Consider the following 230686-nt stretch of genomic DNA (forward strand, 5'->3'; position numbering starts at 1 on the left):
CCGTGGCGCAATGCATTGCCGATGAGGTTGGACGCCACCTGCACGAGGCGGTCGCCGTCCCACGAACCGTGCAGGTCGCCTTCGGTGTCGACCTTCACATGGTGGTCGGGTGAGAGCACCAGGCGTTCCTGCACCACCCCTTGCACCACCGAGGCCAGGTCGACCGGCGCGCGGGTGATCGGGATGCCGTGGCCTTGCCGCACGCGGGTCACGTCGAGCAGGTCTTCGATCATGCGGCCCATCCACTTGGCGCTGCGGGCGATGCGCTCGCCGATCTTCTGTGCGTCGTCGTCGTCGCGCTTCTCGAGGATCTTGGCCGAGAGCTGGATGGCCGAGAGCGGCCCGCGCAGGTCGTGGCTGAGCACGGCGGTGAACATCTCCTGGATGCGCAGCGAGTTGGTGCGCTCCTGCAGCTCCCACGCCAGCTGCTGCTTCTGGCGCCACAGCTGGAAGAAGACCTCGGCCTTGCTCTTGAGGATGTGCGGCTCGATGGGCTTGAAGAGGAAATCGACCGCACCGCTTTCGTAGCCCCGGAACTGGCGGTGCCGGTCGTTGCTGCCGGCGGTGACGAAGATGATGGGCACGTCGCGCGTGCGCTGCACGCCGCGCATCATTTCGGCGAGCTGGAAGCCGTCCATCTCGGGCATCTGCACGTCGACAAGCGCGAGCGCAACGTCGTGCACGAGCAGGATCTCCAGCGCTTCGGTGCCCGAGCGGGCCTGCAGCAGCTCCACCTCGTCGTCGGCCAGCAGGGCCGAGAGGGCGTGCAGGTTTTCTGCCAGGTCGTCGACCAGCAGGCATTTCACCTTCGGGCGCGGCGCGGGGTGACGGTTGTCCAGGTTCATGTGCGGTGAGCGGCCAGGCCGCCGATCAATTGGGCGATGCCTGCCAACGGGAGCACGTGGTCCACCGGACTCGTTCGCAACGCAGATTCGGGCATGTAGGGGGAAAGGGCTTCCTGCGGCTCCTGCACGACGGTCGTGCCGCCGGCGCGGTGCACGGCGGCCAGGCCCGCGGCGCCGTCCTGGCTGGCGCCGGTGAGCACGACGGCGAGCAGGTGCTCGGCGTAGACGTCGGCTGCGGTCTCGAAGAGCACGTCGATCGACGGGCGCGAGTAGTGCACCGGCTCGTCGACCGAGAGCGCGAAGCTCGGGCCCCGGTCGACGAGCAGGTGGTAGTCGGCCGGGGCGAAGTACACGTTGCCGGGCTCGATGGGCGCCTTGTCTTGCGCCTCCTGCACGGGCAGGGCGCATTGCCGCGAGAAGATCTCGACCAGCAGGCTGGGCTTCTCGCGTGGCAGGTGCAGCACCACGATCACCGGCACGGGCAGGGTGGGTGGCAGAGCGGGCAGCATCACTGCAAGGGCATCGACCCCACCGGCCGAGCCACCGATCACGACCGCCTCGATGCCTGCGGCGCTCATGCCTCGCTCCTGCGCTGGAAGATCCGCTCCTGCGGCACGAAGTCGTCGAAGGCGTCGCGGTGCACCGAGAAGCGCAGCGACTCCTTGCTGCCGATGCCGAGGAAGCCCTTGCGGCACAGCGCCTCGCTGAAGAGGCCGATCGCCCGGTCCTGCAGCTGGCGGTCGAAATAGATGAGCACGTTGCGGCACGAAACCAGGTGCACTTCGGCGAACACGCTGTCGGTGGCGAGGCTGTGGTCCGAGAAGACCATCTGCTTGCGCAGGGTCTTGTCGAACACGGCGCGCCCATAGGCCGCGGTGTAGTGGTCCGACAGCGACGAGCGGCCACCGCTCTTCTGGTGGTTCTGCGTGTAGAGCGCGATCTGCTCCAGCGGGTAGACGCCGGCCTCGGCACGCTTGAGCGCGTCGGTGTTGATGTCGGTCGCGTAGATCAGCGTGCGCTCGAGCAGGCCCTCTTCGCGCAGCAGGATGGCCAGCGAATACGCCTCCTCGCCGGCGCTGCAGCCGGCCACCCAGACCTTGAGCGAGGGGTAGGTGCGCAAGAGCGGCACCACCTCGTCGCGCAGCGCCTTGTAGTAGCCCGGGTCGCGGAACATCTCGCTCACCTGCACGGTGAGGTAGTCGAGCAGGGCCGGGAAGATGCTCGGGTCGTGCAGCAGCTTGTCTTGCAGCTGCGAGAGGGTGTTGCAGCCGAAGCGCGTCATCGCGCTGGCCATGCGGCGCTTGAGCGAGGCGAGCGCGTAGCCGCGGAAGTCGTAGTGGTACTTGTGGAAGATCGCGTCGATGAGCAGGCGAAGCTCGATGTCCTGGTCCCGGGTGGTGGGCATGGGCGGGGTGCTCGGTTGGCGTCACTTGGGCATCCACACGCGCACGAGCGACAGGAGCTTCTCCACGTCGAGCGGCTTGGCGATGTAGTCGTTGGCGCCGGCGGCGAGGCAGCGCTCCTGGTCGTCGCGCATGGCCTTGGCGGTGAGCGCAATGATGGGCAGGCGCTTCCAGGCGGCGTCTTTCCGGATCTCGCGCATGGCGGTGAGGCCATCCATCTCCGGCATCATGATGTCCATCAGCACGAGGTCGATCGGCTCCTGCTTCGGGTCGCGGCTCTGGGCCAGCACGTCGAGCGCTTCGCGGCCGTTGCGGGCCAGCACGATGCTCGCGCCGCGCGGCTCGAGCACGCTCGTGAGCGCGAAGACGTTGCGCACGTCATCTTCCACCACCAGGATGCGCCGGCCTTCGAGCGTGCTGTCGCGGTCGCGCACGTTGCGCAGCATCTGCTGCATCTCGGCGGGCAGGGCCGACTCCACCTGGTGCAGGAAGAGCGTCACTTCGTCGAGCAGGCGCTCGGGCGAGCGGGCGTCCTTGATGATGATCGAGCGCGAGAAGCGGCGCAGCTGCTGCTCTTCGTCGGTGCTGAGTGAGCGGCCGGTGTAGACGATCACCGGCGGGAAGGCGCTCTCGTCCTGCTCGGCCATGCGCTCCAGCAGCGTGTAGCCCGAGAGGTCGGGCAGGTTGAGGTCCATCACCATGCAGTCGAAGGTCGTGCCCTTGAGCGCCTCGAGCGCTTGCGCGCCGCTTTCCACCGAGGTGATCTGCACGCCTTCCACGTTGCGCAGCAGGTGCTCGATGCTCTCGCGCTGGCGGGCGTCGTCTTCCACCACCAGCACGCGGCGGATGCCCTGCGAGAACTTCGCCTCCAGCCGCTGCAGCGCCTCGATGATCTGCGAGCGCTTCACCGGCTTCAGGTCGTAGCCGAGCGCACCGCGCTCCAGGGCTTCGTGCGTGTAGTCGGCCACCGACAGGATGTGCACCGGGATGTGCCGCGTCTGCGCGCTGTGCTTCAGCTGGTCGAGCACGCCCAGGCCCGAGTGGTCGGGCAGGTTCATGTCGAGAAGGATGGCGCGCGGCCGGTACATCGCCGCCGCGGCGAGGCCATCGCTCGCGGTGTGCGTGATGACGCACTGGAAGCTCATCTCGCGCGCGAGGTCGCGCAGGATCAGCGCGAAGCGCGGGTCGTCTTCGATCACGAGCACGGTGCGCGAGTTGACGGTGAGCGCGGCGCGGTCGTCTTCGATCTGCGGCGCGGCCGGGGCGCGAGGCGCGGCGTGCGAGACGTACTGCGGCGGCGTCTCGGCCACGGGCGCCGGCGCCGGTGGGCGGGGCGCCATCGGCAGGCCGTTCGAGCGTGCGTCGGGCAGGTGCAGGGTGAAGACGCTGCCGCGCCCCGGCGTGCTCTGCACGGTGATGTCGCCGCCGAGCAGGCGCGCGAGGTCGCGGGAGATGGAGAGCCCGAGGCCGGTGCCGCCGTACTTGCGGTGCGTGCTGCCGTCGGCCTGGCGGAAGGCTTCGAAGATCAGCTCCTGCTGGCTCTCGGCGATGCCGATGCCAGTGTCGTGCACCGCGAAGGCCACGCCGCCCGCTTCGCGCGAGACGCGCAGCGAGACTTCGCCGCTCTCGGTGAACTTGAGCGCGTTGGAGAGCAGGTTCTTCAGGATCTGGCCGAGGCGCTGCCCGTCGGTCTTCAGGTGCGAGGGCACGTCGTCGCCGATGCCGAACGAGAGCGCCAGCCCCTTCTGCTGTGCCTGCGGCTCCAGTGTCTTGACGAGCCCCTCGACTGCGGCGGCGAGCGGGATGTTCTCGAGATGCACCTCCACCTTGCCCGCTTCGATCTTCGAGAGGTCGAGGATGTCGTTGATGAGCGTGAGCAGGTCGTTGCCGGCGCCCGAGATGGTCTGCGCGTACTTGACCTGCTCTTCGCTCAGGTTGCCGTGCGGGTTGTCGGCGAGCAGCTTGGCGAGGATGAGCGTCGAGTTGAGCGGTGTGCGCAGCTCGTGGCTCATGTTGGCGAGGAACTCGGTCTTGTAGCGGCTGGCCCGTTCCAGCTCATCGGCGCGTTGCTGCAGCGCGGCCTGCGCCTGTGCCAGCTCGTCCTTCTGGTTCTCGAGCAGGGTGGCCTGGGCCGAGAGCTGCGAGTTGGTCTGCTCCAGCTCCGTCTGCTGCACTTCCATCTGAGCCTGCGAGGCCTTGAGGGCACGCTCCTGCTCTTCGAGTTCTTCGTTGCTGACGCGCAGCTCTTCCTGCTGCGCCTGCAACTCCTCGGCCTGGCGCTGGGTCTCTTCCAGCAGCTCTTCGAGCTGCGAGCGGTCGCGCGAGGCGCGCACGGCGATGGCGAGCTGCTCCGAGGCCTCGGCGAGCAGCCGGCGCTGCGGCTCCGACACCGGCTGCAGGAAACCGAGCTCGATCACCGCCTGCACCCGGCCGTAGATCACCGCGGGGGCGATCAGCAGCTCGCGCGGCGAAGCGTTGCCGAGGCTGGAGCTCACCCGCAGGTAGCCCTCGGGCACGTCGGTGAGGTGCATCAGGCGCTTGTCTTTCGCGGCCTGGCCGAGCAGCCCGTCGCCGGGTTGCAGGGTCTCGGGGCGTTCGCCCGGGTCGACGGCATAGGTGGCTACGCGTTGCAGCCGGCCGTCGGGCTCGACGGTGTAGACGGCGCCCACCTTCGCACCGAGATAGCTGGCGAGGAAACCCAGCACGTTGTGGCCCAGCACGTCGAGACGCTGGTCGCCCTGCAGCGTGCCGGCGAGCGACGCCTCGCCCGCGCTCAGCCACAGCTGCCCTTCGCGGGTCAGGTGTTCGCGCGAGGAGCGATAGGCCGAATACAGGATGAGCGACAGCAGCACCGCCGCCGCCGCCCAGGTGACGATGTTGGAGTATTCGACGGCCGTCTGCCAGCGCTCCTGCTGCGTGGCGAGGTGGTTGCGCTCCTCCTGCTCGATGTCGTTGACCACGGTGCGGATGCGGTCCATCGTCGAACGCCCGCGGTCGGAGCGCACGGTTGCGATCGCGGCTTCGCGGTCACCGTTGCGGGTGGTGACGATGGTCTGTTCCATCTCGGCCAGCTTGTCGGCGACCAGGCGTTCCAGTGTGTCGGTGCGCTGCAGCTGGGCGGGGTCGCGCTCCATCAGCTTGCGCAGCGCCTGCAGCCGTGCCGACACGGCCGTCTTGCCTTCGGTGTGGGGCGCGAGGTAGATCTCCTGGCCGGTGAGAAGGAAGCCACGCTGGCCGGTCTCGGCGTCTTTCATGCTGCTCAACACCGTCTGCAGCTGCTCGATGACCTGGTTGGTGCGGGCGATGCCTTCGGCGGCCTTGCCGCGTGTTTCCATCACCTGCTGCCAGACGATGGTGATGAGCACCACCGCCAGCGCCTTCACGATGTAGAGCAGCAGCGTGCCCGGCGGCAGCGGCAGCTTGAGCCCCGGCCGCCACCCGGCTGGCGAAGACGATGGGTCGCGGGGGGCTGGGCTCGTCATCGGGGTCGCGCTCATGGGTGTCTTGTGCTTTTGTGGCTTGGCGGGGTGGAACGCCCGGGCGGCGATGATGCCACCGCCTCCGTGAACGTTCCGGTGTGAGGTTTCACAGGAAGAGATCTCTGAAGTGGATGGCACGCTCGGCGGTGAGCGGGGCGCCGTGGATGAGCGATTCGACCGGAGCAGGCGGCGTGCCGCGGGTTCAGTCCGCGCGGCGCCGTTTTTCCAGGCGCTCAGGTCCCGTTGCGCCGCCGCTCCACCGGCTCGACCCGCAGCAGGTGGCGGTACTTCGTGACCGTGCGCCGCGCCACCACGAAGCCCTGCTGCGCGAGCTGGCGCGTGATCTCCGCGTCCGACAGCGGGTTGTCGGGCTTCTCGTTCTCGATCATGTCCTTGATGAGCCCGCGGATGGCGGTGCCCGAGAAGGCGGTGCCGCTCGTGGCCGTCATCGCACGCGAGAAGAAGTATTTGAGCTCGAAGACACCGCTCGGCGTGGCCATGTACTTGTTGTTGGTGACGCGCGAGACGGTGCTCTCGTGCACGCCCACCTCTTCGGCGATCTCCTTCAGGCCCATCGGCTTCATCGCCAGCGGCCCGTAGTCGAAGAAGTGGTGCTGGCGCTTCACGATGGCTTGCGCGACGCCGAGAATGGTGGCGAAGCGCTGCTCCACGTTGCGCAGCGTCCAGCGGGCCTCGCGCAACTGCGAGGCGAGCTCGGGGTGCTGCGCCTGCTGGTGGCGCTGGAACATCTCGGCGTACACGCGGTGCAGCCGCACCTTGGGCACGATGGCCGGGTTGAGCGAGACCGTCCAGGTGTTGCGCACCTTCTTCACGATCACGTCGGGCGTGATGTAGCGGATGTCGGCCGAGCCAAAGCGCCAGCCCGGGCGCGGGTCGAGGCGGCGGATGCGCGCGCAGGCGGCGGCCACCTCGTCGACCGGGCGGCCCACCTGCTTGGCGAGCGTGGCGGCGTCCTTGTGGGCGAGGCTTTCGAGCTTTTCCGACACCAGCAGGCGCACGAGTTCACGCTCGCGGGGGTCTTCGATCCCGTCGAGCTGCAGCAGCAGGCACTCGACCACGCTGCGCGCGCCCACGCCGGCAGGCTCCAGCGACTGCACGCGCTTGAGCGCGATCTGCAGCTCGGGCAGCGTGACGGCCGGGTCGAGTTCGATCACCGGGATCAGCTCGGAGAGGTCGTCCATGCGCAGGTAGCCGTCGTCGTCGAGCGACTCGACGATGGCCTCGGCCAGCAGCATGTCGCGCGGCGGGATCGGCAGCACGTGCAGCTGGCGCAACAGGTATTCGCTGAGCGAGGTCTCGGCGGCCACGCGGTTCATCGGCGAGGCGTCGAGGTCGTCGCTGCGCGGGGTGTCAGAAGGGCCGGCGGTCTGCCAGCTGTCGGGCCCATCGCCGCTGTAGCCGTCGTCGGCCTCGGCCATCGTCACGGCCGGTGCTTCCAGCGCATCGGCGTGCGTGGCCTCGGGCATCGGCAGGTCGGGCGCGGCAGCGGCAGCTTCGTCGGGCGCTTCGTCGTCCACCGTGTCGAGGAAGGGGTTGCTGTCGACGGCGGCCTGCACTTCATGTGCGAAATCGAGCGACGACAACTGGAGCAGGCGCACCGCTTGCTGCAAACGCGGCGAAAGCCCTTGCTGCTGGCGTTGCTCGGTATGCAAGTACATCGAGGTCATTGAAAGCCGTGTGAGAGAGCCAAAGATGGGCATGCCTCAATGCAACGACCGTGCCTTGGCGGCAGCGGGCTGCGCGTGAGGGGCGTCAGGCCCCGTGATGGCTCGCGCTGCGGCGTTGGCAGCGCTCCGTGCCTGCGGTCGCGCAGCCGGAAGAGTTTTCCGGTCACCGGCAGCTTTTGCGGCAAACGGCGTGCCGCTGCCTGCCAGGACGACGGCGCATGAAGGTCTCGCTGCGCACCGCCTTCGTGGCCATGCTGCTCGTGGCCACGGTGCCCGTGGCCTTGCTCATGTCGCACCTCTTGCTCGAGAAGATGCGCAGCGAGCAGCAGCGCCTGCGCACGGACCTCGACCGCGAGGCGCAGGTGCTGGCCGAGGCCGTCGAGAACGAGATGCAGGCCACGATCGAGGCGCTGCGCATCGTGGCGCTTTCCGAATCGCTGCGGCATGGCGACGTGCGCGAGTTCGAGCGCTCGATTGCCGGCCGCGGGCCGCTGCGCAGCGGGTGGAAGGGCAGCTTCCTCACCGACACGCGTGGCCTCGTCATCTTCGACACCACGGGCGCTGCGCGGCGCGGCACGCTGCCGCCGGTGCCCGGCTTCCGCCAGATGCTGTGGGACGAGAAGCCGCTGGTCAGCAACCTCCTCCAGCACCCGCCGAGCGGGCAGGCCGCGACCGTGATCGCGATCCCCGTGGTGATCGACGGCAACCTGCGCTTCGGTCTCGGCGTGTGGGTGCCGTGGGCCAGCTGGCAGGTGCTCGTGAAACGCTCGGCGCCGAGCGAGGGCTACAGCGTGCTCTTCGACCGCGCGCGACGTGTCGTCGCACGCTCCACCGACCCGCAGCGCGTGGGCGAGCTGCTGCCCGAGACGGCAGTGCCGGGCGTGTCGACCGACGGCGCGACCCGCAGCGTGCCGCTGTCCGGCTGGGGCGTGCGCCGCGATGTGGCCACCGCGCCAGTGGCGGCGGGTCAGCTGCGCTCCATCGGCCTTGCCTGGGCCACGGCCGCGGCCTGTCTGCTGCTGGGCGTGACGATGGCGCTGCTGCTCGCGCGGCGCATCCGCCGCCCGCTGGAGGCGCTGGCGCGCGATGGTGGCGCGGCGCGGCTGGGCGCGGTGCACGTGCGCGAGATCGCGGCGCTGCGCGATGCCTTGCAGGCCTCGCACGAGCGCGACCAGGCCGCGCGCGATGTGCTGCGCCGCAAGGCTGACGAATTCGAGACGCTCTTCAACAGCTCACCCATCGGCCTCGCCTTCGCGCAAGACCGCGATTGCGAGAACGTGCTGCGCAACGCGACGATGGTGCAGCTGTTCGGCCGGCGGGGCGGTGACGTGGAGCCGAGCGTCTTCCATGAGGGGCGGCCGGTGCCGCCGCACCAGATGCCGCTGTGCGTGGCGGCGCGCACCGGGCAGGCGGTGGCGGTGATGGAGCTGGAGGTTCGTGCACCGAACCGGCCGGTGGTGCACGCCATCGCCAACGCCGTGCCGCTGCGCGATGCGCAGGGGCGCCCACGCGGCGCCATCGCGGCCATGGTCGACATCACCGCGCGCAAGGAGGTCGAGGCGCAGCTCGTGGAAGCGCACGAGCAGCTGAAGGCGGCGAGCCAGTCGAAGGACGAATTCCTCGCCATGCTCGGCCACGAGCTGCGCAACCCGCTGAACGCGATCTCCACCGCGGTGGAGGTGCTGCACCACGGCGAGATGCCCGACCCGAAGGCGCGCAGCGCGCGCGGGATCATCCGGCGCCAGACGCTGCACCTCTCGCACATGATCGGCGACCTGCTCGACATGACACGCATCCTCTCGGGCAAGGAGCGGCTGGCGTGCGAGCCGATGGATCTCGCGCTGCTCGTGCGGCGCACGCTCGACATGCTCACGATCACCGGCGACACCTCGCGCCACCCCATCGAGCGCCAGCTCGACGAAGCGTGGGTGATGGCCGACGCGTCGCGCCTGGAGCAGGTGGTGACCAACCTCGTGGGCAATGCGATCAAGTACACGCCGGTCGGGCGGCGCATCGGCGTCGAGGTGCGCGCGCAAGATGACGAGGTGGTGCTCGGCGTGGTCGACGAAGGCGACGGCATCGCGCCCGAGCTGCTGCCGCGGGTGTTCGACCTCTTCGTGCAGGGCGAGCGTGCGCTCGACCGCCGCGCGGGCGGCCTGGGCATCGGGCTCTCTCTCGTGAAGCGCCTGGTGGAGCTGCACGGCGGCACGGTGAGCGCCACCAGCTCGCCCGGGGGCTCGCGCTTCGAGGTGCGCCTGCCGCGGGTGGAGGCGGTGCAGGTGGCGCCTCCGCTTGCAGAGGGCGGGGCGCGCCCCGGCCTGAGCGTGCTGGTGGTCGAAGACAACCCCGATTCGCTGCAATCGATGTGCGACCTGCTGCGGCTCGACGGCCACCGGGTGAGCGGCGAAAACAGCGGCACCACCGGCCTCGAGACGCTGCTCGCCGAATGGCCCGACGTGGCCATCGTCGACATCGGCCTGCCCGGCCTCAATGGCTTCGAGCTGGCGCTCGCCGCACGGTCGCGCGGCTATGCGGGGCGAATGATCGCGGTCTCAGGTTACGGGCAGCACGACGACGTGTTGCGTGCGATGAAGTCGGGCTTCGACCTGCATGCCGTGAAGCCGGTGGATGCGCAGCAATTGCGGCGCTGGTTGCGCGACGGGGCGCACATGGCCGCTTGACACGGAAGGCGCGCAGGGCAAACGGCGTGCGCAAACGCCGATGACCCATCGTCGCGCGGGGGCTTGCGATTTCCGTTGAAGCGTGAGAGTGGGCCGCCTTAGAGTCGGGCGGAATCGAATGAAGTCGGAGACTGAATGAGTCGCGTGCTGGTGGTGGAAGACGATGTGGATGCGGCGCGCATGATGGCAGCCCTGGTGGCGGAGGCGGGTTTCACGGTGGCCACGGCACAGAGCCTTCACGAGGCGCGGCGCCACATCGCGCTCGACCCGCCCGAGCTCGTGCTGCTCGACCTGCAGTTGCCCGATGGCAGCGGCCTTTCGCTCTTCGATGACCCGCAGTCCATCGCCAACACGCAGGTCGTGCTCATCACCGGCCATGCCACGCTCGAGACCTCGATCGAAGCGCTGCGCCTGGGGGCGGCTGACTACCTCATCAAGCCTGTCACCGCGCGGCAGCTCGAAGGCATCCTCTCGCGCATCATCCGGCCCAAGGCGCTCGAAGCCGAGCTGCAGGGCCTCACCGACGAATGGAAGCGCACCGGCCGCTTCGGCCACCTGTGGGGCCGCTCCACGCCGATGCAGCGCATCTACGAGCAGATCGCCCGCGTGAGCGGCACGGCCGTCACCGTGCTCATCACCGGCGAGAGCGGCACCGGCAAGGAGCTCGTGGCCCGCACGCTGCACGACCTGAGCCGCCGCCGCCATGCGCCGTTTCTTGCCGTCAACTGCGGCGCGATCTCGCCGCAGCTGATCGAGAGCGAGATCTTCGGCCACGAGAAGGGCAGCTTCACCGGCGCCGAGCGCCAGCACCAGGGCTTCTTCGAGCGCGCCAACGGCGGCACGCTCTTCCTCGACGAGGTGACCGAGATGCCGCTCGCGCTGCAGGTGAAGCTCTTGCGTGTGCTGGAGACGGGCACCTTCATGCGCGTGGGCTCCACCGTCGTGCAGGAGACGGATGTGCGCCTGGTTGCCGCCACCAACCGCGACCCGATGGAGGCGGTGAAGGCCGGCAAGCTGCGCGAAGACCTCTTCTACCGGCTCAACGTGTTTCCCATCGCGCTGCCCACGCTGCGTGAGCGGGGTGGCGACGTGGAGCTGCTCGCCGAGCACTTCGTGGCCGAGGTGAGCAGCCGCGAAGGCGCGGTGAAGACGTTTTCACCCGGCGCGCGCGCCAAGCTGCTGCGCTACCGCTGGCCCGGCAACGTGCGCGAGCTGCGCAACGTGGTGCAGCGCAATTACGTGATGACCGAAGGCAGCGTGATCGGCGAGGAGTGGCTGCCGGTCAACGCGCCCGACCGCGAGGCGATGTCGGTCGCGCTCTCGGGCGACGAGCTGCGCATCCGCATCGGCACCTCGATGGCCGAGGCCGAGCGGCAGCTGATCCTCGCCACCATGCGCTACTACAACCACCACAAGGAACAGGCCGCGGCCGTGCTCGGCATCAGCTTGAAGACGCTCTACAACCGGCTAAAGGAGTATTCGGCCGAGGAGGCGGCAGCTGCGCTGCGGCAGGCGGAGGGCAACAGCAGCTTGTCGACCTAGTTCTCCGTTCGCACTGAGCTTGTCGAAGTGCTGCGCAGGGCTCCCTTCGACGTAGCTCAGGGCGATCGGAATACCAGTTCAGCCCGAACGGGCTGGGGCTACTCCGCTCCTACGCTGCCTGTCACCGGCAGCACGATGCCGGTGATGTAGCTCGCACACACCGGCGACGCGAGAAACACATACGCCGGTGACAGCTCTTCGGGCTGCGCGGCACGCTTCATCTGCGTCTGGCTGCCGAACTCGGCCACCTTCTCGGCGGGCTTGTCGGCCGGGTTGAGCGGCGTCCACACCGGGCCGGGCGCCACTGCGTTCACCCGGATGCCCTTGCCGATGAGATTGCTCGCGAGCGCCTTGGTGAACGCATGGATCGCGCCCTTGGTGGCCGAGTAGTCGAGCAGCTGGGGGCTGCCTTCGAGCCCGGTCACCGAGCCGGTGTTGATGATGCAGGCGCCTTCGCGCAGATGCGGCAGCGCGGCGCGGGCCATGTTGAAGTAGCCGTGCACGTTGGTGCGCAGCGTCTCGTCGAGGCGCTCGTCGGTGATGTCTTCGAGCGAGGCCGCGTGCTCCTGGAAGGCGGCGTTGTTGACGAGGATGTCGAGCTTGCCGAAGGCCTTCACCGCCTCGTCGACCGCCTTGCGGCAAAAAGCGCTGTCTTTCACGTCACCCGGGATCAGCACGCACTGGCGGCCTTCGTGTTCGACGTGACGCTGGGTCTCTTCGGCGTCTTCGTGTTCGTCGAGGTAGACGATGGCCACGTCGGCGCCTTCGCGGGCAAAGAGCACAGCCACCGCGCGGCCGATGCCGGAGTCGCCGCCGGTGATGAGCGCGGCCATGCCCTGCAGCTTGCGGCTGCCTTCGTAGTCGGGCGCGAGGAAGCGCGGCTTGAGTTCGAGATCGGCTTCGAGGCCAGGCTTTTCGAGGTGTTGGGCGGGAAGTTTGGTTGGCTGCTCACGCAGGCCCGCCTGCACGGGTTGAGATTCCTTCTGCTTCGCTTCGGGCTTGGTGGCCTTGTCGCGCTCGTCCTGGCTGCGCTGGATGTTGCGCTGCTTTTGCACCGTGGGTTTGTCTCGGGGTTCAGGCATGCAGGCCTCCGTGAAATGGGGCATCCGGGAGATGCCGGTATGTGAAATCGGCGGCAAATCTTTCCGTTTTTGAAAGTAGATGTGGTCGCCGTGTAAGCGGATTCCCACAAGCAAATCGGCACGCCCTGACGCGGCTTTCTGCACACATTCGGCAAGATGAAGCCTTCGACACGACGCATATCTGTCACGACAAGAGCACCACGAGCCAGGCCACAAACCTGGCATCGCGGGCAAGCGGAGACCACGCGGCAATGCCTACAGGAATTGCCTCTCCAACCGATTCAGATGTACTGGAGCAAACGGAATGCCACACGTCCTGGTAATTGACGACGACAGCGATTCGGCCGAAACCCTGGCCATGCTGGTTGCCACCGAAGGAATGACCGTCGCGACGGCGGGCTCGCTGCGCGATGCACGGCGCCAGATGGCCCTGCAAACGCCCGACCTTGTCTTCCTCGACCTCGTGCTGCCCGATGGCAACGGCCTCGAGCTGCTGGAAGACACCCGCTCGATGCCGCAGACCGAGGTGGTGCTGGTCACCGGGCATGCGAGCCTCGACACCTCCATCCAGGCGCTGCGCCGCGGCGCGGCCGACTACCTGGTCAAACCCGTTGCGCCGCAACAGCTGCAGAAACTCATCTCGCGCATCAGCGCGCCGTGCCCGCTCCAGCACGAAGCGCAGGAGCTCGAAGCCAAGCTGGAAAAGGAAGGCCACTTCGGCGCGCTGTGGGGCCGCTCGCCGGTGATGCGCCGTGTGTACGAGCAGGTGATGCGCGTGGCCTGCACCAACGTCACGGTGTTCGTGACCGGCGAGAGCGGCACCGGCAAGGAAGTCGTGGCCCGCACGGTGCACGACCTGAGCCGCCGCCGCGCGAGACCCTTTCTTGCCGTCAATTGCGGTGCCATTTCGCCGCAGCTGATCGAAAGCGAGATCTTCGGCCACGAGAAGGGCAGCTTCACGGGTGCCGACCGCCAGCACCAGGGCTTCTTCGAGCGCGCGAGCGGCGGTACGCTCTTCCTCGACGAGATCACCGAGATGCCGCTCGACCTGCAGGTGAAGCTCCTGCGCGTGCTGGAGACCGGCACCTTCATGCGCGTGGGCTCGACCACCGTGCAGCAGACCGACGTGCGCCTGGTGGCCGCCACCAACCGCGACCCGATGGACGCGGTGAAGGCCGGCAAGCTGCGCGAAGACCTGTTCTACCGCCTGAATGTGTTTCCGATCGCGCTCTCGCCGCTGCGCGAGCGTGCGGAAGACATCCCGCTGCTGGCGCAACACTTCCTCGACCAGATCTCCAAGCGCGAAGGCCAGCGCAAGCAGTTCGCGCCGGCCGCGCTGCAGCGCCTGCAGTCGTACAAGTGGCCAGGCAATGTGCGCGAGCTGCGCAACGTGGTCTGCCGCGCCTACGTGATGGCCACCGACACGCTGATCCACGATGCCTGCCTGCCGGGCGATCCGGTACAGGCCGCGGGCGTGTCGGACAAGCCCGCGGTGCCGTCGCTGACCATCCAGGTCGGAACGGCACTTGCCGAGATCGAACGCAGGGTGACGCTTGCAACGCTGGAGCACCTTGGCAACCACAAGGAAAAGACCGCTGCAGCGTTGGGCATCAGCCTGAAGACCCTCTACAACCGGCTGAAGGAGTACGCAGCCTTGCCGGACAGCACCTTGGCCAACCAGACGGCCGTGGAGGAGGGGCGTTAAAAGGCCCGCGGCGAAACGATTCGTGGCGGGCCTCCTCTGGCAGTACTGAAAGGAGAAATGCCCATGAGTCACGATGACATCGTCGATACCTTGAACGACCTGATCGAAACCTCGAAAGACGGCGAGCTCGGCTTCACCGCGTGCGCCAAGCACGTGAAGTCGGGCGACCTGCGCAACCTCTTCCTGCGCCGTGCCGAAGAGTGCCGCGCAGCCGCAGGCGAGTTGCAGACGCTCGTGGTCGAGTACGGCGGCAAGCCCGACTCGGGCGGCTCCGCCACGGGCGCGTTGCACCGCGGCTGGGTGGCGGTGCGCGGCTCGCTCGCGGGCTACAGCGACCACGCGATGCTCGAAGAGTGCGAGCGCGGCGAAGACGCCGCCCTTGGCCGCTACCGCGCCGCGCTGAAGGAAGAGGCGCTGCCCGAGTCGGTGCGGGCGGTGATCGCGCGCCAGCAGCTCGGCGTGCAGGCCAACCACGATCAGATCAAGCGCTTGCGCGACATCGACAAGGCGGCTTGACGGTCGTCTCGTCTCAACGAAAAGGCCGGCGTGATTGCCGGCCTTTTTCTTTGGACTGCGTGATGCTTACCGCATGGGCGAGACCGACATCGCAGCGCCTGCCGCGCCGCCCGACGACCACCGGTCGCGCTGCCCGATGGTCTGGATCAGCTGGTCCAGCTCCTGCGAGGTCTTGGGCGGTGTGTCTTCCGGCGCAGCGGTGTCGGGGCTCGTGTCGGCCTGCACTTCCAGCCGCGCGATGGACGCGCCGTCGCGTTCGTCGGCCACGGCCGGCCAGCTGGCCATCACCGCCTGCGGCGTCTGCGGGCTCGCGAAACGCGCGCGGGCGTCGACGAGGCCGCCGCGCAGCGCGTCGCGGAAGAAGTCGCCCACCAGCAGGATGGCGTTGTGCCCGCCCTGGCCCCAGTAGTTGCTGCGCATCGCCACGCGCGAGTCGTTGAAGCCGACCCAGGCGCCGGCCACCAGGCGCGGGTGCATGAGGATGAACCAGCCATCGGTGTTGTTCTGCGTGGTGCCGGTCTTGCCGGCCACGTCGGCCTGGGTGATGCCGAAACGCGTGCGCACCATGGTGCCGGTGCCTTGCGAGACCACGCCGCGCAGCATGTCGATGAGCGTGACCGCTGTGTCGGGCGACATCGCACGCCGCGGCGACGAGCCGAACTCGGCGATGACGCGCCCTTCGCGGTCGCGGATGCGCTTGATGACGAGCGGCTCGCGCCGCACACCTTCGTGCGCGATGGTGGCGTAGGCGTTGACCATCTCCAGCAGCGTGACCGGGCTCGTGCCGAGCGCGAGCGAGGGCACCGGGTCGAGCCGGCTCTGGTTCACGCCGGTGGCACGTGCCAGCGCCACCACACGGTCGACGCCCACGTCCTGCATCACCTGTGCGGTCACGATGTTGCGCGAGTGCACGAGCCCGTCGCGCAGCGTCATGGGCAGGCCGCTCGGGGGCGTCATGTCGGTGGGCTTCCACACGCTGCCATCGCTGCTGCGGATCTCAACCGCGTGGTCGAGGTAGGCGCGCTGCGGGCGAATGCCGCCTTCGAGCGCGGCGCCATAGACCAGCGGCTTGAAGGTGGAGCCCGGCTGGCGTGCGGCCTGCGCCACGTGGTCGTACTGGTCTTGCGCGAAGTCGCGGCTGCCGACCCAGGCCTTCACCTCGCCCGTCGTCGGGTCCATCGCCACGAAACCGGCTTCGAGGCGCGTCTTGCGGGCCTTGAGGGACGAGACCCATTCTTGGTCGGCCAGCAGTTCCCGCAGGGCCTGCGCTTCGCTTGCGCCGCCTTCCAACGCGCGGCGGAACTCGGGCGTTTCGCGTACCGCGGCGGCCAGCAGCTCGGGGCGCTGCTTCCAGAAGTAGCCGAAGGGCTCGGCCCGCCGCGGCAGGCGGGCGCCGTTGAGTGAGGTCTCCACCAGCTGGGGCTGGCTCCATTCGACGTTGGCGATCTGCTGCAAGGCCTCGGTTTGACGAGCCACCGCCTGCTCGGCGGCGCGCTGCAGGTCCATCTCGAGCGTGCTCTCGATCACCAGGCCGTCGGCGTACAGGTCGTGCCCGCTGGCTTCGGCCCAGGCCAGCAGCCACTTGCGTGCATGGCCGCTGAAGTGCGGCGCAGGGCCGGGCGCGTCGGCATAGCGGTTGAGGCTCACCTGGAGCGGCTGCGCGGCGAGTTGCCGCAAGCGTGCGGCATCCAGCGACCCGCGCTTTTGCATCTGCGCCAGCACCAGGTTGCGCCGCTCTCGGGCGCGCTCGGGGTTGAGCACCGGGTTGTAGTAGCGCGGGCCCTTGAGCATGCCCACGAGCGTGGCGCTCTCCAGCTCGTTCAGCTCGGCGGCGGGCTTGTTGAAGTAGGTGTGCGCGGCCATCTCCACGCCCACGGCATTGAAGAGAAACGGCGCGGTGTTGAGATAGGCCTCGAGGATTTCGCGCTTGCTGTAGAGCTGCTCGATGCGCAGGGCCGTCACCAGCTCCTTGAGCTTGCGGTGCAGCGAGCGGCTGCGGCCGATCTCTTCGGGGAAGAGGTTGCGCGCCAGCTGCTGCGTGAGCGTGGAGCCGCCTTGCGTGCGGCCGATGCAGGTGTTGTAGAGGGCGGCCACGAGCCGCTTGACGTCGACACCGCCGTGCTCGTGGAAGCGGTGATCTTCGGTGGCGAGCAGCGCCTGGATGAGGTGCGGCGATACCTCGTCGACGGTCACCCGCTGCGACGGCCCGCGGCTGAAGGTGGCGAGCGTCTCGCCATCGGCCGAGAGCAGCACCGAGGGGCGGGCCGAGGTGACTTCGCGCAGGTCTTGCACGCCCGGCGTGTGGCGGATGAGATGGGTGACATAGGCACCGCCGGCCACGGCGGCCAGCAGGGCGCTGGCCACCCCGGCCCAGAGTGCGATGCGGGCGGCCTGCCATCGCCGCGCGTGCGGCGCTCGTGGGGGAGGTGGCGTCGAGGGATCGGGGTCGGAGGGCGGCATGCCCGGCATGGTGGAACGGCGCGCGTGCAAACGCTGTAGGACGGCGGGCCATCGCGTGGTCAGTGGCATGCGGCTTTTGCAGCGACGGCGGGTACGATGAAGCGCATCCCATTGACGACGACCGAGGAACACACTCCATGCCCCTCCACGACCTGCTCAAGACCGAGCTGCCCATCATCCAGGCGCCGATGGCTGGTGTGCAGACGAGCCGGCTGGCCATCGCGGTGATCGAGGCGGGTGGCGTGGGCTCATTGCCCGCAGCCATGCTCGCGCCCCAGGCGCTGCAAGACGAGCTGAAGGCGCTGGCCGCGCACGGCGGCACCTGGAACGTCAACTTCTTCGCCCACACCAACCCGGCGCCCGACAGCGCGCGTGAAGCCCGCTGGCGCGCGCGGCTCGCGCCCTACCACGCCGAGTACGGCATCGACATCGACAAGGTGCCGGCCGGCGCCGGCCGCAACCCCTTCAGCAGCGAAATCGCCGACCTGATCGAGCCCTTCAAGCCGCCGATCGTGAGCTTCCATTTCGGGCTGCCCGCGCCCGAGCTGATGAAGCGTGTGCGCAGCTGGGGCTCGCGCATCCTCTCGTCGGCCACGACGGTCGATGAAGCGCTGTGGCTGCAGGAGCACGGCGTCGACGCGGTGATCGCGCAAGGCCTGGAGGCCGGCGGCCACCGCGGCCATTTCCTCGACCACGACCTCACTCGCCAGCAGGGCACGCTGACGCTCTTGCCGCAGATCGTGGCGGCGGTGAAGATGCCGGTGATCGCCGCGGGCGGCATCTCGGATGCGAATGCGGTGAAGGCCGCGATGGCGCTGGGCGCGTCGGCCGTGCAGGTGGGCACCGCCTACATGCTGTGCCCGGAGGCGCAGACCTCGGCGCTGCACCGCGCCGCGCTGCGCAGCCCGCAGGCGCGGCACACCGCGCTCACCAACCTTTTCACCGGCCGGCCGGCGCGTGGCATCGTGAACCGGGTGATGCGCGAGATCGGGCCGCTCTCGGCCGATGCGCCGGAGTTCCCGACCGCGACGGCCGCGATCGCCCCCTTGCGGGCGGCGGCCGAAGCGAAGGGCATCGGCGACTTCACGCCGCTTTGGTCAGGGCAGCGGGTGGGCAATCTCGACGGGGTGGAGGCGGGTGCGCTGACGCGGGCTCTGGCGAAGGGGCTGGCGTAGGCGCGCTGGGAGATTCGGGCGCTCAATCCACCTCGGCGCAGAACTCCCCATCGGGCACCAGGCAGGAGGTGTCGCTGCCGGCCGGGCCGACCGACACACCGCGGGTGACGAGCTTGCTGGTGGCGAGACGGTTCGCCTCGGCGGTGGGCAGCATCACCCACATCTGCCCACGGTGCTTGGTGGAGCGGGCCATCTGGCCGGCTTCGCTGCCGAAGCCCCAGAAGTAGTCGGCCCGCACCGCGCCGCGGATGGCGCCGCCGGTGTCTTGGGCGAACACGAGGCGCTGCATCGAGATCGCCGAACCCTTGGGCGCGGGTGCGCTCAGGTAGACCGGGTAGCCGAGCGGCGTGACACGTGGGTCGACGGCGACCGAGCGGCCCGGGGTGAGCGGCACGCCGAGAGCGCCTTGCGGGCCTTCGCTCGCGGGCCGGTCGGCCACGCTCTTGAAGAAGACGAAGCTCGGGTCGGCCGACAAGCGGCCGGCCACGGCGGCTTGGGCGGGCTTGGCCGGCCTGGCCACGGCGGCGGGCGCAGGCCGCTTCGCCGGGGCGTTGGGTGACTTGCGGGCGCCTTTCAGCAGCTCGTCGACGAGCGGGTCGTCCTTGGCAGCGGCGCTGTTGCTGGCCGTCGCCGTGTTGCCGCCTTGGGCCGGCTTGCCGACCGACATGCCGCGGGTGAGCACCGGTGCGTCGACGGCGGGCTCGTCAGTGCGTTCCTCGGGGGATTCGCCTTCGATCACGAAGCTGTCGGCCTGCTCGGGCCCGCCCGCATCGCCGATGCCACGGGTGGCGAAGCGCTGTTTGGGCTTGGGCACCACGCGCAGCGGCTTGAACGGGTGGCCGTTCTGCTCGGCGTATTGCAGCCGCATGATCTGCCCGTCGGGCATGCGCACGCGCCCGGAGCCTTGCACCTGCATCGCGTAGAGCGCGAGCGGGTCGTTGACCCACACCACCACCGGTGCGTCGATGCCCTGCGGCAGGCCCAGCGCTTCGAGTTCGGCGCGGGTGTAGTAGGGCTCCACGCGCGCATCGGGCGCGCCGGCCTTGCCGACCAGGCGCACGCGCAGGCGGCGGTCGCGGTCGTCGAGCTCGAAGCGGCGCAGGTCCATCGCGTAGGTGGCGGCGTCGCCAGCTTGGGCGGGGAAGAGCAGGTTGCCGTCGGCCCTCACGCGCACGACCGAGCGGCGCTGCGCCTTGGGCACGCGAGACCAGTCCATCGTGTAGAGGTCGCGCGGCACGCCCAGCACCGGGGTGCTGAACTCGCCGTCGCGCTGCATCTGGCCTTCGAGCAGGGGCTCGAAATAGCCGGTCACGTCGCCATCGCCACGCGCATCGGTGTGCAGGATGCGCAGGAGCGTGAAGCGGCTCTCGAAGAAGCTGCGCATCGCGCGGGTGGTGGGCGGCACGGTCTTGGCCGAGGCGCAGATCTCGCGCCAGTCGTCGCGCTTTTGCAGCACGTCGCACGAGTTGCGGAAGGCGCTCCAGCTGGCGCGCATGTCGTCGTCCTGCCAGCCGGGCAACTCTTCATAGCTGGCGAGCTTGAACATCGCATTGCGCGTGCGCACCTCGCTCGGCCCCTTGGGGCCGGCCTTGGCGCTGCCGGCGGGCACGCGCGGGGGCGCTGTGTTCGACAGGGCGGGGGAGGGCGCGGCCACCGGCTGCGGGGCGGCAGCGGCCGGCGGCGGCTTGGTGGACGAGCAGCCGACGAGGCCCGCTGCGACGGCGAGCGTCAGGCCCAGGGCGGCACGGGTCGGCGAGGGTTTCATGGTGAGAAGCCTAGGCCTTGCGTGGCGGCGGTCCAACTGACCTTCGTCAACCGGGCGGTCGTGCAGTGCCGGATGACCTTGGTCACGCGGCGCACCCAGGCCCGGCCGGTATTCTGCGGGCGACTCTCGGGGGAGCCTCGTGCGCCCCTGCCTTCCTGACGAACGATCGACGAACTCGAAGCTCGCACATGACCCAGCTCCTACTTCCTCAAGACCGCCGCCGCTGGCTGCTCTCGGCCACCGGCGTGGCGGCCGTGATGGCCTTGCCCGGGTGCGGCATGTTCAGCAGCGGCCCGGCCACGCTGAGCACGACGGTGGTGGCCTCGGCCCAGGTCAACCCCGATGCGCGCCGTCGCCCGTCGCCGGTGGTGGTGCGGGTGTTCGAACTGAAGGCGCCCACGCTTTTCGAGCAGGCCGATTTCGTGTCGCTGTTCGAGAAAGACCAGGCAGTGCTGGCGGCCGAGTTCGTGAGCCGCGAAGAGTTCGTGCTGCGCCCGGGCGACAGCAAGCCGATCAACAAGCCGCTCTCGCCCGACACCAAGTTCATCGGCGTGATGGCCGCCTTCCGCGAGCTGGAGCGTGCGCGCTGGCGCGCCGTGGTGCCGGTGGTGGCCAACAAGAAGAACGTGATCGAACTCCAGCTCGACGGCATCGTGATCCAGGCCAAGCGCACGTCTCCCAAGTGAGTCTTGCCGACTTCCACCAGACCCATTCTTAGAAGACACAACCCATGAGCTGGCGCGCCAAAGTCGTGTGGTCCTCGGGCATGTTCCTGCAGCCCCATCATTTCCAGCAGGAGACCCGCTACCTCGAACGGCTGGTCGACGCGCGTGCGCGCTGCGTCTCGCCGTTTGCCTGGGGCTTTGCCGACCTGGAGATCGACGAAGGCCTGCTCGCCCTCGGCAAGGTGGGGCTCACCCGCGCAAGCGGGATGCTGCCCGACGGCACGCCCTTCGCCATGCCGCAGCTCGACCCGTTGCCCGCACCGCTCGAGATCTCGCCCGACGTGAAGGGCGAGCTGATCTACCTGGCGCTGCCGCTGCAGCGCGAGGGTTTGAACGAAGTCGACTTCGGCACGGGCGGTGACGGCGAGCTGGCCCGCTTCACCGCCATCGAAGAAGACGTGCGCGACAACACCGACGCGTCCGACGAGCCCACCACCATCCAGACCGGCAGGCTGCGCCTGCGCCTGGTGCGCGCGAAGGAGGCGGGCGAGGCCTACGCGCTGCTCGGCGTGGCCCTCGTGGCCGAGCGCCGCAGCGACGGGCAGGTTACGCTGGAGCGCAGCTACATCGCGCCGCAGGTCGCCATCGATGCGAGCGCGCAGCTCTCGGCCACCGCCTCGCTGCTGCATGGGCTCATCCTGCAGCGGGCGCAGCACCTGGCCAGCCGCATGGGCCAGCTGAGCCACGGCGTCTCGGAGATGGCCGACTTCCTCATGCTGCAGACGCTCAACCGCAACGAGCCGATCTTCAGCCAGCACGCGGCCACGCCGGTGGCGCACCCGCGCGAGCTGCACGGCGACTGCCTGCGCCTGGCGGGTGACCTGGCCACGCTGTCCAGCAGCGCGCGCCGGCCGCCGGAGTTTCCGCCGTACCGGCACGACGATCTCGTGCGCACCTTCACCCCGGTGTTCGACGCGCTGCGCGGCATGTTGACGGCGGTGCTGGAGCAGAAGGCGATCCAGGTCGAGTTGGTCGACCGCAAGCACGGCGTGCGCACGGCGGTGGTCAGCGATCTCGAGCTGGCGCGCAACGCGACCTTCTACCTCGCGGTGAACGCGCAGCTCTCGCACGAGCAGCTGCGCCAGCGCTTCCCGGCGCAGACCAAGGTCGGCCCGCCCGAGAAGATCCGCGACCTCGTCAACCTGCAGCTGCCCGGCATCAGCCTCGCGGCGCAGGCGGTGGCGCCGCGAGAGTTGCCGTTCCACGACGGCTTCTTCTATTTCAAGCTGGAGCGTGGCGGCGAGCTGTGGAAGCCGATCGAGCAGAACGGCAGCTTCGCGATGCACACCGCGGGTGATTTCCCCGGCTTGGAGCTGGAGCTATGGGCTGTTCGCAAGTAGTGGCAAGCCGTGCTGCTCTCTGACACACCACACCGACAAAAGAGCCTGCGATGAGCAACCCGACACCGGACGACCCGTTCGCCGACATCGACACCGGCCGCACCTTCATCATGCCCACCCCGGGTGGGCGCGCCGCGGCCCCGGCGCCCGCGCCGGCCATGCCGCGCATGGGCGCGGCGGGGGCTGACGTTGCCGCCGACATCGGCACGCCCGAAAGCGGGCTGAACCCGCTCGTCGCCCTCGCCAACCCGCTGCTGGCGCTGGTGCCGCAGGTGCGGGCCACCACGCACCTGGCTGACCCGGCCGCGCTACGCGAGTCGATGGCGCAGGGCGTGCGCGAGTTCGAAGCCGGCGCGCGTGCCAAGGGGATCGCACCCGAGCGTGTGCTGGCCGCGCGCTACATCCTCTGCACCCTGCTGGATGAAACGGCTGCCAGCATGCCCTGGGGCGCCTCGGGGCAGTGGGGTCGGCACAGCCTGCTCGCGATGTTCCACAACGAGACGGGTGGCGGCGAGAAGGTCTTCCAGCTGATGGCCAAGCTGGCCGAGAACCCTGCGGCCAACCGCGACCTGCTGGAGCTCATCTACGCCGTGCTCTCGCTCGGCTTCGAAGGCCGCTACCGCGTGGTCGATGGCGGCAAGGCTCAGCTCGAAGCGGTGCGCGAGCGGCTCGCGCAGATCCTGCAGAAGGAGCGGGGCGCCTACGCGCCTGCGCTCGCGCAGAACTGGGAAGGCGTGAAGCCCAGCAAGCGCAGCATGCTGACCTGGCTGCCGCTGTGGGTCACGGCCGCCATCGTGGCGCTGCTGCTTGTGGCGATCTACAGCCTGCTCGCGTTCAAGCTCAGCGGTGAGTCCGACCCGGTGTTCGGCCGCATCCAGGAGCTGCGGCTCAACCCGCCGCAGCCGCCGGTGAAGCTGCCGGCGCCGAAGCCGCGGCTGGCGCAATTCCTCGTGGCCGACATCAAGGGCGAGCAGGTGCAGGTGCGCGACGAGGTCGACCGCTCGGTCGTCACGATCCGCGGCGACGGGCTCTTCGCCCCCGCAAGCGCCTCGCTCACGGCCGACCGCGAAGCGCTGATGAAGCGCATCGCCGAAGCGCTGAAGCAGGTGCCGGGCGCGGTGGTCGTCACCGGCCACACCGACAACGTGCGCATCCGCACCGCGAGCTTCCCGTCGAACTGGCATCTGTCTGAAGAGCGCGCCAAGACCGTGCGCGAGATCCTCGTGGGCAACGGCCTGCCGGCCGATCGCGTGCGCGCCGAAGGCCGCGCCGACGGCGAGCCTGTGGCCACCAACGACACCCCTGCCAACCGGGCCCTCAACCGACGTGTGGAGATCACCTTGTTCGTGACGCGTGGAGCCGGATCATGATCAAGAAGATCCTCGGCATCATCTTCAACCCCTGGGTCCTGCTGGTGCTCGGCCTGCTGGCCCTTTCGCTCGTCATCTGGATCGTCGGCCCGCTGGTGGCCATTGGCAACTGGCGGCCGCTCGAGAGCACCACCGCGCGCCTTGTCTTCATCGGCCTGATCGTGCTGCTCATCGTGCTGCGGCAGGTGTGGAAGCTCGTCGCCTCGCGCAAGAAGAACGACAAGGTCGTCAACCAGCTCATCGCGCCCGCCGCGACCGAGACCGCGGGCGACGCCGAGCTGAAGACGCTCAACGAGCGTTTCACCAAGGCACTGCAGACGCTCAAGACCGCTCAGTTCGAGCAGCCGCAAGGCGGCATCTCGGGCCTGTGGAGCGGGCTCTCGTCGCGCGTGGGCAAGCGGTATCTGTACGAGCTGCCCTGGTACGTGATCATCGGCGCGCCGGGCTCGGGCAAGACCACCGCGCTCGTCAACTCGGGGCTCAACTTCCCGTTGGCCGCGACCTCGGGCGAGCACTCCATCAAGGGCGTGGGCGGCACGCGCAACTGCGATTGGTGGTTCACCGACCAGGCCGTGCTGATCGACACCGCCGGCCGCTACACCACCCAAGACAGCCACAAGGACACTGACGCGAAGGCGTGGGAAGGCTTCCTCGGCCTGCTCAAGCGCAGCCGCCCGCGCCAGCCGCTCAACGGCGTGCTCGTCACGGTCTCGGTGACCGACCTGCTCACGCAAAGCGCCGCCGAGCGCCAGCAGCACGCCGCCACCGTGCGTGCGCGACTGCAGGAGCTGCACCAGCACCTGGGCATGCGCTTCCCGATCTACCTGCTCGTCACCAAGTGCGACCTGCTGTCGGGCTTCATGGAGACGCTGGGCGACGTCGACAAGGACACGCGTGCCGCGCCCTGGGGCTTCACCTTCAAGCTCGACAAACAGCAGCGCACCGACCTGTCGGCCTTCAGCGCCGAGTTCGACGCCCTGGAAAAGCGCCTCACCGATGGCCTCATCGGCAAGCTGCAACTCGAGCGCGACGCCGGTCGCCGCGCCCGCATCTACGGCTTCCCCCAGCAGTTCGAAGCCCTGAAGGGCCTGCTGAAGGACTACCTCGAGCAGGTCTTCTCGCCCTCGCAATTCGAAGCCCACCCGCTGCTGCGCGGCGTGTATTTCGTGAGCGGCACGCAGGAAGGCACGCCGATCGACCGCATGCTCGGACGCATCGCGCGCACCTACCGGCTGGAGCGCACCGTGGTGCCGCCCAACCAGTCCAGCGGCAAGAGCTACTTCCTGCAGCGCCTCTTGAAGGAAGTGGTGTTCTCCGAAAGCGGGCTGGCGGGCACCGACCTCAAGTGGGAGCGCCGCCGCGGCTTCCTGGCGCTCGGCGCCTACGTGGCCATCGGACTCGTGAGCGCGGCCATCCTCACGGCTTGGGGCATCAGCTATTTCGGCAACCAGCGCTACGTCGACAAGGTGGGCGCTTCGGCCGAAGAGGTGAAGAAGCTCGTGCAGGCCACGCCCAACCGCAACTCGCCCGACGTGCTGGTGCTGCTGCCCGCGCTCGAAGCCACGCGCGACCTGGCGCGCGCGAGCATCGGTGACTCGGTGCCGTGGTCATTGGGCTTCGGCCTCTACCAGGGCAAGAAGCTCGACGCCGCCTCGCAGCAGGCCTACCGCCGCATGCTGATCGACGCCGTGCTGCCACGCATCGCGCTCGGCATCGAGGAGCAGCTGAAGACCGGCAACGACAACCCCGAGCTGCAATATGAGGCGCTGAAGGCGTACATCATGTTGTACGACCCCGAGCGCTTCGACCCCAAGGCGCTCAAGCTCTACGTCACCGCCGAATGGGAGCTGACGCTGCCGCGCTCCGTGACCACCGAGCAGCGCGCCGCGCTGGAGTCGCACCTCGATGCGCTGCTGGCCGAAGGTGCCGTCGTCTCGCCGCTGCCCGAAGACAAGAACCTCGTGGCGCAGACGCGCGCGCGGCTCGTGGCCACGCCGCTCACCGAGCGCATCTACCGCCGCATGAAGCGGCAGGGCCTGGGCGCTGAGTTCCCCGACTTCACCGTCGTGAGCAAGGCCGGCCCGGGCGCACCGCTCGTGTTCACCCGCGGCAGCGGCCAGCCGCTGACCAAGGGCGTGCCGGGCTTCTTCAGCCACGACGGCTACCACAAGGGCTTCCAGCGCGAGGTCGAGCGTGTCTCGGGCCAGCTGGCCGATGAAGAAAGCTGGGTGCTGGGCGTGACCGACAGCAACCGCCAGAACGCGTTGAAGAACATGGACATCAAGCTCCAGCTCAACGACGAGGTGCGCCGGCTCTACCTCACCGAATACGCCAAGACCTGGGAAGAGTTCATCGCCGACATCAAGATGGTGAAGACCTCGAACCTCGCGCAGGCGGTGCAGATGGCGCGCGTGCTGTCGGCACCCGACAACCCGCTCGTGCCGCTGCTCAAGGCCATGTCGCGCGAGACCACGCTGCGCCAGGGCAAGGACGTGGTCGGCACGGTGGAAGCCAAGGCGCGCGACGCGCTGCAGAAGTCGCGCGACGACCTGATGCGCCTGCTCGGCAACCGCGGCGGCATCCAGCCGGTGGAGCCCGGCCAGGCCATCGAGAGCATCGTCGACGACCGCTTCATCGGCTTGCGCCAGATGGTCAGCTCGCCCGACGGCAAGCTGCCCGCACCGGTGGACGGCACCATCGCGCTCATCAACGAGGTCTACACGCTGCTGATCGCGGCCGACACCGCGGTGAAGGGCGGCAACGTGCCGCCGCCGTCCGAAGTGCCCAACAAGGTGAAGGCCGAGGCTTCGCGCCTGCCGGAGCCGGTGCGCTCGCTGCTCAACACGCTCTCGGTGAGCGGCACTTCGGCGGCGCTCGAGATCACGCGGAGCAACCTCGGCCAGGCGATCAACGCCGAGATCGGCGAGTTCTGCCGGCAGGCGGTGGCCGGGCGCTACCCGTTTGCGCGCGGCAGCCAGCGCGACGCCACGCCGGAAGACTTCGCGCGGCTCTTCGCTCCGGGCGGCCTCTTCGACACCTTCTTCCAGAAGAACCTCGTCAACTTCGTCGACACCAGCACCAAGCCGTGGAAGTTCAAGAGCGTCGACGGCGCGAGCATGGGCACCGACAGCTCCACGCTGCTGCAGTTCCAGCACGCCGCGATGATCCGTGAGACCTTCTTCCGAGGCGGCGGCAACCAGATCAGCGTGCGGCTCGACTTCAAGCCCATCGAGATGGACGCGACCATCACGCAGTTCATCCTCGACGTCGACGGCCAGCTGGTGAAGTACGCGCACGGCCCGCAGATCCCGGCCACGGTGCAGTGGCCCGGCCCGCGCGGCAGCTCGCAGGTGCGGGTGCAGATCACGCCGGTGTCGGCCAGTGGCGCCTCGGGCCTCGTGACCGATGGGCCGTGGGCGCTGTTCAAGATCTTCGACAAGCAGCAGATCGAGCCCGCCGGCGGGCCTGAGCGGTGGAAGGCGACCTTCAACGTCGACGGCCGCAGGGCGCAGTTCCTCGTGACGACCAGCAGCGTGCGCAACCCCTTCCGCTTGCCTGAGCTGGAGCAGTTTTCGTGTCCGGGGAAGCTTTGAACGACGGGCCCTTCGACAGGCTCAGGGCGAACGGCGGGGGCCGCTGCCCGTTTCCGTTCGGGCTGAGCCTGTCGAAGCCCAGCGAGTGCCTCGCATGAACGAGTCAGCGCTTCTCGACCTCCTCGCCGGCACCGGCGTGGAAGCCCCTGGCTGGTACGGCAAGCTCGCCATGCTCGGCGACTTCGCCAGCCGCCGGCTGCCGCAGCACTTCATCGACCTGGTCGACCCCTGGCTCGCCCGCGGCATCGAAGCGAGCCAGGCCCAGCTCGGCGCCCAATGGCTCAACGTCTACCTCACTGGCCCGATCTGGCGCTTCGCCTGGGCGCCGAAGGTGGTCGACGACCAGTGGTGGCTGGGCGTGATGATGCCGAGTGTCGACAAGGTCGGCCGCTATTTCCCCGTGGTGATCGCTCGCAACATGCCGGCGCTGCCCGGCACCGCCGAAGGCCTCGAGGCGCTGCAGGCCTGGTACGGCCACCTCGGCGCGGTCGCACTGAGCAGCCTGCGCCCGGGCGCCACGCTCGAAGAATTCGAATCCACCCTCGCGCGCGCACCGGCCATCGGTGAAAGCGCGCATGTGGCGCCGGCCGCCGCGCAACTTTTGCCGGGCCGGGTGAGGCACACTCTGCCCGGCGCCGCGTCCTTGTCGACCTGGGCCCAGGGGCTGCTGGTGGCCGATGCCTTGCAACGCTACGCCGGCCACAGCCTGTGGTGGCCCGACCATGCCGCGTCGCCCGACAACAGCCTGAGCGTGGCGCAGGGTCTGCCCGCCGCTCAACATTTTTCGCAGGTGCTGGAGGGTCGTTGGTGAGTTCTCCCGTTCCGCCCGACAAGACGGAAACACTGAACATGGGCAACCGAACGTCGGCGACGACTTCCGTGGCGGGCGCCGGCATTGAGATCGACGGCAGCGGCAACGCACTGCCGCTCGGCCATCGCCTGCAGGAATACGTGATCGAGGGCCTGATCGGCGAGGGCGGCTTCGGCATCGTCTACCTCGCACGAGACACCCAGCTCGGCCGCGTGGTGGCGCTCAAGGAATACATGCCCTCGTCGCTGGCCACGCGCGACGGCGAGCACCAGGTCTCGGTGCGTTCGATGCGCCACCGCGAGACCTTCGAGCTCGGCCTGCGCAGCTTTGTGAACGAAGCGCAGCTGCTCGCGTCGTTCGACCACCCGTCGCTCGTGAAGGTCTACCGCTTCTGGGAGCAGAACGGCACCGCCTACATGGTGATGCCGTACTACCAGGGCCCGACGCTCAAGCAGTGGCTGGTGGAAAACGGCGCGCGTGCCGACGAGGGCTGGCTGCTCTCGCTGCTGCACCCGGTGATCGACGCGCTGGAGGTGATGCACCACGAGCGCTGCTATCACCGCGACATCGCGCCCGACAACATCCTGCTGCTGCAGCACGCCTCCACCCAGATCGGCCGCCCGCACGCCGTGCGCCCCGTGCTGCTCGATTTCGGCGCCGCGCGCCGCGTCATCAGCGATGCGACCCAGGCGCTCACGGTGATCCTGAAATCGGGCTACGCCCCCATCGAGCAGTACGCCGAATCGACCTCGATGAAGCAGGGCGCCTGGACCGACGTCTACGCACTCTCGGCCGTGCTCTACGCCGCCATCACCGGCAAGGCGCCGCTGCCTTCGGTGAGCCGCATGGTGACCGACGACATGGTGCCGGCCGCGCAGGCCGGGGCCGGGCACTACACGCAGGAGTTTCTGGCGGCGATCGACAAGGGTTTGTCGGTGCGCCCCGAGCACCGCCCACAAGACATGGCCGCGCTGCGGCAACTCTTCAGCTATGGCACCGGCACGCCGTCGACGGTGCCGGCCGCCGTGCCGCCAGCGCCGGCGGCCGATGCGACGCTTGCCGACGATGGCGCGACGGTCGTGCTGGGCCCGGCCACGGCGGCGCCCGCGGTCACCGTGCAGGTGCCGCGGCCGAGCCCACCGCCGCCTGCGCCCCCCGTGCCATCTGCATCACCTGCTCCTGCAGCTGCCCCGCGGCCCGCCGCGCCCGTGCCGCCGATCAAGCTGCTCAACCCCGAGCCTGCGCCGGCACCGTCGCGCACCGGCCTGTGGGTGGCCAGCGGCCTCGCGCTCAGCGCACTCGCCGCCGCCGGCTGGTGGTTCGGCCTGCGCGACTCGGCGCCGCCTGCGCCCCCGGCCACCGACCCTGGCACCACCGCATCGCCCGCCGTGGCCCGCAGCGAGCCGCCTGCGCCGCCCGCCTCGGCTGCGGCGGCACCACCACCCCCGGCCGTCGCCGCCACGCCCTTCGGCATCGTGCCGGCGCTGCAGGACATCGTGCGCCAGGCCGACCCGCTGCTGGGCGTGAACGCGCTGGCCGACAAATCGGCCATCGTCATCGGCAAGGACCGCCTGCAGTTCCGCGTGAAGGCCTCGCAGTCGGGCTACGTCTACGTCTTCCTCGGTGGCACCGACAAGGGCCACATGTACCTGCTGTTCCCCAACGCCATCGACCGCGACAACCGCATCGACGCCAACAAGGAGCTGCAGTTGCCGCGCAAGGGCTGGCAGATCACCGCCGGTGGGCCGCCGGGCACGAACCACATCGTGACGATGGTGTCGCGCCTGCCGCGCGATTTTTCGCAGGCGGGGCTGCGGGCGTCGAAAGACGACATTCCCGAGTTCGACCTCGCCCGGGCCGAGCAGCTCTGGGCCGCACGCACCGGCCGCGACAACCCCTTCGTCGGCCAGGCCGTGTGCCCGCCACAAGGCGCGTGCGACGCGACCTACGGCGCCACGCTGCTCACCATCGACGAGGTGCGCTGAGGCGTTCGTCTGGCCGGGTTTCTGGATTGCTCAGGGTGTGGCAGTGCACACCCGGTGCCTTGGCACCCCGAGCAGGAAGACCCATGAACGGCAAGACTGACGGCAATTCGGTAAATCGTGCCAGGGACGACGAGCCCTGGCTCGGCTCCTACTGGTCGCTCGCCGTCTTCATCGCCGCAGAGTTGGCCATCGGCTCGATGGTGGTGCGCCTCTCGACGCCGCCCGCATCGCAGGCCGTTGCCATCACCCCCGTAGCTGTCGAATTTGCGGCAGCCGTGCCGACGAACCCACGCGTGCCGGCCACGCCGCTCGAGCAGGTGGTGCAGTGGGCCGTGGCGGGCGATGCCGGGGGCCGGCCCTTCGTGGTGGTCGACAAGCCCGGCGCCCACGTGCTCGCCTTCGACGCCCGCGGCCAGCTCCTGCAGCGTGTGCCGGCGCTGCTGGGCTCGGCGCTCGGCGACGACAGCCCGCCTGGCATCGGCGACAAGCCGCTCTCGCAGATCAAGCCCGACGAGCGCGTGACGCCCGCCGGGCGCTTCGTCGCACAGATGGGCGAAACGCTCACCGGCGAAGACGTGGTGTGGGTCGACTACGACGCGGCGGTGTCGATGCACCGCGTGCGCGTGGTGAAGGAAAGCGAACACCGCTTCGAGCGCCTGGCCTCGGAGACCATCGAAGACAACCGCATCTCCAACGGTTGCATCAACCTGCCCGTGGCCTTCTACGAGCAGGTGCTCAAGCCGACGGTGGAAGCCGGCCCGACCGTCGTGTACGTGCTGCCCGAGCGGCGCACGCTGCAGGAGGTGTTTGCCCGCAGCGTGAGCAGCCGGCCGGCGCAGTCGCCTCGCCAGCCGGTGTTCTGATCGGGCAAGAAAAACGGGCCCGCAGGCCCGTTGAGTGATGTCGACCGAAGGGCTTAGCCACGGTCGGCGCGCGCCGGCAGTTCGCTGCTGGACGAGCTGTCCATCGTCGACGAGGTCGACGACGAGTCGGTGCTGCTGGTGGTGCCCACGTCAGGCGTGTTGCGCGAGCCCATGCTGCCCGAGCCTTCCTGGCGCTGTTCAAGCGTCGGGGTGGCGGCAGCGCCGCCCGGAGTCGCCGAGCTGTTGCCTTCGTTCGTCGGCAGGGCCGAGTTCTGCGGGTTGTTGTCGGTCGACGGGCGCGCCTCGGGTGCGGATGCAGCGTTGGGCGAGTTGCTGTTCGGAAGCGAATCGCTGGTGGTCTGGGCGATGGTCACGCCGGCGGCGCTCACCATGGCGATGACGGCGGCGATGCTCAAGGTCTTGGATACGTCTTTCATCTTTGGAACTCCTTTGCCCGAAACGAAGGTCCCGGTGCACAAACTCCGGCAACGCTCGTTCCAAACCCGGGGTTTCCACGGACGAAATCCGTGTCGGACGATCCTTACTTGACCAGCATCACCCGCATGCCCAAGGCGCGGCCCGCGGGCCGGTCGAGCACCTGGATGGTCGCCTCGCGTGCCTTGAAGCCTTCCGGCAGCGGCTGGCTACCGCTCACCACCTCATGCGACGTGAACGACACCGGCACCGGCTTGAGCGCCACCGTGGTCTGCGGGCTCTTGGCCGAGCTGCCCACCACCTGCAGCTGCATCACGCCGGTGGTGGGTTTGTTGGACGCACGATCCCGTGCGAGCACGACGTCGTAGACCAGCGCACCGCCGCGCACGGTGAACTTGCCGGCGCGTACCTCGACCGTGCCGCCGCGCGGGTCGGGCGGCAAGGCCTCCACCGTGGTAGCCAGGTCCTGGCTGAGCCGCTCGATGCGTGTGCGGCTGCCGGCGAGTTCGTCTTGCAGCGCCTTGTTCTGCGAGGTGGTGGCGGCGAGCCTGCGTTCGGTGTCGCCGAGCGCCTGCTGCAGGCGCTGGCGTTCGGCTTCGGTGCTGTCGTAGGCCGCGCGCAGCTTCGACGATTCACTCGCCGACAGGCGCGGCGGCAGGTAGCGCTGCTGCACCACGAGCACGCCCGCCACGCCCACCGCGACGCCGCTCAACAGCAGCACCAGCCAACGTGGAGGGCGGCCACGCTTGCGCCGGTGGCCATACGACTCGAGCACCACGGGTTTCGATCGACCGAACATGCAGAAAAGTGTCTTGGGTCAGAGGGGGAATGAAGGGTACAACCATCACCCACGCACCGCGAATCCGGCTTTGAAACACGATGTGCCGCAGGGTCGGCGCATGAGTGCGGGGCGTGGCCCCGGTACGATGTCGGCCCTTGCGCCTGCCCATGTCTGAAGTCACCCTGAACCTCCCCAACCCCCGGCATGCACGCCGGGTGCCGCCCCACATCGACAAAGCCGCCTTCGAGCGCATTCGCCAGGCGGCCTACCTGCTGCCGCAGGTCGTGAAGCCGAGCGACTACGAAGGCGAGCGCGGCGCCGAAGTCGAAGCCCGCCTCGACGACCAGGGCCTGGTGCTGCTGCAAAAGGCGGTATCGGGTGCGCGGCCCAGCCGCTGGATCGCCCCCGAGCTGATGGACATGGCCCTGCGGCACCTCGACGCCGTGGGCACCGGCCCCCAGGTGCGCCAGCTCATGCTCGACCGCACCGCAGCGCTCGACGCCCTCGGCATCTCGCGCGAAGGCGCGCGCTGGACGCGCGTCGTGAGCCACGTGCTCAAGCTCGCCGAGCCCGGCTGGCAGGTGCCGGTGCTGCACCACGTGCCGGTGTCGGCCGATGCCGTCTGGGCCTACTACCGCAGCGGCGATCAAGACGCCCTGCGCGAAGCGCTCGGGCCCACGCCCGACTACCCGCATGCGCAGGTGCTGCAGGCGCAGCTCGACCGGCTGGTGGCGCGCAGCCGCGTGCACAGCCCGGCGCATCTCGATTCCCTGCTGCCGCGCCTTCAATCGGAATGCGCCGTGGCCCATGCCACCACCAACCCCGAGGTGGTGGCCGAAGCCTGCACCCGCGTTCAGGAGCGCTGGGCCCACCGTGCGAGTGAGCTCGAAACCCTCGAAGGCCTGAACCACGAGCTCGCCTTCCAGGGCTACCCCGACACCTTCGAGCTCGCGCGCCAGCTGCAGCGCAGCGTGACGCTCTACGTCGGCCCGCCCAACAGCGGCAAGACGCACGCGGCCTTCGAGCAGCTCGCGCAGGCGCACAACGGCGTGTACCTCGCGCCGCTGCGCCTGCTCGCGCTCGAAGGGCGCGACCGCCTGGTGGCGCGTGGCGTGCCGTGCTCGCTGCTCACCGGCGAAGAGAACCAGCCGGCCGAGCACGCGCAGGTGGTGTCGAGCACGATCGAGATGATGGCCACGCGCATCCCCGTCGACGTGGCGGTGATCGACGAAGCGCAGATGATCTTCGACCCGTACCGCGGCTGGGCGTGGACGCAGGCGATCGTCGGCGTGCCGGCCAACGAGGTCATCATCATCTGCTCGGCGTTTGCCGTGCCGGCGATCGAGAACCTGCTCGGCCTGTGCGGCGAACGCTGCAGCGTGCGGCAGTTCGAGCGCAAGCAGCACGTGGAGCTGCTGCCGCACCCGGTGCCGGTGTCGGCGCTCAAGCACGGCGATGCGGTGGTGGCCTTCAGCCGGCGCGACGTGCTCACGCTGCGCGACCAGATCTCCGCCAGCGGCCACCCGGTGTCGGTGGTCTACGGCGCGCTGCCGCCTGAGGTGCGCCGCCGCGAGGCCGAGCGTTTCGCCACCGGCGAGTCGCACATCCTCGTGGCCACCGATGCCATCGGCATGGGGCTCAACCTGCCGATCCGCCGCGTGCTCTTCAGCACCCTGACCAAGTTCGACGGCGTGGCCGACCGCACGCTCGACGAATCAGAAGTGCACCAGATCGCCGGGCGCGCTGGCCGCTTCGGCATCCACGAAGAAGGCTTCGTGGGCGTGCTGAAGGAAGCCGAGCCCAATGCGGGGAAGGTGCTCAAGGACCTGCTCGGCAAGCAACCGCGCGCCCCGCGCCACTTCAAGGCGCCGGTGGCGCCCAATGGCTGGCACGTGGACACGATCGCTGCGCGCCTGCGCAAGACGCGCCTGCGCGAGGTGCTCGACGTGTTCATGGAGCAGCTGCGGCTCGACGACGCGCACTTCGCGGTGGCCGAGCTGGAGCAGATGCTCGACCTTGCGGCCGAGCTTGACCGGGTGGCGCCACGCCTGTCGCTCAAGCAGCGCTTCGTCTATGCGCAGGCGCCGGTCGACACGCGGGCCGAAGGGCAGGTGCTCGAGTTCCTGGAATGGGCGGGGGCGCATGCGCTTGTGGGCAAGGCGGGGCGGCCTTGGTTTCTCGATGCGGTCGATGGGCACAGCCGGCTCGATCGCATGGAGCAGGCGCTGCGGTCTTGCACGCTGTGGTTGTGGCTGGATCTGCGCTTTCCTGGGGTCTATGGACACGTGGAAGAAGTGCACTTGCTGCGCGAAGCGCTCAATGCGGGGATTGAGAGGCAGCTGCAGGGGCAGCGGCCGTTGGCGCAGATGCGGCGGGGGATGCGGCGGAGGTGAGGCACTGCGTGGTGCGCTGCCGGGATTTCGCCCCGGCGGGCGACCTTCTTTTCTTTGCTTGCCCAAAGAAAAGAAGGCAAAAGAAAGGGCCCCCCGTTCGCCGGTCCGCCTAGGGCGGACTTCTCTGCGCTGCTCGGGCTTGGGGTGTCGGGCAGAACTCACTCCGCGAGCTTCGCTCGCTGCGTTCAGACAGCTGCCCGAAGTCAGTTCACGAAGCGTGCTTCGCACGCCACCCCAAGCCCTGCGCTGCTCGACGGCTCTCAAGGGCCCCGGGATACCGCCGCCCGCTTCGCGGGCATCACACTCTCGACTCGCTTCGCCTCGTGCTGGGTTTGTGCCCCCACGCCCACCCCCCACCGTTCGGGCTGAGCTTGTCGAAGCCAGCGCATGGCACGGGCCCTTCGACAAGCTCAGGGCGAACGGGGGTGGGGAATGAGGCGATGCGAAGCGAGCCGTATCGCACCGCTTCCCGTGGGTGGCGTCGAGGAGCGCAGGGCTTGAGGGGCGCGCGCGTCAGCGCGCATCAACAACTGACTTCGCGCCGCCTGTTTGAACGTAGCGAGCGCAGCTCGCGAAGTGAGTTCGGCGCGGCCCCTCAAGACCGAGCACCGCAGAGCAGTCCGGCCTCCGGCCGGACCGCCACCGTCGGGTCGCCTTTTCTTGGTTACTTCTTTTGGCGAAGCAAAAGAAGTAACTCGCCCGCCGGGGCGAGACCCGGCAAATAGCCACGCAGTAAAAAACTCAAGGCTGATTCGTCACGATCGTCACCCGCCGATTCTCCGGCGCCGAGATCACCTTCCGATTCAGCAAGTCGGTATCCCCCTTGCCCTCCGCCTTCAGCCGATCAGCCGCGATGCCGTGCTGCGCCATCAGGTACTCCCGCACGCTCTCGGCACGCTGCTGCGACAACACCATGTTGGCCTCCGAATTCCCGCGCGGGTCCGCGTGGCCTTCCACATTGAAGGTGTAGTCCGCGAGCCGGTCGTTCTTGAGCGCCGCAGCCACCACGTCAAGCTGCTGCTTGGCGTTGGCGGTGAGCTCAGCGGAATTGGTCTCGAAGGTGATGAGCAGCGACGCGCTGGCCTTCTTCTTCGGGGCGGCCAGCACGCCGGCGCTGTTGTCGCGGCTGACCTTCAGGCTGCGGGTGAGCACTGGGGCGGGCTCGGGGGTGAGGGCGTCCAGCAGGTTGGCTTCGGTGACCTTGTTGCCCTTGAGCAGCGTGGTGCCCTCCTGCGCCCACGGCGAGGCGCACAGGGTGGCGGCCAGCAAGGTGGCGACGAGCTTCAGGGCGGGGCGGGGGGTGGTGCGCATGGCGATCTCCTGCGGGTCTTCTGACGGTACGAATATTGAACGATGCGGGGCGCGGATGAAAGCGACCAAGGTCACCCGCCGCTCGTGGGCAGGGGGCCAGGCACGGTGTCACCCCAGAGGCTGTTGAGGCGGGTGGTCTCGGCCGGGTCGCCCACCCACACCGCGATGGCGCTGTAGTTGTCTTGCCGTGGCGTGGCATGGCGCTCGATGTGCTCGGCCATGCGCTGCAGCCAGTCGGCGGGCGAGGCGGCCACCGCGAAGTGCGCTTCGATGTCGCGCGGGCCGAAGTGCTCCCACCAGCCGTCGCTGCAGAGCAGGAAGGCATCGCCGTCTTCCACCCGCGCCGCGCGCTCGGTGGTGTTGGGCTCGATGCCGCCTTCGGTGCCCATTGCGGCCAGCAGCTGGTTTTTCTTGGGATGGTTGAGCGCTTCTTCGGGCGTGAGGTAGCCAGCCGCGACCATCTGCTGCACGACGCTGTCGTCTTGCGTCACGTGCATCACGCGGCCGTGGCGCAGCAGGTAGAGGCGCGAGTCGCCCACGTGCGTCCACAGTGCCTCTTCGCGCCGGGTGTCGATCCACAGGGCCACGAGCGTGGCGTGCATGCGGTCGCGCTGCTGTTTCTCCTGCTGCTGTACCACGGCGTCGTGCGCCTGCAGCACGAGCTGCGTGAGCTCGGCGGGCGAGGCCTGCACGGCGTTTTGCAAGGCATGGGCGGTGAGGCGCACCACCAGGTCAGACGCGATGGCGCCGCCCTTGTGGCCGCCCGCACCGTCGGACAGCACGGCGTACCAGAACGGCCCGTTGTGCCCGTGGCGCAGGTCGTCTTCGTTGTGGTTGCGCCCACCCACCTCGCTGCGGGCGGCGATCTCGATCTCGAGCATTCGCACGGGTCAGACGGAAGGGTGGCGCGCCTGGTCGAGGCGATCGAGCTGCTCTTCGTAGGCCTCGACGAAGGCCTTGCCGAAGAGGTCGTGGAAGTCTTCCTGCGCATCGTCTCGGATGCGCTTGTAGTGCTGCAGGTACAGCTCCCAGAGCTTGGCGCGGCGGTTCATCGGCAGCACGCTGTCGAGCACCGAGTTGCCGGCGAGCTTGTTTTCCAGCTTGCCGGGCTCGAACTTGTCGAGCACACCGGTGAGCGCGGCCCGCATGCCGGCCATGGTGCCGATGGCGTGGCCGAGCAGGTCGTCCATCACGTCGCTCACCGCCACCGGGCCCATCATGAAACCGCGCATCGGCGGCTGCAGCAGCTGCTCGATGGCCACGCCGGCATCGGGCGAGAACTTGAGCGGGTTGTTGTTGCGCGCCTGGATGGTGGTGACGTCGGCCTTCATCTCCTGCTTGGCCGCGGCGCGGATGTGCACGAGCTTGATGGTGCCGTCGATGGCGTGGTGCATCACCTGGCCGAGGATCTTCATCATCTCGGGCGTGAGGCCCTGCGGCAGCTTGATGTTGACGCCGGCGCCCTCGCAGAAGGCGGCCCACAGCGCATCGGGCGGGGCCGACGGCCCCGCGGCGGGGGCCGGCGGCGCCGGGGCGGTGACGGGTGGGATCTCATCGAGCGGCGCATGTGCCGAGTCGAACACCAGGCGCGACGGTTTCACGCCGGGCACCGTCTCGGGTTCGCTGCGCGGCGCGGGCGGGCGCGGTGCGCTGAAGAGGCTGGTGGCCGGTGCGGGTGCGGGGGCCTGCACCGGCACCGGCGCGGGCGCCGGGACGGGCTTGGGCGCCTGCACGGCCGGCGGCACGTAGGCCGCGCGCAGCTCGGGTGTGTGGTTCGAGGCGGTGGGCGCGGCCGGTGCGGGTGGCGCCGACGCGGCACCGCCAAACATCGCCATCGGGTCCTTGTTGTCGGGTGGCGCATCCTTGGCGCCCGAGGTGGGTGTGGCCAGGAAGCCGGCCAGCGGGTCGGCGCCGGGCGAGGGCGCACTGCCCAGGCCGAACATCGCGTCGAGGCTGCTCGACTGCGCGGGCGGCGCGCCGATCAGGTCGCCGAGGCCCAGGTCGGCGGGCAGGGCCGACGGTGGGGTGGGGGCGGCGGGGCTGCCCGCCATGAAGCCGGCCAGGCCCGTCTGTGCGGGGCTCGCCGCAGGCGGCGGGGCGAGGTCGGCGAAGGGGTCGAAGTCGTCGGGCAGGCGGGCGGCCACGGCGGGCGGCGCGGCTGGCGGCTGGGCCGGCGGCGTCGGCTTGCGCACGTGCACCGCCGTGGTCGGCGGGTTGGCCGGCTGGCCGCCCATGAGGCCGGCGAAGGGGTCGTCGGTGGCGGGCTTGACCGCACTGCCCAGCAGGTCGGCGAAGGGGTTGGAAGCGCTCGTGGTGCCGGCCACGGTGGCGCCGCCCAGGGCCGAGCGCGGGCGGGGGTTGGTCTTGCCTTCGGTGGCCGAGGACTTGATCACCGTGCGCGGGTCGACCGCCACCGGCTGCGTGGCCGCCGGGTCGACGGCCTCGCCGAGCGTGGCGCGCATGCTGTAGCTGCCGACCACGATCTCGTCGCCATCGCCGAGATTGGTGCCTTCGCCCGGGTTGATGGGGCGGCCGTTGACGGTGATCGCGTTGGCGCTGCCCACGTTGCGGATGGAAAAGCCGCCGTTGCTGAACCACACCTCGGCCTGCAGGCGCGAGATGTGGCGCTCGGGGTCGGGCAGGCTCAGGGTGTTGGTGTCCGAGCGGCCAATGGTGCCGCCGCGCTCGTCGAAAAGGCCGGTGATGGCCTGAGACAGGGTTTCGCCTTTCAGGGTGTGCGCGCGGATCACGAGATGCATGAGAGCTCCAAGGGACGGGCTGCCGCCTTCGGGCGTGGCGGCCCCACAGTTGCGTTTATCCGGGTTGGGGCCAAGACCCGCAATGAACGAAAGTCATGCGGCGCCTGTGCATGGCCGTGCGGCCGGCTATCGGGCCGGGGCGCTGGGCAGGCCGAGCGAGAGGTGGAGGGCCGAGGCCGCGATGGCTGCGCCGCCCACGGCCACACTGATCTGGTTGAGCCCGCTGGCCACGTCGCCGGCGGCGAAGAGGCCGGGCACGCTGGTCTGCTGATGGGCATCGACCACGAGGTAGCCGAGCGCGTCGGTCGCCGCGCCGAGCGCGGTGGCGAGGCGAGATCGCACCTGCACGCCGAAGGCGGAATAGAGGGCCGCGTAGACGCGCAGCTCGTCACCGAAGCGCACCTGCACGCCGCCGTCGCACAGCGCGAAGGCGTGCGGGTGCGCCTGAGCCACCGAGATGCCGGCCTCGGCGAGCTGGCGCAGGTCTTCGGCGGGCAGCACGGCCTCGCGGTCGGAGAGAAAAACGGTCACGTCGTCGGTGAAGTGGCGCAGGTACAGCGCCTCGCGCATACCGGCCACGCTGCGCGTGAGTACGCCCACCGGGCGGCCTGCGGCCTCGAAGCCGTCGCACACGGGGCAGAAGCGCAGCACGCCTTCGCGCAGCGCGGTGTCGGCTTCGGGCAGGCTGGGCCAGATGTCGTCGACGCCGGTGGCCAGCAGCACGCGGCGGGCGTGCAGGGGCGCCCCCAGCGACTCGCCGTGCAGCGTGAAGCCGCCGGCGGTGCGCTCCAGGGTGTCTACACGCGCGTCGACCGTGTGCAGCGGGTAGCGCTCGGCCTGGCGCCGCATGTGGGCGAGCAGCTGCGCGCCCGAGATGCCGTCGGGAAAGCCGGGGTAGTTGCGCGACAGCGGAATGGTGCTCGCGCGGCTGCTGCCCGAGTCGACGACCAGCACGCGCCTGCGAAAGCGCGCGAGGTAGGTGGCCGTCGTGAGGCCCGCCGGGCCACCGCCGATGACGGCGGCGTCCCAGATGGGGGAGGAGGGCGCCTCGGTCATGGAACGTTGAGCGCCTCCTTGGCCGCAGCTCAGCCGCGGTCGGCGCGGGCCGGCAAGGTGCCCGAGCGGTTGCTGCGGGTGTCGCTGGTCCCCGTGCCCATGGTGCTGGAACTGTTGCCGGTGGTGCCCATCGTGCTGGAGTTCGTGCCCGAGCCCATGGTGCTCGAGTTGGTGCCGGTGCCGGTGCTCGTGCTGCTGCTGGGATCGGTGGACGTGCCACCCATCGTGCCCGTGCCGGTGGTGCCGGTCGAAGGGCTGGTGCTGGTCCCGGTGGCGCTCGTGCCGGTGGAGCCTGGGTTGGCTGCGGCGCCGGAGGTGCCGTTGGGCGAGCCTTGCGTACCGGGCGTTGCGGTGCTGCCCGTGCCGCCGGTGGTACCGCCGGCGGTGCCGCCCGTGCCCGACGACTGCGCGTAGCTGAGGCCCATGGCCAGTGCGGTGGCGGCTGCGGCGATGACGGTGAGTGTGGATTTGAACTGCATGGTGAAGTCTCCGTAGACGGGTTTGAGGAAGCCGCGCTGCGGCTGGCCCCACCGGGCAATGGGTGTGCCCGATGGGTCCGCCCAGGGGATGCGCGGGCCCCGTCACATGGCCGTGGCGCTTCTTGCCGCAAAGGCGGGCGGATTACCTTTGTCACGTTGTCGCGCCGAGGGCCGATGCGACACTTTCGCCCGCAGTCGACCACCACCCACGAGCGCATCTGCCTGCCGGCCGCGAGGCCCGACGACTGCAAGGCCTGTCTGCAAGCAGCCCGCGCTCCGAAAGAGGGACCCACCCCCATGAAGAAGAAACTTGCACTGTTGGCCGCAGCGGTCGCGCTGAGCGCCACCGCCGTGTCGGCGCAGGCCCAGGAGAAGCGCAACGCTGTTTCGCTGTTCGGCAACATCACCTCGTCGAACGACTACTCGACGGCCAACGTGAATGGCACCTACGAGCGCCTGGTGACCGACAAGCTGTCGATCGCCGTCGGCGCGACGTACACCAAGTTCGAGTTCGGCGGCTTTGACAGCACGAGCCTCGGCCTCACCGCGGGCGCCACCTACTACATCGGCCGGCCTTCGCAGGCGTCGAACATGCTGTTCTACGGCAAGGGCATCGTGGGCCTGACCCGCGCCGAAAGCCCCATCGAGAGCGACACCGGCAACACGATCGGCATCTTCGCCGGCCTGGAGCAGCCGTTGAGCGAAGCCACCAGCCTCTTCGAGGAACTCGGCTACCAGCGCACCGACGTCTTCAACGACACCCGCAATGAAGTGGTGTTCAACATCGGCCTGAAGATCCGCTTCTGATGGACACGCCACGCATCCTCGCCATCGGGGCATTCGCCGGCATCCTGGCGGCCTGTGGCTCCACCCCACCGGCCTCACCCTGGCCGGCGTGGGTGCTGCAGCCCGATGCCGGGGGCGGCGTGGCAGCGGCCGAGTGCGTCGAGTCCAGCGGCAACCTGTCGCTGGACCGCACGCAGGCAGCGGCTGCCGCACGCGTCACGCTCGCCCGCAACCTGGAAGTGAACATCCAGGCCAGCGACGAGCTGGTCGCATCGAAGACCGGCGCGCAGGCGTCGCAGACCTTTCGCTCCAACGCCAAGCTGCTGAGCGAGAAGGCCCTCACCAACACCCGCGTCTCGCGCCTCGAAGAAGTCGCTGCCGGCAAAGGCAAGTGGCTCTGCGCCGAGGTGACGCTCGATTCCGCCGGCACCCGCAGCCTCGTGAAGGAGGCCGTGGCCAAGACCAACACCACCGCCTCAGCCGACGTGGAAGAGATGCTGCTGCAGCAGTTCCGCCGCCGCTCGGTGCCGTCGCAGGTGTCGCAGAAGAACGTGCAGTGACACGTGCATTGACGTGACACACAACCGCTTGTTCGGCGCGCTGGTCGTCGCGCTGGTGTGCGTGGCGGTGAGCCCCTTCGCCTCGGCCGCCTGCAAGGTGATCGGCGATGGCGACACCGCACCGGCGTGGACCTCGCCGCAAGCGCCCGAAGACGCGGCGACCGTGAGCGCCGTGGGCTCCGCCACCATCGACGGCGACCGCCTGCCCGAGGCCCTGGCCGCAGCGCGCACGAATGCGCTCAAGGAGCTGGCCGAGCGCATCCGCGTGTCGGTGAGTTCGAGCGTGAAGCTCAACGACAGCAAGGTGAGCGAGGGCGGCAAGCAGGTGCTGCGCTCGTCCATCGAATCGGTGGCCGAGGCCACCACCAACGTGACCCTGCAAAACGTGCGCGCCGACCAGCAATGGGTCGATGCGCGCCGCTGCCAGGCCTGGGTGCGCGTGTCGATCGGCCGCGCTGACTTCGAGCGGGCTCGCAAGCGTGACCTGCTCATCGGCCTGTCGAAGCAGGTGGGCACGATGCTCACACTGGCCGAAGACGCGACCAAGCCGCTGGTGCAGCGCGAAGGCTCCGCCGCCGCGGCTGCTGCGCTGCTCGGCAGCAACGATTTCCGCGACGTGCCCGAGGTGCCGGTGGCGGCGCTCAAGTCGCGCCTGAATGGCGTTGACAAGATGCTCGCCCGCATGAAGCAGGACGAGACCCGCCTGCTCGGCCTTGCGCAGTCGCACGTGCAGGCCTATGCCGAATTCAAGAGCGCGACCAACCCGGTCGAGCGGCTCGAAGCGGCCGGCCGCGCGCTGCGCCCGCTGCGCACGCTGCTGGCGGCGTCGTGGGTGCCCGATGAATCGGTGATCGGCTTTGCGGCGCAGCCGCGGCTGGTGTCGCTGCTCAACGAAGCCGGCTACCCGTGCCTTGCGCGCAAGGCGGCCAACGACGCGCAGGGTTGTGCGCCCGAGCTGCTGGCGCAGGAGCGGCAGAAGGAATACTTCGCGGGCCGGCAGGTGCAGCTCAGCTGCAGCCTGCGCCTCGCTGGCAAGGCCGAGCCCTGGGCCAAGGCGTGTGCGTCGCTCAGCGAGTCGCTCGCAAAGCTGGGGGCACGCACCGAAGTCGCGGCCGCCGCCGCCAAGCCCGCAGCTGGCGTGACGCAGATCCGCCTCGACGCCGAAGGCCGCATCGGCAAGCGCCAGGACCCGGAAGACAAGTCCACCGGCTACCGCTTCGAAGGCGCCGTGAAGAGCCAGGTGCGCGGGCTCGACAGCCCCATCGACGACACCTACCAGGCGCTCACCGGCTGGAACCCGGTGTCGGACGCGATGGCCACCGACATCCTCGCGCTGAGTGCCGCGAAACGACTGGTCGAACGCATCGGGCAGAGCTGGCAATGAAACGAATTTGGGCCGCCCTCGCGTGTGTCTTCATCACGAGCCTGGCCATGGCCCAGGAGGGCACCAAGGTCTCCGTCGCCGCCTACATGAGCGACGCGAAATACGCGGCCTATGAAAAGGTGGCGCAGGCCCGCGCCGAAGAGCTGCTCAACGACTCGAAATACGTCGTGCTCGACGAGGCCAAGGCGCGCCAGCTGAAGAAGGGCTGGGTCGACCTCGCCGACCCCGGCCACGTGATCACGGCCGAAGAGTTCGTGAAGCGCGCCGGCAAGTACGACATCGAAAAGATCGTGCGCGTGGGCGTGAGCGTGAGCGTGAAGCCGGTGCTCGGGCTTTTCTACACCGCCACCGCCACGGCTGAGTTCCGCATCGTCGACAAATCGGCCAAGGTGCAGGCCTTCACGCTCAACGAGATGGGCACGCGCGGCGTGCCGCCGTCTGACGGCCTGACCGAAGGTGCGGCCATCAGCAATGCGATCCAGCGCGCCATCGACGGCGCGGCGCAGCGCGCCGGCCTCACCATCGTGAGCCCGGCCTTGCCCAAGGGCGTGCCGCTGGTGCTCGAAGCGGTGGCCAGTGCGCCGCCCGAGACCGAGCTGGCCGCCGCCTCCGCCGAGGTGGGAGACGCGCCCTGGGTGTCGGCGGTGAAGCTCAACAAGGAAATGTGGCGCGGCGAAGACAAGGCCTGCGTGGCCGTGTCACCCGATGGGCAGGTGGGTGCGGTCGGCGGCTACACCTGGGCGGTCGACCGGCTCGGAGGCCTGAGCCGCACCTACGGCGGCCGGGTGCACCTCGTGGACACCGCCGGCGCGCAGGAATTCAACCTGCACACCGTGCACCCGGTGGGCAAGCGCGAGTCGGGCGAAGACGGCACCTCGGCACCCATCGCCTGCGGCTTCATCGGCAACTGGCGCTACCTCGTGGTGGCCACCGGCAACGTGCTCTCGTGCTACGACGTGGAGCGCGGTGCCGAGACCTGCCGCCTGAGGCTGCAAGGCGCGCCCAAGCAGGCGCAGCTGAGCGTGGGCCGCGTGGGCAACGGGGCTTATGTGGCCTTGCAGACCGACAAGGCCAAGACCTATTACCGTGTGGTGCTCGCCAAGTAGTCGGAGCGCGCTTCGCCATGTGCCGCAACATCAAGACCCTGTTCAACTTCGAACCGCCGGCCACCGAGCTGGAGATTCGTGACGCCTCGCTGCAGTTCGTGCGCAAGCTGTCGGGCTTCAACCGGCCGTCGCAGGCGAACGAAGCGGCCTTCGACAAGGCCGTGGAAGAGGTGGCCCGGGCCGCGCGCGTGCTGATCGGCTCGCTCGTGACCAACGCACCGCCGCGCGACCGCGAGGTGGAGGCCGAGAAGGCGAAGGCGCGCTCGGCCGCGCGGTTCGGCACGTGAACCTCCTTGCACGCTGCCTGCTGGCGTTGTGGCTGCTGGCGGCAGCCAGCGGGACGGCGTGGGCACAAAAGCGCGTGGCGCTCCTGATCGGCAACTCGGCCTACGCGTCGGCGCCGCTCGTGAACCCGGCCAACGACGCCGCCGACCTTGCCGCCGCGCTCAAGGCGCGTGGCTTCGAGACGGTGGTGGCCCTCAACACCACCAAGCGCGACATCACCGCCCGCGTGCGCAGCTTCGCCGACCAGATCACGCCGGGCACTGTCGCCTTGTTCTACTACGCCGGCCACGGCATGCAGGTGCGCGGGCGCAACTACATCCTGCCGGTCGACGCCAAGGTGCAGAGCGAGGGCGACGTGGTGGAGCAGGGCGTGGAGATCGATGCCGTGCTGCAGCGTCTTGAGGGCAAGGGCGCCGCGATCAACCTCGTGATCCTCGACGCCTGCCGCAACAACCCCTTCACGGCGGCCAAGGGCTCGGGCCTCGCGGCCGTCGACGCGCCCAAGGGCAGCCTCGTCGCCTTCGCCACCTCGCCGGGCAAGGTGGCGCTCGACGGCAAGGGCCGCAACGGCGTCTACACCAAGCACCTGCTCGCGAACCTCAATGCGCCGGGCATGCGGGTGGAAGACGTGTTCAAGCGCGTGCGCGTCGGTGTCACCGAAGAGTCGCAAGGCCAGCAGGTGCCGTGGGAGAACACCTCGCTCACGACTGATTTCTATTTCATCCCGCCGAGCGGCGACGCGGCGACGGCGGGCGCGCCCGATGCGGAGCAGCAGCGCCTGCAGATGGCGATTGCCACCCGCAACAAGGCCGAGCTGCGCAAGTACCTCGAGCTTTCGCCCACCGGCCGCATGCGCACGCAGGTGGCCGCGGCCTACGAGAGCGTGATCGCCGCCGAGCCCACGCGCAGCGCCGTCGAGCCCAGCTACGTGCGCGACTGTCCCGACTGCCCGCGCATGGTGACCCTGGGCAGTGGCAGCAAGGCCATCGGCGCCTTCCCGGTGACCGTGGCCGACTACGAGCGCTGCGTGCAGGCGCGCGCCTGCGAGAAGCGTGACGTGGGCGAGTTCGGCGTCGACAAGCACCCCGCGATCAACGTGAGCTGGCACGACGCGGTGAAGTACACGCAGTGGCTGAGCCAGCGCACGAAGCAGAAATACCGCCTGCCCACCGAGGCCGAATGGGTCGACGCGGTGGAGGCCGGCCGCTACGTGGGCGAAGGCAGCACACGCCGGCTGGTGCCCTTCGTGGAGTGCCGCTCGGGCAATGGCTACGACCGTTCGGCCGCGCTGGTGGCGGGCTTCCCGTGGCGCGAGTCGGCCTGCAACGACGGCTTCCCGCAGACCTCGCCGGTGGGCGTGTTCCTGCCCAATGCGCTGGGCATGTACGACTGGGCCGGCAACGTGTGGCAGTGGACCTCGACCTGCGCCGACGCGAAGAAATCGCCCTGCGAGAAATACGTGCTCAAGGGCGGCAGCTGGGCCTCGCCGCTGACCGCGCTCACGCCGCAGGCGGTGCTGAGCGCGGAGCCCACGTTGCAAGGCAGCACGATGGGGTTCCGTGTCTGGCGGGAGTGAGTCGAGGGTAAGCCTTCAGGCTTACATCTGCGCCAGCTGGCGCTGCTGGCGCCACGCGGGCGCGGCGACGTTGAAGAGCGCGGTGCCGGGCGTGAGCAGGCACAGGTAGTCGGCCGCGGCCATGCGCTGGCGCTGGAAGCCGTTTTTCAACACCGACACGCAGTGGGCCACCGACGGCGGCTCACCGACGAAGTAGCGCGTGCCGGGCTGGAAACGGGCGCCGTTCGCCTGCCACCAAGCGGCGATCTTGTCGGCGTCGGGCCAGGGCAGGCTGTCGTCTTCGTCCAGCGCCACGTCGGCGTCGGCGGGGTCGTCGTTGGGGCCGAAGACGGCGTCTTCGGGTGGCTTGACTTCGAGGTCCAGCAACGCGAGGTCGAGCCCGGTGATCGTGCTGAACGCTTCGCCGGCCAGCCGGGTGAGCTTCGGGTCGGCCATCTGCTTGATGAGCCAGGGCACGTAGTGCGGGTCACCGGCCATGCCCACGCCGCGGATCAGGCCGCGCACGAGCTTCGGCTCCTGTGCCCAGGGCTTGAGCAGGGCGTTCGCGCGATCGGCCGGCAGCACTTTCAGCACGGTGACGAGCGCCTCGAGGCGATGCGGCCCGGCGGCCTGGGTGAGTGCGATGAGCTTCTCCACCGCCTGCTGCCGGTCGCCGAGCCGCAGCGCTGCGCGGGCACCCGCGAGTTGGACGAGGGGGTCGGCGTGGGCCAGCGCGCCAAGGCAGGCGGGCAACAGGTCGACGCGCCCGAGCCGGCCGGCGGCGTCGTGGGCCGACGCCAGCAGGTCGGCGGGACACTCGCCTTGTGCCATCAACTCGCCGAGCAGGGCACCGGGGTCGACCTGGTGCATCACGCAGGCCGCCAGCCCCAGCCGGCGATGGGCAGCCTCGGGCGACGACAGGAGCGTCTTCGCGAGCCCGCGCAGCGATGCGGGCGACACCCAGCCCAAGGCGGACGCGAGGGCGGGGTGGCCGTCTTCCAGCGCTTGCGCCACGGCGAGCAGGCGCTGCAGCGAAGGCGCATCGGCGGATTCGATCGCATGGATGGCGGCGGCAAACACGGCTCCGCGGGTGGGCCGCTCCAGCGCCGACAGGTGCAGCGGGCCGGCTGCGTTGCCGGCGACGGCCAGGCCATCGAGCGCGGCGGCAAGGCGCTCGTCGAGCCGGGCCAGGAAGCGCAGCGTGACGTGCGGGGCGCGGACCAGCACCGCACGCGTCTGGCGCAGGGCGATGGCATCGTCGAGATGCTGGTTGAGGACCGCCGGCACCGGCGAACGGGAAGACACGGTCACAGGCACGTCACTCAGAGCTGGAAGATCTTCTTCCACTTCGATCCGTCGTAGAAGAACGCTTCGTCGACACCTGCCACCAGCAGCACACCATCGCCCGAGGCGAGGTGGGCGAAGTTGTTCATCGGCGGCTGGCCGATGGGCAGCGGGCGAGGCTCTCCGGTCGAGACTTCGTAGAGCGCGTCGTCGGTGGAGACGATGACCATGTCTTTGTAGGCGGCGAGTTCCTGGAAGAACTCCTCGCCTTCGAGGTCGATGCGGATGGGCTTCCACTTGTTCTTGCGCCCGACCCACAGGTCGTGGCTGTCGGTGGTGAGGTAGACCTGGCCATCGGGGGCGCACAAGACCTTGCCGAAGTTGGCGTCGGTGGGCACTTCGAGCTGCGCCCAGCGCTTGCCGTCGAAGTGCCAGAGGTTGCCGCGTGGGCCGCAGGCGTACAGGTCGTTTTCGGCGAAGCCGTCGATGTCGTCGAAACCGGCGTTGTCGAGCTTGCCCTTGAGCGGCTTGGTGAGCTCGTCGGTGGTCAGGCGCTGCCACTTGTTGGGGGCGGTGCGGCGGTAGACCTCGCGGCCGATGCCCACCGCATAGGCATGCCCGCCCGCGATGCAGCGCAGAGAGGTGAAGAACGCCGGCTTCTTGCTGGTGATCGATTTCTCGTCGTCGTCGTCGCCCTGGCCGAGCACATACACCTCGCCCGGCTCGGCGATGAAGACCCAGCGCTCGGCCGGCGCGAAGCAGGCGCACCCGTGGATGCCGGTGGTCTGGTGCCACTCGCGGAAGGCCCATTGCTCGGCCTTCTTGTCATTCGGGAAGTGAAAGAAGAGGGCGGTGGGGCGCGGGATCAGCGCGTCGTCTTCTTCCCAGTTCTGGGCGGTGAAGGCGAAGAGGTCGCGGCTGCGGACGAAGCATCCTTCGATGCCGAACTCTTCCAACTCCTGTGCGATGTCCGCAAACGAGCTCATGCTGGGTTGCCCTTTCCTGGCTGTGTGTTGAAGAGGTTCACCGCACGGTGCCCTTCTTCGGCTTCTTCTTGTACTTGTCGAAGTTGGCGCGGGTGGCGCCGTCTTTCTGGTTGACCTTGATCTTGGCGCCGGTGCCGGTGCGCGTCATGTGGCGATCGATCTGCTCTTCGATGCACTCCTTCGAGCACTGCGGGTTGCCGTCCTTGTCCTTGAAGGTCTCGGTGTGGGCCTCGGCCGCCTTCGATTTGGCGTCTTCGTAGGTCAGCTCCTTGCCGGCTTCGAGTATCTCGCGGTACTTCTTCTTGGTCTTGTCGTGCATCTTCTTGTGCGTGCCGATGACCTTGGAAGTGCCCTTCTTGCCGGTGCAGCACACGCAGGGGGCGTTGTCGAGCGTGTAGGCGTTGGGCCCCGTCTTCTTCAGGCCCGGCACGTTGGTGCTCGTGTCGCCTCGCGCGCCCTCGGCCTGCAGCAGCGAGTTGGGCAGGATGTGGTGCGCCACCTGCGGCGGGCAGCAGTGCGGCGACGACTTGCTGCTGGTGCCGTCGTTGAAGGGCGTCAGCATGCATTTGCGCGCGGCCTGGCAACCCGCGTTCTTGCAGGAGTCTTCGGTGCCGTAGGGGTCGCAGTTGGCGCAGGCCTTCTTCTCGGCCTTGATCTCTTCCTTGCAGGGCCCGGTGTTGCGCGAGAACGCCGTCTTCGAGACGAAGGGCCAGGGCGGTGTGCCACCCGGCGGCGGGTTGTGGTTGTGGGTGGTGAGGTCGAGGTTGCGGACGACGTTCTCACCCTCGACCTTGACATCCATCGACCAGGCGTTGAAGTACACCTTGCCCTTGTTGACGCTCGTGACGACGTTCTTCTTCGGCGCGCTGCCGGCTTCGTCGCCCGTGCTCTGCTTGAAGTAGCTCTTGTTCTTGAGCATCACTTCCTGGCCGGCGATCTTCACCGAGCTGGAGCCCGAGGTGGCGTCGCTGTCCATCCCGGTGTTGGGATAGGGGATGGGCACGCCCGGCGGCGTGGCGGGGGTGAGCGGCGGCGTGAAGCAGACGTCGGGGAAGGCGCAGATCGACTTGCCGGCGCCCTGCTTGCACGACACCTCCATGCCGTTGGCGTAGACGTTGTTGCTCATGGCGCAGCCACCTGGCGCAGGGTGAGGGCCGCCCGCGGCCCGTCGTCGTTGGACAGGTGCACCAGCACGCCCGGCCCCTTGGCGTAGCCCTTGCGGTAGGCCGCCCAGGCCGTGGCCAGCGCCGCGATGCCGGCGGCTGCACCGATCTCGCCGGTGCACTCGGCCGCGTGCCAGAGGTCGAACTCCTCCTTGCGGTGGCGCAGCGAGCGCGACAGCGCGAGCGAGGTCTCCTTGAAGTAGTAGTGCTCGCCCGCGATGTCGGTGATGCGGAAGTCGATGTCGCCAAGATCGCACTGCGCGTCGGCGAGGGCCGCCTTGATGGCCTGCGAGAGGCCCTCGGCGCGCAGCGGCAGCTCGCTCTCGACCGTGGCGGGCTCGCGGCCGAAGCCGATGCCGGTGCACATCAGCGCGCCAGGCGTGGCGTGGCGGCTGAGCAGCAGCGCGCCGGCGCCTTCTCCGGCGATGAAGCCGTTGGAGTTGTCTTCGGTGAGCAGGCGGTCTTGCTCGCCGTAGTGGCGCAAGGTTGCCGCGCTCAGGAGGCTGTCGCTGGCGGCGACCAGCACCTGCTCGATGCCCGCCTCGTTCAGCAGCGTTCTCGCATGTGACAGTGCCACCGCCGCGCTCACGCGGCCATGCGCGATCACCGCGCTGCGGTCGGAGAAGCCGGTGCCGAGCTCATGGCGGATCAGTGCGATCAGCTCCTCGTCGAGGCCCTCGCGCCGGCCCGGCCGTGCGGGCTCGGCCACGCACAGCAGCAGCGGAATCGTGTGCCATTGCGCGGGCGGAATGCCGTCGAGCGCTTCGGTGATGGCCAGGCAGGCCATCTGCGCGAGCCGGTCCATGCCGGTCCAGGGTTCGTCGAGCTCGACCTGGTGGCCCGTGATGAACTGGCTGTCGGGGCCGATGAAGTGCGTCTTCGAGGGGTTGCTGACCTTGGCGCGGAAGGCAGCGCAGCTGGCCGCGGCGCTCAGGCCCACGGCCGTCACGAGGCCGACCTTGTCGATGATGAGCGGGGCGGGCTTCATGGCACCTGGGCAGGTTGTGCAGCTTGGGCAGGCGCCATCGGCACCATGATCACGGGGATCGGGAACGAGATCTCCTCGCGCTGCTGCCACCACTCGCGGCCCTTCTTGCCCACCAGCACCTGCGCGATCTCGTGCAGGCTGCGCTTGAGCGGGCGTGCCACACGCCAGCTCAGCGTGAAACGGCGTGCCTCGGGCTCGATGACGATGGTGTCGAGCGTGGCGTTGTAGTCCTCGCGCTCGCCCCGCTTCGGGAACACATGCACCGGCGCCACCAAATGGGGGATGCTGAAGTGCGTCAGCCCCTCGGGTGTGAGGTTCGACAGCACCACCTCGGTGGGGCCGTGGGCGAGGGCGTCGAGCGGCACTTGCTGGTCGAGCGGCGCGGCCTGGTAGTACTGCTCGTCGAAATCGGGCGGCAGGAAGGGGAAGTGCGTGTCGAGCCAGGCAGCGTCATAGGTGCCGGCGAGCTTGGAGCGGGGCTCCCAGCCGCGGCCCACCGGCCCGAACGACATCGGTCGGTAGGGCCTGGTCGTGTCGGAGATGCTCTGGCCCGCCTCTTCGGTGAGCGGCAGCGGCTTGCCGTCGACCCACTCCTTTCGCAGGTGCTTGTGGAAGCCGCGGCCAGCGGGGTTGGCCATGAAGGCGGCGTGCTGGGCCGGGTCTTCGTGGAAGAGGTCGGTCCCGCCGAAGGCCACGTCGTAGGAGATCGGCTGCGTGACGAAAGGCTCCGGCGCGGTGGCGCGCAGCGTCGCGAGGCCGCAGTCCCAGTGGCGGGGGCCGACGGCGGTGAACCGCTTCTGCCATTGGCCCACCCGCATGCCCACGTCGACGCGCGTGGCCGGGTTGCCGCGCGGTGCATGGGCCTGGCCCAGCAGGAGGATGTCGCAGCGCGGCTTGCGCGGCGCGAAGTCGACCTCGTACACCGGCGCCGACAGGCCCGGCTCGCCGGTGAAGGTGTCGGCCATGACGAGCGGCACCTGCTTCTCGTGCAGGGCGAAGTGGGTGTGCGGCTCGCCGGGCTCCGGGAACCGGAACGTGCCCTTGATGGCCACCACCAGCGATTCCCGGCCGCTGGGCTCGAGGCCCATGTTGCAGCCCGCCGTCATGCGGGTGGCGTTGATCAGCTCCATGTCGTGTGCGGGCGGTCAGTTGAGTTGCACCGAACCGCCCTTGAGCCGGTTCACCCCAGTGGAGCGGCTGGAGACGTAGCTGCCCTGGATCAGCACCTTGCCCGCCTTGGTCAGCGTGATGCTGGCCTTGCCGCACTGGAGCACGAGCTCCTGCTTCGCGTTGACGACGAGGCGCTCGCCGTCGGCGTCGACCTGCACCTGGCCGGGGGCGTCGAGCGGGCGGTCACCGGCCGCGCGCAGCACGCCCATCACGATGGGGCGGGCGGCGTCGCCGCCTTCGAACGACAACACCACCTGCCGGCCGATGTGGGCGCCGTGCAGGTCGAGTACGGTGCGCGCCCGCACGGCGGCCGAGCCGGCCTGGCCGGGGAAGAGCACGAGTGGCGTGAAGCCTTCGTCGGCGAGGGCGACGAGTTCGCCGATCACCACCTCGGGCAGCGGCGCAGGCGAGAGTGCCGCGGGGCGCCTGTCGATCAGCGAGGCCAGCGGGCTTTCGGCGGTGGGGCTTTCGGGCGCGTCGGCCAGCATCAGCTGCTCGTCGCTCAGGTGTTCGCGTTGCATGGCGTGCCTTGTCATCAGTTCTGCAGAACCTTCGAGCCCTTCACCACGACGTCGCTGCTGGCCTTGATGTTGATCTTGCCGGAGCCGTCGACGGTGATGTCCTTGCCCTTGATGGTGATCGTGCCGTCCTTCTTCATCGTGATGCTCGCGCTGCCCGTCTTGAGGGTGATGGAGTCGGCGGCGGTGATGGTGAGGTTCTTGCCGACGGTGAGCGAATCGTCTTCGCCGATCGAGGTGGAGCGCTTCTTCGAGACCGACGTGCTCTGCGCACCGCCGACGGTGAGGCTGCGGTCGGCGCCGATGGAGTTGGTCTGCTTCGAGCCCACGCTGGTGGACTGGTTGGAGCCGACGGTGATGTCCTGGTTGCTGCCGACGGTGAGCGTCTGGTTGGAGCCGACGTCGATCGTCTGGTTGGAGCCGATCGTGATGCTCTCGTTGCTACCCACCGACTCGGTGCGGTTGGCGCCGATGGTGATGGTCTCGTCGGAGCCCACCGTCTCGGTGCGGTTGCTGCCGATGTCGATGGTCTCGTTGCTGCCCACCGACTCGGTGCGGTTGGAGCCGATCGTGATGCTCTCATCGACCCCCACCGACTCGGTGCGGTTCTTGCCGATGGTGATGGTTTCGTTGTTGTCGACCGTCTCCGTGCGGTCGTGGTGGATCGTGATCGTCTCGTCGTTGTCGACCGTCTCGGTGCGGTCATGCTTCACATGCACCGTCTCGTCGTGGTCGATGGTCTTGGTGCGGTCATGGCCGACCCAGTGCGTCTCGTCGTTCTCGACTTCGATGTCCTGGTTCTTCTCGGCGTGGATCCACAGCTGCTCGCTGCCCTTCTTGTCTTCGAAGCGGATCGCGTTGGCATTGGCATACGCGCCACCCTTCGACGAGCGCGTGAGGATGCCGCTCTGCGTGGCGTTGGCGGGCAGGTCCCACGGCGGCATCTGCTCGGCGTTGTAGACGCGGCCGGTGATGAGCGGCTGGTCGGGGTCGCCTTCGAGGAAGCCGACGACGACCTCCTGCCCGATGCGCGGGATGTGGATCGCCCCGAAGTTCTTGCCGGCCCAGGGGTGCGACACGCGCACCCAGCAGCTGCTTTTTTCCTTCAGGTCTTTCTTCTTGGCCTCGCGGTCCCAGTGGAACTGAACCTTCACGCGGCCGTACTTGTCGGTGAAGATCTCTTCGCCACCGGGGCCCACGACCACGGCCGTCTGCGGGCCCTGCACGAAGGGCTTGGGCGTGCGGCGCGGCGGGCGGAACTGCTGCGACGACGGGATGGCGCTGAAGTCGACATGGAAGGTGTTGGCGCCGCTCGTGCCCGACTCGTTGGCGCTGACGCTCGCCTGGATGGAGGTGGCCACGATCAGGTACTCGGCGTTCTGGTCGTCGCGCGGGTGGCGGGTCAGCTTGAGCAGGCTGCCGGTCTGGATGCTGTGGCCGTTGGATGCGGCCTGCACCACGTGGAAGCGCGACTGCTGCTCGTCGAGGCGGTCTTCGACCTGCTGGCTGCCATCGGCGGCCACGATGTAGTCGCCCTGGTAGTCGAACATCTCCGAGTCGGCGAGGTCGTGGTCGTGCGTGGTGTCTTTCTCGACCGCGAGGTCGACCGAGGGGCGCTCGAAGTCGTAGCTGTCGAGCACGGTCTTGCCGGGGCGGATCTCGCGCGAGAACGTCCAGCGCGAGACGGTCTCGGTGTCGGGCGGGGCGGCGCCCAGCTCGTAGAAGGGCAGGGTGTCGTGGCCCTTCACTGCGTTGTGGGCGGTGCGCGAGTCGACGAGCATCATCTTGTGCTCGCCGTCCTTGTGCTCGAAGTACCAGTAGATGCCTTCGTGCTCGAGCAGCCGGGCGATGAAGTTGAAATCGCTCTCGCGGTACTGCACGCAGTACGTCCACTTGCGGTAGGTGCGAAAGAGGTTGAACTTGAAGTTCGCGACGCGGTGGTCTTCGAAGATCTTCTTGACGATGTCCGGGACGGTCATGTCCTGGAAGATGCGGCAGTCGCTCGTGCGCGTGAGGAACCAGAGCCACGGGCGCACGGTGGCGTGGTAGCGGTAGTAGCGGCCCTGGTGGCCGCCCATCGCGAAGCGCGTCACGTAGCCGTTGAGGTGGCGCTTGCCGTCGGCCAGCATCACGTTGACGGTGACCGGCTTGCCCAGCAGGTCGGCCGGCTTGAGGTCGGCCTTTTCGCTCAGCAGGTTGAGCTGCATGTCTTCGAGCGAGCTCAGGCCGCCGGTCGTCGACATCGACTCGAACAGCAGGTCCGCAGGCGGAAGAGGGGAGCTCAGGGTGATGGGTGCTGGCATGGTGTCCTACCTGGAACGCATCCGGGGTGTGGGCGTGAAGATAGGGCGTGAGCGCCCTCGCGGTAAGCGACGAAAGTCATGGCGCCGCCGCGCCGACTTCACTTGGTGGTGGTCGCCGGGGGTGGCGGTGCGATGTAGGTGATGAAGCGGTAGACCTGCCGGCTGCGCGACACGATGGGCACGCCGGATTCGCGGGTGTACAGGCTGTCGAGGAAGGCGTTGCCCTGGTCGAGGCCGTGCAGGTACGAGGGCAGCGAGGTGTAGTTCTCCATCTCCACCTGCACGAGGTTGGGGCCCATCCAGTCGGCGTCCTTGAAGCGGATCGCGAAGTTGCCGGTGTAGCCCCACAGCGGGTAGGCGAGCGGCTCCAGCATGTTGCCCTTGCGGCCCTGCCGGCCGCCGCCGGTGCGCCCCTGCACGAAGAAGTGCCCCTTGCTCGGCACCCATTCGCAGGCCACGTTGTCGATGCTGTACTGGCCCGACGGGCGGCCCGCGGCGATCCACTGCTGGTAGATCTCGACCGCCTCCAGGTAGGCCGGCGTGTTGCGCATGTGCTTGGTCTGGCTGTCCTCGGGGCCGAACTCGAGGTCACCGTTCTTCAGGCCCAGAGACGGGGAGCCGATCAGCCACCACACGAGGTTGCCGGCCGCCTCGTTGGCTTCGGCAAACCATTCGCTCGTGTTCTTGACGGCGCTCTCCCACGCCGTGGGCGTGTAGGCGTACATCTGCGGGCCTTCGGCACCGGGCGGGGAGTTCTTCGTCAGGGCATTGGTGCCGCCGTCGATGGCGGGCTGGTTGGTGTCGGACCCGAGCGGGCCGAGGTTGCCGTCGTTGGCCATGAGGAACCTCCAGGCAATGTGTTCAGGGAAGTTGTGCGGCGACCAGCCAGCCGATCACCGGCTGCCCGCTCTCCACGCGCAACTGCTCTTCGTGCAGGGCCAGCTCGTTGAGGCCCACCTGCGACAGCAGGCGGCGCAGGTAGCCGCGGTGGTGGGCGTAGCGGCCGTGCGGCTGCAGCTTGTACGACTCGCCACTTTCAGACTTCCACGCCTCCACGGTGAAGACGAAACGGCCCCCAGGGCGCAGTGCCGCGGCGGCGGCGCGCAGGGCATCGTGCAGCTCGCCGAAGTAGCACAGCGTGTCGGCGCAGATGAGCACGTCGAAGCGGCGCGGGTTGTCGTTCAGGTGCGCCACGAGTTCCGCGTGGGCCAGCTTGTCGTAGACACGGCGGCGGCCGGCCTGGGCGAGCATGCCTTGCGAGAGGTCGCAGCCGCTCAGCTCGCGCGCCCACTCGCGCACGAGCGGGCCACACAGGCCGGTGCCGCAGCCGAGGTCGAGCACGTCGTATTGGCGAGAGGGCGGTGCCAGCAGCGTTTCCAGCATCTCGGTCACGAGCTGCGGCGCGCGGTAGTCGAGCGCGGCGAGGTTGGCATCGAAGGTGGCGGCAAACGCATCGAAGGTCTTCTCGACGTAGGCATCGCTCGCCCGCTCGGGCACCGTGCCACCCACGCAGGCGGCGAGGTGGTGGCGTACCACCGGGTTGTCGGGTTCGATGGCGAGCCAGGCGCGGTAGAGCTGGGCCGCGTCTTCCAGGCGGCCCTTGTGCACCAGCGCCTTGGGCATGGCGTTGCGGGCCTGCAGCTGTTTCGGCGCGAGGGCCACACCCTTGGCGTGGGCGGCCAGGCCTTCGTCGATGCGCCCCTGCTCCACGAGCGCGAGCGAGAGCGTGTACCAGGCGAGTGCGAAGTCGGGCTTGGCCTTCACCGCGCGGCGGCACAGCGCCTCGGCCTCGGCATGCTGGCGGCGCTTGCGCAGCAGGGTGGCGAGGTTGGTGAGTGCATCGACCTGGTCGGGCTGGAAGGCGAGGCAATCGCGGTACGCCTTCTCGGCTTCGTCGTAGCGCTGGGTCTCCACCAGCACGTTGCCCAGGTTGTTGAGCGGCCCGGCTTCGCCCGGCAGGCGCACGATGGCCTGGCGGATGAGGCTCACCGCCTCTTCGCTGCGACCGCGGATGTGCTCCAGCACGCCGAGGAAATGCAGCGCGTCGGGGTAGCCCGGCCAGCGCTGCAGGATGGACACGAGCAGCGGCTCGGCCAGGTCGAGCTGGCCGCCGCGCAGGTGCGTGACGGCACGCTGCAGCAGCTGGCGCTGCGGCAGCTCGGGGTCTTTGGTGTTTCCGGGTCTAGTCGAAGGCATAGGCGAAATCGCCGTCGGCGACGGTGAGCTCCACCTTCGCGAGCGGCGTGCCCGTGGCCAGGCGGGTGAGGTACTCGTGGCTGATGCGCGGCAGCACGGTGTTGGTGAGCAGCGCGTCGATCACGCGGCCGCCACTTTCCACCTCGTTGCAGCGGCTCACCACCAGCTTGACCACCTCGTCGTTGAAGGTGAAGGGCACGTCGTGGTTGGCTTCGACGCGCTTCTTGATGCGGTTGAGCTGCAGCTTCACGATGCGGCCCATCATGTCTTCCGAGAGCGGGTAGTACGGGATGGTGACGATGCGGCCCAGCAGCGCGGCCGGGAAGACCTTCAGCAGCGGCTCGCGCAGTGCCTTGGCGATGGCATCGGGCGAGGGCATCAGCTCAGGGTCCTTGCACAGGTTCATGATCAGGTCGCTGCCGGCGTTGCTCGTGAGCAGGATGATCGTGTTCTTGAAGTCGATGAGGCGGCCTTCGCCGTCTTCCATCCAGCCCTTGTCGAAGACCTGGAAGAAGAGCTCGTGCACGTCGGGGTGGGCCTTCTCCACTTCGTCGAGCAGCACCACGCTGTAGGGGCGGCGGCGCACGGCTTCGGTCAGCACGCCGCCTTCGCCGTAGCCCACGTAGCCCGGGGGCGAGCCCTTGAGCGTGGAGACGGTGTGCGCCTCCTGGTACTCGCTCATGTTGATGGTGATCACGTTCTGCTCGCCGCCGTAGAGCGCTTCGGCCAGCGCGAGCGCGGTCTCGGTCTTGCCCACGCCCGAGGTACCGGCGAGCATGAAGACGCCGATGGGCTTGCTCGGGTTGTCGAGCATCGCGCGCGAGGTCTGGATGCGCTTGGCGATCATCTCCATCGCGTGGTCTTGCCCGATCACGCGCTCACCGAGGTTCTTGGCGAGGTTGAGCACCGTCTCGATCTCGTTGGCCGCCATGCGGCCGACGGGGATGCCGGTCCAGTCGCCCACGACGCTGGCCACGGCCTGGTAGTCGACGGTCGGCAGGATGAGCGGGCTTTCGCCTTGCAGCGAGCTCAGCTCTTCTTGCACCTTCTTCAGCTCGGCCAGCGTGGCGCTGCGGTCGGCGTCGGAGAGCTTCACCAGCTCGGGAGCTGCGGCTTCGGCGCTCTTCTCCAGCTTGCTGCCCGTGCCTTCCACCGGCTCCAGGCCGCCGCGCAGCTTGGCGCGCAGGTCGAGCAGCTTGTCGACGAGCGACTTCTCGGCCTGCCAGCGGCTTTGCAGCTTGTCGAGGCGGGCGCGCTCCGCGGTGAGTGAAGCCTCGACTTCGGCCGAGCGCTTGGCGGTGTCGATGCCGATGGCGTCTTCGCGGGCGATGATGCCGCGCTCGGTTTCCAAGGCCTCGATGCGCTTGGAGCAGTCGTCCACCTCGGCCGGCGTGGCATGCAGGCTCACCGCGACCCGTGCGCAGGCGGTGTCGAGCAGGCTCACCGACTTGTCGGGCAGCTGGCGCGCCGGGATGTAGCGGTGCGAGAGCTTCACCGCCGCTTCGAGCGCCTCATCCAGGATCTGCACCTTGTGGTGCTTCTCCATCGTGGAGGCCACGCCGCGCATCATGAGGATGGCGCGCGGCTCGTCGGGCTCGTCGACCGTCACGCTCTGAAAGCGGCGGGTCAGCGCGGGGTCTTTCTCGATGTGTTTCTTGTACTCGGCGAAGGTGGTGGCACCGATGGTGCGCAGCTGGCCGCGGGCGAGAGCCGGCTTGAGCAGGTTGGCGGCGTCGCCGGTGCCGGCCGCGCCGCCGGCGCCCACCAGCGTGTGGGTCTCGTCGATGAAGAGGATGATGGGTTTGGCGGAGGCCTGCACTTCATCGATGACCGAGCGCAGACGCTGCTCGAACTCGCCCTTCATCGACGCACCGGCTTGCAGCAAGCCCACGTCGAGCGCGCGCAGCTCCACTTCCTTGAGCGAGGGTGGCACGTCGCCACGCGCGATGCGCTGTGCGAAGCCTTCGACCACCGCGGTCTTGCCCACGCCGGCCTCGCCGATGAGGATGGGATTGTTTTGACGGCGGCGCATCAGGATGTCGACCACCTGGCGGATCTCGTCGTCGCGGCCGACGATCGGGTCCATCTTGCCGCTGCGGGCCTGCTCGGTGAGGTCGGTGGTGAACTGCTTGAGCGCTTCCTGCTTGCCCATCGCGGCGGGCGAGATGGCGCCGCTCGCTTCACCGGGCGCCGCGCCCGACTCGCTGGCGGTCTGCTGGTCTTCGGGCGAGCCGCCCACGATCTTGAGGAAGTTCTCGGTCAGGTCGTCGGTCTGGATCTTCTCGAACTGCTTGCTGATCGACATCAGCACGTTGCGCAGGCTCTTGGTCTTGAGCAGGCCGACGATGAGGAAGCCGGTGCGCACGTGGGTGCCGCCGTACATCAGCGAGCCGTAGACCCATCCGCGCTCCACCGCGTCTTCCACGAAGGTGGAGAGGTCGGTGACCGACGAGGCGCCGCGCGGCAGCCGGTCGAGCGAGTTCTGCAGGTCGGCCACGAGGTTCGACGCATCCATGCCGTAATGCTTGGCGATGCGGTGGATGTCGCTGTCCTGGTTCTGCAGGATCTGGAACAGCCAGTGCTGCAGCTCCACATAGGGGTTGCCGCGCAGCTTGCAGAAGACGGTGGCGCCTTCGATGGCTTTGTAGGCCAGCGGGTTGAGTTTGCCGAAGAGGGCGGAACGACTGATTTCAGCCATGGTGAAGGTCCTTCGTCAAAACGGAAGTGTTGGCGGGGTGGAGATGGAGTTCCCCGCGGTCGGGGTGCGGTGTCTTGCGGCCGAGCCAGGTGGTGCGGCCGAGCCGGGCGTTGCCTTGCATGCTGAGCTTGGGCACCTCGTCGCCCTTGAGCACGAGGCGCACGTCCCACAGCAGCTCGAAGCCCACGAGCTGGCGCATCCAGTCGCGCAGCTCGATGAGCGAAGGCTGGCCGGGCAGGAACTGCTGGTATTGCGCGAGCGTGAGCGGGCCGATGTGCAGGCGCAGCTTGTATTGGCGGTCCCACACCTTCGAGCCGGCGACGACCGAGACGCCCAGCGGCGCGCTGCGGCGAGCGCCGGGGCGGCCGAGGCGGCTGCGGTCTTCGGTGCGCAACGGCATCCAGTGGCCCACGTAGGGCTCCACGCGGATGGGCACGTCGAAATACTGGCGCAGCACCTTGGAGATGGCCTCGGGGTTGCGCGTGCGGCTGGCCAGGTGGCCGGCGCTGTGGCGCTTGGCCGTGTCGGGCACGCTGTCGGCGCTGCGCATCGAGGCAGGGGCCTGGCCGAACAGGGCGCTCACCCATTTGGCGAACTGGTCGTCGTGCGGGCGGTCGGCCTGCACGGTGGGCTGGTTCTGCGCCCAGGCGCGGTAGAAGAGCAGCAGCGCGCGGTGGTGGAAGACGTCGGCAAAACGCGCGAAGGTCGGGTCGGCGTGGTTGCGCAGGCGGTCGCGGGCGTACTCGGTGAGGTGCAGCGGCAGCGGGCCCATCGGGCCGAAAAGGCCGAAGAAGCGGTTGCCGAGCCGCGGATGCTTGCCCTCGGCCTTGAACGACATGATCGCGGCGGGCGCGAAGTCGAGCTCGGGGTCTTGCCCCAGGCGGATGGCTTCGGCGCCAGGGCGCAAGGCCTTGCCCAGGCGCGGTGCCTCGGGCGAGAGGGATTCGATCTGCCGCAGCACGGCGAAGAAGTCGTGCGCCCAGGGCTGCGCTGCGAGCTGCTCGTAGAGACGGGCTCGGCGTTCGTGAAGCTCGCGGGCGTCCTGCTTCATAAGTGTCAGAGGACTGCTTTCTCTCCGATGCGCGGCTTGGCGCGGAAGATCTCGCCTCGTGTCGCTGAGCGCAGCACGGTCTCGCAGAAGCTGTTGGCCGAGGCCTGGCGGGCGAAGAGGTGCGACAGCACCTGGCCGAGCAGGAACGCGCTGCTGCCCTGGAAGCCAAGCTCGTCGACGAGGGCCGTCACTTCCACCCCGCAGCCGAAGGTGAGCGGGCCGGGGAAGGGCAGGCGGCGCACGACCGACTTCGCTTCCACCCACTGCAGGCTCTCCACTTGCTTGGCCCAGGCGACGTCCTGCTCGGGCCCATGCAAGGCGAGCAGGCTGCGCAGCGAGGCGGCAGCGCGCTTGGGGTCTTCACCCGCGATGCTGAGGTAGTTGAGCGTGAGCAGGCTCACGAGCGACCAGCCGACATCGCCGCGTGCGAGCCGCTGCACCGGGCGGGTGGGGCCACGCAGGGTTTCGATGCGGCCGGCGGGGCCGGCGGCGTCGAGCGTCCAGGTGGTGGCGTTGCCGGGCAGGAGCGTGGGCAGGTCGCGGTTGGTCACGAGCGCGGTGAGCGACAGCTGGCGGATGTCTTCGCGGTAGGGCGCCGCCTGCGGGTCGACCAGCGAGAGAAACACTTCCTGGCCCACGTAGGCCGAGCGCGGGCCGTCCTGGCGCTGGCGCGACGACAAGAGCCGCGGCTCGCGGCGCACGGTGAAGTAGGCGCCGTGGTTGCGCGATTCGTCGTGGTAGCTCGCGTACAGCGGCAGGAATTTCTGCTCCGCCACCTGCGCCGTGCCATAGCCCGTCACCGACTCCATCGTGTGCACTTCGTAGTCCATCGGGCGCGTGCGGTCGGGCACCACGTGGTGCTCCCAACTGTCGGGGCCGAGTTGGATTCGATCGAGCCGCTTCGGGAAGAGGTTGACGGCGGGGGTACAAAAGAGCGCGAGGCTGCCGGCGTCCACCAGCGATTCAAGGGCGGCGTCCCCACGCGAAAACAGAAGCACGATCTCGGCCTCGTCGCCTTCGACCTGGTCGAGGCGGCGGGCGAGGTCTTGCACATCGAAGAACAGGAATCGTTGCGGCATCGCCGCCAGCTCCTGCAGCAGGCGGTGGCCGCTGAAGCCACGCAGCGTCTCGGGCAGCAGGGCTTCGTCGTCGCTGAAGCCGAGGGGCTGCACCGAGGCGGCGTCGGCAAAGCCCTGCATCGGGCGCTTGTTGCTCACCCAGGTGGCCACCGTGTTGCCGAGCACCAACTCGTGCAGGCGGAAAGCCACCTCGTCGGGCGCCGCGATGTAGAGCGGCAAGCGGTCGAGCTTGAGCTGCTTGAAGGCGAGGCCCCCGTGCAGCTTGAGCTTGATGCGCAGGCCGCCCTTGAGCTGGCGCGCCACCGGCAGATGGGCCAGTGGCAGGTCGGGCGCATGGGTGAAGTATTGGACGGACGCGATCTCGATCGGCCACAGCGTCACGTCATGGGCGATGCGGAACTCGCAGCGGGTGTTCTGGCCGCGCATGAGCTCGGCGTTCAGCGCGGTGCCGCGTTTGAGCGTGAAGCCCTTGGTGAGGTTCGGGTCGAGCGGGTCGGGCCGCATGCGCGCCACCACCATCGAGGGCACGGGCGACAGGAAGCCGGGGTACACCGTCTCGAGCAGGTGTTGGATCAGCTTGGGCTGCTCGGCATCGAGCTTGAGCTGGATGCGCGCGGCGAGGAACGCAAAGCCTTCGAGCAGGCGCTCCACATACGGGTCGGTGACTTCCAGCCCATCGAGCGACAGCCGCGAGGCGATCTTCGGAAACTCCTGCGCAAACTCGGCGCCCACCTCACGTAGGTGGGTCAGCTCGTCGTTGTAGTGGCGCAGGAGGTTCGGGTCCATGAGAAGGAATTCTGTCGATGTGGCACGGGCTGAACAGCTACTTTGGTCACACCCGCCGGGGCGCGCTCAGCGAGGCACCCTTCGGCTCACCGTGCCACTGGCCATGTCACGCACTTCCACCTGGCCGGCTTCGAGGTCGACCTGCGTGCGCAGCAAGAGCTCCAGCGGCACGGGCTGCGCCCACATGAAGCCCTGGATCTCGAACTCGATGACGTTGTGGGTGTCGAGCACGCTGGAGGCGTCGAGCGCGGTGACCTGCAGCGAGTCTTCCATCACCCGCGGCTCGAAACGCAGGATGGCCTGCTTGATGGCGCGCTCGAGCAGGCTCACGTCGATCTTCGAGGCCAGCTGGCCCGACATGGCGGGCAGGCCGAAGTTGAGCACCGAGTCGGCCGCGGCCGGGAACCGTTTGGCGAGGTCCTTGTCGAGTGGCTGCACCGAGTTGAGCAACCACGAGAGATCGCGCAGCACCGCCTCGCGGATCTGCGCCTTGTTCATCACGCGGTTGTCTTCGGCTTCGACGTGCGACAGCGGCGCGGTGTCGGTCAGCCGGTCGAGGAGGACGGGCTGCAGGCGGTCGCGCGTGTTGACGCTCATGCGGCCGGCGTGAGCTTGATCTCGCGCACTTCCAGCAGGCCGAGTTCTGCGCTGCTGGTGGAGATGATCCGCTGGCCCAGGCCGGCGTACTGGTCGGTACCGGCCGGCAGCCATTCGGTGGCGCGCGCCAGCTTGAACTTGCCGTCGGGCTGCTCGCGCGTGCCGGGGTAGCAGGTGGGAATGAGCGCGACCGATTCGCCGCCGTTGGCAAAGGTGAGGTGCGCGGGGGCCCAGACCATGTCGCGCAGGTCTTCGGGTTCGTCGACGTTGACGGCCGAGAGCGCATCGAAGGGTACCCAGGTGTAGCGGCCGTTGAGCACCACTTCGAGCACGGGGCCGAGGCGCGAGTCGGCATCGGCGATCCAGTCGAAGGCTTCGCCGTTGATGCTGCCTGCGGTGGTGGGCGCGGCCTCGAAGGCCTGTGCGCGCAGTTGCTGCGCCTGCTCGGACTGGCCTTGCGCGTCGTGCGCGAGGGCCTGGATCAGCAGGGCGATCCATTCGGAAGGCTTGCCGAACACCACCGGCGTCGTCTTGCCTGCGAACACGGCGCCACGCACGGCTTCGCACTTGATGGCCTCGCGGTAGGTGTTGACCATCGCGAGCGTGCTGGCGTCGAGCTGGCCGCAGACGTCGAGCTGGGCCATCGCCCGTTCCCACTGGCCGAGCACGGCGAGCAGCTGGAAGAGGAAGACACGCAGCTTGGCGTCGCCCGGCTTGTCGCGCACCTGCTGTTGCAGGGCCTGCAGGGCGGCTTGGGGGTCGCCCGCGGCGACGAGTTCCTGGGCGGTGGCCATGATGTTCGGGTTCAGTTGTTGAGGATTTCGTCTTCGAAGGTCATCGAGGCGCCGCGGCTGCCGGCCGACTTCTGCGGCCGGTACTCGACCGAGACCTTGTTGAACTGCAGCGTCACCGTCTCGAAGGTGTTGCCGGTCTCGTCGGTGGAATGGTCGACCGAGGAGATGCGCGCCTTCTGCAGCGTGACGAGGAAGTAGTCCATCTGCTCGGAGCCGGCCTTGCGCATCGTGAGCTTGGCTTCCTTCACCTCGTCATTCGTGGCGAGCGCTGCCATCAGCGCGGTGGTGGCCGAGTCGATCTGCTTGACGATGGTGAGGCCCTTGTAGGCGCGGCGCGAGGCGGCTTGCGTGGAGCCGAGCGCCGAGGTGGCCGAGACGCCCCAGTGCCAGCCCTTGACGACGATCTCTTCTTCGTGCCCCGGGTTCAGCGCTTCGCCCTTGACCTTGCCGGCACGCTTGGTCTGGACGCTCAGGAAGATGTCGGAAGCAGAGGTTTGGGCGGCAGGCATGGGGGCCTCGTCAAGGGCGGTGTGGGGTGGGTCGCGCTACGCGGGTTGTGGCATCAGAAGCTGTGCGCACGCTTGCGGCCGGCGGCGAGGGCCGGGGTGAAGGTGCCGGGCGAGCCGGGTACGGCGTTGACGCCGGGGGTCATGATGTCTTCGACGACACGGCGCTGCAGGTCGTAGATCGCGATCTGCTGCTCCTTCTTGGCGGCCTCGACCGCCGCTTCGCGCGTGGTGTATTTCTTGACGCTGTCGAAGTAGTAGTTGTTGTTGCCGGGGTTGAACCAGGCACCCACGATGTTCGAGCCGCCAGGGCCTGCTGCGTGGTTCATCGCGAACACGCAGCCGGCATGGCCGAACTGGTTCTGGGTGGCGTCGTAGGCGACGCAGTAGCCCGGGCCTTCGAGGATGCGGCCCTTTTCGAGGTCGATGCTGACGCCGTTGGGGTTTTGTTGTGCGATGGCTTGCACAACGGCTGCACTGGTGGCCATGAGAACTCCCGGTGAGGTGGGGGATGGCCGCCCGGAGCCTGGCTCCAGGCGGCAACCGCATGCCGTCGGCGTGTGCCGATCAGGTGATCTCGGTGGTGGCGTTGTTCCAGCCGAACTTCACCTCGCCGCCCAGGCCGCCCTTGTCGTCTTGCGGCTTGTAGGCGAAGTCGACCTGCTTGTAGGCGAAGGTGATGCTCTCGACGATGTCACCGCCCGAGCTGCCCGAAGGCTGCACCGACTTGATGAACACTTCCTTGAACTTGATGACGAGGAAGTCTTTCTGGCCTTCGCCGGCCTTGCGGCTGGTCATGGTCACTTCGGGGAAGTGCTTGCCCGAGGCGCAGTACTTGGCCAGCACCGGCGACCCCTTGTCGTAGATGTGGGTGATGTGGAAGTCGCCCGGCGTGGCCTTGCCCTTGCCGGAGCCGCCACCGGCGCCGACGGAGTCGTTGGAGACGCCCCAGGTCCACGACAGGACTTCGATCTCGCCCTTGTGGTCCTTGTGGGTGGATTCGCCGTCAACGCCGGCAAACTTGATGTGGGTGTCAATGGAAGCCATGAAAAATTCTCCTTGGGGTCAATGTTGAGGAAACGAGGTTTGCTGGTACTGGGACGCAAAAAGCGCGAGCGATAAAAGACGAGGGCTGCAGGTCGTCTTGGGTCTTGTCTGTGTGTAGATCAGGCCGCCTTCTGCGAGGGCAGCTTGGAAACCAGGCGCAGCGACACGGTCAACCCTTCGAGCTGGTAGTGAGGCCGCAGGAAGAACTTGGAGCTGTAGTAGCCGGGGTTGCCGGGGATCTCTTCGACCACCACCTCGGCCGCCGCCAGCGGCTTCTGGGCCTTGGTGGTTTCCGACGAGTTGGCGGGGTCGCCGTCCACGTAATTCATGATCCAGCTGTTGAGCCACTTGGCCATGTCGTCCTTCTCCTTGAAGGAACCCACCTTGTCGCGCACGATGCACTTCAGGTAGTGGGCGAAGCGGCAGGTGGCGAAGAGGTAGGGCAGGCGTGCGGCCAGGTTGGCGTTGGCCGTGGCATCGGGGTCGTCGTACTCGGCCGGCTTTTGCAGCGACTGGGCGCCGATGAAGGCGGCGAAGTCGCTGTTCTTGCGGTGCACCAGCGGCATGAAGCCGTTCTTGGCGAGTTCCGCTTCGCGGCGGTCGCTGATGGCGATTTCGGTCGGGCACTTCATGTCGACACCGCCGTCGTCGGTCGGGAAGGTGTGCGTGGGCAGGCCTTCGACCGCGCCGCCCGACTCGATGCCGCGGATGCGCGAGCACCAGCCGTACTGCTTGAACGAGCGGTTGATGTTGACCGCCATCGCATACGCCGAGTTGGCCCAGGTGTACTTGGTGTGGTCGGCGTTGGCGGTGTCTTCCTCGAAGTTGAACTCTTCAACGGGATTGGTCTTGGCGCCGTAGGGAATGCGCGCCAGGAAGCGCGGCATCGCCAGGCCGATGTAGCGCGCGTCGTCGCTTTCACGCAGCGAGCGCCAGGCGGCGTATTCGGGCGTGGTGAAGATCTTGGTGAGGTCGCGCGGGTTGGCCAGCTCTTGCCACGACTCCATCTGCATCAGGCCCGGCGAACCAGCGGCGATGAACGGGGTGTGCGCAGCCGCAGCCACCTTCGACATTTCACCGAGCAGCTCCACGTCGGGCGGGCTGTGGTCGAAGTAGTAGTCGCCGACGAGGCAGCCGAAGGGCTCGCCGCCGAACTGGCCGAACTCTTCTTCGTAGACCTTCTTGAAGATCGGGCTCTGGTCCCAGGCGGTGCCCTTGTAGCGCTTGAGGGTCTTGCCGAGCTCGTTCTTGCTGATGTTCATCACGCGGATCTTCAGCATCTCGTCGGTCTCGGTGTTGTTCACCAAGTGATGCAGGCCGCGCCATGCGGACTCGAGTTGCTGGAACTCGGGGTTGTGCATGATCTGGTTGATCTGCGAGCTGAGCTTCTGGTCGAGCTCGGCGATCATGGCCTCGATGGAGGCGACCACGTCACTGCCGATGACCTTGGTGTTGGCCAGCGCCTGTTGCGCGAGCGTGAGCACCGCGCTTTCGACGGCCGACTTCGCTTCGTCGCTCTTGGGCTTGAATTCCTTCTTCAAGAGCGATGCGAAATCACCGCCCTGGAACTCGACGCCCTGCAGTGCCGACGATTGACCTTGTGCTTCTGCCATTTCGTTTCTCCGTGTTCAGTGCGTTGCGGGCTTACTCGGCCTTGGGCTCGTCGGTGGTCTTCTTCGCGGAAGCCAGGCTCGCGAGCAGCGCGGGGTCGGAGATGACCTTGGCCAGCAGCTCTTCGGCGCCGGTCTTGCCGTCCATGTAGGTGATGAGGTTGCTCAACTGCTGGCGTGCGGTGAGCAGCTGGTTGAGCGAGTCGACCTTCTTCGCCACGGCGGCGGGGGAGAAGTCGTCCATGCTCTCGAAGGTGATGTCGACCGAGAGGTTGCCTTCGCCGGTCAGCGTGTTGGGCACCTGGAAGGCCACGCGCGGCTTCATCGACTTCATGCGGCTGTCGAAGTTGTCGACGTCGAAGTCGAGCAGCTTGCGCTCGGCCACCGGGGCCAGCGGCTCGGCGGGCTTGCCAGACAGGTCAGACAGCACCCCCATCACGAAGGGCAGCTGCACCTTCTTCTCGGCGCCATAGAGCTCGACGTCGTATTCGATCTGGACGCGCGGAGCGCGGTTGCGGGCGATGAATTTCTGACTGCTGGTGGCCATGGTGGAACTCCTCTTTAGGGTTCAGGATGAAAGACGGGTTACTCGTGTTGCGTGCCGGCGATGTTTTCGATCTGGTCGATGCCGGCAGGCGCCAAATCTCTGATGATTTCCAGGAAGTTCTTGCCCATCAGGCGCTGCGCGCGGCGGATCAGCAGCGGCGCGGGGTTGGTGGGTTCGTTCTTCTCGAGCCACTCGCAGGCGCGGTCGAGGCTCTTCAGCACGTCTTCGCGGGTGACGATCGTGCCCGGCGTGCCGCGCACCGGGGCGGCGCCGGGTGCGGCAGCCTGGGCGGTGTCGTCGCCGCCGGCGGCTTCAGGGGCGGCGCCCCCTTCGGCCTGGGTCGCGGCAGTGGCGAGCGCCTGGGCCAGCACGCGCAGGGGGCGCAGCTCGGGGCCTTGGGCACCGCCCACCTTGTCGATCAGCAGCTTCTCGATGCCCGACACGTCGGCGTGCAGTTGCTTGAGTGCGGCCAGGGTGCCGGCAGCTTGCGCTTCGGCGGCCTGCAGGGCTTGCAGCATGCCGTCGGCACTGGGCACGGTTTCGTCGGCCAGGGGCTCGGCCTTGCCGAAGGCGAGCTCCACCTCGCGCACGGTGACGGCCGGGCGGCCGCCGCCGATGCTGGCGGCGCGCAGGTCGGCCAGGCCGGCGGCGCTGTCGACCAGCGGGGCCAGCGCGTTCAGGCGCATGGTGGGGTCGTTGTTGTCGTCCGCGTCGAGCTGCGGGTAGACGTGATCCCAGTGGCGCTCGAGCAGGCCGGCGATGAGGGCGATGCCGCTCGCGTAGGCCGCCACGCCCTTCAGCCGGGCGCTGGCACGGGCCAGCAGCACGGCCACGCGGATGTCGCGGGTGCGGCGGGCGACTTCCAGCGCCTGCTCGCTCACCGCGCGCCAGTCGGGGCCTTCGGCGGCGATCACGGTGTCGCCGAACTGCTGCTCGGGCTTGCCGCGGGCAGCTTCTTCGAGGGCCAGGAAGGCCGGGTCGTATTCCAGGTCGGCACCACAGGGGGCGTCGTCGCCGAGGGAGGCCAGCAGGTCTTCGACGGGGAGGGCGTTCATGGGGTGCGATGTGTGGTGTCGATCACGATGTGTGGACTGTAGGAAGCGGCGGGGTGACCAGCATCAGCCGAAAGTCATCTGGGCCGGATGACCGAGGTCACCGCCGTGGCGCCGCGCTCAGAACGCCGAGCACGAGCCGCCGTCGCTCACGTTGAGGCAGCCCGAGAGCTGGGGCTGGTTGCGCACCTTGCCCCACTCGGAGGCGAGCTTGTCGGCGTCGGCGCCCTCGGCCAGGCCGCCGCGCATCACCGAGGCGGCGGTGCACACATAGGGCTGGTCGAGGTTGCGGCCGTAGACGTCGGAGCTGTTCTCGGCGTGGAAGGCGTCCATCAGCATGTGGCGCGTGAGCTCGGCCTGGCGCAGCGTGAGCACCGAGGGGGTGAACACGATGTTGTAGCCCAGCGGTGAGGCGAGCGTGCCCTGCCCGATGGCATAGGTGTTGGTGCCGCTCGGCGTGGCCGACAAGGTGCCGCTCAAGGAGCCGGCCGCGGTGTCGCCGTTGACGAGGCCGGTGACGGTGTACCCGAGCGAGGGCAGCGGCGCGCCGATCACGCCGGTGGTCGGGTTGGCCGCCACCGTGAGGGTGGGCTGCGTGGCGCGCACGAGGCTGTTGCCGGTGGTCGGCAGGGTGATGCCCGAGATGCTGCAGGTGGTGGTGTCGCCGTACACGCAACCGTAGAGGTTGTTGAAGCTGCCGGCGACCGTCGGGTTGACCACCGTGGGCGCCCAGATGCGCCACAGCCCGCCCGGCGCGCTCAGCGCGGCGCCCGTGGCGAAGGTCACGGTGCCGGGGGAGACGATGTCGAGCCGCGGCGCGGAGCCGGTCATGGTGATCGGCTGGTTGATCTGGATGTTGCCTCCTGCCTGCAGCACCGCGGTGCTGCCGCCGAGGCTGGTGGTGATCGCGAGCGGGGCGAACGGGGTGGCCGAGCCCGGGTCGTAGGCGGCGGCCGTGGCGGCATCGAGGGTGAGGCCGCCGCCCGTGCGCACGGTCAGCGCGGCCGGGGGGTCGAAGGCCAGCACGCCGTTGATCTGGTTGGTGGCCGAGTCGAGCGTGACGGTGGTGGCGGCGCCCCCGCGGATCACGAGGTCGCCGGTGGTGAAGTTGCCCACCTGGCCGATGTTGCCGGCGCTCAGCAGGCCGAGGGTGCCGAAGGTGTTGCCGCCGCGCACCGTGATGCCCAGCGAGCCCGCGCCTTCGTTCTGCAGCGTCAGCCGTGCCGCGGGCGCTGCCGCGCCGAATGCGTTGGTGTCGAGCACGATCGCGCCGGTGTGGCTGCGCGAGCCGATCACCACGCCGCCAGCGGCTGCAATGCCGCCGCCTGTGGCCAGCATGTCCGACAGCACGGTCATGGTGCCGGCGCCCGCGTTGGCGCCACGCGGGATGACGGTGATGCCCACCGCCGGCTGCTCGACCAGGTCGCCGGTCGTGCCGCTCACGCCCAGCGGGCGGATGTTGACCGTGCCGCTCACGTCGACCTGCGGCGGCACGCCGGCCACGCCCAGCTCGAGGGAACTGGCGCGCACGTCCGACAGGGCCCCGATCACGAGGTTGACGTTGGCGGGGCCGCCGTCGCCGTCGTCGATGACGAGGCCGGTGGTGGCCGAGCCGACCATCTGGATGCCCGGGGCGATGGAGCCGCCCGTCGACTGCCCGACCAGCTTCACCGTGCCGGGCGTGGAGCCGGCGCCGACGATCTCGAGGTCGCCGATGCGCAGGCCCACCGCGCCTGCCGGCCCGAAGCCCCCGTCGTCGCCGCGGCCGGCCAGCGTGACGGTGCCGCTGCCGGTCACGATGCGGGTGCCGTCGGCTTCGATGCCGGCGAGGCTGGCGGTCACCGAGTCGGTGCGGGCGGCGATGCCACGGATGTCGATGTTGCCGGCGCCCGCGGCGTTGAGATTGGCGCCGTTGAGCAGCACGGCGGTGCCGTGGCTCGCGCGGCCGTCGATGGTGAGGTTGCCGAAGGTGAGGTTGCCGGCCACACGCACGGCGGCGGGGGCGCCTGGCGTGGCGCTCGCACGGCCGCGCAGCACGATGTCGCCGGCCGTGCCGGTCTGCAGGTTGCTGGTGTCGATGTCGGTGGTGGCGATGTTGATGGCGGCGTTCGACGCATCGCCGCGCGCATAGCCCGTGGCGGGGTCGATGCCGCCGCTGGCCGTCACCGAGCCGCCCCCGGTCGAGATGCTGGAGTTGGTGATCGAGATGCCGCCGGTGCCGTTGCCGTCGAGGTCGGCATAGAGGTTGAGGTTGACCGGGCCGGCCCCCGACGAGTCGATGATGGTGCCGTCGATGCTCACGTTGTTGTTGGCGCGCAGCGTGAGCGTGGTGGAGCCGGTGCCGGCGCTGCGGGTGATGTTGGTGCCGGGGGCGATGGTGATGTTGCCGGCCTGCGTGCCGGCGCCACCCGCGTCGGTGGAGATGACCACGCTGGTGCCGGCATTGAGCGCGGCCACGATGTCGCTCGCCTGCACGTTGGCGCCGGGGCCGATGGGCTCGAAGCTGCCGGCCACGTCTTGCGGTGCGGCGTTGGAGATGGTGACGTCGTAGGGGTCGAGCGTCCAGGCGCCGGCCGTGCCACCGGCCGCGCGGGCGCGCGCGTCGATCGTGCCGCGCTTGTAGACGCCGCCCGAGTTGGCGAGCGCCGTGGTCACGGCCATGCCCGAGGTCTCGATCTGGCCGCCGTTGCCGCCCTCGGTGCCACCGCGTGCGCGCAGCGTGCCGTAGACCTCGGTCACGCCGAAGTCGATGCGTGCCGTGGGCTGGGTGGAGAAGGTGTCGTTGTACATCGCGCGCAAGGCGATCTGGCCGCCGTTGCCATTGCGGGTGGCGTCGGCCGAGAGCAGCACGGTGTCGTTGACCATCAAGGCGCGGGTGCGCGCATCGCCGATCTCGATGCGGCCACCGCCGGTGGCGCCATCGGCCAGCACCTCGGGCCCGGTGGGCTGCTCGCCGCGCTGCAGGGTGATCTGGCGCCCGAGCAGGGTGACCTGCCCGCCGGTGGCGCTGCTGCTGGATGCGTCGACGCTTGCGTCGTTGAGGTTGAGCGAGCCGCCACCGCCTGCGTCGATGTGGATGCTGCCGCCGTTGCCAGTGTCGGAGGCCGTGCTCAGGACCCCGGCGATGTTGAGGTTGTCGACACGGGCGTCGCCTTCTTCGCGCGGCTGCCCGCCGATCACGATGCGCCCGCCTGCGGCGAGCGTCTGCGAGCCGAGGCCGGTGGTGAGCGTGCTCGACGACGGCTCCGACGGTGTGACCTGCAGCACCCGCACGAAGCCGCTCGTGCCCACCGAGCGCAGCAGCGCCGCCGAGCCGTTGCTCATGTTGACCTCGCCGCGCGGCGCCGAGATCACGCCGTGGTGCTCGATCTGCGACTGGCTCAAGAGCACGATGGAGCCGCCTTCGGTGACCTGGATCTGCGGCTGGCGCGGGTCGTTGGCCGTCTGCACCGTGATCGCGCCGGCACCGCCCGAGAGCGCGATGTCGCTGCCGTCGATGAGGCTCTGGTAGTTGTTGGCCGACATCGTGCTGTCGAGGTCGAGGGCGCTGGCCACCAGCGAGCCGGTGTTGACCTGCGCGCTCGAGCCGAAGATCACGCCGGCCGGGTTGATGAGCATCACGCGGCCATTGGCGCTCAGGGCTCCGTGAATCTCGCTCGCGCTCGGGCTCGGGCCGGTGACGCGGTTGACGAGCAGGCTCTGCGCATTCGGCTGCGCGATGGTGACGCGCGCGGCGCTGCCGATGGAGAAGCTCGACCACTCGATCAGGCCGCGGTTGCTCGCGCTCTGCGTCTGCGTGATGGCGAGGCTGTTGCCGGCGGGTGTGCCCACCGTGGCGTTGATGACGGCACCACCCGGGCGCAATACGGGCAGCGTGTTGGCCGCGACCTGCGCGTGCACGGAGGGCGCGCCCAGGGCCAGCAGCGCACACAGCGCGAGGGGAGAGTGTTTGAACGAAGAAGGGGTACGCATGGCAGTCCTCATGTGAGCCGGGCTCAGAAGGAGCGTTGAACTTGCACCAGCAGGCGCGCCTTGGGGTTGTCGGGCTCGGAGCGCACCGGCTCGTTGCCGCGCACGCCGAGGCTCGCCTTCAGGGTGAAGAGGTCGGGGTGGGTGAACTGCACCCCGAGGCCGTAGCCGTGCAGCGTGCGGCGCGTGCTGCCGGTGAGGGCGTCTTGCGATTTGTCGCGCCCGTGGCCCCAGTCGTAGAAGGTGTAGCCGCTCCAGGTGGCGTTGAACCAGTGGCGCAGCTCCAGGTTGACGATGGCGCCCAGGTCGCTGGAGCCTTCGGCCACCGGGTAGGCACGCACGCCCTTGTCACCGCCGAGGGTGAAGCGCTCGGCGTTGTCGAGCGTCTTGTCGGTCCACTGGCCGGCCAGGCCGGCGAGCAGCGAGAAGCCGCGGCCGAGCGCCTGCAGGCGCGACGCCTGCAGGCTCAGCTTGGCGAAGCTGCCGTGCGGCGCGCCGGCGGGCGCAGTGCTGTCGTACTTCAGCCGTCCGGCCATCACGCCGAGGCTGCCGCCGTTGAAACCGCCGCCGCCGAAGGCGTCGCGCGACTCGAAGGCGAGCGAGGTGTCGAGCGCGGTGATGGACTTGTCGGACGCCACCACGTCGGCGATGTTGTCTTCGAGCTTCTTGTGCTGCACGGCCACGCGCGTCACGAGGTTGCGGTCGCGCCCGCGCAGCACGGGGTAGGAGACGGACGCATCGAACACGTTGGCCGTGCCGGTGGCGCCGGTGAACTCTTCGCTGAGCTCGTAGCCCACGCGCGAGAAGCCGATGCCGGCACGCCAGGGCGTCGGGCCGATCGGCGCTTCGTAGCCGAGGCGTCCGACGGTCGTGCCGGCGCCGCTGGAGGCGAGAAGGCGCAAGTCGAGGTTGTCGCCGATGCCGGCCGGGTTGTTCCAGCGCAGCAGGGTGCCGAGCCGGTAACGGCCGCTGGCGTCGGAGCCGTGGTTGTCGAGGTCGATGCTCGCGTCCCACGCGCGGCGGGCTTCGGTCTGCACGTTGACCTTGTAGAGGCCTTCGTCGCCGGTGGGCAGCAGCGTGGCGCGCGCCGAGACGCCGGGCCAGTCGTTCAGGGTGTACATCGCGCGGTCGAGCGCCTGCAGGTCGAGCGGCTGGCCCTTGCGCACGCCGGCGCCGTCGAGCACGCGCATCGTGCGCTCGGGCGACACGGGTGGCTTGGGCGGCGACTCGACGCTGAGCTGCGAGACCTGCGGCTCGACGATGCTCACCTGCAGCACGCCGGCCGTGAGGTCTTGCGCCGGGTAGCCGACGCCAGCCATGCCGAAGCCGCGGGCCTCGTAGAGGCGGCGCAGCGCGGTGGAGATCACGCTGAGATCGGTGGCGTCGATCTCGCGGCCGATGAAGGGTTTGACGACCGCCTGCAGCTCGGCCGCGCTGACGGCGCGCGTGGGGCTGAAGCGCACTTCCTTCAGCAGGAAGCGGCCTTGCGTGGTGGGGGCGAGCGTCGGGGCCGAGGCGGCCGCGGCCGGTGTGGGCGAGTTGCGCAGCGGGGCCTGCTGCGCATGTGCTGCGGTGCTGGCGGCCAGGGCGACGAGCGAAAGGGCGAAGGTTTTCATCGTGCGGCCTCGCTCGCGACCAGCAGGCGGCCGTTGCCGATCACGTTGAACGGGGCCCAGAAGAAGGGGTGGGCGAAGCGCCGGTTCTTCTGCACTTCGAGCTGGGCGGCCTGCATGGCGGCCATGAGGTCGCGGCCGGAGGCGAGTTCGCGGTAGAGGCGGTTCATGAGCAGGTCGGTGGAGTCGTCGGCTACCGGCCAGAGCGAGGCGACGATGCTGTTGGCGCCGGCCGAGAGCAGCGAGCGGGTGAAGCCGATGATCTCGTCGCCGCGGGCCACGCGGCCGAGGCCACTTTCGCAGGCCGACAGGGTGATGAGGCGCACGCCGCGCAGGTCGAGCGTGTAGATCTCGCGGGCTTCGAGCAGGCCGGTCTCGCTGGCGTTGCTGGCGAAGAGGATGCGCGAGAAGAGCGGGTCCACGTCGTCGAGCTCGGCATGCGCGGCGATGTGGACCATGTTGTGCCGGCCGGCGCTGGCCTTGAAGCGGTCTTTCGTGGCGTCTTGCTTGAGGTAGATCTCGCTGCCGTTGAAGAGCTTCGCCACCTGCTGCACCTCGCGCTCGGCGCCGGGCAGGGGGACGTTCTTGTCGGTGCTGGGGTTGCCGAAGCCGAGCAGCTGCGGGGCGGGCACGCTGCCGCGGGCCAGCAGCTTCGCGCCGATGGCGGCCGAGGGCCACACGGTGAGGGCGCTGCGCTCGATGAGGTAGCTGCGCCCGTCGTGCAGGGCCTGGAAGGGCAGGTAGTGCAGCGGGCCGTGCGGCACGACGTAGAGGCGCTGCGCGGGCGCGAGGTCGACCTCGGCCAGCAGCAGCTTGTAGAGGCTGGCGGCGAGCGTGGAGGTATCGCGGCGGCGCTCGATCACGCTGGAGCGGAAGTTCTCGACCAGCGGGGCGAGTGCGGCCTGGCCTTGTGCGATGACGGCGGCCGAGAGGCCCGTGCGGGTGACGAGCCAGACGACGCTGCGCTGGTCGAGCACGTGGAACTGCAGCACCGCTTCGCCCGGGGCCAGGCTCTTCTGCAGCTCGGCGAGGGTGATGCGGTGCTCGGCGAGGCTGTCGGACGCGCGGTCGCGCACGGCGTCGAGCAGCTGGCGCGAGCGGGAGGCTTCCGACAGCACCCACGCGGTCTCGAATTCGCGCTGGGTGATGGCGAGGTCGAGCGCGGTGTCGAAGACCTTCTGGATGTCGCCGAAGAGGCCGGTCTTGAACTCATCGCTCTGGAACTTGCCGCGCAGCTGCTCGGCGATGGCGACGGTGTCGAGGTAGGCCTTGAGCGCGGTGGGTTTGTTGCCGCGCTGCAGCTCGACGCGGCCCAGGCCCTCGGTGGCCCACAGGCGGTGGTAGAGCGCATCGCTCCCACCCGCATCGGCGGCGATGCGCTGGAAGAGCGCGTGGGCCTGGTCGGCCACGCCGGCCGCGAGCAGGGCGTTGGCACGGCTGCGTTGGTAGAAGGCGCCGAGCTTGTCGGCCTCGCTCTTGGGCAGCTTGTCGAGCTGCTGAAGGGCTTCGGTCGGCCGGCCCGCGGCCGTGTAGGCATTGGCCAGCGACACCAGCACCAGCGGGCGGAACCGATCGCTCGCGAGGGCGTAGCTTCGGGTGTAGGCGTCGGCGGCGTCACCGTAGCGGCCGCGGCGCGCGGCCACGTCGCCCAGCACCTTGTGCGCGGGCGCGTGGGCCTGCTGCGGGTTCTTCGGCTTCAGCGCGAGCGCGCCGTTGGCGAACTTCTCGGCCTCGTCGAGCAGGCCGGCGTAGCTGTAGGCGATGGCGAGGTCGCGCTGGGCGAGGGAGCGCAGGTCTTCGTTGTCGGTGCTGCTGCCGAGGTGCAGGGCCTTGGCGGCGGCGCGGATGCTCTGGCGGAACTCGCCCTGCTCGGCCAGCGCGACCGAGCGGCCGCAGTAGCCGTAGCCGTCGAGCTTGATGACGTCGCGCTCGTAGAGCGCGCGGCCCTCGGCGCTGAGCGCCAGGATGCCGTTGGCGTCGCGGTGGCGCGCCAGGGCGTCGCGTGCGATGGTGTTGCCGTTGTCCTGCGCCTGGGCGGCGAGCGCGCACACGGTGGCGGCGCCCAGCAGGAGGATGCGATGTAAGGCCCTCACGGACTTCCCCTTCTTGAAATTGCGGCCGATGCTAGGAGCCACCCTCGGCGCCTCAAAGTGACCAAGGTGAGGCGCGGCGTCCATGTTCTAGGGGGGTGCCCGGTGGAACTCAGGGGACGCTGCGCAACACGGCATACAGCTCTTTGGTGCGCACGGGTTTGAAGAGCACCTGGTGGCCGCTGCTGTGCACGCGTTTCACCTCGTCGGGCGAGGTGTCGCCGGTGATGAGCAAGGCCGGCAGCGGCGCGCCGTAGACGCTGCGCACGCGCTCGATGGCGTCGATGCCGTCTTCGCCGTCGGCCAGGCGCAGGTCGGAGATCACGATGTCGATCACGCCGGCGTGGCGCCGCACCTCGGTGCAGGCCTCCTGGATGGTGGCGGCGGTGAGCACCTTGTAGCCCCAGGTCTGCAGCAGGTCGCTCATGCCGACGCGGATGCTTTCTTCGTCGTCGATCAAGAGCAGTGTGCGGCTCTCGTCGATGGGAGAGGGCACCGTGTCGGCGGCGACCGCGATGTTGTCCATCTCGTCGAACGGCGTCGCCTTGATGAGGATGCGGAAGACCGTGCCCTTGCCGGGCTTGGACGAGACCTCGAGCTGGTGCCCCATCAGCAGCACCAGGCGCTTGACGATGGCGAGACCCATGCCCAGGCCACGCGAGCGGTCGCGGCCGGGGTTGTCGACCTGGTAGAACTCGTCGAAGACCTTGGGCAGCTCGTCTTCGGGGATGCCGATGCCGGTGTCCCACACCTCGATGCTGATGGCGTCGGCACGCGTGCGCGCCACCACCACGATGCCGCCTTCCTGGGTGTAGCGGATGGCGTTGTGGATCAAATTCGACAGCACGCGCTCCAGCAGGTGAGCGTCGCTCATCACGATCTTGCCGCCGGCCTTGAAGCGGAGCCCCAGGCCCAGCTCTTCGGCCTGGCCGGCGCAGTGCATGTGCAGCACGCGGAAGAGATCGCGGATGGGGAAGGGCTGCAGGTTGGGCTCGATCACGCCAGCGTCGAGCTTGGAGATGTCGAGCATGGAGGTGAAGCTCTGCTCCAGCGCGTCGATCGAGCGGATCATGTTCTTCACCAGCGGCTGCAGGGCGGTGCCTTGTAGGCGCTTTTCCAGCGTGGCGGTGAAGAGGCCCAGCGCGTGCATCGGCTGGCGCAGGTCGTGGCTGGCCGACGCGAGGAAGCGGCTCTTCTCGCGGTTGGCCTGCTCCACCAGCACCACCTGCTGGCGCAGCGCGCGCACCAGGGCGTCGTTGTCGAGCTTGGTCTGCAGCTCCTTCATCAGCAGCCGGTGGCGGGCGCTCGCGTGGTAGATGCAGGCGAAGAGAAACGCGGCCACCAGCGGCGCGATGGTGATCGTCATCGGCGTGCCGAGGTAGAGCATGAAGGCGATGAGCGGCGTGAGGAGCGGCACCAGCCAGAGGTAGATCGCCCAGCGTTGCGCCGCCACCTGGTGCGCGCCGGCCGCGGCCAGCGCCAGCAACAGCAGCACGAGCGGCATGGTGGGCACCCAGCGAAGGTCGTCGATCAGCAGCGCCGGTGCGATGCCCCATCCCACCGCCGACAGCAGCACCACCGCCTGGTAGCGGTGCAGCCAACGCGAGGGCTGGGTGAGGGCGGTGCGGCCCGCCTGCTTGAACGACCAGTAGAGCGCCGCGTGCGCCACCTGCACCGCATGCACGAAGCCGGCCCAGACCCACAGCCCCGTGCGGTGGGGCATCCAGACCAGGAACGACAGCCAGCAGGCGAAGGCGAGGCCGGCGAGCACCGCGACTTTCACGTCGCCGTGGCGCATCAGCTTCATCAGCTGCGAGGCGCGGGTGCGCTCGCGGCGGCGCTCAGGCCCTTCGTCGCTCGATGCTTGCGGGATGCCGGTGTTGGCGGATGGCGAGAGCTGGAAACGCACCCTTCGCGTACCTGCTTACCTGAACAGGCTGATCAGGTGGGAGCGCGACTTCACGTCGAGCGCCAGCAGGATGGTCGACACGTAGTTCTTGATGGTGCCCAGCGACAGCCCGGTGGCGGTGCTGATCTCCTGGTTGGAGCAGCCCGAGAGCACCAGCTCGAGGATCTCGAGGTGGCGCGGCCCCAGCTCAGCCACGCGGTCGTAGCGCGACGAGCTCGGGAAGCGCGGGAAGGACGCCGTGACGCCGCCCTGCGCGGTGGCCAAGAGGCCCAGCACCGTGTCGCACATCTGGCGCGGCGCCTGGCCCTTGGTGACGTAACCCACCGCGCCGAGCGCGCGCACCTGGCCGATCACGAATTCGTCTTGCGTGCCGCTGATCACGGCCACGCGCGCCTGCGGGAAGGCTTCGAGGAACTGCTTCAGGCCCTGCAGCCCCTTGCAGTCGGGCATGTTGAGGTCGAGCAGCACGAGGGCGATGTCGGGCTCGCTGCGGTAGAGCTCCATCGCATCGTGCAGCGTGCTGGCTTCGAGGAGCTGCAGGTTGGCGTTGTCGACCGCGCTGAGGCTGGTCACGATGCCCACGCGCACGAGGGCGTGGTCATCAACGATCAGGAGTTTGGACATCTGGCGGACCGCTTCTTCGGCTGCGAGCACGTTTGCGTGGTCTTGTGGCACCACAGAAGCGCCACGTGGAGATGCCATGCCGGACAACACTTGGCTCATCGGGTGCCTCTGTCAGGTGAATGAATCGAGGTCGTCACGCCCGCGAGGGGCGCATCGCAGCGCGTATTGTTGATTCAAAAAAATGCGGCACGTATCCCTAAGAGCATGGATGCGGGTACACCCTGAGCGCCGGTGCCGGCCTTGTTGCGCAGACGCCGACACGGCAGCGGTCGGGTGTGACTTTGTTGGCGCTTCATCGCGGCGGGGGCCTCGGGCTCCCGCCGAATGACCCTTCCTGCGGCCCAGGGACCGATTGATATGTCCGACGCATGAGTCATGCGATTTGCCGCGTTGCGCGACATATCGGTGGCCAACAAGTTCCCCTGATTTCGCATCGTGCATGTACTGACTTGCCAACTTGTGCACAAAAGTCTAAGGAGAAGCATTAATCGCTAGAAATGCACGGCAGTGCAACCATTGGGCAAGCAGGAGAAACGCGTCGTGGCATCGCCGTTTCCCGTGCAAAACACCACAAAGGAGACTGCCATGCAATTGAGTTGGTCGGCCGTGAAACGGCAATTCGGACGTGTGATGTCCGCCTCGTGTCTGACCGTGTGCGCCCTCGGCGCCCACGCCCAGACCACCCTGTTCCAGCAATCCTTCGGAAGCGGCCTCGGGAGCTTCTCGTCGGCTGGCTCGGTGAGCACGTCCTCTCTGGGCGCCACCATGACCGCCTCGCTGCTGAGCACCGACGGCGCCATCACCTCGTCGCCGATCAGCACGGTGGGTTACACCGGCATCACCCTGGCGTTCGACCGCAGCACGACCGGCCTCGACACCGGGGAAGCCGGCATCGCCGAGGTCTCGATCAATGGTGGCGCGTTCACCCAGGTCGAATCGACCCAGGCCGCGACCACCAGCCGCGTGACCTTCAACCTGCCGTCGACCGCGGCCAACCAAATCAGCGTGGTGCTGCGCTTCCGCGTCAGCGCCAACAGCGCGCTCGAAAACTACCGCGTCAACAACGTCGTGCTGGCCGGCACGAGCGGCACCACCAACCCGCCGACCGGCGCCACGCGCCCGCCCATCGGCAAGTTCGCCACCTTCGAGAGCGGCCACGTCCGCCCGATGGCACTGAACAGCACCGGCAGCCGCCTCTTCGTCGTCAACACGCCTGACAACCGCGTCGAGGTCTACAACACCTCCTCGGGCACCCCGGCGCTGACCGAGTCGATCCCGGTCGGCCTGGAGCCGGTGTCGGTGGCGCTCGCCAACGACAACCAGCTGTGGGTGGTGAACCACCTGTCCGACAGCGTGAGCATCGTCGACGTCTCCACGACCCCGGCCCGCGTGATCAACACGCTGCTGGTGGGCGACGAGCCGCGTGACATCGTCTTCGCAGGTGCTGGCAACAAGTGGGCCTTCATCACCGCGGCGCACCGTGGCCAGAACGCCGGCTTCGACCCGCAGCTCGCCACCCCGGGCGTCGGCCGTGCCGACGTGTGGGTGTACGACGTGGCCAACGTCGGCACGCGCCTCGGCGGCCAGCCGCTGACCCGCCTGAACATGTTCGGCGACACGCTGCGTGGCCTGGCGAAGAACGCCGCCGGCACCCGTGTCTATGCCGCGGTGTTCAACTCGGGCAACAAGACCACCGTGCTGAACGAAGACCTGGGCAACGGCGGCCTCACGCTGCCGTCGCCCACGACCGACGCCGCCGGCAACGCCGCACCGCGCAACCCGCTGATCGTGCAGAAGGACGCCAACGGTCGCTGGATGGACGATGGAGACCCCACGCGTGGCGTGGCACCGCGCGACCACAGCAGCCGCGTGAAGATCAACCTGCCGGACTACGACGTGTTCACGATCGACACCTCGGGCTCCACGCCCACGGTGACGGCGCGCACGACGGGTGTGGGCACGACGCTGTTCAACGTGGCCGTGAACCCGTCGTCGGGTAAGGTGTACGTGAGCAACCAGGAAGCCCGCAACCGGGTGCGCTTCGAAGGCCCGGGCACCCGCTCGACCACCGTGCGCGGCCATTTCGTGGAAAGCCGCATCACCGTGATCGACGGCAGCAACGTGCTGCCGCGCCATCTCAACAAGCACATCACGAGCTACGACCAGGCCGTGGGCACGGCAGCCGAGAAGGCCGCCTCGCTCGCCACCCCGCTCGAAATGGCGATCACGCCCGACGGCTCGACCATGTACGTGGCCGCGATGGGCTCCAACAAGCTCGGCCGCTTCAGCACCTCGGCGCTCGAAGGCAACACCTTCACGCCTTCGGCCAGCAGCCACGTGACCCTGACCGGCGGCCTGCCCACCGGCGTGGTGCTCGACCCGTCGCGCAACGTCGCCTACGTCACCACCCGCGGCGACAACGGTGTGTCGGTGGTCAACACCTCGACCTTCTCCGAGACCGCCCACGTCACGATGTACAACCCGGAGCCGGCGGTCGTGAAGGCAGGGCGCAAGTTCCTGTACGACGCGAACTACACCTCCAGCCGTGGTGATTCGTCGTGCTCGGGTTGCCACATCTTCGGCGACATCGACCACATCGCATGGGACCTCGGCAACCCGAGCGAAAGCCAGGTGGCGAGCCCGAACCCGTACAACACCAACGTGCCGCGTTTCGGCCGCAAGGCGAACTTCCACCCGATGAAGGGGCCGATGACGACGCAGAGCTTCCGGGGCATGGCCAACCACGGCCCGCTGCACTGGCGCGGCGACCGCACGGGCCAGAGCCGCAGCTCGGGTGAAACGATCGAGCACCAGGCGTTCGAAGACTTCAACGTGGCCTTCACCGGCCTGCTGGGTCGCGAGTCTCAGCTCACCGCAGCCGAGATGAAGGCCTTTGCCGACTTCGCGCTGGAGATCATCTACCCGCCCAACCCGATCACCAACCTCGACAACTCACTCACCACGGTGCAGGCGGCCGGACGCAACGTGTACTTCAACACCACGTCCGACACCATCACCACCTGCAACGGCTGCCACACGGTCGATCCGTCGCGCAAGCTCTTCGGCTCCGACGGCACCATGTCGATAGAAGGTGCTCAGCTCGACCAGGACTTCAAGATCCCGCACATCCGCAACATGTACCAGAAGGTGGGCATGTTCGGCACGAACTCGAGCCGCTCGTTGTTCGCGAACGTGGGCGACCAGATCAAGGGCTTCGGCTACAACAACGCCGGCAAGTTCGGGACGCTCGTTCAGTTCTTCTCGGAAGACGTGTTCAACGCCCTCTCGACCACGCAGAAGCAGCAGCTCGAGCAATACGTGCTGGCCGCGCCGTCCGACGTCAACCCGATCGTCGGCCAGCAGGTCACCGTGACGCCGGCCAACGCCAACCAGTCCGACGTGAGCGCTCGTCTGAACCTGCTCGTGTCGCGCGCGCAGATCACGAGCCCGGTGCCCGAGTGCGAGCTGGTCGCCAAGGGCGTGATCTCGGGCCAGGCGCGTGGTTGGGTCATGAACGCCAGCCAGCAGTTCGTGCCCAACAAGTCGTCTGAGTCGGCTGTCACGCTCAGCGGCCTGCTGAGCCAGGCCAGCGCTGCTTCGGCCCCGCTGACCTTCACCTGCGTGCCCCCGGGCAACGGCACGCGCATCGGCGTCGACCGCGACGCCAACGGCACGCTGGACCGCGACTGATCCGGTGAGTGTCTAACCCCGCGTGAGCGGGGTTTCCAAAGGGGCTGGCGGCACGAAATGGGCCGTTCCAGCCCCTCGTCGTTTGCGGGCGGCCTCCAGCTCCGCGCGCGCCACGGTGCGCAGGTGCACCTCGTCGGGCCCGTCGAGGAAGCGCATCGCGCGGCCCCAGGTGTAGAGGAAGGCGAGTGGCGTGTCCGGCGACAGGCCCATCGCCCCGAACACCTGCATCGCCCGGTCGAGCACGCGCGTCTGCAGGCGCGCCGCCACGAGCTTGATCGCGGCCACGTCGGTGCGGGCGGCGGCATTGCCTTCGGTGTCCATGCGCCAGGCCGCGCGCATCACCAGCAGCCGCGCCTGGTCGATCTCGACGCGGCTCTCGGCGATCCAGTCCTGCACGTTGGCGTAGTCCGCGAGCTTGCGGCCGAAGGTCTGGCGCTCGAGCGCCCGCTCGGCCATCAGCTCCAGCGCCAGCTCGCACTGGCCGATGGTGCGCATGCAGTGGTGCACCCGCCCCGGGCCGAGCCGTGCCTGCGCCATCGCAAAGCCCTCGCCCGGCTCGCCGAGCAGGGCGCTTGCGGGTACGCGGACGTTGCGGAACACCAGCTCCACGTGGCCTTCCACGCTGTGGTGCTGGAGGATCGGGATGTTGCGCACGATCTCGAGGCCGGGCGTCTTCAGCGGCAGCAGCACGAGGGAATGCCGACGGTGGCGCGGCGCATCCGGCGAACCGTCGGACACGCCCATCAGCACCACCAGCTCGCACAGCGGATGCAGCGCGCCGGTGATGAACCACTTGCGGCCGTTGATGACGAGCTCGTCGCCGTCACGCACGATGCTCGTCTCGAGGTTGGTCGGGTCGGACGAGGCCACGTCGGGCTCCGACATGGCGTAGCACGAGCGCATCGTGCCTTCCAGCAACGGGCGCAGCCACCGCTCGCGCTGCGCGGGCGTGGCGTAGAGGTGCAGCAGCTCGATGTTGCCGGTGTCGGGCGCGCTGCAGTTGAACACCTCCGAGGCCCAGGGCACCCGGCCCATGATCTCGGCCAGCGGCGCGTATTCGGTGTTCGACAGGCGGGTGCCGGGCTCGTCGGACTTCAGGCCGGGCAGGAAGAGGTTCCACAGGCCTTCGGCTTTCGCGCAGGCCTTGAGCGGCTCGATCACGTCCAGGGGGTATTCGCCGGCGTCGGCCCAGCGGTGCCAGTCGCGGTTGGAGGGCAGCACCAGCCGCTCCATGATGTCGCGCACGCGACCCTGCAAGCCCAGGTTGGCGGGGGAGTGTGAGAAATCCATGTCCGGCGATCTTGGGGCTGGCCCGAGGCCGCGGAATTGATCTGCGTCATGCGTCGCGCGGGCGGTGCTTTCTAGAGTCGGCGCATGACCTCTCCCCAGGCCGGCTTGGCCCTGCCCCTGCCTCCCTTGACGCCGCGCGAGAAGGCGGCGCTCGACGACGACGCGTCGCTCGCGCGCTGCACACGCTGGCGCCAGGCGGCCGACGGGCGGCGTGAGGCCGAATCCGTCTTCGCCCTGCAGGGCATGTATTGCGCCGCCTGTGCCGGCGTGATCGAAGCCGCGCTCCGGCGCGTGCCCGGTGTCGAGAGCGCTGAAGTCAACGCCGCGAGCGAGCGCGCCCTGGTGCGCTGGGACGCCTCGCGCACCCGCGCCTCGGCCCTGGTCGACGCGGTGCAGGCCGCCGGCTACCGCGCGCTGCCGGCCGAGCATGAAGCGGCCCGCACGGCACGCCAGCGCGAGTCGCGCCAGGCCTTGTGGCGGCTCTTCGTCGCGGGCTTCTGCATGATGCAGGTGATGATGCTCACCACGCCCGGCTACCTGGCCGCGCCCGGTGAGATCGCCCCCGACCTCGCGGCGCTGATGAGCTGGGCCGCGTGGGTGCTGACCCTGCCGGTGCTGCTCTTCTCGGCCGGCCCCTTCTTCAAGGGCGCGTGGCAGGCGCTGCGGCAAAAGCGCGTGGGGATGGACGTGCCGGTGGCGCTCGGCATCGCCGTCACCTTCGTCGCCGGCACGGTGGCGACCTTCGAGCCGGGTGGCCTCTTCGGCGCCGACCCGTACCTCGATTCGATGACCATGTTCGTGAGCTTCCTGCTTGCCGGTCGCTGGCTGGAGCTGCGCGCCCGGCACCGCAGCACCGAAGCGCTCGATGCACTCCTGCAGCGCCTGCCCGACGCGGTGGAGCGGCTGGGCGACGACGGCACGGCCGAGACCGTGCCGGTCGCGCGCCTGCAGGTCGGCGACCGCGTGCGCGTGGCCGCCGGCCAGGCCTTCCCCGGCGATGCGCTGGTGCTCGACGGCAGCACGCAGGTCGACGAAGCCATGCTCACCGGCGAATCGCGCCCGGTGGAGCGTGCGGTGGGCGATGCGGTGGTGGGCGGTAGCCTCAACCTCGCGGCGCCCGTGACCGTGCGCCTGCAGAAACTCGGCGAAGGCACGCGCTACCAGCAGATCGTGGAACTGCTCCAACACGCGCTCACGCAGCGCCCCGGTGTGATGCGCCTGGCCGACCGCTGGGCCGGCCCGTTCCTGCTCGGCGTGCTCGTGCTGGCAGCGGGGGCGGCGGCCGTGTGGAGCGTGATCGACCCGACGCGCGCCGTGTGGGTGGCCGTGGCCGTGCTCATCGTCACCTGCCCGTGTGCGCTCTCGCTGGCGGCGCCGGCCGCACTGCTGGCTGCGACCGGCGGGCTCGCACGCCGTGGTGTGCTGGTGCAGCGGCTCGACGCCATCGAAGCGCTTGGCGCTGTCGACACCGCTGTCTTCGACAAGACCGGCACGCTGACGCAAGACCGTCTGGTGCTCGCCGTCACACATGTGTCGCCGCAGGCTGACCGTGCCGCGCTGCTGGCCCGGGCCGCGTCGCTCGCCGCGCTGTCGCGCCACCCCTTGTCGGTGGCACTCGTGCAGGCCTTGCCCGCTGCGGCGCCGGCCTGGAGCGAGGTGCACGAAGCCGCAGGGCAGGGCATCGAGGCGCGTGACGAGCAGGGCCGCCTTTGGCGCCTCGGCGCGCCCGGCTGGGTGGGGCTCAGCGTGCCCACCGAGGCCACGCGCCCGCGCGTCGCCTGCGCGCCGCAAGACGCCACGGCCGACGAGCAGGTGCTGTTCGAATTCGACGAAGCGCTGCGCACCGATGCACACGAAGCGCTGCAAGGCCTCGTGGCCCACGGGCTGCAGGTGCGGCTCCTCTCGGGTGACGCCGAAGGCAGCGTGCAGGCCGTGGCCCACCGCCTGGGCATCGCGCAGACGCAGAGCCAGGCGACACCGGAAGACAAGCTGCGCGCCATCGAGTCGCTGCAAGGGCAGGGCCACCGCGTGCTGATGGTGGGCGACGGCCTCAACGACGGCCCGGTGCTCGCCCGTGCCGACGTGTCGTTCGCCCTCGCCCATGGCAGCGCACTCGCGCAGCAGCGCTCCGATTTCATCGTGCTCGGCAGCCGCCTCGGTGAGATCCCGGCCGCACTCGACCGCGCCCGCAAGACCGTGCGCGTGATGCGCCAGAACCTCGGCTGGGCGCTTGCCTACAACGCCGCCTGCGTGCCGCTTGCGCTCGCCGGCTACCTGCCGCCGTGGGCCGCCGGCCTGGGCATGGCGGCCAGTTCGCTCTTCGTCGTGCTCAACGCTCTGCGGCTTTCACGCTGAAGAAGGAAGCCCCGAATGGAAAGCCTCTATCTCCTACTGCCGCTATCGGTCTTGCTCGTGCTGGCGCTGATCGGCCTCTTCGGCTGGGCCGTGCAGTCGGGCCAGTTCGACGACCTCGAACGCGAAGGCCTGCGCGTGCTCGACGGCGAGGCCGAGCTCACATCGGCACCTTCTCCCGAGCCCGCCCCACCAGGGGCTTGATCCCGGTCAAGGGTCTTCCCGAAGGGGCTTCTGACAATTGAACCAGTTCAAGAAACCCTCAAGGAACGACCCATGAACACAAGCTCTCCGGCCCTTGCAACGCCGGTCTACAGCGACGGTGTGGTGCGCAATTTCGCGCTCGCTGCCGTGCTGTGGGGCATCGTCGGCATGCTGGTCGGCGTGATCATCGCCGCGCAGCTGACCTGGCCCGAACTCAACTTCGGCATCTCCTGGCTGAGCTACGGCCGGCTGCGCCCGCTGCACACCAACGCGGTGATCTTCGCCTTCGGTGGCTGCGCGCTCTTCGCGAGTTCGTATTACGTGGTCCAGCGCACCTGCCAGGTGCCGCTCTTCCTGCCCAAGCTGGCGGCCTTCACCTTCTGGGCTTGGCAACTCGTGATCGTGGCGGCCGCCATCTCGCTGCCGATGGGCTACACCCAGGGCAAGGAATACGCCGAACTCGAGTGGCCGATCGACATCCTGATCGCCGTCGTGTGGGTGTCGTATGCGATCGTGTTCTTCGGCACCATCGGCATCCGCAAGATCCGCCACATCTACGTGGCCAACTGGTTCTTCGGCGGCTTCATCCTCGCGGTGGCCCTGCTGCACATCGTCAACAGCGCGGCCATTCCCGGCGGCTGGATGAAGAGCTACTCGGCCTACGCCGGCGTGCAAGACGCGATGGTGCAGTGGTGGTACGGCCACAACGCCGTGGGCTTCTTCCTCACCGCTGGCTTCCTCGGGATGATGTATTACTTCATCCCCAAGCAGGCCGAGCGGCCGGTGTATTCGTATCGCCTGTCGATCGTGCACTTCTGGGCGCTGATCTTCACCTACATGTGGGCGGGCCCGCACCACCTGCACTACACCGCGCTGCCCGACTGGGCGCAGAGCCTCGGCATGATCTTCTCGCTGGTGCTGCTCGCGCCGAGCTGGGGCGGCATGATCAACGGGATCATGACCCTCTCGGGTGCGTGGCACAAGCTGCGTGACGACCCCATCCTCAAGTTCCTGATCGTGTCGCTGTCGTTCTACGGCATGAGCACCTTCGAGGGCCCGATGATGTCGATCAAGACCGTCAACGCGCTCAGCCACTACACCGACTGGACGGTCGGCCACGTGCACAGCGGCGCGCTCGGCTGGGTGGGCCTGATCTCGATGGGCACGCTGTACTACCTGGTGCCGCGCATGTTCGGCCAGACCAAGATGTACAGCACCAAGGCCATCGAGCTGCACTTCTGGATCGCCACGATCGGCATCGTGCTCTACATCGCCGCGATGTGGATCGCCGGTGTGATGCAAGGCCTGATGTGGCGCGCGGTCAACCCCGACGGCACGCTCGTGTACAGCTTCGTCGAGAGCGTGAAGGCGACCTTCCCGTTCTACGTCGTGCGCCTGCTCGGTGGCCTGCTCTACCTGAGCGGCATGCTGATCATGGGCTGGAACGTCGTGAAGACCGCGATGAACGGCCGCGCCGTGCCGGTGGCCGTGCCCCCGGTGGCCGCCGCCGCCCACGCCTGATTCGAAGGATCGAGAACCATCATGGCTCAGCAACACAAAGAATCCGCTTTCAGTCACCAGAAGATCGAGACCAACAACTTCCTGATGATCGTGCTCATCCTGCTCGTGGTGGCGGTGGGCGGCATCGTGGAGATCGTGCCTCTGTTCTTCCAGCGCTCGACCACGCAGCCGGTGGAAGGGCTCAAGCCCTACACCGCGCTGCAACTCGCCGGGCGTGACGTCTACGTGCGCGAGGGTTGCTACAACTGCCACTCGCAGATGATCCGGCCCTTCCGTGCCGAGACGCTGCGCTACGGCAAGTACTCCACCGCGGGCGAGTTCGTCTACGACCACCCGTTCCAGTGGGGCAGCAAGCGCACCGGCCCCGACCTGCACCGAGTGGGCGGCAAGTACAGCGACGACTGGCACCGCCTGCACCTGATCAACCCGCGCGACCTGGTGCCCGAGTCGAACATGCCGGCCTACCCGTGGCTCAACAAGAACCTGGTCGACGGCCAATCGCTGCCCAACCACCTCAAGGCCCTGCGTGTGGCCGGCGTGCCCTACACCGACGCCGACATCGCCGGCGCCACCGAAGCGGTGAAGAACAAGACCGAGCTCGACGCGCTGATCGCCTACCTGCAGGTGATGGGCACCGCGCTCAAGTAAGAACGGACAGGAAGAACGACATGGACCTCAACGACCTCCGATCCCTCGTGACCCTGGTCTCGCTCGCCACCTTTGCCGGCATCTGCACCTGGGCCTGGGCCAAGCGCAACCGCGACCGCTTCGACGAAGCGGCCCGCATCCCGCTCATGACCGCCGACGATGAAGGAGCCCGCCGTGAGTGACTTCTTCAACAGCGGTTGGTCGACCTTCATCGCCGTCACCACGGTGGTGTCGCTCATCGCCTGCCTGGCGCTGCTCATCATCGCCTCGCGCCGCAAGCCGATGGCCAACGACAACACCACCGGCCACGTGTGGGACGTCGACCTCGTCGAACTCAACAACCCGCTGCCACGCTGGTGGATGGTGCTGTTCGTGCTGACGGTGGTGTGCGGCGGTGCCTACGTCTTCCTCTACCCCGGCCTCGGCAGCAGCGCTGGCACGCTCAACTGGACGAGCACCGGCCAGTACGAAGCCGAGCAGAAGAAGGCCGCCACCGCGATGGCAGCCGTCTATGCGCGCTACGCCTCGCAGCCCGCCGAAGTGCTGGCCAAGGATGCCGGCGCGATGGGCATCGGCGAGCGCCTCTTCGTCAACAACTGCGCCGCCTGCCACGGCTCCGACGCGCGCGGCAGCAAGGGCTTCCCCAACCTGACCGACAGCGACTGGCTCTACGGTGGCTCGCTCGAGACCATCAAGGAAACCATCGCCAACGGCCGCCAGGGCGTCATGCCCCCGATGGCCGCGGCCGTGGGCTCGGCGCAAGACGTGGTCAACGTCGCCAACTACGTGCTGAGCCTCTCGGGCAGCCCGCACAACGCCATCCAGGCGGCGGCCGGGCGCGAGAAGTTCGTCGCCTGCGCGGCCTGCCACGGCCCGGGTGGCAAGGGCACCCCGGCGCTCGGCGCGCCCAACCTCACCGACAAGGTGTGGCTGCACGGCTGGGGCGAAGAGGCGATCGTCGCGATGGTCAACAACGGCAAGACCAACGTCATGCCGGCGCACGCCTCGCGCCTGACGCCCGAGCAGATCCACGTGCTCGGCGCCTATGTGTGGAGCCTCTCCCGCGGAGCCCCCACCGGGCCCTGACCCCTGACCCCAGCGAAGCGCAACCCTCACCTTATGAGCAGTACCAAGCCCCGCGTGATCCCGATCGTCGCCGCCGAAGCGGCGAGTGAGGTCGAAGGCGAGGGCGGCTGGCTCTTCGAGAAGCAGAAGAAGATCTACCCGCGCTCGGTCACCGGCTATTTTTCCAACTGGCGCTGGGCGATGGTGTGGCTCACGCAGATCGTGTTCTACGGTCTGCCGTGGCTGCAGTGGAACGACCGCCAGGCGGTGCTCTTCGACCTGGCCTCGCGGCGCTTCTACATCTTCGGCCTGGTGCTGCACCCGCAGGATCTGGTCTACCTCGCGGCGCTGCTCATCATCAGCGCCTATCTGCTCTTCCTCTTCACCGCGGTGGCCGGCCGTCTGTGGTGCGGCTTCACCTGCCCACAGACCGTCTACACCGAGATCTTCCTGTGGGTGGAGCGCCGCTTCGAAGGCGACCGCATTGCCCGCATGCGGCTCGACGAGGCACCGTGGTCGTTCAACAAGCTGTGGCGCAAGGCCGGCAAGCAGGCGGTGTGGATCGCCATCGGCCTGTGGACCGGCTTCACCCTCGTGGGTTACTTCACGCCGGTGAAGGTGCTGTGGGGTGAAGCGTTCACGCTGGCCTTCGGGCCGTGGGAATGGTTCTGGGTCCTCTTCTACGGTTTCGCCACCTATGGCAACGCCGGCTACCTGCGCGAGCAGGTCTGCACCTACATGTGCCCCTATGCGCGCTTCCAGAGCGCGATGTTCGACCGCGACACCCTGATCGTGAGCTACGACCCGGCGCGTGGCGAACCGCGCGGCTCGCGCGGTCGCAAGGTCGACCCGAAGTCCAAGGGGCTGGGCGACTGCATCGACTGCAGCCTGTGCGTGCAGGTCTGCCCGACCGGCATCGACATCCGCAACGGCCTGCAATACCAATGCATCGGCTGCGCCTCGTGCATCGACGTCTGCAACGAGGTGATGGACAAGATGAACTACGAGCGCGGGCTCATCCGCTTCGCGACGCAGAATGGCCTGGCCAACCGCTGGTCGAAGCTGCAGACGTGGAAACGCGTGCTGCGCCCGCGCGTGCTCGTCTACAGCGGCGTGCTCGGGCTCATCTGCATCGGCTTTGTGGTGAGCCTCGCGCTGCGCAGCCCGTTCCGCGTCGACGTGGTGCGCGACCGCGGTGCGCTGGCCCGCCTGGTGGACGACGGCGCCATCGAAAACGTCTACCGCCTGCAGGTGATGAACGCCACCGAGGGCACACAGCACTACCGCGTGACGCTCGAAGGCCTGGAGGGGGCTGCCATCACCTCCAAGGCCGAGTTCGAGGTCGGGTCCGCCGAGGCCCGCTGGTGGCCGGTGAGCGTGCAGGTGCCGCATGCGGCCACGCGCGCCCTCGGGCCGGGGGCCCACCCACTGCGCTTCCGCATCGAGCGGCTGGCGAAGGGCGACGACGGCTCGGTCGACGTGGTTGAAAAATCGACCTTCGTCGTGCCGCGATGAGGATGGCTTGAACGTGATCCCGATGCTGATCTGGAAGGAGACCGCCCCATGAACCCGAAGACCCCAACCCCTGAGCCCACCCCCTGGTGGCGTGTCGGCATGGTGTGGCTGGTGCTTGCCGGCCCCGCGGCCGTGGTGCTGGCCGGCTTCGTGACGCTGCGCATCGCCATCACGCACGTCGACCCGGTGGTGCAGGTGCCGGCCGCCGTGGCCGACACCTCGGCGTCGATGAGCCCGGCGCTCAAGGCACGCAACCACGCGGCCACGCCGCAACCGTGATGTTTTCTCCTGCGTTCCGGCAGCGCGCGCTCCAGGTGCTCTGGCCCTCGTTCCTGATGGCCGGCGTGCTGGAGATGCTGCTCTTTGCGGTGGTCGACCCCGACAACCTGCAATGGTTCGGCGGCGCGGCCTTCGACTGGCCGCGGCAAGCGGTCTACACCGCCACCTTCTTCATCTTCTGGGGCGTGATGGCGCTCTCGGGGGCGCTCACGGTGCTGCTGATGCGCTCGACGGACGAGATGAATCGGCAGGATCCGTTTTAGTCCCGCCACTCCCCGTTCCCCGCCACCCCCGTTCGGGCTGAGCCTGTCGAAGCCCCTGCGCAAGGCACGGCCCTTCGACAGGCTCAGGGCGAACGGCGCGGCGGCGGGAACTCGGTGCGAACGGTGCCTCAGCAACGCGCGCTGTTGACCAGCCGCTTCAAGCCTTCGGCGTCGAGGATGCGGATGTCGCGCTGCTTCACTTCGAGCAGCCCGTCGTCGTGGAACTTCGAGAAGGTGCGGCTCACGGTCTCGAGCTTGAGGCCCAGGTAGGAGCCGATCTCCTCGCGCGTCATGCGCAGCACCAGCGACGAGGCCGAGAAGCCCCGCGCCTGCAGGCGCTGCGTGAGGTTCAGCAGGAAGGCCGCCAGCCGCTCCTCGGCCCGCATGGAGCCGAGCAGGAGCATCACGCCGTGGTCGCGCACGATCTCGCGGCTCATGATCTTGTGGAACTGCCGCTGCAGCTCGCCGAACTCGCGCGACAGCGATTCGAGCTGCGAATACGGGATCACGCAGAGCTGCGAATCTTCCAGTGCCACCGCGTTGCAGCTGTGGCGCTCGCCGCCGATGCCATCCAGCCCCAGCAGCTCGCCGGCCATCTGGAAGCCGGTGACCTGGTCGCGCCCGTCTTCCAGCGACACGCAGGTCTTGAAGAAACCGGTGCGCACGGCGTAGAGGCATTGGAAGGGGTCGCCCGAGCGGAAGAGCATGTCGCCCCGCGCCACGCTGCGGCGGGTGGTGACGAGCGTGTCGAGCCGCTCCATGTCGGTCTGCGGTAGGCCGACGGGCAGGCACAGCTCGCGCAGGCTGCAGCTTGAGCAGGCGACTTTCAGGGTCGGTGCGGGTGCAGGGGTGCGCGCGCGCCGGGAGGCGGAAGCGGTGGTCGATGCGGTGGTCGGTGTGGGGGCGGTATCAGGCATATGAGGTATCTCAAGCTCCCGGGAATTCTGTTTCCCGGGCCCTCGGCGGCGCTTGACCGGCATCAAGGCGTGCTCTGGTCGCCTTGGCACAGTATGGGCACCATGAGCGAAATCCTGTGCCCTCCTGCTGCGCCTGCCGCGGCCCCCGAGTTCCAGATCACGCCCGAGCTGCTGCAACGCTTCGACGTGGCCGGCCCGCGTTACACCTCCTACCCCACGGCCGACCGCTTCGTCGAGGCCTTCGGTGAGGTCGACTACACCCAGGCCGCCCGCCTGCGGGTCGAGGGCGCGGCGGCTGCGCCGCTGTCGGTTTACGTGCACATCCCGTTCTGCGAATCGGTCTGCTACTACTGCGCCTGCAACAAGGTCGTGACCAAAGACCACGGCCGCTCCACCGCCTATCTCGACGCGCTCGAGAAGGAGATGGCGCTGCACACCGGCCTGCTCGGCATGGGGCAAAGCGTCTCGCAGCTGCACCTGGGCGGCGGCACGCCCACCTTCCTGAACGACGGCGAGCTGAGCCGCCTGCTCGCCGCGCTGCGCCATCACTTCCGAATCGCCCCCGGTGCCGAGATGTCGATCGAGGTCGACCCGCGCACCGTGACGCGCGAGCGGCTCCAGCACCTGGCCACGCTCGGCTTCAACCGCCTGAGCTTCGGCGTGCAGGACTTCGACGAAGACGTGCAGCGCGCAGTGCACCGCGTGCAGTCGTTCGAATCGGTGCGCTTCCTCATCGAAGCTTCCCGGGAGATCGGTTTCGAGTCGGTCAACGTCGACCTGATCTACGGCCTGCCCAAGCAGAACCCGGTGTCGTTCGCGAAGACCGTGGCGCAGGTGAACTCGCTGCGGCCCGACCGCATCGCGCTCTATTCCTATGCCCACCTGCCGCAGCGCTTCAAGCCACAGCGGCGCATCGCCATCGAAGAGCTGCCGGCCGCCGGCCACAAGGTGGGCATGCTGAGCGACGCGATTGCGGCGTTTCTCGCCGCCGGCTACGTCTACATCGGCATGGATCACTTCGCGCTGCCCGACGACGCGCTCGCCGTGGCCAAGCGCCAGGGCCGTCTGCACCGCAACTTCCAGGGTTACAGCACGCAGCCCGACTGCGACCTGGTGGCCCTGGGTGTCTCGGCCATCGGCCACATCGGCGCCACTTACAGCCAGAACGCGAAGACCCTGCCCGAGTATTACGACGCGCTTGCGCAAGGCCAGCTGCCGATCGTGCGCGGCCTCGCGCTCACGCGCGACGACCTCGTGCGCCGCGCCGTGATCATGGCGCTCATGTGCCAGGGCCGGCTCGAGTTCGAATCGATCGAGCTGTCGCACCTCATCGACGTGCGGGAGTATTTCCGCAGCGAGCTGGCGCAGATGGAGGCGCTGGCGGCACAGGGGCTGGTCGAGATCGAGCCGAATGCGCTGCAGGTCACGCGCATGGGCTGGTACTTCGTGCGCGCGGTGGCGATGGTGTTCGACCGCCACCTGCAGGCCGACCGCCAGCGCGAGAGGTTCTCGCGCATCATCTGAGTCGCCGTCCACGATGGAGTTCGCGCTCATCTTCAGCGCGGCCCTGATGGGCCTGGCCGGTGTGCCGCATTGTCTGGCCATGTGCGGCGGCACGAGCGCGGGCGTGATCCGCGCCTGCAGCCGCGGCAACGCCAACCACGCCACGCTCGGCTTCCACCTGGGCCGGCTCATCGGCTATGCCGCGGGCGGTGCGGTGGCGGCGTCGAGCGTGGCGCTGCTGCGCCAGCTGGGCGAGGCGGCACCAGCGCTGCGGCCGATCTGGGTGATGCTGCACCTGGCCGTGCTCGGCTTCGGCCTCTGGCTGCTCTGGACCGGCCGCCAGCCCGGCTGGATGCAAGGGCAGGGGCGCGCCTTGCCGCCCGAGCTGGCAGCTCAGGGCTGGCAGCGGGTGCAGGGGCCGGCGCGTGCCGCCGGTGCTGGCGCACTGTGGGTGGCCTGGCCGTGCGGCCTGCTGCAATCGGCCTTGGTGGTGGCCACGCTCGCCGGCCATGCGGCGGCGGGGGCGGCGGTAATGGCCGCCTTTGCGATCACCTCGTCTGTCGGGCTTGTCGCCGGGCCGGCCTTGTGGCTGCGCCTCACAGGCGGTGCGGGCGCAGGCCTGGTGGCCGGCCAGTGGGCGGTGCGCCTCGCCGGGGCAGGGCTCGTGGCCGCGTCGGCCTGGGCGCTCGGGCATGGGCTGTGGGCTCGCGTGCTTGCGATCTGCTTCGGCCCCTGAAGCGAGAGGGGCTCCCGGCGGCGCCGTGAGAGGATGGCCTGCCGCGTCGGGTAGAAAATAAGGTGAACACCTTAGACAGCCCGGGTGCAATCGGCGCGATGCTAACGGCTTCCACTTCCAGACGAGCCCATGTCCACCCCACACACCGATGTGCTCATCGTCGGCGCCGGCCTGTCCGGCATCGGCGCGGCGTACCACCTGCAGACCGAGTGCCCCGACCGCAGCTACGCGATCCTCGAAAGCCGCGAAGCCATCGGCGGCACGTGGGACCTCTTCCGCTACCCGGGCATCCGCTCCGATTCCGACATGTACACCCTGGGCTACCGCTTCAAGCCCTGGACGAACGCGAGCGCCATCGCCGACGGCCCGTCGATCCTGAAATACATCCGCGAGACGGCGGCCGAGAACGGCATCGACCGGCACATCCGCTTCGGCCACAAGGTGGTGGGTGCGTCGTGGTCGACGCGCGATGCGAGGTGGACGGTGGAAGTCGAGCGAAGCACGGGCGAGCGCGTCACCTGCACCTGCAACTTCCTCTTCATGTGCAGCGGCTACTACAAGTACGAGGCCGGCTACCAGCCCGACTTCCCCGGCGCGAACCGCTTCGGCGGCCGACTCGTGCACCCGCAGAAGTGGACGAGCGACATCGACTACGCCGGCAAGCGCGTGGTGGTGATCGGCAGCGGCGCCACCGCCGTGACGCTCGTGCCCGAGATGGCCAAGACCGCCGCCCACGTGACGATGCTGCAGCGCTCGCCGACCTACGTGGTGTCGCGCCCCGCACAAGACCGCATCGCCAATGCCTTGCGCAAGGTGATGCCGGCGAGCTGGGCCTACTTCCTCACCCGCTGGAAGAACGTCACCCTCTCCATGTATTTCTACCGGCTCTGCAAGCGCCGGCCCGAGCGGGTGAAGAAATACATCGTCGACGGCATCCAGGCGGCGATCGGCAGCAAGGTCGACGTCGCCAAGCACTTCACCCCCCGCTACAAGCCGTGGGACCAGCGCCTGTGCCTGGTGCCCGACGGCGATCTCTTCCGCATGCTCTACGTGGGCAAGGCCTCGGTGGTCACCGACGAGATCGAGACCTTCACCGAGACGGGCATCCGCCTCAAGTCGGGCACCGAACTCCAAGCCGACCTGGTCGTCAGTGCCACCGGCCTCGTGCTCACCTCGCTCGACGACATGGACCTGAAGGTCGACGGCCGGCAGGTCGAGGGCGGCAAGACCTTCGGCTACAAGGCCGCGATGTACAGCGACGTGCCCAACCTCGCGGTCTCGTTCGGCTACACCAACGCCTCCTGGACGCTCAAGTGCGACCTGACCTGCGAATACGTGTGCCGCCTGCTCAACTACATGAAGCGCCACGGCCACCGCCAGTGCACGCCGCGCAACCGCGACCCGCAGATGAAGGCCGAGCCGTGGATCGATTTCACGTCAGGCTACGTGCAGCGCGCCGCCGAGCATATGCCCAAGCAGGGCTCGAAGGCGCCGTGGAAGCTCTACCAGAACTACGTGCGCGACCTGCTGCTGCTGCGCTTCGGCCGCATCGACGACGGCGTGATGGAGTTCGGCAACCCCGGCTACGCCGTGGGCGGGCAGGTCAAGCAAGCGGCGGGCTGACGGCGGGCTTCGGCGCGCCGCGCTTGCGCCGGGCCTCGTTTAGCAGGGCCTTCACGTTCGAGAGGAACGAGGGGAAGTCGAACGGCTTCGTCCAGTAGGCGCGTGCGCCGGCGGCCATCGCAAGCTCCACGTCGAGCGGCATGGCGCTCGCCGAGAGGGCGACGACGGTGAGGTCGCGGGTGGCGGGGTCGTCCTGCAGCTCGTTGAGCACCTGGTCGCCCGACATGTCGGGCAGGCGCATGTCGAGCAGCACCAGGCTCGGGTCGAGCTGGCGCGCCTGCCGCACGCCTTCGGTGCCGGTTTCGGCGACCACCACCGTCACCTCGGGCCACTGGCGCAGCACCTCCACCACCAGCAGGGCGTTGACGGCGTTGTCTTCGATGTAGAGCACGGTGCCCGAGGGCGGCTCGTCGGAGGGGGTGTCTGCGTCGGTGGGCAGGGGGAAATCGCCGCCGGGGTGCCGGCTGAATTCGAGCATCCGGTCGATCAGCACCTGCAGCTGCAGGCCGGCGCCATGCAGCAGCTCGAGCTGCATGCCTTCGTTGCCGCCGAGATGGCCGCCGGGCCGGCTGCGCAGCAGCTGCGTGATGCCGAGCACGGCATTGAGCGGCGTGCGCAACTCGTGGCTCATGCGAGAGAGGAATTCGTTCTTCGCCCGGTTGGCGGCCTCGGCGGCAGCGCGGCCCAGGCGGGCCCGCTCGGCCTCGCGCACCGCGGTCACGTCGCGCACCATCACCGTCATCAGCATGTCGGCGCCGTGGCCGGTGCGCGAGATGGTGGCCTCGATGGGGAACTCGGTGCCGTCGCTGCGCAGGCCGCTCAGGGCGCGCACCGGGCCCATGCGCCGGGCGGTGTCGTGCCCCTCGTGGTAGCGGGCCACGTTCGCCCGGTGCACCGAGCGGTGGGCGGCGGGGATCAGCAGGTCGAGTGGCTGGCCCAGCGCATCGCGGGCCGAGCGCAGGAACATGCGGCAGGCGGCGTCGTTGAAGAGCACGATGTGCTGCGTGGCGTCGATGGTGATGATCGCGTCCATCGCCGTCTCGACGATGTCGGCCAGCCGTTCGCGCAGGTCTGGCGAATCGGGCGCTGTCATGACGGGGCGCGGCTCAGACCACGGCGCTGCACAACACGGCCTGAAGGGCGTAGCGCTGGTTGAGCATCTGCTCGCTGCCGAGCGGCGCGTGCGTGGTGTTGCAGCCGCATGCGAGTTCCACGCGGCCATCGGCGCAGCGGTGGTTGCGTTGTTCGTCCCAGATGAAGTCGGTGCATTCGGCGGCCTGGGCGGGCTCGCCCATGCGCAGCGAGAAGCCGGCCAGCGCGGCCGACTGCTGCCACGTGCGGGCGTCGAGCGAGCCGGTGTTGCCGCGGAAGCTGACGGTGATGTCCTTCATCGGCTTGCCGCTGTGCTCGCGCAGCGTCATCAGATCGCCGAGCACGCGCAGCGGGTGGCCGGGCTCGCCCAGGCCGTTGAAGACGGGCCGGCCGGCGCTGCGGTCGATGTCGCGCAGCGCATCGCCGGGCAGGCCTTCGCATTCGATGGCGTCGTAGAGACGGCCCAACAGCTGCGCCGTCTCCTGCGAGACGCTCGGGCGGATGTGGGCGACCCGCGCACCCAGTGCGGTGGCGGCGGCGGTGAAGCCTTGCAGGGCAGGGCCCTCGGCCGCTTCCGACATCACCGCGATGTTCTTCCCCCGCAGCGGCTGCTGCGGATGGCCGGCCAGCTCTGCCGCCTTCAACGACTGGGCGGTGTCGAGCAGCGACGCGAGATCCCGGCCGGTGAGGCCATCGAGCGACCAGAGGCTGCGGTGATGAAGGGGTGTGTTGAGGGTCATGATCGTGTGGGAGAGAGCGTATTCGGGCGGCCGACGGCGGGCTTGACCCGCATCAAGCGACTGCCATCGGTTTTCAGGCTGAGGCGTGGCTGATACAGAGCGTTTACACAGGCCTCACCTGCTGTTACCCAGCGTCGCAAGCGGTTCGCAAGCGGTTGTCGGTGGCTTCCTACAGTCCATTTCCATCAACACACCGCGCCACAGGAGCCCACGATGCTTGCAACCGCCACCGCCCAGAACCACGCCGCCAACGTCGCCCTGGCGGGCCAGCCGCAGCGCGAGGTGTCGCCCACCGGCAACCGCATCGCCGAGAGCCTGAAGCTCGTGAACGACACCGTGGCGGTCACGCGCCGGCTGCTGCACGCAGGCGATTCGGTGTACGAGGCGGGTGAGCGTTTCGAGTCGCTGCACGTCGTGAACTCGGGCATCTTCAAGCTCGTGAACCTGTCGCCCGACGGCCGCGAGCAGGTGGTGGGCCTTCAGTTCAAGGGCGACTGGCTCGGCTTCGATGGCATCGCCACCGGCCGCCACAGCTGCGACGCCGTGGCGATGGACACCGGCGAAGTCTGGACGGTGCGCTACGACAGCCTGCTGCAGGCCAGCGCCCGCCAGCCGGCCCTGATGGCCGTGATGCACAGCGCGATGAGCCGCGAGATGACGCGCGACCGCGATGCGCTGCTGTCGATCTGCACGCTGCCGGCCGATGCGCGCGTGGCGGAGTTCCTGCACAACTGGGCCTCGTCGCTCTCCGAGCGCGGCCTGCGCACCGACCAGATCACGCTGCGCATGACGCGCGCCGAGATCGGCAACTACCTCGGCATGAAGCTCGAGACCGTGAGCCGCGCGCTCTCGCGCCTGGCGCGCGATGGCGTGATCGAGTTCAGCGAAGGTGGCCGCCGCGAGGTGCGCATTCCCGACCTGGGCGTGCTGTCGGCCTGCGTGCAGCGCAGCGTGGCCCCTGAAGGCATGCTGCAGTAACGCGCGCAGCACCGCGCCCGGGCCATATCGGCAATGCCGACAAGGCCAATCGCGCGCGGTTTGAGCCTGCGTTGCTTCGAGGCTACGATCTCGCCCCATGAGCATGTACGCGTCTCCCACGGTGCCCACCGTTGCCGCCCTCCGGGCCGGCAGCGCGGGCCTGTCGCGTCTGCTCCAGCCGGCCGCACATCCCTGAGCCCGGCGATCACCTTCCACCACTTGCGCAAACCTTCGATCGCCGGGCCCCTCGCCCAGCGCGTCGGTGCGCGCCTGCGTCTCGCAGGCGGCGCCGCTACTCGACAGGAGTGCACCCATGGAAGTCTTGACCGAGCGCACGCTCACTGAACTGGATCACGTCCGCCTCGCGCGGCTGACTCGACACCCCGGCGACGCATCGCCATCCCCACTCGAAGGCCTGATCGACGACGTGCTCGACTCGGCCGAGCTCGTCTCGTCGCGCGCCGTCTCGCCCGACATCGTGACGATGTATTCGCAGGTCGAACTCGCCCACCTGGCCACCGGCCAGCGGCAGCGGCTCACCGTGTGCTATCCCTCCGATGCCGAGCCTTCGGCCGGGTTCGTGTCGGTGCTGTCGCCGGTGGGCGCAGCCCTGATCGGCCGGCGCGTGGGCAGCATCGCCCGCTGGCAGACACCCAACGGCGACGAGGGCGCCGCAGAAGTGGTGGCATTGCTCTTCCAGCCCGAGGCCAGCGGCGACTACACGACCTAGCCGCCGCCGGCGTGCGACTGCGCGCGCCACCTCCCGCAGATCCAACGCACGAGCGCGCCGCTCAGCCCGAGGCGCGTGCCTTCGCACGCCCGGTGCCGACCCGCGCCCGCCTGGATCGCCGTGCCCATTCCTTTGCGGAGATCGCCATGTTTCCTCTCAGCTCCATCCTCGTCACGACCGACTTCTCGGACGACGCCCGCAACGCGGTGCGCCGCGCCGCCCTGATGGCCGCCGCGCACAACGCGCGCCTGAACCTGCTGCACGTCGTCGACCCGCCTGCGCTCAAGGGGCCGCGTGCGTGGTTCGCGTCGCAGGCCGGCATCGACCACAAGGTGTCGGTCGCGCAGGCGATGCTCGACCGTCTGGTGCCCGAGCTGGCCCGCCGCTACCGCGTGCAGGCCACGCCGGTGGTGCGCGTGGGCCGCACGCTCGAGCAGGTGTGCGGCCTCGCGGCCGAGGCCGACCTGCTGGTGGTCGGCTCCAAGCGTGTGAACCCGCTCAGAAGCTCGATGCTCGGCACGCCGACCGAGCAGCTCGTGAGGCTCGTGCGGCGGCCGGTGCTGGTGGTCAAGCGCGAGGCCGTGCAGTGCTACGAGCGTGTGCTCGTCGCTGTCGACATCGACGCGGCCTTCGGCGACATGCTGCACAGCGCGAGCGCGCTGGCGCCGGGTGCGGCGCTGCATGTGTTCCACGCGCTGAGCACGCGCCGGGCCGACCGCATGCGCATGAGCGGCGTGCCGTCGGAGGTGATCCGCGAAGTCTGCGACAGCGAGCGGCAGCGGGGCATGGCGCGCCTGCAGTCGATGCTGGCCGCCATCGGGCATGCGGGCGCGCAGGTGTCGGTCGACCACGGCGACCCGCGTGGGCTCACGCTCGAGATGCAGCACACGCTCGACGCCGACCTCATCGTGCTCGGCCAGGACGGCGCCTCGGCCCTGTGCAACTTCCTCCTCGGCGGCGTGCCGCGGCGTGTGCTGTCGACCGCGACCTGCGACGTGCTCGTGAGCCCCAAGCCCGCGCGCGGGGAGGGCGCCCGCGTGCCGGCCGGCCGCACCTGGCTCGACTCGGGCCCGGCGAGCCTGCCACGCGGGGTGTCGTCATGAGCGCGCGCGGCCCCATCCTCGCGGCCACCGATTTCTCGGCACATGCCGGCCACGCCACCACCCGTGCGGCATGCGTGGCGCACGAGACCCGGTCGGCCCTCACGCTGATGCATGTGCTGCCCGGCGAGCCTTTTGCGCAGGTGCGCGGCTGGCTGGGCGCCGCCGCGAACGAGCCCGCGCATGAACGCTCGCTGCACGACGACGCGCGCCGACGGCTGAACGCGCTCGCCGCCCAGCTGGCCGTGGCGCGCCATGCGCCGGTCGCGACCGAGAGTGCCGCCGGCGGCGCGCTGGAGGAGATCCTGCGCACCGCCGACAGCCTCGACGCACGGCTTCTCGTGCTGGGCGCACGCGGTGCGAGCGTGTGGCGACGTCTCGTCTTCGGCACCTTGTCGCTGCGGCTGATGAACCGCACGGCGCGGCCCCTGCTCGTGGTGCGCCAGACCCCGCGGGGGCCATACCGGCGTGTGCTGGTGGCGGTCGACTTCTCGCCCTGGTCGCTCGAAGCCGTGCGGCTCGCGCGGCGCATGGCACCGCACGCGCGCCTCGTGCTGCTCACGGCCTTTGAGGTGCCGTTCGAAGGCAAGCTGCACTACGCGGGCGTCGATGCCGCCACCGTGGCGCGCTACCGCCAGCAGGCGCACGCGCAGGCGAGGCAGCGGCTGCATGCGCTGGCGCACGAGGCGGGGCTCGCGCTGCCGGAGTGGGAGCCATGCGTGGTCGAAGGTGCTGCGCCTCGCCGCATCGTCGAGGCCGAGCGCACGCAGCAGTGCGACCTGGTCGTGCTCGGCAAGCACGGCCAGTCGGCCACGGTCGACCTGCTGCTCGGCAGCGTGACGCGCGAGGTGCTGGCCCGGGGCCGCGCCGACGTGCTCGTGTCGACCCGGCAAGCGGCACGCGCCTTGCCGGAGCCTGGGCCGCCCATCGGCAGAAGGAGAGCCCATGCCCCCTGAACCCCTTGCCCCCGATCCGCGGGCCCCGCGGGCCTCACGCCCATGTTCGAGCTGAACCTGCCGTGGTGGGAGCTGGTGGCGCGCGCCGCCATCGTGTACGCCGCGCTGCTGGTGATGGTGCGCGTGGCGGGCAAGCGCACCGTGGGTCAGTTCACGCCGTTCGACCTGCTGGTGGTGATGCTCTTGAGCGAGTCGGTCAGCAATGCGCTGTCGGCCGACGACAACTCGGTCAGCGGCGGGTTGATCCTGGCGGGCACGCTGGTGCTCTTGAACATCGGGCTGGCGGTGGCGGGGGCCCGCAGCCGCAAGGTCGAGGAGATTGCCGAGGGCACGCCGGTGCTGATCGGCCGCGATGGAAAGCTGTTCGAAGACGTGCTCAGGCGCGAGCGGGTCGGTGTGGGCGAGGTCGAGAAGGCGCTGCGCGAGAGCGACTGCGAGCTGGCCGACCTGAAGCTCGCCTTCCTCGAATCGGATGGCCGCTTCAGCATCCAGAAAAAGAAGCCGGACTGAACCCTTCAGTCCTTGACGGCCTTGAGCGCGGTGGCCAGCGCGTGGGCGAGTTCCTCGCGCGAGTAGGGCTTGGCGAGCAGCTCCCACGAGAGCGGGGCGCTCTGGCTGGTGTCGAGCAGCTCGGCCGAGAAGCCCGACATCAAGAGGATCGCCAGGTGCGGCAGGCGTGCCTGCGCTTCGCGGGCGAGGTCGGTGCCGCGCATGCCGGGGCCCAGCGCAATGTCGCTCAGCAGCAGCTCGTAGGCGGCGTCTTGCGTGAGCAGCGGCAAGGCCTGCTCGGCGCTGGCGCACGGCGTGACTTCGCAACCCAGCGTGGCGAGGAAGCGCATGGCCACCGTGCGCACCTCGGGCTCGTCTTCCACCAGCAGCACCTTGAGGCCGGGTGGGATCACGCCGGGGCGGGCGTCGGCTTCGCCCGAGGCCTGCTCGGCTTGCGCGAAGCGCGGGATGTAGAGCGTGACCGTGGTGCCCTGGCCCACGGTGCTGTCGAGCGTGATGGCGCCGTGCGATTGCTTGACGAAGCCGTACACCGTCGAGAGCCCCAGCCCCGTGCCGCGGCCCAGCTCCTTGGTGGTGAAGAAGGGCTCGAAGGCGCGCTCCTTCACCGTGTCGGACATGCCCGAGCCGGTGTCGGAGACCGAGATCGCGATGTAGGCCTCGGGCTGGTCGTGCAGCTCGAAATCTCCACGCAGCTGCAGGGGCAGCGTCGCGCAGGGCTGGCCGCTGAAGCTCAGCGTGCCGCCGTTGGGCATGGCGTCGCGGGCGTTGATGGCGATGTTGAGCAGCGCCGATTCGAGCTGGCCCGGGTCGGCGATGCAGGGCGGGCAGTCGTCGGGCGCGTTGACCTCGATGCGGATGCGCTGGTCGAGCGTGCGGCGCAGCATGTCGGCCAGCGAGTCGATCAGCGAGGGCACGTCGATGCGGCTCGGGCTCAGCACCTGGCGGCGCGAGAACGCGAGCAACTTGCCGGTGAGTTCGGCGCCACGCTTGCTCGCGCGCGCGGCGGCGCTCACGAGCTGCTGGGCGTAGGCGTCGCCGTTGACGGCGGGCAGCTCTTCGAGCACCTGCAGGTTGCCCTGGATCACCGTGAGCAGGTTGTTGAAGTCGTGCGCGATGCCGCCCGTCAACTGGCCCACGCTCTCCAGCCGCTGCGCGTGGTGCAGCGACTCTTCCGACTGCACGCGCTGCAGCGTGGCCGCGAGCAGGTTGGCCAGCGATTCGAGGAAGCGCACTTCGTCGTCGCCGAAACGCTGCGCCTCGGTCGACCGCACCGCCAGCGCGCCCACCACCTGCCCGCGGTCGGACAGCGGCACCGCCATCGCGCTCACGAGCCCCGCATCGAGGTAGGCCTGCGGCACGGTGTAGCGGCGCTCCTCGCGGTAGTCGGCCACGATGACGGGCTTGCTCTGGGCGAAGACGTAGCCGGGCGGCGTGTCGGGCCGGTTGGGGATGCGCCGCCCGATCACCTCGCTCGGCAGCAGGCCGGCCCCGGCCGCGATGCGGAACTCGAGCTGGTTGGGTTCAAGCAGGAAGACCAGCGCCACCTGCACCTGAAGTGCTTCCTTCGCCACCTGGGGCAACTGCTCGAGCAGCAGGGTGGCGTCGCGCGCGTCGACGGCGAGCCGGCCCATGCGCGCCACGCACTCGGCGTAGTGCGCGCGTTGCAGCGCACGCTTCACGCGCGGGTAGTTGCCGATGCCGCGGATGGCCACCACCACATGCGGCAGCCCCGCGCTCGCGAGCGGGCTGAGCGAGATCTCGACCATCACCTCGCTGCCGTCGCGCCGCTTGGCCACCAGCTCCATGTCGGTGCCCATGGGGCGCGGGCGTGGGTTCTTGGCGTAGGTGGCGCGGTACTCGGCGTGGCGCGGGCGGATGCTGTCGGGCACCAGCGCGTCGACCGACAGGCCCACGAGCTGCTCGGCGGTGTAGCCGAGCAGGGTTTCGGCGGCCGGGTTGGCCAGCTCGATCACGCCCTGGCCGTCGACCAGCAGCAGCGCATCGGGGTAGGCCGCAAAGATCGAGCGGAAGAGGGTCGGCTCGTCGAGCCCGGGCATGCTCATGCGGTGCTCACCTGAGGCACGAACACGTACCCGGCGCTGCGCACCGACTTCACGATCTGCGGCTGCTCGGGGTCGGCCTCGATCTTCTTGCGCAGGCGGCCGATCTGCACGTCGATCGTGCGGTCGAAGGGGGCGGCTTCACGGCCGCGGGTCTGCTCCAGCAGGAAGTCGCGCGAGAGCACCCGGCCCGGGTGGCGCGCCAGCACGCACAGGAGGTCAAACTCACCGGAGGTGAGCGCCACGTCGTGCCCCGCGGGGTGGGTGAGGCGGCGTGCGGCGGTGTCGAGAAGCCAGCCTTCGAACTTCAGGCGGTCGGGGTTGGCCGGGGCGGGCGCCGCGGCGGCCGGCGCGGCCGGCGAGCCCTCGATGCGGCGCAGCACGGCCTTGATGCGGGCCACCAGCTCGCGCAGGTCGAAGGGCTTGGTGACGTAGTCGTCGGCGCCGACCTCCAGGCCCACGACCTTGTCGACCGCATCGCCGCGGCCGGTCACGATCACGAGCCCGCAGCGCCAGCGCTCGCGCAGCTGGCGGGCGATGGTGAAGCCGTCTTCGCCGGGCAGGCCGAGGTCGAGCAGCACCAGGGCGGGGGTGTCCTTGGCCATCAGCTCCATCAAGGCCCGGCCGTTGTGGAGCTGGCTCACGCGGTAGCCGTGCGTCTTCAGGTAGCCGCCGAGCAGCTGGGTGATGTCGAGCTCGTCGTCGAGGACGGCGATGTGGGTGGCGGTGGTCGTCACGGGCGGGGGCAGGGCGCGGAAGAAGTCACAGGCCGAGGTTACCTCCACCCCGGGGTTTGACGCAGATCAGATCGTGACAGGGTCATCCCTTCAGGCCGGATTCACCCGCCCGACAACCGGAGATCGGCCGTGCTGAACCGGCGCTTGCCGACCCCTCACCACCCTGGGACCTCGCACATGAACCTGCAGAACCTCAAGCTCGGCACCCGCCTCATCGCGGCCTTCGTCTTCGTCTGCCTGTTGGGCGCCATCGTGAGCGCCGTCGGCATCTACAACATGGGGCGCCTCGACGACGTCGCCGACGCCATGTACGACCGGGAACTGCTCGGCGTCTCGTTCATGAAAGAGGCCAACATCAACCTCATCTACGTCGCGCGCGATCGCCGCAGTGCACTGCTGGCGCCCAGCGCCGCCGAGCGCGAAGCCTTCCTCAAGCGTGCCGACGAGAGCCTCGAGCGCATGCGCACCAACCTCGACAAGGCCAAGCCGCTTTTCGTGACGCCCAAGGGCCAGGCGCAGTTCGCCGCACTGGAGGCCGACCTGACCGAATACCACCGCCAGGGCGCGGTGCTGAAGTCCAAGATCGTCTCCGCCGACATGGACAAGCGCGAAGACGTGGCGCGCTTCCTCTTCGGCGACTTTGCCAAGCTCGCCAACGGCATCGACGACCGGATGACGGGCCTGGCCGAGCTCAAGGGTCAGAACGCCAAGGACGCCTCGGAGTTCGGCACGCAGCTCTACCAGTCGAGCCGTGCCTGGATGATCGGGCTCGTGGCGCTGGCGCTGATGTCGGGCGTGGCCATCGGCTACCTCATGTCGCGCTCGCTGACGCGCCAGCTCGGCGCCGAGCCCACGCAGGTGGTGGCGGTGGCGCAGGCCGTCGCCGAAGGCGACCTCGGCACCCGCATCACCCTTCGCAAGGGTGACAGCCACAGCATCATGGCCCGCCTGCAGGCGATGCAGGCCTCGCTCGCCTCGGTGGTGTCGGCCGTGCGCAGCAATTCCGAGAGCGTGGCCACGGCCTCCAGCCAGATCGCCCAGGGCAATGCCGATTTGAGCCAGCGCACGGAGGAGCAGGCTTCGGCGCTGCAGCAGACGGCCGCCTCGATGGAGCAACTTGGATCGACCGTGAAGCAGAACGCCGACAACGCCCGCCAGGCTGACCGGCTCGCGACCGACGCGAGCGAGGTGGCCAACCGCGGCGGCATGGTGATGGGCCAGGTGGTCGACACCATGAAGGACATCGACGCGCGTTCCAAGCGCATCGCCGACATCATCGGCGTGATCGACGGCATCGCGTTCCAGACCAACATCCTCGCGCTGAACGCCGCAGTGGAAGCCGCGCGTGCGGGCGAGCAGGGCCGCGGCTTCGCGGTGGTGGCGGGCGAGGTGCGCAGCCTCGCCAGCCGCTCCGCCGAGGCGGCCAAGGAGATCAAGGGCCTGATCGGCGCGAGCGTCGAGCGGGTGGAGCAGGGCACCGCACTCGTCGACGAGGCCGGCCGCACCATGGGCGAGGTGGTGGGCGCAATCCAGCGCGTGAGCCAGATCGTGGCCGAGATCAGCGCCGCGAGCGACGAGCAGAGCGCCGGCGTCTCGCAGGTGGGCGAGGCGGTGACGCAGATGGACCAGGTGACGCAGCAGAACGCGGCGCTGGTGGAAGAAAGCGCCGCCGCGGCCGAGAGCCTCAAGGGGCAGGCGGAGCAACTCGTGAAGGTGGTGTCGGTCTTCCGCCTGGAAGCCTGAGGCCGCGCAGCGCGCGCGGGCTGACGCTCAGGGCGTGTCGATCTTCACACCGCCCGCCCGCAGCGCCTTGAGCGTGCGGGCGGGGGTGCCCGATGGCACCACCACCTGGCTCACGTCGCGAAGTGTCGTCACGAGGAACGGCGAGGCAGCGAGCAGCTTCTCCGACGAGGCCAGCACCACCGTCTCGGCCGCGCGCTGGTGCAGCGCGCGTTTCACCGCTGCTTCTTCAGCGTCACCAGTGCTCAAGCCCGCCTCGGGGTGCACGCCGGTCACGCCCATGAAGTAGAGGTCGGCGCGCAGGCGCGAGGCGGCGGCGATCACGTCGGCGCCCACGTTGACCATCGAGTGGCGGAAGAGCCGCCCGCCGAGCATCAGGATCTCCAGGTGCGGGTGGGCCGCCAGGCTCACGGCGATGTTGGGGCTGTGGGTCACGAGCGTGGCGCGCAACGACGGGTCGATGTGCCGCGCCACCTGCAGCGCGGTGGTGCCGCCGTCGAGGATCACCACCTGGCCCGGCTGGATCATCGCGGCGCCGGTGCGGCCGAGCGCCACCTTCTCATCGACCGACACACCTTCGCGCACGGTGAGGTCGCCCATCGCGGCCGACGCGGGCAGGGCGCCGCCGTGCACCCGCTGCAGCTTGCCGGCCTGCGCCAGCTCGCGCAGGTCGCGGCGGATGGTGTCTTCCGAGGTGCCGAGTTCCTGGGCGAGGTCCTTGGCGACGATCTGGCCCTCGGCGGCGAGGCGCTGGAGGATGAGCTGCTTGCGTTGCACGGTGAGCATGGGGGCGGATTCTCGTCGGGGGCTTGTGCTCGTGCGCATGGGTGCCTATGATTGCACGAAGTTGCACGAAACTACATGAGGTTGCCATGAATGCCAATGTCCCAGACCGACCCCTTCTCGTCCTGATCGCCGGGCCCTACATGTCGGGCACCGACGGCGACCCGGCGCGCATCGCCGCCAACCGGGCCGAGCTGGAGCGGCACGCCCTGCCCATCTACGAGCGGGGCCACCTGCCGCTCATCGGCGAATGGATGGCGCTGCCGATCATTCATTCGGCCGGCGGCAAGGAGCATGGCGATGCGGTGTTCCAGGCCTACCAGTACCCGGTGGCGCACCGGCTCATCGAGCGCTGCGATGCGGTGCTGCGCCTGCCCGGCGCCTCGCGCGGGGCCGACATGGACGTCGCCCGCGCCCGCGAGCTCGGCTTGGAGGTTGTCTACGACGTGAACGAGCTGCCCTTGCGCGCTGCCTGAGGGCCGGCCTGCGCGGCCCGCGGCGGCAGCTCGTCGCCCGCAAGCGGTGGCCATTGCGACACCGGCGCGTCGCGCAGCAGCTGCTCCACGAGCCGGGTGTCGACGGGCTTGAGCAGGTGGTGGTTGAAACCCGCCGCTTCCGACTTGCGCCGGTCTTCGGCCTGGCCCCAGCCGGTGAGGGCGATGAGCGTCACCTCCTGGCCCCACTCGGTGGCGCGCACGGCGCTCGCCACTTCATAGCCGTCTCGCCCGGGCATGCCGATGTCGAGCAGCATCACATCGGGCCTGAAGCGCTCGGCCAGCGTCATCGCCTCGTTGCCGTCGAAGGCCACGGCCGTGTGATGGCCCTGCATCTTGAGGATGAGCCCGAGGCTGCGCGCCGAGTCGCGGTTGTCGTCGGCCACGAGAACGCGCAGTTGCTGCACGGGTGGCGGGGCGGGCAGCACCTGCGCTTCGGCGGCGGGGCGCTCGTGCAACGGCGCGGCCAGCGGCAGGGAGACGGTGAACTCGCTTCCCTGGCCGCGGCCGGCGCTGCGCAGCGTGATGTCACCACCCTGCATCTGCATCAGCCCGCGCGCGAGCGCGAGGCCGATGCCCAGGCCGCCCTGGCCGCCACGCTGTACCTGGGTGAACATGGTGAACACCTCGTGCTGCATCTCCGGCTCCACGCCCAGGCCGTTGTCGGCGATGCGGATGAGCGCGTGGCCGCCGTCCACTTCCACCCGCACCGACACCCGGCCTCCGCGCGGCGTGAACTTGGCGGCGTTGTTGAGCAGGTTGATGAAGACTTGCGCCAGGCGTGTCACGTCGGCATCGACCTCGATGGGCTCGGCCGGGACGTCGACCTCCAGCGTGTGCCCGGCATGTTCGATGAAGGGCCGGCTCGCTTCGAGCGCGTGCTGCAGCACCTGCCGCAGGCCGGTGCGCGTGCGCTGCAGCTCGACCTTGCCGCGGCTGATGCGGCTCACGTCGAGCAGGTCGTCGATGAGGCGGACCATGTGCGCGAGCTGCCGCTCCATCATCGCGCGCACACGCTCCTGCGTGGCGCCGTCTTGCACCCGGCGCAGGATCTCCAGTCCGTTGCGCAAGGGTGCGAGCGGGTTGCGCAGCTCGTGCGAGAGCGTGGCGATGAAGGCGCTCTTGCGGTCGTCGGCGTCGTGCAGCGCAGCGTGGCTCGCCTCCAGCTCCTTGCGGGCCAGCACCTGGCGCGAGATGTCGCGGAAGTAGCAGACGAGGCCGTGCCGCCCGTCGGGCATCGGGATGCGGTCGACGCTCCACTCGTAGTACTCGATCACGCCGCGGTCGCGCCGCCGCTCGGCGGTCTCGGGCATGGCGAAGGGCTCGCCGGTGGCGAGCGTGTGGCGGAAGATCGACTCCACCCGGTCGGCGTAGTGCGGGCTCCACAGCTGGTGCATGAGCTCGCCGAAGTCGCGCCCGACGATGCCGCCCTCGATGCCGTCGAACACCGGCGAGGCCATCGGGTTGATCTGCTGGATGCGGAAATCGGCGCCGACGAGCAGCGCCCCCACCGGCACGTGGCGCAGCAGGGCCGTGACCTGCTGGCTGTGCTCGCGCAGGTCGGCGAGGGCTTGGCCGCGTGCCGCCGCGCCGGCCAGCAGGCCGTTGACGCGGCTGCGCAGCTCGCGGGCGCTGAAGGGCTTGGCAAGGTAGCCGTCGGCACCGGCGGCGAGGCCTTCGATGCGGGCTTCCTCGCCCGCGCGGGCCGAGAGCATGAGGATGGGCACCGCCTTCAACGCCTCGTCTTCGCGCAGGGCCTGCAGGAGGCCGAAGCCGTCGAGCCTGGGCATCATCACGTCGGTCACCACGAGCTCGGGCGGCGTCTCGCGGGCGAGCGCCAGGGCCTCGGCACCGTCGTGCGCGGTGACCACCTCGTGCTCGGGCTCCAGCAGGCGCTGCACGTAGTGGCGCAAGTCGGCGTTGTCGTCGGCGACCAGCACGCGTGCGCGTTTCACGCCGGGCGGCGAAGGCGCGAAAGCCTGCGGCGACGGCGCATCGGGCAGCCAGCCCAGCGCCTCCTGGATGTAGGCATGCGGGTAGGTCGGCTGAGTGGCGGCATCGGGCGAGCGCACCACCTGCTCGTGCGGCAGGTGCTCGTAGCCGAGGGGCAGCTCCACGGTGAAGGTGGAGCCGTGGTCGAGCTGGCTCGCCACCTCGATGCTGCCGCCGTGCAGTTTCACGAGCTGCTGCACCAGTGCCAGGCCGATGCCGGTGCCTTCGTGGCTGCGGCCACGGCCGTCCTGCAGGCGGTGGAAGCGCTCGAACACGCGCGAGAGCGAATCCTCGGGAATGCCCACGCCGGTGTCGGTCACGCGCAGCCGCAGGCGGTCGCCCAGCGTGTCGACCGAAACCACGATCTCGCCGGCGAGCGTGTACTTGAGCGCGTTGGAGAGCAGGTTCAGCACGACCTTCTCCCACATGTCGCGGTCGACCCAGGCCCAGACGGGCTCGGCCGGCATGGCCACGCGCAGGCCGAGGCCGGCGCGCTCGCAGGCGGCGCGGAAGCTGCTCGCGAGGTCGGCCGTCAGGTCGGCCACGTCGGTCTGCTGGTAGCGGGCGTTGACGCGGCCGGCCTCGATGCGGGCGAAGTCGAGCAAGGTGTTCACGAGCTTGTGCAGCCGCTCGCCATTGCGCTGCACGATCTGCAGCGACTCGCGCACCGGCGGGGGCGCCTGCGCGATCGCCTCTTCCAGGGGCCCGAGCATCAGCGTGAGCGGCGTGCGGAACTCATGGCTCACGTTGCTGAAGAACTCGGTCTTCGCGCGGTCGAGCTGCGCCAGCGATTCGGCGCGGGCGCGCTCGTGCTCCGATGCGCGGGCATCGGCGATGGCGGTGCCGATGTGGTGGGCCACGAGTTCGAGGAAGGTGCGGTAGCCGGCATCGAGTGGCCGCTGCGGGCTCACTGCGGCGACGAGGACGCCGGCCGAGCCCTCGGTGGCGCTGCCGAGGGGCAGCAGCATCACGCGGCGCGCGGGCTCGCCGTCGGGGCCGCCGGGCAGGGTGAAGCTGCCCGGGGTGGCGATCTCCAGCGGCTGCTGCGCGCGGGCCACGTCGGCGAGCGGCCAGGGGCTCTGGGCCTCGCCGGGCTCGACGGCCGGCGGCAGCAGGCCCGGCGGCACCTCGAGGCTGGCGGCGGCCAGCCGGGCGCGGCCCTGTTCCAGCAGGTACACCGCGGCGAACGGCATGTCGTGCGGGTTCTCGGCCAGCACCTGCATCGTCTGGGCGCAGGCGCTTTCCACGCTGCGGCCCTCGCCGCGGCCCGCGCCGAGCTGGCGCAGCGTTTCCAGGCGGCGGGCGCCGACCACCTGCTCGGTGGTCTCGGTGCAGGGCGTGAACACCCCTTCGACCCGGCTGCCGTCGACCGACAGGATGGGCGAGTAGTTGAATCGGACGTAGACCTCCTCGCGCGGCAGCCGGCGTGACATGAGCAGCCGCACGTCGTCGGGCCGCGTGGCCTCGCCGGTGCGCACCACGCCGTCGAGCATCGGGCCGATGGTGTCCCAGATCTCGCCCCAGCATTCGCGCCCGGGCTGGCCGAGCGCGCGGGGGTGCTTGGCGTCGCTCAGGAAGGTGATGTACGCGTCGTTGTAGAGCATGGTGAGGCGAGGGCCCCACCACAGCAGCATCGGGAAGCGGGTCGTCAGGCAGATGTTGAGCGCGGTGCGCAGGTTCGCGGGCCACCGCTCGGGCGGGCCGAGGTCGCTTTGCGACCAGTCGAAGGCCCGCATGCGGCGGGCCATCTCGCTGTCTCCAGGGAAGATCCTTGCCAGCAGATCGTCGGGCAGGGGCATGCAGCAGCACTCCGGTTCGAGGCCATCTCCCTGAATCGTGTCCCTGCGGCAGCCCGTCCTCGCAGAGGCGGTCCTGGCGGACTCTGCGGGCTCGCGGGGCATTCTTTCGCGGGTGGAATGACCCACGAAAGAGAAGGCCTATCGCGGGTGATGCCTTGGCGCGCCGTGGCGCCTTCGGCGAGGCTCAGGTGCCGGTCGGCAGGACGTCGAGCTCGCCGAAATGGCTGCAGCTGCGGCAGACGGTCTGCTCGGGCGCTTCCAGCAGCTCGTCCCAGCCGATGAGCTGCTGGCATTCGTCGCACAGGCCGTAACGGCCACGGCCGATGCGGTCTTGCGCCTGGCGCACCGCGGCGAGCGCCTGTTCGGCGCGCTCGATGCGGGCGAGCACGGTGCCGCCGTCATCGGGTTTGGGCATGTCGCCCATGCGGGCGCGCTGCGCATGCGTCGACAGGCGGCTGCGCTGTGCGCGGATCTCTTCGCCCAGGTAGAGCGAGCGTTCTCGCAGGCGGCTCTGGAACAAGGCCAGGAGGATCATGTCCGGTTGCGCCGGACGCGGGGGCAGGTCCTTGCTACGGCTGGTCATGCGGATCTCCATCGAGCGCATCGCCTCCTTGAACTACCCGGTACAGCTTGAAGGCTTGCGCGGTTAGCGTCGTTGAGAACGATCAATTTCTATCGAGATGCGGCTCCGGGCGGCGAGCGCCCGAGCCAAGAACATAGCCGCTGAACTCGGGGTCGACAAGCGCTGTCTCGTGCTGCACCGCCACATCTGCGAGCACAGGCGCGAGGGCATACGTGCACCGGTGAAAGGGGCATTGCCCCAAAGCGTCTGCCGCGCGCTTCAATGCGGGTTCGCCACGGCATTCAGGAGGCATCATGGCCAGCAGAAACCAGAAGGCAGCCGCTTCGCGCGCAAGCACACCGGAGGCATCGATTCCCATGTTGGACGCGGCGGCGTCGTCCGGCTTCGCGCTGGCGCAGCAGCAGATGCAATCGCTGATGGCCCTGACCGACCTCGTGCTCAAGCGCGCCGAAGAGCTGCGCCGCTGCCAGCTCGACGCGGCACAGCAGGCACGCAAGCGGCATGACAAAGCCCGTGCGGATGTCGCGTCAGCCGTCAACCCGACCGAGCTTCTCAACGTGCAGGCCGAGATGCTGCGCGACGACCTCGAAAGCGCCAGCCAGTACTGGCAACGCATGGCCTCGATCTGCACCGCCGCGCAAGCCGAAACGCTGGAGCACTTCGCCCGCTCGGCCACGCAGCTTGGCCGCGCCGCCACCGAGGTGGGCGGGGCCACTGGGTTCACGGCTGCCGAGGCGGCGCCGGCCCAGCCCAACGGGGCCGATGCCACGCAGGCCTGGAACCGCTGGGTCGACCTGGGCAAGCAGTGGTCCGACATGCTTTACCGCACCGAGGCGGCGTTGCACTGAACCGCGCGCCGCTCACTCGTTGGTGTTTTGCACCCAGTGCACCTGGCCGCTCTTCACGATGGTGACGGGCACCGGCGAGCCGTGCAGCACCCGCTGCGACACCGAGCCGAGCACCGCGCTGCGCAGCACGCCGCGGCCACGCGCCCCCATCACCACTGCGTCGCAGTCGTAGCGCTCGCCGGCTTCGAGGATGGTCGGGCCGGGCTCTCCGCTCAGCAGCTCTTTCTCGAACTCGATCTCGGCCTGGCGCAGCAGGTCTTCCGCCGCTTCGAGCGAGTGGTGGCCGGCGGCACCGCTCACGCGTTCCAGCACGTCGGCATTCGGCGCGAGCACCATCTCGTAGAGGTAGGTCGGCTCCTGCACGTTGACGAGCACGACGGTGGCGCTGAGCCCGTCTCGCACGAGCGCGATGACGTGGCGCACCGCGTCGAGCGCATGTTCCGAGCCATCGACCGGCAGCAGGATCTTCATCGGGGCCTCCAGGCGTTGTGCGCCCGAGCTTACGCGCGCATCCGGCGCACGCCAAGCGCCCGGCCGGTGTGCGCTTGATCTGGCGCAGGCTCTGGCACACTCGCGCCAGCGCCGTGAAGAAGACGTCTGACGCGACATCGACACGGACTCCGCCCCCTCGCGGCCCCCCACGTGGACACACCATGAAGACACCCCTCCTGATCGCCGCCATCGCCCTCGCTGCACACGCCGGCCCGGCCTCGGCCCAGCAGATGTACAAGTGCGGCAACACCTTCAGCCAGACACCGTGCGCGCCCGATGCGGTGGCCAAGCCGGTGCAGTCGTCGGCCGCGCCCGATGCGGCGAGTGGGCTCAGCGGCTACGAGCTGTGTGCGGCGGCGGCGCGCAAGATGGCGAATTCGCCGGAGCCCGAGACCGCGCGCATCCAGCCCATCGGCGAGCGCCGCAGCGAGGTGATCCAGTACGCCGGCAAGCCCATCGCCACCCACCGCTACGACCTCGCCATCGATGCGAAGACGCAGTACGGCGTGTTCTCCGGCCTGCAGCCTTACGCCTGCTGGCTGAGCGAAGACCAGCGTCGGGTGCTGCAGTTCCGCTCCTCGCGTTTCTGATCCGCGCCTGAGGGCGGTGTGCGGCATCGATCTTGCCGGCACCGCGCATGGAAGATCTCTTGAACGCCGTGCAGTGGCCGGCCATGCTCGTCACCTTGCTCGCGTCGTGGCTGGTCGCCGCGCGCAGCGCACGCCGCCGCGCTGCAGGCTTCTGGTGCTTCATCGCGAGCAACCTGCTGTGGGTCGCCTGGGGCTGGCACACGCAGGCCTATGCGCTCATCACGCTGCAGGTGGGCCTCTTCGTGCTGAACTTGCGTGGCGCCAAGAAAGCGGAAGATGCCTCGGGCCCGCAAGGCGGGTGAGCGCTGGTTTTCAGTGCGCCACCAGCACTGGCAGCGGCACCTGCTTCAGCACCGAGCGCGACGCACCGCCCAGCACCAGCTCGCGGGCGCGGCTGTGGCCGTAGCAGCCCATCACCAGCAGGTCGCCCCGCAAGGCCAGCGTCTGCGCAAGGATGGCCTCGCCGATGCGCGAGGGCGCCCGGCCGAGGGCATGCAGCTGCGGGGCCACGCCGTGCGCCCGCAACCAAGTGTCGAGGGTGATGGGGGACGCGTGCGGCCTGCGGGTGTCGTGCGGCTCGTCCCACATCAGCACGTGCACCTCGTCGGCATCCTGCAGCAGCGGCAGTGCCGCCGCAACGGCCCGGCCCGACTCGCGCGACGGTTTCCAGGCGATGACGATGCGCCGGCCTGGCTCGCCGGTGCTCAGCTCGTCGGGCACCACCAGGGCGGCCTTGCCGCTGTGCACGACCACGGTTTCTGCAAAGTTGGCCGGGAGCTGGTCGGTATGGGCCCCGTGGGCAGCACGTTTGCCGAGCACCAGCAGGTCGGCAAAGAGCGCGCGGCGGGTCAGGGCGGCGAGTGGCGGGGCGGTCGTGGTCTCCGACCATTCGACCGGCGGGCCGCCGAGCGAGACCATCTTCTCGACCGCCGCTCGCGCGTGGTGGCGGCCGTCGATGTCGCCCAGGCGGGCCGCGTCGGCCAGCACGTTGGCCGAGAAGGACGAGGGCAGTTCGGCGCTCCCGACCGTGACCGCGAACAGCACGCTCACACGCGCCTCGTGCCGCGCCGCCAGCTGCCGGGCCACGCGAACCCGCACCGCGCAGGTGGGCGATGCGTCCAGGTGGACGAGCAGGTTGCGCATGGCGCTCCCGTCCGCTGCGGTGGGTGTCAGTGGGCCAGCAGCACCGGCACCGTCATCGAGCGGAGCACGGTGCGGGTCGTGCCGCCGAGCACCAGCTCGCGCGCGCGGCTGTGGCCATAGCAGCCCATCACCAGCAGGTCGCTGCCGAGGTCGGTGGTGAGCGACAGCAGCCGCTCGCCGGGCTGGCCGGGGCCGTCGCCATACCAGTGCAGCGTGGCGGTGATGCCGTGGCTGGCGAGGTACTGCTCGAGCTGGGCACGGTCGGCCGAGGCCTGCGCCGCGCCTTGCGGGTCGTTCCAGCTCACCACGTGCACCTGCTTGGCCTGGGCGAGCAGGGGCAGGGCGGCGGTGAGGGCACGGGCCGATTCGCGGCTGGCATTCCAGGCCACGAGGATGTTCTGGCCGACGGTGGCCACGTCGCCCGCGTAGGGCACCACGAGCGCCGGCTTGCCGCTGTCGATCACGACCGACTCGACGAAATCGGCTGGCACGTCGCGTGCGCTGGGGGCGCCGGGCTCATGCTGGCCAAGCACCAGCAGGTCGGCGCAGAAGGCCGCCTGGGCCACGCCCCACACCGGCGGCGCGGTGCCGAGATCGCGCCACTCGACCTGCGGGCCCGGGCTCTCTGCCGAGTGGTCGAAGGTGGCACGCGCCCGGTCGCGGCGGTCGGAATCGAGCTTGAGCACGAAGGCGCCCGCCTGCGAACTCTCGGCCGCGGCGAAGGGCATCTCCACGAAGCTCGAGGTCACGGCGAAAAGCCCCGTGATGCGGGCCCCGTGGGTGGCGGCGAGCTGGCGTGCCACCTGCAGCCGGGCGGCGCAACGCGGCGACGAATCGAGGTGAAGGAGGATCTGTCGGATCGGGCTCATGGCGGGGCCTTTCTGCGCGGTGGTTTCTTGCGCGGCAGGGCTCAGCGCACGATGAGCACCGGCGTCGTGCAGTGCCCCAGCACGCGCGAGGTCACCGAGCCCATCACCAGCGAGCTGAGCGGCGACTGCCCGTGCGAGCCCATCATCAGGAGGTCGAACTGGCCTTCCTTGGCGGTGGCGGCGATGGTGTCGGCCGCATGGCCCACCTTGATGGCGTAGGTGGGCTTCCAGGGCTTGTCGGCGAGGGCGGCGCGCACGCCCTTCAAGGCCATCTCGGCCTGCTCGTCGTAATAGCCTTGCAGCGTGGCGCGGTCGATGTAGCCGGTGACGTGCGGCGGCACGGGGGGCACGACCGTCAGCACGGTGAACTCGTTGGTGTTGCCCAGCAGCTCGGGGTGCGCGCCCAGGTAGGCCAGCATGCGTTGGGTGTAGACGCTGCCGTCGACGGCCAGGAGCAGTTTCATGGTGAAGCCTCGTGTGGTGAAGGAAAGCTGAACCTTACAGTACAGCGGCCCCCCTCCACCGGCGCTTGACCGGGGTCAAGTCGCGAGGCTCGAACCCCCGAAGTGCCGACGGGAACTCAGTCGACGATGGCCGAGTAGACGAGGTTCTTCAGCTGGCCGCGGATGTTGAAGGTGCCCGAGGGCACCAGCTGCGTCATGAAGATCACCACCAGGTCTTCGCGCGGGTCGACCCAGAAGATGGTCGAGGCCATGCCGCCCCAGTAGAAGTCGCCCGGGCCGTAGCTGCCGGCCGCCACTTCGCTGATCGTGGTGGCAAAACCCAGGCCGAAGCCGATGCCTTCGTTGGCTGTCTCCGAGAAGTTGCCGAGCGCCACCTGCGTCAGGTCTTTCCCACCGGCCAGGTGGTTCTGCGTCATCAGGCGAAGGGTGCGCGGCCCCACGATGCGCGCGCCATCGAGTTCGCCGCCGCGGCGCAGCATCTCGCAGAAGCGGTGGTAGTCGGCCATCGTGCTCACCAGGCCACCGCCACCCGATACGAACACCGGCGGTTTCGCGTAGGTGCTGTTCTGCGGGTCGTCCATCACCGCGAGCGTCTTGTCTTCGCGGCGGATGTAGTTGGCCGCGAAACGGTCGACCTTCTCGGGCGCGATCTGGAAGGCGGTGTCCTTCATGCCCAGCGGGTCGAAGATGTGCTTCTGAAGATAGTCTTCGAAGGGCATGCCCGCGATGGCCTGCACGAGATAGCCGCAGACGTCGGTCGAGAACGAATACATCCAGCGCTCGCCCGGCTCGTAGCGCAGCGGCACCTGGCCGAGCTTCTTGACGAAGCTTTCCAGGTCTTGCCGCGCACCGCGGGTGAGGCCGAGGTCGCTGTAGACCTGGTCGACCGGGTGCAGCGTGGCGCCGGGAATGGCGAGCGGCCCGCCGCCGTAGGTGATGCCGCCGCTGTGGTTGAGCACGTTGCGAAAGCTCACCGGCCGGTCGGGCGCCTTGGTCTGCATCGTCGGGCCCGAGCCCGAGACCCACACGCGCTGCTTCTTCCACTCGGGGATGAAACGCGACACCGGGTCGTTGAGCTGGAAGTGGCCTTGCTCGTAGAGCTGCATCAGCGCGATCGAGGTGATCGGCTTGGTCATCGAGTAGATGCGGAAGATGGTGTCGTCGCGCAGCGGCTTGTTGCGCTCGCGGTCCATCAGGCCGAGCGCACTTTGATAGGCGATCTTGCCGTGGCGCGCCACCAGCGTCTGGCAGCCGGGCAGCTTGCCGGTCTTGATGTAGTGCTTGTTGAGGTGCTCGGTGATGAGCCCGAGGCGGTCGGCGTCCAGTCCGCTGCTGTTGCTCATGCCGGCACCGCCATCATGTTTTCGAAGTTCGTGCGGTAGAACATTTCCTTGGCGTCCTCGGTGATGTCGGTGAAGGTGCGCTCGAAGCGGCCGATGGGGTCGTTGGTGCCTTCGGGGTGCGGGTAGTCGCTCGAGAAGAGGAAGAGCTCGGGCCCCGCGTCACGGATGATGCGGCCCACGTCTTCGCCGGGGAAGGGCGTGAACTTCACCGCGCGGCGGATGTACTCCGATGGCTTCATGGGCATGGCGGCGAGCGTCGGGTCGCCCTTCTTGAAGATGCGCTGCGACAGGTCGAGCATGCGCAGGAACTCGGGCACCCAGCCCGCGCCGAGTTCGATCACGCCACCTCTGAGCTTGGGGAAGCGCTCGAACACGCCATCGAACACCAGCGCCGTGAGGAACTGCTGCGGCGCGATCGACAGCACCATGAAGTCGCGCACCCGGAGGTTCTCGCCGTCTTCGGCGCCGGTGATGTCTTTCGGCTTCGGCAGGCCGTTGTTCTCGTACTCGGGGATCTTGGTCTTGCTGTTGGGGCCCACGTGCAGCATGAACGGCACGCGCAGGTCGCAGAAGGCTTGCCAGACGATGTCGAGATCGGGGTGGCCGGGCGACTTCTTGCCGGCCGGCATGCCGGGGATCCAGAACGCGCCGCAACCAAGGCGCACGCCTTCGTGCATCTCTTCCACGCAGCGCTTCGGGTCGGCGAGCGAGAGCTGGCCGACGGCGATCAGCCGGTCATCACCGGCGCAGAACTCGCCCATCGCGCGGTTGTGCGCGCGCACGCCGCCGTAGCGCACGTCCATGTCGTCATGTTGAAGGTACTGGCCGGCGCTGAAGGTGGAGAAGACGAGCTGGCGATGGAAGCCCAGGTCGTCGAGCGCCGCCTTGCGCTCGGCGGCGTCGAAGGCGCCCGGCGCACGCCAGCCCTTCAGGCCATGCACCACGTCGTTGGGCTGCTCGCCACGCGCGGCGCGCTCCTTCTGCTTCGCGACTTCCTGGTGGATGAACTCGTAGCTGTTGGTCGCCGACTTCGAGAGATTCAGCGGCGGCATCTTGTCGCGCAGCGCGGGGTCGGTGTGGCGGGCGATCCAGTCGACCGTCTCCATGATGTGGCTGTCGGCGTCATGGCAGACGCGGTTCGCGGCGTAGGTCATCACGATCTCCTTGTGCCCTGCGATGTGTGCAGGGTCTGAAAATTAGTATAACGATCGTGTAATAACGCGCGCCCGGGGCAACCCGCAGACGGGAGGGGTATGCGAGCGCACTCTGCGTCGTTCCCGCGAAAGCGGGAATGACTCGCATCAAGCCTTGCGGCGTTTGTCGGCTGGTTTGGCGGCCTTGGACTTGTCGACCTTGGCCTTGGCGACCCTGGGCCTCTGGGCCTTGACCGTCGCGGGCGGGCTGGCCTCGTGCTGCTGGGCCTGCAGCGCATGCCAGCCCCCCATCGCGAAATCGCTCCACACTTGCGCGGCCCGCTCGGCGCTGATGCCGGCGCGCTTCAGGGCGCGCGACGAGAGGATGGGCGCGTTCACCGTCATCACCGTGCAGATGAAGGCCACGTCTTTCGGCACGCCGTAGGTCTTCATCAGGCGCTTGATGAAGTGCTCGGTGATGGCGCTGCGCTCGTTGCGCTCGCGCTGGTGCACGAGCTCGGCCACGCTGCGGTCGGCTGCCAGCAGGCGGATCACCGGGCCGCGCTCATACAGGTAGTTGAACGCGTTTCGGTTGGAGGCGCGGATCAGCGGCTCCAGCGGCACGTCGTCGGGCAGCACGTCGAGCTTGTGGCTGCCGAGGTAGACGTATTCGCGCTCCATCACCGCGCGCAGCAGGTCTTCGCGGCGCGTGAAGTATTTGTAGACGAGCGGCTTGCTCACGCCGGCTTCGTGGGCCACGTTTTCCAGCGTGAAGGTGGAGAGGCCGCGTTCCACGATGTAGGAGACGGCGCTGTCGAGGATCTGCTCGCGCCTCGCCTCGGGCGACATGCGCCGGGCGCGGGTGGCGGGTGGTTCGGCTGCGGTGGGTTTTCGACCGGGCATGCGCAAGAGGCGGCTATGACGCTGGGCGCGAGCATAGGGCCTGGTTTCGTGAAGAACCTTTCATTCGGCTCAGGGCTTACCCGTCTCAATGAAACGCACGGTCGGCCGATATCGAACGTAGCCAACCCTGGGCAGGCTCGCCCGGGTCTTCACGACAAGGTCCACACCAAATGACAAAGCGAACCAAGCCGACCGCTGCCAGCGTGCCCGCCCTCCAGCCGACCGAAGTGGTGCTCTACCGCACCGAACAGGCCTGCGTGTTGCGCCGCACCCAGCCAGACGGCCAACGCGTGGTGGTGAAGCAGGCCATTGGCGCGCCTGCCGTGCGCCGCCTGGGCCATGAGCTCGGCATGCTGTGCCGGGTGGCGCACGTGGCCGGCGTGCCGGTGGTGCTGGAGACGCCCGCGGCCGACACCCTGGTGCTGCGCGACGAGGGCGGCGTGTCGCTTGCCGACTACCTGCGCGAGCACAGCCTGAGCGTGGCGCAGGCGGTCGACTACGCGCTGGGCGCGGCGCGCATCCTCGCCGCCGTGCACAAGGCCGGCGTGGTGCACAAAGACATCGGCCCTGGCAACCTGCTCATCCACCCCGAGACGCTCGCGCCGACGCTGATCGACTTCAACATCTCGGTGCTGGCGACGGCCGACACCGGCGCGAAAGCCGACGCCAAGGCTGGTGCGGCCGAGGCCGAGATCGCCGGTACCTGGGCCTACATGTCGCCCGAGCACACCGGCCGCACCGGGCGCGTGCCCGATGCCCGCTCCGACCTCTACTCCTTCGGCGTCACGCTCTACCAGGCGCTGGTGGGCCACAAGCCCTTCGAGACCGAAGACCTGCTCGAACTCGTGCACGCCCACCTGGTGCAGATGCCCGAGGCGCCTGCCGCGCGGGTGCCCGAGCTGCCGGCCGTGTTGTCGGACATGGTGATGCGCCTGCTCGCCAAGGAGCCTGAGAAGCGGTACCAGAGCGCCGAAGGCCTGGCGCAGGACCTGCAGCGCCTGCAGCGTGGCCTGGCGGCGAAGAAGGTCGAGTCGTTCGAACTCGGCGCCTTCGATTTCGGCGCCGAACTCAAGGCGCCGGCCACCCGCTTCGGCCGGGAAGCGGAAGTCGCTCGCCTGCGCGCGGTGTTCGATGCCAGCGCCGAAGGCCGGCAACCCTTCCTGTGGATCTCGGGCGAGGCCGGCGTCGGCAAATCGGCTCTCATCGAAGAGCTGCGCAGCATCGCCGCCACCCGCCGCGCCTGGTATGCGGGCGGTCGTTTCACCCCTGAATCGGCGAACGTCGGCGCGCATGCGCTCGGCGGCTTCAGCACCCTCGGCCGCCAGCTCGTGGCCTTGCCGACGGAGCAGCTGGCGCCGATGCGCGAGAAGCTCCTGGCCGCCCTCGACGGCCGCCTCGGCTATGGCGTGGCGCAGCTGCCGGAATTCCAGAGCTTGCTGGGCGAGCACCCGGCCGTCGAACCCGAAGGCGATGCCGAAGCGGCCATCGCCGACGCCGCCGTGCGCCTGCTGCGCGCGCTCGCGAGCGCCGAGCGGCCGGTGGTGATGGTGGCCGACGACCTGCAGCACGCCCCGTCGCTCACCTTCAAGCTGCTGGCCGCCGTGAGCGCCGAAGCCCGGCGCCAGCCCATCCCCGGCCTGCTGCTGGTGGGCGCCGGCCCGGCCGAGCTGGCCGAGCGTCTCAAGGCAAGTGCCCCGGTCGAGCTTGCCGTGGCCCCGCTCACCGCCGACGCGGCGGCCCAGATGATCGAGAGCATGCTGCGCATGCCGGTCGCCGAGGCCGCCCCACTCGCGGCCACGCTTGAGCGCCACACGCAGCACCGCCCGGGCCGCATCCTCGCGCTGCTGAACGCCTTGCGCGCCGACAGCATGCTGACGCTGGGTGATGCCCGCTGGGAGTGGAACGCCGATGCAGTGCGCCGCTACGTGGGCGCCGCGAGCCCCGCCGAGCTGCAGGCGCGCATTGCCGCGCTACCGAAGGCCACGGCCGAGCTGATCAACACCATCGCCGCGCTCGGCGGCCACGCCGGCTGGGACGACCTCACCGCCACCACCGGCCAGACCAAGGCACGCCTGCGCAAGGCGCTCGCCCCGGCCCTCGATGACGGCCTCGTGGTCGAGGGTGACACCGGCCCCGCGCTGCCGCGCCCGAGCGTCGGCGACGCCGCGCTGGCCTTGCTCGCCGACGCCGAGCGCCGCGCGCTGCACCTGGGCTTCGCACGCAAGCTCGACGCCGCCAAGCGGCCGGAGGCGCTGGTCGCCACCCAATACTTCCGCGCGGGTCTCACCGCCGATGACAAGCTCGACGCCGGCGAGCGCCGCCGTGTCGTCGCACTGCTCGAAGGCGAGGGCGACGCGCTGCGTGCGCGTGGCCAGATCGAGCCTTCGGAGCGCTATCACCATGCCGCGCTGCAATCGCTGGTCGCCGTGGCCGGCGCCGACGATGGCCAGCATGTGTTCGAGCTGCGCGTGAAGCAGCTGCAGGCGCTCTTCGAGCTGGGCCGCCACGGCGAGATCGATGCCGCCTACCAGGCCGTGCTCGACGCCGCGCCCGCGCCCGAGCTGCTGAGCGCCCCGGTGCGCTACCAGATCTACAGCCTCATTGCGCGCGGCAAGTTCCCCGATGCCGTGAAGATCGGCCTCGACCTCCTTGCGCTGCTCGGCTCGGCCAAGCCGGCCGACATCCGCCCCGACCTCGGCGCTGGCATGGCGCGGCTCGTGGGCTGGTACCGCGGCGACGAGCGCCTGAAAGACTTCGACCGCCCCGAGATCAGTGAAGCCCGCGCGCTCGCACTTGCGCAGACGATTCCCGAGACCATGACGCCGGCCTATTTCGCCGACCCGCCGACCTGGGCCTGGCTGGCACTGCTCACCCACAAGATCTGGGTCGAGCACGGCCCGAACGCGCGGCTCGTGTCGGCTGTGGGTTCGCTGCCTTTCGTGCTGGTGGGTGCGCCGCAAGACTTCCGCGGCGCCCACACCGTGGGCCGCCACATGATCGCCGTGGCTGAGAAGCGCGGCTTCACGCAAGGTGAGGCGTTGTCGCGCTGCGTCTTCGCCATCGCGGCAGGCCATTGGGTCGACCCGCTCGAAGTGGTGCTCGAAGAGTTCCACCGTGCGCGCGTCGACCTGCTGCGCCAGCGCGAGCCGTTCGTGGCCTTCAGCTACGTGGCGAGCGACATCGCCCTCGACTGCATGCCCACGCTGGCCAAGGCCATGCCCGAAGTGCAAGCCGGCCTCGACTTCGCCCGTGACCAGGGCAACGTCGACTTCCAGCAGCGTTACCAGCCGCGCCTGCAGCTGCAGCGTGCACTGCGTGGCGAGACCAAGGCGGCAGGCTCGCTGAGCGACGACAGCTTCGACGAAGCCGACTACGTCACCAAGATCGACATGACGGGCCCGACCGGCGCGACCTACCAGATGGTGTGCACCATCCGCGCGGCGCTCTTCGGTGACATGGCCGCACTGGCGAAGCACTCGGCCGTGGCCGTGCCGCTCTCGGCGCGCACGCCGGGCTATTACCTCGGCGCCGTGGCCCGCGTGCTGCGCGGCCTCTCGCTGGCCGACCAGCTGCGCAGCGCGGCCGAAGAAGACCGCACCAAGCTGATCGAGGAACTCGATGCGACCGTGGCCTTCGTGAAGGCGCGGGCTGCGGACGCCCCGGCCAACTTCGCCCACCTCGCGGTGTGGCTGGAGGCCGAGCGTGCCTGGGCGCTGGAGTCGGTGTGGACGGCCGGCGCCGCCTTCGACGCCGCCATCGCCGCCTCGCGCGACGTGCCGCGCCCGTGGCACAAGGCGCTGATCCACGAGCGTGCGGCGCTCTTCCGCCTGTCGCAGGGCATGGAAGAAGCGGCCAAGCCCATCCTCTCGGCCGCCTGCGAGATGTACGACGCCTGGGGCGCCGCCGGCAAGGTGAAGGAGCTGCGCCGCCAGCATGCCTTCCTGCGCTCGGGCAAGGGCCTGTCACGCAGCGACTCGGGCAAGACCACGGCCGTGGTCGGCGCTGAGATGCTCGACCTGATGGCCGTGCTGCGCGCATCCCAAGCGCTGAGCTCGGAGACGGTGCTCGCCAAGCTGACCGACCGTGTGGGCAAGGTGCTGGGCACCATCACCGGCGCCACCGGCGTGCAGCTCATCGTGCGGCCGGAAGAAGGCTCGACCGACTGGGTGCTGGCCCACACGCTGGGCGATGCGAAGCCGATGACGGTGGACGAGGCCGGTGCGGCCGGCGAGCTGGCGCTTTCCGCCTTCCGCTACGCCGAGCGCACCCGTGAGCTGCTGCTGATCGAAGACGTGGTGCGCGACGAGCGCTTCTCCGAAGACGCCTTCGCGCAGAAGCTCGAGCAGTGCTCGATGATGTTCTCGCCCATGCTCAAGCAGGGCAACCTGCACGCGATGCTGGTGCTCGAGAACCGCCAGCGCCGCAACGCCTTCAGCAGCGACCGCCTCGACTCGGTGGCGCTGATCGCCGGCCAGCTCTCGGTGTCGCTCGACAACGCGCTGCTCTACGCCTCGCTGGAAAAGCGCGTGGCCGAGCGCACCGCGCAGCTGCGCCAGAAGACCAACGACATCAACGCCATGCTGCAGAACATGCCGCAAGGTGTGCTGACGGTGGTGGCCGGTGGTGCGATCCACCCCGAGTACTCCGCCTACCTGGAAACGATCCTCGAAACGAAGGACATCGCCGGGGTCTCGGTGATGGACCTGATCTTCACGAACACGAGCCTCGGCGCCGACCTGCTGTCGCAGGTGGATGCGGCGATTGCCTCGGTGATCGGCGAAGACGAGATGAACTACGAGTTCAACTCGCACCTCTTGGTGACCGAGTTCGACAAGACCCTGGCCGATGGCACGGTGAAGTCGCTGGCGCTGAGCTGGTCGCCGATCGCCAACGACGAAGGCACGGTCGACAAGCTCATGCTCTGCGTGCGCGACGTGACCGAGCTCAAGCGCCTGGAAGCCGAGGCCAACGCCCGCAAGCGCGAGCTGCAGGTCATCGGCGAGATCCTGGCGGTGAGCCAGGAGAAGTTCCACGAGTTCATCGACTCGGCGCGCGGCTTCATCGCCGAGAACAAGGCGCTGATCGAGAAGACGGCCGAGAAGAACCTTGACGCGATCAACCTGCTGTTCCGCAACATGCACACCATCAAGGGCAATGCGCGGACCTATGGGTTCCTTGGGCTCACGAACCAGGTGCACACCACCGAGCAGCACTACGACGACCTGCGCAAGGACGCAGACACCGTGTGGGAGCAGCCGGTGCTGCAGGCCGAGCTGGCCCAGGTGAGCGAGCTCATCGAGCAATACGCCCATGTGAACGACACCGTGCTCGGCCGCAAGGGCCCGGGCCGGCGCGCCTCGGTCGAGAAATTCCTGATGGTCGAGCGCGACACGGTGGCCGACACGCTCTCGCTGCTGATGGGCGTGGACCACAGCGACGCCAATGCGATGCGCCTCGCGCTGCAGCACGTGGGCAGCACGCTGCACATGCTGGGCACCAAGCCGATCGGCGAAATCCTCTCGGGCACCCTCGAGTCGCTGCCGTCACTGGCCCAGGAGCTCGGCAAGGCGGCACCGCAGGTGCACATCGAAGACCACGGCCTGATGGTGCGCACGCAGGCCTCGTCGCTCTTGAAGAACCTCTTCACCCACCTGCTGCGCAACTCGGTCGACCACGGCATCGAAGCCCCTGCGAAGCGGGCCGAGGCCGGCAAGCCCGAGGCGGGCCGCATCGACCTGCGCCTGCACGTGGACGACGGCAAACTCTGGATCCACCTGAAGGACGACGGCCGCGGCCTCGCCCTCGGCCGCATCCGACAGCGCGCGATGGAGCAGAACCTGCTCACGCGCGGTGCCAGCACCAGCGCCGAGGAAGTGGCCCAGCTCATCTTCCGCTCCGGCTTCTCGACCGCCGAAGCGGTGACCGAGGTCTCGGGTCGCGGCGTGGGCATGGACGCGGTGCGTGCTTTCCTGGAAAAAGAGGGCGGCTCGATCGCCATCCGGTTCCTCGACGACCGTGAGAACGCCGACTTCCGCCCCTTCGAGACGGTGATCAGCCTGCCGGACAAGTTCGCCGCGTCGATGCACGCCGCGATGTCGTTCGACGCGCTGCGCAGCCGGCTGGTGGCGGCGAAGGGCTGAGCTAGAAGTTTGCCTGGCTGTACGCCGAGCGGATGCCCACCCGCTGGCTGCTCAGCAGCTGCGAGGGTGGGCTGCCCACCGAGCGCATCCAGGTGCGGCAGAAGTGGGCCGAATCGGCAAAGCCCGAGCAGATCGCCATCTGCGTGAGGCTCATGCCCTGGCCGGCCATCATGGCCGCGAGGTCGAGCTTGCGCGAGATGGCATACATGCGCAGCGTGATGCCCATCTCTTGCGAGAAGAGGTGCGACAGCCGGTGATACGACAGGTCGACCTCGTCGGCCATGCGTTTCATCGAGGTGTTGGGCGCCGCATCGATCACCTCGCGCACGCGCTGGATGCGCGGGTCGAGGGGCGGTGGGTCGGGCAGCAGCCGGCGCGTGTGGGCGATGACCTGGTTGCCGACGTCTTGCGCGTCGCCCGTGCTCAGCTGGCCGGCGCGGGCGATATGGAAGCGCTCGTCGTAGCCGGCGAATCGTTCGCGCGGCAGCGGCCACACGTCGACCGGGTCGGCGCAGGTGCTGAAGGCGCGGAAGGTGTCGTGCGTGGGGCACAGGCCCACGCTCACCACGGGCACGTCGGGCGCCGCCACGCAGCGCCAGACGCCCGGGCGCAGCAGGAAGGCATTGCCACGGTGGCGGCCATCGGCCACTTCCACCTCGAAGGGCTCGCCGCTCAGCGAGAGCAGGATCGACGCGGTGATGCGCATCGACTCATAGGCCAGGCCGTTGCCGACAAAGAGGAAGCCGTGGTTGAAGATGTAGAGCCAGCCGTCCTTCGAAAGCGACAGCAACCGGGTACTCAGGTTCAACAGGGTGGACATGCTCGGGCTGGCGCCTCTCATCGTGGGCGCGCACACGTCGTGCCGCCTAGCTCCTGGTGAGGATGGTGCCTCTCACCCTCTGGCGAAGATTGAAGGTTGTTGCCAGTCTGATCATGGTTTTGCCTAGGAGAACCCATGCCTCACCCTGCGGCATTCCCCTCGGAAAACATGCTCAGACCGGCAGGAATAAAAACAGCGCCCGGTATAAAAGTGCGGAGACACCGGAGTTTCACGGGCGCCGATAAAACCTCGCAGGAGAATGAAAGGCCGGCGTTGCTTCAGGGCGTGGCAAACCCCGACAGCCAATTCAGGTTGGCCTTGAGGCCCCAGTTGGCCGAGCCGTTGCGCCAGTTGTTGTCGAGCGAGTTCTCGCTGCCGTAGCAGCCGCTGTAGGCGCGCTGGTAGCAGTGGTCGGCCTCGCCGTCACCCACGGCGCTGCCGCGGATCATGATCCAGCCGCTGCCGTTGCTGTTCAGGCACTCGTAGGCGCTGGAGCCGCAGCTCTTGCCGGTGACCGACTGCGACGAGCTGCGCACCGAAGAGGCCGTGCCGCCCGGGAAGATGTCGACCTCGCCGTTGACGATGCGCAGTTTGCTCGAGGCCAGCGTGTGGTTGCCGTTGTTCATGCACGAGGTGAGGCTGTAGGTGGAGTACAGGTTGTGGGCACCCATGCCGTAGGCGGCGCGCACGCGGCTGTCGTAGTTCTTCGCGTTGACCGCGATCACCGAGCCCTGGCTGAAGCCGGCCACGACCACGCCCTTGCTGCAGTCGGAATACGAGCGGGCGCACAGCTTGGAGACGGCGCTGCTGGTGGACCCGCTGTTGTAGATGTACTTGGCCTTCGAGAGGATCTGCGAGCAGGTGCCGAAGGCGCTGCTGTCGTACTGCACCGCGGCGGCCACGAAGCCCTTGGCGGCCATCTCGGCCACCGCGGCCTTGGCCTGCGCGTTGTTCCAGGTCTCGGTGGTGCCCACGGTGTAGATGAACACCGGGTGCTTGCCCGAGGACGGCTCGGTGCCTTCGATGCTGTAGGTGGTGAGGCCGGCCGAATAGCTCGACGTGAAGTTGCCGGCGAAGGCCGGGGCGCAGGCGACGGCGGCGCAGCCCAGCGCCAGGAGTTTGCGGATCAGGGCGGTTTTATTCATGTGCGTCTCCAATCGTTATTGAAAATACGCTGCGGGTTATCGGGATTTGTCGGCTGATATTTCCGTGCCGCAGTGAAGATTATTTTGGGACGCTCGTGCAAATTTGTATTGCACGTTCTTGCGCTGGCCGGCGTGTGCCGGCCTATCGTTTTCCCGCGGGGTTTTGTACCAACTTGCGCCGTGCGGCCTCAAATGAAGCGGTCTTGATGCACCGCAAGGGCGGGCGAGGGCGTGCTCGGTAGCCTCGCCGCCATGAATGAGCCTTCGACCCTTCCGTACATCGACCCGTCGCTCGCGCCCGCGCTGCAGCGCAGCGGGCTCGCCACCATGACCCTCGGCGATCGCGAGCTGCTGCCCGTGGTGCAAGGGGGCATGGGCGTCGGCATCTCGGCGCACCGCCTCGCCGGCACCGTGGCCAGCTGGGGTGGGGTGGGCACCCTCTCGTCGGTCGACCTGCGCCGCCACCACCCCGACCTGATGGAGCGCACGCAGGGCCTGGCCGCCCAGATCGGCCGCGAAGCCGAGGCCAAGGCGAGCATCGACGCCGCCAACCTCGAGGCCCTGGAGCGCGAGATCCGCGCGGCGCGCGTGGCCGCGAAAGGCAAGGGCCTGGTCGCGATCAACGTGATGCGCGCGGTGAGCGAATACGCGAGCTCGGTGAAGCGGGCGCTCGAATGCGGCATCGACGCGGTCGTGGTGGGCGCCGGCCTGCCGCTCGACCTGCCCGACCTCGCGCAAGACCACCCCAAGGCGCTGCTGATCCCCATCCTGTCCGACGCGCGTGGCGTGCAGCTCATCGTGCGCAAGTGGGAGCGCAAGAAGCGCGTGCCCGATGCCATCGTGATCGAGCACCCGCGGCTCGCCGGCGGCCACCTGGGTGCCGCGCGCGTGGCCGACCTGCAAGACCCGCGCTTCGATTTCGAGAACGTGCTGCCGCAGGTGCGCGAGTTCCTGCGCTCGGCGGGCCTCGAGCGCGAGGTGCCGCTGATCGCTGCCGGTGGCGTGCGCACGCACGGCGACATCGCCCGCCTGCAAGGCCTGGGTGCGGCCGGGGTGCAGCTGGGCACGCCCTTCGCCGTGACCGAAGAGTGCGATGCCGACCTCGCCTTCAAGCGCGTGCTGGCCGAAGCGCGCGACGAAGACATGGTCGAGTTCACGAGCGTGGCCGGCCTGCCGGCACGCGCGGTGGGCACGCCCTGGCTGCGCGCCTACCTCAAGATCGAAGACCGCCTGCAGAAGGTCACGCATGCCCGCAAGCGCTGCACCAAGGCCTTCGACTGCCTGGCGCAATGCGGGCTGCGCGACGGCCTGCCGGGCTGGGGCCAGTTCTGCATCGACCACCAGCTCGGGGCCGCCCTGCGCGGCGACACCAAGAAGGGCCTCTTCTTCCGCGGCGTGGGGGCCTTGCCCTTCGGCCCGCAGATCCGCAGCGTGCGCGACCTGCTCGACCGCCTCTTGAGCCCGGTGCCCGCGGCCGCCTGAGGCCCATCGTCATGTAGCACCGCTGGCCCCGCGCCGCCGCGCGGGCCCGCGATGCCCCTACCCATGCAAGGTGTGACAGGTACACCTGGGGGTGCCCGGTGCTCCAATGGTTAGCACCCCACCTCACGCACACCTTGCATGGACGCAGCGGCTGCCCCACCCGTCGAGGACACCCCCTTCGATGCTGCCACCCTGTACGCCCAGGAGCTGCCCGACGCCTGCATGGTGCTGAGCCCCGACGGCCGTGTGGAGCACTGGAGCCGCGGTGCGCACGCCACCTTCGGCTACGACAGCAGCGAAGCCATCGGCCGCAGCGTGCATGAGCTGGTGGTGCCGCCCGACCGCGTGGCCGAGCAGCGCAAGGCGCTGGCTGACACCGTCGGCGCGCGCTCGGTGACCTTCGAATCGGTGCGCCGACGAAAAGACGGCTCGATGCTCTGCGTCGACGTCACCACCAAGCTGCTCGCGGGCGCCGGCCGGCCGCTGATCCTGATGTCGGAGAAAGACGTGACCGACATCAAGGTGCAGCGCGACGCCAAGCTCATGGAAGCGCGCTTCCGCGACCTGCTCGAGTCCACGCCCGACGGCATCGTGATGGCCAACCCGACCGGCCACATCGTCATCGCCAACGGCCAGGCCGAGAGCCTCTTCGGCTACGGGCCGGGCGAGCTGCGCGGCAAGCCGGTCGACATCCTCCTGCCCGAGCGCTACCGCCGCTCGCACGTGGTGCACCGCTCCAACTACTTCCTGCAGCCCCGCAAGCGCGCGATGGGCTCCGGCCTCGACCTCGCCGGCGTGAGAAAAGACGGCACCGAGTTCCCCATCGAGATCAGCCTCTCGCCGCTGCGCACCGAGGAAACTTCGTTCGTGATGAGCGCCATCCGCGACATCAGCGAGCGCAAGCGCTTCGAGCGTGCTCTGCAAGAGAAAAACGTCGAGCTCGCCGCCGCCAACCAGGCGAAAGACAAGTTCCTCGCCAGCATGAGCCACGAGCTGCGCACGCCGCTCAACGCCATCATCGGCTTCACCGGCACGCTGCTCATGGGCCTGCCGGGGCCGCTCACCCCCGACCAGTACAAGCAGCTGCGCACCGTGCAGACGAGCGCCCGCCACCTGCTCGCGCTCATCAACGACCTGCTCGACGTGGCCAAGATCGAGGCCGGCAAGGTCGACCTCGCGATGGCGCCGGTCGACTGCTGCGCGGTGATCGACGAGGTGGTGGCCACGCTGCGCAACCAGGCCGAGGGGAAGGGCCTGCAGCTCGCCGCGGTGCTGCCCGCGGCGCCGCTGCTGTGGACGACCGACCGCCGTGCGCTCAGCCAGATCGTGCTCAACCTCGCCGGCAATGCGGTGAAGTTCACCGACAGCGGCAGCGTGACCGTCACGCTCGGCGGCACGCCCGAGGCGCTGCAGGTCACCGTCGACGACACCGGCGTGGGCATTCCGGCCGAGGAGCAGGCCAAGCTCTTCGTCCCTTTCAGCCAGGCCGGCAGCATGCGCCCGCGGGCGGCCGAAGGCACTGGCCTCGGCCTGCACCTGAGCCAGCGCCTGGCCGAGCTGCTGGGCGGGCGCATCACCTTCGAAAGCACGCCCGGGCAGGGCAGCCGTTTCGTGCTGAGGCTGCTGTCGGCCCCCGCCTGAGGACACACCGTCATGGCCCGCATCCTCGTCATCGAAGACAACCCCGCCAACCTCGAACTCGCGCAATACCTGCTCGAGCACCACGGGCACACCGTGCTCGTGGCCACCGACGGCAAGGCCGGCGTGAGCATCGCGCGCCGCGAGCGGCCCGAGCTCATCGTCTGCGACCTGCAGATGCCGGTGCTCGACGGCTACGGCGTGCTCGAGCAGCTCAAGGGCGATGGGTCGATGGCCAGCGTGCCCATCGTGGCGGTGACGGCGTTTTCGATGGCCGGCGATGAAGAGAAGGTGCGCCGGGCCGGCTTCGACGGCTACTTCTCCAAGCCCATCGAGCCCGAGACCTTCGTGCAGCAGATCGAGGCCTTCCTGCCTTCCGGTTGACGCCCATGGCCCGCATCCTCGTCGTCGACGACCACGCCACCAACCGCGACCTGATCGCCACGCTGCTCGGCTATGCGGGCCACCAGGTCGACGAGGCGGCCGACGGCGCCGAGGCCTTGCAGAAGGTGCGCGAGACCCAGCCCACGCTCGTGATCTGCGACATCCTCATGCCCACGATGGACGGCTACGAGTTCGTGCGCCGCCTGCGCGCCGAGCCGGCCATCGCCCACACCGACGTGGTGTTCTGCACCGCCACCTTCATGGAAAGCGAGGCCCGCAAACTTGCCGCCTCGTGTGGCGTGAGCCAGGTGCTTTTCAAGCCCTGCGAGCCGCAGCAGATCCTCGGCGTGGTGACGGCCGCGCTCGCCCACGAGCGCCCGCGCGGCCCCGCGGTGGCCACTGCCGACTTCGACCGCGAGCACCTGCGCCTCGTGACCGACAAGCTCGTGGCGCAGTCCAACGAGCTGCTGCACGCCAACCAGCGGCTCTCGGCGCTGACCGAGCTCAACCTGCGCCTTGCCTCCGAGCGCGACCCTTTCGCACTCCTCAACCAGGTGTGCCGCGGCGCACGAGACCTGATCGGTGCGCGCTACGCCATCCTCGGCGTGCGCCACAAGAACGGCGTGGACACGGCGCATTTCGCCACCTGGGGCCTCGACCCCGAAGCCTCGGGCCCCTTCGACCCGAGTGACCTCACCGCCGGCGTGCTGGGCATCGTGATGCAGGAGCGCACGCCGCGCCGCTTCCTCAACCCCTCGGGCGACCCGGTGCGCCTGGGCTTCCCGGCGAGCTGCCCGCCCTTCAGCAGCGGGCTCGTGGCGCCCATCGTGTCGCTGCAGCAGTCGTATGGGTGGATCCTGCTCATCGACAAGCTCGGCGCCGACAGCTTCAGCGCGGACGACGAACGCCTGCTCGGCATTCACGCCGCGCAGGCCGGCCGCATCTACGAAAACGGCAGCCTCTACCTCGCGATGAAACACAGCGCCGAGCAGCTGCAGATCGCCAACGAGACGCTGGAGCAGCGGGTGGAAAGCCGCACCGCGCAGCTGCGCGAGATCATCGGCGGGCTCGAGAGCTTCAACCGCACCGTCTCGCACGACCTGCGCGGGCCGCTCGGCGGCATTGCCGGTGCGTCGCGCAAGGCCTGCGAGTTCCTCGAAGCCGGGCAGCTCGACCGGGCCGCGCAGATGCTGGGCCTGATCGCCCAGAGCGCCGAGCGCACCGAGCGGCTGGTGAACGCGCTGCTGGCGCTCGCCCGCGCCAGCGAAACCGAGCTGCATCGCCAGCGGGTCGACACGGGTGCACTCGTGCGCGAGGTGGTGGCGGCGCTGCCGCCGCCGGCCGGCGGGGCGCCGGTGCAGGTGACGGTCGGCGAGCTGCCGCAGGTCGACGCCGACCCCACGCTCCTGCGCCAGGTGTTCGTGAACCTGCTCACCAACGCGGTGAAGTTCGCCGGCGCCGGCGCGTCGCCGCAGGTCGAGGTGGGTGCGGTCGAAGAGCAGGGCCACCCCGTCTTCTTCGTGCGCGACAACGGCGTGGGCTTCAGCGAGGCGCAGGCCGAGCGCCTCTTCCACCCCTTCCAGCGCCTGCACGGCGCGCGCTACGACGGCTTCGGCCTGGGGCTGTCGATCGTCAAGCGCATCGTCGAGCGCCACCAGGGCGAGATCCGCGCCGAAGGCCGGCCGGGGCAGGGCGCGACCTTCTACTTCAGCACCGGCAGCGGGCCCTGACGCGCGCGTCTCCGTGACGCACGCCACACCCTGCCGGCCTGCGTGGGCCGGCCCGTGCGAGGGCTTGACCGCCGTCAAGCGGTGCAGGGCGCCGGCTCCCCACACTCGCCGCGAGTCGATGGCCTGATACATGACAACCCCGGGGCCGCCGGCCCAAGGGAGCTTTCATGTCACAAGAAACTGTCCTCATCGTCGACGACAGCCCCGAGAACCTCACGGTGCTCGGCGAGCTGCTCAAACACGACTACCGCGTGCTCGCCGCCACCAGCGGCCTGCGCGCCCTGCAGCTGGCGTCGCGCCAGCCCCGGCCCGACCTCATCCTGCTCGACGTGATGATGCCGGAGATGAACGGCTACCAGGTGCTCGCCGCCTTGCAGGCCACGCCGGAAACGCGCGACATCCCCGTCATCTTCACCACCGCCATGAGCGCGACGGAAGACGAAGAGCAGGGCCTGCACCTCGGCGCCGCCGACTACCTCACCAAGCCGCTGCGGCCGGCCATCGTGCTGGCCCGCGTGCAGACGCACCTGGCGCTCAAGCGTGCGCGCGATGCGCTCAAGCGCGACAAGGCCAGCTTGGAGATGGAAGTCTTGCGCCAGATGCAGGAAAACCGGCTCATCCAGGACGTGGCCATGCGTGCGCTGGCTCGCCTCGCCGAAACGCGCGACAACGAAACAGGCAACCACATCCTGCGCACGCAGGAATACGTGCAGCTGTTGGCGCAGCGCGCGCGCCTGTGCCCCAAGTTCTCCGACGAACTCAGCGAGCGCAGCGTGGCGCTGATCGCCAGGTCGGCACCGCTGCACGACATCGGCAAGGTCGGCATCCCCGACCGCATCCTGCTCAAGCCCGGCAAGCTCACACCCGACGAGTGGGAGGTGATGAAGACGCATGCGGCGCTGGGCGCCGACGCCATCGGCCGCGCGGTGGCCGACCTGCAGCAACCGCCCGGCTTCCTGATGTACGCCACGCAGATCGCCCGTCATCACCACGAGCGCTGGGACGGCACCGGCTACCCCGACCGTCTGGCTGGCACCGCCATCCCGCTGGCGGCCCGCCTGATGGCGATTGCCGACGTGTTCGACGCGCTCATCTCGCGGCGCAGCTACAAGGCCCCGATGCCGCCTGCCGTGGCGCGCGAGACGATGGCTGCCGGGCGCGGCCGGCAGTTCGACCCCGACCTGCTCGATGTCTTTCTCGAAGCGTTCGACGAGTTCTGCGAGATCGCCCGCCGCCGCCCCGACGACGCGGCCGATCACGCCACCCCGGCACTGCCCCACGGCGCACCGGCGCACCCCGGCACCGAGCCGGCAGAACGGACGGCCCGACCGGCATGACGCGCTCGGCCCTGCGCCCGGCCATCGGTTACCTGCTGGCGGGCTCGTTCTGGATCGGCGGCTCCGACTGGCTGCTCGCGGCCGTGGTGCACGACGTGGGAACGCTCGCGCTGCTGTCGTCGGCCAAGGGCTGGGTGTTCATCGCATTGACCGCAGCGCTCCTGTACTGCCTGCTGCGCAAGTACGACCGGGCCCGCGACGCGCGCGACCGCCACCTGCGCCACCTGCAGGCGCTCGCGCTGATGCAGGAGATCGCCGACGGCTCCAGCGACGCGATCTTCGCGAAAGACCTGCAGGGCCACTACCTCATGTGCAACCGCGAGGCCCAGCGGGTGCTCGCGCCACACGACGAGAGCGTGCTCGGCCGCGCCGACTCCGAGTTCTTCGCGCCTGCCGAAGCGGCTGCGATCCGCCGCAACGACGCCGCCGTGATTGCGGGCAACGAGACGCGCACCTACGAAGAGAACCTGAGCACCGCCAAGGGCTCGCGGGTGTTCCTCGTCACCAAAGGGCCGCTGCGCGACGAGGCCGGCCAGGTGACCGGGATGTTCGGCATCGCCCGCGACATCACCGAGCGCGAGCGGGCCGACCAGGCGCTGCGCGAAGCGTCGAAGCTCTTGCAGGCGGTGGAAGACTCGGTGCTCGACCACATGGCCGTGCTCGATGGCGCGGGCCGCATCGTCGGGCTCAACGCCGCCTGGAAACGCTTCGCCGAGGCTGGTGCGCTCGACCCGACGCTGTACGGCGAGGGGGCCGACTACCTCGGCGCCTGCCGCCTCGCCGCTTCACTCACCGAAGCAGACGCCGCCTGCGTGGCCGAGGGCTTGGCGGCGGTGCTGGCCGGCCGACTGGCGGTGTTCACCCACGAATACGCCTGCCACTCGCCAGCCGGGCCGCGCTGGTTCCTGATGAGCGTGACGCCCTTGCCACGCGGCCTCGCGGGCGCGGTGGCGGTGCATGCCGACGTGAGCCAGCGCCGCGCCGCCGAAGAGGCGGTGCGCGAGCGCGAAGCGCAATACCGCTCCATCGTCTCGGCGCTCGACGAAGGCATCATGGTCTTCGACCTCGAAGGCCGCCTCATCGCCTGCAACCCACGGGCCGAACGCTTCTTCGGCATGACGCTCGCCGAGCTTCAGGAGCGCCACACCAGCGCGCACTGGACGCCTCGCCGCGCCGACGGCTCACGCATGGACGTGGCCGAGCTGCCCCTGTCACGCACGCTCGCCAGCGGCAAGCCCTGCCACGACGTGCTGATGGGCGTCACGCCACCCGGCGGCACGCTGCGCTGGCTGACGGTGAATGCCGAGCCGGTGTGCGACGGGCCGGCCGGAGAGATGAGCTCGGTCGTCACCTCGTTCAGCGACATCACCGAGCGCCACCTCGCCGAGGAGCAACTGCGCAAGCTCTCGATGGCGGTGGAGCAGTGCCCGATCGGCATCACCATCCGCGACACGCAGGGCCGCATCGAATACGTGAACGAAGCCTTCACCCGGATCACCGGCTACACCCGCGACGTGGCGGTCGGCCTGCACGACGACCTGCTCCAGCTCGGCCGCACGCCCGCCGCCCGCGGTGACGAGCTGAGCGCTGCGCTCGCGCGCGGCGAGACCTGGCGCGGCGAGTTCGCCAACGTGCGGCGCGATGGCGAGGGTTACGACGAGTTCGTGCATGCGGCGCCCATCCGCCAGGCCGACGGGCAGGTGACGCACTACCTGTGCATCGGCGAAGACGTGACCGAGCGCAAGCGCATGAGCGCCGAACTCGACCGCCACCGCCACCGGTTGCAGGAGCTGGTCAACGAGCGCACCCGCCAGCTCAAGGACCTCAACGCCGCGCTCATCCAGAGCCTCGACGCCGTGCGCCAGACCGAGCTGCGCCTGCAAGACGCCAACGCCGAGCTGGTGCTTTCGCGCGACCGTGCCGAGGCCGCCAACCGCGCCAAGAGCGTGTTCCTGGCCAACATGAGCCACGAGATCCGCACGCCGATGAACGCCATCATCGGCATGACCTACCTGCTGCGGCGCGACGCCACCGCGCCGGCCGACGTCGAGCGGCTCGACAAGGTGAGCGGCGCCGCCGAGCACCTGCTGCAGGTCATCGACGACATCCTCGACCTCTCGAAGATCGAAGCCGGCAAGCTCGAACTCGAAAGCGCCGATTTCTCGCTGCGCGCCGTGCTGGCCGCCAGCCGCTCGCTCGTGGCCGACCGCGCCGAGGCCAAGGGCCTGGCGCTCGAGGTGGAAGCCGATGGCGTGCCCGACGGCCTGCGCGGCGACGCCACCCGCTTGAAGCAGGCGCTGCTCAACCTGCTGAGCAACGCCGTCAAGTTCACCGAGAAAGGCCGCGTCGTGCTGCGGGTGGAGCTGCTGGAGCGGCGCCACGACGGCGTGCGCCTGCGCTTTGCCGTGCGCGACACCGGCATCGGCATTCCGGCCGACAAGCTCGACCGCCTGTTCGCCGCCTTCGTGCAGGCCGACCCGTCCACGACCCGCCGTTTCGGCGGCACGGGCCTGGGCCTGGCCATCACCCAGCGGCTGGCCGCGCGCATGGGCGGCGAGGTGGGCGTGACGAGCGAGCCGGGCGTGGGCAGCGAGTTCTGGTTCACCGCCAGGCTGCTGCTCGGCGAGGCGGCGCAAGCCGAGGCGCCCGCCCAGGCGCCGCCCGACGCGCACAGCGTGCGCGCCCGGCATGGTGGCGCCCGCGTGCTGCTGGCGGAAGACAACCCGATCAACCAGGAGGTGGCGCTGGAGTTCCTGCGCGCGGCCGGCCTGCGCGTCGACGTGGTCGGCACCGGCGTCGAGGCGTTGGCGCAGGTGCAGCGCGAGCACTACGACCTGGTGCTGATGGACATGCAGATGCCCGAGATGGACGGGCTCGAAGCCACGCGGCGCATCCGCGAGATCCCTACGCTCGCGCAACTGCCCATCCTCGCCGTGACCGCCAACGTGTTCGACGAAGACCTGGCGGTGTGCCTGGCGGCCGGCATGAATGGCCGCGTCACCAAGCCGGTGGTGCCGGCCCACCTTTACGCCGAGCTGAGTGCCTGGCTCCCGGTGCGGGAGAACGCGCTTGAGTGGGACGAAGTGCCCGTGCCGGCGAAGGTGGCCACGGCACCCGCTACGTCGCGCGAGGCGACCGAGGGGGAACTCGATGGCTTCGCGTCGCTCCTCGGCAGCGCGAACTTCGAATCCATCGCACGCTTTGCCGAGCTCGCCCCGGCGCTGCGCGAGCGCTTCGGCGAGGCCGCGCAGGAGATCGAACGCTGCCTGCAGCGCTTCGATTTCGTCGGCGCGAGTGACGTGCTGAAGGGCCTGCGGGTTCCGGCCTGAGCGCCACGGCCGCCTGAGCGCAAGCGCCTCTTCGGCGCAAGGTCATTGCGATGGGTCAATGACCCGGCATGCGTCACAGTGCGCTGATCGACATCAAATACGCCGCAGCCCATGCGGTCGTACCGTGCGCACCCACAAGGAGAGCCACGCCATGCACGAGACCGCCAGCACCGCCCACACCCGGGCCAACCTGCCCGCCCAGGAGATCAGCGAAGAAGTGCTGATCGAGAAGTACGCCAAGGGCGACGAACGCAGCATCGCCGCCGTGTGCCAGCGCGTGGCCCACGCGCTGGCGCAGGCCGAGCCCGGCGCGGCCCGCGCGCAGTGGGAAGAGCGTTTCGCCCAGGCGCTGCGCCAGGGCTTCGTGCCGGCGGGGCGCATCCAGTCGGCCGCGGGCACCGAGCTTTCGGCCACGCTCATCAATTGCTTCGTGCAGCCGGTGGGCGACTCCATCGCGCACGTGGACGAGGGCCACCCCGGCATCTACATCGCCCTCACCGAAGCGGCCGAGACCATGCGCCGCGGCGGTGGCGTGGGCTACGACTTCAGCCGCATCCGCCCGCGCGGCGCGTGGGTGGGCAGCACCCAGAGCAGCGCCTCGGGGCCAGTGAGCTACATGCGTGTGTTCGACCGCTCCTGCGAGACGGTCGAAAGCGCCGGCGCACGCCGTGGCGCGCAGATGGGCGTGCTGCGCTGCGACCACCCCGACATCGAGGAATTCATCCACGCCAAGGACGAAGGCGACCTCAAGAACTTCAACATCTCCGTCGGCGTGACCGATGCCTTCATGGAAGCGGTGCAGGCCGACACCGACTTCGCGCTTGTGCACCGCGCCGAGCCGGGCCTCGCGCAGAAGGAGGCGGGCGCGCATCAGGCCGGTGGCGTGTGGGTCTACCGCAAGCTGCGCGCACGCGACCTGTGGGAGCAGGTCATGCGCTCCACCTACGACCACGCCGAGCCGGGGGTGCTCTTCCTCGACCGCATCAACGCCGACAACAACCTCTCGTACTGCGAGACCATCGCGAGCACCAACCCGTGTGTCACCGCCGACACCTGGGTCATGACGACCGACGGTGCGAAGCAGGTGCGTGAGCTGGTGGGCCGGTCGTTCAAGGCCGTGGTCGACGGCCGCGCCTACGCCACCGAGTCCGCGGGCTTCTTCGCCACCGGCGTGAAGCCGGTGCTGCACCTCAAGACCCGGGCCGGGCATTCGCTCAAGCTCACCGCCAACCACCTCGTGCGCTGTGTCAAGAAGCGCAGCCGCTACGCGCTGGAATGCGAGTGGCGACCGGCCGGCGACCTCGCGCCCGGCGACGAGCTGATGCTGCACGACCACCGGGTGCTCGCCGGCTGGGACGGCATGCACACCGAGGCCGAGGGCTACCTCATGGGCCTCTTGATCGGAGATGGCACGCTGAAGGCCGACAAGGCGGTGCTGTCAGCCTGGGCCCCCGAGCTGAAGGCCGTGGCCAACGCGGGAGAGACAGCCACGCACAGCGCCCAAGGGCTGATGCAAGCCGCCCACGCGGCAGCGCAGACCTTGCCTCATCGTGCCGACTTCCGCGGCTGGCAGCGTGCCGTGGAGGGGCGCGGCGAGTTCCGGCTGGCCAGCGCCCCCCTGCGCGACCTGGCGATGGCCCTCGGCCTGGCACCAGGGCGTCGCAAGGCCATCACGCCGCAGATGGAGCGTGCCTCGTCCGAGTTCTGCATCGGCTTGCTGCGGGGCCTCTTCGACGCCGATGGCTCCGTGCAGGGCCAGCAAGACAAAGGCGTGAGCGTGCGCCTCTCGCAGGCCGACGCCGGATTGCTGCAGACCGCCCAACGCCTGCTGCTGCGGCTCGGCATCGCATCGACCCTCTACACCGAGCGTCGCCCTGCGGGCACCAAGGCCATGCCCGACGGCAAGGGCGGCCAGCGCGAGTACCCGACCCAGGCCCTGCACGAACTCGTCATCAGCGGCGAAAACCTGCACCGCTACGCCGACCTGATCGGTTTCGAAGACAGTGCCAAGGCCGAGCGGCTCGACACGCTCCTGGCCGCCTACCGGCGTGCGCTCAACCGCGAGCGCTACGTCGCCACCGTCGAGTCGCTCACGCCGCTGGGCGAGGAGCCCGTCTTCGACGTGACGGTCAGCGAGGTCCACGCCTTCGACGCCAACGGCTTGGTGGTGCACAACTGCGCCGAGCAGCCCCTGCCGCCCTATGGCTGCTGCTGCCTTGGCTCCATCGACCTCACACGCTTCGTGCTCGACCCCTTCGAGCCCACCGCCCGGTTCGACGACGAAGGCTTCGCCAAGCTGTGCAAGGTGGCGGTGCGCATGCTCGACAACGTGCTCGACGTGACCGTGTGGCCGCTGCCGCAGCAGCAGGAGGAGGCGCGCAACAAGCGGCGCGTGGGCCTGGGCTTCACCGGCCTGGGCGACGCGCTCATCATGCTCAACCAGCGCTACGACACGCCCGAGGCGCGCGCCACGGCACGCCACATCTCCGAGGTGATGCGCGACGCGGCGTATGACGCCTCGGTCGACCTCGCGCAGGAGCGCGGCGCCTTCCCGCTCTTCAATGCCGACCTCTTTTTGCGCCGCGGCAACTTCGCCTCGCGCCTGCCGCAGCGCCTGCGCGAGCGCATTCGCGCGCATGGCCTGCGCAACTCGCACCTGCTGTCGATCGCACCCACCGGCACCATCAGCCTCGCGTTTGCCGACAACGCGAGCAACGGCATCGAGCCGCCGTTCAGCTGGAGCTACACCCGCAAGAAGCGCATGCCCGACGGCGGCTTCAAGGAATACGCGGTGGAAGACCACGCGTGGCGCCTCTACCGGCACCTGAAGGGCGAAGGCGCAGCGCTCACGCCCGCCTTCGTGACGGCGCTCGAGATGAGCGCGCAGGACCACGCCGCGATGGTGGCCGCGGTGGCGCCGTGCATCGACACCGCCATCTCCAAGACCGTCAACGTGCCGGCCGACTACCCGTATGCCGATTTCCAGAACCTCTACATGCAGGCCTGGCAGTCGGGACTGAAGGGCCTCGCGACCTACCGGCCCAACGCGGTGCTCGGCTCGGTGCTGAGCACCACGCCGCAAGGGCAAAAGTCCGGCCCGGCGGTGATGACGCTGGCCGACGCCAACCAACGCCTCGCGCTCGACCGCCTGCCCGCCCCCGTGCTGTCGTCGCTGCGCTGGCCCGGCCGGCCCGAGCTGCCCGGTGGCAACGCGGCGTGGACCTTCATGGTCCACCACCCGTTCGGCGAGTTCGCGCTCTTCGTCGGCGAGCTGGCGGGTGAAGACGGTGCGCCCAAGCCCTTCGAGGTGTGGGTCAACGGCGCCGAGCAGCCGCGCGGCCTGGGGGCGCTCGCCAAGACCTTGTCGATGGACCTGCGTGCCAACGACCCGGCGTGGCTGCAGTTGAAGCTCGATGCGCTGGCCACGGTGGCCGAGGAGCGGGCGTTCGAGATGCCGTTCCCGCCCAACGGCGAGCGGCGCCTGTTCCCGGGCGTGGTGGCGGCCACCGCCGCGGTGATCCGCTGGCGTTGCGAGCAGCTCAAGGCGCTGCCGCGATTGGGCGGCAAGGCCTCCACGCCGGTGATCGATGCGATGTTTGCGCGAGACGAGCCGCACACCGGCCCCTCGGGCACGCTCGCCTGGGCGGTCGACGTGCACAACCCGGCCACCGACGAAGCCTTCACGCTCACGCTGAAGGAGGTGACGCTGCCCGGCCCCGATGGCGTGGCCGTCACGCGCCCGTGTGCGGTGGGCTTCTCGGGCAACTACCCGCGTGCGCTCGACGGCCTGGCCCGCGTGCTCTCGCTCGACATGCGCGTGATCGACCCGGCCTGGATCGGCATGAAGCTGCGCAAGCTGCTGAACTACGCCGAGCCGCTAGGCCACTTCATGGCCTTCGTGCCCGGCCTGCCGCACGGCGAGCGCCGCCAGCAGACTTGGCCCTCGACCGTGGCCTACCTGGCGCGGCTCATCATCCACCGCTACGCCATGTTGGGCGTGCTGACGGAAGAGGGCTACCCGGTGCGTGACATGGGCGTGCTCGAAGCGCCTGACGAGCAAGGCGGGTCGGCACCGCTGCTCATCAGCGGCAAGGTGTGCCCCGAGTGCGGCAACCCCAACGTGATCCACAAGGACGGGTGCGATTTCTGCACCGCCTGTGGGTACGTGGGGCAGTGCGGCTGAGGGCATCGCTGCGGCCTTGCCCCGGATCAAAGCCGTGGCCGCGTCGCAGGCGCATGCTGCCGCGCATGGCCAAGAAGTTTCCGATCAAGCCAGCACACCCCGAGCGGGTGTGCTGGGGTTGCGACAAGTTCTGCGCGGCCGACGCCATGCAGTGCGGCAACGGCTCGGTGGCGACGCCGCACCCGTCGGAACTCTTCGGTGACGACTGGATGTCGTGGGGGCTCGATGCGACGCCGCAGGAGCCCGGTGGCGAGCGTCCTGCGGAGGCGCGGGACGGTGGCGCGGAGACGATTCAGCCGAGGTAGCAGCGGTCGCGCCCGGCGTGCTTCGCCGCGTAGAGCGCCTGGTCGGCGCGCTCGAGCAGCATCGCGAGGGTCTCGCCCGGGTTCGGGCTGACGAGGCCCGCGGAGAACGAGGCGCGCAGCGACGGCACGCTCGGCGACACCGCCTGGGTGCTGAAGTGCTCGCGCAGGCGCTCGAGCACGATGCGGGCGTTCTCGGCGCTCGACTGCGGCAGCAGGATGAGGAATTCCTCGCCACCCCAGCGCGCCGGCAGGTCGCTCTCGCGCACGGTGTGGCGCATGGCATCGGCGAAGGCTTTCAGCACCTCGTCGCCCACGCCGTGGCCGTGGGTGTCGTTCACGCGCTTGAAGAAGTCGAGGTCGAGCAGCGCGATGCTGAAGACTTCGCCGCCGTCGCGGTGGCGCTGCAGGTATTGCTCCAGCATCTCGCCCATGTGCGCTCGGTTGGCCAGGCCGGTGAGTTCGTCGTGCGTGGCGAGGTCGTGCAGCCGGGTCAGGGCGACCCGCAATTCTTCGCGCTGCGTCTTCAGACGGTGCTTGAGGCGCTTGAGCTGCATGCTGTTGAGCAGCCCCGTCGGCAGGATGCTGGCCATGATGACCCACAGGCAGAACTGCACCTTCGGGGCGTAGACCTGGCTGTCGAGCAGCGTGGCCGCGCCCATCACGACCGTCATGAGCAGCACGGCAAACCAGGTGATCAGCCGGGCGCGCTGGGCGTCTAGGTTGAAGGTGGCCGACGCCATCGACAGCACGAGCAGCGGGAGCAGCGCGGTGTGCATCGGGCCGGTCAGCAGGTACATCGTGGCCGTCCACAAGAGCGCGGTCACCACCTGCACGATCGCCAGCGACGGGTCGTGGAAACGCTGGCTCCAGCCGCTGCGCAGGGCTGCGTAGATCGCCACCAGCGAGATCGCCCGGCTCACCACCAGGGCGGTGGCGACGGCGGCGGACATGATGCCGACCGTGGCGCAGTAGTACGCGATGAGCGTGCCCACCGCATATGGCAGCCAGTTGACCAGCGTGCGGCCGAGGTAGGTCCGCATCTTCCGGTCGTGGCCCAGCAGCCAGGTGAAGCGCTGCGGCGCTGCGGCGCCTGACGCCGGGCTCGCCGGGCTGAAGGACGCGCCGGCAGCGGCGATGGGGTCAAGCGTCTGCATGCGCCGCCCTCCGCAGGTCGTGGCTGCCCGTGGGTGGCGCCTGTGTGCCGGCGATGACGCAGCGCCCTCGGCCGCCTTGCTTGGCGGCGTAGAGCGCCTGGTCGGCGCTGTCGAGCAGGGCGGCGGCGGAGTCGCCGCGCGTGTGAGACGCCACGCCGGCCGAGAAGTTGACGTGCAGGCGGCCGGTCGGCACGTCGAGCGGCTCCTGCAGCAGGCGGTCGCGCACGCGGTCGATCTCGGCGCTGAGCTCGCTGCAGGTGATGCTGCGCGTGCTCAGCACCAGGAATTCCTCGCCACCCCAGCGGCCGATCAGCTCAGTGGGCGGCAGGGTGGCTTCGGCGATGCGGGCGAAGGCGGCGAGCACGGCGTCGCCGGCGGCGTGGCCGTGCCGGTCGTTCACCTGCTTGAAGTGGTCGATGTCGAGCAGCGCGAGTGCGAATGGCACGCCATCGCGCTCGGCCCGCGCAAGGTGGTGCGCGAGCGCCGACTGCATGTGGCGGCGGTTGTGCAGGCCGGTGAGGCTGTCGTGCGTGGCGCGCTGCTGGATCTGCTCGAGCGTGGCGCCCAGCGCAGCGCGTGTCTCGCGCTCGCGCTCGCGCAGCTGGGCGATCTGGCGGCCTGTCCACCCCAGCATCAGCACCGTGACCACGAAGCTGGTGTACACGAGGGCCGCTTCGTGCAGCGGGAACACCGCCGGGTCGACGGCGCACATGGCCGCCATGGTGCCGCCGATGAGCACGATGGCATAGGTCTGCACGACATACGCACCGCGCCCGGGCAGGGCGAACACACCGTAGGTCACCGTCAGGGCGGCGGGCATCAGCATGCCGGCGTGGGCTTCGCCCATGAGCACGTAGCCGAGCGCATCCCAGGTGATCGAGGCCAGCATCTGCGGGAGGATGAGCCCGGCGTCGGCGAAGCGCCTCGACCAGCCGCTGCGCAGCGCGGCGTAGAAGCCCGCGACCGTCAGCAGCATCGCCAGCACGATGGGGCCCACGAGCCACTGCGGGGTGAGGCCGGCCCAGCCGCAGTAGACGACCAGCAGCATGCAGGGCACATAAGTCGCGAGCCCGGTGACGGAGACCTTGATGCTGAACCGCTGCGGCCCTTCGGGCCCGAACGCCCAGTCGGCGAGCGTGTCTTTCAGGCGGCGTTGGCGGCGAGGGTCGGTGGGCCGGGGCGTGGGCATGGGCGCAATGCAGGGCGAGACGCACGAGGCGTCTTCCCTCTGATTTCGGCCACGGCGCGGCCAAGTTGAGCGCGCCGTGGTGCGCAATCTCACCGGAATCGGCGGCAGAGGCGCCGCGGGCCCTCAGGTGCCTGGCGTTGGGGTCGCGCTCGAATCGTCGGTGGTCAGTTCCCACACGGCGATGAAGAGCGCGGCGATCACCGGGCCGATCACGAAGCCGTTGATACCGAAGAGCGACATGCCGCCGATGGTGGAGATGAGCACCACCCAGTCGGGCATGCGCGTTTCCTTGCCGACGAGGATGGGGCGCAGCAGGTTGTCGACGAGGCCGATCACGAGCGTGCCGAAGGCGATGAGCCCGATGCCCTGTGCCACCTGGCCCATCGACAGCAGGTAGATCGCGATTGGCCCCCACACCATCGCCGCGCCGACCGCCGGCAACAGCGAGAGGAAGGCCATCACCACCGCCCACAGCACCGCGCCGGGAATGCCGAGCACCAGCAGCGCCACGCCGCCGAGCGCGCCTTGCAGCAGCGCCACGAGGATGTTGCCCTTGACGGTGGAGCGCACCACGGCGCTGAAATTCTTGGCCAGGCGCGCCTGTACCGCCGGGTCGAGCGGCGTGGCGCGGCGGATGCGCTGCATCAGCCGCGGGCCGTCGCGCAGCAGGAAGAAGAGCAGGTAGACCATCACGAAGAAGTTGACGGCGAAGTCGAGCGTGCCCTGGCCGACGAGCCACAGGCGCTTGGCGATCGGCTGCGAGCCGCCGGCCGCGCTTTGCTTGAGGCGCTCCTGCACGCTCGAGAGGTCGCCGAGCCCGGCACCTTCGAGCAGCCGGGTGGCCCAGGCAGGCAGGGCGCTCATCAGCTGGCGGTAGTAGGCGCCGAGGTCGATCTCGCCCGAGCGCAGCTTCTCGACCAGCGTGCTCGCCTCTTGCACCACCATGCCCGAGACCACCACCGCGGGCAGCACGACGAGCAGCAGCACCAGCAGCGTGGTGAGAACGGCCGCCCAGGTGGGCTTGAGCCGCAGGCTCGCCTGCAGGCGCCGGTGCAGCGGCGTGAAGAGGATGGCGAAGGTCACGCCCCACAGCACTGCGCCGAACATCGGGAAGATCACCCAGAGGAAGGCGGCCGACACGGCCACCAGCAGGGCGACGAATGCTTTTCGTTGGAGGTCTTCTGTCTGCATTGCCCGGGGTGGGCAATCGGCGTGCCCGCTTCCGTGCATAAGATGCCTGCCGTCGAACCAGCACGGAGACCCACTCGCATGACACGACACGGCGACGGCAGCGCAGGCGATGCGAACTACGGCCGCATCGGTGCGGGTTACGCGAACTACCGGCAGCCCGAGCCGCAGATTGCCGCGTTGATCCGGCGTGCGCTGGGCGATGCGAAGACGGTGCTCAACGTGGGCGCGGGCGCCGGCTCCTACGAGCCGCAGGATGTGGCGGTGACGGCGGTGGAGCCGTCGGCTTCGATGCGCGCGCAGCGGCCCGCCCATCTGCCCGTGGCGGTGGATGCGCAGGCCGAGCACCTGCCGTTTGCCGATGCGAGCTTCGACGCGGCGATGGCGACCTTCACCGTGCACCAGTGGGCCGACCTCGGCGCCGGCCTGCGCGAGATGCGCCGAGTGACGCGCGGGCCGGTGGTGGTGATGAGCAGCGCGCCCGAGGAACTCGACCGCTTCTGGCTCAACGAGTACGCGCCCGAAGCCATCGAGGTGGAGGCAGGGCGCTTCCCGCGCATCGACGAGATCGCGTCGCACCTTGGGGGGCGTGTGGAGGTGTGGCCGGTGCCCATTCCACTCACCTGCAGCGACGGCTTCGGCGAGGCCTACTACGGCCGGCCCGAGCAGCTGCTCGACCCCGGCGCGCGCCAGGCGTGTTCGGCCTGGAGCTTCGTGGCGCCGGGGGTGGTGGAGCGCTTCGTGAGCACGCTGCAGCGCGACCTGGAGAGCGGCGAGTGGGACCGCCGCCACGGCCACCTGCGGCGGCAGCCGAGCTTCGAGGGCTCGCTCAAGCTGATCGTGGCGCACGCCCGGTAAGCGCCGATCGAGGCGTCGGGCGGGCCCGCGAGGGCCTGCGGTTATTCTTTCTGCCCTCCAGAACAAGACCCCTGCCGCCCATGCCGCCGCGCACGCCCGCCACGCCCCCGAAACGCCGCACCCAGACCGAACGCAAGCAAGACGCCGAACAACGGCTGCTCGACAGCGCGGTGGAGCTGATCGGCCGCAAGGGCGTCAACGGCATGACGCTCAGCGAAGTGGGCGAGATGGCGGGCTACAGCCGCGGACTGGTCTCGCACCACTACGGCAGCCGCGAGGCCTTTCTGCGGGTGGTGGCCCAATCGCTCAGGCAGCGCTTCGTCGACGCCGAGCAGCAGACGCACCACGAGCCGGGCCTCGACGCCCTGATCGCCAACGTGGAGCTCTATTTGTCAGGCACCGGCCCGGCCTCTCGGGCGGTCAACGTGATGCTCACCGAGGCCATCGTCGGCGGGGGCAGCCTGCTCGACGACATGCGCGCGTTCACGGCGACCTCGCGCAAGTTTTATGCAAACCAGATCCGGCTGGGCATCGAGCGCGGCGAGATGCGCCGCGACCTCGACCCCGACGCGCAGGCGGTGATGATCCTCGGCATGCTGCGCGGCGTGGCGGCGCAGGCCCTGCTCGACGACAAGGTGCAAAAGACCAAGCTGCGGGCGGAGATCGTGGCAACGATCCGGCGCATGCTCGTGGCCTGAGCGCCGGCGGCTCAGCGGCGCGCGCTTGGCGTCACAGCCAGCGCCACAGGTGCACGAGCCATGAGGGCACGCGGCGGGCGGGGCGGTAGTTCTGCCGAAGGTGAGCATTCATGGGGTGGATCTCGAATACTGTATGAAACATCAGTATATGCAGCGCCCGCCAGAACGCAAGGCCTGGCGTTGCCCCGGCCAGAACGGGCGTCGTGCAGGTGACGGCGCGCCGCCCGGGCGCAGGCTTGAATGGGGGCTGACCCATTCGACCGGAGACATCGATGACGGCACGACCCGCCAAGGCCTGCATCGTCGGCGCCTATGAGCACCCCACGCGCAAGGCGCCCGACAAGACCGTGGCCCAGCTCCACGCCGAGTCGGCCGCAGGCGCCTTGAAAGACGCCGGCCTCACCAAAGACGACATCGACGGCTACTTCTGCTCGGGCGACGCGCCCGGCATGGGCCCGACCTCGATGCTCGAATACATGAACCTCAAGGTGACGCACGCCGAGAGCACCGACCTCGGCGGCACCTCGTACATCTCGCTCGTCACGCACGCGGCCGACGCCATCGCGGCCGGCCGCTGCAATGTCGCGCTCATCACGCTCGCCGGCCGCCCGCGCAGCGAAGGCCTCACCGGCACCGCGCCCCGCGTGCGCAGCGCCGCCGCGCCCGACATGCCGTGGGAGTCGCCCTTCGGCCTGACCACCGTCAACGGCTACGGCATGGTGGCGCAACGCCACATGCATCAATACGGCACCACGGCCGAGCAGCTCGCGTGGGTCAAGGTGGCCGCGTCGCATCACGCGCAGCACAACCCGCACGCGATGCTGCGCGAGGTGGTGACGGTGAAAGACGTGGTCGACTCGCCCATCATCAGCGACCCGCTGCATCGGCTCGACTGCTGCGTGGTGAGCGACGGCGGCGGTGCGCTCATCGTGGCCCGCCCGGAGATCGCCCGCCAGCTCAAGCGCCCGGTCGTCAAGCTCATCGGCAGCGGTGAGACGGTGCGCTTTCCGCGCCCCGGCGAGATCGACCTCACCGTGACGGGCACGGCCATCTCGGGCCCGCGCGCGTTTGCCGAAGCGGGGGTGAAACCGGCCGGGCCGGCCGCTGCAACGTCGCACTCATCACGCTCGCCGGCCGCCCGCGCAGCGAAGGCCTCACCGGCACCGCGCCGCGCGTGCGCAGTGCCGCCGCGCCCGACATGCCGTGGGAGTCGCCCTTCGGCCTGACCACCGTCAACGGCTACGGCATGGTCGCGCAGCGCCACATGCATCAATACGGCACCACGCCCGAGCAGCTCGCGTGGGTCAAGGTGGCCGCGTCGCATCACGCGCAGCACAACCCGCACGCGATGCTGCGCGAGGTGGTGACGGTGAAAGACGTGGTCGAGTCGCCCATCATCAGCGACCCGCTGCACCGGCTCGACTGCTGCGTGGTCAGCGACGGCGGTGGTGCGCTCATCGTGGCCCGGCCCGAGATCGCACGCCAGCTGAAGCGCCCGGTGGTGAAGCTCATCGGCAGCGGCGAGACGGTGCGCTTCCCACGGCCGGGCGAGATCGACCTCACCGTGACGGGCACGGCCATCTCGGGCCCGCGCGCATTTGCCGAAGCGGGTGTGACGCCGGCCGACATCCAGTACGCCTCGGTCTACGACAGCTTCACCATCACCGTGCTCGTGCAGCTCGAAGACCTGGGCTTCTGCCAGAAGGGCGAGGGCGGCCGTTTCGTGGCCGACGGCAATCTGATCTCGGGCGTGGGCCGACTGCCGTTCAATACCGACGGCGGCGGCCTGTGCAACAACCACCCGGCCAACCGTGGCGGCATCACGAAAGTGATCGAAGCCGTGCGCCAGCTGCGCGGCGAGGCGCACCCGGCGGTGCAGGTGAAAAACTGCCACCTCGCACTGGCCACCGGCACCGGCGGCAACCTCGCGAGCCGCCACGGCAGCTCGACCATCATCCTCGAGCGTGAATGAACATGAGCACCGCCACAGAACGCATCCTTCCCAGCCCGCCAATGGACGCCGAGGCGGAGCCTTTCTACGCCGCGGCCCGCGAAGGCCGCTTCATGCTCAAGCGCTGCACCGACTGCGGCAAGACGCACTGGTACCCGCGCGCCGTGTGCCCGCATTGCTTCAGCAGCAACACCGAGTGGATACAGGGCAGCGGGCGCGGCGTCATCTACTCGTTCAGCCCGATGCGCCGCGTCGACCCGCCGTACACCTTGGCCTACGTCACGCTCGCCGAAGGGCCCACGATGATGACCAACCTCGTCGACTGCGACGTCGATGCGCTGGCCATCGGGCAGAGCGTGAAGCTCGTCTTCAAGCCCAGCGAAGACGGCACGCCGGTGCCGTGTTTCACGCCTGCTTGAGGGACGCTTCGTAGGGCTCGATGCGTGCCAGCTTGAACGACGGCCGCTGCTGCACCTTCGTCCACCACGCCACCGTCAGCGGGTGCGTGGCGAGCGCTTCGGGGTTGAGCTCGCTGATGCGCATCACGAAGGGCACGGCGGCGATGTCGGCGATGGAATAGCCCTCGCCGAGCAGCCAGCCGTGCGGGCTCTTGGCGAGCATCTCGTCCATCTTGTCGAGCAGCTTCAGCAGCCCGCGCATGGCCTCGGCCTTCTCGTCGTCGGTGTAGGGCTTGCGGGCCACGCGCGTCCAGGCCTCGCGGCGCTCAGCCGTGGGAATGCGCGCCAGGCGTTCGGCGAGCTTCGCGTCGTCCCACTGGCCGGCGACCGGTTGCATCGAGATGCTCCAGTTGAAGATGATGAGCTTGGGCAGGCAGTACTCGTCGATCCAGCGCACGAAGTTGCGCATCACGGCGCGCGCATACGGGTCGGCGGGGCGCAGGGGCGGGGTGGGGTAGAGCTCGTCGAGGTATTCGGCGATCACCGAGCTTTCGTACAGCACGCGGTCTCCGTGCAACAGCGTGGGCACCACGCCGTTGGGATTCATCGCCAGGTATTCGGGCGAGTGTTGTTCGCCTTTCACCATGTCGACGAGGCGGCTCTCGTAGGCAATGCCTTTTTCGGCCAGGCACAGGCGCACGCGACGCGAGGCGCTGGAGCGCCAGCCATGGAAGAGGGTGAACGTGTCTGGTGTGCTCATGGAACGAGGATGGCGGCGCCGCTCGTGAGGCGGCTTTCGAGTTCGCGGTGCGCCTGCTGCACGTCGCGCAGCGCGTATCGGCGGCTCACCTCGGCCTTCACTGCACCCTTGCGCACGGCCGCGGCGAAGACCGAGGCCGAGTGCTGCAGCTCTTCGCGCGTGGCGATGAAGCTGCGCAGCGTGGGCCGGCAGACGGTGAGCGACTTGGCATGCAGGCGCTGCAGGTCGAAGGCCTCGACGTCGCCCGAGGCGGTACCGAAGTTGATCGCCATGCCGCGCGTCTGCAGGCAGTCGAGCGAGGGCAGGAAGACGTCTTTGCCGACCGCGTCGTACACCACCGCCACGCCCGCGCCCTGCGTGATCTCGCGCACGCGCTCGACGAAGTTCTCGCGCCGGTAGTCGATGACGTGGTGGCAGCCGTGGGCCAGCGCAATCTCACGCTTGGCCTCGGAGCCCACCGTGCCGATCACCTCGGCCCCGAGCGAGCGCGCCCAGGCCGAGAGGATCACACCCATGCCGCCGGCCGCCGCGTGCACGAGCACCCGGTCGCCGTGCTGCACGGCGTAGAGCCGGTGCAGCAGGTACTCGGCCGTCATGCCGCGCAGCAGGGTGGCCGCGGCCGTCTCCAGCGTGAGGCCGGCGGGCAGCAGCAGCGTGCGGCTCGCGGGCACGTTGCGCATCGCCGCGTAAGCGCCGGGGTGCACATAGGCCACGGCCTGGCCGACCTCGAAGCCCTGCACACCCGCCCCGACCGATTCGACGACGCCCGCGCCCTGCGAGCCCAGCACCACCGGGAACTGCGTCGTGCTGTGCGGGCCGTGTGCGCCCTGGCGTTGGTAGACATCCGCGTAGTTGAGCCCGATGGCGTGCTGAACAATGCGCAACTCGCCTGGGCCGGGGTCGGGAATCTCGATGTCGGTGTACTCGAGGACTTCGGGGCCGCCATGGCGGCGGGCGAGGACAGCAGGACGCAGCAGCGTGCTCATCAGGGTGCGTTGTATATATAAAGTGACTTTTGATATATTAGATCATGGACCTGATTCTGGCCCGTCAATCGGCTGCCGGCTCGAGCACGAGCCTGCAGGACCGCATCCGCATCGCCGTCGAGCAGGAGATCCTCTCCGGCGCCTGGCCGCCCGGCAGCGCCATCGACGAGAAGGCGCTCGCCGCGCAGTTCAAGACCTCGCGCACGCCGGTGCGTGAAGCGCTGCTGGTGCTGGCCACGCAAGGCCTGGTGCAGATTGCGCCGCGCTCGGGCATCTACGTGCGCAAGGCGACGCCCGCCGAGCTGGTGGCCACGCTCGAAGCGCTGTCGGAGCTGGAGTCGATCGTCGCGAGCCTCGCTGCGCGCCGCGCCACCAGCGAGCAGTGCAAGGAGCTCGAAGCAGCGTTGACCAAGGCGTCCGCCTGCGCCGAAGCGCAAGACCGACGTGGCTACGAGCGCGCCAACGCGGTGCTGCACGAGCTGATCTACAAGGCCAGCGGCAACCCGGTGCTCGTGGAGCACGTGCGCTCGGTGCGCCGCACGCTCGCGGCCTACCGCCAGCGCAGCATGGACAAACCCGGCCGCCTGAAGGCGTCCGACAAAGAGCATCGCACCATCGTGCAGGCCATCCGCGACGGCGACGCCGCGGCGGCGGCACGGGCCATGCACCAACACATCGATCTCGGTGGCGACGCGATGGTCCAGCTCGTGCTGGCCGCGCAGACGACCGCTGAGACGGCTCCTGCCCAACCCACGCCGCCCCCCGCGGCCAAGAAGAGAAAGCCTCCCAAATGAGCCTCGCTGCACCCGTCTCCAGAGCCACCGACAGGATGATCCGCGCCGAAGACCTCTTCCCCGAGGTCGAAACGGCGCAGGGGCGGGTGCGAGGACTCAGCAGCGACGGCGTGCACGCCTTCAAGGGCCTGCGCTACGGTGCCGACACGGGGCGCGCGCGGCGCTTCCGTGCCCCCGAGCCGCCGCCCACCTGGACGGGCGTGCGCGACGCCACCAACTACGGCCAGTTCGCCCCGCAGGCGCCGTCGAGCCGCCAGCGCGACTACGCCGACATGATCACCTTCGACATCCAGGGTGGCGGCATGGGCGAAGACTGCCTGGTGCTCAACCTCTGGACGCCCACCCTCCAGCGCAACGCGAAGAAGCCGGTCATCGTGCACCTGCACGGCGGCGGCTGGTACGGCGGCTCGGGCAACGCACCCGGCTGCGATGGCGCGATGCTCGCCAAGCACGGCGATGCGGTGGTCGTCACGCTCAACCACCGGCTGGGCGCCTTCGGCTTTCTCGACCTCTCGTCGCTCAGCAGCGACTACGCCAACTCCGGCGTGATGGGCATGCTCGACATCGTGGCCGGCCTGCGCTGGCTGCGCGAGAACGTGGCCTCGTTCGGCGGCGACCCCGAGCGCGTGCTGGTGTTCGGCCAGTCGGGCGGTGGGGCGAAGACGAGCACGCTCATGGCCATGCCCAAGGCGGCGGGGCTTTTCCACCGTGCTGGCGTGATGAGCGGCTCGGTGCTGAAGCTCGCCACACCCGAATACGCCGCCACGCAGGCCGAGCGGTTCCTGCAGGTGCTGGGCCTCAACCGCGCGCAGATCCCGCGTCTGCACGAGATGCCGATGCAGCAGCTGCTGGCCGCGCAGGTCACGCTGGAGATGGGTGACCGCTCGCGCGGTGAAGCCCCACGCAGCTTCGCGCCGGTGGCGCAGGAGGGCGGGGCGCTGCCACGCCACCCGTTCGACCCCGATGCGCCGGAGGTGTCGGCGCACGTGCCGATGATCATCGGCACCACGCTCGACGAGCGCAGCTACCGCACCGTCAACTTCGACCTCGACGACGCCGGGCTCGTAGCCTTCTTCAAGCAGCGTGCAGGCGCCGACGCCGAGCTGCTGCTCAAGGAATACCGCGACGAAGACCCGGGCGCGAGCCCCTACCTGATGCAGGTGCGGCTCGACACCGACATGGGCTTCCGCCGCGCCGCGCACCTGCAGGCCGACCGCAAGGCCGCCGCGCTCGGCGCACCCGTGTGGACGTATCTCTGGCGTGCGCCGAGCCCGGCGTATGGCGGCCGGTTCGGCGCGACGCACGGTGTCGACATCGGCCCGAGCATGCACGACATCCGCCGCGCGCTGAACGGCCCGATGGACAGCCAGCGCCGCCTGGCCACAATGATGTCGTCGGTGTGGGCCTCGTTCGCCGCGAAGGGCAACCCCAACAACGACAAGCTGCCGCACTGGCCGAGCTACACGCTGCCCGCGCGCTCGACGCTCGTGATCGACACCGACCACGAGACGGTGATCGACGACCCCCGCTCGGCCCTGCGCAAATACTGGACGGAGCGGCCGGCGTGACGCGCGCGGTGCTCGCTGAACACACGAAGACGGGAGACAAACGATGAAAGCAGCGGTCTACGACCGGAACGGCGGCCCCGAGGTCTTGCGCTACGAGACCGTGCCCGACCCGGTGTGCGCGCCCAAGGGCGTGGTGATCCGGGTGCAGGCGGTGAGCATCGAGGGCGGCGACACGGTGAACCGCTGGCGCGGTGTCTTGCCGTCGGTGCCGCACATCGTGGGCTACCAGGCCGCGGGCGAGATCGTGGAGGTGGGCGCCGAGGTGAGTGGTTTGCGCGTCGGCCAGCGGGTCGTGACCACCGGCGCGCATGGCTCGCATGCCGAGCTGCGCGCGGCGGCTGCCGCCACCACCTGGGTGGTGCCCGAGGGCATGGACATCGGCCTCGCCTCGACCGCGCCCATCCCCTTCGGCACCGCCGACAACTGCCTGCTCGAATACGGCCGCCTGCAGCCCGGCGAGACGGTGCTGATCCAGGCGGGCGCGAGCGGCGTGGGCGTCGCGGCGATCCAGATCGCCAAGCGGGCCGGGGCCCGCGTGATCGCCACCGCGTCGAGCGACGAGAGGCTCGCGCGCATCGCCGGCTTCGGGGTCGACGTCGGCATCAACTACCAGCGTGAAGACCTCGTGCAGGCGGTGATGGCCGCCACCGGCAAGCGCGGCGTCGACGTGGTGCTCGACGGCGTGGGCGGGGAGACGCTTCAAAAGAGCATCCAGGTACTCGCGTTCAAGGGGCGCTGCACGATGATCGGCTTCTCGGGCCGCGATGGCGCCCGCATCGACGCCGGGCCGCTGATGGCGGCCAACCGCTCGCTCATCGGCCTGGGCCTGGCCTACGAGATGGCCACTGAGCGGGTCCGCAAGGCGGTGCAGGGCTATCTGGAAGACCTGGCCGCCGGCCGCCTGCAGATGCCGATCGACCGGACCTTCCGCCTCTCGGAGGCCGCCAATGCCCACGCCTACATCGAGAGCCGGCAGGCGGTGGGGCGGGTGCTGCTCATTCCCTGAGGCGGCGCGAGCAGACGTCACGCGTTCCGGCGATGATGCGGGGGTCCTGCACCACCGTATCGCCGCATGAGCTTCGTTCCCGCCAGCCGACCTGCGCTTCAGTCGACCGACGACGCCTGGCACTTCGCCTTCGTCGGGCGTGACCTCCTGATCCCTGAGGCCGACAGCATTGCGCTGCAGCCGCTCACCAGCCGGTTGCTCACGCCACTGGCCACCGGCAAGCACTACCTGGGCACCCTGGCGGCTGTCGACTGCTGGGCCCTCACGCTCCCCGAGGCTCCGCCGGGCTGGCGGCCCACGCCGCTGCGCGCCGCGATGATGGCCTTGCCGTCCGAGGTGAGCGCGGTGGCCGGCCGCGCGGCGCAGGTCGTCGAGTGGGACCGCAGCCACCGCTTCTGCGGCGTGTGTGGCACGCCGACCGAACTGCACCCGGGCGAACGCTCGCGCGTGTGCCCCTCGTGCGGCCAGACGGCCTACCCACGCGTGAGCCCCGCGATGATGGCGCTGGTGTGGCGGCCCGGCGAGCTGCTGCTGGCGCGTTCGCCGCACTACGCCAAGGGCATGTACAGCGCGCTCGCCGGTTTCGTCGAAGCGGGCGAATCGCTCGAAGACTGCGTGCACCGCGAGGTGGCCGAAGAGGTGGGCGTGAGCGTCAGTGGCCTGCGCTACTACGGCAGCCAGAGCTGGCCCTTCCCGCACAGCCTCATGTGCGCCTTCACCGCACGCTGGGCGGGCGGCGAGATCGTGCGGCAGGAAGACGAGATCGAAGACGCGCAGTGGTTCCCGATCGACGCCTTGCCCAACGTGCCGCCGAGGTTTTCGGTCTCGGGTCACCTCATCCGCGACACCGTCAAGGCCATGCAGGACGGCAGCTTGACCTAAGGCCCGCGCGGAACGCGGTTTGCCGCGCAGTCCACACGACTGCGCAGGAGACCGCCCATGAAAGCCCTTTGCTGGCACGGCAAGAAGGACATCCGCTACGACACGGTGCCCGACCCGAAGATCGAGCACCCGCGCGATGCCATCATCAAGATGACGAGCTGCGCCATCTGCGGCTCCGACCTGCACCTCTTCGACGGCTTCATGCGCGGCATGGAGAAGGGCGACGTCATGGGCCACGAGTTCATGGGCGAGGTGATGGAAGTCGGCCCCGAGAACAAGAAGCTCAAGGTCGGCGACAAGGTGGTGGTGCCGTTCACCATCTGCTGCGGTGAATGCGAGCAGTGCCGGCGCGGCAACTTCTCGGTGTGCGAGACCACCAACCGCAACAAGGACCTGGCCGACAAGGTGTTCGGCCACACGACGGCCGGGCTCTTCGGCTACACGCACCTCACGGGCGGCTACGCGGGTGGCCAGGCCGAGTTCGTGCGGGTGCCGTTCGCCGACGTGGGGCCGGTGAAGATTCCCGACGGCTTGTCGGACGAGCAGGTGCTCTTCCTCGGCGACATCTTCCCAACCGGCTGGCAGGCCGCCGTCGCCTGCGACATCCAGCCGACCGACACGGTGGCGGTGTGGGGCGCGGGGCCGGTGGGGCAGTTCGCCATTCGCAGCGCGGTGATGCTGGGCGCGAGACAGGTGATCGCGATCGACCGGCTGCCCGAGCGGCTGTCGATGGCCAAGGCGGGCGGTGCCATCACGATCAACTTCGAGGAAGAAAGCGTGATCGAGCGGCTGCAGCAGCTCACCAAGGGCAAGGGCCCCGAGAAATGCATCGACGCGGTCGGCATGGAAAGCCACGCCACGCGCGCCATCGACGGCCTCTACGATCGCGCCAAGCAGGCGGTGATGCTCGAGACCGACCGCCCGCACGTGCTGCGCGAAATGATCTACGTGTGCCGGCCGGCAGGCATCCTCTCGATCCCTGGCGTGTATGGCGGTTTCGTCGACAAGCTGCCGATGGGCGCGCTCATGAACAAGGGCCTCACCGTGCGCACCGGCCAGACCCACGTGAACCGCTGGACCGACGACCTGCTGCAGCGCATCGTCGATGGCCAGGTCGACCCCTCTTTCGTCATCACCCACACGGCCAGCCTCGAACAGGGGCCTGAGATGTACAAGACCTTCCGCGACAAGCTGGACGGTTGCATCAAGGTCGTGTTGAAGCCCTGATCAGCCACAAGGAGGAAGACGATGAACGAGACTTCAAAAGCGCCCGAGGCGATGGCCAAGGGCCTCGGCTGGTTCAGCATCGCGCTGGGCGTGGCCGAGCTGCTCGCGCCGAAGGCCACCGCGCAGGCCACCGGCGTGAACTACGGGAAGAACTTGCTGCAAGCCTACGGCGTGCGGGAAATCGCGACGGGCATCGGCCTGCTCACCGCCAAGGACCCGCAGCCCTGGCTGTGGGGTCGCGTGGCGGGCGATGCGCTCGACCTCGCCACGCTGGCGGCCGACCTCGTCTCCAACAGCCACAAGCGCCGCAACACCGCGATGGCGATGATTGCGGTGATGGGCGTCACCGCCCTCGATGTCTGGGCCGCCGAGACGGCGCGCCGCGAGGCGGCCCGCAACGCCCAGCCGCCGCGCGACTACAGCGACCGCGTCGGCATGGCGCTCTCGCCCGACGAGATGCGTGGCAAGGCGCGCGAGGCGATGCAGTCGGCGCAGGACATGCAGACGCCGTCGGCGCTCAGGCCGTACACGCTGCACTGACGCGGCTCGCCGCGCCGGCCTGGTGTGCCAGGTCGGCAATTTGGGGCGTGGCCGGTCCTTTCTACCGTCAGCGGTGCGAGCCGCGGGCGGACTCACGGGCCTTGCCGCGGTTCGGGTGCCGCGGGGTGCTGATGCTGTGGCTGGCGCCCGGCGTCTCTTCATTGGGCTCGGCGGGCACCCAGTCGCTGGTCGAGGAGGAGGGCGATTCACCCGGGCCGGCGGCCGGTTCGACGGTGGCCTCGGCGGGCGCCGGGTCGAGCGGGTCGGTGGGGAGGGGCTTCTTGCGCTTGCGCAATCGGAGGTACATCTTCAAATCCTCTGTGGCAGTGCTTGTCGTCGGTTTGCGGCAAGTGCCATTCCCGTGGGCAGACCGGGTTGTCGCGCAGGCGTCGGGTTGGCGGAGGGAATTCCCTCGCTTGTGTTTGTTGCATTCGTTAGTAGAGAATTTCTCTACTACAACGACACCCCCAAGCGACAGGAGAACGAATGCCCTACGCCACCCAGCGCGTCATGCACGACGCCGACAGCCACCTGATGGAAACCCCGGACTGGATCGCGTCCTACGCCGACCCCGACATCCGCGACCGCCTGAAACCGCTCAATCTCGCCAAGGCCGGCAGCAGCACCTACGAGCACATCCAGCGCCAGGTCGAGCGGGTGAAAGATGCCGAAAAGACCGCTGCGATCAGCCACAACGTCGTGGCCGGTCCCAAGGGCTGGGCGGCACTCGGTGCGATCGCCGCGGCCGAGCGGCCCCAGGCGCTCGACGACCTTGGCTTCGCGAGCCAGTTGGTCTTCTCCACCTTCGCAGGCGGTCAGTACCTCTCGCATGAGGAGGTCGACGTGCGCTACGGCGGCGCCCGCGCGCACAACCGCGGCATCACCGAGTTCTGCAAGGTCGACAAGCGGCTGATCGCCGTCGGCCAGGTGTCGCTGTCGGAGCCCGAACTCGCGCTGCGCGAGATCCGCGAAGGCATCCGCATGGGCTGCGGCGCGTTCTGGATTCCGTCGCAACCCGCGGGCGACCGCGCGCCGGGCCACCCCGATCTTGACCCCGTCTGGCGCGAGCTGAGCGAGTCGCGCATCCCCTTCATGCTGCACGTGGGCGCTGGCGCCTCCATCCAACCGAAGGGCTACGACCAGACCGGCCGCCCGCGCCCGCCCGACGTGCACGGCGGCGGCGAGAACCTGCGCTTCCGCGACCTGGTGGCGCTGCCGATGGCGCCGCAGCTTTTCATTTCGTCGATGGTGAGCGACGGGGTGTTCGAACGCTTCCCCCATCTGCGCGGCGGCGTGATCGAGCTCGGCGCAGGGTGGGTGCCGCAGTTCCTGCGCAGCCTCGACATCGCGCACGGCATCTTCGCCAAGAGCGACCCGATGCTGGCCTCGTTCAAGCTCAAGCCTTCGGAGCAGATCCGCCGTGCGCTCAAGTTCACGCCCTTCCCGAGCGAAGACGTGGGCCGCATGATTGCCGACGCAGGCCCCGAGCTCTTCCTCTTCTCGAGCGACTACCCGCACCCCGAGGGCACCAACGACCCGATCGGCCGCTTTGAGCGCTCGATGGGCGCGCTCTCCGACGAGGCACGCACGCAGTTCTATTCGAAGAACTTCGAAGACATGATGCAGGCCGCCTGAGCGCTGCACGCACACAACCAACCAGGAGACAAACATGAAACGCACAAGCGCGGCCCGTGCGGCCGTGGCCTTGGTGGGCACGCTCGCCGCAGCCGGGGTGTCGGCGCAATCCACCGTGACGATCTTCGGCGGGGTCGACGGCAACCTGACCCGCGTGCGCTCGGAAGGGCGGGGCAGCATGTGGCAGGTGCGTGACGCCGGCAACTACGTCACCAAGATCGGCTTCACCGGCAACGAAGACCTGGGGGGTGGCTACCGCGCGCACTTCTATCTGGAGTCGCAGGCGAGCAGCGACACCGGCAACGGGGTGCCCACGAACACCAACAACCGCGTCACCGGCTCGAGCACGAGCGGTGGCCTCACCTGGAACCGCAAGGCGACGGTGAGCCTCTTCACGCCGATGGGCGAGGTGCGCTTCGGGCGCGACTACACGCCGCCGTTTGCGCCGGTCGCGTATTTCGACCCCTGGGGCACGGCGGGTGTGGGCAGCTCGGTCAACCACCAGCCCATCTACAAGGGCACGCTCGCGCTGCCCACGCTCGTGCGGGTGAGCAACTCGGTGGCGTATCACATCCCGCGCAGCTGGGTGAGCGGGCTGCAGGTGTACGTGCAGGGCGCAGCGGGCGAGGGCGTGGGCCCGCGCTTCATCGGCATCGGCAGCACCTACCTCAACGGCCCGCTGCTGGTGGCCGGCGGCATCTCGCGCACCGATGCACCGCTCACCGACATGGGCACGGCGCTCACCGCACCCACGGTCTCGTCCGACAACAAGCTGATGGTGTGGTCGCTGGGCGCCTGGTACACGCTGCCGGGCAACGTGAAGATCATGGGCTTCCACCACTCGCAGACACTCGACCGCTACGGCTCGCTCGCCACGCCCAGCATCGGCACCGAACTCGACCGCGAGGTGGCCGACTCGCTCGTGGGCGTGAGCTGGGGCCTCAGCACCTACACGCTCAAGGCCTCGTATGTGATGCGCAACGACAAGGGGCGCGAGAACGCCGACTCGCGGCAGATCGCGCTCGGCGTGACCAACAACCTCTCGAAGCGCACCGCGGTCTACGTGACCGCTGTGCAGATCCAGAACAAGAACACCGCGAGCTACAACTACATCTCCTCGGGCTTCAACCCGGTGGCGGGCGGCACGGCGCGGGCCATCCAGGCCGGCATCGCGCACAATTTCTGAATGCCCAACCCAAACCACCACACGCCCCACTACACCCTCTACGGCTCGCCGATCAGCTATTTCACTGGCAAGGTCCGCGCCTATCTCGACTGGAAGCAGCTCCCCTACCAGGAGGTGCTCTCCAGCGCCGAGGTCTACAAGGAGGTGATCCTGCCGCGCGTGGGGTTCGCCGTCATCCCGGTCGTCACGAGCGACAGCGGCGAAACCCTGCAAGACAGCACCGACATCATCGAGACGCTGGAGGCGCGACACGGCGGCCCGGCCGTCGTGCCGGCCACCGGCGTGCAACGCCTGGCCGCCTCGCTGCTCGAACTCTATGGCGACGAATGGCTGGTGATCCCGGCCATGCACTACCGCTGGCACCACAACCGGGAGTGGGCGATGCGCGCCTTCGGCGAGCTGAGCATGCCCAACGCCACGCCCGACGAGCAGCTCGCCATCGGCACCAAGCGCGCCGGGCCGTTCGCCCAGGCGGCCGTGCTGCTGGGTGCCGCCACCCCGGCGATGCAGCAGGCGGTGGAGCGTTCGTATGAGGCGCTGCTGGCCGAGCTCGACGCGCATTTCGCGCAGGTGCCGTATGCGCTCGGCACTCGCCCGTCGATCGCCGACTTTGGGCTCTACGGCCCGCTCTACGCCCACCAGTACCGAGACCCGGCCAGTGGCGCGCTGATGCGCCGCCTCGCGCCGAACGTGGTGCGCTGGGTGCACCGGCTGGAGACGCAGACGGCGCCGCTGGCTGGCGACTTCCTGCCCGGCGACGAGATCCCGGCCTCACTGCTGCCGGTGCTGCGCCGCCAGATGCGCGAGCAGATGCCCGTGCTGGCCGACAGCGCTCGCCGGCTCGAAGCCTGCCTGGCCAGCCACCCTGGCGAGCGCATCCCGCGGGCCATCGGCTCGCATCCCTTCACGCTCGAAGGCGAGGAGGGCGAGCGCATCGTGCGGCCGTACAGCCTCTGGATGATGCAGCGGGCGCGCGACGTGTACGAGAGTCTCAAGGGCGAGGAGCGCGCGCGGGCCGACGCCTGGCTCGACAGCATCGGCGGCCAGGCCTTCCGCGAGTACCAGAGCCCGCCACGACTGGTGCGCAGCGGCTTGAGCGTCGCCGTCGCTTGACCTTCCCACGGGGGCAAGCTTTAAAGTGCCCCTGATCGCCGTCATGTCTTGCGCCAAAGCCCTCTGATAACCTCGCCGCCGTGAAGCAGCTCCGTCTTTGGCTCGTCGTCCTGCTGGTCGCTTTGCTCCCCGTCCGGGGCGCGATGGCGGCGGCCATGCTGTGCGCGAAGACCGGGGCTTCGGGGCAGGCCATCGAGCTGCGCGTGGCCACCGCTGAGCACGCGCATCACGGCGACCACCACGACGACCACCACGGCGATCATCACGCCAACCACCACGCCGCTGCGCAGGTGCAACACGGCCATCATGGTGAGGCCTCCCAAGACGCCGCCGGCCACGACAACAAATGCACCATGTGCTCGGCCTTCTGCTCGGCCACACCGCTGCCGAGCGCCGTGCCGCAACTGCCCGAGCCAGGCACGGCTGGCACCACGCAGTTCGCCGACCTCCACGCTCCGGCCCCGATCTTCCAGTCGGGCGGCCCGGAGCGACCTCCCCGAAGCATCTGACCCATTGAAGGCCTCCGCGCGAGGCCGGATGGGGCTCGTGCGCGCCGCGCACGGGCAGGGCCCGACCGATCCCCTGTGGGGGTTCGAGAGAGGGCGACTCAGATGTCTTCCACACCATGAACCACACACTTCCACGGCGTGTGCCCACCCGGGCCCGCCTCACCGTGGCCGCATCGGCCGCGCTGGCGATGCTCGCCGGCTGCGCCTCGTTTTCGCCCGACGGCGGCATGGGCGCGGTCTCCGATCTGACGCGTGAGCGCACGGGCCAGGCGGTGAGCGTGCAACGCTCGCCGGAGCAGGGCGACACCGCCCGCGCCCGCGTGGCGGAGCTTCTCAAGGCGCCGCTCACCGCCGACGGCGCCGTCGAGCTGGCGCTGCTCAACAACCGCGGCCTGCAGGCGAGCTTCAGCCAGCTCGGCGTGGCCGAGTCCGATCTCGTGCAGGCCGGCCGCCCGCGCAACCCGGTGTTCAGCTTCGGCCGGCTCGCGGCGGGCGGCGTGGTCGAGATCGAGCGCGCCATCATGTTCGACGTGCTGAGTCTCCTCACGATGCCGATGGGACGTGAGCTGCGGCAGCAGCAGTTCGAGCAGGCGCAGTTCCAGGCGGCGTATGACGCGGTGGGCCTGGCTTCTGACACGCGCCGGGCCTACTTCAACGCCGTGGCCTCGCAGGAGCTGGTGGGCTACTACCGCCAGGTGAAAGACGCCGCCGATGCCTCCAGCGAGCTGGCCCGGCGCATGCTCGCGGCGGGCAACTTCAACAAGCTGGCGCAGATGCGCGAGCAGTCGTTCTACGCCGACGCCACCGCCGGGCTCGCGCGGGCCCAGCAGCAGGCCCTGGCCGACCGCGAGCGGCTCACGCGCCTGCTCGGCGTCTCGGGTGATCAGCTGCGCTTCACGCTGCCCGAGCGCCTGCCCGACCTGCCCAAGGAGCCCACGGCCCCGAAAGACGCCGAGCAGACCGCCCTCGACAAACGGCTCGACGTGCTGATGGCCAAACGCAGCACCGAGACCACCGCGAAGTCGCTCGGCCTCACGCGCGCCACGCGTTTCGTCAACGCGCTGCACGTGGGCTACCAGAACAAGAGCGAGACCGACGGCCCGCGCGCCAACGGCTATGAGCTGGAGCTGGAACTGCCGCTCTTCGACTTCGGCAGCGTGCGCAGCCGGCGTGCCGAGGCCACCTACATGCAGGCCGTGCACCGCACGGCGGAGGTCGCGCTCAATGCCCAATCGGAGGTGCGCGAGTCGTATGGCGCCTACCGCACCGCGTATGAGCTGGCGCGCCACTACCGCGACGAGGTGGTGCCGCTGCGCAAGCGCATCTCGGAAGAGAACCTGCTTCGCTACAACGGCATGCTGATCGGTGTCTTCGAACTCTTGGCCGATTCGCGCGAGCAGGTGAGAAGCGTCACCGAATACGTGCAGGCCCTGCGCGACTTCTGGGTCGCCGAGACCAACCTGCAGACCGCGCTGACCGGCCGCTCGCCCGCGCCGGGCGCCGCCCCGTCCACGACATCCGCCAGCGGCGCCGAAGCGCCGGCCGGCCACTGAGAGAACGACCATGTCCCAACGCAGAGATTTCTTCCGCACGGCCGGTGCGCTGGCGCTCGGCGCGACCGCGGTCAGCCGCGTCGGCGCGGCGTCCTTGCCCGAGGCCGTCTACCAGACCTCGGCCACGATGCAGCCGCCGCTCATGCCGCCGAACGGCCGGCCCTACAACCCGGTGGCCACGCTCAACGGCTGGTCCTTGCCCTGGCGCATGAACAACGGCGTCAAGGAGTTCCACCTCGTCGCCGAGCCGGTGGTGCGCGAGATGGCGCTCGGCATGAAGGCGAACCTGTGGGGCTACAACGGCTCGAGCCCGGGGCCGACCATCGAAGCGGTGGAAGGCGACCGCGTGCGCATCTTCGTCACCAACAAGCTGCCCGAGCACACCGCGGTGCATTGGCACGGCGTGATGCTGCCCAACGGCATGGACGGCGTGGGCGGCCTCACGCAGCCGCAGATCGCGCCGGGCAAGACCTTCGTCTACGAGTTCACGCTGCTGCGCCCGGGCACGCACATGTACCACCCGCACGCCGACGAGATGACGCAGATGGCGATGGGGATGATGGGCATGTTCATCATCCACCCGAAAGACGTGCGGCAGATGCGCGTCGACCGCGACTTCGTCTTCCTGCTCGCGGCCTACGACATCGAGCCCGGCGCGGCCACGCCGAGAACGGCCGAGATGACCGACTTCAACCTATGGACGTGGAACAGCCGCGTCTTCCCCGGCATCGACCCGCTGGTGTGCCGCACCGGCGACCGCGTGCGCGTGCGCGTGGGCAACCTCACGATGACCAACCACCCGATCCACATGCACGGCCCGCACTTCGTGGTGACCGGCACCGACGGCGGCTGGGTGCCACCCTCGGCGCGCTGGCCCGAGGTGACGACCGACGTGGCGGTGGGCCAGATGCGTGCCTTCGAGTTCGACGCCGTGGCCGGCGACTGGGCCATCCACTGCCACAAGTCGCACCACACGATGAACGCGATGGGGCACGACCTGCCCAACATGATCGGCGTCGACCACAAGGGCGTGGCCGAGCGCATCACGAAGCTCGTGCCCGACTACATGGTGATGGGCGACAAGGGCATGGCCGACATGGGCTCGATGGAAATGCCGCTGCCCGACAACACCTTGCCCATGATGACCGGCACCGGCCCCTTCGGCCCGCTGGAGATGGGTGGCATGTTCAGCGTGGTGAAGGTGCGCGACGACGTGCCGCGCGGCGGCTACAAGGATCCGGGCTGGTTCAAGCATCCGCAGGGCAGCGTGGCCTACGAGTACACGGGCGAGGTGCCGGCGGCGACCCGTGCCGATGCGCCGAAGGCTAATGCAAAGACGCTCGACGTGCGCAAGCCCGGCGGCGGCCACGAAGGCCACCATTGAATGGAAAGGAGCCTCCGATGATGCAACGCAAGCTCACCTGGGCCGCGGCCGTGCTGGTGCTCGGCGCCTCGAACGCTTTCGCGCACGGCGACGCGCCGCACGCCACCCCGGCACGCCCCTTCGACGCCAGCCGCGTCGAAGAGACCGCCTTCGGCCGCGAAGGCAATCCCGCCCGCGCCACGCGCACGATCCGTGTCGAGATGGCCGACACCATGCGCTTCACGCCCGCCGAGATCGCCGTCAAGCGCGGCGAGACGGTGCGCATCGTTGCCACCAACAAGGGCCAGGTCCTGCACGAGATGGTGCTGGGCACCCCCGACGAACTGAGAAAGCACGCAGAGATGATGAAGAAACACCCCGGCATGGAACACGACGAGGCGCACATCGCGCACGTGAAGCCCGGCGCCAGCGGCGAGATCGTCTGGCAGTTCACGAAGGCGGGCGAATTCCAGTTCGCCTGCCTGATCCCGGGCCACTTCGAAGCCGGCATGGTCGGCAAGGTGAGGGTGAAATGAAGCGCCGCCAGTTTCTCCATGCCGCCGTGGCGACGGCCACGATGGCGGCGGCAGGGCGTTCCCTCGCGAGCACCTTGCCGCCGGTCGAGGTCTTCAAGAGCGCCACCTGCGGCTGCTGCGGTGCCTGGATCGAGCACCTGCAGCGCGCCGGCTTCAAGGTCACCGCGCACAACGTGCCCGACACCACCGCCGCGCGCAAGCGCCTGGGCATGCCCGACACTTTTGGCAGCTGCCACACGGCGACGGTGGGCGGCTACGTGGTCGAGGGCCATGTGCCGGCCGACGAGATCAAGCGGCTGCTCGCCGCGAAGCCCGCCGCACTCGGCCTGGCCGTGCCCAGCATGCCGCCCGGCTCGCCGGGCATGGAGATGGGCGCGCGTCGCGACCCGTATGAGGTCTTGCTCATCGACAAGGGCGGCCGAGCGTCGGTCTTCGCCCGTTATCCCCAACCCGCATCTTCCAAGGAGTCCTCATGAAGCTCGCATCTTTCATGGCCACGCTCGCCGTGGCGTTCAGCGCCGCCGCCTACGCCCAGACCGCACCGCAGGTCGACGGCGAAGTGCGCAAGATCGACAAGGAGCAATCCAAGATCACGCTCAAGCACGGGCCGATCCCCAACCTCCAGATGGACGGCATGACCATGGTCTTCCGCGTGTCCGACCCGAAGCTGCTCGACGCGGTGAAGCAGGGCGACAAGGTGAAATTCACCGCCGACAAGGTGAACGGCGCCTTCACCGTCACCTCCATCCAGGCGGCCAAATGAGCTGCATCCGTTCCAAGGAGATCCCCATGCGTTCTTTCCTGCTGACGCTGCTCGTCGTCGGCGTGGCGTCCGGTGGCGTGGCGGGCGCCATGACGCCGGTGCACGCCGAGCACCACCCCAAGTCGCACACCCACAGCGGCTACAGCGGCATGGAAAGCCGTGCGATCAAGGCGCTGTCGAGCGAGCAGATTGCCGATCTGCACCAGGGCAAGGGCATGGGCGCGTCGCTGCCGGCGGAACTCAATGGCGTGCCCGGGCCGCTGCACGTGCTGCAGCTGCGCGAGCCGTTGAAGGTCACTCCGCCTCAGGCGGCGCAGCTGGAGCGCATCACCGCCGCGATGCGCGAGGAGGCGCAATCGCTCGGCCGCCAGGTGGTCGAGGCCGAAGCCAGCCTCGACCGCGCCTTCGCGTCGGGTGCGGCCGACGAGGCGCTGGTGCGTGAATCGTCGGCCCGCATCGGAGAACTGCAGGGCCGACTGCGTGCCGTGCACCTGGTGGCGCATCTGCAGACGAAGGCGCTGCTCTCGCCCGAGCAGGTCGCGGCCTACAACCAGCTGCGCGGCTACACCCGTCAGTAGCTCCGCCGTCAGTAGCCCATCTTCTTCTTGAGCGCCTGGTCCACCCACATGCGGCTGTGGATCGGGCCGGGGCGCTCGGCGCCGGCACGCAGCTCGCCGCCGTAGTTCTTCACCCACGGCCACCAGGCGGTGTAGACGTAGGGTGTGGGCAGCCAGATGTAGGGCGCCTGGTCGAGGATCTCACGCGTCAACAGCCTTACCTTCACCTGGCGGATCTTCTCGTCGGGCTCGGCCACGATCTCTTCCATCTTCTTGTCGAAGTTCGGGTCTTTCCAGCGCGAAGGGTTGAAGGTGGCGCGGCTGGTGAAGTTCTTGCGCAGCGAGGTCGTCGGGTTGGTGATGGTGTTGACGAAGTAGAAGCCGGGCTCGTTGGTGCCGGTGAAGAGCGCCTTCTGCATCGCACCCGGCTCGGTGATCACGAGCTTGACCTTCACACCCACCTTCTCGAGGTAGGCCGAGACCAGCGTCACGAGGTCGTGGTTCTGCGTGTTGCCGCTGACCTGCACCTTGAACTCGAAGCCGTTGGGGTAGCCGGCTTCCGTGAGCAGCTGCTTGGCCTTCTTCGGGTTGAAGGTGTAGAGCTCCTGGATCGACGGCGGCATGGCCGACAGCGGCTCGTAGTAGCCGGTGTAGTCGGGGTGCTGCGGGTGCACGAACATCTCGGCGTTGCCGCCGTAGTAGCCCTTGATGATGGCCTGCTTGTCGATGGCCATGTTGAGCGCGCGCCGCACGCGCACGTCGTCGAGCGGCTTGGTGTCGACGCGCATGCCGATCACGGTGCCCGAGATGCCGAGCCAGCGCGCCGTCTTGAGCTTGGGCGCGGTCTTCTTCAGCTCGTCGATGGCCGACCAGCTCACGAGTTCGAGCACGTCGAGCTTGCCGGTGCGCAACGCGGTCAGCGCGGTGGCTTCTTCCTTGATCACGCGGTAGCTGATCTTGTCGACGAAGGGCAGCTTGTGCTCCTTGCCGCCGATCTTTTCCTTGTCCCAGTAGTTGGGGTTCTTGGTGAAGGTCGACGAGTTGCCCTGGATGTAGTCGGTGAGCATGAAGGGGCCGGTACCGTTCACGTTCTTCCAGTTGTTGGCGCCGGCCGTCACCACCTCCTTGGGCACGATGGCGGAGTAGTAGCCCCAGCCGAAGCGGTAGTCCCACTCGGAGTTGTAGTTCTTGAAGGTGAAGACGACGGTGTGCTTGCCCGTCGCCTCGACCTTGGCCACGTGGTCGAAGTAGCCGGGGATCTTCTTCGGGCTGGTGTTGAGGCGGTTGAAGCTGTAGACCACGTCTTCGGCGGTCAGCTCGCGCGCCTCCATCACGCCGGGCTTCGCGGGGAACATCACGCCCTTGCGCAACTGGAACTCCACCCGCAGCGGGTTGTCGAGCATCTTCCAGCTCTCGGCCAGCTCGCCGCGCATGCCGTCGTGCGGTAGCCAGGCGTCCGCGATGAAGCGGTGCGGGCCGCCGTGGGCGCCCTTGGCTTTCGAGAGGTCGGCGGCGATGAGCTGCTCGTAGGCAAGGCCCACGTCGTTGTTGAGCTTCCACGACCAGTCGGCCGGGTCGAAGGAGCCGGCATTGAGCGTGTACATCAACGTGCCGATGTTGAGCCCGCCACCGTATTGCGGGGCTTCGGCGGCCGTGCCTTGTGCGAGCGACCAGGCCGGCGCAAGGCACAACAAGGCTGCCGAGACAAACGCACGGCGCCGCGAGGGGAGGGAAGTCGAGTTCGTCATGGAGCGTTCTTGGATGGGTGACACGGTTCAGCGGGCGAGCGCAGTGCAGAAGCGGCCCGCATGGAAGACGAGGGGTTCGGCATCGTCGCGGCGCTCGCAGCGCTCGACTTCACCGACGAAGATGGTGTGGTCGCCTTCTTCGTAGCGACTGCGGTTGAAGCATTCGAAGACCGCGGCCACGCCGTCGAGGATAGGGGCGCCGCAAATCCCTGTGCGCCAGGGAATGCCCGCGAAGCGATCGACGTTCTTGCGAGCGAAACGTTCTGCCAGGCACTGCTGATCGGCCGCCAGCACGTTGATGGCGTAGTGCGTGCCGCGTTTCAACGCGGGGCTCGACGCTGCGGTGTGCGCGAGGCTCCACAACACGAGCGGCGGTGCGAGCGACACCGAGTTGAACGAACTGGCCGTGAGGCCGATGAGGCCGAACTCCGGGTCACGGCAGGTGACGACGGTCACGCCTGTTGCGAAGTGGCCGAGCGCCGAACGAAACTCTTGCGGGCTGAACATGCCCGTTAATATAGATTGTTTCTACTAACGGGGCGTCAGCAGAAGCCCTGAAGCGGGCTCAGGCCCTGGCCTTCGCAGCGGTGGTCTTTCGTTTGGAGGCGGGCTTCGCGCTTTTCTCGCTCTTGTCCGCCTTGTCGGCCTTCTTGGGCTGCTCCGGTGCCCGCGTTGCCTCGAAGCGCTTTTGCAGACCTTCCCAGCCGCCGAGGGCGAAGTCGGTCCAGATGTTGGCGGCTTCCTCGGCGGTCACGCCGGCCCGCTTCAACGCGCGCCCCGAGAGGATGGGCGCGTTGACCACGAGGATGGAGCACACCAGCGCAACCTGGCGTGGCACGCCGTAGGTTTCGACGATGCGGTCGATGAAGTGCTCGGTGATGGCGGAGCGTTCGTCCTTGCCACGGCGGCGCACGAGGTCGAACACGGCACGGTCGGACGCCAGCAGCCGGATGATCGGCCCGCGCTCGTAGAGGTATTCGAAGCCGTGCTTCTGCGAATTGCGGATCAGCGGCTCGAGCGGCGTGTCAGGCGAGATCGCCGAGAGCTTTCGGGCACCCAGGTACTGGTACTCGCGCTCGAGCACCGCCTTCAGGATGTCTTCACGCTTCGGGAAGTATTTGTAGATGAGCGGCACGCTCACCCCCGCGATCGCGGCCACCTTCTCGAGCGAGAAATCGGAGAGGCCTCGTTCGAGGACGTAGGCCACGGCGCTGTCGAGCAGCTGCTCGCGGCGCTCTTCGGGGGCCATGCGGCGGGCACGGGGGGCGGCTGCGGTCGACACTCGGTCCTCTCAGTCGATGGGGCGGCCGAGAGCATATCGCTGTCGCGCCATGCGCGGCAGCGATCCAGATCAATCAATAAAGGATGCGGCAGCGGATCGTGTCGGGCAGGCTGCACAGATCGGCCAGGGCCACCTCGGGCGAGCCGCTGTCCACGTCGATCACGACATAGCCCACGTCTTCGCGCGTGCTCAGGTACTGCGCGGCGATGTTGACGCCGGCCTTGGAGAGCCGCTCGTTCACCCGCGCCATCACACCCGGCACGTTGCGGTGGATGTGCAGCAGCCGGCTGCGGCCGGTGTGCTCGGGCAGGGCGACCTCGGGGAAGTTGACGGCGCTCGTGGTCGAGCCGTTGTTGCTGTAGCGGATCAGCTTGTCGGCCACCTCGCGGCCGATGTTGGCCTGGGCTTCGAGCGTGGAGCCGCCGATGTGCGGCGTGAGGATCACGTTGTCGAAGCGGGTGAGGGGCGATTCGAATTTCAAGTCGTTGCCTTGCGGCTCGACCGGGAACACGTCGACCGCCGCACCGGCCAGGTGGCCGCTTTCCAGCGCTTCGGTGAGCGCGTCGATGTCGACCACCGTGCCGCGCGAGGCATTGATGAGGTGCGCGCCGGGTTTCATCGCCTGGATCTGCGCGCGGCCCATCAGCCCCTTGGTGGAGGGCAGCTCGGGCAGGTGCAGCGTCACCACATCAGATCGCGTCAGCACCTCGTCGAGGCTCGCGAGCTGGCGGGCATTGCCGAGCGTGAGCTTCGATTCGATGTCGTGGAAGACGACCACCATGCCGAGCTGCTCGGCCAGCACGCCGATCTGCGTGCCGATGTGGCCGTAGCCCACGATGCCGAGCGTCTTGCCGCGCACCTCGAACGAGCCTTCGGCACTCTTCGACCAGCCGTTGCGGTGGAGCAGGGCGTTCTTCTGCGGAATGCCACGCATCAGCATGATGATCTCGGCCAGCACCAGCTCGGCCACGCTGCGCGTGTTGGAAAACGGCGCGTTGAAGACGGGGATGCCCAACGCCATTGCGGTGGAAAGGTCGATCTGGTTGGTGCCGATGCAGAAGGCGCCCACCGCTGTGAGCTTGGGCGCGGCGCGCAGCACTTCGGCGGTGAGCTGCGTGCGCGAGCGGATGCCAAGGAAATGCGCATCGGCGAGCACTTCGCGCAGCTCGGCGCCGGCCAGCGCCTTGGGCGAGGTCACGACCTCGGAATAGCCGTCGCGCTGGATCAGGTCCACCGCCGAGGGGTGGATGCCTTCGAGCAGCACGAACTTGAGCTTGTTCTTCGGGACGGAGAGTCGAGGTGCGGTGGTCATGCGTGCATTGTTGACCACGGGCGATGCCCTCAGTCGGCGCGGTGCCAAGAGGGTTCAGGCGCGACGATGCGTCCGCCCCCGAAAGAGGGCGGACGCTGCGCAGCGATCAGGTCAACACCGGTCGACCTGAAGAGGGGTGCGCTTTCCGGCTTCAGCGCTCCTGGTCGCGCTGGCGTTCCTGGTCGCGGCCGGACTGGTTGCCTTGCTGGCCACCTTCCTGGCGCCGTGGTTGGCCGCCTTGCTGCTGACCTCCTTGGCCACCTTGTTGCTGCTGCTGGCCACTGCGGCTGCCGCCGCCTTGCTGGCCCTGCTGGTTGGCTTGGTTGGCCTGGTCTTGCTGGTCCCGGTTCTGTTGAGTCATTTGCGATCTCCTTCAGTGATGCCGGAGAGATTCCGGTCCTTCCAACGGGCAACTGCCGTGCCGCTGCGCGTCGTTGGCATATCTCGTGTGCGCACGGCTTGCCGGGGTGAGGGAGCCGGCTGAGGCACCCGGGAAGATGAAGAAATTGCGGCATCTCGCGCGATCGGCTGGACGCCCATCCCGTCGTCGGGCAGGCTTGCCAAGCCGGTGGGCGCGGTACGCGTCAAGGCTCGCAGCCACATGCCCCGATCGACCGCATGGAGAGCTAACGCCGAGAAGGAGAGGCGTGCCGCCGGAACATCGATTGCCGATCCGTGAAGTCCCAGACCTCACGGAGACAAGAAGATGAACCAGCCCTTCACCCTGCTGTTGGCCGCGAGCGTGACCGCCGCCGTGGCCCTCGCCGTGCATGCCGACCCACTGCCGCCCGACACCACCTACCGGCCGCTGCCCACGCAGCCGTTTTCCGACGTCAAACGCAGCGACGAGGCCGCCAAACCCAAGGTGATGCAGCGCCAGCAGTCGTTGCTCGAATCGCGCTACGACCTGTCGAACCGCCCCGTGCCGGGTATGTCGATGTCGGGTGGGCGCAAGCCGGTGCAGGGCGGTGTGCGGGTGAAGCTGCCGCCTGGCATGACGTGGGAGCGCCTCGCCGCGCTTGCGCCTGAAGAGATCCGCGAGCGAGGCCTGCTGCCCGAAGGCTTCAAGCCCCTGCCGCACGTGAAGCAGGCAAGCGGCGGGCAGGTGTTCCCCAACGCCCAGATCGAGCAGATCGCGAAGTTCGAGCAGCGCGACCTGCGCCGCTTCGACGTCGACTTCGACCTGCCCGACCACCTCACGCCCGAGTTCCCGGCGCCCATCTTCCTCACGACCCGGCCCGAGCTGGGCGACGTGTCGCGCGGCCAGGCGCTGACGATCCGCAACTTCTACGAGCTGATGAACGGCATCGTCACGCCGGTGCAGATGGATGGCCTGCGGCTGCTGCTGACGCCGTTCCCGCAAGAGGAGTTCAACTTCACCGAAGACCGCAAGGTGGCACAGCCGAGCATGGGCGTGGCCTGCCTCGACTGCCACACCAACTTTCACACCAACGCCGCCTTTCACCTCACCCCCGACGTGCGCCCGCAGGCGGCGCGATTCCGGCTCGACACGACGAGCCTGCGCGGCCTCTTCAACCAGCAGATCCACGGCTCCAAGCGCTCGTTGCGCTCGGTGGAAGACTTCAGCGAATTCGAGCAGCGCACCGCCTACTTCAACGGCGACCACGTGAGCGCCACGCGCAAGGGCCCGAACCTGCCAGACCGCACCAACCAGGTGGCGATGATGGCCCAGATGCAGAACATCATCGACTTCCCGCCCGCTCCCAAGCTCGACTGGCGTGGCCGGCTGATGCCGAACAAGGCGACCTCGCAGGAACTTGCGGGCGAGCAGGTCTTCTTCGGCAAGGGCCAGTGCTCGGCCTGTCATGTCGCACAGACGTCGTTTCTCGACAACAACATGCACGACCTGAAACTCGAGCGCTTCTACAAGGTGGGCGAGACGCGCAACGACCTCGTGCTGCTGCCCGACGGGCCGATCAAGACCTTCACGCTGCGCGGCATCAAGGATTCGCCGCCCTACCTGCACGACGGCCGCCTGCTCACGCTCGCCGACACGGTGGAGTTCTTCAACCTCGTGCTGGGCCTGAAGCTCACGGCGCAGGAGAAGGAGAACCTCACCGCCTATCTGCTGGCACTTTGAGCGAAGGAGACACCCATGCGCATTCCACACCTTCTCGCGCTCGCCCTGTGCTGCGCTTCAGCACCCGCCCTGGCGCAATACGGCAACCCCGGTTTCATGCTGCCCGGCACGGCCGAAGCACAACCCGGCGTGCCGGCCTCTGGGCAATACAACACCGTCGACCGGCTCTTCGTGAAGCTGGTCGGCATGGGCAACGCCGGCGAGGTCGAGATCGGCAAGCTGGCCGACGCCCGCGCCAACCGCCCGGGCACCCGCACGTTCGCCCGCCGCATGGCACAGGGCCACGGCAATGCCGCGCCCAGGCTCGCCGCCGCGGCCCGCGCGATGAACCTGCCCGCCAGCCCCGAGCCCGACCCCGACCAGAAGGCCACCCGGGCCCGCCTCGACGCCCTGCAAGGCGCCGCCTTCGACAGTGCCTACCTCCAGTCGCAGCTCGTCGACCACCAGAAGACGGCCCAGCTACTGCAATGGGAGATCGCGCAGGGGCAGGACGCCTCGCTGCAGGCGCTCGCCCGCGAACTGCTGCCGGCGGTGCTCGACCACCTGCGCGAAGCGCAGGCCTTGTACGCGGACGCCACGGCTGCCGGCCTGCAGGGCCTTGCGGCGGCGCAAACCCCGGCCGAGCCCTCGCGCCGACGATAGAGGCCTCATGCTGGAGCACACCGTCGTCCACCTCGGCCCCGCGCTCGCACCGGCCGATCTCTGCCAAGTCAGCGGCGCGCAGGGGCTCATCGTCTGCGTGCACACCGATGGCGGCGCCAGCACCTCGCGGCGGCTGCAATCGGTGTTGCTGCGCCTGCAGGCACGCGGCTTTTCCACGCTCGACCTCGACCTGCTCGCCCCCGGCGAAGCCGACGACCCTGAACGTGTCGACGACCCCGAGCTGCTCACCCAGCGGCTCGACCACGCGCTCGACCTGCTGCCGACGTCGGTGAGGCAGCTGCCGCTCTTCCTCTTCGGCTCCGACAGCGGTGCCGCGGCCATGCTGCGCGCGGCCGCGTGCCGGCCGCGCGGCATCCGTGCGCTGGTGGCGCGCAGCGGCCGTGTCGACCTCGCAAGCGACGTGCTGGGCGACGTGCGCCTGCCCACCTTGCTGATCGTGGCCGCGGGCGACCCCGAGACCGTCGAGATCAACCGCCAGGCCTTCACCCGCCTGCGCTGCGAGAAGCGCATCGACGTGGTGCCGCGCGCGACCCATCATTTCCTGGAAGCAGGCACGCTCGACGTGGTAGCGCAGCTGGCGAGCGACTGGTTCAGCGCGCACCTCGCACCTCCCGGCTGATCGCGCGGCGCGCGGGCCTTGGAAGCACATCGTGGAAGCACGTTTGTGCAAGTGCAACGGGCTGTAGAAATGACGTAGAAACGCCTGATCGCGGCGCTACCATCGCCCGCTTCATGACCGAGCCCGCTGTTGCCGCCATGAGCCTGGCCCTCCGTCGCGCACCCTGCATGCAGTTCGCCGGGTACGGTGCGCTGCGCCTGCTGGCGCGCTGGTCGGCAAGGCTTGCGTTGTGCTGTGCCGCCGTGGCCGCACACGCGCAGCCGGCCCCCGCGGCGTCTGTGCCACCCCCAGCACCACCGCCCAGCCTCGACGAGACCAAGGCAGGCTACCTGCATCGCTTCGCCGGCTTCGTCGAGTGGCCGGCGTCGAGCTTCACCTCGGCCGATGCGCCCATCGTCGTCGGCATCGTCGGCGCGCCGGGCCTGCAGAAGGAGCTGGCGCAGGTCGTCGCCGGCCGGCTGGTGCAAAACCGCGCCATGCAGGTCGTGGAGCTGGCCGAGCCGAAGCAGGGCACGGGGGTGCACATCCTGATGATCGGGCGGGGCGCCTCGAAGCGCGCCGGCGAGTGGATCGCCGCCGTGAAAAGCCGCCCGGTGCTCGTGATCACCGATCTTGCGCAAGGCCTGGAGCGCGGCGCGGCGCTGGGCTTCACCGAAAGCGAAGGCCGGGTGCGCTTCGAGGCCTCGGTGCCTGCCGCCGAAGCGGCGGGCCTGCGCCTGAGTTCGCGGCTGCTGCCGCTGGCCGAACGGGTGGTCAAGTGAAACGCGAGGGCAGCATGAAGCTCACCACGCTGCAGTCGCAGCTGACGCGTGCCTCGCTGCTCACCACCTTCCTCGTGCTGCTGGTGTGCTCGGCGGCGCTGCTCACCTACGAATACATCACCTCGCGCCGCAACCTGGCGGCCGAGATGCGCACCCAGGCCGACTTCATCGCGCACAACAGTGCTGCGGCGCTGGTGTTCAACGACCCGCGCGCCGCCCAGGAAAACCTCTCGCTGCTGCATTTGCAGCAGCGCATCCACACCGCCGCCATCTACGACAAGGACGGCCGTGTCTTCGCCTTCTTCCGCGCCAATGGCCAGGAGCCATTGCCGAGCGCCGTCGACCCGGCGCTGCTGCGGGCGGGCGTGGTCTTCAGCGGCTCGTCGATGACGCTCGCCTATCCGATCCGCCATGAAGACGAGCGCGTGGGCACCATGTACCTCGAAGGCGGGCACGACATGCTGGGGCGCATCGCGACCTACGGGCTCATCCTCGTCGCGGTGATGTCGATGGGCCTGGGCATTGCGGTGCTGTTCTTCAACCGCCTGCTGCGCCGCGTGGCGCGCCCGCTCGACGAGATGACGCAGGTGGCGCAAGAGGTGATGACCAAGCGCGCCTGGGGCTTGCGGGCGCGCGAGACCGAATATCAAGACATCGGCGTGCTGGTCAACGCCTTCAACAACATGCTGGCCGAGGTGCAGGCGCGCACGAGCGAGCTGGAAGTCGAGATGGCCGAGCGTGTGCGCGCCGAGCAGGGCTTGCGCCAGGCCGACCGCCGCAAGGACGAATTCCTCGCCACGCTCGCGCACGAGCTGCGCAACCCGCTCGCCCCGATGACCACGGCGCTCGCGCTCATCCGGCGCGAGAGGAGCACGCCCGAGGTGCGCGAGAAGTCGATGGCCATCCTGCAGCGCCAGCTGGCCCAGCTGGTGCGGCTGATCGACGACCTGCTCGACGTCTCGCGCGTGTCCACCGGCAAGCTCTCGCTGCGCATCGAGCAGCTCGAGCTGGTGGACCTGCTGCGCGGCACGGTCGAGATGTTCCAGGGCCTTGCGGGCGACAAGGGGCTCTCGCTGAGCTTCGAAGAGCCCGGCATCACGGTGCCGCTCGCCGGCGATGCGGCGCGGCTCGCGCAGGTCTTCAGCAACCTGCTGACCAACGCCTGCCGCTACACGCCGCTGGGCGGGCGCATTGCCGTCTCGGTGAGCTGCACCGATGACCTGGTCGAAGTGGCCGTGCAAGACAGTGGCCTCGGCATCGAGCCTGCCTTGCAGCACCGCATCTTCGATCTCTTCGAGCAGGGTGACAAAAGCTTGGAGCGTGGCAGTGCCGGGCTGGGCATCGGCCTCACGCTGGCACGCCAACTGGTGCAGCTGCACGGCGGCGAGATCACGGTGTACAGCGAAGGTCGCAACAAAGGCTCGCGCTTCATGGTGCGGCTGCCGCTCGACCCGGTGGCGCGGCTGCCCGCGGCTGCGCCGGCGCCCGCGCAACGACCGGCCACAAGTCAGGCCGCCATCCAGGCCCGGCCGATGCGCCTGCTCGTGGCCGACGACAACGTCGACTTCGCCACCAGCCTCGCCGAGCTGCTGCGTGGCCTGGGCCACGCGGTGGAGGTGGTGCACGACGGTGCCGCCGCGCTCGCTGCGGCGAAACGCCAGCCACCCGACGCCGCCTTGCTCGACATCGGCATGCCGCACCTCAACGGCTACGAACTCGCGCGCAAGCTGCGCGCCGAGCGCGAGCTCGACGGCACGCTGCTCGTGGCCATCACCGGCTGGGGCCAGGCCAGCGACCGCGAAGAGGCCATGCGCGCCGGCTTCGACCACCACCTCACCAAGCCGGTCGACCCGGCCGTGCTGGGCGGCCTGCTGGCCAGCGCGGCCGAGCGCCAGCACGAAGCGCGGCAGCCGCTCTGAGCAGGCTCAGTGCAGGTTGCCGCCGCGCAGGCGGTGCAGCACCGCCTCGGCCTGCGAGGCGAGCGCTTCGAGTTCGGCGCTCAGCTCATCGGCGGTGACGCCGAGCTGGCGGGCACGCTCGAGCAGCAGCCGGCGCTCCCGGTCGAGTTCGTCCGATCGCTTGGGCGTGGGGTGGGGTGCGGCGGGGGCGTGTGTGCTCATGGGGGTCTCGTGGGTCGGCGCGCTCACGTCGCAGGGCGGCAGGCCAGCAGCTGGCGCAGCAGCTCGGCCACGCTCCAGGCCTGCGCGACGCAGCCGCGCGGGGTGTAGGGGGTCTCGGCATCGAACACCTCGGCCACCGAGCCGATGCCGAACTCGCCGAGGTGCGCCACCAGGCCATCGAGCCACGCGCGCGCACCGGCGTCGTCGCCGGGGTGGTGCTTGCGCCAGGCATCGAGCCAGGGCCCGATGAGCCAGGCCCACACGGTGCCCTGGTGGTAGGCCGCGTCGCGCTCCTTCAGGTTGCCGAAGTAGCGTGGCGCGTAGTGCGCACTGCCGGGGGCGAGCGACCGCAGGCCCACGGGCGTGAGCAGGCGTTGCCGCACCACTTGCAGCACCTCGGCCCAGCGGCTGCGGTCGAGCACCGGGTGGGGCAGCGAGATGGCGAAGATCTGGTTGGGGCGGCACTCGGCGCTGTTGCCTTGCGGGCCGTCGACCACGTCGTACAGGTAGCCGCCTTGTGCGAACCAGAAGCGCTGGTTGAAGCTCTCGCGCACCTGGTCGGCGCGGCGGTTGTATTGCTCGGCCTCGCGCGTGCGGCCGGCGTACTGCAGCCAGCCCGAGAGCGCACGCAGCGCGTTGAACCACAGCGCGTTGATCTCCACCGCCTTGCCACGGCGCGGCGTCACGACCCAGCCGTCGCACTTGGCGTCCATCCAGGTGAGCTGGTAGCCCTCGGCGCCCTGGCGCAGGAGGCCGTCTTCCGGGTCGACGCCGATGCCGAAGCGCGTGCCCTCGATGTGCTTCTCGGCGATGTGCACCATGGTTGGCAGCAGGCGCGCGAGCAGGGCGTCGTCGCCCGTTCGTGCGTGGTAGCGGTCGAGCGCGTGGAAGAACCACAGCGTGGCATCGGCCGTGTGGTACAGCCCCTGGTTGCTGCCGTCGGGGAACATGTTGGGCAGCAGGCCGTCGTGCACGTACTGGCCGAAGGTGCGCAGGATGCTTTCGGCTTCCTGCGTGCGGCCGGTGCACAGGGTCAGGCCTTCGAGGCTGATCATGGTGTCGCGGCCCCAGTCGGTGAACCAGTGGTAGCCGGCGATCACGCTCTTGATCTCGTCGCCTTCGGCCCAGGCGCGTGCGGTGTCGCGCTGGCGGCCCGCGGGCGTGATGACGAACTGGTCAGCCGCCAGCACCAGCTCGGCGGCCACACCCGTGCGCGCTTCGCGGGGCGCTCGGCGCAGCAAGCGGGCGCGGCGCTCCAGCTCGGCGGCCACGGCTTCTTCGGGTGACAGCGCGTTCATCGTGTCGACCGGCTCCGTGGAGGCCACGAGCGCCACGGTGTCGCCAGGCGGCAGCGCCATCGTCAGCACGCCGGGGCTCCAGAGGCGACCCTCGTGCCGGTAGCCGCGCTCGGCTTCGATGCGGTAGTGCAGCTCGGTCAGCTCCTCGGCCTGCTGCTGGAAGGCCACCTCGGCGCCGTGTGCGCGCAGGCGCAGCGTGGCCGGGCCGTTGTCGCAGGTGATCTCATGCACGTCGCCGAGGCTGTAGCGGTAGTTGGGTTGCAGCTCGGTGCTGAGCTCTTCCTCGTGGTGGCGGAAGTGAAGTGCCGGCCGCAGCTCCAGCCGCAGCCGCGAGCGGCCGTCGATCAGGCGGTAGAGCAGCAGCGTGGTGTTCTGCCGGTGCGGCATGAGCACGCTCTTTTCGATCACGTGGCCGTGGACCTGGAACGTCCACACCGGCAGGCCGGCTTCGAGTCGGAATTCCTTCAGGTGCTCGACGCCGGGCAGCGAGAGGCGGCTGCCGGTGCGCTCTTCGCCGCTCAGTTGCACCCTGGTGCCGTCGTCGAGCACCACGGTCTCGACGAGGTGGTTGAGCATCACGGTGCGGCCGAGCGGGTTGGGCAAGGCCGACACCAGCAGCCCGTGGTATTTGCGGGTGCCGAGGCCCGCGATGCTGGCCGACGCATAGCCGCCGATGCCGTTGGTGACGAGCCATTCGCGGCCGAGCGCCACGTCGGGGTCGTGCGGGTGGGGGGCGACGCGGCGCACGACGGAAGCGGTGATCGCGGGGTTCACAGGGGCTGCTCCTTGAGGCTGGGCGCGGGCGCGAGCAGCACGGCGGTCTCGCCTTGCACGCGCCAGTTGTCGAAGGGGCGGGGCACGTCTCGGCCCGGCACGCGGCGGTCGGCCTCGGGTACGTCGGGCGGTAGCGTGCCGAGGCCGCCGTAGCGTGGCTCCTGGCTCGACCACGCCACCTGCCACGGGCCCGAGCCGGGTGGGGCGAGCAGCGGCTCGGGCACCGGGTCGAGGTGCAGCGTGCGGCCGAGGTTGACGACGAGCAGGCGGTCGTCGCCCGGGGTGTCGCCGAAGAAGCGCAGCACGAAGGCGTCGGGTGACAGCACTGCGCCATCCACATGGCGCTGCTGCCGCGCGCGGCGCAGGCAGGGGTCGGTGCGACGCAGCGCGAGCAGGTCGCGGTGCAGCTCCCAGGCCTGGCGGTGCGCGCCGTGGTGGCGCTCGCCGTGGTCGAGCCGGCACGACTCGAAGCTCAGTGCCTCGTGTGGCACGGCCAGCGTGTCGGAGACCTCGGCCGGCGCGAGGTTCGCGAACTGAGACGTGAACTCGCGGCGGCCCTTGAGCACCTGGGCGGCGAGGTCGGGCCGGTGGTCGGCGAAGAAGAGAAAGGGCGCGCTGCTCGCGAACTCCTGGCCCTGGAAGAGCATCGGCGTCTGAGGACCGAGTAGCAGCAGGGCCGTCAGTGCGCGCCAGCGGCCCGGGCTGCACCGCCGGTGCAGCCGCTCGCCGCGGCCGGAGTTGGCCACCTGGTCGTGGTTCTCGAGGAAGTGCACGAAGCGCAGCGGTGCGATGTCGTAGGCCGGCGCACCGCGCCGCTGCGCCTGCCAGCGGTACCACTGGCCCTGGTACAGGAAGCCGTACTTGGCGGCCGAGACGAACTCCTGTGCGGTGCCGCGGTGATCGGTGTAGTAGGCCTCGTCCTGTGCGGTCGCGGCGACCACGGCGCTGTGGTGCCAGTCGTCGTTCCACACCATGTCGAGGCCGTGGCCACCGTCTTCGCGCGGGCGCACGAGCTTCGCGTGCTGCGGCTCGTTTTCGTTGACGACGAGGGTGGCGCGCGAGCCGGCGCTCTGCCGCACGCAGTCGCCGATCTCGTCGAGGATGTGCGGCGTGGAGTCGTCGAAGATGCTCTGCGTGGCGTCGAGCCGCAGGCCGTCGAGGTGGTACTCGCCGATCCAGTGCGCCACGTTGGCGAGCACGAGGTGGCGCACGCCGTGCGCGCCCGGCCCGTCGAAGTTGGGTGTGTCGCCCCATTCACTGCGGCGGCTCGTGCTGAAGTAGGTGGGGGCGAATTCGCGCAGGTAGCAGCCATCGGGCCCGAAGTGGTTGTAGACCACGTCGAGCAGCACGCCGATGCCGAGCGCATGCGCGCGGTCGACGAAGCGGCGCATGTCGTCGGGCGTGCCGTAGAGGTGCGAGGGCGCGAACCAGCTCACGCCGTCGTAGCCCCAGCCGAAGCGGCCCGGGAATTCGGCCACCGGCATCAGCTCGATGGCGGTGATGCCGAGTTCGGCGAGCGCCGGCAGCTCGCGCACCGCGGCGGCCCAGGTGCCCTCGCGGGTGAAGGTGCCCACATGAAGCTCGTAGATCACCTGCCCGGCGAGCGGCAGGCCGGGCCAGGCGGCATCGCTCCATTCAAAAGTCGCCGGGTCGACCACTTCGGACGGGCCGTGCGGCCCCTCGGGCTGGAAGCGCGACGCGGGGTCGGGATACGCGGCGCTGCCATCGAGGCGCAAGCGATAGCGCGAGCCTGCGCGGGCCTCGTGCACGCGGCCGGCGAAGTAGCCTTGTGCATCTTTCTGCAAAGCGTGGTGCTGCACGCCGGACGGGGTTTCGAGGGCCACCTCGACGGTGTTTCGCTCGGGCGCCCAGACCCGGAACGACACTCCCGCGTCACCCGCCGAGGGCAGTGCACCGATCGGTAGATGGGAGCGGCAGGTGAGCAAATCTGACTTGAAAAGCGCTGGCGGACCGTTCATTGCCTTGACCCGGCAAAGACGGTGCCACTGGCCGCCTTCAGACAGGGGGTTTCGCGGCGGTCGCCTGTTCGATGGTGCGTGCGAGCAGATCGGGGTCGACCGGCTTGGACAGGTGCGCGTCGAAGCCGGCGGCCAGGGCGCGGGCGCGGTCGGCCTCGCGGCCATAGCCCGTCAACGCGATGAGCGGCAAAGTGCGTGAGCCTGCGCGGTTGCGAAGCTCGGTTGCCACGGCATAACCGTCGTGCTCCGGCAGGCCGATGTCTAGCAAGGCCAGGTCGACGGCCTGCGCATCGAGCTCGGCGAGTGCCTCGTCGCGGTTGCGCGCGGTGACCACCTCGTGGCCCATCAGGCGCAGCAGCTCCGACATCGCGGCCATCGCGTCGCGGTCGTCTTCCACCAGCAGCACGCGGCGCGCCCCCGCGCCAGGCGCGGGCAGGCGCTGGCCGGGGAGGGTGCCGGCCTCAGCCCGAGGCAGCCTGACGGTGAAGGTGGCGCCCTGGCCGGGGCCCGCGCTGAAGGCCTGCACTTCGCCGCCGTGCAGCGCGACGAGCTGCTTCACCAGCGCGAGCCCGATGCCCAGGCCGCTCGACATGCGCCCCGGTGGCGGCGGGCCCTGCACGAAGGGCTCGAAGATGTGCGGCAGCAGGTCGGCGCCGATGCCCACGCCGTCGTCCTGCACGGTGAGCACGGCATCGTCGCCCTCGGCCTTCACCGAGATGCGCACCTCGGTGCCGGCGGGCGAGCACTTGAGCGAGTTGAAGACGAGGTTGTTGACGATCTGCTCGATGCGCACGCCATCACCCAGCACCCACACGTCGTCGGCCTGCACGGTGATCGTGTGGCCCGCGGCCTTCTCGGTGGTGCGCAGCGCATCGGCACAGCTCGTCACCCACTCGGCGAGGTTGATGCGCCGCGACTCGAGCACGATCTTGCCCGACATGAGCCGGCTCACGTCGAGCAGGTCGTTGACGATGTGGCTGAGGTGGCGGTTCTGCCGCTGGATGATGCCGAGGAACTTCTCGCGTGCCTCGGGCGTGGTGCGTGGGTGATTGAGCACGGCGGTGGCCCCCGAGATCGCGGCCAGGGGGTTGCGCAGCTCGTGGCCGAGCAGGGCGAGGAACTGGTCTTTCGCGGTGTTCTCGCGCTCTGCGGTTTCGCGCAGCGCTGTCTGGCGGGCCAGCAGCTGCTCGCGCTCGCGCTCGGCGGCTTCACGCGATTGGCGCTCCTGCGTCAGCAGGCGGCCGGCACCGGCCAGGGCGTCGTACAGCGTGTTCACCTCGACCAGGCGGGTGGGCTTGAGTTCCGGCACCTGGCCCACCCCCACGGCGAGGGCTGCACGCGACGCCTCGTCGATCACGCGGATGAAGGTGCGCCCCAGGTAGAAGGCCGCGAGCAGCCCGGCGCCGAGCGCGAGCAGGCCGCTCACCGCCAGCCATTGCACGGCCTGGATCGCCGAGCGCTCGATGGCGCGCACCGGCATCGCCACCGCGACGGTCCAGCCCGTCTGTTCGGAATGGGTGAAGGCGTCGTAGGCGTCCACGCCTTCGAGCGTCTCGTGGCGGATCAGGCCTTCGCTGGCCGAGGCGGCCGCGGCCACCAGCTCGGGGCGCGCCGGCTTGCCGAGCAGGGTGTCGGCGTTGACGTTGCGCGAGATGAAGCGGCCGGTGCGATCGAACACGCCGATGGTGGCGGCCGAGCCGTTTTCCACTTGCAAAGCGGTGGCGCGCCAGTGGTCAAGTGCATAGGCATGCGCCACCACGTAGCGCTTGCCGTTCCATGCCTTCGTCGGCACGTAGACGGCGGTCAGGAGCCGCCCGGACACGGGGCCCATGAACAGGTCGCTCACCGTCGGCCGGCCGGTGTCCAGGGCCTGCTGCAGCCGCTCGGGCGGCACGGAGGGCAGCGGGGTGCCCAGGGGCTGCAGGGTGTTCAGCAGCTGGTTGCCGTGTTCGTCGAGCAGCAGGGTCCACACATGCGGTGGCCGGTTGGCGCCGCGCGCCATCTCGTAGAAGGCACCCAGGTCGCCGTTGCGCAGCGAGTCCGATTGCGCGAGCGCCGTCAGTGCGCCGATCGAGCGCTGGATCTCCACGTCGACCAGCAGCGCCGAGGCGCGCACCGTCTCACGCAGGCCGTTGAGTGCCGCCGTGCGCTCGCCTTCGCGGACCTTCTGCACCGCCATCACCGCCGCAAGGAAACCGGGGACGAAGATGACGGTGGTGACGAGCAGGAGAAGGGAGCGGATCCGCATCCGCGGTTTCTAGCACAGCGTGTCGACATGGCCGAGGGGTCGTTTGTAGGAGCATTCCCACAAGCGCAAGCGGCGTTCGAACCCTACAAATCGCCGCACGCGCCGCCTACGATGCCGCGAAGGTTCTGGTCATGGGAAAGAAAACAGCCGGTCGTCACCCCGCGAAGCCCGCGTTTCGCGAATCCGACTTCGCGGGCTTCGCCCCGCAGGACCAGGCCAACCTGAGCGGCTCGCTCAACCAGCTCAGCCAGCAACTGGCCGCCACGCGCCAGCTGTTGCAGGACATCGAGGGCGCCGCACCTGCCGACAACGCGCCGCAAGGCCCGTCGAGCCACGACGACGCTGCGCGCGGCTGACGACGCGTCCGTCCCGGCGCGCGTGGCGGTTTGACGCAGATCGAAGCGCGCCTTTTTTCCGTCGGTACATTCAGGCCTTGACCTTCCCATGATGGGAAGGTGGAACATGGCCACATGAACACCATTCCTGCCGAAACCCAGCTGCAGATCGAAGGCATGACCTGCGCCTCGTGTGTCTCTCGCGTCGAGAAAGCCTTGCTCAAGGTGCCAGGCGTGAGCGGCGCGTCGGTCAACCTGGCCACCGAGAAAGCGACCGTCCGGGCGACCCCGGCCGTGCCGGTGGCCGACCTGCTCGCTGCGGTCGAGAAAGCCGGCTACACCGCGCACGAGGCGGTGGCCGAGCCGCCCGCGCAGGCGGCCAAGGCTTCGCCCGTGCCCGGCTGGTGGCCGGTGGCCGTGAGCGCCGCGCTCACGCTGCCGCTCGTGCTGCCGATGGCGCTGTCGCTCGTGGGCATCGACGCGATGCTCGGCGCCTGGTGGCAACTCGCGCTGGCCACGCCGGTGCAGTTCTGGCTTGGCGCGCGCTTCTACATCGCAGGCTGGAAGGCGGTGCGCGCCCGTGCCGGCAACATGGACCTGCTGGTGGCGCTCGGCACCTCGGCCGCGTTCGGCCTGTCGGTCTACCTGATGTGGCAGCACGCCGGCCACGGCGGCATGCCGCACCTGTACTTCGAAGCCTCGGCCGCGGTCATCACGCTGGTGCTGCTGGGCAAGTGGCTGGAGCAGCGCGCCAAGCGGCAGACGGCCGATGCGATCCGCGCCCTGAATGCGTTGCGCCCGACCACCGCCACCGTGCGGCGTGGTGGCACCGAGCAGGCGCTGCCCATCGAGGCGGTGCAGCTGGGCGACCTGGTCTTCGTGCGGCCCGGCGAGCGGGTGGCGGTCGACGGCGAAGTGGTCGAAGGGGCGAGCCACCTCGACGAATCGCTCATCACCGGCGAGAGCCGGCCGGTCGCCAAGCACGTGGGCGACCGCGTGACGGGCGGCGCCATCAACGCCGAAGGGGCCTTGCTCGTGAAGACGCTCGCCATCGGCGCCGAGACCACGCTCGCCCGCGTGATCCGCATGGTGGAGTCGGCGCAGGCGGCGAAGGCGCCGATCCAGCGCGTGGTCGACAAGGTCAGCGCGGTCTTCGTGCCGGTGGTGCTGGGCATCGCCTTGCTCACCTTCGTGGGCTGGCTGCTCGCCGGGGGCGGGCTCGAACAATCGCTCATCAACGCGGTGGCGGTGCTCGTGATCGCCTGCCCGTGTGCGCTCGGGCTTGCCACGCCGACGGCCATCATGGCCGGCACCGGCGTGGCCGCACGACGCGGCATCCTCATCAAGGACGCCGAGGCGCTCGAAGTGGCGCACGCCGTCACCACCATCGCCTTCGACAAGACCGGCACGCTGACCGAAGGCAAGCCGGCGCTCGTGGCCATCGAGCCGGTGGCGGGCGTCGACGCGGTCGAGGTGCTGCGGCTGGCGGCGGGCCTGCAGCGCAGCAGCAGCCACCCGCTCGCGCTCGCCGTACTGGCGAAGGCGCAGGCCGATGGCGTGGCGGTGCCGGCGTCGACCGCCGCGCAGGCCCTGCCGGGGCGCGGGCTCGAAGCCGAGGTCGAAGGCCGCCAGCTGCAGCTCGGCAGCACGCGCCTGCTGCACGAAGCCGGCTTGCAGGCCGGTGCGCTGGAGGCACGGGCCACCGCGCTGGAAGCCGATGGCCGCACGCTCTCGTGGCTTCTCGCCCTTGACGGTGGCAACAAGGCGACCTTGCTCGGCCTGCTCGCTTTCGGCGACACGCTGAAGCCTTCTGCCGCACCCGCCGTGAAGCGCCTGCACGCGCTCGGCGTGAAGACGGTGCTGCTGACCGGCGACAACCGCGGCAGCGCCCGCGCCGTGGCCGAAGCACTCGGCATCACCGATGTGCGCGCCGAGGTGCTGCCGGCCGACAAGGCCGCGGTGGTGCAGTCGCTGCGTGCCGATGGCGAGGTGGTGGCGATGGTGGGCGACGGCATCAACGACGCGCCCGCGCTCGCCGCGGCGCAGGTGGGCATCGCGATGTCGACCGGCACCGACGTGGCGATGGAAACCGCCGGCATCACCCTCATGCGCGGCGACCCGCTGCTCGTGCCCGATGCGCTCGACGTCTCGCGCCGCACCTACGCCAAGATCCGCCAGGGGCTCTTCTGGGCCTTCGCGTACAACGTGCTCGGCATCCCGCTGGCCGCGCTCGGCTGGCTGAGCCCTGTGATCGCGGGCGCGGCAATGGCCTTCAGCAGTGTGAGCGTGGTGACCAATGCGCTGATGCTGCGCCGCTGGCGCGGGTCGTCCCCCCAAGCATCTTCCGCACACGAGGAGCAGGCATGAACGAATCGATGAACATCGGCCAGGCCGCGCAGGCCACGGGTGTGTCGGCCAAGATGATCCGGCACTACGAAAGCGTGGGCCTCTTCCCGGAAGCGCGCCGCACCGAGTCGGGCTACCGGCTGTATGGCGAGAAGGAACTGGCCACGCTGCGCTTCATCCGCCACTCGCGTGACCTGGGCTTCTCGCTGGAGCAGATCCGTGCGCTGCTCGACCTCTGGCAGAACCGCCGCCGGCCGAGCCGCCAGGTGAAGGCACTGGCGCAGGAGCACCTGGATGAGATCGACAAGAAGCTGCGCGAGCTGCAGGCGATGAAGACCACGCTCTCGCACCTGGTGCACTGCTGCGCGGGCGACGACCGGCCCGACTGCCCGATCATCGATTCACTGGCCGATGCGCCTCACGCAAAGCAATAGATCTACGACGGGCAGTAGATCTTCTTCATCGAGGGGTTGGCGCGGAAGTAGGTGAGCGGCGCCCCCAGCGCCTGGCGCGACACGCGCGACAGGTGCGCGAGATCGGCAAACCCGGTGGTGCGCGCGATCTCGGTGAGCGTGGCGCCGGCATGGAGCATGCTCAGCGCGTTGTGGATCTTGAGCCACAGCTGGTAGTTGCGCAGCGAGATGCCGAGCGACTGCGTGAAGAGATGCGACATGCGCGTGTACGACACGCCCACGCTTTTGGCCAGCTCGTCGAGGCTGCGGTTCACGTCGGCATGCAGCAGGCCCACCACGTGGTCGGCCTTGTCGTCGATGGCGCTGCGCGTCAGCGGGGGCAGGTAGCGCGAGACGGTGGCGATGAGGCCGTTGTAGAGCGAGCCGCCCTCGGCGCCGTCGAGCCCGGTGCCCCACGCGGCCTCGAGCTGGGGGTCGTGGTAGGCGAAGGCTTCGCGCGGCAGCGACATCACACCGTGCTTCGGCATGCCGCGGAACATGCGGAAGAGCGGGTGCAGCGGGTTGACGAGCAGCGACACGACCTTCGTGTCTTCGGCGATCAGCTTGTGCTCGACGAGCGGCTTGACCACCAGCGCCTGGTGCAGCGTGACCTCGCCGTCGGCGTGCAGCTCGAAGGGCTTGCCATCGACCGAGAGCACGATGCCGCCGCAGCGGCGCAGCATGGTGCAGGTGCGCAGCGCCGAGGCCGTGTACATCACGCCGCCATGCACGACGTAGGCATGCTCGGGCGGTGCGGGGGGCGTCGCGGTGGTCGGTCTGTCGGCGGCTTGGCCGGGCAGGGCAGCGCGTTGCGCAGGGTGTGCCACAACGGGCACCGGCAGTTCGTTCATGGACAAGTTCCTCCCACAACGACGATCAGTCTAGGTGGGAGGTCGGACCTGTCTCTACTGGCTAACTCTCATTCGAGGGTGAATGCGGATTGCCGGTGCTGCACAGCGCGCCAACACCCGCTAAGTGCGTACAAGAGCAGGCGAATGCCGCATGTCACCGTGGCGGGTGTCTAACGCCGGCCCGAGCCCGAGCGGTGCCGGCAGGTGCATCAGAACCTTCTGGAACACGGCGCGATACGGCCCGTCGGCGTCGTAGTTGGCGATCGGGTCGCGGTTGAGCTTGAAAGCCTCGTCGAGCTCGCGCCACTGCGCGTCGCTCAGCACCCGTTCGGCCAGCGGCAGCACCAAGGTCTCTTCGACGTGCATGTGGCCGAGGTAGAAGTCGATGTACTCCTCCATCGCCCGCTCGAAGCGCTCGCGGCGGCGCGGGCCTTGTTCGGTGGCGCCCATCATCTCGAAGCCGAGCAGCTCGTGTTCGAGCTTGCGGATCGCCGCTTCGCCACGTGCGTGGTCTTCGTCGGGGTGATCTGGTTTTCGGTGCTGCCTTTTGCGGTAACGCTCTCGGGTTAACCCCACCAAGCTTGCCAGCGCATGCTCCCGCTCAGTACCACCGGGGAGCCTTTTCGGTCCAAAAGGTCGAATCGTCAACGTCGAGGCTGCTGACTTCGACGATCTCGGCGTAGTCATCCGACAACCTCAGCTTCGCCGTCACATAAGTCTCATTTGACTCATACACCGAGTCGGTGTGTTCGGACCACCCGTATGCGTCATCTCGCGGGTCGCGCTCATCCCAGGTCAAGACATGCTCTGCCTCGAAACCGACGTGAAACGCAGCAGTGCATTCGTGGTCGCCAACGGCAATCACTTCAAACGAGGCAATTCCGACGGCGTGAATCTTCGAGCGGTCGATCCTGTATTGCTGATCGGAATGTTTGAATTCGCAGCCCGCCAGAACGCCCTTCATGTGGTCTTCCAAGAACTCCTGGTTGGCATTCACAGCGTTGATGCAAGCCTCGACGCGCTTGTCGCGGGACAGCAATAGTTCAGTCAGTTTTTCAAGTGAAGGAAAGTACAGCAGATCCTGGCTCCGATCGCATGCCTTCTCAAAATCCTCGTCACTGGAAACTACCGCAATAGAGGTGCCATGCTTCTTTGCGTAGTGCACAAGGATTGCAAACACGATGGCGTCCGGAAACTCCTTCCGCTTTTCAGCGGTCTTGCCAAACGGTGCGACCGTATGGTGATACCAGTCCATGATCTGTTTGATCTCCACACCGTCATAGCCAAGACGCACGTGTTTGAACTGACCCCAGAACCGCGCCCAAGCCTCTGCCTCGGTCCGGTACCGGTGGTACTTCAACGATGGCGCCACACGCTCGGTCAGCCGCTTGTAGCCAATCCATTCTTGGAGAAACGGCGCTTTGCGACGAATGTCGCTGGCAGCCTTTTCGAGTGCCTTTGATGCCTCCTCGGAGCGCTCGTCGATGTGCCGGCGGAGTTCCTGCTCAGTAGGTTCTGGCAGCAAGAGCGTCAGGTTCAGCTCCTTGCAGACCTTGGTGAAGGCTTGTATCGCGACCGACTCATAGTTGTAGTTGTTCTTGTCAAAGACGTTCGTGTCCAGGAACACCGCGCTGGGAATGCTCATGGTTGTTCGTATGCAGTCTGTAGTCGTGTATTGCCAAGTATCCGCCGCAGCAGTTCATGCTCTTCGGGGCGATGCGCCAACCAGATCGCCACAAATTCCGGCGTGCTTCGAGTTGTTTAAGGCATCAGGAGAAATGTCGGGGCTATAGCAGCATCAGCTCATCGTCCTCTGACTTGCGAGGGCGAACGTGGAGGTCGCCGCTGTCGGTGCGGAAGATTCCTGAAGATTGGATACCCGGTCCGTAGCCCCTTAGCCAGAGGGGCGCAGCATTCTCCTTGAGCTCGTAGTAGAGGTGACCTCGCTGGAAGAGGTATTGGTCAGCGAGTTCGACTGGCTCGCCAATCGTTGTCAGCAGCTGCAGTGAGGTCGGCTTGTTCGTCGACTGTCCAACTCCCATGTTCATCTGGAGCTGAACGCCCCTGTTTCGAAACAGCTCTGATGTGGCAGCCTGCGCGTGGTAGGTGATGGTGGAAGTACCGCCTGAATTTGCGACAGCTGCTTGGTACAGAACGATGGCGTCTACTTGGTGCGATGTATCGGCAACGAGTTCTTCGGCATACTGATGCAGCCGCGTGATGTTTGCGGTCGGATGAACCCGCATCAACACGACGTTGCTGTATTCGATTCTCAACGGTGCGCTGTTCTTGGAAAACGCGCGTACCGCATCCCTGAGCTTCTTGCGAAACTTGTCTTGCTCATTGGGGTGATTTGGTGATCGAACAATGAGCTGATAGGAGCCTGCGAGCACGTCCGGGAACCCGAGCGGCGAGATGGACACACCCAGATGGCCATCTCGTGATCGAAGATGCGTCGGCTGCATTGGTGTTTGACTCAGCAATTTTTCGAGCGACTTGAATGCATTCGAGTCGAAGTACTTCACCCCATCAGCAAACACGCGCCAAGCTCCGCCGCTGCCCCGAACACGAGGCTCGACATGCTCCTTCAGTCTCATGCATCCTTGACGGAACTGTGCCTCGTGCATCGAAACGTCGTGATTCTTGATGGAAACTCGCAGGACGTGACCGTCTCCCAGGGTCACTTCAACGTCGTGCCCGGCGTGCCTGCTTGGCATGGGCGCAACCCGTCCTCCGCCCGCAACCAATGCGCCGATCATCAGCATCTCGAAGATATGGCCATGGGCGCCCTGAGGCTGTTTGCGGATGGTCTTTGCACAAATTGAAAGCCAGTCCTGATGATCGGGTGCGAGGCTGTCTATCGCATGCGCTAACGCGAACAGTTCAAGCTGAGCTAAACGATCTTTGCGCCTCCAAAGGATCTGTAGCCTGTGCTCTCCCTGCTGGTCAAGCCACTTTGCATTGAACAGCTGCGCAATTGATTCTCGACACCGCCGAAGTTCTTCTGGTGTCGGCCGCTCTTGCTCGTTGGATTTCATCGATGTTGCACGCGTGCTCGTGCCCCCTCTATTTTGAAGTTAGAGGCAATTTTGTCTCGTGTGTATGCCACAAGCCGGTGGCGCCGAAACTTCTCGACAGCCTATGAAGACGGCAAGCCGCCCGTCTCGTTTAGCTGGTCGACGGTCATCAAAACAAGTTGGCGCGATTCCGGTGGTGAACACCGCTGCCGAGTGGCAACCGCATGCTTTAGGTGGTTTTAGGGGAATCGACTAATTAGGCCGATTGCCTAAAACGCCCTAATTCGGTGGCGTTGAGGGGCTAGTGCTTGAACCAGGATCCGTCTAGCTTCTTTTCGTAGATGACCGTCGATTCGTTGGTTGAGCGGACCAGGCGGATTCCATTCAACGCATCAGCCTTCGCCTTGTAGCCTTCGCCACTGTCGGCGATCACGTTGACGTTGTTCGAAGCGATGAGCCTCCAACGCCATTCCTGGTGGGAGTCTTGATACAGCTCGAATTTCATGGCGTTCCTCCGTGGTTGGTTTCTCTGGTCAAAAACTTTGATGCACCGACTATGCAAGACGAGCCTGCACGGCCAGCGCAAAACTCCTTGCAAATTCAACAGCGAACGATGCGTGCTCCAGCTGGGCTTGGAGGACTCGTGTACGCATCACCTGGCGTTGTCCTGACGGCGACGTGGAAACGTTGACCCCTAGAGCGCGGAATCGAAGTAGATCGCGAACATCGATCTGCACCAGCGCAGATAACGAGATCAGTCGTAGCCCGTTTAGATAGTCCGTGGTGGCTCGATTGGCATCGAACTCGCCGCGCCAGACTGCAACCGGAATCAACCGCTCCAGTACGTGCTCGATGGCTCTCACAGCTGCAGCCGACTCCACAAGCGCCTCGTCAAACTTCTCTTGCGCCAAGTAGCTCTCAGCGAGCTTGACGGCCGATCGAACCGCGTCATCTCTGATGGCATCGGCGAGGGAAAGCGACTTCCACTCGAGCGCGAAGAACTGTGGAACAGCTACTTCAGCAAAGTCGACGCCGTACCGGACAAAGCGCTCGGCATCTGCCTGCGTGACCGCTATGCCGCGGTGTTTGAACCCGTTGCGGCTGACCGTGATGTCGCGGACTCGTTGGGCGTGAGGCGTTGGGGGCAAGCCAGACTTCTGCTCGTGGGTGTCGAGCTCTTTGATCATGTCCGCAACGTTGGCCTTGTCGGTGATGGCCACCCCTCGATGCCGACACGCCGCCCGGATGATCAGCTCGACAGCGTCCTGCGTGAGCGATACCGCCTGGCCGTTGCCGTAGTCGTCTCGCCGAGACAGTTGCCGGTCTGCGTCATCGGCAAACTGTTTGGCAAGGCTCAGCTGCTGGACTTCATCCACCGTATCCCTCCCAGTTGATCGCGGCGCTACGAGCCGTGCCAGTCTAGCCACTAACCCGCCGCCGGAACGGACCCTTTGATTCCGAATCTGCGTGGTGCTACATTGCTCGAACGGCGCCAGCCAGAGTTCGAGCGGACTCAAAACCGGCACATCTTTTTCTGCAACACCCCTGTCAGTCGTGCAGCTCGCACGCGCCGGGCTGGAAGCCGCTCGAGACCCCGCGCAACTATAAGGAGCTCACGTCATGGCGCTCGTCCATCTTCCCGCTATTGCCTACGCCGTTCGCCAGCAACTGGCGACACAAGGCATCGCACTTACCACCGGCCACGCCCAGCAGCTCATCGTTGCTGCCCTCGGCCACAACAATCTCGCGTCGTTTCAGGCCTCGGGCGATGACCCGGGCTTTGCGCTCGCATCGGACATCGTCCTGGACCCTGCCAGGCTCGAATCTCGCGCCGCTGACTTGCAGCATGACCCCACGCCGTTTGGAGCGGCGTTGATCTTGGTGCTGGAGAAGCTCTACCCGGCGGCTACGCTCCACGAAGACCACGAAGAGTGGCTGATGGGCGTTGAAGAATCCTTCGCGCAGTCCATCGTCGACGACGACCGAGTCAACTCCGAGGTCTCGATGACGAATGGGACGTTTCCCCGCGCTTTTGTCGAGCTCACACCTTGGTGGGAAGCCTTCGACAAGTTTGACGGAGAGGACCTTCGCTATGACTTCAACGGCACCGTCAAGGTCGACCAAGATCCAGACCGCATCTACTATGGCGACGAGGTCGAAGTCAACGCGATCCTCACGGTTGAGCGCTTTGGACGGCGCCTTTTCGGCCGGCGCGATATTGAGGTCACCCGAGCGAGGCTGCGTTGGCTAGGTGAGCCGAGTTCGATGGACGAGTAGAGGCTACCCGGGTCGGAGTTTGCTGATCGCCCTCGACGAATTCGATCTTGGAATTCGGCTGCCGGGGGCGTGATGAAGAACTCCCGGCGCTTCAGCACACTGTCCGCTTGGGGTTGCAGAAAACCTCCGGCGCGCGGTACTGTTCATCCATGGACCATCCAGTCGACCGTGCCCTCCATGCGCAACTCCCTCCGAGCGCGCTGACCGAGGTCGAGCAGGAGGACTATCTCGATCGCCTCGAAGAACTTCAGCTGTTGCCATCACAGGCGGAGATTGAGTTCTTCGCTTCGCGGCGGCTGCGTGGCGTAGGTGTCGGGTTGGATGACGAGGGCAACCTTGTTCACCAACAGCGTGGTGGAGGCACAGTGCCGACTGCCAACTCAAAGCGCTGAGAACTCACTCGGGTTGCGTGTGGCGAGCGTCTTTGTCGCGCGCTGGCCGAAGAAGATCATGACGGCTTCGAACGATCTACCGCGATAGACACCCAACGCAGGATCAGCTGCCCCCACGCTCGGTGGAAGTGCTTCATCCCACCCCTCATTCATCGGCCAGGGCGCGATGGCCACCTTGTCATCCGTCATCGTGTAGACCACCCACGCACTTCCATCATTGAGCCGGTAGAAGATGAACGCGGACGAGGGATTCAAGAGCGGTGCCCACGGGTAATGCTGTTCGACCTTTGGAGCTGGTGCGGGTGAGGCCTGTGTCGGGCTTCGATCGCTGACCTGGTGGCCCTGGGCACGCTGCTGCTCCCGAGCTTGCCTCTCGACAACCTCCTTCACCCGAGCAGCGTCCTCTGCTGCCTTGGCATTGACCCTCTTCTGCGCGGCCGCCACCAGCCCAAGCGTGTCTGGATGATGGCGCCACTGCACACGCCCAAAGTTTCTTAGGTGCTGTTCTGCCCGACTGCGAATGCGCAGATCGGACAGCGGAGGCACCGAGCAGACGAAATCGACGCCGGCCATCCCGGCGCTCTGGTTTGCCTTGGCCGGGTACGGCTCACCAACCTCAACGAAGACGTTGGCGTCAATCTGCGAGTTCAATCGGCCAACCGCGATCGGTTCATAGCGCGTGCCTTTGGGAAGCCATTTCAATGGACCTTGAAACTGCGGCCTCCATTCCACCGTCTCGCTTCTGCCACCCAGTGGAGATGAGGCGCGCACGCTCACCTGATATGGCGGCAACAGAAGCACCTCTCGCAGCTTCAGGTATTCGATCGCCAAGCGGCGCAGCATGTTCATGGCGCCGGCATGGCACTCGGGACGCTCCTGGCCGGCTTCATGAGCGAAGTGCCATTCCTTCTCGTTTCCCTGCTTGGCGATCAGCGGGCTGTTGCATTCAGGACAACGGCATCCGCAGGCGGCACCGCGCTCCACTTCGCCGATGAAGCGCATTTCGCCATTGAGCCCGATGCCTGCGAAGAGGTTCATTGATTCGATGCGTCAAGCCAGTGTTGGCTGGCAGATCTAAACCCTCGGAAGCACGCTCACAGCTGAAGAAAGATCGGTCCGAAAGACTTCAAAGCAGCTACGCGCGGTGCGATATTGAGCCAGATTGGCGGCACATGCAGACTCGGGATCAAGAGGAGGCGTCCCTCCATACGAATACTGTACGCACAGTCGCCCAGCCACAGGCACTTCCTGATAGCTGCCGTCGTCCTGCTGCACCATCTCTGTCTCCGGCACGACCGATCGCGTCACAGCCTGCGTCAAGCCGATGGCGAGTCGAGGCCCAACTGCGTGACTCGACCGATTCCTGTAGTCATGGGTGAGTGCGCGGTAGGCTGGGGAATCAATCTGCCGCAGGTGATCCATGAAGGCTGCAGCTTGCGGCCAACTCGTCATCAGACCTTGTAGTCGGACTTCTTTTTGACGCCGCGTCATGTGTTTGGGCTTTTTCCCAGGCTCAGGATCTCCATCGAGATAGTCGCGATAGTTCCCCTGCGCCAGCCGCACCTGATGCACAGAATTGGTGGCGACGAAGATCAAAGCATCCCGCGTCGCACTCGGCTGGATGAGGCAACAGTGAGCCATGGGCTCCAGAAACTCTCGCCTCAGATCCCAGGCTTCTGCTTCTCCGTAGGTTCTGATGACTTCGTTCCAAGCCTGCCAACGTTGCAGGTGGTTGTGCCAAGCATTGAGCCGATTGGTGATCTCGCGAAGCTCATCGCGGATCATCTCTGAAGCCCACATGTTCAGCCGGGTCCGCTCGATGTCCGAAAAGTCGTAGGGAAGATAGGAGTCCGCTGGCTCCAGAGGACCCTCTTGCAGGCGAGTGGTGTAGCGGTCAAATGCCTGATGCAGAAACGTAAAGTAGTCGGAGGTCATTTGGCACCCGAGGTTTGCTCGGCTCATTCGCCCACCGGCAGCTCAGACCTCGAGCTGCCAGATGCCCGTCATCTTGTCTGGGTCGAGATTGGATCGGCTGTCGAAGACCCGGACGAACTCAAAGAAGGAGCGCACCGCCCAGTTCGCGCACCCAGCGCTCATGCTTTGCATGGTGAGGAAGTCGCTCTGCAGGTTCGGAAACGGGCTCAGCGGGTATCTGCCGTTCAGATCTTGAATGAGATCCGACCGCGTCTGGCGGCTGTCCCACGTTGGCTTGTAGTGAACCAGCGCATTTCTGAAGCCGATTAGGGTCAGCACATTCGTGTAGTACGGAGCCTTCTCGTCCAGCGGCGCCTGCTTGAGCAGCTTCAGCGCAAGCTGATATTTGGCGAGGATGCTCTTCTTCCGTTCGATTCCTCTTTCGCCCCAGAAAGCTTCTTCGAAGTTGGGAATCAAGGGTCTGAGAGCGCAATGCGGTGCAATGAACAGCTCGTTGATCAGCCCCTCTAGCGAGGCCGCCGTGGAGAGGATCGTCGCACTCACATACGAACGTATGTCGATGAACACGCCGTCGATATCCTGCGCCGAAGCGGCGCCTTCGATCGCGATGGCTCGGTCTCTAAACGTGGTGGCAGCCTTGAGGTGCTGCCAGGCAAAGTTGGCGATCTGCTGCACTTCTGCTGCGTCACCGAGATCGACCCCGTCCGTTCCGTCGGCTGCCAGCTGCGTCACGTTGAACTCCCGCCGCTCAGTGATTGCTCGAAGCGTTGCTGCAGCTTGGCTGTCGGAGCGTCCAGGTAGCGCAAGGCTGAATCAACGTCTTTCCACCCCACGTAGGCCATCAGCTCTTTGATGTCCCACCCGCTGGACGTAGCCCATCCGGCAAAGCCGCGCCGCAGCGAGTGGCTGGAATAGCTCTTGACCTGGTCAAGACCAGTTTGCTCGAAGAGGCCTCTCAGGAGCGGAATGATGCTGGTTGGGCGCATCGACTCGTCGCTGATGGAGCCCCACCGGTCGATGGCCGGATACACCGGCCCAGACGTGCGACCCGACAGGGCGACCCACTCGAGGTAGGCCTCCACCGGGCACAGCCGCGACAGCGCAGGGCAATGGAACGTCCGGCCTTCGAACTCGCGGTCACCCTTGCTGCGAGGCAGTCGGCATGTCAGCCCCCTGCCGTCGACCACCTCGACGTCTTCGATGCGCATCCGGGTGAGCTCGTCCGATCGGAACGCGCGCCAGAAGCCGAGCAGCAGTAGCGAGCGGTCCCGGGTCGCTCTGAGCACGTCTATGGGGCGGCTTTGCTGCAATGCCTCCAACTGGCGGCGTTTCAGCTCGGCGTTCACCCGCTCAAGCTGTTCCAGCTCGAGTGGCTTGGCTTGCTTCTGAGCCGAGGTGTGTGTGGCGCGAATGCCCTTGAGCACCTTGCGCACGATCGGCGTCCTGGTCGGATCCGCAAACCCATGATCGGCGTGCCAACGCGCCAGTGCAGCCACGCGCTGCCGGAGAGTGCTCAGCGCGTGCTGAGGCGCATACGCGGCCAGGTAGCGCGCGACCGAGTCGCTGGTGGCCGGCAATAGCCCATTCCACTCCTGCTCGAAGTGGCGGATGCAGGCGGCATAGCTGCGCAGCGTGCTTTCGCGATCTGCTGCCTGCAGGTAGTCGTCGAGGTCCCCGAGTGCCATGCGGCATTCTGAACCAACCGTTCACGCGGCCAAGGCCACCAGCTCTGTGTCGTTCAGTGGCGTCCAGCCAGGTAAAGCTTCGAAGAAGCGGGCGACGCCGAGGCGTGCCGGTTCATCGCCACAGGTGCCATACAGGTCGTCAGCCAGATCCATCGCGTGCTCATCGGTCATCACCGGCACGTACTGCTGCAGCAGATCCATGGCTTCGGCAATCCACAGCTCCCTCATCTCTTTCCCCCTGTTTGGTTGTGCTGCGAATGCTCGCCTGCCACCAGCTAGGCGGCAATCCCGCTGCGGGCGGCCTCCGTTTGGGGGAATCGGGCGCGGCGCCTCGGTCCGGCTGCCGGCTCAACGACGCGGGTCTGAGCTGGCCTGTTTGAACTCCTTCAGTTCGTCGTCCAACGACGTGACCGCGAGCTGGTACAGGATGGCGTTTTGCGCAAAGGCCGCACGCTCGCGGTCGAGGTCAACGGTGTTGCCATCCAAGTTGGTCTGTGCAGGCTGCACAAACTGGGCAAATTCGAGCGTGCTCCTCTGAACACCCACATCCGCGGACAGGTGCTGAGGCGAAGTGGTGGCCAAAGGTGGCGTTGGCATGAAGCGCGTGGCTTGCTCCAGCGCCGCGGAGAAGTCCATGTCCCGCGCTCGATAGTGCGGTGTATCTGCATTGGCGATGTTGCTCGCGAGCAGCGTTTGCCGTTGGGCTCTGAAGAGCAAGGCCTTGGCCTTCCAGTCGTCATCTGGGCCGCTGGCCGCGCCAGCTCCGGTCGGTGTCGGTCGGATCGAATCGGACATTGTGTTGACGGCTTCGGCCGAGCCGCAGCATGAGGCCACTGTGCCGGGTCACTCTATGAGCCGGTCACCTACCGCAGGCGGTCTGCCAGATGACAAATTTGTCATCCAGGCGAGGCAAGCTCACCGACATCCGACGCGCACGCGCCAGGCTTCTTGCGCCAGCAAGGCGACAAGTGGTACAGGGTGATGGCGAAAGCCGCGCAGATCCAGCCTGTCCACAACCAGTGACTGACGAAATGGGCGCCGCGCATCACCTGAACCCAACCGAGCGCAGCTCCCAAAGCGAGCGTGACAAGCAGCCATGCCTGTGAAGCGCGTGGCGAGATTGCGCGAAGAGCAAGCCAGCCGGGAAGAAACGAAAAAGCCATGGACGCGTGGCCGGAGGGAAAGCATTGCCCTGGGCCACCATCGGCGATGCGGCTCCAGTGCGACACATGGCTGGGCACGCTGCCTCCGAACAACTTCAGGTCCCAAGGGCAACTGGTCAAGTTGTAGCGGCGCAGCCAGGAGATGAGCGTGGCGCAGCCGATCGTTGTGAGGAACAGCCAGGCTCTCTGCGAACGCGTGAGCCTCTTGAGCCCCGAGATCGGGAACCAGATGCTGACGGCCAAGGCAAGCACCAAGGGCCAGGCGACGAATTTCACCTTGTCGTGAAACAGCGAGGCCGTCAGCCAATGGTCACGCCACCGAAAACCCTTGTCGGTTCCAAATAGCTGACTGACCCAACGGTCCAATCCGCTGGCATCCCAGAGGACGATCAGCACCATCGCGGCTAGGAGGCCGACGACATCGCGTCGCAACCTCGTGTCCGGTCCGGCGAGAGTCGAACCGCTATGCACTGGACTGCACCCGGCGAGTCACGCGGCAAGCGTCACCGAGCGCGGGCCATGCAAGGCAGGCGCGCACAACGACTGAATGTCCTAGCGCGCCTTGCCGCAGTTCGGGCAGAAGCTTGTTCCTTGCGCGAGCGTGGTGTTGCAGCCCGAGCACTGGGTTGAGGTTTGCCCCGCTCCGCACTGACTGCAGAAACGACCACCAGGGCTCGTGACGGCGCCGCATTTCGAACACGCAAGGCCGCCGCCCGCGGCTTGTTGTGGCATCGGGCTCGGGACGTTGCCGTATCCGTACCCGTGTCCACCGCCGTGATGTCCGCTGCGATGGTGGCCGCCTCCATGCGAGCCGGTGACGCCGCGCAAAAGCTTTTCGAACATGCTCATTTGGTACTCCTGTCAGACGGTGGGGGGTGATCGGTTGTTCTCATTGGAAAGTCTCTTGCCCATATAGAGTCAAGCGCCCCGAGGCCTGGCCGCGCGTAGATGACAGGTTTGTCATCTGATTGTTCGGAAGTCGTCAGAAAGTGCTTCGTAGAGTCGCCCAAGGTCAGCGCGCTCCAGACGCGGCCGGAGACGAAAGGCAGCTCCATGAGCGTAGATCGGTTGCCCGAGGACAACTACGGTGTCCGGGTGATGTGCAAAGACGACCGCGTGCGCCTGCTTTGGCTGGCCAACGAGGTTGGAGAGGACGCGCTGCGAATCAGCGTGCGCAAGTACCAGCAACGTTTCGCTGGTGCCATGCCCTACGTGTCCAAGATGCTGCGGTGGCACCGGCTCGAGGTTCCATCCGAGGTGTGCGTGCCGCAGTACGTCCGCTAGTGCACAGACCGCTGAGGCCGGTGACCCCGTCGTACCCGCACTTCACACACTCAAAAAGGAAGCTCATATGAAGCGCTCTCTATTCATCGCTGCTCTTTCAACCCTGGCAGCAGGCTCAACACTCGCCCAAAGCAACGTCACCATCTACGGACGTCTCAACGAGACCGTTGAGCGCGAAAAGGTGGCTGGAAACAGTCGCACCGTGGTCAACGACAACGCGTCTCGTCTGGGGTTCAAGGGGTCAGAAGACCTGGGAGGCGGTCTAAAAGCCAACTTCTTGCTCGAGCACCGTTTCCGCCCGGACACCGGTACAGCCGCCGGCGACTTCTGGGCTGGCGACAGCTGGGTGGGCCTGTCCAGCAGCAACTACGGTGCCCTGCGACTGGGGCGCATGATCAGCACGGCTTACTTCGCAACGGCTGACTACGTCAGCTATCACAACCACGACACCGGCTCTTCGTCCGATGCTCTGTACAACCTTGGCTTCCAGAGCTGGTACACGAAGAACAAGATTGCGTACAAAACGCCTTCGCTGGCTGGCGCCACGGTGGAAGTCCAGTACGGCCTGCGCGAAACCGGCGTGGCTCCGGCTTCGGACCGGAACAGCAATGGCTTCGAGCTCGCCGCCAACTACAACGTCGGCGACCTCGCGCTGGGCCTGGGGTTCACCAAGGACGGCGCAGACAAGCAGGTTGCCGTGCGTGGCCAGTACACGATCGGTGCCTTCACGCTCGGTGGCTACTACCAGCGCACGGGGTTCAAGGACATCTACGCAACGGGGGGCAAAGCCAACATCTTCCGCCTGTCCGGGATGTACACATTGGGCGCTTCCGAGTTCCACGCCAATGCCGGCCTGGCAGGCAAACGCGACGGCATCGCGGACAGTGATGCACAGCAGTTCACCCTGGGCTACAACTACAACCTGAGCAAGCGCACCAAGGTCTACACCTATTTCACCAAGATCAACGCGGAGGCGGCCACCGCCTACGTCGCCGACTACAGCTCGCTCGCCCTGGGCATCCGCCACAACTTCTGATCGCCTCGATCAGCGAAAGGAAGACCGGCCGGGCGAAAGACCTGCCGGTCTTCCTGGCAGCGTGCCTAGCTGATCGCGTTCGGAATCGAAGTGATCGTGCGCTGCAGGTACTCGACGAGGATCGAGACCATCCACGGCCCGGCGATCAGCAGCGCAACGACGGCAACGATCAGCTTGGGCACAAAGGACAGCGTCGGCTCGTTGAGCTGGGTGGCGGCCTGAAACACGCTCACGATCAAACCAATCCCCAGCACCGCCAGCAGCACCGGTGCGGCGATCAACAAGAGGATCTCGAGGCCTTGCTGACCGATGGTGAAGACCTGTTGAGCGTCCATGGCCTGCCTTTGGTAGTTGAGAGAGTTAGGCCGTCACAGCAGCGCTGGCCGCTTGTGGGGAGTGGGATCCGTCATTGCCGGTGCTTCGCAGGCGCGCAGCCCACGTGCAGCCGCCAGCAAGTCCAACTCGGACCGATAGACGCCCGTCTGAACGCCGAACGCGCCCAGCAGCGTGTGAAAAAGGTTGTCGTGCGCGGCCGGCTGGGTGGCCAAGGTCTGCAGACAGGTCACCTCCGGCGCCAGCGTCTGCTGGGCACCGGGACTCATCCACATCAGCATCGGCACATGGAACTGCTCGTGCGGCGCCATCCAACGCGGCATGCCGTGCAAATAGACGCCGCGCTCACCCAGCGACTCGCCGTGATCCGAGACATAGATCAACAGCACGTCTCGGCCTGACGGCTGTTCGGCCAGCTGGTCGATGGTGCGAGCCAACACACGACTGGTGTAGTCGATGGTGTTGTCGTAGGTGTTGATCAGCGCCTGGCCGTCGCACTCCTGCAGGCGGTTGGAGTCGCAGGTCGGCGTGAACCTCGCCGGCGCTGGGTAGCGCTTGTAGTACGCAGGTCCGTGGCTGCCGCGCTGATGCATGACGACCAGAGCGTCTTGGCTGGACGATGAGATCTTCTCCACCAGCGCCGGCACGAGCGCTTCATCGAAACACTCGTTGTCGGTTCCCCAAGCCTTGTCCTGGACCGTGGAGGTCGGAACCCGCTTGCAGACCTCCTTGCAGCCCGAGTTGTTCTCGATCCAGCTGACTTCCACGCCGGCACGTTGCAGCACGTCCAGCAGGTTCTCCCGCTGGCCGGCGGTATCCGCCGAGAAGCGTTCAGCGCCGACGTCCGAGAACATGCAGGGCAAGGACGTGGCGGTGTCGGTGCCGCAAGACGTGACCTGTGAGAAGTAGACCAAGGACTTGCCCGCCAAGGCCTCATTGGTCGGCCTGGGATAACCACCGAGCGAGAAATTGTCGGCTCGAGCGGTCTCTCCGACGACCAGCACCACCAGCAGCGGCCGCGGACGACTTTCAATCCGCTTGGCATCGGTGCCGACCCGTTCCAGGTCGGTCTTGCGTTGGGAGCGCAGCACCGAGTAGAGGCCACCCAGGTAGTTGCTTGGCACCAGCTGCAGCCGCAGCTCCCGGTGGTTGCGGAAGGTGGACGCGTACAGGGGGTAGAACGCCGCCAGCGCGGCACTCAGGCTGAGCCCGGTGATGCTGAACAGAATCGTGCCTTGCGTGAACCATTCACGCGGCCTGACCGGCCGCACACGCAGGATCAGGACGATGCCCGCGGGCAGAACGCCACGTACCAGGAAGTCGAGCAGGAGCGAGCCGCTCATCAGATCGCCGGCCTCGCGCAGATCGGTCTGCACGACGTTGCGCATCATGTGCTTGTCGAGCAGCACGCCCCAGCTGTCCACGAAATGTGCAGCGAGTGCCGAGGTCAGCAAGAGGATGGCCGAGATCGGCTTGGCCAGCCGAAACGGAGCGAAGCACCAAAGCACCGTGGTGGCGGCGAACCAGAGCACCAGGCCCACGGCGATCGTGGCCGCTGCCGCCGAGAGCGACGGTGTCTGCGCTGCGGCGAAGGTCCGCCAGAAGGTGACGTTGTCCACCGTCACCAGCCACAGTGCGACACCGCCCGCCAAGGCGACCGATGACAATCCGCTGCTGTTATCGGCCGCAGGGACACGGCCGTGCAACAAGGGACGCAGCCTCACGTTGAGCCACAGGCTCGCGCGGCGCCGTCCAGTTGTACGTCAAGGGTCTCTCCACGCATGTGGAGATGCAGGCAGATCGATAGGCTCACCGGATGTCCCCGACAAAAAAGACGGGTGGCTCCACCACCCGCCAATCACCACCACCTGTCAGCGGCGGAACGTCGGGTTCTGGGCCACATGCACCGTCAGGGGCTGGCTGCTGAAGCCGGCCGGCGCGAATCTGTCGAGGTCGACCGCCTTGCGATCCAACCCGTTGAAGGTCCAGGAGAACTCCTTGCCTTCGTTGCGGAACTTCACCGTCTCGCCGTAGGCCACCCGGAGGTGGCGTGCCGTTCCCAGATCCACCACGCGTGCGTTCGCGATCGAGCCTTGGTCCGCAGGCTGTCCCCAGAAAGACTGCCCGTTGCGGAAGACGTCGTTTGCCGATGCCGGCAAGGCCGCTGCGCCGAGCACGATGGCGGCGATGAGGGTTGAGGTTGAACGCATGAAGATCTCCTTCTCAAGATGTCCGCGCCACTGCTGTCGGTGCGGGATGCCAACTGCTGAGGCATCGAGAAGGACTCTAAAAATCTGGCCCTGTCGAGGGCCAAACGATCAAATGACAAAGCTGTCATCTGCGACCGAGCGGTGTCGGTCGTGTGAGCTCGTGCGCGTTCTGATGGAGGCCGTAGCGGCCGCGGTCACTTGCGCGTGTTGCGCGGCGTCTTTGGATGGGCGCCATGCACATGCTCATGGGCATGCGCATGTTTGGTCGACGGCTTCCTCGCCGACCCCGACAGCGTCGACAAGATGCCGCAGTCTTTGCCGGCTTGGATGTCCTCGCATTGGGACCGCAGCGCCTTCAGTTCCTTCTCCAGGCTCTTGAGCTCTTGAATGCGCTCGGCGACATGGTCGATGTGTGCGTCCAGCAGCGCGTTGACGGCGCCGCAGTCGGCTTGCGGTGCATCCTTGAACCCGAGCAGCAGGCGGATCTCCTCCAGCGTCATGTCCAAGGACCGGCAGTGGCGAATGAACGCGAGGCGGTCGACATGCTCGCTGCCATAGATGCGGTAGTTGCTGCTGGTCCGTGCCGGCACAGGCAACAGCCCCTCCTGCTCGTAGAAGCGCACGGTCACGACAGGTGTTCCCGTTGCGTCGGCAAGTTCTCCGATCTTCATGGTGGCTCCCGGGAGGTGTTGCGGCGGTGTTGACTCTACATTGGCTATAGAGTTTCCAATCCCTGGACAGCATCTACTCAGGAGACTCCCATGGGCTTTTCCAAGCGCATTCGTCCTTTTGTGAGCCGGGAACTGAAAGCCGCCGAGGCGGCCGACGCCGCAGATCGGCCGGAGGTGTCGTTTGGGCATCTGGAGCGTGCGCACGTTCTGGGACAGGCCTCGACCGTGGAGCACGTCCGAGCCCACCTGCACATGTTGTTGTGGGCGCTGCGGCATCGCCGCGCCAAGGAAGTCTTCGGCCAGGTCACGCGCATCGTCGGCGCCGCCACCAAGACCGTGTTCTGGATTCCGGTGGGCAACACCGGTGGTGCGAACGTCAGTCCGTTCAAGCGCATGCCCATCCCGGGCGATCTGGCCGGTGTCATCGCCGAAGCGAAAGACGCCCGAGGCTCAGCCTCTCGCTGAGCCTCGTCACCCGCTCAGTTGCGGGTCAGCGGGTTCTGCTGCACGTAGACCTGGCCCTGCGTCGCAGGGAAGTCAGCCGGTGCGATCTTGGCAACCGGGACCGCCTTGCGATCGAGGCCGTTGAAGGTCCACGAGAACTGCTTGCCGTTGGGTGCTTGGAAGGTCACGGTCTCGCCGTACGGCACCGTCACGCTCTTGGTCGTGGCCACGTCAACGACCCGCGACGACTTGGCGCCGGCCACCGCTGGTTGACCGAACATGGACTCGCCGTTGCGGAAGACGTCCTTGCCGGTGGCCATGGCGTGAAGCGGGATGGCGGTGGCGATGGTCAGTGCAGCGATGCGGAGGAGACGAGAGGTGTTCATGGGGTTCCTTTTGAGTGAGGGGCTTGCTCATCAAGCCCGTGTTGATCACGCAAAAGGACTGTAGAAATCAGGCGCTGACCACAGGGCAACGCACAGATGACAGTTGCGTCATCTAGGTGCTTGTCGTGGTCGATGTGGGCTCCAGCCCTCGCTGCTTGAACGCCAGCAGCCGCAGCGCGTTGATGACCACGAGCAGCGTGGATCCTTCATGGAAGAGCACCGCGACGCCGATGTTGAGGCCAAGGATGGTGGCTGGAATCAGCATGGCGACCACGCCCAGGCTCACCCACAGGTTCTGCTTGATCACCCGGCTGGTGGCGCGTGAGAGGCCGACTGCCAACGGCAGCTGCGCCAGGTCATCGGCCATCAGCGCGACGTCGGCCGTCTCCAAGGCCACATCGGACCCTGCAGCACCCATGGCGATGCCCACGGTGGCATTCGCCATCGCGGGCGCATCGTTGACGCCGTCGCCGACCATTGCCACCTTGCCCGTGTCACCGCGCAGCTTCTTGATGGCTTCGACCTTGTCGTCAGGCATCAGGTCGCCGCGCGCTTCGGTGAGCCCGACCGACTGCGCCACGGCATCGGCCACACGCTGGTTGTCGCCGGAGATCATGATCAGCCGCTCGATCCCGAGGGCTTTCAGCGACTGCATCACGCCTGGTGCGGAAGACCGCGGCGTGTCCATCACGCCCAGGATGCCCAGATACCGGTTGCCATGGCGCACCAGCATCGTGGTGCGTCCTTCGGACACCAGGCGGTCGTTCTCCACCACCACCTCCGGCGGGATCTGCGAGCCTTCGATCTCCTTGAAAAGCACGGCTTTGCCGATGTGGACCACGTCGTTGCCGAGCCTGGCCTGGACGCCGCGTCCCGTCACGCTTTGCACATCGCGCACCTCCAGCAGGGGGTGATTGGCGCCCAGCTTCTCGCGCGCTCCTGTGACGATCGCCGCGGCCAGGGGATGGTCGCTGTGCTGTTCCACCGCCAGCGCCACGGACAGCAGCTCAGACTCGCTCACACCGCCGGCCGGGGCGACATCGGTCAGGCGCGGCTTGCCTTCGGTCAGGGTGCCGGTCTTGTCGAACGCGATCGCAGTCAGCGTGCCCAGGTTCTCCAGCGGGGCACCGCCCTTGACCAGCACGCCGCTGCGAGCCGCTCGTGCGACACCGCTCAGGACGGCGCTCGGCACCGAGATCGCCAGCGCGCACGGACTGGCAGCCACCAGCACCGCCATCGCCCGGTAGAACGTGGCGCTGAACGGCTCGTCGATGACCAGACCGGCACCCATCAACAGCACCACCAGGATCAGGACGGCTGGAACGAAGATCTTCTCGAACTTGTCGGTGAAGTTCTGCGTGGGTGAGCGCTGTGCCTGCGCCTCGGTCACCAGCCGGACCACACGCGCCATCGTCGACTCGCTGGCACGCTTGGCGACCATCATCTCCAGGGCACCATTGCCGTTGATGGTGCCGGCGAAGACCCGGTTCTCCGGCGGGAGCTTGTCGAAAGACGCCAATGCGGCCTTCGGATCGGCGACCGGCTGCTTGTCGACCGGCACGCTCTCGCCAGTCACGGGTGCCTGGTTGACGCTGCTGGTACCGAGCACCACGATGCCGTCGGCCGGCAGCCGCTCGTTCGGCTTCACCAAGACCACCTCACCGGGGTTCAGGGTGCCCACGGCGACCTCCACGACCTGGCCGTCCCGGCGCACCAATGCGCGTTCGGGTGCGAGCTTCGCCAGCGCTTCGATGGCACGCTTGGCACGACCCATTGCGTAGTGCTCCAACGAGTGCCCCAGGCTGAACAGGAAGAGCAGCAATGCGCCTTCCTCCCACTCGCCCAGCACGGCAGCGCCGAAGGCCGCCACCAGCATCAGCGTGTCGATCTCGAACCGTTTTGCGCGCAGGTTTTCGACAGCCTCACGCAGCGTGTAGAAGCCGCCGAAGATGTAGGCGGCAAAGAAGAACCCCAGGGCGACCGGGTTGGAGATCAGCTGCGAGCGCCAGAGCAACCACCCGACGAGCAGGAACGCGCCGGAGAGCAGCGAGAAGATGAGCTCCGAGTTCGCGCCGAAGATGCCACCGTGGCTGTGGTCGTGGTCCTGATGGCCTTGCTCATCCGCATGGCTGTGGTCGTGACCGTGCTTGTCGCCGTGCTGGTGGCCATCACCGTGCTCGTGGTCATGCGGTTCCGTCTCACTGTGACCAGCGTGTTCCTGGCCGTGCTCGGTGGGCACTGGTTTCGACGCGGCATGGGTGTTCACGACGCGCAAGTCCAGCGACTTCAGCCGGCTCAGCAGCTGGCTGTCGGGCAGGAGTTGCCGGTCGTACTCGATCCGTGCCACGCCCGATGCCGAGGCGTCGGCTTCCAGGACGCCGGGGATGGCACGCAGCTGATCCGTGAGCCGCCTCGCCGCGCGGGCATGCGTCGGGGCTTGTTCGGCCACCAGGTGGCCGTATCGCTTGGTCAGGCCGGCACCGGTGTTCATTGCCAACTCACGCACCTTGCGAAGTGGCACCTGCTCCGGGTCGAAGTGGATGCAAAGCTGCGGCTGGTCACCGTCGGTCTTGATGTGCGCCTTCTCGATGCCGGGTTGCTCTTCCAAGGCTTTGGTCAGTCGCTGCACGCAGGCATCGCGCTCGTCCGCCACGGACGGCAGGACGATGGAAAGCTCCAGATTCAGTCGCTGCGGGTTGCTCATGGGGTGACCTCCTTGGTCTTGTGAGATTCGGGTGGCAAGGCGCGCGCTGGCGCGGAAGTGGCCTCGGAAGCAGCCGTTCGGCGCAAGGTGAAGCCGACCGTGGTGTGGCCTTGCGAGGAGCGTGCAAATGGGGTTCCGCCATGCATCTGCGCGATCGCCGCGACGATCGACAACCCCAGGCCGTGATGGCGGTCAGCGTTCTTGCGAGAGGTCTCCGCACGGTAGAAGCGATCGAAGATGCGGCCGACGCGGTCGGCCGGGATGGTCTCGCCTTCGTTTTCGACCTGCAGGTGGACCTCGTCCTGGTGGACGCCCACCACGATGTTCACGATCGACCCGGTTCGCGCATACCTCGCGGCGTTGGACAAGAGGTTGGATGCGGCGCGCTCGATCAGCGAGCTGTCGATGTCCGCCGCGGCATCGCCATGCACCTGGACCATCAGCGAGTGGTCCGCCAGTGCGGCTTCGTGGAAGGACGCCACGCGCCAGAGCAACTGCGCGAGGCTGCCCACGGGCTTGCGGCGTGCCTGGGTGCCATGGTCGGCATGCGCGAGGAAGAGCATGTCCTGCACGATCCGGGCAAGGCGCTGCAACTCTTCCAGGTTGCATTCGAGCAGCACGCGCAGCTCTTCGGCCGAGCGATCTCGCCTCAGCGCGATCTCGGTGCTGCCGATCAGGGTGGACAGTGGCGTGGCCAGCTCATGCGCAACATCCGCGTTGAAGGCCTCCAACCGGTCGAACGCGCACTGCAGACGTCCCAGCAGCTGGTTGAACTGGAGCACCAGCGGCGCCAGCTCATCGGGCTGTGCCGAGCCGTCCAACCGGCGCTCCCGTGTCTCCACCGACAGCATGCTGGTCTGGTCGACCAGGCGCCTGACCGGTTGAAGCCCTCGACGAACGAGAACGGAGCCGCCCGCCGTGATCAGGAGCGCACCGACCGCGGCCGCGGCGGACAGCGACGCTGCCAGCAGGTTGAGCGTGGCCGCATCCGCACTCACGTCCAGGGCGAGGCGGGTCTGCCAGGCGCTGCCACTGCCGTCGGGCGCCGGCAATGCGAACCGGAGCAACCGCTGGGCTTCGCCCGGACTGTTGCCCGCCCATCGGAAGAACATGCTTCCGTCATTGCGCAGGATCTCGACCGACAACAAGGTCTGCCCGACCAGCACGTCACCGAGCTTGTGGGTCAAGAGGCGCTCATCGCCGGTCTCGAGGGCTTCCTTGAACAGGTGCTCCAGCTGAACCCTGGGGCGGTCCAGGCGCTCGACCTGCTGTTCGCTCAGCCCCAGGTACGCCCAGCCGAACACGGCAGCGCAGACCATGGCCAGAACCGTCAGGCTGAGCAAGGCGAGCCCGACCGACAGCCGGCGGGTGAGAGACCCTGCGGCCACGGTCTTCACCCGCGGTCCTCCAGGACGTAGCCGAAGCCACGCACCGTGTGCAACATGGGTCGCTCGAACGGCGCGTCGAGCTTGTGGCGCAGGCGCCGCACGGCCACATCGATCACGTTGGTGCCGCTGTCGAAGTTCATGTCCCAGACGCGCTCGGCGATTTCGGTGCGCGACAGCACCTCACCCTGGCGGCGCAGCAGCAACTCCAGCAGCTGCAGCTCCTTGGCGGTCAGGTCCAGGCGCTGGCCGGCACGAACCGCTCGGCGCTTGAGCAGGTCCAGCTCCAGATCGGCGAGGCGCAGCATGGTCTCCACGCCGGGCGCCTGCGCCGGGCGAGCCCGTCTGAGAAGCGCGTGCAAGCGCGCCACCAGCTCCGAGAACGCGAAGGGTTTGACGAGGTAGTCGTCGGCGCCGGCGCGCAGGCCTTCGACACGGTCGTCCGTGTGCTGCCGAGCGCTCAGCATCATCACGGGCGTCGTCTTGACCTTGCGCAGCGCGGCCAGCAGCGACATGCCGTCGATGCCGGGCAGCATGCGGTCCAGCAACAGCACGTCGTAGTCGCACTCGGTCGCGAGGTGCAGACCATCGATGCCGTTGTGCACCACGTCGACGACGAAGCCTTCTTCGCTCAACCCCTTGTGCAGGTACGCAGCGAGCTTGGTTTCGTCTTCCACCAGAAGAACCCTCATCGGCGGCCGGCCTCGCTCATTTGCGCCGGCGACTTGCGCGGCGTTCCTCTCGGCGGACAGCGCGGCGCTTGCGGTCGCGCAATGCCATGACCACTCCGAAGACGACGGCCGCGATCAGCCCGACGATCGCCGACACCCAGATGTAGGCGTGCGCGGATTCTTCGGCTGGGCTCATGTCGCAGGCACTCTGGCGAAGCCACACACATTCCGGTCACTTCAGGGTGAAGCGCACGCTCGTGGCAGCGCCGCCGGCCAGGGTGACCTGTCCAGCCACTTTGGTGCCCGCGCCGACCTTGAAGCTGCCCTTGGCCTCGAGGCGATCGCCCGCTGGTGCGAGCGTCACATCCGCCTTGTCGCTGGCCGACAGCAGCGTGAGCTTGGCACTCGCGCCCTTGAGGTCCACCGGTTTGCCGTGGTCGCTGACGTAGAGCGTCAAGGTGTCGGCCTTGGCGACCAGTTCGTAGTTGACGTCCTTCACGACGCTGACCACGCCGCCGTAGGCCGGCTTGGCTTCATGCGCATGGCTGCCGGCCTTGCCGCCGCCGTGGTCGTGCCCCTTGTGGGTGTCGACAGCCAGTGCCGAGGTGCTGCCGAGGGCAAGGGAGATGGCCAGCATGGAGATGGAACGGGAGTTCATGGTGTTGCCTTTCGTGGGTTGAACGGAGGAGTGAATGAAGTGCCCAGGGTCACGGGCGGGATGCCGCGGTGGAGGTGGCGGCTTCAGCCGCCTCTGCGCGCGCCGCCAGGGCGGTGCGCGGCTCGGTCCAGTGAGAGTTGTCGAATGCGTCTGGGCACGGCGTGGTTTCGCACTGCAAGGTCACGTGCTCGATCGAGAAACGGTCGTGCAGCAGCGCGCGCAGGATCGAGATCAACTCCTGCGGTGCCATGGCGGCCTCGTGCACGACGTGCGCGCTCAGGCTGGCCTTGCCGCTGGTCAGCGCCCAGATGTGAAGGTCGTGGAGCCCGGTCACGCCGGGGACACCTTGGATGGCTTGCGAGACGGCCTGCGCATCGATGCCGTCCGGCACACCTTCGAGCAGGATGTTCAGGCTCTCCTTGAGCAACACCCAGGTCCTCGGCAGCACCCACAGTCCGATGGCCACGGCCACCAGGCTGTCCACCCAGGACCAGCCGGTGTAGCGGATGACCACGGCCGCGACGATGACGCCGATCGAGCCCAGCAGGTCGCTCCAGACCTCGAGGTAGGCGCCCTTGATGTTGAGGCTCGCGTCCTTGCCGCTTGCCAGCAGCCGCATGCTGATCAGGTTGATCACCATGCCGAGCGTCGCCACCACCAGCATGCCGGTCGACTCGATCGCGGCGGGTTGCTTGAATCGCTGCCAGGCTTCGACCAGGATGTAGATCGCGACGCCAAACAGCAGCAGCGCGTTGAACGCGGCCGCCAGGATCTCGAAGCGGTGGTAGCCGAAGCTGCGCTTGAGGTCAGCCGGTCGCCTTGCCACGCGGATGGCCGCCAGCGCGATGGCCAGTGCCGCCGCATCCGTGAACATGTGGGCAGCGTCGGAGATCAGTGCCAGGCTGCCCGTCAGGACACCGGCGACGACCTCGGCAATGAGGAAGCTGAAGGTCAGCCCGAAGGCCAGCCACAAGGCTTTCTCGTTGTTCGGGGTGGCCGGTGCGTGTTGGTGGTTCGAACCCATGGTGTGCTCCTGGCGCGACCGAGTGATCGCGCCGTTGGGTCATGCAGGCATGTCCGCCGCTGCGGTGGGCGGCCGCCGCTCGGCCACCTCGTCCTCTTCGTCATCGCGCCGGTGGGCAATTCGGTACAGGACCGGCAGCACCAGCAGCGTCAGCGCCGTCGAGGACAAGATCCCGCCGATCACCACGGTGGCCAGCGGACGCTGCACCTCGGCGCCAGTGCCGGTGGCCAGGGCCATCGGAACAAAGCCGAGCGAAGCGACAAGCGCGGTCATCAGCACCGGGCGCAGCCGGGTCAGCGCGCCTTCGTGGATCGCGGCGTCGAGCGTGTGGCCACCTTCGCGCAGGTTGCGGATGAAGGACAGCATCACCAGCCCGTTCAGCACCGCCACACCGGACAGTGCGATGAAGCCCACCGCCGCCGAGATGGACAGCGGGATGCCACGCATCCACAGCGCGATGATCCCGCCCGTCAGCGCAAACGGAATGCCGGTGAAGACCAGCAGGCCGTCCTTGATGTTGCCGAACATCGCGAAGAGCAAGGTGAAGACGAGCAACAGCGACACCGGCACCACCACCTTGAGGCGGTTGGTCGCCGACTGCAGGTTCTCGAACTGGCCGCCCCAGGTCATCCAGTAGCCGCTTTGCAGCTTGATCTGTTGCTGGATGGCCTGCTCGGCCTCGGCGACGAAGCTGCCGATGTCGCGGTCTCGCACGTTCGCACTGACCACGACCCGGCGCTTGCCGTCTTCGCGGCTGACCTGGTTGGGTCCAGGCGCCAGCGACAGCGTGGCGACCTCGCTCAGCGGGATGAAGCGCTGCGCGTTGTCGGCTCCCTTGGGCAAGGCGATCGGCAGGCGGCGGATCGCCTCCTGGTCCGAGCGCAGGTGGTCCGGCAGACGAACGAGGATGTCGAAGCGGCGATCGCCTTCGAAGAGCGTGCCGGCCTCGCGGCCGCCGATCGCGGTGCCGAGCGTGTCCTGCACGTCCTGAACATTGAGGCCGTAGCGTGCGGTCTTCTCTCGGTCGATCTGCACCGTGAGCATCGGCAGGCCGGTGGTCTGCTCGACGTTGACCTCCGCGGCACCGGAGATGCCTTGCAGCACCCCGGCGATGCGCGTGGCCGTGTCGTTGAGCACGTCCATGTCGTCGCCGAATACCTTGACGGCCACGTCGGCTCGCACGCCCGAGATCAGCTCGTTGAAGCGCAGCTGGATCGGCTGTGAGAACTCGTAGTTCTGACCTGGCAGCTTGGCCACCTCGGCCTTGACGGCCGCGACGAGCTCCTCGCGCGTCTTGCGCGGCTCAGGCCAGTCTTTGGCGGGCTTGAGCATCACGTAGCTGTCCGAGATGTTGGGCGGCATCGGGTCGGCGGCGATCTCGGCCGTGCCGGTGCGGGCGAAGACCCGCTCGATCTCGGGGAACTTGGCCTTGAGCGTGCTCTCGAGCTGCTGCTGCATCGCGACCGACTGCGACAGGCTCGTGCCTGGGATGCGCAAGGCCTGCACCGCGAAGTCGCCTTCGTTCAGGCTCGGCACGAACTCGCTGCCCAGGCGGGTGGCCAGCAGGCCGGAGAGCACGACGGTGATGGCGGCAACCGTCAGCACCAGCGGCTTGGCCTGCATCACGCGACCCAGAAGCGGCTCATAGGCACGCTTCGCCCAGCCCATCAGGCGGTTCTCTTTCTCGTCGACCTTGTTGCCGATGAAGAGCGCAACCGCCGCCGGCACGAAGGTGACCGACAGGATCATGGCGCCGATCAGTGCGATCACGACCGTGAACGCCATCGGGTGGAACATCTTCCCCTCGACGCCAGCCAGCGCGAAGATCGGCAGGTAGACGATCATGATGATCAGCTGCCCGAAGATCAGCGGCCGACGCGCTTCCTGCGACGCGAGGAACACCTCGTGGAAGCGCTCGGAGCGTGTCAACGGCCGCCCGTGGTGGGCTTGCGCATGTGCCAGGCGCCGCACGCAGTTCTCGACGATCACCACCGCGCCGTCGATGATGATCCCGAAGTCCAGCGCCCCCAGGCTCATCAGGTTGGCACTGACCTTCTGGTTCACCATGCCGGTGAAGGTGAAGAGCATCGACAGCGGGATCACCATCGCCGTCAGGATGGCCGCCCGGATGTTGCCGAGGAAGAGGAACAGGATCGCGATCACCAGCACCGCGCCTTCGATCAGGTTCTTCTTGACGGTGTTGATGGCCTTGTCGACCAACAAGGTGCGGTTGTAGACCGTCACCGCGTGCACGCCTTTCGGCAGGTTCTTGTTGATCTCGACCATCCGCTTGTCCACCGCTTCGGAGACGGTGCGGCTGTTCTCGCCGATCAGCATGAAGACGGTGCCGAGCACCACCTCGCGGCCGTTGTCGGTGGCTGCGCCCGTGCGCAACTCCTTGCCGATCTCCACCGTGGCCACGTCGCGGATGCGAACAGGCACGCCGGCCTCGTTGCGCAGGACCACGTTGCGGATGTCGTCGACCGAGCGCACCTGGCCCGGGGCGCGGATCAGGTACTGCTCGCCTTTGCGCTCGATGTAGCCGGCACCGACGTTGGTGTTGTTGCGGTCGAGCGCATTCACCAGGTCGGCCAGCGTCAGGCCATAGGACGACAGCTTGGTCGGGTCCGGCGCGACGTGGTACTCCTTGGCGAAACCACCGATGGAGTTGATCTCGGTCACGCCCGGCACGGTGCGCAGCTGCGGCTTGATGATCCAGTCCTGGATCTCGCGCAGGTCGGTGGGTGTGTAGGGATTGCCGTCCGGCTTCGTGGCGCCATCCTGGGCTTCCACCGTCCACTGGTAGATCTCGCCCAAACCGGTGGAGATCGGACCGATGGCGGGTGTCACGCCCTGGGGCAGCTGATCCCGAGCCGTCTGGATGCGTTCGTTGACCAGTTGGCGTGCAAAGTAGATGTCGGTGCCGTCCTTGAAGATCACCGTCACCTGCGACAGGCCGTAGCGCGACAGTGAACGGGTCTGCTGCAGGCCCGGCAGGCCGGCCATCACCGTCTCGATCGGGAACGTGACGCGCTGCTCGGTCTCGAGCGGCGAGTAGCCCGGTGCGCCGGTGTTGATCTGCACCTGCACGTTGGTGATGTCGGGCACGGCGTCGATCGGCAGCTTCTGGTAGCTGAAGACGCCGAGCGCGGCCATGCCGAGCACGGCGAGTAGCACCAGCCATCGGTGCTCGATGGCAAAGCGAATGATTCGTTCAAACATGAAGGAGCCTCGTCATTGCCGTTCAGTGGGTGTGGGTGGCCGACGACTTGCCGGCCTCGGACTTGACGACGAAGCTGCCGGTGCTGGCGTAACGCGCACCGGGCTTCAGCCCCTTGACGATCTCGACACGCTTGCCATCGCTGCGGCCGGTCTGCACCGGCTGGGCGACGAAGCCGCCTTGCGTCTGCAGGAAGACGACGGTCTTGTCGCCCATCGTCTGGATCGCCTCGGCCGACACGGTGATGGGTGCAGCGGCTTCGCTCGCGCTCATCTCCACGTTGACGAAGAGCCCCGGACGCCAGATGGCGTTGGGGTTCTGGACCGCGACACGTGCCTGTGCCGTGCGGGTCTGCTCACCGAGGAGCGAGCCGACGTAGGCCACCGTGCCGTTGGCCGTCTGGTCGAAGGCTGTGGAGCGGATGGTGACGCGCTCGCCGACGCGCACTTGCGGCAGGTCCTTGGCCGGCACGTTGATCTGTGCCCAGACCACGCGCAGGTCGGAGATGGTGAAGACCTGGGCGTCTTCCTTGACCTGCTCACCGAGCGAGATGTGCTTCTCGACCACGGTGCCGTCGAACGGCGCGCGCAGCTCGAAGCGGTTCAGGCTGCCCGATCCGGGACCGGCGCCGACGGCCTGTAGCTTCTGGCGCGCGTTGTTGACCGCGATCTCGGCTTCGCGCAATGCGTTCTCGGCCTGCAGCACGTCCTGCTGCGGGGAGATCTTTTCCTCGAAGAGCTTCTTCTCGCGCTCGTAGGTTGAACGCGCCAGCCTCTCGCGGGTCAGCGCCGCCTGAAGCTCGGACCGTTGCTCGGAGACTGCAGGGCTGCTGACCACTGCCATCACCTGACCTTTGCGGACCTGTTGTCCGAGCGAGACCGGCACGGACTCGACGACACCGGCCACACGGGGCACGACGTGAGCGGTGCGGTCTTCGTTGAAGCGGATCTCGCCGGGGAGCTGCAGCGTCGAGCGGATGGTGGCGGGTGCTGCGGCATCCATGCCGACGCCCGCCGCCTTCAGTTGCTCCGGCGACAAGGCGATCACGCCCTCGCGCTGGGAGAACGTGAAGAGGAACGGCTCCTTGGCCGTCTGCACGGCCAGCGTGCCTTCGAACATGTGGGGTTCGGCGACCGGCTGGGTGCTGACCAGTGCATCTTTCTCGACCTTGAAGGTGACCTTCTCGACTTCACCTCCCGGGCGCGTCAACTCAGCCGTCACGGTGCCGACGGTCGGCGCCGCGGCCTTGCCGCCCTGGTAGAGCCACAGCTTCATGCGCGGCACACCGCCTTCTTCAGCGAGCAGCAGTTCCACCCCAAAGTCGCCCTCGGTCAGCATCTCGCCGCCGTGGGATCCTTTCTTGGCTTCCTCGTGGTGCTCGTTGTCGGCGTGGCCAGAAGAGTGGCCATGGCCATCCTTGGCCTTCTCGCCGTGGTGCTCGCCGTCGCCGTGGCCCTTGGCTTCGTCGTGGCCATGCCCGTGGCCTTCTTCGGCGGCTGGCTTGGCGCGATCGCTGCCCAGGATCGCTACCGCGCCCACGCCGCCCAACGCCAGCACGGCCGCAATCGCGATCAGCTGCTTCTTGCCCACGCTGTCACGCATGCGCTCGACCAGGTTCGTCTTGGTGTTCATCTTCAATCTCACTGTTGGGTGCCCGTGCCCGGGCGATCGTTGGGGCTGCCAAGGCGGCGCTCGAGTTCGGCGGTGGCGCGATGCACCTCGGCGAGCGACTGCAGGTATTGCGTGCGGGCTTGCAGCCAGGTGCGTTGGGCGTCCAGCACCTCCAGGAAGCTGAACTTGCCGAGCTCAAAGCCGCGGCTCGCTGCCTCGTAGGCGCTTTGGGCGCCAGGCAGCACGTCCTGGCGCAGCGTCTGCGCTTCGCTGGCGCGTGCCTGCAGCTGGTCGACGGTCTGAAGCACTTCCGAGCGGATGCGCCGCTCCTCGGATTCCGCCAGCGCCTGGGCGGCGTCCCGGCGGCGCAGCGTCTCGAGCTGCGCACCCTTGTTGGTGTCGAACAGCGGCAGCGGGATCGACACGCCGATCATGGGTTGGTTGCGGCCGATCTCCGTGGCGCGTTTGGCACCCAGGCTGACCGTGACATCGGGGATGCGGCGTGCGCGCTCCAGCTCGTAAGCCGCGTTGGCACGCTGCACTTCGCTCTGCGCGCGACGCAGCGCCGGCGCTTGTGCCAGCCGCTGGGCGACCGTCTCAGGTGCAGGTGGCGTCGGCAAGGTGTCTGCGCGACCATCCAACTGGCTCACGGCGCCTTCGGAGACGCCCATCACCAGGCTCAGGGAACGCAGCGCGGACTGGCGGTCGGCCTGCGCCTGGCGCAGCTCGATGCGCGACGTGGCTTCGGCCACGCGTGCACGGGTCTCTTCAATGGGAGACACCTTGCCGGCGGTCACACGGCGCGAAGCAGCAGCGCTGCCACTCGCGGCGATGCCCAAGGATTCTTCGGCAACCTTGACCCGCTCTTGCGCGATCAGGGCATCAAAGAAAGCCTGGATGGTGCCGGCTCGAACGTCGGCCTGGCGGGCTGCCAGGTCGGCCATGGCCAGATCGCGGCCACTGCGAGCCAGTTCGACCCGAGCAGCACGTTTGCCGCCCAGCTCGAAGGCCTGGCTCAGCATGACGGTCGTCGTGCGGGTCTCGCGACGGGTGTCTTCCTGGTCGACGCCAAGCGTCGGGTTGGGCAACACACCGGCTTGATCGATCGCACCGCGACTCGCCGCGACATCGGCTTCGGCGGCGCGCAGCAGCGGGTTTTGGCGCAGCGCGGTTTGCACCGCAGCGTCCAGCGAGAGGCCGGCACTGGCGGTGGAGGCCGCTGCGGCGGGAGCGCTCGCGGCCGGGGAAGGTTGAAGGGACGGACTGGCAGCAGGCGTCGTGGCCTGGCCATGTGCAATAGGGGTGATCAGTGCCGCACACAGAAGCGGCACGCAAGTTCTGCGCATCGAATACTCCAGAGGTTGCTAAGGCAGCCGGAAGGATTCGACGAGAGCAGCGGTGATCAGGTCAGGGGAAAGTCTTGCCTGGAAAGTGGTGCGCTCGCCGAATCAGGCGAGGCGCCAATTGGGGCGTTCGTGACGCTCCGGGTCGCGCGTGGGCAGGGGCTGGACGGCAGCGTCCTGAACGGCAGGACCCTTCAAGGCGGGAACCTCGAGGGCTTGCAGTTGTACCGACTTGGCAGCGTTCAGGTGGCAGTAGCCGCAGTCGTTGTCGGCCACGAGTTTGGTGCTCTTGGCGTCCTGCGCATCGGTCTTGACCTTGCCGGCATCCGAGGCAGCTTTGTGCTCGTGCTGGTGGTGACCGATGTGTTGCGTCTCCGGAGCCGTTTCGTGCTGGCAATACGACGCTGCCGCTGCCCAGGTGAACTGGAACGGCAACATGACGAGCAGCAGGATGGTCAACCAGCGACGCATGGCGGCGGAGTATAGAGGTCGAACTTTGAAGTTGTGGGGCTCACCCGTTTTGCAGCCCGGGCATCGGTCAGGGCGCAATAACGGCTTCGGTTGTTGGCATTGGAAACCCTCATGCCGCTATAGAGTCAAGCGGGATCGCGTGACTTCCTGCCGATGCACGACATGCGCTGAAGAACTCCCACCAACCCTCTGGCGATCCAGGCTAGGTCTCTGCACCGCCATCGAATGAGCCGGTGCCGTCGGCACTGAAGTCGATGATCCATTCCTGGAAGAACACTCGGACACCTGCACGCTCCCAACCTCGCAGGCGCATGCAGCTGCGAGACGCCTTGATGATCTGTACGTCATAGAGCGGTGGAAACAGATTGGGATCGGCTCGGTCGCGCTTCCAACCCGTGAAAGTCGCCACAGGGAACCCTTTCTCAACGCTGCTCACCTCGAGCCGCCCAGGAATGCCGTGCCCGCGCGCCGCCTTGAGGATGAGCTCTCCTTCCTTCCACATTCGCTGGCCGTGCACCTTCATGCTGTAAATATATACAGTTACATGGCACCCAAGTCGGAATCGTGCGATTGGCGGCTGCTCGCCCCAAGGGCTGGATCAGTTTTCTTCGCCCCATCGCGCTTGCCACTGGCTCAGCAGATCTGGCGTCCAGTGTGTCTGGAGGTAGGCCGCGAGGATGCTTCGGACCTGTTCTTCGGGCACGGGGTAGGCCAGACATCCGGCCGTCGCCTCAGCTACGAGTGTTGGCGGATCGGTGCGCAGGCTGTCGATCATTTCACCCGCGCGCGCACGAGTGGCATGTGTCATCAAGCCGAACCAGTTCGACAACAGCAGCTGCGCAAGCTCCTTTGCGTTGCTCCAGACTTCAGCCTCGGCCGGTTGCAGCAACGACGCTGCGGCGCCAGTGTGGTCTGACGCGAGGGATCCGAACCACCGAGACAGCGGTCGACCGCGAATCTCCAGGTTGTCCAGCTCTGCCAGAGTGTCGGCCACCTCACGAATCAAACCTGAGCGCATGACAGGCATCAGCTGCTCTGCCAATGCGTCCGCGTGGCCGTCGTACTGACGCTCGGCCGGAGAAGCCACAGCCTCCTGGTCTGGCTCCCGCTCAGCCGCCGGTGCGAAGAGCCAAGGATCGAGGTGCGTCAGAGCTTCCAGCTGCTGATGCAACTCGGTCATGAACTCCAGGAAGTCCACACCCATCGCGAGTAGCCATTCGCGCAACTCGATGACATCCAGTCGTCGATTGCCGGTCTCAGCCTTGCTCACCGTGCCCTGAACACTGCCGAGGTGCTGAGCGAGATCGCGTTGCCGGAACTTGCCTTGCTCGCGATATCGCCTCAGGAGCCCGAGAAAAACCTGGTTGTGCCGACGGTAGAGGGACTTGCGCATGGAGACCTTTCAACCGGTCACCGTAGCGGTTGGCGCGCCGTATTCGGAACGAGAATTCGCCCGGGCAATCGGCCTGGGCCTGTGCAGCAAGGTTGCTTCGCCCAGCAAAAAGCAAGCAGCACCTCACGGCCTGCAAGCGCAAGATGCTACTCTAAGTCTGTAGACCCAAAATCATCATCGGGCGAACCTCGACGGGATGTCGGGGCGCAAAGTTCAGCGTGAATCAGCTCGTAGCCGTTTGGCTAGGAATCTGCGCGCCATCCGGGCAGTCCAGGGCATTTCCCAGGAAGAGCTTGGCGACCTGGCTCAGCTGCACCGCACCTACGTCGGCTCGATCGAACGCCAAGAGCGCAACGTGTCACTCGACAACGTCGAGCGTCTGGCTGCCGCTCTGAAGGTCGACATCGTTGATTTGCTGGCCGCCGCCTAGCTCGCGCCTTCGTCGGGTCGGCGCAAAGTTTTTGCCGAGACCGCCCAGGCATCTGGATCGAACGGCTTGACCTGCGAATACGGCTCCGGTTCTGCAGGTGCCGCTTCTCTCGCTGCTGCTTCCAGCGCCTCATCGAACTGACCGGTGTCGAGCTCCTGCCGCATGCGCTCCTGCAGCCGCATGTCTTCGATCCACGGAAGCCTGTCAATCAAGCTCTTGAACCAGGCACGCATCACTATCTCCTAGGGTCCGACGGGAACACCATAGGACGCTTCGTGGCGAATTCGGAATAGGAATCTAACCACAGGAATATGAGTCGCCTATTCGAGGCGGCTTGGTGCGACCGAAGAGGCTGTTGATACTCGACACGCATGTGCCTAAGAGCCGCACGTGCGGCACGCCAACATGTTCATTGCTAAGCCCGCCTGTGAAGCGCCCGTGATGGCGATGCTCGGGCGCACCGATGCGCGGTACTTCCACGCAGTCGAACTCTCGATACGCCTGCCCTGGTTCATCGTCAACACCATCGTGTCGGATGGCAGGGACCGGTACCTGTGGTCGCTTTGCTGTGCTTGGGAGCAGGATCTCGCGGCCCTGTGCGACCCAGCCTCTGGACGCGAGATTGTCTCGATCCAGCAGGTGGTTCCGATCGACGAAGTGATGGGAGGTTGGGAGCTGCGTCAAATCGTGAAGGTGTGGCGTGCGCCGGGCTCGAACGGCTTCAAGTACGTGGTGCTGCAAGACGACCACGGCAGTGAGTTTTCCGGGGAGTTCGGTGCGGCGCCACCTGAGGGGCTGGGTGACCGCGACTTGCTGTTCTCGCTCGAGCCGCGCAACCGTCGCGGCGGCGTGCGACGCCGAAACCCGAACGAGCCGCTCGGCCATGACCTGCCGCTGCACGAGCAGGCGGCCGATCTCAAGTCAAAGGTGACCGCAGCGGAGCTCGCCAAATTCATCGGCGGCATTGACGCGAAGGAAGTCGCAAAGCGAGAGGCACGCGGCGAGCTGTTCCATGTGGCCGACGAGAACGCACCCACGAAGCGCCGCTATCCGCTTTACCAGGTGTGGCCTGGAATTCCGCGCCCAGTTGTGCTCAACGTGCTCGAGATTCTTCGCGCGGACGGTGGAACTGCATCGCCGCATTTCTTCTTCGCCTTCCAGGACCCGGACCTGGGTGCGCTCACGCCGATCGAAGTGCTCCTGGGCGCCTTATTGGTCGACCGCGAGTTGCACCGGGACGCACCACTTCTGCTAACCGCCAGTGCCGAAGATCGTCACGAATACGTACTGGCGGCCGCCAGGAACTATGCCGACGCAGCAGCAGCGTGACGAGGAAGGCCGCACAGTGCGGCTTCCCAAGTCAATCCGGGGAGTTCTTCTCCGCGACTTCGCCGCTTCAAGCGGCACCCGCCGGGTGTCGGTGATTGTTCAGCCTCACTTGAACACGCTGCCGAAGGGAACGCCTTCGCTTGATCTTGCTGCGGCCAAGCGCGCTACGACAGCGCTGAAAAAGGATTTGGCTGGGCTGGGTCTGCTCGACCGAGCCCGAAGCGTGTCGGTGTTCAGTGGCTTCGTCTTGGAGGTGACGCCCAAGCAGCTCAGGCTGCTGGCGAAGGCTCCTGGCGTGCAGTCGATTCGGCCGAACTTGCGTCGCCACAAGCTGCTATGAGACTGGTTCACTTTGCCGCGGCGGCCCACCGTGCGGCGATTCCGTTCACAGCCTCAAAGACCTTGGCAAAGCGATCGCGCGTTTCCTGCGGAAGCTCGGCGAACTTCTGCTTGGAAAGGTCCTTCATGATCACCTTAGCTACCCGTCCCTTGTTGAACTTCACACCCTTCTTTTCGAAGAAGGTCGTCAATCTGTCGACAATTGAGCCCGCTCCGGCCGGCAGTTTGATGGCGACCTTCGCACCACCAATTTCCTTCGCGTAGGCTTCGGCAGTCGCTCGGAGGTAGCTGTCTTGCTCGAACAGATCCTCCAACTCGATCGCATCAGGCTTGCCGATGACGCTTCCGAGCATGAGCACATCACCGTCCTTCATGAGCCAGTTGTTGATGAGCTGCTTGCGAGCGTTCTCACCCTCTGTGTCCGAATCAAGTAGGGTCGCGACCTTGAGTTCCTGACCAAGCATCAGCGTTGCGAGGTAGGCAGCCTTCGACGCACCGCCGGCGGGGGTGATTACGATCGAATCGTCCAAGCCAACCTCGGCGGCCTCCTTGAACATCGTTGAGACCGTGCTGAGGAACCAGAAATCGGTCACCCCTTCAACGACCAGATTTCGTTCACCGATGAACAACGACTGCGCCCAAGACAGACCGAGCGCGGCTTGAAGGGTGAAACGTGCGTCCTTGTCCGCCGTTGCCCATTCATCGTGCACCTTGGTACCTTCGCCGCGCTTCTCCTCGGCAACCCAGATGTTGTCGAGGCGGTTCATGTCGATCATGAATGGCAAGTGCGTCGTGTAAATCACCTGATTGGCCTTTGCATACTCCTTCATGCGACCAAGCAAGTCACGTTGGGCAGCTGCATGTAGATGAAGCCCTGGCTCGTCAAGCAAGATCACGGCATCTCTGAACTCCCCATCGGTCTCGTACATGAACTTCATGTCGAAGGAGAAAAACCACTGGAACCCCTTGGAGCGCTCTTCGAGAGGAACAAGAGCCCGGGTATCTTCATCTTTGACAAAGGTGATGAAGTGGTAACCGTCAGCCTGGAACTGCACCTCGTACTTTTTCTGTGACCACCTGGCAGCAATGTCGTTGGTCAGCGTCTGACTGGCGTCGTTCATGTCAAGGATGCGCTGCTCGCGGTCCTTCTGAGCGCCTTTGGTCACTTCTTCCGCGAGATCCAGGCCGGCCATCTCCATGATCATCTCGATGGTCTTGTCCTCTTCTGTCGCTTGACCTTGGTCCTTGCGCTGTTTGACTTGGTCGAGATGCGCCGTCCCGTGGAAAGCCAGCCAGTCATCCATATAGATGAAGGTCGGCATCCATTTCAGAACGAGGTTCCAAGCGTCCGTCCAGGGGCTGTTGTCCTGCTTCTTCGCAAGGCGATCGCATTCAACACCGAGCGTTTGCGCGAGCTCTGGACTGGCTTGCTGGGTCGCCATTTCGACCAGCTGAGCTTTTGCCTCAGCGAGAGCCGCCTTAATGGCACCTACATCTTCCGCAGCAGCCTCAAGCTTTTCCTTTGACTGCTGGACCACCGCGTTCAACGCTCCAACGAGAGGTTCAGCCTTGCCAGCGGTTATGCCCTTTACCGATGCATCGAGCGAAAGACATGCCGACTTGCCACTCCGTTTCTGCGGAACATTGCCTTTGGGTTCATAGACAACCGAATACGTGCCGTCGTACCGGCGACCGATGAGAGCACTGGTCGTTCCAGCCCATTGCGGGTCGACCAATGCGAGTGCGGCTTGTTCTTGCTCATTGAACACAAAGCGTGCGCGAACCACTTCGAACTTGTCGTCGCGTTCCTTTCGCTTGCCTCGCGGCCACTCACGATCAAGGCTGTATGGCTCTTTCTTGAAAGGCTTCAGCTTCCACAAGGCCTTCAGCAACGAAGTCTTGCCCGATTCGTTCTTCCCGACGATGACCGCAATGTCGTCGAGCGTCACCCAACCAGAATCGATGACGCTTCTGAACATGCGAACGTTGAACTCAGTAAGTTTCATTGGGCAATCCGTCCTACCTGATGTGGATATCAAACTCTGATGCGTCCTTTTGCGTGTGCGCCTTATGCGGTCACGACCCCAGCGGCTGCTGAATGGCCTGGTTCAAGAAGCTCGCCAAGATGTCTTCTGCGTTGGCGTTCATGACCGCGGCGTCCGAGTTTTCGTATTCGATGTCGGTGTCGCCCGACGGTGTGAAAGTGAATGAGCCCAGCTGTGTGGGCTCGCCCGCACAGCCAACACGCGGAAGTTGACGGACCACCACTCGGCCCTTGGCTCCGCCACTAGGGGTGATCGGTTGGAGCTGGAAGGTCATCTCAATCCGAACCGTGGTAAAGGTGGCGGTGAGAGAAAGCCCGTCCACCGCCGGTGTGACGAGCACGCCTTTCACCGGGCATTCGGTCGAGGAAAAGAACTGGAGATCTCCGACGAACTTGTCGAATTGCGTCTTCAATCTGTCAAATCGTTCTTCGATGGCCGCCAGTCGTTGGATCTCATGGAGTGCAAGTTTCACGTCGTGTGCTCCCTGTGGTTAAAGAGTTCTGATGCTCACTGAAGCCGTTCGATGAGCATGCCCCAGTACATCTCGGCGGCTCCTTGTTGAGAAAGCTGCTTCGGCGTGTTGCCGAACGACGCCATGCCCAGCGGCTTGAGGAACATGGCTTGATCGTCGTGATCAACGCTGAGCTGCTCGTTGAAGCTGTTGCCACGGCTCGATGCGTCGGCCGAGAAGGTGATGGCGTTGCTGCTGAAGCCGCTGGCGCCGAGGTTGATAGCGCATTCGCACCGCCGCGCACCGTTCTGATAGATCGCCGCGGTGAACTTGTTGGCGTCAATCCTGCGGAACTGAGTTTCGATCCCTGCGTTCCTTGCTTTCAGCTCTTCGAGAGAGTTCTCGAAGTACCGTGCCATGTACTCGAAGGTCTCGTGCCGAAACTGGTCATGGTCCAGTTGCGAGAACTGTTTGCGCAGGCGTAGGTTGCTGGACCGTGGCGCCAAAGCCTCGATCTGGAGCAGAGGTTGAGTGCTTTGAGGCGCTTGCGCTTTGCCGGCGGCAGGGGCAGCACTTGGAGCTGAACCGGCAGACAGCTTCTCCACGACGGCGCGGATCTGCTTCGCAACATCGGTATAGGCCTCGTCGTAGTTGGTCCAGCTGGTGATGGGCTTGCCATCAGTCGGCACAGCCAGCAAGCCTTTGAGGGGCGTGGACAGCCAGTCGCAGGAGCGGACGATGATCGGAATCACTCGCGCTTCGCCTTTCGCGTGCCGCTCCAGCGCGCGCCCCATCTCGATCGTGTAGCAGTAGTGGGAAGCCAGGAAACTCGCGCTAACCAGCAACAGGATGACGTCCGCCTGGTTCAACTGCTCGTCGATCTCCCCGTTGACATCGGCGCCAGCGAGAAGGCGCCGGTCGTGCCATTGCTCAATCAGGCCTTCGTGGCGCAGCGACGCAAGGTGTTTCTCAAGTTGGTTGCGGTAGGTCTCATCGTCATGTGAATACGAGAAGAAGACTTTGGCCATCGGTGTCCTGCAGGTGGTTGCTCTTCATGGAATGCCTGACCCCAAGCACCGTATAACTTCTTTAGCGAGTGGGTTCCGGGCCATGTCGGGCGCCGATTTCGGGTTTCAAGGGGTAACTGGCCGCGGTACAGCGTATTTTTTCGAGCCTAGCCGGTCTATGGCTCCGACAAACGAGCTAAACCCTTATTACCCATTCCCAGAACTGGCGCCGCAGCTCCTTGTTTTTGCTTCTTTGATGGCATGTAATACGCAAATACGTAATACGGTATGAAATTCACGGAGACACGCATGGCCAGAGCCGGCATCTACAAGAGCGATGTGCTCCAAGCGAGGAATCGTCTGGTCAAGGCCGGGCGCCATCCGTCAATCGACGCCATACGTATCGAGTTGGGTAACACCGGCTCCAAGGGCACCATCCATCGGTACCTGAAGGAGATCGAAGAGGAAGAGTCAGGGGTGACCTCGCAGGTGAAGACCAGCGAGGCGATCCTGGAACTGGCTTCGCGCCTGGCTGAGCGGCTGGAGTTGGAGGCCAAAGAACGTCTGGTGACGACCGAAGCGCGGCATGCCGAGCGCGTGGCTGAGTTGCAGGCGATGCTGGATCAGCGCCAGCAGGAGCTGACAGCCGTGCGTGCCCAGCTGGGTCAAGCCGAGACGGCGCTGGCGCAGGAGAAGGTGTTGCGGCGCGGTGCGGCCGACCAGGTGACGCGCCTGAACCTGGAGGTCACCCAGCTGACCGCACAGGGGGACGGCTTGCAGCAGCGGCTCACCGAGGCGCAGGCGCATGGCGCCTCTCTTGAAGAACAGCGCCGGCACGCCCACGCGTCACTCGAACACTTCCGGGCGGCAGCAAAGGAACAGCGCGAGCGGGAGCAGCGCCAGCATGAGCAGCAGGTGCAGTACCTGCAGGCCGAGCTGGGCAAGGCCAGCGCTTCACTAGCCGACAAAGCGATCGAGATCCGGGTTGCGACGCAGGAGAAGCTCGAGACCTTGTCTCAGCTGCAGGTCGCGCGCAGCGAAGCCCGCCAGCTGGAAGAACGTCTGCGTGAACTCAAGCCGCTTAAGGAACAGCTGGCCAACCAAGCGCAGATCGTCGAGCAGCTGCGCGCTCAGGCCGGGCAACAGGCCGATCGGGTCGACGAACTTCGAACGCGCAACCTGGCGCTGGAGCAACGCAACACCGAGCTGGTTGGTGAGGTGGCCGCTGCCAGTGCCGCAACGGCAGCGAAGGAGCAACTGGTGGCGAGCGTGTTGGCTCGGTTGCCGATCACCGGGGAGAAGACGAAGCCCGTGACTGCGGCGACCGGCTCGGCGTAGTTTGCGCGCGGAAACTGACTGGGTGCCGCGAAGGCTCCACTTCGTTTGAGGGATGTTTGTCGTGAAGCCAACTCCTAAGATCTGCCGTCACCAGATATCTACAAGGCGTGTGAACAGCCTCGAAGTCGGCTGATGGGGGGAATGCGTATGCTGGTTCTGATCTGCAGCGGCAAGAAGTCAGGCTCACAGGCGTCTTGCTGATGTCTGTGCAGGATCGGCTTGCCTTGTTGCGCAATCAGCTCGAACGGCTACGGGAGACTCATGTCTCGCAGCTCCTTGCCGTCTCGCAGGCTGCGCTGGACGAGTTCGACCCGAGCCGTCGTGCAACTTTCGGAACCGCGCTGAAGCGGTCGACCCAATCGACGCTAGACGAGCTGAGGGCGCACGGCCAGCGGGTGACAGGGCACGTCGTCACCACCGCCAAGCAGCTCTTTCTGCCGCTGGACGACACGACGAAGGCGGCCATCCTCGAGATCGCCAAACGCCTGTTCGATGAAGAGCTCTACACCCGGCGATTCGACGTTCAATGCCAAAGCTTGTTCCGCAAGGCTGCGGGCCGCGGCTTAAATGCAGAAGGCTGGACGCGCGTCGACATCGAGCGCGCAGGTCACCACGCAGCCACTGCGAACACGATTCGCCGCGAACTGGCCATGCTTTCTGACGAGCTGGAGTTCATGCGCCTGCAATCGGAGCAAGCGGCACAAGTTTCACTGTCACGCCTGGGAGATTTCAGCATGCTGTCTTTGATGCACGATACGGTCGACATTCTCAAAAGCAACGGCACCAAGATCGTGGGGCGCAAAGCAAGCGTCCAGCAAAACAAGATCTTCATGGATGCCAAGGATCTGCTGATCGAACCTGAAGACCTGATCATTCGCCGCATGTCCAACGGTGCAGAAGAAACCTACAAGGTCATTGACCCTCGCTTCTACGAGCGTCATGGCGGTATCCAGGCGCACTACCAAATGGATGTCCGCAAGCTCGGGTTGCCCGAGGCCAGCAGTGCGGTACAGAGCATCACCTACAACATCACCGGCAACAACGCCCGAATCAATCAGAACTCCACCGACAACTCAACCAACGTGGTGCAGATCGACAACCGGGCGCTGGAGTTGGTCGAAAGCCTCAGGACTGAGTTGAAAAGTGCGCCGCTGGAAACCGCTGCACGGAATGAGGCCTTGGAGGTCGTCGAGGAGATCGACGCCGCGTTCAAAACTGGGACGCCGAAGAAGTCTGTTGTCTCGGCGTTGCTGAGGGCCTTGCCCGACGTAGCCAACGTCGCCACGATCGCCTCAGCGATCGCCAGCTTGTTCTGATATCAGAGACTGCCGGCCGGTTTCAACGGTTCGGAGCCACGCGTATTGATCCGGCCTTGCGGCGTCAGCCTACTTGATCAGTGCATTCAAGTTCTGGCCATGACGGTGCGGAATAGACAGGTTCCAGGCGCCTCATAGGTCTCTTCGAAACCGTCGTGGGTACAGTTCTCGGATGAACTCGAGTTTTCCATTCCTCGAAGAGCAGTTTGCCGGCAGTGCCGGGGTGTATTCAACAGACTTGGCCCTCATTCGCTTGGGCCGGGACGAGTCCTATTGGGTGGAAGAGAACCCCGCAACGCTTGATCGCCTCGCCGTCTTCGTTCATGAGTACGCCCACTACCTGCACAACTTTTCCACTCTCGCAGGCATCTATGGGTTCGTCACATCGCTGAGGCGCCTTCGACTGTTTTCCAACACGGTTGATGAAAGCGGCCGGAGCTTGGGAAGTGGAGTGCTAGATCCCACTGCACTCAGGGAGTACGAGGGCACCATGAAGTTTCGGGTCCATTTGGCTGGAACCCTGGGGCTCCCAAATCTATTCCACGCCGCGTCGCTGGCTTCGTTTGAAATCGTCGGCTGGGACTTCGGATCTCAACAGGTGAATCTGGCATCGCAGGTGATGATGCTGAATTCGGTTCGGGTGCGCGTTAGAGCCGGCTCGCCAGGCGCCTACTGCGAGGAATCCTTTGACCTCGGCTCGCATGTCCTCAGCGAGAGCGTTGCTTGGGAACTGGAGCGAATCCTGTTCGAAACGCAGAAGGCCGATCTCTCGGTTCTGGACGAGGTGAAGATCTGGCCCTACAAGTTCGCGCGGCGGTTCTTGGAACATTCAATCGGCGGCGCAGTCGACAGTCGCATCGTGGCCAAAGTTGTGTTGCTGGCGCTGCAGTCCACCGATCCTGGCGTCGCATTTGTTGCGTTGGCCGGAGCCCTAAAGGACAGGGGGGCGCAAAGCCTTGAGGAGGTGGTCGAGCGTTGTCGAGGTGAGTTCGCGGCCGAATTCGCATCAATGCGCGGCGCGATCGTGTCTGACCTGAGAACAGAGGTGGTCGCCTTTGGTTCGAGGAAGCCACTGCACAGGGCCTTCAGCGACCTGATCGATACGGCAGAGGCTTTACTGCAGATCCGATCGCAGTCGGAATTCTTCGAGATCGACCTAGTCGAATCACCTGACGGCGCCGCGCTGGTGAACATGATCAAGTCGTTTCCACCGTGCCCCATCATTCAGCCGGGCGAAGATCGCGATGAAATCTTCTACATCCTTGACCGCGAGCCAGACAAGGTCGCGGCAGTATCTCTTGGGGTGGCCCAGTCGGCGTTGCAATTTGCCGCAGTGCACTATCAGCTACACGCAATTGCTCCGACCAATCAAGTCCGCAAGCTCAGCTGCCGGTTCTACGGCAGTTGCGGAGCTCCACAGACCATTGCTGCGCCAGAGCGTTGCAAAGAGAAACCTTGGGAGTCATTCGACCCCACACTTGCCGAGCAATGCTGGTACGGACAGGGCGTTGCTCAACTGCGAAGCCGCCCATCCAGCGTAAGTCAACCTCCTGAGCTGTAGATCACAAGCGTGCTGGCATAGGTGCGGACACCAAATAGGCGGAACTGCAATGACCTACGACGAGATCGCCAAATCGACCGAGCGCCTGGGCTACAGAGACAAGCTGCGGCTCGCCCAGCTTCTGATTCAAGTTGCCCGCAAGGAGGAAGAGGAACAGCGGCCAGACAAGCGTGATCCGAAGGCTGCTGGTCCGACAGATCCTGAGCTACTTCAGTACGTGGCTGACCGGCTCAAAAAGCTCAAGGCGGGCAAAAAGGAATCGGTCCTCAACTCCATCGGCGCCATGTTCCAGTTTCAGGGCGGCATCTCGGACAAAGACAGGGAGAAGATGTTTGCTGAGCTCGTGAAGGCTCGGCACATCACGCTTGATGGCAACCGTGTTCAGTACGCTGACTGATGCGCACATGGCAACCAAGAAGTCTTTTGTAGACCGACCTGAGGTGAAAGAGTTTGAGTCCGCGGTCAAAGGACTTGAGTTCATAACCACCTTGCATGTCGCACAGTCAAACTTCAACCACGCATTGGGTCGATTTACGCTCATGTGGGCGGATGCTGAGGCCTATCTCAAGCAGGTGCTCATCGCTTATGCCGGCGTGACCGAGGACGTAGGTCGAGCGCTCTTCTCAGGCACAAGAGCGAGCACAGCCATAGACCAGATTTCGGCCATTGCTCACAACACGGAGATGGCTGCGGATCGATGGAAAAGCCTGGAGGCGACGTTGAGTCATATGCGGGCGATCAATTCGATGCGCGACAAGATCACGCATCACGGCTCAGCATTGACACTCAATTTCACTGACGGCCTGTCTCGCATCATCACGGACAAGGAAAGGTCCAGCCGAAAGGGCAAAGGCTTCACGCTTGAAGTCGGGCATCAAATGCTCGACGACATGACTCATGACACGCATCGCATCTGCGCTCACCTGAGCCACCACGCGCAACATCCGACAGGACCATTCACGAAGCCGCAAGAAGGCACCGGCCAGCGTGGTCCGTGGCGCTTCAAGCCACCACAACCGATCGCCACTCAGACAAAGCCGAATCCACGATGAACTTGCTCGCGTCGGCTTCAGATGCAGGCGGTCAGAAGTTACCGACGCGCACTTTGTCCACCAGGTTACCGTTCGATTTCTTGTAGGTGGGCGACGCCAGCCGCGAGTGACGCCGCGAAAAGTAGGTTCCGCCAGTGCTGAAGCGCATCACCCATCCTCGCCAGTCTGCAGCTGTGCCGCGTATGTCGAGCGTCCCCACGTTCGCGTGGTTGGCGAGCTGGAGCAAGCCTCGCCATAGCACCACGTCGTTCTCACGCTGGCTCCCGAAATTTCTTAGAAGCTTCAGCTCGGCGTCGAACGACAGGTTGCTGAACAGCATCGCGAAGGTGGGCTTCACCAGGCTGCTGCCGATCTCGAACTCTGAATCGGTGTAGCTAACGGTTTGCCAGAGTGCCCGGCTGGCCTTGCGAGAGAAGCCGTCTTCCTGGTTGATGTGCTTGACCTCGATGCCGAAGTGTCGAGGAGCGAAGCCGGCGTCGATCAGGTGCGGCTTCGGGAATGCCATGAAGTCGATTTCGACTCGCAC

At 67.8% G+C, this 230686-nt stretch carries 203 protein-coding genes (2 of these 203 running past the window's edge); 93 read left to right on the top strand and 110 right to left on the bottom strand.

Annotated elements, in window-relative coordinates:
* From KF892_02780 to rpoN, 5 genes are all read right to left on the bottom strand, one after another.
* Positions 1-845: the 5' portion of a hybrid sensor histidine kinase/response regulator gene (locus tag KF892_02780; protein ID MBX3623911.1), read on the bottom strand. The gene continues 271 nt to the left of window position 1, outside the view; the window shows 845 of its 1116 coding nt (coding positions 1-845); the start codon lies at positions 843-845; the stop codon falls past the left edge of the window.
* Positions 842-1423 (bottom strand): chemotaxis protein CheB, encoded by a 582-nt coding sequence (locus KF892_02785; protein MBX3623912.1) that lies wholly within the window; start codon positions 1421-1423, stop codon positions 842-844. Before KF892_02785 ends, KF892_02780 begins: the two co-directional genes overlap by 4 nt.
* On the bottom strand, positions 1420-2250 hold the full coding sequence (locus KF892_02790) for a protein-glutamate O-methyltransferase CheR (protein ID MBX3623913.1): 831 nt from the start codon (positions 2248-2250) through the stop codon (positions 1420-1422). Before KF892_02790 ends, KF892_02785 begins: the two co-directional genes overlap by 4 nt.
* Before the next feature lie 21 nt (positions 2251-2271).
* Positions 2272-5730: a response regulator gene (locus KF892_02795; protein ID MBX3623914.1), complete on the bottom strand. Its 3459-nt coding sequence runs from the start codon at positions 5728-5730 to the stop codon at positions 2272-2274.
* Between the two features lie 230 nt (positions 5731-5960).
* Positions 5961-7415 carry an RNA polymerase factor sigma-54 gene (rpoN, locus tag KF892_02800; GenBank protein MBX3623915.1) on the bottom strand — a complete coding sequence of 485 codons (1455 nt, stop codon included), beginning with the start codon at positions 7413-7415 and terminating at the stop codon, positions 5961-5963.
* 218 nt (positions 7416-7633) lie between these two features.
* On the opposite strand from rpoN, the gene KF892_02805 reads away from it, so the two are divergent.
* Positions 7634-10096, top strand: a complete 2463-nt coding sequence (locus tag KF892_02805; protein ID MBX3623916.1) for a response regulator — start codon at positions 7634-7636, stop codon at positions 10094-10096.
* Positions 10097-10231: 135 nt separating this feature from the next.
* Positions 10232-11638 carry a sigma-54-dependent Fis family transcriptional regulator gene (locus KF892_02810; GenBank protein ID MBX3623917.1) on the top strand — a complete coding sequence of 469 codons (1407 nt, stop codon included), beginning with the start codon at positions 10232-10234 and terminating at the stop codon, positions 11636-11638.
* Positions 11639-11736: 98 nt separating this feature from the next.
* On the opposite strand, the gene KF892_02815 is transcribed toward KF892_02810, so the two are convergent.
* The gene (locus tag KF892_02815) at positions 11737-12720 is read right to left on the bottom strand and encodes an SDR family oxidoreductase (GenBank protein ID MBX3623918.1); all 984 of its coding nucleotides are present in this window, start codon (positions 12718-12720) and stop codon (positions 11737-11739) included.
* 304 nt (positions 12721-13024) lie between these two features.
* Between KF892_02815 and KF892_02820 the strand changes: the two genes are divergently transcribed.
* Positions 13025-14425: a sigma-54-dependent Fis family transcriptional regulator gene (locus tag KF892_02820; GenBank protein MBX3623919.1), complete on the top strand. Its 1401-nt coding sequence runs from the start codon at positions 13025-13027 to the stop codon at positions 14423-14425.
* A gap of 63 nt (positions 14426-14488) precedes the next feature.
* Positions 14489-14941 (top strand): PA2169 family four-helix-bundle protein, encoded by a 453-nt coding sequence (locus tag KF892_02825; protein MBX3623920.1) that lies wholly within the window; start codon positions 14489-14491, stop codon positions 14939-14941.
* Positions 14942-15007: 66 nt separating this feature from the next.
* On the opposite strand, the gene KF892_02830 is transcribed toward KF892_02825, so the two are convergent.
* Positions 15008-17410, bottom strand: a complete 2403-nt coding sequence (locus KF892_02830; GenBank protein MBX3623921.1) for a transglycosylase domain-containing protein — start codon at positions 17408-17410, stop codon at positions 15008-15010.
* Positions 17411-17538: 128 nt separating this feature from the next.
* On the opposite strand from KF892_02830, the gene KF892_02835 reads away from it, so the two are divergent.
* The gene (locus KF892_02835; protein ID MBX3623922.1) at positions 17539-18576 is read left to right on the top strand and encodes a nitronate monooxygenase; all 1038 of its coding nucleotides are present in this window, start codon (positions 17539-17541) and stop codon (positions 18574-18576) included.
* 22 nt (positions 18577-18598) lie between these two features.
* On the opposite strand, the gene KF892_02840 is transcribed toward KF892_02835, so the two are convergent.
* Positions 18599-19492 carry an MltA domain-containing protein gene (locus tag KF892_02840; GenBank protein ID MBX3623923.1) on the bottom strand — a complete coding sequence of 298 codons (894 nt, stop codon included), beginning with the start codon at positions 19490-19492 and terminating at the stop codon, positions 18599-18601.
* Between the two features lie 1037 nt (positions 19493-20529).
* On the opposite strand from KF892_02840, the gene tssJ reads away from it, so the two are divergent.
* The 7 genes from tssJ to KF892_02875 all read left to right on the top strand — a co-directional run bounded on the left by tssJ (position 20530) and on the right by KF892_02875 (position 31028).
* Positions 20530-21027: a type VI secretion system lipoprotein TssJ gene (gene tssJ / locus KF892_02845; protein ID MBX3623924.1), complete on the top strand. Its 498-nt coding sequence runs from the start codon at positions 20530-20532 to the stop codon at positions 21025-21027.
* Positions 21028-21071: 44 nt separating this feature from the next.
* The gene (gene tssK, locus KF892_02850; protein ID MBX3623925.1) at positions 21072-22406 is read left to right on the top strand and encodes a type VI secretion system baseplate subunit TssK; all 1335 of its coding nucleotides are present in this window, start codon (positions 21072-21074) and stop codon (positions 22404-22406) included.
* A gap of 50 nt (positions 22407-22456) precedes the next feature.
* A complete protein-coding gene (locus KF892_02855; protein MBX3623926.1) occupies positions 22457-23776 on the top strand; it encodes a DotU family type VI secretion system protein in 1320 nt (439 codons plus the stop codon).
* Complete coding sequence (gene tssM, locus KF892_02860; protein MBX3623927.1) at positions 23773-27369, top strand: type VI secretion system membrane subunit TssM; 3597 nt, start codon at positions 23773-23775, stop codon at positions 27367-27369. Before KF892_02855 ends, tssM begins: the two co-directional genes overlap by 4 nt.
* Positions 27370-27463: 94 nt before the next feature.
* Positions 27464-28180, top strand: a complete 717-nt coding sequence (gene tagF / locus KF892_02865; GenBank protein ID MBX3623928.1) for a type VI secretion system-associated protein TagF — start codon at positions 27464-27466, stop codon at positions 28178-28180.
* 38 nt (positions 28181-28218) lie between these two features.
* Positions 28219-30165 carry a protein kinase gene (locus KF892_02870; GenBank protein MBX3623929.1) on the top strand — a complete coding sequence of 649 codons (1947 nt, stop codon included), beginning with the start codon at positions 28219-28221 and terminating at the stop codon, positions 30163-30165.
* Between the two features lie 83 nt (positions 30166-30248).
* The gene (locus KF892_02875) at positions 30249-31028 is read left to right on the top strand and encodes a hypothetical protein (protein ID MBX3623930.1); all 780 of its coding nucleotides are present in this window, start codon (positions 30249-30251) and stop codon (positions 31026-31028) included.
* Positions 31029-31081: 53 nt separating this feature from the next.
* On the opposite strand, the gene KF892_02880 is transcribed toward KF892_02875, so the two are convergent.
* Entirely contained in the window at positions 31082-31465 is a 384-nt protein-coding gene (locus tag KF892_02880) for a hypothetical protein (GenBank protein MBX3623931.1), read from the bottom strand.
* Between the two features lie 104 nt (positions 31466-31569).
* A complete protein-coding gene (locus KF892_02885; GenBank protein MBX3623932.1) occupies positions 31570-32262 on the bottom strand; it encodes a hypothetical protein in 693 nt (230 codons plus the stop codon).
* A 149-nt stretch (positions 32263-32411) separates the two neighbouring features.
* Between KF892_02885 and KF892_02890 the strand changes: the two genes are divergently transcribed.
* A complete protein-coding gene (locus KF892_02890; GenBank protein ID MBX3623933.1) occupies positions 32412-34637 on the top strand; it encodes a helicase in 2226 nt (741 codons plus the stop codon).
* Positions 34638-35378: 741 nt separating this feature from the next.
* Here KF892_02890 and KF892_02895 read toward each other — a convergent pair.
* From KF892_02895 to KF892_02915, 5 genes are all read right to left on the bottom strand, one after another.
* Positions 35379-35948, bottom strand: coding sequence for an OmpA family protein (locus KF892_02895; GenBank protein MBX3623934.1), 570 nt, complete (start codon positions 35946-35948; stop codon positions 35379-35381).
* Between the two features lie 71 nt (positions 35949-36019).
* Positions 36020-36835 (bottom strand): serine/threonine-protein phosphatase, encoded by an 816-nt coding sequence (locus KF892_02900; GenBank protein MBX3623935.1) that lies wholly within the window; start codon positions 36833-36835, stop codon positions 36020-36022.
* A gap of 3 nt (positions 36836-36838) precedes the next feature.
* On the bottom strand, positions 36839-38707 hold the full coding sequence (gene tagH, locus KF892_02905; GenBank protein ID MBX3623936.1) for a type VI secretion system-associated FHA domain protein TagH: 1869 nt from the start codon (positions 38705-38707) through the stop codon (positions 36839-36841).
* Positions 38708-38833: 126 nt separating this feature from the next.
* Positions 38834-39739, bottom strand: a complete 906-nt coding sequence (locus KF892_02910; GenBank protein ID MBX3623937.1) for an NAD(P)/FAD-dependent oxidoreductase — start codon at positions 39737-39739, stop codon at positions 38834-38836.
* A gap of 53 nt (positions 39740-39792) precedes the next feature.
* Positions 39793-40242, bottom strand: coding sequence for a hypothetical protein (locus tag KF892_02915; protein ID MBX3623938.1), 450 nt, complete (start codon positions 40240-40242; stop codon positions 39793-39795).
* A 297-nt stretch (positions 40243-40539) separates the two neighbouring features.
* Between KF892_02915 and KF892_02920 the strand changes: the two genes are divergently transcribed.
* From KF892_02920 to KF892_02945, 6 genes are read left to right on the top strand one after another with little or no spacing between them, the layout of a single operon-like run.
* Positions 40540-41049, top strand: a complete 510-nt coding sequence (locus KF892_02920) for an outer membrane beta-barrel protein (GenBank protein MBX3623939.1) — start codon at positions 40540-40542, stop codon at positions 41047-41049.
* On the top strand, positions 41049-41588 hold the full coding sequence (locus tag KF892_02925; GenBank protein MBX3623940.1) for a hypothetical protein: 540 nt from the start codon (positions 41049-41051) through the stop codon (positions 41586-41588). The genes KF892_02920 and KF892_02925 overlap by 1 nt, the downstream gene beginning before the upstream one ends.
* Positions 41589-41601: 13 nt before the next feature.
* Complete coding sequence (locus KF892_02930) at positions 41602-42972, top strand: LPP20 family lipoprotein (protein MBX3623941.1); 1371 nt, start codon at positions 41602-41604, stop codon at positions 42970-42972.
* Positions 42969-44078 (top strand): hypothetical protein, encoded by a 1110-nt coding sequence (locus KF892_02935; GenBank protein MBX3623942.1) that lies wholly within the window; start codon positions 42969-42971, stop codon positions 44076-44078. The genes KF892_02930 and KF892_02935 overlap by 4 nt, the downstream gene beginning before the upstream one ends.
* A gap of 17 nt (positions 44079-44095) precedes the next feature.
* Entirely contained in the window at positions 44096-44365 is a 270-nt protein-coding gene (locus KF892_02940; GenBank protein ID MBX3623943.1) for a DUF2277 domain-containing protein, read from the top strand.
* On the top strand, positions 44362-45939 hold the full coding sequence (locus tag KF892_02945) for an SUMF1/EgtB/PvdO family nonheme iron enzyme (GenBank protein MBX3623944.1): 1578 nt from the start codon (positions 44362-44364) through the stop codon (positions 45937-45939). Before KF892_02940 ends, KF892_02945 begins: the two co-directional genes overlap by 4 nt.
* A 21-nt stretch (positions 45940-45960) precedes the next feature.
* Here KF892_02945 and KF892_02950 read toward each other — a convergent pair whose 3' ends face one another.
* The 25 genes from KF892_02950 to KF892_03070 form a co-directional block, all read right to left on the bottom strand.
* Positions 45961-47229: a TIGR02270 family protein gene (locus KF892_02950; protein ID MBX3623945.1), complete on the bottom strand. Its 1269-nt coding sequence runs from the start codon at positions 47227-47229 to the stop codon at positions 45961-45963.
* Positions 47230-47240: 11 nt separating this feature from the next.
* The gene (locus KF892_02955) at positions 47241-48188 is read right to left on the bottom strand and encodes a hypothetical protein (protein ID MBX3623946.1); all 948 of its coding nucleotides are present in this window, start codon (positions 48186-48188) and stop codon (positions 47241-47243) included.
* Positions 48189-48225: 37 nt separating this feature from the next.
* The gene (locus KF892_02960) at positions 48226-49314 is read right to left on the bottom strand and encodes a DUF4150 domain-containing protein (GenBank protein ID MBX3623947.1); all 1089 of its coding nucleotides are present in this window, start codon (positions 49312-49314) and stop codon (positions 48226-48228) included.
* Entirely contained in the window at positions 49311-50339 is a 1029-nt protein-coding gene (locus KF892_02965; protein MBX3623948.1) for a hypothetical protein, read from the bottom strand. The genes KF892_02960 and KF892_02965 overlap by 4 nt, the downstream gene beginning before the upstream one ends.
* Positions 50336-51469 carry a DUF2169 domain-containing protein gene (locus tag KF892_02970; protein MBX3623949.1) on the bottom strand — a complete coding sequence of 378 codons (1134 nt, stop codon included), beginning with the start codon at positions 51467-51469 and terminating at the stop codon, positions 50336-50338. Before KF892_02970 ends, KF892_02965 begins: the two co-directional genes overlap by 4 nt.
* Before the next feature lie 15 nt (positions 51470-51484).
* Positions 51485-51946 (bottom strand): hypothetical protein, encoded by a 462-nt coding sequence (locus KF892_02975; protein MBX3623950.1) that lies wholly within the window; start codon positions 51944-51946, stop codon positions 51485-51487.
* Between the two features lie 98 nt (positions 51947-52044).
* Positions 52045-54330 carry a type VI secretion system tip protein VgrG gene (tssI, locus tag KF892_02980; protein MBX3623951.1) on the bottom strand — a complete coding sequence of 762 codons (2286 nt, stop codon included), beginning with the start codon at positions 54328-54330 and terminating at the stop codon, positions 52045-52047.
* 98 nt (positions 54331-54428) lie between these two features.
* A complete protein-coding gene (locus tag KF892_02985) occupies positions 54429-55169 on the bottom strand; it encodes a hypothetical protein (GenBank protein MBX3623952.1) in 741 nt (246 codons plus the stop codon).
* Positions 55170-55191: 22 nt separating this feature from the next.
* On the bottom strand, positions 55192-56526 hold the full coding sequence (locus tag KF892_02990) for a tetratricopeptide repeat protein (GenBank protein ID MBX3623953.1): 1335 nt from the start codon (positions 56524-56526) through the stop codon (positions 55192-55194).
* Positions 56513-59224, bottom strand: coding sequence for a type VI secretion system ATPase TssH (gene tssH / locus KF892_02995; GenBank protein ID MBX3623954.1), 2712 nt, complete (start codon positions 59222-59224; stop codon positions 56513-56515). Before tssH ends, KF892_02990 begins: the two co-directional genes overlap by 14 nt.
* On the bottom strand, positions 59217-60275 hold the full coding sequence (gene tssG / locus KF892_03000; protein MBX3623955.1) for a type VI secretion system baseplate subunit TssG: 1059 nt from the start codon (positions 60273-60275) through the stop codon (positions 59217-59219). Before tssG ends, tssH begins: the two co-directional genes overlap by 8 nt.
* 5 nt (positions 60276-60280) lie before the next feature.
* The gene (gene tssF / locus KF892_03005) at positions 60281-62140 is read right to left on the bottom strand and encodes a type VI secretion system baseplate subunit TssF (protein MBX3623956.1); all 1860 of its coding nucleotides are present in this window, start codon (positions 62138-62140) and stop codon (positions 60281-60283) included.
* 66 nt (positions 62141-62206) lie between these two features.
* A complete protein-coding gene (gene tssE / locus KF892_03010; protein ID MBX3623957.1) occupies positions 62207-62737 on the bottom strand; it encodes a type VI secretion system baseplate subunit TssE in 531 nt (176 codons plus the stop codon).
* A complete protein-coding gene (locus KF892_03015) occupies positions 62734-63531 on the bottom strand; it encodes a tetratricopeptide repeat protein (GenBank protein MBX3623958.1) in 798 nt (265 codons plus the stop codon). Before KF892_03015 ends, tssE begins: the two co-directional genes overlap by 4 nt.
* Positions 63532-63542: 11 nt before the next feature.
* Positions 63543-64040, bottom strand: coding sequence for a type VI secretion system tube protein Hcp (locus KF892_03020; GenBank protein MBX3623959.1), 498 nt, complete (start codon positions 64038-64040; stop codon positions 63543-63545).
* Positions 64041-64093: 53 nt separating this feature from the next.
* Positions 64094-64525 (bottom strand): hypothetical protein, encoded by a 432-nt coding sequence (locus KF892_03025; GenBank protein ID MBX3623960.1) that lies wholly within the window; start codon positions 64523-64525, stop codon positions 64094-64096.
* A gap of 79 nt (positions 64526-64604) precedes the next feature.
* Positions 64605-65084: a type VI secretion system tube protein Hcp gene (locus KF892_03030; GenBank protein ID MBX3623961.1), complete on the bottom strand. Its 480-nt coding sequence runs from the start codon at positions 65082-65084 to the stop codon at positions 64605-64607.
* 119 nt (positions 65085-65203) lie between these two features.
* Positions 65204-66697, bottom strand: a complete 1494-nt coding sequence (gene tssC / locus KF892_03035) for a type VI secretion system contractile sheath large subunit (GenBank protein MBX3623962.1) — start codon at positions 66695-66697, stop codon at positions 65204-65206.
* Positions 66698-66728: 31 nt separating this feature from the next.
* Positions 66729-67241, bottom strand: a complete 513-nt coding sequence (gene tssB, locus KF892_03040) for a type VI secretion system contractile sheath small subunit (protein ID MBX3623963.1) — start codon at positions 67239-67241, stop codon at positions 66729-66731.
* A 38-nt stretch (positions 67242-67279) separates the two neighbouring features.
* The gene (gene tssA, locus KF892_03045) at positions 67280-68296 is read right to left on the bottom strand and encodes a type VI secretion system protein TssA (protein MBX3623964.1); all 1017 of its coding nucleotides are present in this window, start codon (positions 68294-68296) and stop codon (positions 67280-67282) included.
* A gap of 117 nt (positions 68297-68413) precedes the next feature.
* Complete coding sequence (locus KF892_03050) at positions 68414-72265, bottom strand: filamentous hemagglutinin N-terminal domain-containing protein (GenBank protein MBX3623965.1); 3852 nt, start codon at positions 72263-72265, stop codon at positions 68414-68416.
* Positions 72266-72288: 23 nt separating this feature from the next.
* On the bottom strand, positions 72289-73878 hold the full coding sequence (locus KF892_03055) for a ShlB/FhaC/HecB family hemolysin secretion/activation protein (protein MBX3623966.1): 1590 nt from the start codon (positions 73876-73878) through the stop codon (positions 72289-72291).
* Complete coding sequence (locus KF892_03060; protein MBX3623967.1) at positions 73875-75968, bottom strand: CHAT domain-containing protein; 2094 nt, start codon at positions 75966-75968, stop codon at positions 73875-73877. The genes KF892_03055 and KF892_03060 overlap by 4 nt, the downstream gene beginning before the upstream one ends.
* Positions 75969-76077: 109 nt before the next feature.
* Positions 76078-77874 carry a response regulator gene (locus KF892_03065; GenBank protein ID MBX3623968.1) on the bottom strand — a complete coding sequence of 599 codons (1797 nt, stop codon included), beginning with the start codon at positions 77872-77874 and terminating at the stop codon, positions 76078-76080.
* A 15-nt stretch (positions 77875-77889) separates the two neighbouring features.
* Complete coding sequence (locus KF892_03070) at positions 77890-78498, bottom strand: response regulator transcription factor (GenBank protein ID MBX3623969.1); 609 nt, start codon at positions 78496-78498, stop codon at positions 77890-77892.
* 765 nt (positions 78499-79263) lie between these two features.
* Between KF892_03070 and KF892_03075 the strand changes: the two genes are divergently transcribed.
* Positions 79264-82188, top strand: a complete 2925-nt coding sequence (locus KF892_03075; protein MBX3623970.1) for a YncE family protein — start codon at positions 79264-79266, stop codon at positions 82186-82188.
* 12 nt (positions 82189-82200) lie between these two features.
* On the opposite strand, the gene KF892_03080 is transcribed toward KF892_03075, so the two are convergent.
* Complete coding sequence (locus KF892_03080; protein MBX3623971.1) at positions 82201-83478, bottom strand: acyl-CoA dehydrogenase family protein; 1278 nt, start codon at positions 83476-83478, stop codon at positions 82201-82203.
* An 84-nt stretch (positions 83479-83562) separates the two neighbouring features.
* On the opposite strand from KF892_03080, the gene cadA reads away from it, so the two are divergent.
* The 9 genes from cadA to KF892_03125 all read left to right on the top strand — a co-directional run bounded on the left by cadA (position 83563) and on the right by KF892_03125 (position 91325).
* Positions 83563-85833 carry a cadmium-translocating P-type ATPase gene (cadA, locus tag KF892_03085; protein ID MBX3623972.1) on the top strand — a complete coding sequence of 757 codons (2271 nt, stop codon included), beginning with the start codon at positions 83563-83565 and terminating at the stop codon, positions 85831-85833.
* Between the two features lie 15 nt (positions 85834-85848).
* On the top strand, positions 85849-86034 hold the full coding sequence (gene ccoS / locus KF892_03090) for a cbb3-type cytochrome oxidase assembly protein CcoS (GenBank protein MBX3623973.1): 186 nt from the start codon (positions 85849-85851) through the stop codon (positions 86032-86034).
* Positions 86035-86106: 72 nt separating this feature from the next.
* Positions 86107-87555 carry a cytochrome-c oxidase, cbb3-type subunit I gene (gene ccoN, locus KF892_03095; protein MBX3623974.1) on the top strand — a complete coding sequence of 483 codons (1449 nt, stop codon included), beginning with the start codon at positions 86107-86109 and terminating at the stop codon, positions 87553-87555.
* 21 nt (positions 87556-87576) lie between these two features.
* Entirely contained in the window at positions 87577-88203 is a 627-nt protein-coding gene (gene ccoO, locus KF892_03100; GenBank protein ID MBX3623975.1) for a cytochrome-c oxidase, cbb3-type subunit II, read from the top strand.
* Positions 88204-88223: 20 nt separating this feature from the next.
* Complete coding sequence (locus KF892_03105) at positions 88224-88385, top strand: cbb3-type cytochrome c oxidase subunit 3 (GenBank protein MBX3623976.1); 162 nt, start codon at positions 88224-88226, stop codon at positions 88383-88385.
* Positions 88378-89289, top strand: a complete 912-nt coding sequence (ccoP, locus tag KF892_03110; protein MBX3623977.1) for a cytochrome-c oxidase, cbb3-type subunit III — start codon at positions 88378-88380, stop codon at positions 89287-89289. Before KF892_03105 ends, ccoP begins: the two co-directional genes overlap by 8 nt.
* A 33-nt stretch (positions 89290-89322) precedes the next feature.
* Positions 89323-90783, top strand: coding sequence for a cytochrome c oxidase accessory protein CcoG (gene ccoG, locus KF892_03115; GenBank protein ID MBX3623978.1), 1461 nt, complete (start codon positions 89323-89325; stop codon positions 90781-90783).
* A 48-nt stretch (positions 90784-90831) separates the two neighbouring features.
* Positions 90832-91062 (top strand): nitrogen fixation protein FixH, encoded by a 231-nt coding sequence (locus tag KF892_03120; GenBank protein MBX3623979.1) that lies wholly within the window; start codon positions 90832-90834, stop codon positions 91060-91062.
* Entirely contained in the window at positions 91062-91325 is a 264-nt protein-coding gene (locus KF892_03125; protein MBX3623980.1) for a hypothetical protein, read from the top strand. The genes KF892_03120 and KF892_03125 overlap by 1 nt, the downstream gene beginning before the upstream one ends.
* A 128-nt stretch (positions 91326-91453) precedes the next feature.
* Here KF892_03125 and fnr read toward each other — a convergent pair whose 3' ends face one another.
* Positions 91454-92242 carry a fumarate/nitrate reduction transcriptional regulator Fnr gene (gene fnr, locus KF892_03130; GenBank protein MBX3623981.1) on the bottom strand — a complete coding sequence of 263 codons (789 nt, stop codon included), beginning with the start codon at positions 92240-92242 and terminating at the stop codon, positions 91454-91456.
* A gap of 102 nt (positions 92243-92344) precedes the next feature.
* Here fnr and hemN point away from each other — a divergent pair, with 102 nt between their 5' ends.
* From hemN to KF892_03145, 3 genes are all read left to right on the top strand, one after another.
* Positions 92345-93766, top strand: coding sequence for an oxygen-independent coproporphyrinogen III oxidase (gene hemN / locus KF892_03135; GenBank protein ID MBX3623982.1), 1422 nt, complete (start codon positions 92345-92347; stop codon positions 93764-93766).
* 13 nt (positions 93767-93779) lie between these two features.
* The gene (locus KF892_03140) at positions 93780-94481 is read left to right on the top strand and encodes a sulfite exporter TauE/SafE family protein (GenBank protein ID MBX3623983.1); all 702 of its coding nucleotides are present in this window, start codon (positions 93780-93782) and stop codon (positions 94479-94481) included.
* Positions 94482-94610: 129 nt separating this feature from the next.
* A complete protein-coding gene (locus tag KF892_03145; protein ID MBX3623984.1) occupies positions 94611-96104 on the top strand; it encodes an NAD(P)/FAD-dependent oxidoreductase in 1494 nt (497 codons plus the stop codon).
* Here KF892_03145 and KF892_03150 read toward each other — a convergent pair.
* Together KF892_03150 and KF892_03155 are read right to left on the bottom strand one after the other, a co-directional pair.
* Positions 96085-97197, bottom strand: a complete 1113-nt coding sequence (locus KF892_03150; protein MBX3623985.1) for a response regulator — start codon at positions 97195-97197, stop codon at positions 96085-96087. The genes KF892_03145 and KF892_03150 overlap by 20 nt on opposite strands.
* 13 nt (positions 97198-97210) lie before the next feature.
* The gene (locus KF892_03155) at positions 97211-97936 is read right to left on the bottom strand and encodes a hypothetical protein (GenBank protein MBX3623986.1); all 726 of its coding nucleotides are present in this window, start codon (positions 97934-97936) and stop codon (positions 97211-97213) included.
* Positions 97937-98149: 213 nt separating this feature from the next.
* On the opposite strand from KF892_03155, the gene KF892_03160 reads away from it, so the two are divergent.
* From KF892_03160 to KF892_03180, 5 genes are all read left to right on the top strand, one after another.
* Positions 98150-98914: a helix-turn-helix domain-containing protein gene (locus tag KF892_03160; GenBank protein MBX3623987.1), complete on the top strand. Its 765-nt coding sequence runs from the start codon at positions 98150-98152 to the stop codon at positions 98912-98914.
* A gap of 313 nt (positions 98915-99227) precedes the next feature.
* Positions 99228-99644 (top strand): GreA/GreB family elongation factor, encoded by a 417-nt coding sequence (locus KF892_03165; GenBank protein MBX3623988.1) that lies wholly within the window; start codon positions 99228-99230, stop codon positions 99642-99644.
* Positions 99645-99790: 146 nt separating this feature from the next.
* On the top strand, positions 99791-100747 hold the full coding sequence (locus KF892_03170; protein ID MBX3623989.1) for a universal stress protein: 957 nt from the start codon (positions 99791-99793) through the stop codon (positions 100745-100747).
* Entirely contained in the window at positions 100744-101700 is a 957-nt protein-coding gene (locus tag KF892_03175; GenBank protein MBX3623990.1) for a universal stress protein, read from the top strand. Before KF892_03170 ends, KF892_03175 begins: the two co-directional genes overlap by 4 nt.
* 42 nt (positions 101701-101742) lie before the next feature.
* Positions 101743-102210: a DUF421 domain-containing protein gene (locus KF892_03180; GenBank protein ID MBX3623991.1), complete on the top strand. Its 468-nt coding sequence runs from the start codon at positions 101743-101745 to the stop codon at positions 102208-102210.
* 5 nt (positions 102211-102215) lie between these two features.
* Here the strand turns inward: KF892_03180 and KF892_03185 are convergent, their stop codons facing one another.
* Positions 102216-104273, bottom strand: coding sequence for a PAS domain S-box protein (locus KF892_03185; protein ID MBX3623992.1), 2058 nt, complete (start codon positions 104271-104273; stop codon positions 102216-102218).
* On the bottom strand, positions 104270-105007 hold the full coding sequence (locus KF892_03190; protein MBX3623993.1) for a response regulator transcription factor: 738 nt from the start codon (positions 105005-105007) through the stop codon (positions 104270-104272). Before KF892_03190 ends, KF892_03185 begins: the two co-directional genes overlap by 4 nt.
* A 177-nt stretch (positions 105008-105184) precedes the next feature.
* Here KF892_03190 and KF892_03195 point away from each other — a divergent pair, with 177 nt between their 5' ends.
* On the top strand, positions 105185-106750 hold the full coding sequence (locus tag KF892_03195) for an MCP four helix bundle domain-containing protein (protein MBX3623994.1): 1566 nt from the start codon (positions 105185-105187) through the stop codon (positions 106748-106750).
* A gap of 27 nt (positions 106751-106777) precedes the next feature.
* On the opposite strand, the gene KF892_03200 is transcribed toward KF892_03195, so the two are convergent.
* Positions 106778-107533: a DeoR/GlpR transcriptional regulator gene (locus KF892_03200; protein MBX3623995.1), complete on the bottom strand. Its 756-nt coding sequence runs from the start codon at positions 107531-107533 to the stop codon at positions 106778-106780.
* Positions 107534-107619: 86 nt separating this feature from the next.
* On the opposite strand from KF892_03200, the gene KF892_03205 reads away from it, so the two are divergent.
* Positions 107620-108006, top strand: a complete 387-nt coding sequence (locus KF892_03205; protein ID MBX3623996.1) for a DUF4406 domain-containing protein — start codon at positions 107620-107622, stop codon at positions 108004-108006.
* Here the strand turns inward: KF892_03205 and KF892_03210 are convergent.
* The 3 genes from KF892_03210 to KF892_03220 form a co-directional block, all read right to left on the bottom strand.
* Entirely contained in the window at positions 107970-111764 is a 3795-nt protein-coding gene (locus tag KF892_03210; GenBank protein MBX3623997.1) for a response regulator, read from the bottom strand. The genes KF892_03205 and KF892_03210 overlap by 37 nt on opposite strands.
* A 235-nt stretch (positions 111765-111999) precedes the next feature.
* Complete coding sequence (locus tag KF892_03215) at positions 112000-112398, bottom strand: hypothetical protein (protein MBX3623998.1); 399 nt, start codon at positions 112396-112398, stop codon at positions 112000-112002.
* An 82-nt stretch (positions 112399-112480) separates the two neighbouring features.
* Positions 112481-112756 carry a hypothetical protein gene (locus tag KF892_03220; protein ID MBX3623999.1) on the bottom strand — a complete coding sequence of 92 codons (276 nt, stop codon included), beginning with the start codon at positions 112754-112756 and terminating at the stop codon, positions 112481-112483.
* Here KF892_03220 and KF892_03225 point away from each other — a divergent pair.
* Entirely contained in the window at positions 112755-113246 is a 492-nt protein-coding gene (locus tag KF892_03225; GenBank protein ID MBX3624000.1) for a phasin family protein, read from the top strand. The genes KF892_03220 and KF892_03225 overlap by 2 nt on opposite strands.
* Before the next feature lie 12 nt (positions 113247-113258).
* Here KF892_03225 and KF892_03230 read toward each other — a convergent pair whose 3' ends face one another.
* A complete protein-coding gene (locus tag KF892_03230) occupies positions 113259-113717 on the bottom strand; it encodes a universal stress protein (protein ID MBX3624001.1) in 459 nt (152 codons plus the stop codon).
* A 182-nt stretch (positions 113718-113899) separates the two neighbouring features.
* Between KF892_03230 and KF892_03235 the strand changes: the two genes are divergently transcribed.
* Both KF892_03235 and KF892_03240 read left to right on the top strand, forming a co-directional pair.
* A complete protein-coding gene (locus tag KF892_03235) occupies positions 113900-114328 on the top strand; it encodes a DUF4124 domain-containing protein (GenBank protein MBX3624002.1) in 429 nt (142 codons plus the stop codon).
* Positions 114329-114375: 47 nt separating this feature from the next.
* Positions 114376-114630 (top strand): hypothetical protein, encoded by a 255-nt coding sequence (locus KF892_03240; protein ID MBX3624003.1) that lies wholly within the window; start codon positions 114376-114378, stop codon positions 114628-114630.
* 10 nt (positions 114631-114640) lie between these two features.
* Here the strand turns inward: KF892_03240 and KF892_03245 are convergent, their stop codons facing one another.
* From KF892_03245 to KF892_03270, 6 genes are all read right to left on the bottom strand, one after another.
* Positions 114641-115471, bottom strand: coding sequence for a universal stress protein (locus KF892_03245; protein MBX3624004.1), 831 nt, complete (start codon positions 115469-115471; stop codon positions 114641-114643).
* Between the two features lie 26 nt (positions 115472-115497).
* The gene (locus KF892_03250; protein ID MBX3624005.1) at positions 115498-116340 is read right to left on the bottom strand and encodes a universal stress protein; all 843 of its coding nucleotides are present in this window, start codon (positions 116338-116340) and stop codon (positions 115498-115500) included.
* Between the two features lie 41 nt (positions 116341-116381).
* Positions 116382-116804: a universal stress protein gene (locus tag KF892_03255; protein ID MBX3624006.1), complete on the bottom strand. Its 423-nt coding sequence runs from the start codon at positions 116802-116804 to the stop codon at positions 116382-116384.
* Positions 116805-116920: 116 nt separating this feature from the next.
* Complete coding sequence (locus tag KF892_03260; protein MBX3624007.1) at positions 116921-118147, bottom strand: beta-lactamase family protein; 1227 nt, start codon at positions 118145-118147, stop codon at positions 116921-116923.
* Entirely contained in the window at positions 118144-119301 is a 1158-nt protein-coding gene (locus tag KF892_03265; protein MBX3624008.1) for an amidohydrolase family protein, read from the bottom strand. The genes KF892_03260 and KF892_03265 overlap by 4 nt, the downstream gene beginning before the upstream one ends.
* Positions 119302-119448: 147 nt before the next feature.
* The gene (locus tag KF892_03270; protein MBX3624009.1) at positions 119449-120183 is read right to left on the bottom strand and encodes a TetR/AcrR family transcriptional regulator; all 735 of its coding nucleotides are present in this window, start codon (positions 120181-120183) and stop codon (positions 119449-119451) included.
* A gap of 170 nt (positions 120184-120353) precedes the next feature.
* Between KF892_03270 and KF892_03275 the strand changes: the two genes are divergently transcribed.
* Positions 120354-126323, top strand: coding sequence for an AAA family ATPase (locus KF892_03275; GenBank protein ID MBX3624010.1), 5970 nt, complete (start codon positions 120354-120356; stop codon positions 126321-126323).
* 1 nt (position 126324) lies between these two features.
* Here the strand turns inward: KF892_03275 and KF892_03280 are convergent, their stop codons facing one another.
* On the bottom strand, positions 126325-127143 hold the full coding sequence (locus tag KF892_03280) for a helix-turn-helix transcriptional regulator (protein MBX3624011.1): 819 nt from the start codon (positions 127141-127143) through the stop codon (positions 126325-126327).
* A gap of 278 nt (positions 127144-127421) precedes the next feature.
* Entirely contained in the window at positions 127422-128288 is an 867-nt protein-coding gene (locus tag KF892_03285) for a hypothetical protein (GenBank protein ID MBX3624012.1), read from the bottom strand.
* Positions 128289-128540: 252 nt separating this feature from the next.
* Here KF892_03285 and KF892_03290 point away from each other — a divergent pair, with 252 nt between their 5' ends.
* From KF892_03290 to KF892_03325, 8 genes are all read left to right on the top strand, one after another.
* Positions 128541-129770 (top strand): nitronate monooxygenase, encoded by a 1230-nt coding sequence (locus KF892_03290; GenBank protein MBX3624013.1) that lies wholly within the window; start codon positions 128541-128543, stop codon positions 129768-129770.
* Positions 129771-129908: 138 nt separating this feature from the next.
* The gene (locus tag KF892_03295; protein ID MBX3624014.1) at positions 129909-131411 is read left to right on the top strand and encodes a PAS domain S-box protein; all 1503 of its coding nucleotides are present in this window, start codon (positions 129909-129911) and stop codon (positions 131409-131411) included.
* Positions 131412-131423: 12 nt separating this feature from the next.
* Positions 131424-131792, top strand: coding sequence for a response regulator (locus tag KF892_03300; GenBank protein MBX3624015.1), 369 nt, complete (start codon positions 131424-131426; stop codon positions 131790-131792).
* Between the two features lie 5 nt (positions 131793-131797).
* Positions 131798-133522 carry a response regulator gene (locus KF892_03305; protein ID MBX3624016.1) on the top strand — a complete coding sequence of 575 codons (1725 nt, stop codon included), beginning with the start codon at positions 131798-131800 and terminating at the stop codon, positions 133520-133522.
* 167 nt (positions 133523-133689) lie between these two features.
* On the top strand, positions 133690-134859 hold the full coding sequence (locus KF892_03310; protein ID MBX3624017.1) for a two-component system response regulator: 1170 nt from the start codon (positions 133690-133692) through the stop codon (positions 134857-134859).
* On the top strand, positions 134856-138188 hold the full coding sequence (locus KF892_03315; GenBank protein ID MBX3624018.1) for a PAS domain S-box protein: 3333 nt from the start codon (positions 134856-134858) through the stop codon (positions 138186-138188). The genes KF892_03310 and KF892_03315 overlap by 4 nt, the downstream gene beginning before the upstream one ends.
* 151 nt (positions 138189-138339) lie before the next feature.
* Complete coding sequence (locus tag KF892_03320; protein ID MBX3624019.1) at positions 138340-142371, top strand: ribonucleoside-diphosphate reductase, adenosylcobalamin-dependent; 4032 nt, start codon at positions 138340-138342, stop codon at positions 142369-142371.
* A gap of 65 nt (positions 142372-142436) precedes the next feature.
* Positions 142437-142676 (top strand): DUF3079 domain-containing protein, encoded by a 240-nt coding sequence (locus KF892_03325; protein ID MBX3624020.1) that lies wholly within the window; start codon positions 142437-142439, stop codon positions 142674-142676.
* Here the strand turns inward: KF892_03325 and KF892_03330 are convergent.
* The 3 genes from KF892_03330 to KF892_03340 form a co-directional block, all read right to left on the bottom strand.
* Positions 142664-143830: a GGDEF domain-containing protein gene (locus tag KF892_03330; protein MBX3624021.1), complete on the bottom strand. Its 1167-nt coding sequence runs from the start codon at positions 143828-143830 to the stop codon at positions 142664-142666. The two genes, KF892_03325 and KF892_03330, sit on opposite strands and share 13 nt — an antisense overlap.
* Positions 143817-145019 carry a diguanylate cyclase gene (locus KF892_03335; GenBank protein MBX3624022.1) on the bottom strand — a complete coding sequence of 401 codons (1203 nt, stop codon included), beginning with the start codon at positions 145017-145019 and terminating at the stop codon, positions 143817-143819. Before KF892_03335 ends, KF892_03330 begins: the two co-directional genes overlap by 14 nt.
* 123 nt (positions 145020-145142) lie before the next feature.
* Positions 145143-146210: an AI-2E family transporter gene (locus tag KF892_03340; protein MBX3624023.1), complete on the bottom strand. Its 1068-nt coding sequence runs from the start codon at positions 146208-146210 to the stop codon at positions 145143-145145.
* 42 nt (positions 146211-146252) lie between these two features.
* Here KF892_03340 and KF892_03345 point away from each other — a divergent pair, with 42 nt between their 5' ends.
* The 5 genes from KF892_03345 to KF892_03365 all read left to right on the top strand — a co-directional run bounded on the left by KF892_03345 (position 146253) and on the right by KF892_03365 (position 150133).
* Positions 146253-147065: a methyltransferase domain-containing protein gene (locus KF892_03345; GenBank protein ID MBX3624024.1), complete on the top strand. Its 813-nt coding sequence runs from the start codon at positions 146253-146255 to the stop codon at positions 147063-147065.
* Between the two features lie 80 nt (positions 147066-147145).
* Positions 147146-147763 (top strand): TetR/AcrR family transcriptional regulator, encoded by a 618-nt coding sequence (locus KF892_03350; GenBank protein MBX3624025.1) that lies wholly within the window; start codon positions 147146-147148, stop codon positions 147761-147763.
* Positions 147764-148035: 272 nt separating this feature from the next.
* Entirely contained in the window at positions 148036-148989 is a 954-nt protein-coding gene (locus KF892_03355) for a thiolase domain-containing protein (protein ID MBX3624026.1), read from the top strand.
* On the top strand, positions 148884-149735 hold the full coding sequence (locus KF892_03360; GenBank protein MBX3624027.1) for a thiolase domain-containing protein: 852 nt from the start codon (positions 148884-148886) through the stop codon (positions 149733-149735). The genes KF892_03355 and KF892_03360 overlap by 106 nt, the downstream gene beginning before the upstream one ends.
* Before the next feature lie 2 nt (positions 149736-149737).
* Complete coding sequence (locus KF892_03365; protein MBX3624028.1) at positions 149738-150133, top strand: Zn-ribbon domain-containing OB-fold protein; 396 nt, start codon at positions 149738-149740, stop codon at positions 150131-150133.
* Here KF892_03365 and KF892_03370 read toward each other — a convergent pair.
* Together KF892_03370 and KF892_03375 are read right to left on the bottom strand one after the other, a co-directional pair.
* Positions 150120-150872 carry a glutathione S-transferase family protein gene (locus KF892_03370; GenBank protein ID MBX3624029.1) on the bottom strand — a complete coding sequence of 251 codons (753 nt, stop codon included), beginning with the start codon at positions 150870-150872 and terminating at the stop codon, positions 150120-150122. The genes KF892_03365 and KF892_03370 overlap by 14 nt on opposite strands.
* Entirely contained in the window at positions 150869-151858 is a 990-nt protein-coding gene (locus KF892_03375) for a quinone oxidoreductase (protein ID MBX3624030.1), read from the bottom strand. The genes KF892_03370 and KF892_03375 overlap by 4 nt, the downstream gene beginning before the upstream one ends.
* 44 nt (positions 151859-151902) lie before the next feature.
* On the opposite strand from KF892_03375, the gene KF892_03380 reads away from it, so the two are divergent.
* From KF892_03380 to KF892_03405, 6 genes are all read left to right on the top strand, one after another.
* A complete protein-coding gene (locus KF892_03380) occupies positions 151903-152652 on the top strand; it encodes a GntR family transcriptional regulator (GenBank protein ID MBX3624031.1) in 750 nt (249 codons plus the stop codon).
* The gene (locus KF892_03385) at positions 152649-154220 is read left to right on the top strand and encodes a carboxylesterase/lipase family protein (protein ID MBX3624032.1); all 1572 of its coding nucleotides are present in this window, start codon (positions 152649-152651) and stop codon (positions 154218-154220) included. The genes KF892_03380 and KF892_03385 overlap by 4 nt, the downstream gene beginning before the upstream one ends.
* Positions 154221-154263: 43 nt before the next feature.
* On the top strand, positions 154264-155226 hold the full coding sequence (locus KF892_03390; protein MBX3624033.1) for a zinc-binding dehydrogenase: 963 nt from the start codon (positions 154264-154266) through the stop codon (positions 155224-155226).
* Positions 155227-155292: 66 nt separating this feature from the next.
* Positions 155293-156108 (top strand): NAD(+) diphosphatase, encoded by an 816-nt coding sequence (nudC, locus tag KF892_03395; protein MBX3624034.1) that lies wholly within the window; start codon positions 155293-155295, stop codon positions 156106-156108.
* Between the two features lie 57 nt (positions 156109-156165).
* Positions 156166-157335, top strand: coding sequence for a glutathione-dependent formaldehyde dehydrogenase (locus KF892_03400; GenBank protein MBX3624035.1), 1170 nt, complete (start codon positions 156166-156168; stop codon positions 157333-157335).
* A gap of 21 nt (positions 157336-157356) precedes the next feature.
* Positions 157357-157875: a hypothetical protein gene (locus tag KF892_03405; protein MBX3624036.1), complete on the top strand. Its 519-nt coding sequence runs from the start codon at positions 157357-157359 to the stop codon at positions 157873-157875.
* A gap of 67 nt (positions 157876-157942) precedes the next feature.
* Here the strand turns inward: KF892_03405 and KF892_03410 are convergent, their stop codons facing one another.
* Positions 157943-158182 carry a hypothetical protein gene (locus KF892_03410; protein ID MBX3624037.1) on the bottom strand — a complete coding sequence of 80 codons (240 nt, stop codon included), beginning with the start codon at positions 158180-158182 and terminating at the stop codon, positions 157943-157945.
* Between the two features lie 179 nt (positions 158183-158361).
* On the opposite strand from KF892_03410, the gene KF892_03415 reads away from it, so the two are divergent.
* The 10 genes from KF892_03415 (at position 158362) to KF892_03460 (ending at position 167111) form a co-directional block, all read left to right on the top strand.
* Positions 158362-159510 carry an amidohydrolase family protein gene (locus KF892_03415; GenBank protein MBX3624038.1) on the top strand — a complete coding sequence of 383 codons (1149 nt, stop codon included), beginning with the start codon at positions 158362-158364 and terminating at the stop codon, positions 159508-159510.
* A 34-nt stretch (positions 159511-159544) separates the two neighbouring features.
* Positions 159545-160696 carry a porin gene (locus KF892_03420; protein ID MBX3624039.1) on the top strand — a complete coding sequence of 384 codons (1152 nt, stop codon included), beginning with the start codon at positions 159545-159547 and terminating at the stop codon, positions 160694-160696.
* Positions 160697-161809, top strand: coding sequence for a glutathione S-transferase (locus KF892_03425; protein MBX3624040.1), 1113 nt, complete (start codon positions 160697-160699; stop codon positions 161807-161809).
* Positions 161810-161889: 80 nt separating this feature from the next.
* Complete coding sequence (locus tag KF892_03430; protein ID MBX3624041.1) at positions 161890-162318, top strand: hypothetical protein; 429 nt, start codon at positions 161890-161892, stop codon at positions 162316-162318.
* Between the two features lie 116 nt (positions 162319-162434).
* A complete protein-coding gene (locus tag KF892_03435; GenBank protein ID MBX3624042.1) occupies positions 162435-163871 on the top strand; it encodes a TolC family protein in 1437 nt (478 codons plus the stop codon).
* Positions 163872-163881: 10 nt separating this feature from the next.
* Positions 163882-165255, top strand: coding sequence for a copper oxidase (locus KF892_03440; GenBank protein MBX3624043.1), 1374 nt, complete (start codon positions 163882-163884; stop codon positions 165253-165255).
* 20 nt (positions 165256-165275) lie between these two features.
* Entirely contained in the window at positions 165276-165770 is a 495-nt protein-coding gene (locus tag KF892_03445) for a cupredoxin family protein (GenBank protein ID MBX3624044.1), read from the top strand.
* Positions 165767-166246 (top strand): DUF411 domain-containing protein, encoded by a 480-nt coding sequence (locus KF892_03450; protein ID MBX3624045.1) that lies wholly within the window; start codon positions 165767-165769, stop codon positions 166244-166246. Before KF892_03445 ends, KF892_03450 begins: the two co-directional genes overlap by 4 nt.
* Positions 166243-166533, top strand: a complete 291-nt coding sequence (locus KF892_03455; protein MBX3624046.1) for a copper-binding protein — start codon at positions 166243-166245, stop codon at positions 166531-166533. Before KF892_03450 ends, KF892_03455 begins: the two co-directional genes overlap by 4 nt.
* A gap of 26 nt (positions 166534-166559) precedes the next feature.
* On the top strand, positions 166560-167111 hold the full coding sequence (locus tag KF892_03460; GenBank protein ID MBX3624047.1) for a Spy/CpxP family protein refolding chaperone: 552 nt from the start codon (positions 166560-166562) through the stop codon (positions 167109-167111).
* A gap of 8 nt (positions 167112-167119) precedes the next feature.
* On the opposite strand, the gene KF892_03465 is transcribed toward KF892_03460, so the two are convergent.
* From KF892_03465 to KF892_03485, 5 genes are all read right to left on the bottom strand, one after another.
* Entirely contained in the window at positions 167120-168838 is a 1719-nt protein-coding gene (locus tag KF892_03465; protein MBX3624048.1) for an ABC transporter substrate-binding protein, read from the bottom strand.
* 27 nt (positions 168839-168865) lie between these two features.
* Complete coding sequence (locus KF892_03470; GenBank protein MBX3624049.1) at positions 168866-169345, bottom strand: flavin reductase family protein; 480 nt, start codon at positions 169343-169345, stop codon at positions 168866-168868.
* A gap of 58 nt (positions 169346-169403) precedes the next feature.
* Complete coding sequence (locus KF892_03475; GenBank protein ID MBX3624050.1) at positions 169404-170087, bottom strand: TetR/AcrR family transcriptional regulator; 684 nt, start codon at positions 170085-170087, stop codon at positions 169404-169406.
* A 106-nt stretch (positions 170088-170193) separates the two neighbouring features.
* A complete protein-coding gene (gene serA, locus KF892_03480; protein ID MBX3624051.1) occupies positions 170194-171432 on the bottom strand; it encodes a phosphoglycerate dehydrogenase in 1239 nt (412 codons plus the stop codon).
* A gap of 151 nt (positions 171433-171583) precedes the next feature.
* Entirely contained in the window at positions 171584-171793 is a 210-nt protein-coding gene (locus KF892_03485) for a hypothetical protein (GenBank protein MBX3624052.1), read from the bottom strand.
* Positions 171794-172138: 345 nt separating this feature from the next.
* On the opposite strand from KF892_03485, the gene KF892_03490 reads away from it, so the two are divergent.
* From KF892_03490 to KF892_03510, 5 genes are all read left to right on the top strand, one after another.
* A complete protein-coding gene (locus KF892_03490) occupies positions 172139-173533 on the top strand; it encodes a hypothetical protein (GenBank protein MBX3624053.1) in 1395 nt (464 codons plus the stop codon).
* Between the two features lie 15 nt (positions 173534-173548).
* On the top strand, positions 173549-174175 hold the full coding sequence (locus KF892_03495) for a DUF4142 domain-containing protein (protein ID MBX3624054.1): 627 nt from the start codon (positions 173549-173551) through the stop codon (positions 174173-174175).
* A 7-nt stretch (positions 174176-174182) separates the two neighbouring features.
* A complete protein-coding gene (locus KF892_03500; GenBank protein ID MBX3624055.1) occupies positions 174183-174815 on the top strand; it encodes an alpha/beta hydrolase in 633 nt (210 codons plus the stop codon).
* Between the two features lie 167 nt (positions 174816-174982).
* Positions 174983-175576, top strand: a complete 594-nt coding sequence (locus KF892_03505) for a YfiR family protein (protein ID MBX3624056.1) — start codon at positions 174983-174985, stop codon at positions 175574-175576.
* A 14-nt stretch (positions 175577-175590) separates the two neighbouring features.
* Positions 175591-177495 carry a response regulator gene (locus tag KF892_03510; GenBank protein MBX3624057.1) on the top strand — a complete coding sequence of 635 codons (1905 nt, stop codon included), beginning with the start codon at positions 175591-175593 and terminating at the stop codon, positions 177493-177495.
* 6 nt (positions 177496-177501) lie between these two features.
* Here the strand turns inward: KF892_03510 and KF892_03515 are convergent, their stop codons facing one another.
* From KF892_03515 to KF892_03530, 4 genes are all read right to left on the bottom strand, one after another.
* On the bottom strand, positions 177502-177696 hold the full coding sequence (locus tag KF892_03515; protein ID MBX3624058.1) for a hypothetical protein: 195 nt from the start codon (positions 177694-177696) through the stop codon (positions 177502-177504).
* A gap of 23 nt (positions 177697-177719) precedes the next feature.
* Entirely contained in the window at positions 177720-179768 is a 2049-nt protein-coding gene (locus KF892_03520) for a glycogen debranching enzyme family protein (protein ID MBX3624059.1), read from the bottom strand.
* Positions 179765-181612 carry a malto-oligosyltrehalose trehalohydrolase gene (treZ, locus tag KF892_03525; protein ID MBX3624060.1) on the bottom strand — a complete coding sequence of 616 codons (1848 nt, stop codon included), beginning with the start codon at positions 181610-181612 and terminating at the stop codon, positions 179765-179767. The genes KF892_03520 and treZ overlap by 4 nt, the downstream gene beginning before the upstream one ends.
* Positions 181613-181784: 172 nt before the next feature.
* The gene (locus KF892_03530; protein ID MBX3624061.1) at positions 181785-183995 is read right to left on the bottom strand and encodes a response regulator; all 2211 of its coding nucleotides are present in this window, start codon (positions 183993-183995) and stop codon (positions 181785-181787) included.
* A gap of 131 nt (positions 183996-184126) precedes the next feature.
* Between KF892_03530 and KF892_03535 the strand changes: the two genes are divergently transcribed.
* The 3 genes from KF892_03535 to cueR all read left to right on the top strand — a co-directional run bounded on the left by KF892_03535 (position 184127) and on the right by cueR (position 187110).
* Complete coding sequence (locus tag KF892_03535; protein ID MBX3624062.1) at positions 184127-184351, top strand: hypothetical protein; 225 nt, start codon at positions 184127-184129, stop codon at positions 184349-184351.
* Positions 184352-184465: 114 nt separating this feature from the next.
* On the top strand, positions 184466-186697 hold the full coding sequence (locus tag KF892_03540) for a copper-translocating P-type ATPase (protein MBX3624063.1): 2232 nt from the start codon (positions 184466-184468) through the stop codon (positions 186695-186697).
* A gap of 8 nt (positions 186698-186705) precedes the next feature.
* A complete protein-coding gene (gene cueR / locus KF892_03545; protein MBX3624064.1) occupies positions 186706-187110 on the top strand; it encodes a Cu(I)-responsive transcriptional regulator in 405 nt (134 codons plus the stop codon).
* A gap of 2 nt (positions 187111-187112) precedes the next feature.
* Here cueR and KF892_03550 read toward each other — a convergent pair whose 3' ends face one another.
* The 6 genes from KF892_03550 to KF892_03575 all read right to left on the bottom strand — a co-directional run bounded on the left by KF892_03550 (position 187113) and on the right by KF892_03575 (position 192372).
* Positions 187113-187979: a helix-turn-helix domain-containing protein gene (locus tag KF892_03550; protein MBX3624065.1), complete on the bottom strand. Its 867-nt coding sequence runs from the start codon at positions 187977-187979 to the stop codon at positions 187113-187115.
* 120 nt (positions 187980-188099) lie between these two features.
* Positions 188100-188555, bottom strand: a complete 456-nt coding sequence (locus KF892_03555) for a hypothetical protein (protein ID MBX3624066.1) — start codon at positions 188553-188555, stop codon at positions 188100-188102.
* Positions 188556-188580: 25 nt separating this feature from the next.
* Positions 188581-189624, bottom strand: a complete 1044-nt coding sequence (locus tag KF892_03560) for a DUF4935 domain-containing protein (GenBank protein MBX3624067.1) — start codon at positions 189622-189624, stop codon at positions 188581-188583.
* A 142-nt stretch (positions 189625-189766) separates the two neighbouring features.
* Positions 189767-191017: a hypothetical protein gene (locus KF892_03565; GenBank protein MBX3624068.1), complete on the bottom strand. Its 1251-nt coding sequence runs from the start codon at positions 191015-191017 to the stop codon at positions 189767-189769.
* A 280-nt stretch (positions 191018-191297) separates the two neighbouring features.
* A complete protein-coding gene (locus tag KF892_03570) occupies positions 191298-191501 on the bottom strand; it encodes a DUF1508 domain-containing protein (GenBank protein MBX3624069.1) in 204 nt (67 codons plus the stop codon).
* Between the two features lie 49 nt (positions 191502-191550).
* Positions 191551-192372, bottom strand: coding sequence for a hypothetical protein (locus tag KF892_03575; GenBank protein MBX3624070.1), 822 nt, complete (start codon positions 192370-192372; stop codon positions 191551-191553).
* 244 nt (positions 192373-192616) lie between these two features.
* Here KF892_03575 and KF892_03580 point away from each other — a divergent pair, with 244 nt between their 5' ends.
* Both KF892_03580 and KF892_03585 read left to right on the top strand, forming a co-directional pair.
* Entirely contained in the window at positions 192617-193273 is a 657-nt protein-coding gene (locus tag KF892_03580; protein MBX3624071.1) for a hypothetical protein, read from the top strand.
* Positions 193274-193422: 149 nt separating this feature from the next.
* The gene (locus tag KF892_03585) at positions 193423-193665 is read left to right on the top strand and encodes a hypothetical protein (protein ID MBX3624072.1); all 243 of its coding nucleotides are present in this window, start codon (positions 193423-193425) and stop codon (positions 193663-193665) included.
* Here KF892_03585 and KF892_03590 read toward each other — a convergent pair.
* The 8 genes from KF892_03590 to KF892_03625 all read right to left on the bottom strand — a co-directional run bounded on the left by KF892_03590 (position 193654) and on the right by KF892_03625 (position 199297).
* A complete protein-coding gene (locus KF892_03590; GenBank protein ID MBX3624073.1) occupies positions 193654-194703 on the bottom strand; it encodes a hypothetical protein in 1050 nt (349 codons plus the stop codon). The genes KF892_03585 and KF892_03590 overlap by 12 nt on opposite strands.
* Before the next feature lie 36 nt (positions 194704-194739).
* Positions 194740-195600, bottom strand: a complete 861-nt coding sequence (locus tag KF892_03595) for a hypothetical protein (protein MBX3624074.1) — start codon at positions 195598-195600, stop codon at positions 194740-194742.
* Between the two features lie 42 nt (positions 195601-195642).
* On the bottom strand, positions 195643-196332 hold the full coding sequence (locus KF892_03600; GenBank protein ID MBX3624075.1) for a hypothetical protein: 690 nt from the start codon (positions 196330-196332) through the stop codon (positions 195643-195645).
* A complete protein-coding gene (locus tag KF892_03605) occupies positions 196329-197285 on the bottom strand; it encodes a site-specific integrase (GenBank protein MBX3624076.1) in 957 nt (318 codons plus the stop codon). The genes KF892_03600 and KF892_03605 overlap by 4 nt, the downstream gene beginning before the upstream one ends.
* 21 nt (positions 197286-197306) lie before the next feature.
* Entirely contained in the window at positions 197307-197486 is a 180-nt protein-coding gene (locus KF892_03610; protein MBX3624077.1) for a hypothetical protein, read from the bottom strand.
* A 147-nt stretch (positions 197487-197633) separates the two neighbouring features.
* A complete protein-coding gene (gene flgB, locus KF892_03615) occupies positions 197634-198080 on the bottom strand; it encodes a flagellar basal body rod protein FlgB (GenBank protein ID MBX3624078.1) in 447 nt (148 codons plus the stop codon).
* 101 nt (positions 198081-198181) lie between these two features.
* Complete coding sequence (locus KF892_03620; GenBank protein MBX3624079.1) at positions 198182-198847, bottom strand: phosphatase PAP2 family protein; 666 nt, start codon at positions 198845-198847, stop codon at positions 198182-198184.
* A 153-nt stretch (positions 198848-199000) separates the two neighbouring features.
* A complete protein-coding gene (locus KF892_03625; protein ID MBX3624080.1) occupies positions 199001-199297 on the bottom strand; it encodes a zinc ribbon domain-containing protein in 297 nt (98 codons plus the stop codon).
* 204 nt (positions 199298-199501) lie between these two features.
* On the opposite strand from KF892_03625, the gene KF892_03630 reads away from it, so the two are divergent.
* Complete coding sequence (locus tag KF892_03630) at positions 199502-199732, top strand: hypothetical protein (GenBank protein MBX3624081.1); 231 nt, start codon at positions 199502-199504, stop codon at positions 199730-199732.
* Positions 199733-199799: 67 nt separating this feature from the next.
* The gene (locus KF892_03635) at positions 199800-200768 is read left to right on the top strand and encodes a porin (GenBank protein MBX3624082.1); all 969 of its coding nucleotides are present in this window, start codon (positions 199800-199802) and stop codon (positions 200766-200768) included.
* A 65-nt stretch (positions 200769-200833) separates the two neighbouring features.
* Here the strand turns inward: KF892_03635 and fliQ are convergent, their stop codons facing one another.
* The 4 genes from fliQ to cadR form a co-directional block, all read right to left on the bottom strand.
* Complete coding sequence (gene fliQ, locus KF892_03640) at positions 200834-201103, bottom strand: flagellar biosynthesis protein FliQ (GenBank protein ID MBX3624083.1); 270 nt, start codon at positions 201101-201103, stop codon at positions 200834-200836.
* Between the two features lie 33 nt (positions 201104-201136).
* Positions 201137-202810: a phosphoethanolamine--lipid A transferase gene (locus KF892_03645; protein MBX3624084.1), complete on the bottom strand. Its 1674-nt coding sequence runs from the start codon at positions 202808-202810 to the stop codon at positions 201137-201139.
* Between the two features lie 162 nt (positions 202811-202972).
* Positions 202973-203311: a CzcE family metal-binding protein gene (locus KF892_03650; protein ID MBX3624085.1), complete on the bottom strand. Its 339-nt coding sequence runs from the start codon at positions 203309-203311 to the stop codon at positions 202973-202975.
* Between the two features lie 194 nt (positions 203312-203505).
* Positions 203506-203982: a Cd(II)/Pb(II)-responsive transcriptional regulator gene (gene cadR / locus KF892_03655; protein MBX3624086.1), complete on the bottom strand. Its 477-nt coding sequence runs from the start codon at positions 203980-203982 to the stop codon at positions 203506-203508.
* A gap of 90 nt (positions 203983-204072) precedes the next feature.
* Here cadR and KF892_03660 point away from each other — a divergent pair, with 90 nt between their 5' ends.
* Positions 204073-204447: a DUF3703 domain-containing protein gene (locus tag KF892_03660; protein ID MBX3624087.1), complete on the top strand. Its 375-nt coding sequence runs from the start codon at positions 204073-204075 to the stop codon at positions 204445-204447.
* A gap of 14 nt (positions 204448-204461) precedes the next feature.
* Here KF892_03660 and KF892_03665 read toward each other — a convergent pair whose 3' ends face one another.
* The 13 genes from KF892_03665 to KF892_03725 form a co-directional block, all read right to left on the bottom strand.
* Positions 204462-204812 (bottom strand): CzcE family metal-binding protein, encoded by a 351-nt coding sequence (locus tag KF892_03665; GenBank protein MBX3624088.1) that lies wholly within the window; start codon positions 204810-204812, stop codon positions 204462-204464.
* A gap of 112 nt (positions 204813-204924) precedes the next feature.
* Complete coding sequence (locus tag KF892_03670; GenBank protein ID MBX3624089.1) at positions 204925-207516, bottom strand: heavy metal translocating P-type ATPase; 2592 nt, start codon at positions 207514-207516, stop codon at positions 204925-204927.
* Complete coding sequence (locus KF892_03675) at positions 207513-208913, bottom strand: heavy metal sensor histidine kinase (GenBank protein MBX3624090.1); 1401 nt, start codon at positions 208911-208913, stop codon at positions 207513-207515. The genes KF892_03670 and KF892_03675 overlap by 4 nt, the downstream gene beginning before the upstream one ends.
* Positions 208910-209593: a heavy metal response regulator transcription factor gene (locus tag KF892_03680; protein ID MBX3624091.1), complete on the bottom strand. Its 684-nt coding sequence runs from the start codon at positions 209591-209593 to the stop codon at positions 208910-208912. Before KF892_03680 ends, KF892_03675 begins: the two co-directional genes overlap by 4 nt.
* A gap of 16 nt (positions 209594-209609) precedes the next feature.
* Positions 209610-209768, bottom strand: coding sequence for a hypothetical protein (locus KF892_03685; GenBank protein MBX3624092.1), 159 nt, complete (start codon positions 209766-209768; stop codon positions 209610-209612).
* 36 nt (positions 209769-209804) lie between these two features.
* Positions 209805-210230 (bottom strand): hypothetical protein, encoded by a 426-nt coding sequence (locus KF892_03690; protein MBX3624093.1) that lies wholly within the window; start codon positions 210228-210230, stop codon positions 209805-209807.
* Positions 210231-210279: 49 nt separating this feature from the next.
* Positions 210280-211254, bottom strand: coding sequence for a cation transporter (locus KF892_03695; GenBank protein ID MBX3624094.1), 975 nt, complete (start codon positions 211252-211254; stop codon positions 210280-210282).
* 39 nt (positions 211255-211293) lie between these two features.
* Positions 211294-214476, bottom strand: coding sequence for a CusA/CzcA family heavy metal efflux RND transporter (locus KF892_03700; GenBank protein ID MBX3624095.1), 3183 nt, complete (start codon positions 214474-214476; stop codon positions 211294-211296).
* Between the two features lie 22 nt (positions 214477-214498).
* Positions 214499-216076, bottom strand: a complete 1578-nt coding sequence (locus tag KF892_03705) for an efflux RND transporter periplasmic adaptor subunit (GenBank protein ID MBX3624096.1) — start codon at positions 216074-216076, stop codon at positions 214499-214501.
* A gap of 38 nt (positions 216077-216114) precedes the next feature.
* Complete coding sequence (locus KF892_03710; protein MBX3624097.1) at positions 216115-217431, bottom strand: TolC family protein; 1317 nt, start codon at positions 217429-217431, stop codon at positions 216115-216117.
* 102 nt (positions 217432-217533) lie between these two features.
* Positions 217534-217899, bottom strand: coding sequence for a DUF2946 family protein (locus tag KF892_03715; GenBank protein MBX3624098.1), 366 nt, complete (start codon positions 217897-217899; stop codon positions 217534-217536).
* Between the two features lie 202 nt (positions 217900-218101).
* A complete protein-coding gene (locus KF892_03720; GenBank protein ID MBX3624099.1) occupies positions 218102-218422 on the bottom strand; it encodes a hypothetical protein in 321 nt (106 codons plus the stop codon).
* A gap of 75 nt (positions 218423-218497) precedes the next feature.
* Positions 218498-219292, bottom strand: a complete 795-nt coding sequence (locus tag KF892_03725) for a helix-turn-helix transcriptional regulator (GenBank protein ID MBX3624100.1) — start codon at positions 219290-219292, stop codon at positions 218498-218500.
* A gap of 196 nt (positions 219293-219488) precedes the next feature.
* Here KF892_03725 and KF892_03730 point away from each other — a divergent pair, with 196 nt between their 5' ends.
* Entirely contained in the window at positions 219489-219722 is a 234-nt protein-coding gene (locus KF892_03730) for a helix-turn-helix transcriptional regulator (protein ID MBX3624101.1), read from the top strand.
* Here the strand turns inward: KF892_03730 and KF892_03735 are convergent.
* Entirely contained in the window at positions 219719-219955 is a 237-nt protein-coding gene (locus tag KF892_03735; GenBank protein ID MBX3624102.1) for a hypothetical protein, read from the bottom strand. The genes KF892_03730 and KF892_03735 overlap by 4 nt on opposite strands.
* A 157-nt stretch (positions 219956-220112) precedes the next feature.
* On the opposite strand from KF892_03735, the gene KF892_03740 reads away from it, so the two are divergent.
* Together KF892_03740 and KF892_03745 are read left to right on the top strand one after the other, a co-directional pair.
* Positions 220113-221051 (top strand): hypothetical protein, encoded by a 939-nt coding sequence (locus KF892_03740; GenBank protein MBX3624103.1) that lies wholly within the window; start codon positions 220113-220115, stop codon positions 221049-221051.
* Positions 221052-221160: 109 nt separating this feature from the next.
* Positions 221161-221391: a hypothetical protein gene (locus KF892_03745; protein ID MBX3624104.1), complete on the top strand. Its 231-nt coding sequence runs from the start codon at positions 221161-221163 to the stop codon at positions 221389-221391.
* Between the two features lie 7 nt (positions 221392-221398).
* Here KF892_03745 and KF892_03750 read toward each other — a convergent pair whose 3' ends face one another.
* From KF892_03750 to KF892_03760, 3 genes are all read right to left on the bottom strand, one after another.
* On the bottom strand, positions 221399-223396 hold the full coding sequence (locus KF892_03750; GenBank protein ID MBX3624105.1) for an AAA family ATPase: 1998 nt from the start codon (positions 223394-223396) through the stop codon (positions 221399-221401).
* Positions 223397-223466: 70 nt separating this feature from the next.
* Complete coding sequence (locus KF892_03755) at positions 223467-223907, bottom strand: hypothetical protein (protein ID MBX3624106.1); 441 nt, start codon at positions 223905-223907, stop codon at positions 223467-223469.
* Positions 223908-223942: 35 nt separating this feature from the next.
* On the bottom strand, positions 223943-224914 hold the full coding sequence (locus KF892_03760; protein MBX3624107.1) for a toll/interleukin-1 receptor domain-containing protein: 972 nt from the start codon (positions 224912-224914) through the stop codon (positions 223943-223945).
* A 288-nt stretch (positions 224915-225202) separates the two neighbouring features.
* Between KF892_03760 and KF892_03765 the strand changes: the two genes are divergently transcribed.
* The 5 genes from KF892_03765 to KF892_03785 all read left to right on the top strand — a co-directional run bounded on the left by KF892_03765 (position 225203) and on the right by KF892_03785 (position 230160).
* Entirely contained in the window at positions 225203-226231 is a 1029-nt protein-coding gene (locus KF892_03765) for a DNA-binding protein (protein MBX3624108.1), read from the top strand.
* A 200-nt stretch (positions 226232-226431) separates the two neighbouring features.
* Positions 226432-227547, top strand: a complete 1116-nt coding sequence (locus tag KF892_03770) for a hypothetical protein (protein MBX3624109.1) — start codon at positions 226432-226434, stop codon at positions 227545-227547.
* Between the two features lie 172 nt (positions 227548-227719).
* Positions 227720-229108: a hypothetical protein gene (locus tag KF892_03775; protein MBX3624110.1), complete on the top strand. Its 1389-nt coding sequence runs from the start codon at positions 227720-227722 to the stop codon at positions 229106-229108.
* A 49-nt stretch (positions 229109-229157) separates the two neighbouring features.
* Positions 229158-229505: a hypothetical protein gene (locus tag KF892_03780; protein ID MBX3624111.1), complete on the top strand. Its 348-nt coding sequence runs from the start codon at positions 229158-229160 to the stop codon at positions 229503-229505.
* Positions 229506-229512: 7 nt separating this feature from the next.
* Positions 229513-230160, top strand: a complete 648-nt coding sequence (locus KF892_03785) for a hypothetical protein (GenBank protein MBX3624112.1) — start codon at positions 229513-229515, stop codon at positions 230158-230160.
* 31 nt (positions 230161-230191) lie between these two features.
* On the opposite strand, the gene KF892_03790 is transcribed toward KF892_03785, so the two are convergent.
* Positions 230192-230686: the 3' end of a hypothetical protein gene (locus KF892_03790; GenBank protein ID MBX3624113.1), read on the bottom strand. Its footprint extends 558 nt past the window's final position; only the last 495 of its 1053 coding nucleotides appear in the window; its start codon lies off the right edge, out of view; the stop codon is at positions 230192-230194.

Origin of the sequence: Rhizobacter sp. (assembly GCA_019635355.1) — a bacterium.
Lineage (GTDB): Bacteria > Pseudomonadota > Gammaproteobacteria > Burkholderiales > Burkholderiaceae_C > Rhizobacter.

Bases quoted from the DNA above. Each gene is read 5' to 3' on its own strand.
- KF892_02785 (MBX3623912.1), bottom strand. From the start codon at position 1,423: ATGAGCGCCGCAGGCATCGAGGCGGTCGTGATCGGTGGCTCGGCCGGT.
- KF892_02790 (MBX3623913.1), bottom strand. From the start codon at position 2,250: ATGCCCACCACCCGGGACCAGGACATCGAGCTTCGCCTGCTCATCGAC.
- KF892_02795 (MBX3623914.1), bottom strand. From the start codon at position 5,730: ATGACGAGCCCAGCCCCCCGCGACCCATCGTCTTCGCCAGCCGGGTGG.
- rpoN (MBX3623915.1), bottom strand. From the start codon at position 7,415: ATGACCTCGATGTACTTGCATACCGAGCAACGCCAGCAGCAAGGGCTT.
- KF892_02805 (MBX3623916.1), top strand. From the start codon at position 7,634: ATGAAGGTCTCGCTGCGCACCGCCTTCGTGGCCATGCTGCTCGTGGCC.
- KF892_02810 (MBX3623917.1), top strand. From the start codon at position 10,232: ATGAGTCGCGTGCTGGTGGTGGAAGACGATGTGGATGCGGCGCGCATG.
- KF892_02815 (MBX3623918.1), bottom strand. From the start codon at position 12,720: ATGCCTGAACCCCGAGACAAACCCACGGTGCAAAAGCAGCGCAACATC.
- KF892_02820 (MBX3623919.1), top strand. From the start codon at position 13,025: ATGCCACACGTCCTGGTAATTGACGACGACAGCGATTCGGCCGAAACC.
- KF892_02825 (MBX3623920.1), top strand. From the start codon at position 14,489: ATGAGTCACGATGACATCGTCGATACCTTGAACGACCTGATCGAAACC.
- KF892_02830 (MBX3623921.1), bottom strand. From the start codon at position 17,410: ATGCCGGGCATGCCGCCCTCCGACCCCGATCCCTCGACGCCACCTCCC.
- KF892_02835 (MBX3623922.1), top strand. From the start codon at position 17,539: ATGCCCCTCCACGACCTGCTCAAGACCGAGCTGCCCATCATCCAGGCG.
- KF892_02840 (MBX3623923.1), bottom strand. From the start codon at position 19,492: ATGCAGGTGCAAGGCTCCGGGCGCGTGCGCATGCCCGACGGGCAGATC.
- tssJ (MBX3623924.1), top strand. From the start codon at position 20,530: ATGACCCAGCTCCTACTTCCTCAAGACCGCCGCCGCTGGCTGCTCTCG.
- tssK (MBX3623925.1), top strand. From the start codon at position 21,072: ATGAGCTGGCGCGCCAAAGTCGTGTGGTCCTCGGGCATGTTCCTGCAG.
- KF892_02855 (MBX3623926.1), top strand. From the start codon at position 22,457: ATGAGCAACCCGACACCGGACGACCCGTTCGCCGACATCGACACCGGC.
- tssM (MBX3623927.1), top strand. From the start codon at position 23,773: ATGATCAAGAAGATCCTCGGCATCATCTTCAACCCCTGGGTCCTGCTG.
- tagF (MBX3623928.1), top strand. From the start codon at position 27,464: ATGAACGAGTCAGCGCTTCTCGACCTCCTCGCCGGCACCGGCGTGGAA.
- KF892_02870 (MBX3623929.1), top strand. From the start codon at position 28,219: ATGGGCAACCGAACGTCGGCGACGACTTCCGTGGCGGGCGCCGGCATT.
- KF892_02875 (MBX3623930.1), top strand. From the start codon at position 30,249: ATGAACGGCAAGACTGACGGCAATTCGGTAAATCGTGCCAGGGACGAC.
- KF892_02880 (MBX3623931.1), bottom strand. From the start codon at position 31,465: ATGAAAGACGTATCCAAGACCTTGAGCATCGCCGCCGTCATCGCCATG.
- KF892_02885 (MBX3623932.1), bottom strand. From the start codon at position 32,262: ATGTTCGGTCGATCGAAACCCGTGGTGCTCGAGTCGTATGGCCACCGG.
- KF892_02890 (MBX3623933.1), top strand. From the start codon at position 32,412: ATGTCTGAAGTCACCCTGAACCTCCCCAACCCCCGGCATGCACGCCGG.
- KF892_02895 (MBX3623934.1), bottom strand. From the start codon at position 35,948: ATGCGCACCACCCCCCGCCCCGCCCTGAAGCTCGTCGCCACCTTGCTG.
- tagH (MBX3623936.1), bottom strand. From the start codon at position 38,707: ATGCATCTCGTGATCCGCGCGCACACCCTGAAAGGCGAAACCCTGTCT.
- KF892_02915 (MBX3623938.1), bottom strand. From the start codon at position 40,242: ATGCAGTTCAAATCCACACTCACCGTCATCGCCGCAGCCGCCACCGCA.
- KF892_02920 (MBX3623939.1), top strand. From the start codon at position 40,540: ATGAAGAAGAAACTTGCACTGTTGGCCGCAGCGGTCGCGCTGAGCGCC.
- KF892_02925 (MBX3623940.1), top strand. From the start codon at position 41,049: ATGGACACGCCACGCATCCTCGCCATCGGGGCATTCGCCGGCATCCTG.
- KF892_02935 (MBX3623942.1), top strand. From the start codon at position 42,969: ATGAAACGAATTTGGGCCGCCCTCGCGTGTGTCTTCATCACGAGCCTG.
- KF892_02940 (MBX3623943.1), top strand. From the start codon at position 44,096: ATGTGCCGCAACATCAAGACCCTGTTCAACTTCGAACCGCCGGCCACC.
- KF892_02955 (MBX3623946.1), bottom strand. From the start codon at position 48,188: ATGAGCTCGTTTGCGGACATCGCACAGGAGTTGGAAGAGTTCGGCATC.
- KF892_02960 (MBX3623947.1), bottom strand. From the start codon at position 49,314: ATGAGCAACAACGTCTACGCCAACGGCATGGAGGTGTCGTGCAAGCAG.
- KF892_02965 (MBX3623948.1), bottom strand. From the start codon at position 50,339: ATGAAGCCCGCCCCGCTCATCATCGACAAGGTCGGCCTCGTGACGGCC.
- KF892_02970 (MBX3623949.1), bottom strand. From the start codon at position 51,469: ATGGAGCTGATCAACGCCACCCGCATGACGGCGGGCTGCAACATGGGC.
- tssI (MBX3623951.1), bottom strand. From the start codon at position 54,330: ATGCCAGCACCCATCACCCTGAGCTCCCCTCTTCCGCCTGCGGACCTG.
- KF892_02985 (MBX3623952.1), bottom strand. From the start codon at position 55,169: ATGGCCAACGACGGCAACCTCGGCCCGCTCGGGTCCGACACCAACCAG.
- KF892_02990 (MBX3623953.1), bottom strand. From the start codon at position 56,526: ATGCCTTCGACTAGACCCGGAAACACCAAAGACCCCGAGCTGCCGCAG.
- tssH (MBX3623954.1), bottom strand. From the start codon at position 59,224: ATGGCTGAAATCAGTCGTTCCGCCCTCTTCGGCAAACTCAACCCGCTG.
- tssG (MBX3623955.1), bottom strand. From the start codon at position 60,275: ATGAAGCAGGACGCCCGCGAGCTTCACGAACGCCGAGCCCGTCTCTAC.
- tssF (MBX3623956.1), bottom strand. From the start codon at position 62,140: ATGGACCCGAACCTCCTGCGCCACTACAACGACGAGCTGACCCACCTA.
- tssE (MBX3623957.1), bottom strand. From the start codon at position 62,737: ATGAGCGTCAACACGCGCGACCGCCTGCAGCCCGTCCTCCTCGACCGG.
- KF892_03015 (MBX3623958.1), bottom strand. From the start codon at position 63,531: ATGGCCACCGCCCAGGAACTCGTCGCCGCGGGCGACCCCCAAGCCGCC.
- KF892_03020 (MBX3623959.1), bottom strand. From the start codon at position 64,040: ATGCCTGCCGCCCAAACCTCTGCTTCCGACATCTTCCTGAGCGTCCAG.
- KF892_03025 (MBX3623960.1), bottom strand. From the start codon at position 64,525: ATGGCCACCAGTGCAGCCGTTGTGCAAGCCATCGCACAACAAAACCCC.
- KF892_03030 (MBX3623961.1), bottom strand. From the start codon at position 65,084: ATGGCTTCCATTGACACCCACATCAAGTTTGCCGGCGTTGACGGCGAA.
- tssC (MBX3623962.1), bottom strand. From the start codon at position 66,697: ATGGCAGAAGCACAAGGTCAATCGTCGGCACTGCAGGGCGTCGAGTTC.
- tssB (MBX3623963.1), bottom strand. From the start codon at position 67,241: ATGGCCACCAGCAGTCAGAAATTCATCGCCCGCAACCGCGCTCCGCGC.
- tssA (MBX3623964.1), bottom strand. From the start codon at position 68,296: ATGAACGCCCTCCCCGTCGAAGACCTGCTGGCCTCCCTCGGCGACGAC.
- KF892_03050 (MBX3623965.1), bottom strand. From the start codon at position 72,265: ATGCGTACCCCTTCTTCGTTCAAACACTCTCCCCTCGCGCTGTGTGCG.
- KF892_03055 (MBX3623966.1), bottom strand. From the start codon at position 73,878: ATGAAAACCTTCGCCCTTTCGCTCGTCGCCCTGGCCGCCAGCACCGCA.
- KF892_03070 (MBX3623969.1), bottom strand. From the start codon at position 78,498: ATGTCCAAACTCCTGATCGTTGATGACCACGCCCTCGTGCGCGTGGGC.
- KF892_03075 (MBX3623970.1), top strand. From the start codon at position 79,264: ATGACCGCCTCGCTGCTGAGCACCGACGGCGCCATCACCTCGTCGCCG.
- KF892_03080 (MBX3623971.1), bottom strand. From the start codon at position 83,478: ATGGATTTCTCACACTCCCCCGCCAACCTGGGCTTGCAGGGTCGCGTG.
- cadA (MBX3623972.1), top strand. From the start codon at position 83,563: ATGACCTCTCCCCAGGCCGGCTTGGCCCTGCCCCTGCCTCCCTTGACG.
- ccoS (MBX3623973.1), top strand. From the start codon at position 85,849: ATGGAAAGCCTCTATCTCCTACTGCCGCTATCGGTCTTGCTCGTGCTG.
- ccoN (MBX3623974.1), top strand. From the start codon at position 86,107: ATGAACACAAGCTCTCCGGCCCTTGCAACGCCGGTCTACAGCGACGGT.
- ccoO (MBX3623975.1), top strand. From the start codon at position 87,577: ATGGCTCAGCAACACAAAGAATCCGCTTTCAGTCACCAGAAGATCGAG.
- KF892_03105 (MBX3623976.1), top strand. From the start codon at position 88,224: ATGGACCTCAACGACCTCCGATCCCTCGTGACCCTGGTCTCGCTCGCC.
- ccoG (MBX3623978.1), top strand. From the start codon at position 89,323: ATGAGCAGTACCAAGCCCCGCGTGATCCCGATCGTCGCCGCCGAAGCG.
- KF892_03120 (MBX3623979.1), top strand. From the start codon at position 90,832: ATGAACCCGAAGACCCCAACCCCTGAGCCCACCCCCTGGTGGCGTGTC.
- KF892_03125 (MBX3623980.1), top strand. From the start codon at position 91,062: ATGTTTTCTCCTGCGTTCCGGCAGCGCGCGCTCCAGGTGCTCTGGCCC.
- fnr (MBX3623981.1), bottom strand. From the start codon at position 92,242: ATGCCTGATACCGCCCCCACACCGACCACCGCATCGACCACCGCTTCC.
- hemN (MBX3623982.1), top strand. From the start codon at position 92,345: ATGAGCGAAATCCTGTGCCCTCCTGCTGCGCCTGCCGCGGCCCCCGAG.
- KF892_03140 (MBX3623983.1), top strand. From the start codon at position 93,780: ATGGAGTTCGCGCTCATCTTCAGCGCGGCCCTGATGGGCCTGGCCGGT.
- KF892_03145 (MBX3623984.1), top strand. From the start codon at position 94,611: ATGTCCACCCCACACACCGATGTGCTCATCGTCGGCGCCGGCCTGTCC.
- KF892_03150 (MBX3623985.1), bottom strand. From the start codon at position 97,197: ATGACAGCGCCCGATTCGCCAGACCTGCGCGAACGGCTGGCCGACATC.
- KF892_03155 (MBX3623986.1), bottom strand. From the start codon at position 97,936: ATGACCCTCAACACACCCCTTCATCACCGCAGCCTCTGGTCGCTCGAT.
- KF892_03160 (MBX3623987.1), top strand. From the start codon at position 98,150: ATGCTTGCAACCGCCACCGCCCAGAACCACGCCGCCAACGTCGCCCTG.
- KF892_03165 (MBX3623988.1), top strand. From the start codon at position 99,228: ATGGAAGTCTTGACCGAGCGCACGCTCACTGAACTGGATCACGTCCGC.
- KF892_03170 (MBX3623989.1), top strand. From the start codon at position 99,791: ATGTTTCCTCTCAGCTCCATCCTCGTCACGACCGACTTCTCGGACGAC.
- KF892_03175 (MBX3623990.1), top strand. From the start codon at position 100,744: ATGAGCGCGCGCGGCCCCATCCTCGCGGCCACCGATTTCTCGGCACAT.
- KF892_03180 (MBX3623991.1), top strand. From the start codon at position 101,743: ATGTTCGAGCTGAACCTGCCGTGGTGGGAGCTGGTGGCGCGCGCCGCC.
- KF892_03185 (MBX3623992.1), bottom strand. From the start codon at position 104,273: ATGAGCATGCCCGGGCTCGACGAGCCGACCCTCTTCCGCTCGATCTTT.
- KF892_03195 (MBX3623994.1), top strand. From the start codon at position 105,185: ATGAACCTGCAGAACCTCAAGCTCGGCACCCGCCTCATCGCGGCCTTC.
- KF892_03200 (MBX3623995.1), bottom strand. From the start codon at position 107,533: ATGCTCACCGTGCAACGCAAGCAGCTCATCCTCCAGCGCCTCGCCGCC.
- KF892_03205 (MBX3623996.1), top strand. From the start codon at position 107,620: ATGAATGCCAATGTCCCAGACCGACCCCTTCTCGTCCTGATCGCCGGG.
- KF892_03210 (MBX3623997.1), bottom strand. From the start codon at position 111,764: ATGGCCCGCCGCATGCGGGCCTTCGACTGGTCGCAAAGCGACCTCGGC.
- KF892_03215 (MBX3623998.1), bottom strand. From the start codon at position 112,398: ATGACCAGCCGTAGCAAGGACCTGCCCCCGCGTCCGGCGCAACCGGAC.
- KF892_03225 (MBX3624000.1), top strand. From the start codon at position 112,755: ATGTTGGACGCGGCGGCGTCGTCCGGCTTCGCGCTGGCGCAGCAGCAG.
- KF892_03220 (MBX3623999.1), bottom strand. From the start codon at position 112,756: ATGGGAATCGATGCCTCCGGTGTGCTTGCGCGCGAAGCGGCTGCCTTC.
- KF892_03230 (MBX3624001.1), bottom strand. From the start codon at position 113,717: ATGAAGATCCTGCTGCCGGTCGATGGCTCGGAACATGCGCTCGACGCG.
- KF892_03235 (MBX3624002.1), top strand. From the start codon at position 113,900: ATGAAGACACCCCTCCTGATCGCCGCCATCGCCCTCGCTGCACACGCC.
- KF892_03240 (MBX3624003.1), top strand. From the start codon at position 114,376: ATGGAAGATCTCTTGAACGCCGTGCAGTGGCCGGCCATGCTCGTCACC.
- KF892_03245 (MBX3624004.1), bottom strand. From the start codon at position 115,471: ATGCGCAACCTGCTCGTCCACCTGGACGCATCGCCCACCTGCGCGGTG.
- KF892_03250 (MBX3624005.1), bottom strand. From the start codon at position 116,340: ATGAGCCCGATCCGACAGATCCTCCTTCACCTCGATTCGTCGCCGCGT.
- KF892_03255 (MBX3624006.1), bottom strand. From the start codon at position 116,804: ATGAAACTGCTCCTGGCCGTCGACGGCAGCGTCTACACCCAACGCATG.
- KF892_03260 (MBX3624007.1), bottom strand. From the start codon at position 118,147: ATGAGCAACAGCAGCGGACTGGACGCCGACCGCCTCGGGCTCATCACC.
- KF892_03265 (MBX3624008.1), bottom strand. From the start codon at position 119,301: ATGACCTACGCCGCGAACCGCGTCTGCCATGACGCCGACAGCCACATC.
- KF892_03270 (MBX3624009.1), bottom strand. From the start codon at position 120,183: ATGCCCGGTCGAAAACCCACCGCAGCCGAACCACCCGCCACCCGCGCC.
- KF892_03275 (MBX3624010.1), top strand. From the start codon at position 120,354: ATGACAAAGCGAACCAAGCCGACCGCTGCCAGCGTGCCCGCCCTCCAG.
- KF892_03280 (MBX3624011.1), bottom strand. From the start codon at position 127,143: ATGTCCACCCTGTTGAACCTGAGTACCCGGTTGCTGTCGCTTTCGAAG.
- KF892_03285 (MBX3624012.1), bottom strand. From the start codon at position 128,288: ATGAATAAAACCGCCCTGATCCGCAAACTCCTGGCGCTGGGCTGCGCC.
- KF892_03290 (MBX3624013.1), top strand. From the start codon at position 128,541: ATGAATGAGCCTTCGACCCTTCCGTACATCGACCCGTCGCTCGCGCCC.
- KF892_03295 (MBX3624014.1), top strand. From the start codon at position 129,909: ATGGACGCAGCGGCTGCCCCACCCGTCGAGGACACCCCCTTCGATGCT.
- KF892_03300 (MBX3624015.1), top strand. From the start codon at position 131,424: ATGGCCCGCATCCTCGTCATCGAAGACAACCCCGCCAACCTCGAACTC.
- KF892_03305 (MBX3624016.1), top strand. From the start codon at position 131,798: ATGGCCCGCATCCTCGTCGTCGACGACCACGCCACCAACCGCGACCTG.
- KF892_03310 (MBX3624017.1), top strand. From the start codon at position 133,690: ATGTCACAAGAAACTGTCCTCATCGTCGACGACAGCCCCGAGAACCTC.
- KF892_03315 (MBX3624018.1), top strand. From the start codon at position 134,856: ATGACGCGCTCGGCCCTGCGCCCGGCCATCGGTTACCTGCTGGCGGGC.
- KF892_03320 (MBX3624019.1), top strand. From the start codon at position 138,340: ATGCACGAGACCGCCAGCACCGCCCACACCCGGGCCAACCTGCCCGCC.
- KF892_03325 (MBX3624020.1), top strand. From the start codon at position 142,437: ATGGCCAAGAAGTTTCCGATCAAGCCAGCACACCCCGAGCGGGTGTGC.
- KF892_03330 (MBX3624021.1), bottom strand. From the start codon at position 143,830: ATGCAGACGCTTGACCCCATCGCCGCTGCCGGCGCGTCCTTCAGCCCG.
- KF892_03335 (MBX3624022.1), bottom strand. From the start codon at position 145,019: ATGCCCACGCCCCGGCCCACCGACCCTCGCCGCCAACGCCGCCTGAAA.
- KF892_03340 (MBX3624023.1), bottom strand. From the start codon at position 146,210: ATGCAGACAGAAGACCTCCAACGAAAAGCATTCGTCGCCCTGCTGGTG.
- KF892_03345 (MBX3624024.1), top strand. From the start codon at position 146,253: ATGCCTGCCGTCGAACCAGCACGGAGACCCACTCGCATGACACGACAC.
- KF892_03350 (MBX3624025.1), top strand. From the start codon at position 147,146: ATGCCGCCGCGCACGCCCGCCACGCCCCCGAAACGCCGCACCCAGACC.
- KF892_03355 (MBX3624026.1), top strand. From the start codon at position 148,036: ATGACGGCACGACCCGCCAAGGCCTGCATCGTCGGCGCCTATGAGCAC.
- KF892_03365 (MBX3624028.1), top strand. From the start codon at position 149,738: ATGAGCACCGCCACAGAACGCATCCTTCCCAGCCCGCCAATGGACGCC.
- KF892_03370 (MBX3624029.1), bottom strand. From the start codon at position 150,872: ATGAGCACACCAGACACGTTCACCCTCTTCCATGGCTGGCGCTCCAGC.
- KF892_03375 (MBX3624030.1), bottom strand. From the start codon at position 151,858: ATGAGCACGCTGCTGCGTCCTGCTGTCCTCGCCCGCCGCCATGGCGGC.
- KF892_03380 (MBX3624031.1), top strand. From the start codon at position 151,903: ATGGACCTGATTCTGGCCCGTCAATCGGCTGCCGGCTCGAGCACGAGC.
- KF892_03385 (MBX3624032.1), top strand. From the start codon at position 152,649: ATGAGCCTCGCTGCACCCGTCTCCAGAGCCACCGACAGGATGATCCGC.
- KF892_03390 (MBX3624033.1), top strand. From the start codon at position 154,264: ATGAAAGCAGCGGTCTACGACCGGAACGGCGGCCCCGAGGTCTTGCGC.
- nudC (MBX3624034.1), top strand. From the start codon at position 155,293: ATGAGCTTCGTTCCCGCCAGCCGACCTGCGCTTCAGTCGACCGACGAC.
- KF892_03400 (MBX3624035.1), top strand. From the start codon at position 156,166: ATGAAAGCCCTTTGCTGGCACGGCAAGAAGGACATCCGCTACGACACG.
- KF892_03405 (MBX3624036.1), top strand. From the start codon at position 157,357: ATGAACGAGACTTCAAAAGCGCCCGAGGCGATGGCCAAGGGCCTCGGC.
- KF892_03410 (MBX3624037.1), bottom strand. From the start codon at position 158,182: ATGTACCTCCGATTGCGCAAGCGCAAGAAGCCCCTCCCCACCGACCCG.
- KF892_03415 (MBX3624038.1), top strand. From the start codon at position 158,362: ATGCCCTACGCCACCCAGCGCGTCATGCACGACGCCGACAGCCACCTG.
- KF892_03420 (MBX3624039.1), top strand. From the start codon at position 159,545: ATGAAACGCACAAGCGCGGCCCGTGCGGCCGTGGCCTTGGTGGGCACG.
- KF892_03425 (MBX3624040.1), top strand. From the start codon at position 160,697: ATGCCCAACCCAAACCACCACACGCCCCACTACACCCTCTACGGCTCG.
- KF892_03435 (MBX3624042.1), top strand. From the start codon at position 162,435: ATGAACCACACACTTCCACGGCGTGTGCCCACCCGGGCCCGCCTCACC.
- KF892_03440 (MBX3624043.1), top strand. From the start codon at position 163,882: ATGTCCCAACGCAGAGATTTCTTCCGCACGGCCGGTGCGCTGGCGCTC.
- KF892_03445 (MBX3624044.1), top strand. From the start codon at position 165,276: ATGCAACGCAAGCTCACCTGGGCCGCGGCCGTGCTGGTGCTCGGCGCC.
- KF892_03450 (MBX3624045.1), top strand. From the start codon at position 165,767: ATGAAGCGCCGCCAGTTTCTCCATGCCGCCGTGGCGACGGCCACGATG.
- KF892_03455 (MBX3624046.1), top strand. From the start codon at position 166,243: ATGAAGCTCGCATCTTTCATGGCCACGCTCGCCGTGGCGTTCAGCGCC.
- KF892_03460 (MBX3624047.1), top strand. From the start codon at position 166,560: ATGCGTTCTTTCCTGCTGACGCTGCTCGTCGTCGGCGTGGCGTCCGGT.
- KF892_03465 (MBX3624048.1), bottom strand. From the start codon at position 168,838: ATGACGAACTCGACTTCCCTCCCCTCGCGGCGCCGTGCGTTTGTCTCG.
- KF892_03470 (MBX3624049.1), bottom strand. From the start codon at position 169,345: ATGTTCAGCCCGCAAGAGTTTCGTTCGGCGCTCGGCCACTTCGCAACA.
- KF892_03475 (MBX3624050.1), bottom strand. From the start codon at position 170,087: ATGGCCCCCGAAGAGCGCCGCGAGCAGCTGCTCGACAGCGCCGTGGCC.
- serA (MBX3624051.1), bottom strand. From the start codon at position 171,432: ATGACCACCGCACCTCGACTCTCCGTCCCGAAGAACAAGCTCAAGTTC.
- KF892_03485 (MBX3624052.1), bottom strand. From the start codon at position 171,793: ATGACTCAACAGAACCGGGACCAGCAAGACCAGGCCAACCAAGCCAAC.
- KF892_03490 (MBX3624053.1), top strand. From the start codon at position 172,139: ATGAACCAGCCCTTCACCCTGCTGTTGGCCGCGAGCGTGACCGCCGCC.
- KF892_03495 (MBX3624054.1), top strand. From the start codon at position 173,549: ATGCGCATTCCACACCTTCTCGCGCTCGCCCTGTGCTGCGCTTCAGCA.
- KF892_03500 (MBX3624055.1), top strand. From the start codon at position 174,183: ATGCTGGAGCACACCGTCGTCCACCTCGGCCCCGCGCTCGCACCGGCC.
- KF892_03505 (MBX3624056.1), top strand. From the start codon at position 174,983: ATGCAGTTCGCCGGGTACGGTGCGCTGCGCCTGCTGGCGCGCTGGTCG.
- KF892_03510 (MBX3624057.1), top strand. From the start codon at position 175,591: ATGAAGCTCACCACGCTGCAGTCGCAGCTGACGCGTGCCTCGCTGCTC.
- KF892_03515 (MBX3624058.1), bottom strand. From the start codon at position 177,696: ATGAGCACACACGCCCCCGCCGCACCCCACCCCACGCCCAAGCGATCG.
- KF892_03530 (MBX3624061.1), bottom strand. From the start codon at position 183,995: ATGCGGATCCGCTCCCTTCTCCTGCTCGTCACCACCGTCATCTTCGTC.
- KF892_03535 (MBX3624062.1), top strand. From the start codon at position 184,127: ATGGGAAAGAAAACAGCCGGTCGTCACCCCGCGAAGCCCGCGTTTCGC.
- KF892_03540 (MBX3624063.1), top strand. From the start codon at position 184,466: ATGAACACCATTCCTGCCGAAACCCAGCTGCAGATCGAAGGCATGACC.
- cueR (MBX3624064.1), top strand. From the start codon at position 186,706: ATGAACATCGGCCAGGCCGCGCAGGCCACGGGTGTGTCGGCCAAGATG.
- KF892_03550 (MBX3624065.1), bottom strand. From the start codon at position 187,979: ATGAACGAACTGCCGGTGCCCGTTGTGGCACACCCTGCGCAACGCGCT.
- KF892_03560 (MBX3624067.1), bottom strand. From the start codon at position 189,624: ATGAGCATTCCCAGCGCGGTGTTCCTGGACACGAACGTCTTTGACAAG.
- KF892_03565 (MBX3624068.1), bottom strand. From the start codon at position 191,017: ATGAAATCCAACGAGCAAGAGCGGCCGACACCAGAAGAACTTCGGCGG.
- KF892_03570 (MBX3624069.1), bottom strand. From the start codon at position 191,501: ATGAAATTCGAGCTGTATCAAGACTCCCACCAGGAATGGCGTTGGAGG.
- KF892_03580 (MBX3624071.1), top strand. From the start codon at position 192,617: ATGGCGCTCGTCCATCTTCCCGCTATTGCCTACGCCGTTCGCCAGCAA.
- KF892_03585 (MBX3624072.1), top strand. From the start codon at position 193,423: ATGGACCATCCAGTCGACCGTGCCCTCCATGCGCAACTCCCTCCGAGC.
- KF892_03590 (MBX3624073.1), bottom strand. From the start codon at position 194,703: ATGAACCTCTTCGCAGGCATCGGGCTCAATGGCGAAATGCGCTTCATC.
- KF892_03595 (MBX3624074.1), bottom strand. From the start codon at position 195,600: ATGACCTCCGACTACTTTACGTTTCTGCATCAGGCATTTGACCGCTAC.
- KF892_03605 (MBX3624076.1), bottom strand. From the start codon at position 197,285: ATGGCACTCGGGGACCTCGACGACTACCTGCAGGCAGCAGATCGCGAA.
- KF892_03610 (MBX3624077.1), bottom strand. From the start codon at position 197,486: ATGGATCTGCTGCAGCAGTACGTGCCGGTGATGACCGATGAGCACGCG.
- flgB (MBX3624078.1), bottom strand. From the start codon at position 198,080: ATGTCCGATTCGATCCGACCGACACCGACCGGAGCTGGCGCGGCCAGC.
- KF892_03620 (MBX3624079.1), bottom strand. From the start codon at position 198,847: ATGGTGCTGATCGTCCTCTGGGATGCCAGCGGATTGGACCGTTGGGTC.
- KF892_03625 (MBX3624080.1), bottom strand. From the start codon at position 199,297: ATGAGCATGTTCGAAAAGCTTTTGCGCGGCGTCACCGGCTCGCATGGA.
- KF892_03630 (MBX3624081.1), top strand. From the start codon at position 199,502: ATGAGCGTAGATCGGTTGCCCGAGGACAACTACGGTGTCCGGGTGATG.
- KF892_03635 (MBX3624082.1), top strand. From the start codon at position 199,800: ATGAAGCGCTCTCTATTCATCGCTGCTCTTTCAACCCTGGCAGCAGGC.
- fliQ (MBX3624083.1), bottom strand. From the start codon at position 201,103: ATGGACGCTCAACAGGTCTTCACCATCGGTCAGCAAGGCCTCGAGATC.
- KF892_03650 (MBX3624085.1), bottom strand. From the start codon at position 203,311: ATGCGTTCAACCTCAACCCTCATCGCCGCCATCGTGCTCGGCGCAGCG.
- cadR (MBX3624086.1), bottom strand. From the start codon at position 203,982: ATGAAGATCGGAGAACTTGCCGACGCAACGGGAACACCTGTCGTGACC.
- KF892_03660 (MBX3624087.1), top strand. From the start codon at position 204,073: ATGGGCTTTTCCAAGCGCATTCGTCCTTTTGTGAGCCGGGAACTGAAA.
- KF892_03665 (MBX3624088.1), bottom strand. From the start codon at position 204,812: ATGAACACCTCTCGTCTCCTCCGCATCGCTGCACTGACCATCGCCACC.
- KF892_03670 (MBX3624089.1), bottom strand. From the start codon at position 207,516: ATGAGCAACCCGCAGCGACTGAATCTGGAGCTTTCCATCGTCCTGCCG.
- KF892_03680 (MBX3624091.1), bottom strand. From the start codon at position 209,593: ATGAGGGTTCTTCTGGTGGAAGACGAAACCAAGCTCGCTGCGTACCTG.
- KF892_03685 (MBX3624092.1), bottom strand. From the start codon at position 209,768: ATGAGCCCAGCCGAAGAATCCGCGCACGCCTACATCTGGGTGTCGGCG.
- KF892_03690 (MBX3624093.1), bottom strand. From the start codon at position 210,230: ATGAACTCCCGTTCCATCTCCATGCTGGCCATCTCCCTTGCCCTCGGC.
- KF892_03695 (MBX3624094.1), bottom strand. From the start codon at position 211,254: ATGGGTTCGAACCACCAACACGCACCGGCCACCCCGAACAACGAGAAA.
- KF892_03700 (MBX3624095.1), bottom strand. From the start codon at position 214,476: ATGTTTGAACGAATCATTCGCTTTGCCATCGAGCACCGATGGCTGGTG.
- KF892_03705 (MBX3624096.1), bottom strand. From the start codon at position 216,076: ATGCGTGACAGCGTGGGCAAGAAGCAGCTGATCGCGATTGCGGCCGTG.
- KF892_03710 (MBX3624097.1), bottom strand. From the start codon at position 217,431: ATGCGCAGAACTTGCGTGCCGCTTCTGTGTGCGGCACTGATCACCCCT.
- KF892_03715 (MBX3624098.1), bottom strand. From the start codon at position 217,899: ATGCGTCGCTGGTTGACCATCCTGCTGCTCGTCATGTTGCCGTTCCAG.
- KF892_03720 (MBX3624099.1), bottom strand. From the start codon at position 218,422: ATGAAGGTGCACGGCCAGCGAATGTGGAAGGAAGGAGAGCTCATCCTC.
- KF892_03725 (MBX3624100.1), bottom strand. From the start codon at position 219,292: ATGCGCAAGTCCCTCTACCGTCGGCACAACCAGGTTTTTCTCGGGCTC.
- KF892_03730 (MBX3624101.1), top strand. From the start codon at position 219,489: ATGTCGGGGCGCAAAGTTCAGCGTGAATCAGCTCGTAGCCGTTTGGCT.
- KF892_03735 (MBX3624102.1), bottom strand. From the start codon at position 219,955: ATGCGTGCCTGGTTCAAGAGCTTGATTGACAGGCTTCCGTGGATCGAA.
- KF892_03750 (MBX3624105.1), bottom strand. From the start codon at position 223,396: ATGAAACTTACTGAGTTCAACGTTCGCATGTTCAGAAGCGTCATCGAT.
- KF892_03760 (MBX3624107.1), bottom strand. From the start codon at position 224,914: ATGGCCAAAGTCTTCTTCTCGTATTCACATGACGATGAGACCTACCGC.
- KF892_03765 (MBX3624108.1), top strand. From the start codon at position 225,203: ATGGCCAGAGCCGGCATCTACAAGAGCGATGTGCTCCAAGCGAGGAAT.
- KF892_03770 (MBX3624109.1), top strand. From the start codon at position 226,432: ATGTCTGTGCAGGATCGGCTTGCCTTGTTGCGCAATCAGCTCGAACGG.
- KF892_03775 (MBX3624110.1), top strand. From the start codon at position 227,720: ATGAACTCGAGTTTTCCATTCCTCGAAGAGCAGTTTGCCGGCAGTGCC.
- KF892_03780 (MBX3624111.1), top strand. From the start codon at position 229,158: ATGACCTACGACGAGATCGCCAAATCGACCGAGCGCCTGGGCTACAGA.
- KF892_03785 (MBX3624112.1), top strand. From the start codon at position 229,513: ATGGCAACCAAGAAGTCTTTTGTAGACCGACCTGAGGTGAAAGAGTTT.